Raw genomic sequence first — 230,686 nt, forward strand, 5'->3', positions numbered from 1 at the left:
GAATTGGAACGTGTGGAATACGTCCGTCGCACAAGCTGGCAAGACATCTTTGGCAGCGATGCGAGGCCAGCATGGTATCGAACGCGGGAGCCGGATGGATGACAGCGTCTCTGACAACACAAGTCGCTGTTCAGATCGCTTCGAGACAGAAACCGATCTCTTCGCCGCTGCGGCACTTCGAGGATGCAGCCGCAATCGTTGCTCGAACAACAGCCGCATCCGAATCAATCCCAAAATCCGCCGGAACCGAACCACCGTCAAATCGCCAATCCCAGGGTGACAACCCGTCGTCCCATCGGTAAACTTCTCCGCAGCGGATCCATCATCGTGATGAATCCCGCAAGCCAACAACCGAGCCACAATCACTCGCAAAGCGGCATAGTTCAACGCACGATCAATGCGCCAGTATCGGGCCGTCGCAGAGATGGCAATTCGTTATGTTGCGAAGAGCGCAATGAAACTCTGGACAATTCAAACCGTTCCAGCATGGCAGTCGTTGCAGGAACACGGGTACTTGCGCGGTCAACGCCGCCACGCTGATCGTGACTTTCTGCCCGCGTATGATTGGATAGCAACTCAAATGCGTCAGCGGATCGGGCAGCCACCATCTGCTCACATCTCCGTTCCAATTTGGGCATGGCATCAATACGACGGTATCCACAGAAAACGCCCCGATCTCAGATCTTCCGGGTACCTGCCAACCGGTACCCGTGGCTATCGCATCGGATTCACGATTCCTGATAGCTGCGTCCTCCTGTCCGACTTCGAACTGTGGCACTACGCACTAAACTACTGGTATCTCGCATCATCTGAATCGGACGCTGAGGCCTTCGGTCTTCTAAATCAAAACCTCAGATGCTCGTGGTCCAACCCGCCATCTGACCATCGCGTGAACTCCACAATCGAGCGAAGCTGGCACAGGATGTTTGATCTGCATTGGCATGACCCATACGTCACTGCCCCACGAGATGAAAAGTCAATTCAGGCAACATTGTGGCAGCTAGATCATTCTTGGATTAAAACTGTTGATGAGTTTGTGGCCCGGTAAACGCAATATAACAAGGGGACACAAAGGTGTCAGCGACGGCAACATGCTCCCTTGCTACGCTTCGGGTTACAATTGCTGCCAACTAACTTGGCGCTGGCCCTCGCCTCGTTACAAACTCATGCAAGATGCATTTCACAGGACGATTGCCATTATTCAGCTCGCCTGTGAAGTTCCACCCAGAGCTCTCGATCGACCGAATCGCTGTGTATTGTCACCGAGCCATCAAGCTGGAGGGTAGTAACGGATGCGCTGTGCATGCTGCGAGCGCTGGATGCGAAGTTGCCGGCTACAATCCCGCTCGCGCAAGGCATTCGGAGGCGTCCAAGTTCCTGGCTGGTTGGGTCAAGAAGGAGTTGCGTGCATGAAACGACGGCATCGGGGAATTCCTGGGCATTTGGACCATACCGATTTCCTGCAGTCATACTCGCGCCACACATTCCCAGAGCCCAGGTACCTCGCGGATCAATCGCGTTGATCCCTGAACGCACTTCATCGACAGCAATTACCTGTGAGAGTCCCCGAGTGCATTCCGAGAATCGAACCGACCGGTTCACACCGCCAATTCCACTTCCGATGAGAGTCGAACCACGATTTAAGAGATCGAGGTTGTCGATTGTAAAACCGTCTTCACATTTTGCTGTTCCATTCAGGCAGATTCTATTGGGGCCGACGTTCATCGCATAATTGCCGCGGGCATAGAAATGTCCCGGATTGCCACGCAGGGCGCCTCGATCATACATGCTTGTGGAAAATGGATCGGAGGGGCATAACAACGCTGAAAGTCTGGTGCTTCGCACAAATTCATTCTCACGCGAATCAATCGGGAAGTTGACTTCCATTTGCTGGATGAGTGTAGCCTGTTCGAGCATTGGCAGTATTGAAATCAACCAATTTGTATACAGTCGGTCCGGCTCATTTCCAGGCGACACCCCAATCGCCACGCGATCGATTGTCCCCAGTGGCATCACCCCGGCGCCGAGGACTTCACCTCGTCCGCTCCAGACAGACGCTGGTGGTAGCAGTCGATAGATGTCGTGGTAGTTATGTAGTGCGATTCCAATCTGTTTCAAGTTGTTGCGACATTGGGCAAGCCTTGCTGCTTCACGAGCTTGCTGAACGGCTGGTAGCAGCAAAGCAACCATGATGGCGATCAATGCGGCTACAGTTAATAACTCAATAAGTGTGAACCCCGCTCTTCGTAATCGCATCAATGAATTACGATGATGCATATTCATAGTTGCCTTTCGTCAACAATCGCAGATACCAGTGTATTCTGATACGTTTGGGATATACCTGGCTCCGGACCGAGTAAACACACGTTGTCTCCACTCGGATCAATAACACGACTTCCAAACCATACTGAACACACAATTTGCCATTTTTTGGTTTCGATTGCGCGGTATCGAATGGCCCGAATCTGACGATCGATGACCTCGGCGAAGTTGAACGTCTCACCATCACAGATTAAGTAGAAAACGACCTCTGGATCGGACGTGTGAAACGCATCCATTGAGGTTAAAAACGATTCATTACAGATTGATATCGACGCGATCACCGTCCGTCCAGCTTTTCGTATTGAATTTTGGCATCATCAATGATGATTAAGTTAGGGTGTTCCCAGCTCGCCCGAAGCTCATCGGCGACCTTCCACGATTCATCCAACGGCGGATTGCCTCCCTGAACGGGACCAACCTTTGCTTGCAGTGCTATTCATTTTGATCGTCGCTTACGAACGAACACAATGAGCCCGACGCCTATTACCAGCAACAGTACCCAGTACAACCGTGTTGTTCTTCGAAAAGCCGGCTCTGACAGCCCGTAATGTGACAACGTGAAAATGGCCGGGTCGGGGGGAATCGCGGACGGCGTGATATGCGTGACGCGATTCTGTATCACACCAGAATGGTCGACGTTCTTATAGGAAACAGCAAATGCACTCGCGGGGTCATTCGGGGATTGGTACTCAAAATCAGCCGTCCATTTTGTGCTAGTGCGAGACCCCGTAACTGCACTGCATTGGACAACCCTGGGGAATGGTTCTGCCTCAAAAAGAATCGACGCATCATAGAACGTTGATTTTCGATTGTCAGAGATATCCAGTTCGAACATAAGTTTATACCGCTTCGCCGCAGCGTCGGTACTGACGGTCGCTGAATGCAGCACCAAGCCTGGATGAGAGAGTACTTCGGTGATGGGAACTCGTTCAAACACTGCGGCAGCACGGGTGTACATAATCGCCGCGTATCGGTCGCGGTTGATCACGGCCTCCGTTTTTGAGTCGCCTATCCGGTCCGCCAGCATCTGGATAAGATATGGTTGATCACCGGACTGTCGCGAAAGGATGAAAGCGTATCGCTCATTGCAAGCCGTTACCCTTTCAACGCCCTCAGCATCAGTGCTGAAGTGGAGCAGACATTCTCCCAATTCAGCCGCCTGAATCTCAAATGTAACCGCTTGCCCAGGTGGCGTGCCCCAATCAATATATTGCTGAACCTGATCCTTCGGAACAGATTCTAAGGTTTCGCTAAGTGATCCTTTAACCGGCGGAGACGGCAGTTTGGACGCCCAAGCAAGGATCAGGGTGCGCACCATCTCCGGATCTGCCTCCTCGCAGACGCCACATGTGGGCAGAAACAGGAAGCATGAGGAAATCATTATCGTTGAGATTCGCAATGCAACAACTCCTAAAATGGGCGGTTGCGGCAGACTAGCCACCAACCGCAGGTACTTTCGTTATTTGCACCCGCAAGACAACTGAGTAAGCGCCCGGCGAACAGCATTCTAATGGTCTGAGCAGGTTTATCGTTCGAGTTCTTTACGTTCAGCGATGGTCCAGCGGTGTTGTAGGTGGGAGAAGAGCCAGGCGTGTGGCAGCAGGGACTCGAGAGGGGCTCCGAGCGGAAGCTGGATCAGGACACCGTTGAGCCATGTCCATGGTTCCACGCAGTTGGCTTTGCAACTGGCGCGGCACGACGGCCCGCCTGATGGCTGCCGACGAACATCCAGCTTTTGCGGCCGATCGCGACGGGCCGCATGGCTCGTTCGGACGCGTTGTTGGCAATCGATAAGTCGCCGTCGTCGAGGTAGCGAGAAATTCAAGCAAGCCCGCGCCGCCTGAATCGTAACGTCCCGAGCCCTCCGAGCCCTGACAGTACCGTCAACATGGACGGCTCGGGCACTGCGGCCGCTCCGAAGCGAAAGTTGTCGACTGCGTTGTAGTCCGGCATGTTGAAGGTGATCGACGTCAGCGAAGTCGTCGATGTCACGCCGATGAAGTCGATTGAATTAGTACCACGGATCGAGCTAGCCGGAAAACTGAAGAAAGTGGCGTTGACGGCAGCCATGAGAAAACTGCTGACCATTCTCAACACGCTCATTCGTACAGATCAGGTGTGGATTGATCAACGTGCCAATGAAGCCACCTGAACAAAAGAATCCATGATCAACTCGCCCAGGAATGTGAAGGCACCGAACCACTGACTAAGCCTCGCAAAATTGCGTCCCGGCAGAGCATTATTCCGTTTCGTCAGATACCAAATTGGCACGGAGAGCATTTCGTTCAACGTAACGGATCACGGTCAACGGGTGGTCATCATCTTGAACGGGAAACGTCTTGAAACGCCCCTGGTAAAGATGGCCGGTTCCTTCCGTGTGACGATGAGCGTGCCAACGCATCGTATGAGTGTGCGTCAGCCACTGAAGGAACTCGGACAATTCCGAGTCGGTCGTGGGACGAACCACGAAATGCCAGTGATCGGGCATGATCAGATAAGAAAAAATGGGAAGGGGAACGCGGGTGACCGCTTCTTCCAGGACACGCTCAAACGCTTCATAGTCTTCCGGCTTCTCAAACAGCGTCAAGCGAGCAACAGCACGATTCAAAACGTGAAAGCAAACACCGGACGGGCAGATTCGAGGTCGACGTGGCATTCAGACATCTTAACCACGACTCGATCCCCGTCAATATTGAGCTGCGTCCCCTTTTCTTGCTCACTATTGGCTGCGTCCCCTGTTCTCTTCCGTATTGTCTCGCTTCAATCTCTCTTTACATGAAGGACAAATACCATGCACGAACTCAATATACGGCACAAACGATCTCTCTCTGAGCGGCTGTCTGCAAATGCTGCATGTGTGTTGACCATTCCTTAGGTCACGTCGATTTTTGTCAATATAATCACCCAGTCGAAATCCAAAGTAAGCTGACAATGGGGATAAGCAAATAGCGAGCGCAAAACTGTTCGACATTGCTATATGAGAAAACGTCCAGATTCCACAAAAGGCAGGACCGTGAAAGCGCATTCCGCGTAAGAATTGTGATGGATCAAGTGCACAAACAGCAAGAATCAGGACCGGGGCGAAGGCCAACAATACCTCTGAGGTAGAAAACATCCTCGAAATACTCCGATTCTACAAGAGTGCCGAACAGGCTTTGAGTGTCCTTTTTCCACCGGGAGACTCTGAGACTGCGACATCCCCCATCCGCGCAATGAATCCTTGCATAACTGTTGTAAGTGCGATATCTGGGTTGCCGTATGGACTCGCAAGTATCAGATCAGACACACAATCCAGTGCTGTCGCAGTCCATGACGAAAACGACGACATACCACCGGAACATCCAATTGTGGCACTTGTCAAGATGTCGCAAACGCCGCAGTGTAGCAAACCGACAAACAACGCAGTCCACCGGGCCGTTGGGAGCATGTCCATCATTTCTGCAAACCCACAGGCGCATTGTATAAAATCCTTGTTGCCCTGCGGTACCTGGTGCTCCCAGTAATGGCAAAGTACGGAATCCGTTCCATCACATCCTGCCCGACAACCGAGCAACAGCGCGATTCAAAACGTGAAAGCAAACACCGGACGGGCAGATTCGAGGTCGACGTGGCAACTACACATATCAACCACGACTCGATCCCTGTCGAGAATGAGCTGCGTCCCCTTGTTTCTCCTAGCCCGACGCCGCAAACTAAAAAGTAACCCACCAGTGAAAGCCAAATGGTTCTGGTGGACGGTTACTTAGCTCCGGGAATCCAATCCCATATTTCTTTCCACACATCAATTGGTACCGTACTTCCACCACTCCAGTCACGGAATGGCTTTGCAGGAATTGGCTCGAGAACTTCGATGTTGAACTCAGAGACTCGAACCATCCAGGTAACAAATTCGCGGTGTAGGGAAGCAGGATCGGTATCAGCCTCACTGGTATACCCAGCGAATCGCCGCAAAACGATCAAGTTCCGCGCATGCCACCAATAGTCAGGAGATGCGATCCTATCAGCTGCGCATTGCTTGTAATGAGAATACGCCGATTTGCTCAACAGTTGCATAGAGGCCAGGAAATAAATATATCGATCCAGGCGATCCGGGTGCTCTATAAAGAGTCGAGATTGGCATTCAGCAACTAGCAATTGGCGACTTCGATAGTCATCATCTTGAGTATTGAGCAATCCACCACCGATCAATCCGGCATTTGCAGAACGCTGAGGTACTGCATAGCGTCCGAGTCCCAAGAGTATTCCCAAGTCTACGTTTTCGTTGCCGCGACCAAATTCGCTCATCAGCAAGAAGATCAGTTTGCGAGAGCTTGGATGTCTGAATAGTGGCGATATGGCATCCTGACAATCAACCACTGCAGCGATCCAGAGGTCTTGCGCTAGTTCCCCTGGCAAAAAATCGGGCAAAGTTGATAAGCTAATCTTATCGAACTGGTCCAGCACAGACCGCACAATTAACCAATCTGCATCAACACTTACTTCGTCTCCGCTGCAAATCCCCGAAAAGAACATAATGATCAGCATTGTCAAGTAGGCACGCAGAGTTGACATTTCAAATCCTCAAAAGATCAGGATCAGTTTCCAAGATGCTTTCCGCATTTCCATTTGCAGTGAACGACCAGAATGCTGAGTTCCCACAGCAACAGCTGTCGCCTTTACATTTATAATCACAGAATCCAACAACGCTCCAGTCCGTTACGACAGGTGACCAAACACCGGTCTCCGTGGCACAGACGAGAAACTCGCAAGTGGCACTTTGCTTCGCTTTTCGCCCCTGCTGGGCTTTTGTTTTAGCTTGGTAGTCGATAGTGACAACCAAACAGTTTCCGTTGCCTCTGAAAACAGCATTGTCAACGATGCTCTTCAGCAGACCCTTTTTTACACCAAGCCTTATGTTGCCTTTGGGGTCGGATCCTTGTCAAGAATGAGCTGCGTCCCCTTTTCTCGCCGCGCATCGACGCTGATGCTGGTCAGGAAGACGTCGTTGCCGATGGTTTCGAGGGTGTCGTGGACCCGGCAGGACCAGGACAACAGGCTGGCAGCCTGTGCTACGGGAGAGCTCATCTGGCCGGACATCACGCTGCGTCCCTGAGCGTCGGTGATTGAGAAGCTGACTTCGTTTTCGGCGTTGATGTTCACCACGGCAGACCCTGGTGTTCCGGCAGGAAAACTGATCCCCGCTCCACCCTGAGCCGTCGGTTCGGCCAGTTTGGTAATCGCGGTACTCAGTGAAACAGTGTACGTGCCTCCCAGCGGATTTGTCACGCTGATTCCTGCTGTGCTGTCCAAACCAACGCCATCGGTCAGGTCGACATCGTACACCGTCTGAGTGGTCAGGCCATCGGTCCCCGGCACGCTGTTAAACCCTGCAATCGGCGGATTACCGACATCCACCAACCCGAGCGGCTGCAATCAGACAGTGCTGGCAATGCTTCTGCCCAGAGCATCGTAGATGGTCGTCGTTTGCTGAAGTATTCGGGCGTCGGATGGTTTGCATCGGACTCCGTCTGGATCACGCCGGGATAGGCTTCCTTCACGTATCGGGGCACGTTAAAAGGTGTCAGCGACGGTCTTGAATTTTGTCAAGAATGACGTTGAAGAAAGATCTTTGAACGTGATTTTTCTTGCGTTGATTGTTGTTGGTCCGTGAGGGTGTGTTGGATTTTTTTAGGCATGGGTTCGGTGTTCGATGTAGGAGACAGAAGGCTTGTTTTTGGTCGGTGTTTCATTGAATCACAGCCCGACCGGCGGTAGGCAGTTGTTATCCTTCGAAGCGACGCGAAGCTAGCATGGTATGGAACGCGGGAGCCCGATGGATGACAGCGATTCTGACAACACAAGTTGATGTTCAGATCGCTTCGAAACGGAAGGTGATCTCTTCGCTGCATCCGGAGATGCCGTTTCATTCGTTGCTCGAGCCACCGTCAAATTGCCAGTCTCAGGGTGTCAACCCCTTGCCTCTCCAGTAAACTGCTCCGCAGCGGATTCTTCACCGTGATGAATCCCGCAAACAGAAACAACCTCGCCGCAAGTACTCACATCGCGGCAAGGTTCAACGCACGATCTATGGCAGCATCCTGCCATCGGATCGATCGCAATTCGATGTTTTGCCGACAGCAGCGTCATGGAGCTTCTTCAATACACGCGATCACGCTCGCCCGAGCTCGCTGAGTACATCGACGCCGTCGCGCACAGTCCGCTCTCCTTCGATGGCCCGCATCCGCTTCAGCACTCATCTGGCAACCACATCCACCTCTGGAAACTTGAATACCTCGCTGATACCTGCGACTGGATTGACGTCGATTATCGCGTGGAATGCGTGAACCACATCCTCGAACAATGGCGGCGGCGATTAAAAGGACTTCCGCCATACAACGACCGGGGGTACCGCATCTACGTTTACGAAGACCTTGCTCCAACGATTTCAGTCGTGGCGGAGACAGAGATCGGATTTCCGTACTCCAATGGTCATCCCGTTTTCGTGAAGAACATTCGAAACGTACTCGCGCTCTATGAAGATCGAAGCTGGAAAGATTACTTCGCCTCTGGTGACTGGCGAATATCAGAAAAGCGTCTTCTTGATGTCGTCACAAGAAACAAAGGATCAATCAGCAAACCAACCGCCGATAAACTTGGCGTTCCCGTTGGTAAGCTACGGTCCCTGATCATCAACATGGGGCTCAGCGTTGAGGTCAACTCGGTCCGCAAGAAGTTCCAGCGTCGCCCTGCTGATTTTTCAAATGAATTGGTGTGTTCTGATCGCTGGCACGTCTTCGAGCGTGTATTACCGTCTCGGTATCGATGAAGGCAGAAGTCCATGTGGTGCACCCGAGCATGCGAGTCGGGCGTTTCGAAATGGAGAGTCAACCGCGCGTGCCGGGTGACCACTGCCGTTAGCTTAGCAGCCTGATGAAGAACGGGACTGGCTGGAGCAGGGGACTTTAAAGCACGACGGTTTCCAGTCGTCCTGCGTGCCAGTTCCGGTTTTTCGACGGACAGTCAGCCTTTACAACTGTCCCTTCGAACTGCAATGGAATCGCGCGAAGACACTCGGATGAAGTCCACGGTACGACTGTTTCCCAACTGGTTCTTCGACGTCGCGTGGGACTACACCTACTTCGCCATGTGGCTCGATTCCAGAATTGTTTGGCTTGGCTGCTTTGACGATACCGGTTGAACACTGACAGCCGCAAAGGCGACGAACAAACCGTTGCACACGGGAGTTGTTGTCAGCTTGTTGGCCCGGTCTCCGAGCTGTAAACTGGATCCATGCCGCACCAGGACTCATCGAAGTCTGCGGATGACCATAAGCCGCCGATGGCGCGGGTTCCGGAATCAAAGGTAGCTCCCGCCATCCCGTTGTGCGGATCGTTATTGGGCAATTCGGACCAGCAATGAATCCGCTTGTCGGCATTGGCGACCAGGCATTCAAACCCCATATTCACCGCCTCGAACGCTACAGGGGGCAACCACCGTGTTTTCCGCATTCATCCGCTCTCGTTGGGGCGTCATTTCGTTCGCGATTTTCCTTGGGCTCTGGATTCCGGTCGCGCATCGCCGGACGGTTTACGAATGCGGTCTCTCACTCTGGATTCTGTTAGCACCAGGCTTTATCACCTACGTTGCGCTTGCGCGGCCAGTTCTTTCAGTTCTTGCCGCCCTTGTACTTGTCGTCGTCTTTTCAGTTCGCCTGTACACGTTAGACGTTCCCTGGTTTTACGCTGGGCCGCCGTTCGCTCCGGATACCGTATTCATCAACATGACGGTCGCTACGGCGTGCTTCTGCATCAGCGTGATCGCTTCTACTGTGTACTTACTCAGGCCGAGTCTCCTGCGTACATGGCAGCCGGAAATCAATTCAGCAACCAAATAACAATGCAATGCACACCGCGTTGGTGGCTGTGCTCGTTTCGCTTTACCATAACGCGTGCGCCAACCGGGTGATTGGCGTCGTCAATCCTTCGGATCAACCAGGAGACACTCCATGGGAGCATGGGCGGAAGACACGTTTGGGAACGATAGTTCCTGTGATTGGATCGGCACTTTCCTGGATGATCCAGGATTGCCAGTCGTGAAGTCCGCTATCGAGGCCGTGCTGCAGTCAGACGATTACCTCGACAGCGATGATGCATGCGATTGCCTGGCGGCATGCGAGGTGCTCGCTCGCTTGCAGGGGAAATGGGGCGTACGCAACGCATACAGTGAAGAACTCGACAAATGGATCGAGGCCAATCCGACTTCTGTTCCGGACGATCTGAAAGTATCTGCGGACTTGGCGATTGAACGCATCCTGGGCGAAGATTCAGAACTCCCGGAACTATGGGACGAAGGCGGACACAACGAGGACTGGCACCGGGCGATCGACGACCTTCGTTATCGAATCCGAGGCTGACAAGGCGGTCACTCGAGCGGCGGATCGGGGAGATTTTTGAAGCCAGAGGTTCCCAGCCGCTGCCAGGTTATGTGGGTCGTTTGGTGGCCATAAGTGAAAGGCAACTCCATGTGGACGCCACCTCCGGAATCAGCAGAGGCCAGTGCTCTATCCGCAATCGCCAGCTGTGCGTCAGGACCATCGCTGGACCCTTCGTTTCGCGTTACGATCAATTTTCATCCGGACCGCAAAGCCGGTGATTCATGGTTGTTACAGGTCTTGGCAAGAGACGGGGTGCTCCGTTCCCAGTTTGAAACACGGACCAGCAACGGAGGCTTGACCGCATTCGAGGGTGGTGCCGCTGGAATTGGGAGAGTCGGATATTTTCGGGGGCGTATGACATCGAGTTGCCATCCCGGCGGCCCAAATACGGTGCGCTCAACCACCGTCGACGATCTGTCGGCGGTTCGCCACGATTCGGCTCGTCCCATTTCCGACTGGCTTCTCACGTACTGAACCGGACCACGTTTTGCTACCCCGACAGTTTTTTTGAACCGATTCATTTTGGTAACGCATCACACATGGGGCTGATCGATGCATGTGAATCCGATCATTGCGACGAACTTGATCGTTACATCGAGCGCACGTGCACGGCCCGAGTGCGCCTGTCCCGGGACGTCGAAGCCCTTGTCCTCGACGAATGTTATCACGGAACGGCTGTTGCACTGGATGCAATGAAATTGCCCGTTCATGTTGAGTGGCACTCAGGTTTCCGTGTCTCCCTGGACACAATCCATCAATACCCGGATTATCGTGGCCCATCGATTCTGCGATTGGCTGATAGTCTTGCGGTAGACGGCTGGCTCACGCCAGAAATCATAGGTATGGCTGCAGCTTCCGGAAGCTACGCATACGACGATTTAAAGAAAGTCTGGCACTATGTAGCGAGATTCGCTGTGACGGATTAAAGACGGTGATAAGCCGCGATTTAAAACCAGGCTCGTGTTCTTCCAGGGGACGACGAACAATGCGTTGGATGGGCGGGTTGGCACTGTCAAACGCAGGTCGAAAGTGAATCCTGCATCCTCAGAGTTTGCTGCCGCCTCTGCCTGTGCTTGTGTTTCCCCTGAGGTTGATGCACTGGTGAGATGCATAAGCACGAGTCTCTGTCGCCAAACACTAGGCTCGCCTCAAACTCCCAGCATTGCTGGACACCCGCTGAAACGAAGAACTCTCGACCGTGAAGGCCATATACGATCAGATTGCTCCTCACCATGCACTACTTTATTCAGGTTTCGGGTTCCAATCCAATTTGAAATCGTCTTCATTTAGTTTCACTAGAATCATCATCTGGAGCCCAGACGACCCAGCCCAGTCACCATTCTTTTCGGTAACCAATTGCCCCTCAGTTCGATATTTGCCAGCCGGCAGCGTCATCGATTGACTCGAAGCAGGGATGTGCGTTTGTGGCCCCAACGCTGACCAACGGAAGCCTGCCAACCTCTTCGCCGGTGACTTCGTCAATTACGTGAGCCGCCAGCTGTTAGGGTGACGCGTGCTTGCTCTGCGGGAGAACCACCCTGGTAGTAACAGTAGAGGACAGCATTGGTTCCCTTCGGGATTTCGGAATATCCCATTTCCAACGCGTTTCTCGTGTTTGCGGAACGCGTGTCGAGACGAGTTCGCTCTTCCAGTGTACTAATTTGGGAATTATTGGGGGCAGAATTGCCTCAAGTGACACCGTCTTTCCATCTTTGAGCAACAACTCAAGCCGTACACCCTCAGCCCTATTGGTGCCTGCCTTTCGACCAATCGACAATGTGTGCTCGCCATTGAACTCTTTAGGAAAGTCACCTTTCAGCACCAAGCCTTTTGTTGTCTGCAGTGAGACGACTTTCGCTGGATAACTATTCGCATCACCATATCCAAATCTGAGCAAACTAGACTCTTGTTTGTCGAAGATCATCCAGGCACGGTGATTGCATAACTTCATACACTCCAACCACTTATCGGCAACTCCAACGCCAAGCTCATTCTGAAAGATGTAGGTATCGAGATACTTAACATTCAGCTTCTCGTACTGGCTGAAAACGTCCTGTCGACTTTTCCAGAAAACGTTCCCTTAGTGGAATAGCATCAACCATAACGGAGCCAGAACCCCCAAGTTCCTTGAGCCGATTCTCAATACCGATCTGGTTTTCATACAGAAGCGATAGGTCTTTCTGGGCGAAGATTCTTACGTCTTTCGAAGCGGAGTATGGCATCGCAATCGCATCGACTTTCCTGTGCCAATGAGGTGTTGTAGCCAGAACACAAGAGTAAGAAACACAAAAAACGTGACATCTAACTAATCTCCTTAGCATCAACTGAATTCCGGTTTCCAGCCTCCGGGTCGCAACTCGGAAACGCTCGGCAGCCGGTTATCTAACGTGGGTGATAAGAACGTCGAGTTCAGTTCCTCTGATTCAACTTCACGGTAGGCATGCTGCACTTCCAGATCTATACGAAATGTATTTCTTAGAGTCACTTTTCATGAGATTAACGGCAAGAGGGCATTCTACAGGTCCCGTCCGCTCGGTCTTCCTGCATCGTAAAGGGATGTTTTAGGGTGGAGGATGTCATCCGTTTTTGGCTGCCAGTGAAGATCTCCAATGGAGTGCCGCGAGGAAGCTATGTCGTAGTGCCTTGAACTCGCCTTCGGTTCTGGTGCACGGTCTCTGGCTCATGTCTGGATGCCAACGGGGACGGGGATGGCTCCTTGTCTCTGAGCTGCTCATTGAAGTGCACGGTCGGTGAGTTTCGGTGCTTCGGTTCCGTTGCGTGGTGTGATCGATGGAACGACTGAATTCTCCCAAAAATTGTGTCTCTTCGCCCTTGTTTCCTCCGGATTCTATATGTAACCTGATGGTTACCTATGAAGCCTGAATCAATGGATGCCGTGTTTGTGGCCCTGGGTCATCAGACTCGGCGAAAAATCCTGGACATCGTCAAGTCCTTGCCCGGTTGCAGTGTTGCGGATGTGGCAAAGTACTTCGAAGACATTACGCGCATTGCGGTGATGAAGCATCTGGATGTCCTGACGGCGGCTGACCTAATCGTGTCTCGCAAGGTCGGTCGCCGACGAGAATTGTTCTTTAACGCGGTGCCCATCCAGTTGATCTATGATCGCTGGACGACTGAATACAGCCGTTTTTGGGCATCTCAGGCTGTGGATCTGAAGTACCTGTTGGAGAGTCGGATCGAAGCGAGCGACAAATCCGACTAGACATTTATCTTCATCTGAAGTCGGTTTCCGGTTCGCCGGCGACTGTCCATTTCGAGGGGGCATTCATTCGAATCCCTCTCTCTCGTACTCGTCCTGTATGGGCGAGTGCTTTTCTAGTAGCGACCGTTCACACAATTATTTCATCCGGGTAACTTGTTTATGTCCGAAACAACACAGCATATCAGTCGTGTCGTGATCAAAGCCGGGATTCAGCAAGTCTGGGAAGCACTGACGAAGCAGGGCGAGGTGCTGCCGCACTTCTTTGGTTCCGTCATGCACACAACCGGATTGCAACCCGGTGCACAGCTTCGTATGCGAAGTCCTGATGGTGCATTTACCGGAGTAGTCGGTGAGATTCTGGAATGTGACCCGCCGTATCGTTTTTCCCATACGTTTCGGTTTACAAACTTTGATGAAGCTCCGTGTCGTGTTACCTACGAACTTAAAGAAGTCGAAGGTGGTACGGAGTTCACGTTGATTTCCGACCGGATTCCGGCGGGGACAAAGACCGAAAAGCAGATGATTCAGGGAGGCCCGTTCATCACGGATGTGCTCAAGTCGGTCGTGGAAACCGGTCGGCCGTCTTTTGGCAAACGATTGTTGCTTCGAGTGATCGGGATGATGAGCTTTATGACACCTGCAAAATGCCGCAGCGAAAACTGGCCACTGGATCGGGCAGTTTGATCTGACCTGAATTGTTTGCTCCACACGAAAGCAGGGATCCCATGAACATCGACTGTACGGCTGATTTTCCGGTCACGGATGCCGAATGCAAGAAAGTTACCGGAAGAACTCTGACGCAATGGTTCAGTGTGATCGACGAACGCGATGACCTGAAATCAAAGCGTCGTGATTGCATCAACTGGATCTATGAAGATGTCGGAATGACAAATGTCTGGTGGCCCACCACCATCTGGGTGGAATACGAGCGATTCAAAGGCATCGTTAACAAGAAGGACGGTCGTATCGAAGGGTTCAACATCTGTGCAACGAAGACAATTAATGCTCCGCCGGCTGATGTCTATGCGGCATGGACGACACCAGCACTTCTGAGAAAGTGGTTTGGCAGCAAGTCTAAAGCGACGGTGGAGAATGGTGGCGCGTTCAGCGACGGTGATGGCAACTCCGGCACGTTTCTGCGGGTTCGCGAAAAGAAGGATCTTCGCTTTACGTGGATTCAGCCAGGGGCAGAAGCCCCAACACAGGTCGATGTCGTATTCTCGGATAAGGGCAAAAACAAGACGGGACTGATGCTGAATCATCAGAGAATTCAAAACCGGAATGAAGCTGACGGATTACGCCGCGCGTGGGGAGAATGCTTTGATCGACTGAAATCGCTGCTTGAAGAGTAGGCCGAATCGGACAACACCCAACTCGGTATCACTGAACCCCGCAGTTCCGTCCGTTTTGCAGGCGGGTGTCGAAAACGCCGATCCCCCGTTGAAATTCGTACTTCATGCCGTTCCTGATGTTGTATGTCCGTTGAAGTCCAGATAGATCGTATGTCTGGCGGATGGATTGGAATGCAGCTGAAAGGTTTGATTCAGCGCGAACGGGGAAGTGCCATTTGTATTCGTCCCTCCGGCAATCGTCGTTGCCTTTTCAGCAGGGTCAACAGGTTCCGGAGCATTCCATTCGTTCCCGGCAGCGTCGAGACCAATGGTGAAGGGCGAATGATCTGCACTCAGCAGGCAACGAGGTTCAAGACATTCCAGAGCTTGCCGGCTTGCTTTCAATCGTGGTCTTGAGTTTCGCGGGACACCGTTCAGGTGAAGATGGAATAATGACACAACGGCACGCCGCCATCGGCTGGGCACCATGAATTCACCGCCTTCGACAAAAGGAATAGATGGGATGGGACGGCAACCGCCGAAGAAAGCCATTGCCTGTATGAAAGGGGTTTGCGAGATCTGCGAATTGTGGTCCTGAGAGGAGGCCGCATTGCCGAAAGGTTGTCAACCGAACGGATCAGAGCTGAAAGGCGCATGACATTAAAATACATGATTGCATTTCTTCCATCCCGAATTGCCTGAACAGATAAAACGGCGAAGAGAAACTGCCGGGGAAAAGAAAGTCAGATCAGACAAAGCAACACGATGTGGTCCGAAAACACCTTAGTAGGGCGGGGACAATACGTTTGAATATTCAGGTCAACAGTTCCTGAAGCACATCACCATCACTGACAATGGCCGGCCGTCCGTCATGCAGCTGGTATATGATCCGACTCGCGTCATAACCCAGTGCGGCGAAGACGGTGGCGTGAATATCGGCTGGTGTCACGGGTCGCAGTCTTGGAGCAGCTCCGGTCTTGTCGGATTCACCAATCACCTGACCGCCGCGAATACCACCACCAGCCAGCACCATCGAATAACATTGCGGCCAGTGATCTCGTCCAGCATCCTTGTTGATTCTGGGTGTCCGACCAAAATCGCCCATCCAGACAACCAGAGTTTCATCCAGCAGGCCGCGTTCTTTCAGATCATCCAGCAAGGCCACGTAAGCTCGTTCCATAGGAGGAACCAGCCGATTCTTCATCTGGTTAAAGTTGTCTTTGTGCGTGTCCCATGTAATGGACGGACCGTTGACCGTCGTAACAAAACGGCTGCCCGCTTCAATCAGTCGGCGGGCCAGCAGGTGAGACTGTCCCCAGCTGTGGCGACCATATCGATCACGAACAGAATCCGGTTCCTGTGACAGATCGAAAGCATCTGCCGCCTGGCCAGTCGCAATAAGATTCATTGCCTTTGCACGCTGAACATCCAGATCGCGAGTCATATCGCATTCCGCCAGTGCCACCGAATGAAGGTCAAGAGAATCAAGCAGCGAACTTCGACTGGCCATCCTCTCGGCACTGATCGAATCATTCCGCCTCAGGCTCTTCACCTGAAACCCCTTCGCATTGGGATCTGCATTCAACACAAACGGATCGAATCGGCTTCCCAGGCAACTGCCAAACTGTCCGGGAGTCAGATAGGCAAAGCTGTCACAGTGCGGCTGCGGAGTGATGACATACGGAGGAACGCTTCCTGAATAGCCGTCGCGCTGAGCCAGCCAGTTTACCAGTGTGCCAAAACAAGGAACGTCGGCCCGACTGGGGTTGATCAGAGTACTGTCAATTCGATAGGGCTTTCCGACAGTGGACCAGTACATGCCGGAATTGTGCCCGCCGTGTGAATGATGCAAAGTGCGAACCACGGCCAGACGATCCATCCGCTTTGCAACTTCGGGCAGCAGTTCCGAGATCTCGATGCCGCTGACATTTGTTGAAATTGGTGAGAATTCGCCACGGACTTCCGATGGTGCATTCGGCTTCATGTCCCACAAATCGGTGTGACTGGGAGCACCGCAGTTGAAGATCAGGATTACCGACTTCGCGCGTCTCCGCGACTGCGAAATGGGCGACAACGTTGACGCCACCGACGACACACTTCCCCAGAAACCCTGTAACGCCATCAGGGTACCGGCTGCCATGGCAGTGCGCCGACCGGGCCGCCACAAGTTGTCACTCTGCGTGTTTCGAGGAACTCGGTTCGCTTTCTGCATACATCACTTTCCGCGGCTGGCTGACGAAAGTCTCCGGAGGGTTCTGATTTGCCAATCTGATTCCCTGACAGTTTCACGACCCGGTGGGGCCGTATTCTGCCATCTTTTTCCCTTTGCTGCATCATCAAAGGTCATAGCACTGCGGTTCAGGGTTGCCTTTCACACACCTCGGGCCTGCCCGATGCAGGCTGCCCAGTCACGATTTACAGCGATGTTGATTACAGCGATGTTGAACCGGAATCCGTGACTCAGTGGGACAAACAAACATGCGTCGATTCCGGGGAGCTATGTTCAGATGCCCTGGAACGGCCAGCTGACAGCAGTCATTTTGTCGTGGATAGAAAACATCAACTCCTTGAAACGGCTGATACTCTGTCCCAGCTGTCTGTCAAGGAATCGTGACAGACGCGCTGGACGGCTGGAAACCGTCGTGATCTATGGTCTCCTGCTCGAGCCAGTCCCGTCTCTCAGCAGGCTGTTAACGTTACGCTAATCACCGACAACAACCAAACGGATCAATATTGCAGTCGGTCTTCCTTCTTTGTCCATGCATGCAGAGCGACAAGTGCTTCTTCACGCAGAGCTTGTTGCATGGGAAGTGTGCGCTCTTCTGCCGGCTTCCGAATCTCACTGTAGAAGTTCCGATCATCAAATCCGGCGGCCGCGGCGTCATCGCAGGTGGCCGCATAGTAGATCTGGTTTAAATGAGCCCAGTACGCGGCAGCCAGGCAAAGCGGACAGGGCTCACAACTACTGTAGAGCTCGCAGCCGTCCAGTGAATATGTTTTCAGATGCGAACATGCGTCCCGGATCGCTATGACCTCTGCGTGGGCCGTTGGATCGTTCGTGGAAGTAACACGATTCCATCCTCGACCGACGACGATCCCGTTTTGCACGATCACAGCACCAAAAGGGCCGCCTTCGTTGGATTCCATCTTTTCAGTCGACAACCGAATCGCTTCTCGAAGAAAGTGGCGGTTCATAAAAACAGTTCCTGCTGGAAGGGGGGAGCGTCCGGTGGGACTTCAGTGACGAACTCAATCCAAACGGGCGGCACTGAACGTGCGATCTGTGGATAAGAGCAAGTTCGCTACCATTAGCACGCCTGTGCTCAAACATCGCTGCGCGGCTGCCATTGTGTTGAATGTCCCTTTGATCAATTTCCTCATTCATCGAATTTGCATGAAGCTCCCGGCTCTTTGTCCGTTTGGAACTGGCGCAGGCGCTTCCGGAAGATGCGGATGAGTCGGCTTTGGAAGCGGTAGGGATTCCAAACGACAGCCACCGTACGCATGGGCTTTTGTCCGGAAAATGAACGGTAGACTCGACGGTTGCTTTGGTCGACGTCGCGGGCCATGGCGGGGATCATGGAGACGCCGTGAGAGAGTGAAACCAGTTCCTGAACCATTGTCAGTTGGCTGGTTTTCTCCACAGCAACGGGTTGAAAGGAACGCTGGCGGCAGAAGGACACGATGTTTTCCGACAGGCAGTGTGCTTCATCCAGCAGAACGAACGGATACGCTTTGACATCGCTGACTCGGATCCTGGCTTTTTCTGTGAGAGGATGTCCCGGCGGCAGAACAAGCAGCAGTTCTTCTTCGAACAGTTCCTCCACTTCCAGGTACCGCACCGGAACAGGCAGCGCCAGAACCGCCAGATCAATTTCACCCTGAGTACAGGCTTTCAGCAGATCGTCGGTCGTGCTTTCCTGAACGATCAGCGTCGCTTTCGGAAACTCTTTTGAAAACTGACGCAGAACCTGGGGCAGAAAGTAGGGAGCGATGGTGGGAATCGCGCCGACTCGAATGCGACCACTTGCGCCGTCATCTGTGATTTCCGCTTTCGTGTCTTCCAGAATGGTCAGCACCTGCTGTGCTCGGGCCTGCAGCAGAGTTCCGGCATCTGTCAGTGAAACGGACCGTGTCCTGCGTTCGAACACCGGCTGACCAAGTTCGGCCTCCAGCTTCTGAATCGAACGACTGAGCGCGGGCTGGGAAATCGTCAGATCCTCCGCCGCGCGTGAGAAGCTGCCTCGTTCCGCGATTTGCAGGAAGTATCTGAGCTGATCGAGTTCCACAGAATGGCTCCGTTATCAAGTCCATGCATTCAGTGCATCAATTGTAGTACAGGAATGCATTGGGTAAATCCGTCGATGCGCCCAATAATCTGTTAGCCGCCTGTTGAAAACCGGGACTGGCTCGAGCAGGAGACCTCAGAACACGATGGTTTTCAGTCCGCCTGCGTGACTGTCCCGGTTTTTCAACGGACAGTTAGCCGGTTGAGTCCGGAGGAGCCTCGGAAGAGCTAAAGCCTGCCTGATTAAAGGAGAAACCATGAAAAAGCCAGCGATTATTGCCTGTGGATCGTTCGTCAGTGCGGTATTGATCACTGTCGCGACCGTTTCGGCCGACGAATCGGAAACCCTCAAAGAAAGCCTCAAACCTATGAATCCAAGCCAATGTCCTGTGATGGGAAATGTTCAGCCCGCGATGGCTCGCCACACGGCTGCCGGAGCCATGTCGAACCGCGACTGGTGGCCCGAACAACTGAACCTTCGCATCCTGCATCAGAATTCAGCGAAGGGCAATCCGCTGGGCGATGGTTTCAACTACGCCGAAGAATTTCAGAAGCTGGATCTGGAAGCCGTCAAGAAAGATCTTCGGGAACTGATGACGACATCGCAGGACTGGTGGCCAGCTGACTACGGTCATTACGGCCCACTGTTCATTCGCATGGCCTGGCACAGTGCGGGGACGTATCGAGTGTCCGATGGACGTGGTGGTGCGGGTTACGGGACCCAGCGATTTGCACCTCTGAACAGTTGGCCGGATAACGCCAACCTGGATAAAGCTCGACGACTGCTGTGGCCCGTTAAGCAGAAATATGGTCAACGCATTTCCTGGGCGGACCTGATGATTCTGACCGGCAACGTCGCTCTGGAATCAATGGGCTTTCAGACGCTGGGCTTTGGCGGCGGGCGAGCAGACGTCTGGGAGCCTCAGGAAGACATCTACTGGGGGCCGGAAAGCGAATGGCTGGGAGACCATCGTTACAGCGATGGACACGATCTGCAGAATCCACTGGCTGCCGTACAGATGGGACTTATCTATGTGAATCCGGAAGGCCCCGGTGGCAAGCCGAGTGCTCTGGAGGCCGCGAAAGATATTCGAGAAACATTTGCTCGCATGGCGATGAATGACGAAGAAACTGTGGCACTGATCGCCGGTGGACACACGTTCGGAAAGTCACACGGCGCGGCCAGTGCGGAACATGTGGGGCCGGAACCGGAAGGGGCCGGAATCGAGCAGCAGGGGCTGGGCTGGAAGAACTCCTTCGGCAAAGGGAACGCGGAAGACACGATCACCAGCGGTCTGGAAGGAGCATGGTCCACCACGCCGACACAATGGTCAAACGGCTACTTCGATAATCTGTTCGGATATGACTGGGATCTGGTGAAGAGTCCGGCCGGAGCGTGGCAGTGGAAGCCGACCGATCCCGCCGCCGAAGGAACTGTCCCGGATGCTCACGACCCTAACAAGTCGCATGCACCGATGATGTTCACCACGGACATGGCCCTGCGGATGGACCCGGTCTACAACCGGATCTCAAAACGCTTTCATGAGAACCCGGACGAATTTGCGGCCGCCTTTGCGAATGCATGGTACAAACTGACACACCGCGACATGGGACCAGTCTCGCGACTGCTGGGTCCAGACGTTCCTGAACCAAAGATCTGGCAGGACCCGGTGCCAGAGGTGGATCACAAGCTGGTCCGTTTGGAACAGGTTGCCGAACTGAAGACGACTCTGTTGAATTCCGGCCTGTCAGCGTCGGAGCTGGTGAGGACAGCGTGGGCATCGGCTTCCACATTCCGGGGAACCGACAAACGCGGCGGCGCCAACGGTGCTCGCATTCGCCTTGCTCCACAGAAGGACTGGGAAGTCAACAACCCGGCCGAGCTGACAAAGGTGCTGAACGTGCTGGAAAACGTCCAGCAGTCGTTCAACAACGCTCAATCTGACGGAACGAAGGTTTCGCTGGCGGACCTGATCGTTCTGGGTGGTTGTGCTGCCGTTGAACAGGCCGCGAAAGAGGCGGGCGTTCCGACTGTTGTTCCGTTTACACCCGGTCGAACCGACGCGACTCAGGAAATGACGGACGTCGAATCGTTCTCGGTACTGGAACCGACATCGGACGGATTCCGGAACTTTCACGCGCGCGAAATTGATCGGCCTGCGGAAGAACTGCTGATCGATCGAGCTCACAAACTAAGTCTGACGGCTCCTGAAATGACCGTTCTGATCGGCGGTCTGCGTGTTCTCAACGCCAATTCCGGCCCCGGCCCGCTTGCTCAACTGGGCGTGTTTACTCAGCAACCGGGAACACTGTCGAATGATTTCTTTGTGAATCTGCTGGACATCGATACCGAATGGCAGAAGTCGGCCGTGTGCGACCACTTCTTCGAAGGTCGCGATCGCAGGACAGGCGAAGTCCGGTGGACGGCCAGCCGAGTCGACCTGATCTTCGGCTCGAATTCTCAACTGCGAGCCATCGCTGAAGTCTATGCCGCTGATGACGCACGAGAGAAATTCGTGCACGACTTCGTGGCCGCCTGGACAAAGGTCATGGAGCTGGACCGGTTTGAAGTGGCTGGTCACTGATGATGTACCAAGCCGGTGCTGAGAAGGTGTATGGTACTTGGCCTGTGAGCGGGGGCAGGTGGGAATCCTGTCTCCGCTATGGTTCCACGCGGTCAACACAACTGCCTGAACCCGGAATAAACAAGAGCAAGAGTCTGTCGAGTACAACCGGATTCGGTGAGATCCTCGTTTGCTAAGGCTCCAGCCGCGAATTGCGAATTCTTCGAGTCGGCATTTCCGGGTTCCTGTCAATCGGATGAATTCATTCCGCAGTGTGACAGTCCTGAATCTTTGCCCGGGGGCGTGATGACCGTAGATATGGGTTCTTCCACAGATCGACGGCCACCTGACAGCCTGTTCAAAACGAGACCGGCTCGAGCAGGAGACCTCAAAAGTGCAAGGTTTACAGCCGTCCACCGTGTCTGTTCCGATTCTTCAACGGACAGCTTGTCGAATCGGAAATCAGGACTGTGCGGATTCGTTGCCTGTTGGCAACCCTTCTTGTTGAGTTGTGGCAACGGCTCTGACCGATGCGAAGCCTGACCAACTGATTCCGGCAATAGCGCTAATACTGCTCTAAGTTTTTTGCCTGCATGGCTCTTTGCGGGAAGACTTGGTTACGTCCGAACGGGCGGTGGTCATCGCAGCTCGCATTTGGATGAGGGCAATGGTTTGTTGCCCTCGATCGCAGACATTGTTGGCTGCGGCATCGTCATCGAACAGATGAAAGGAAGAAGAGTTATGAAAACGGTGAAAGCATTGTTCCTGACGGGAGCAATCGTTGCCGTGCTGGGGCAGCCATGCGAAGCCGCATGGTCGTGGTCTGGCTTTTTCGGAGGCGGAACATCGAGCGGCTGGGGCTCGACAACCACTTACACGACGACCTCTACAACCAGTGGCACGACAAGTGGTGGATCGACCAGTGGTGGTGGAACACCAGCTGTTCCGGAACCAGGGACGATGGTGCTGATGGGCACGGCACTGGCTGCTGCCGGATTTCGGCGGTATCGATCGGCAAAAACAACCGCAGAAGCATAGTTTGGAGGATCCTGCCTGATCGGATGTTGCGAACCTCGGAATTGCGAGGTAAGCATCAATGAGAGAGCTGCGGCGTGAGCCGCAGCTTCTCTTGATCCGGCCGTGGCAGATGAAGGCCGGAGACGTCGGCGATTCCACGGATTCAAACGGTGGTTTACGACGGTTCACAGATCGTCAGGCACAGTGATTGTTCAAGGAGTGGATTTTGGCATGATAAAAACCAGAGAATCTGATTCTTGTCAGCCAGACCTCTTATCTTCCGGGCAGACTCCCTTTGGGCTCATAGGTATTCTTGCCGTGGTTTTCGCCTGGGCATGGTGGCCTGTTTTTCAGGTGCTTGGCGTGCGTTGGTCTCAGGACCCTCAGTATTCGCATGGCTACTTTGTCCCATTCATTGCCGCTTACATTCTGTGGATTCGGTTATCTAAGGTCTCCAGGACTTCATCGCATCCAGCATGGACCGGGTTATTGCTTGTGGCGTCCGGTGCAGTAGCCTATCTCCTGGGCGCGCATCTGTATTTTGAATGGCTCGAACATATTTCGATGCTCCCTATTCTGATGGGGATATCACTCCTGCTGGGAGGGCGATGGCTGTTCCGTGTTTGCCTCCCGGCGGTGGCGTACCTGGCCTTCATGATTCCAATGCCGTATTCCCTTGAGACGGCGATGGCAATGCCCCTCCAGTCGCTTGCAGGCAGATGCTCGGAGTTTCTGCTTCAGATCCTGGGAATTGCTGCCATTCGTAACGGAAACCTCATCCGCGTGGAAGAACACGTGCTGGGTGTTGCTGAAGCCTGCAGTGGAATGCGGATGCTGGTGGTGTTTTTTGCAGTTTCTGCTGCGATTGCTTTGGTTGTGGAACGCAATTGGATTGAGAAACTATTCGTCATTCTAAGCGCCGTACCGATCGCACTATTCTGCAACGTGGTGAGAATCACGGTGACTGGCGTCCTGTATTCGGTAGCAGGCCGCGAACTGGCCGAGAAGGTATTTCATGACGTTGCAGGCTGGTTAATGATGCCCGCGGCACTGGGGCTGGTTTGCGCAGAACTCAAGTACCTTTCGCTCGTATTCCCCGCACATTCAGGTCAATACGCATTCAGTCGCCCGGCGATTGTCCCTGCAAACCCCGCAACCTCTTCAGGAGGAGTTGCCTGATGAATTCCCGCGTACTCCTGCTGGCTGCAATCGTGACGGTGGCCGTTACAGGGCTGGCACATGGCTGGAGGACCGATCGCTGGTCGACGAATCCCGCCATCGCTGATGCTGTCGAGCGACTCACTGAGATTCCTCCGCAGGTTGGTCGATGGACATCCATTGACCAGAAACTCTCGGATGTGGAACTGAATGTCGGAGAAATTCGTGGTTATGTGAAGCGCGAATACAAGCATCTCGATACGGGGGCGACCGTTCATCTGCTGCTGGTGACCGGAGAATCCGGCCCTGTTGCGGTACACCCACCAACAGCCTGCTTCACCGCGCGGGGATATCACGCGACCAGTTCTCCTTCGATTTGGGCGCCTCTGCCGTCTGATTTTGATGACCGATTTCTGCAGGCTGACTTCAGAAATACTGCGGTCGACGACTCAACTTTCGTCCGGGTCTACTGGGCGTGGAGATCTGATAGCAATTGGCAGGTACCAGACAATCCTCGCCTGTTCTTTGCCGGTTCCCCGCATCTGCACAAACTGTATCTGTCAGAACAATGGGTCCGGACTGGTTTCTCCGACTCTGGCCCCGGTGCAGCGAAATTGCTCATGCAGGAACTGCTGCCACATATCAACACTGCTCTGGCTGGAAGTCATCCATAAGTAAATCGCCGCGTTGGATTGCAAATCCGATCAGGTGAACAGCCGTTTGAAAAACGGGACTGCCTCGAGCGGGAGACCTTAAGACACGATGGTTTCCAGTCCTCTTGCGTGCCTGTCCCTGTTTTTCAAGGGACAGTTAGGTGGACCTGGGAGTTGCGGGGACGGGACAAAAACTAATGTATGTTCAACCAATCACAATCCGTTGGCGCTGGGTGTTTGCCGGACTGGCTGGGGTCGTCGCATCTGCCGGAGTTCTGATGGCCGTCCATGGTTTCCAGGTTCATCGGATCAGGACACGACTGTTGAACGACGCGCGGGCATTCGCGGCTCAGGGCAGCGTTTCGGATGCAACTCAGTGCTACTCAACTCATCTTGCACTTGGATCCTGCGGAATAGAGCCTCTTCAGGAATACGCCAGCCTTATTCTGGCCGAATCATCTGATGCTGCCTCTCTGTCGACGGCTATGGGATTGCTGGAGGCAGCTTTGCAACAGGGCTGCAATGATCCGGAAACCCGAATGCAGTACGTCAGGACGGCCTTCCAGCTGGGCCACTTTCAATCGGCAATGGCCGAGCTTCGCAGAATGCAGGGGGACCTGTCAACCAGCGAACAGGTTACGATTCTGGGCACCTGTCATGCACAATTATCAGAGGTGGAACCGGCCCGCGAAGCGTTTCAAACAGCCCTGGAAATTGATGAACAAAATGTAAACGCGTGGCATGGACTTATTCAGATTGCAGAACAGGAAGAAGGCACAGAAGCTGCGCTGCAACTCGCTGAAAAGATGCGGCGAAATCGACCGGCAGAAGCCGAAGTCGCGAGAGCATGGTTGTTGCTGAATTCAAATCAAATTCGCGACGCCGGGCAGGCGTTTTACCGGGCGAGTCAGCTGGATCCCGGTGATCCGGATCGAATCAAAGATCTGGCCGAATTCATTTTTCGGACGAATCCTGTCCTGACTCCGGATGTACGGCACATGGCAGAATACTGCTACGCTCAACTTTCGAAGTTGTCGTTAGAAGATACCTACAGGAAGGCGGCCCTCCTCGGGGATCTGGCGCAGCGACTGGAGCAGCCTGACGCAGCAGCACGCTGGTACCGTCAGTGTCTGGAGTTGCGTTCAAATGATGAATTTGCAACTGGTCGTCTGGCAGAAGTACTGATTTCAATCGGGCAGAATGACGCTGCAACCGAGCTGGTTGACGCACTGCCGGATAACAGCAAACACAAGTTACTGAGGTCAATTCTCCACGCACGAATTCTGAAGGCACAGGGGCAAACAGACTCCGCAATTCTTCTTCTGCAGGATGCCGAGAAATACGCAGGGCACGAATTCGTGCGAAGGAAATGTCTGGTCGAGCTTACGGAACTGCTGCTGGAGACGAATCAGCCAGAGCTGGCCATGCAGACGGCCAGTCATTTGCTCATGAATTCCGGGGAAGCAGACGAGGCTCGCGTATGGTTGATTCGTGCTCAGGCGGCTGCCGGAATATTTGAAGATGCTGTTTCCGGTTTGCTGAAGATTCAGGATTCTGCCGGATTCTTGCCCTCACTTGTTACCGAGGTTTCGACGGCAGCAAGCCGACAGGGACGCGATGGTGATCTGGATGCGATCGTGGATTCTGTCAATGGCCAATCGTTTCAGTCATTACTTCGCTCATTGTTTGCGACAGCCCGGCTGGTTTCGAAGGGAAGGGTTACTGAAGGTCAGCAGGTTCTGGCTCGCGCTGTGGTTATGGAACCGGGGGAAATGGTCTATTGGGACTACCTCAGACAACTGAAACAAGATTCGTCGGACACACCATCATCCATTGACGAGCATCAGGAGAGGGGCGTCAGAACCAGCCTGAAGAATCGGGCTCCCGACCTCAATGTGGATTTCGATTTCGAATTGAATGCTGCTGAAAAAGTCTGGAGGGAGCATCCCGATGATGAATCCTCCGTACGCCGTGTCCTGACACTGCTGTCATGGAGCGATCAGGCTCGGCGGGATCTGGTCGATCCCGCTATTCAGATTGTGAATGATCACCCCGCGGATGCTTCTGCTTATCATTTGTTGAGCATTGCTCTCCGCCTGTCAGAAAGGTATGACGATGCGATCCTCTATGAAGCAGCGGCCTATTCACTGGATCAGAGGCCGGAATTCCTGATCCATGCGGCATGCACACGATGCAAAGCAGGCTGGCGCGAGGAAGCGACCGAATCGTTGAAGCTCTGTTTGAGAGCCGTAGACGATCCGGAGGATCTCAGCATCCACGATCGCCGGTTGCTTGAACAGCTGCAGAGCACCCTGTTGCCGACACTGGAGATCGCATCTGTTCATGCTGCGTCGTCTTCCGGCTTCGATCGCGTGAATGGGGAACCGATTTCGGGTGAGGTCCCGGGATCCGAGCACACGGTCCAAACCGTACCGTGAACGTCGATTGAGTTTCCCACATTCGGCACGATTCCGCTTCGTCCACGGCTTTACGGATGGGACTTTGCGCTGATCCTGGCCCTCTCTACAATCCCCGAACTCCCGGCGGGAATCCTTTGTCTCGGAACTGCGACGACCAGTCTCCATTGCCCGATACACAAAGGTTCTCATGACGCGTGGCGAATGTCGGGACGGGTCATGAATTACATCACTTGGGTCATAAAATCATTTCAGACAGGAAACAGGACAAGATGAGCCGCTCGATGGACAAGATCGTCGCGTTGTGCAAACGCCGGGGATTTATCTTCCAGAACTCCGAGATCTACGGCGGCCAGAATGGATTCTGGGATTATGGTCCACTGGGCACAGAGCTCAAAAGAAACGTTCGGGATGTCTGGTACCACGATATGGTCCAGGCTCATAACGAGCTGCTGCAGCCTGCTGGCGCACCAACAACTTATCAAATGGTCGGACTGGAATCGTCCATCATCATGCATCCGCAGGTTTGGAAGTGTTCCGGACACTACGACCTGTTTCATGACATGATGGTCGACTGCCACGCCTGTAAAGGCCGATTTCGACAGGACCATATGGTCAGCACGCCTTGCCCGCAAAAGCCAAGCAAGATGGTGGGCGAACACACGGGTTGTCAATTAACCGAACCAAGAGAGTTTAACCTGATGATGAAAACCATCATCGGAGCGCTCGGAACGGAGGACGATGCGGCGTTTCTGCGGCCAGAGACCGCTCAGGGCATTTTCGTCAATTTCAAAAACGTTGTGGACAGCAGCCGCGTAAAGATTCCGTTTGGAATCTGTCAGGTCGGCAAGAGCTTCCGTAATGAGATCACGCCTCCTGTGTCTTCACATTCCGATCGCGTGAGTTCGAACAGATGGAAATCGAGTTCTTCTGTCACCCGGACCAGTCCCGTGACTGGTACACCTACTGGCGCAGAACCGTCGCTATAACTGGTACCTGAACCTGGGAGTCAGCAGGGATCGAATCATTCTGCGAGACCATCATCCTGACGAACTCGCTCATTATTCTGTTGGCACCGCTGATATTGAGTATGCCTTCCCGTTCCTTGACGATGGCGAGTATGGCGAACTGGAAGGGATTGCTCACCGAGGCGACTTCGATTTGCGATCTCACCAGGAAGGCAAGCTGGTTAAGAATGCTGCGGGTGAACTGGAAGTTGAAAAACTGCCTGATGGTTCACCAAAGCATCGTGGCAGCGGCAAAGATCTGACATACTTTGATGATCAGATCCGCGAGCGTTTCCTGCCGCACGTGATCGAACCTTCAGCCGGGGCTGACCGAGCAACCCTTGCTTTTATCTGTGAGGCGTATCACGAAGATCAGCAGCCTGACGAGAAAGGCGTCATGCAGGAACGACTTGTCATGAAGTTTCATCCGCGTATCGCACCAGTCAAAGCAGCCGTCTTCCCATTGATCAAGAAGGAAGGCATGCCTGAAAAGGCCGCTGAAATCTTTGGAAACCTGAAAGCGGCCGGTCTGAACGTTCAGTACGACCAGCAGGGAGCGATCGGCCGCCGCTATCGACGGCAGGATGAAATCGGGACGCCATTCTGCATCACGGTCGATGGTGATACTGCGACTGACAAGTGTGTGACCGTCCGTGACCGGGACAGTCTGCAACAGGAACGAATCCCCGTCGACCGCGTGGTTGACGAGATTACAGCTCGCCTGAAGGCGTGACGCCTCTGCCGCTTTTGCGAGGCTTCGATCCCGCGCGAATCTTCCGCTGTGCCAGCATCTCTGCGTGGCACAGCGGGGGAAAGACGGCGAAGGAGACGACGGTGAAGGAGACGACGGTGAAGGAGACGACGGTGAAGGAGACGACGGTGAAGTTACCGCTGTTGGGCGGCCGTCAGACCCCGGTCGCCAGCGATGGCGAAGCCGATTGAACGGCTCGAACCATGTCTTCAGCAAAAGCTTTTACAGCAACCGCTGCGTCCTTTGCGTTGGCAGCCTCCGCCGCTTTGCGGACCACCGCCGATCCGACGATGACACCGTCGGCAACACCCTGCAGCGACGGAACCTGATCAGGACTTGCGATGCCGAATCCCACGGCGAGCGGCAAAGTCGTTTGTTTGCGTAATTGCTGCAGCTGTACAGACAGTTCGGCAGGCAGTTCATTGCGAACGCCGGTTGTTCCTGCCACTGAAATGCGGTACACAAAGCCGCGTGATGCAGCGAGAATCTCGGCCACGCGTTCCGGTGCCGTCGTTGGAGCGACCAGCTGCACTGTGTCCAGATCATAGCTGGCGGCCAGTTCGTCCATTTCGCGGGCTTCTTCGGCAGGAAGATCGGGGATAATCAGTCCACTGAATCCAGCTTCGGCGGCCCGCTTTGCAAACGCATTGACACCGTATCGAAAGATGATGGCGTAGGAAACCATGGCCAGAATTGGTGGCATGGACTGGTCACGCAGCGTGTCCATCATTTCGAAGATGCCATTGACGGTGACGCCATTCTCCAAGGCGCGAGTGTAAGAAGCCTGAATAACGGGACCATCTGCAATTGGGTCGCTGTACGGGAAACCAAGCTCAATCATGTCGACTTCGGCATCTCGGAGTGCAAGCAGCACTTCTCGGGTCGTCGTCAGATCGGGGTCTCCGGCAGTGGCAAAAGGCATGAATGTCATGCGGTTGGCGGACAATGCCGTGTGGAATGCATCATTGATTCGAGACATAACGTTAGGATCCGATTAGGTGCATTTGAAATCGCTCGATCACACTTCGTTCGCGTCGCCGGAGTACCGGTCTGCGAACGACAGGGGAAAAGAAACGAACAATGCCGGAATGGCGAGTGATTCCCGCCTGTATGAGTGGGTCGTTTTGAAGGCGTTGTACCAATTGGCGTGGAGCCATAAACATTCGGTTTCGAGCGTATTCGTGCGCAAAACGCTCGGGATTTGTAATCCTTGCCGACGTTCCGGCCAACTGTAAGGCTCAATTCCCCGTGAACTTCTTACGACAATCTGCTGAAGTTGCTGAATTTTTCAGCAGGAACCATTCGGTTCTGGTTTGCTGGTGTCCCGTAAATTGTGGCTACAGGCGTTCGCCAGGCTTGTCTGATCGTGTTTGCGACGGCAGAATGATTCTTGACGCTTTGGCGCTCAAACCGGTTGACTCAGCGATCATTGCTCTTTCCCGCCTTCGTGTTCTGGAGCGGAGAATCGTCAGGATTCGTCCGATTCACCAAACCTCCGAACTTCGGACAACGCCCTGTGGTAACAGGATCCCGCCATGTATTTTCGTTCCATGATGTCTCGTAAAATGCAGAGTGCTGCAAGTCTGCTGCTTTCAGGTCTGCTGATAATCGCTTCGACGACAGTTCCGATTGCAGCGGCAGACGAAAAGGTCCCGGACAACCAAACCCCGCCGTCCGCGACCGCAGCCGAATCTCAGGATGGGGACACCACAAAGGCCCCGGCACCCGCTGAGAATCCGGATCCTGCAGCAAAGGCGTCCGAGGATTCTCTGCCTGAAGGGCATTCCGTTCACGGCGAGGTCTTCAACGACGGGCCGCGGCAGGCTGCTTACCTGATGGACGGGATGGGAATTGTTCACTTTCCAGTGACAACCGCCAGCGATGAGGCTCGCAGGTTTCTGGAGCAGGGCGTCGCTCAACTTCACGGATTCTGGTACTTCGAATCCGAGCGTTCGTTTCGGCAGGCTGCCATGCTCGATCCGGATTGCGCGATCGCGTACTGGGGCATGGCGATGTCGAATCGTAAGAATGCAGACCGAGCGAAGGGATTCATCAAGGAGGCGATGGCGCGAAAAGATAAGGCAAGCCGACGTGAACGTCTCTATATCGAAGCGTTCGATCGCTTCATCAATGCCAAGTCCGGATCAGAAGACGAAAAACGAGACCGGTGCGAGCGATACATCAGCGATCTTGAGTCACTGTTGTTTGAGTTTCCGGATGACATCGAAGCAAAAGCATTCATGACGGAATTCTTCTGGTCATCACGAAGCGATGGTCTGAAGACTGTCTCTTATCTGACGATCGATGCCATGATTCAGGATGTTCTGGATGTTGAGCCACTGCACCCGGTTCACCACTATCGCATTCACCTGTGGGACGGCAAGAAGCCGGAGAAGGCGCTGGAATCAGCAGCCCGCGGGGGACTTGCGGCTCCCGGGATTGCCCATATGTGGCACATGCCGGGCCACATCTATTCTCGACTAAAGCGATACCACGATGCCGTCTATCAACAGGAAGCGTCCGCTCGAGTGGACCATGCCCACATGATGAAGGACCTGGTTCTTCCGGACCAGATTCACAACTTTGCTCACAACAACGAATGGTGTATTCGCAATCTGATCTACATCGGTCGCGTTCATGATGCCATTGCCCTGGCGCAAAACATGATGTCGATGCCTCGGCACCCAAAGTATAACCACATCGACAAATCAGGCAGCTACAAGTACGGTCGGCAACGATTGATTCAGGTCCTGAGAACCTACGCAATGCACGAGCAGATTCTGGCGTTAAAAGATACGCCATGGCTGGAGAATACCGGAAGCGAAACAGAAGACCTGGCAAGAGATCGTGCTGTCGGAGCAGCTTTCGCCGCGACTGGTCAAAAAGATCAGGCCCTTGCCATCGTGCAGGCATTAACGGCCCAGCACGAAAAGATAACTGCGGAAAAGAATTCCGCCGGCGACAAAGCAGAGAAGGAAGCAAAGGACGCCAAAAAGGATGAGAAGGCCGTCGCGAAAGCTCGCAAAGACGCCATGAACAAGTTCAGTGGCCGTCTGAATGAAGTTCAGCGGGCACTGGATGAAATTGATGGGCGACTTGCAGCCGGTGAAGGCCGTTTTGATGATGCCCTGCAACTGCTGAAAAAAGCGAACGGAACGTCTGTCGAAGAACAAGTTGCAGTGATGGTCTCCGCAGGTAAAGTTGATGATGCAATCAAGAAAATTGCGGACCGTGTTCGCACAAGTAAAGGTGAAGTTCTTCCGCTGGCGGCACAGGTCGAAACACTTTGGAACGCTGACAGGAAGGATGAAGCTCGAAAGGCGTTCGAGCAGTTGAGGGAGATTTCGGCAACAATTGATCTGGATATTCCATGCTTCTCGCGGCTTTCTCCCATCGCACAGCAACTGGGGTTTGAAGCTGACTGGCGTGTCGATCAAAAGTTCGCGGATGATATCGGAGCCAGACCAAACCTTGATTCCCTGGGGCCGTTCCGCTGGCAGCCTGTGACGGCTCCACAATGGTCGCTTCGGGATATGGAGGACAAGACTCGGTCATTGTCAGACTACCGAGAACGCCCTCTGATCGTCATCTTCTATCTTGGCTACGGATGCCTGCATTGTGCTGAGCAGCTTCAGAAGTTTGCTCCCGAATACCAAAAATTTCAGGAGGCAGGTTTCGATGTGGTTGCCATCAGCACGGACAAGCAGGAAGAGCTGAAGAATGCTCTTGAGAGTTACGAAAAGGGATTTCCGTTTCCTCTGCTTGCCGACCCTGAAATGGAAGTCTTTCGGAAATACCGTTGCTATGACGACTTTGAGAAGGCAGCTCTGCACGGCACCTTTGTCATTGACCGTCAGGGGCGAATTCGCTGGCAGGATATCAGCTACGAGCCGTTCATGGACCCGGAATTTGTACTGCGCGAAGCGCAGCGTTTATTGAACGGAGACCCCACGACATTGCCGGAATCCGGAGCGTGGCAGGCACAGATTTCGCGAAAGTGACGGAGCTTTCGATGCGACTTCAAAGCCACATTGCCGAATCGGACAGGCCAGCATGAGCCGCGAGTTTGATACAGCGTTGAGCCAGCCCATCGGCACGCCCGACGGCATTCGTGGATCGGGGAAATTCGGAACTGTCACGGCCTCCGACGGATACAAACTGAAATTTCGGCACTGGAAAGCGCAATCACCTCGAGGCATCGTCGTCGCGGTGCACGGTATTCAAAGTCATTCGGGCTGGTATGAATATTCGTCGTGGCACATGGCGAATGCCGGCTTTGATGTGTATCTCGCGGACCGCAGGGGATCCGGCGTCAATGGCCTTGATCGAGGCCACGCAGATCACGGATTGCGTCTGGTGAATGATGTTCGAACGCTGATCCGGCACGCGCGAGCAATTTCCGAAGGCAAGGTCTCAGAACCGCGGATGCCACTTTGTCTTGCAGGCATTAGCTGGGGGGGAAAGATTGCGGCTGCGACGGCCGCTCTGTTCCCGAATGAAATTGATCAACTGGCATTCCTGTACCCTGGGCTGGAGCCGCGTCTGCAACCTTCTTTCCTGCAGCGGATCCAGTTGCGGGCGGCAAGAGATTTCGACGTTCGCCGCAGACAGGTGCCGGTGCCATTATCCGATCCAACAATGTTTACAGCGAACCCATTCTGGCAGCGAGCGATCGCCGCGGACCCGCTTGCGCTGCATACCGTGACGAGTGGTTTCATTAACAGCGGATACCATCTGGATATGATCGTTCGTGAGCGGTGCAGGCACATCGCACATCCGCTCCTGCTGATGCTGGCGGGGCAGGATCAGATTATCGATAACGATCGCACTCAAAGGCGGATCATGACCTTCTCCTCAAACTGCATCCATATGCACCGATATCCCCAGGCGCGCCACACACTGGAGTTTGAAGAAAATCGTAATCTGTTCGTCGGACACATTATCGCATGGCTGCGTGAGCAGACACGTCGCGATTCTTCCGGAGTGACCGCTGATTCCGACCTGCACGAAGGACAGGAGAGTTCATCATCGACGGAACGCCCCTACTGAGAACGCACACAATAGTACCGTGTCGGCGTGGGACGTCTTTACAAGCGTTTGCCGGTCCTCGATCGGTCGCTGACGCATCGGGTTGTTTTTTAACGGGCTTCTAACGCTGCACACCCCGGAGATCGATCGCACCGGTGAGTGGCGGAACCGAACCAGCTCGAACAATGAGAAAGCTGATTGAGTTCATGGTTCGGATGCGATCTTCGCTCAGAATATAGCGGAGGTTAGCCGGCCCCAGCGTTTCGTAGTCGTCCAGACCGACAAGGATATCTCCATTGCGAAGTCCATGTCGTGCAGCCGGACCGCCCTGACGAACGTTACTGATCTTCATTCCGCCTTTGTAACGTCCCTGTACAGAACGCATGTCCTTGTCATCCAGCGCTTCGAGGCGGATCCCGAACATCTCCCACGCTCTTGCGACGACCGGATCCGGGGTGGGTTCGGCTGCGGTGGCTTCAGGTTCTGTCAGGACAGGCAGAGACGGACCTGTGGTTGAAACAGTCTTCGCCTCCAGGCCTGAACCGGACTTTGCAGAAACGTACGAGTTCCCAACCGACCGTCCCGCTCCAATCGTATAGGAAAGGGTGTATTCTTCACCCCCTCGCTGAACCAGGACATCAAGCGTTCGGCCGGCAGGTATGTCGAGAAGAGATCGTTCAAGGTCTGTGCCATCATTGATGGTGATCCCACGGACGGATTGCAGCACGTCACCGGCTCGGATTCCACACAAGTCTGCATCACTGCCCGGTGCCACGGAATCGACAACGAGTGTCAGTGCATCTGCCGATTTAACATCTCGTGTCGTCAGGCCGTGTGCGACACCGTTGAGCCTTTCAACACTCATCAGACGCGCGATGGTTTGTCGGGCATCATCAATTGGAATTGCGAAACCGATTCGCTGTGCCCCGGCGCGAATGGCAACGTTAATCCCGATGACTTCACCTTCCAGATTCAGCAGTGGTCCACCACTGTTCCCCGGATTAATACTTGCGTCTGTCTGGATAAGATTTTCGTAAGACTGCGTTTCATCAACTTCTACGTCACGATGAAGTGCGCTCACGATTCCTGATGTCACGGTGTGTTCGTATCCGTAGGCGTTTCCAACAGCAAAGACGGTTTCTGCCAGCATCAGGTCCGAAGATGTGCCCATGGGCATGACATCCAGGGGCTCGCGACTTTCGATACGGATGATGGCAAGATCCTGTCTGCGATCGAATGACACCGGTCTCGCATCAAATGAAGTGCCATCTTCCTGAGTGACGAGAATTCGATCGACATCCTGAATCACATGATAGTTTGTGACAATATAGCCCCGTTCATCCACAATGATTCCAGTCCCCATTCCGGTGACTTTGCGTGGCTTAGCGCTGAAGAATCTCGATTCCTTTTCGTCGGCGGTGAGCCTTTCTGTGTGGATATTGACCACAGAACGACGGCATTGCTGAACTGCCCTGACAAGTGGAGTTTGTCGATTGTCGGCGAATGCATCCCCTGAAACGCAGCAGGTTGCAGCGAACAGAGTGACCGCAGTCATCGAGGTTCGGAGCATTGTTTTGAACATTCAGAACCCACCAATTCTTCACAGAGTCCAGACCGGCTGCCCGCTGCGCCGACGCGCAAGGTTTTCGATATGACTCGTGGATCGACTGGAGTGGTTATGCGCTTGACTGCTGACGAATCGCGGGGGAAAACTTTACCTGTCTTTCCAGCATGTAAAGACAGGCAGAGTTTGAAGGTCAGGAATCGCCCGAGCTGAGGATTTACTCAGGAAGCCTCCGATTTCGCTCAGCATTGCCCCTGGGGTGAGCTTCGCGCGTACGCAATGGTGAAAACTCCGGGGACTTTTGCAATTTGGCTGTTCATGATTGCTCACATCGTGGCGTTTCAATTCGTAGTCGTGGAAAAATTGGCTTGGTGTCAGGGATCAAAATTGTGGTACATTGGGCGGATTCTGGAAATGCGCTCAAGCTTACAGTCTCGATAAGGAACTGACAGATGACCAGGGCAAGTTCAGACAGCACCGATCTCTCGGCCGCACGCGCTTTAATCAAAAAAAGAGATTTTGATGGAGCTGTGCAATTGCTGCAGAAACTGCTGGACGATTTCCCTGGAGATGCAGACGCGCTGGAATTGCTGGGAACAGTCTACTTCTACGGCAAGCAGTACGATCTCGCAGTGTTGACGTTTCGGGAGCTGAGTCAGGCCGATCCGTTTCGGGCCTCAGGCTGGATTAACCTTGGGGCAGTGCTGAATAAAATGGGGGAGCACAAGAAGGCGGTTGACGCGCTTCGCAAAGGGTTGCAGCGGGACCGCCAGAATCCCGAGGGCTACTATAACATGGCGATGGCTCAAAAGGCTCTGAAGCTGAATACAATGGCTGTGTCTGCATACAAGGAAGCCATCAAATTCAAGCCTGACATGGTCCACGCTCATCTGAATCTGGGGTTGCTGTATGCGGAGATGAACAACAATAAACTGGCCCAGCAATGTTATCAGGCTGTGCTGAGGATTGATCCGGACAATACGAAGGCCAGGACTCTGTTGGGGCAGACACAGGATCGACAGAAGAAAGCACGCGACGCGGTGTCGCCATTCGGACGACTGGTAGACGTGGATCAGCTGGATCACCAGCTGGAAGACACGGGGCCTCGTCACCTTTCCGCCCCTGCTCGCTGCGACGAACGCGATTTGATTCAGGCAATCACCAAACGAATTCGTCCGGATGCAAAAGGAATCGTGCCGCTCCTGGTTCAGGAGATTCCGGAGTTGCTGCACAGGCTCGAGATGATCACCAAGCAGGATGGCAACCGGTTTGCGGCACCGGAGACTCATCGGCAACTTATCGATTTGATCGCACGAGCAAAACAGATGCGTTCGGTCGTTGCCGAAGGGTTCGACGAGATCCGCAACCACCTGGAATCACAGCGTTAACAGAAACTGAATTCGATGCCGATCTGCAGCAGCCTGCTTGGACAGCATTCTTCAGGTTGAATTGCACCTCCGAATTGCTCCCAGGAATTCCCCCTGAACTGCCCGGGAGGTTACTTCCCGGCCGTTGGGAGTTGCTCCAGAGAATGAACAGCCAACCGCCCGACATACTCGCTTTTGCCCAACTCCCGGATCAGAGGGGCCGCGACACGAATGGCGTCGATTCCGGATTCGTCGATCTCCAGGATGGCTGCATACTGAACAAAGCTGCTTTCATTCTTGAGTTCATTTGCGAGCAAGGGCCAGGCTTCGGATCCCAGACCAGCTAAGCGAAGCCCGCGAGCCGCTGCGATTCGAACTGTTGGATCGGGATCGTGCATTCCGAATCTGAATACGGAAGCATGCTCCCCGGCATCAGTTTGGTGGGCGAGCGCCATCATCGACCACCAGCGTTCCACTGCATCTTCTGATTTCAATCCCGACTGAATCAAAGTGGCACCATCAACCGCAGTGGTCGATGCGACCTTCGCCAGATTCAAAAGGCGTTGAGTGCGGGAATCGCCGTCTTGTCCGTGCAGGATCTGCCATCGATTGCCGATCTGATCTTCTTCCTGGGCGAGCAGCGATTCGGGAAGCAGATGGGCGTCCCTCGATTCGAGTTGCCAGCGGTCACATTCTGACCGCAACCGCTGGAGTGACTCTCTATGTGCCGGTGAATCTGCCAGGTTATGAAGTTCCCACGGATCATTCTGTAGATCGTAAAGTTCTTCCGGAGCGCGGGGAGCCTGAAAGAACTGTGCGGATTCGGGCTTCAGAGTGCCATCTGCGAGCAAACGGCGCATTTCCTGTCGTACGACGCTTCGCTCGGAATACGTAATATTCTGCAACGCACACCGCCAGGGCATCAAATTGCGGACGTACCGAAATCGATTGTCACGAACAGAGCGGACCATATCCATTCGTTCGTCGACGCGATCTCGCGAGGCATGGACAAACTCACGATTCTCCGGCAGGTTGCGTCCAAGAAATGCCTGACCATGCATATGCTCGGGCGTGGCGATACCTGTCAGGTTCAATACCGTTGGTCCCAGGTCAATCAGATTAATCAGACGATCATCAACGCTGCCTGGCTGCCCCTGTTCGCCAACGCGCCATTTTTCAGGAATTCGTGCAATCATGGGAACGCGGGTGCCGGTGTCGTAAACCCATCGCTTTGCCCGGGGAAACCCGTTGCCATGATCCGACCAGAAAATAACAATCGTGTCGTCAGCGAGTCCGGCCTGATCAATTTCGTCGAGCAATTCACCGACTCGCTTATCCATCACCGTGATGATGTCCAGTAGCCTCGCGAAGGCATTCCTGACTTCGTCGGTATCCGGATACAATTCAGGAACCGTAATCTTCGACGGGTCGTGCTTTTCTGTTTCTGGCAGGTCACGGACAACTCCGGCCCAGCCTTCTGGCCAGATCTTGCTTTCGTGGGTCATCGTCAGGTTGAAGACCGCGAAGAACGGTTTTTCTTTGCTGGGGCGGTTCTTCCAGTGCGCGCGATTGGAAGATTCATCCCAGACCAGCTTCTGAGGCCAATTCAGGTTGTAGTCTGTCTTGCTGTTATTTGTGCAGTAATAACCAGCCTCTCGAAGATACTGCGGGAAGCATTTGACGTGATCCGGCAGGTTTGCTTTGGACCGCATGTGGTTGGCACCCAGACTAATGGGGTGCATTCCGGTGATAATGCCGGTCCGACTCGGGGCGCACACTCCGTGGCAGGTATATGCGTTGGTGTAACGTACGCCCTGCGTTGCCAGGCCATCAAGCCGGGGTGTCGTGGCATTCGGATCACCATAGCAACCAAGGTGTGCACTGATATCTTCGCAGCTGATCCAGACAATATTCGGGCGTTCTGCCGCATCTGCGCGCGTGTAGAAGAGAGTCAGGATGATGATGGCGATCGTTGAAAACAAGGTTTTCATTCCGTTCGTTCCTCTTGGGCAGGAGCATTTCTGAGGGCGGCAATACTGGCGGGCACCATAAAGTCGCGCGGCTTGAAACGCAAATAAGTGGGCGCGTGAAAGCCGCGCAATCGATACATCCGGTAGTCTGCTTCGAAACAGGTTTCCAAAAGGCCACAAACGTTGTCGTTGACCGAGCAACCAGGCGGTGGCTGAAATTATGCGCACTATGTTTTCATCACATACGGGGCGAAATCTGTATGGATGGCCAACCTTCAGAACCCGCACTCAGGCACCGCTGAGAATGTCACCCGCACTCCATTTTCAAGCCGCGTCAGGTCGACAGTATATGGCGCGGCGATCGACCGGATGCATCGGAATTGAGTTCGATGCGTCGGGCATAGCCTGTGCGCAGGCGGAGTTTGCCGACGGCCAGTGGAATGCACGTCTTGATCGGTACATGCAGCATCCAGCCGCATCAGACGCTTCTTCAGAATCGCAGCCGGTTACCGCCGCGATGTTGCCGGTCGCTTCAACGGATCTACTGATGCTGACGGCCGGTGCAAATACACCTTCCGTCAAGTGCGTACTGCCAATGGAGTTGTGTGATCTTCGAGTAATGTATCTGCCCGAGGCACCGCCGGAGGAAATGCGTCTGCTGGTGCAGAGAGAACTGGAATCGGGCGGAATGCGCGATCCGTTGTTCGACTTCTGGACCATTCCTGTCGAATACTCCACACATCACAATCTTGTTCCGGTCAATGCGATCATTGGTAATCCTTATGCCATCGGACAGGTGGTGAGCCTGTTTGGAGACGGTGGTTTCTCGCTTAATGCGATCGACACTATTCCAACGGCATCCGCGAGGGCAGTCAACATCTACCGGGAAGCAAAACGACGACTCGATCCTCCGGCCTGTCATGAAGACGAGTACTCCCTGCTGAACATCGTTGGAACCGGCAGCAACAGCGATGCGGCTGCAGCGATTGCTGTTCACGCTGGATGGTACGGCTGCACTTACACACTGGTCACACACGGGATTCCGATGCTGGCACGCGTTCCTGTCCGGAATGGGCTCCGTTCGCTGGTCCAGCCGCTAGCCAGTTTACTGGGAATGCCGCAGTCAGATGTGCTGCGAATGATGCGTGGCCTCAGCCGTAACCTGCCAGTGCGTGCTTCGGATCGGCTACTCAGAACCCTGGTGGAATCATGCCGCAACTGGGCAGTGAATATTGCAGAAGAGATTCTGAAGACCATTGCATATTCTTCGCGACCTGGATTCAGAATTGTCCCTTCAGAAATCATTGTGATCGGTCCAGGAAGCATCGTCCCCGGAATCGCGGAAATTCTGGAACTCGAAGTAAATATCGAGTCATTCGTGTGGAAGATTTGTTCTTCTCCTGACAGTGCGGAGGGAAGCAGCGACATCAACATGGTCCCCATGGTCTGGGGAGAATCGGCAGTCGCTCTGGCGTTGTCCGCTTCACAGGAGATCCAATGAATCACGCACTAAATCTTCTGCCGTTTGATGTACGACAAAAACACCTTCTGAGGGTCCTGACGACACGCTGGCTCCGGGTGGGCGTGGTTCTTCTGGTCACGTGTGCCGGGCTCATCACCTTGCGAGAGAATGATTACCGAAAACTTGCTCGCCGGAATGCCGCCAATGCGGCCTCTGCAATGGCCGTTCGAACGCTGGTGCAGAACGTTTCAGAGTCTGGTGCACGCGTCAACGCATTAACGAATGATCTGAATCACTATCATCATTCTCAGCCAACCCCCGACCCATTACGCTGGATTAGAGCTGTACATTTTGCGTCCAGCAAGACAGATGCGAGTTTGGTGGTCGTCTCTATGCGGATCACCCATTCAAGACAGTGTTTACCATCTGAAACCAGCCGGATCTGCACCGCTGCCGTGTCCGGAGAATCTTTCCTGCAGGCCCATACGCAGTCATGTCTTGATGATCCCGGATGGATCCGAAGTACGGTTGAACTCATCGGTCACGCAGACACCGACATCAGCACAACGCAATTTGTCAGTGCGTTACGAGACAGCGGTGTTTTTGATCTTGTGCAACTGCGATCGACTGCTCCTGTGACGGAAGACAGTGCTTTTCAGCGAGAATTTGTCGTCGAGTGCACTCGCCGGGAGCGATCATCATGATCTTCTTCGGCGGACAGGCAGATCATCGGTGTCACCGGCTCAATCAGTGGGGGAATACAATTTGCGCATTCGTTTGCGTCGTTTCAGGCCTTTTGATGTTTCTCGCGATCGAAGCCTACTATCGCGAGCGTCAGGCCGCGGTGTGCCTCATTGATCAGGATCAGCAAGTGCTGCTCGCTGAATTCAAGAATCTGCAGCAGCAAATGGAGGGCCTCTGCGAGGAAGAAATACGCCTGCAGAATTTGCTGGTCACGCTGCACGGCAGAATACCTGACGACGCAGATGAAGTTCGATTTCTTGAACAGGTGGTCTCCATCGCTGATGAGAATGATATTCAGATTCACGAGTTTCAGCGGGGGGATGTCCTGCCGGTTGGTGAGCTCTATCGCACTCAGATTCAGCTGACCGGTACATCGACATACGAAGGACTCTGTCGATTTCTGTTCAGGATGCGACAGATGGAGCGACTGTTTGACATCGACGAACTTCTGATTCAAGCTCAGGAACCAGGGCAGGATTATCAGACCATTTCCATGTCGCTGAGCATTGTCCATGCATCACCATCGCTCCTGACCAGCACGGTCGCGGGAGCAATGCGATGAAAGGCACAAGACTGACTTCGGGGCAGTTCCTGACGACCGTGTGTGCACTCACGTTTGGGCTGGGAGTGCTGCTTTATGCATTTCTCCCGGGAGCAGATGACTCAACTCCAGAATTTGAAAGGGCCGACACGGCGAAGCTGCGAACTTCGCTGTTGGCCGGTTCGGGTATCGCAACAAGCTTCGGGAGAAACCAATCCGGGGATTCCGTTTCAACGGAGTCCACGGGTCGGTTGACGCAGGCAGTTCTTCCTCTTGTTGTAGATGAAGCGGAGCTTGAGCGGATGCTAAGCCGTAATCCTTTTGTGCTTCCAGCTACCGTAGAGAAGGCGATGTCAGAGAATGCGATGTCAGGAAGAACCGCAGCAGACCAGACCGCATATGGGAAGATGCCGGTCCTATTCGACGGCCGCATCGTTTACGAAGGATCACAAATCGACGACGACTGGATTGCCGCAGTAGTCACACCTGAGAAAATGATATTGCAGCGAGTGGTCCAAATCGAAAATACAGCGGAGAATACGGAGACAAATTCGATTCGCTGAAACTGCGACAGGTGACTGGCAGTTACTGTTCTTCCAGCTCCTTTCGCAATTCCGAAAGACGCTTCCAGAGGCTGCTTCCTGTTTTCGCTCGACGCGCTACCGCGCTATCCCAATACGCCAGCAGTCTTGCCCGATCCTGGGCATCATCCTTCAGCACGACTCCCAGAAGATGCCCGGGCAAAAGGCTCAGTGGGTCCTTCTGACTCGGAAAAAAGCACGTCTGGCGACCAATCGAAGCTGCGATGGCGACGGCTTCCGCTGTGCTCATCACTGTTCCTGGTTTCTCCACCGTCCAGCCTTCCACGGTCCGGCCCTCTCGCAGATCCCGAAATGCAGTGACCATGGCCTCCAGTAAACCGTCATCTACCGGCTGCGTGATCTTTGATTCTGCAAGCAGAGCGGTACTTTGTCGTCGGACAAGATCCACTTCTCTCGCATGCTCGGCGATCGGCGAGATGACTTCAAAATTGAATCGGCGCTTCAAAGCTGCAGACATTTCTGAAACACCCTTGTCCCGAAGATTCGCCGTTGCGATCAGGTTGAAACCTGGCGCGGCAAATACGCTGCCTGAGTCACCATGTAGTTCAGGCACCATCAAACGACGTTCGGAGAGCAGCGATATCAAAGCATCCTGGACTTCCGGCAGGCATCGGGTGACTTCTTCCACGCGGACGAGCCTTCCCGATCGCATGCCGAGCATGATGGGTGATGGGACAAGTGCATCTTCGCCGGGGCCATTCGCCAGCAGTTTCGCATAGTTCCATGAGTATCGGAAATGGTCTTCGGTGCTGCCCGCAGTTCCCTGAATTGTCAGCGCGCTGGTACCGGAAATGGCTGCACTCAGCAATTCTGACAGCATTGATTTTGCGGTTCCGGGTTCACCAACAAGCAGCAAACCTCGTTCGCCGGCCAGCGTGACCACGCACCGCTCCACAATGGCTCTGTCGCCCACAAACTTTTCGGGAATCACCAGCTGCGATGGCAGGTCACCGTCCGAACCAGCGGGCAATTTCAGTTTTTCACCTCGACTACCGCAGATGAACAAGACGACGGCATGTGGTGAAAGATGCCAGCCTTCTGGTCGATCCGCGCCGTCCCATGCTCGCAAAAATGCGAGCTCCGTTTGGTAGCGTTCTTCGGGAGGCGGAGATTGTCTGCGACGAACTGGCGAGGCCGCGTTGACGCTTGCTTCCGCGCCGTTCGCGTCGCCGGCACGTTTGGACGATGTTGCTGTCTTGACTGCCTTCTTTGCCATTGCTGGTGCCGTTGTCAAAAACCTCGAAACAGGGAAATGGCGTGCATTCGGTGACTTTGAAGTCCGAGCCGATTTCAGCAAATCAGGAGTGATGAACTCCATCAAGCCTGCGTTACAGATCGACGACTTGCATCGTGGATTACGACTTGTCAGCGGCAAGCTCTGGTAGCTTTGCTGCCAGAGCGGAGAATGTGTCGTCGCCGAGCTTATCCCGCAGGAAGTTCATCAGCATCGAAATGAATTTTGAGGAGTTCTCGAGTCCGATGCCGCTCTTGCTCAGGATCGAAGCAATGGTAGCAAGACTGCCGACCTTGCCTCCCAGCAATGATCCGGCCACAGAAGTGATTGAACCTAACAAGCCGCCACCGGTCTCATCTGATGTGGCCTGGGCACTGGAGGCCAGCGACTGAGCACCTGGCAATTGCTGACTGATCTGATGAAACAACGCATCACCCACCTGTTCGCGGATGAAGTTCAATACCCCGCCTGTCGCTGATCTGCCTTCTGTCGCGTTAATGCCCAGTTGTTCGGTCACGAGCTTAATGAATTCGTCCATTCCAGTACTTCCTGTCAGGATCCACATGAGAAAGAAGTGAGATTGTTTCGCATTCGCCGGCCCGAAGCTGCTGGGACCACCAGCATTGCCGCAGCGTTTTCGCAGATCCGGTGTCGTATGTCCACCGCGTGGGTATTCTGCCGATTCTGCATACGCCCCTGACGATGGCAGCCATTTCGTGAATCGCCGCTGATGGTGCGCATCTTGCTGATGCGCAAAAAAAGGCTCGCCTGCGAAGAATCACAAGCGAGCCCTTTAAAATTCGGCCGAGTCAGCCTGATGGCAAACAGTCGCTCATCGCGTTTCGGCATCTGTCCGGGTTAGCCAACTTTCATGGCAGCGGCCAGAATCTGGGAAGTGCTTTCTCGCATGATACGCGGATCGACCAACTCTCCCTTCTGAAGAGTCGCGCGAACATCTTTTCCGGAGATGAACACTGGCTTTTCATCTTTGTGCTTTTCCATCAGATCAACTCGACCAATGGAATCATAGTAAGCAGCAAAGCCAACATTGATTGGGGAGATTTTCAGATCGCCATTGAGGTTGTTGAAGATTTCCTGAGCATCAAAGTCACCCCAGATCGCAGTTCCGTCTTTGAACGGTGCATCGGCATGTTTGCGGCCGATTACGATATGGGTATAGCCCATGTTCTGCCGGTAAATGCCATGCATAATGGCTTCCTTTGGACCACCGTAGAACATCTTGATGTCCAGCCCCAGCAGCAGGACCCGGTCGGGAACACTGTCTGAGCGGTCCTTCCACAGTTCTGCGTCACTGTCGCCTTCACCCAAACCACGTGTTGCGATCAGCTTTTCATAGGTTTCCATGCGGATTTCCGCGCTCACATCGTCGCCTTTGGTTTCACCGATCAGCGGATTCAGTACGGCGCCAGCGTTCTTTCCGGCTCTCAACAATTCTTCAAGGCCGTGAACCAGCGCGTATTCATGGGCACGGTGCAGGGGATTTCGCGTCTGGAACGCGACGACAGCATCCCAGCCCTGCTCGGCCAGTTTCGCTCGCACCTCACGTGGTGTGAGCACGTACTTTCCGAAGTGGGGATTTTTGGGCTGTGGCAGTGCTTTCAGACTCCCGCCGATCAGGTGAGTCATATCCTTGTCATTGACAAGAACCATATCGGCACCCGGGTGGTCTGTGCGATCAGTCAGGTAGACGCTCTTCAGATACTTCGGTTTGTCCCACTCGTAGACATCATTGATGTCGACGGTGGCGACAATTTCTCCGGCAGGATTTGTCAACGCTACTTTTTGTCCTGCAGACAGTTGGCTTGCCAGGTCTGCTGCGACAGGAAACGCAATGGGAATTGTCCATGCATATTTGGCACCGCCGGATGTGATAGTTGCCTCATCAAGTGCCTGGTTCCACTGCTGTGAATTCATCGGTCCAGTCAGGGGACTCAGCGTACCATCAGCGATTCGGTAAACACTGGACAGATCGGCAGCAGAAACCGGGACCTTTGTGAGCGATTCTGCTTCAGCCAGAAACGCGGCTCGTTCCTGCTCGCTAACGGTGCAGCAGACGGGCTCAGACAAACCACCATGAGGAACGATCAGATCAGCCATTTTCAATACAACTTTCGTGGACGAGGTTAAGAACACTGCAGGTGCAAGTGTGACGAACTGACTTCTGATCTGAGGCCGATGGACGACGCACCAGAGAAGAAAAACAGCTTGGGAACGCGCTGTCGTCGCAGAACCGGATTGGATTTGTGCCGGAATGTTGGCCGAAGCCGAACTTCTGCGAATGCGGCTACGGAAACAGAGAGTTGAGCTTAAGCGAATCCGGTGTTCGGACCGCTCTACCGGTTCCCCGTTTGGCTCATCGACTTCTCCCGAACGCCTGCACGGAGCGAGACGTTAGAGGAACCCGAATTCTGAGTCAAGAACTTCCGCACACACCGCGTTTTGCACGTTCGATTACTACTTTCGGGAAGGCGGTGCCGACTGTTCCTGTCGTGCTTCGGTGCGGCTGGAGGCCTGTGAAAACTGCCAGAAGGCCTCAGGAGACTCTCGCATCTTGTCTGCCATGGCGTCCGCATTCTTCCATCCGGCTGGCTGGTCTGTGTAATAGCGCGCGGACGGATCAATTCCTCGTGAATCGAAGAACCGCATCTGCTGTGAAAATGATTCCGTCTGTGCAACTCGAGGCAGAACGCAGAGCCACACCAGCAGTACAAAGCCCACAAGGACGACGAAAATCGAGCGACGCAGCCCCGGTGATCCGTGGCGGGCGGTAACCATTCCGCTGAATTCGAACTCAGGTTGCTGAAGGGGTCGCTGCATTGCCGGTGTTTGTTAACAGAGAATTTCGTCGACGACACGGCACGGTTCAACACCGGTCAGTCGAAAATCCAAACCCTGATGCCGATGGGTAAACACTTCGTGATTGATGCCGAGCAATTGAAGTGATGTCGCATGCAGGTCGCGAACATGGACGGGGTTGTCTACAACGTTGTAGCTGAAGTCATCTGTCGTGCCATATGTGATTCCGGAACGAACACCACCTCCGGCCATCCACATCGTAAAACAGCGAGGATGATGGTCACGACCACCTTCAGGGCTTTTCCAGTCACCTTGTCCGGCGACACCGCGTCCGAATTCCCCACCCCAAAGAACGAGTGTTTCGTCCAGAAGTCCTCGCTGTTTCAGATCGAGAACCAGGGCCGCACTGGCCTGATCGGTATCTCGACACCGTGCGGTGCACCATGAGGCGAGACGACTGTGGTGATCCCAGTCGGGATGAAAAAGCTGTATGAAACGGACACCCCGTTCGACCAGACGCCGTGCCAGGATGCAATTCGAAGCATAGCTGCCCGGGCGTCTTGAGTCCGAGCCATACAATTCGAACACAGATTCGGGTTCGTCGCTCAGATCGCTCAGTTCGGGAATGCTGGTTTGCATTCTCCAGGCCATTTCATATTGCTGGATGCGAGTGACCGTTTCCGGATCGCCAGTGTCCTGCTGGTGCAAATGGTTCATCTGAGCCAGTCCGTTCAGCATGTGGCGTCGCACTTCGCGGGGCATGCCTTCCGGGTCGCGGAGATACAGGACGGGATCCTGAGAGTTTCGAAGTTTGACTCCCTGATGGCCGGACGGAAGAAATCCACTGCCCCAATAGTGATCGTACAAAGGCTGATCACTCGGTCGTTTCATTCGTGAAATCAAGACGAGATAGTCTGGCAGATTTCTGTTCTCGCTTCCCAAGCCGTAACTGACCCAGGCGCCCATACTGGGCCTTCCCGGAATCTGGTGCCCCGTCAGAAACTTCGTCATTGCCGGAGCGTGATTAATCTGATCAGTGGTCATGGATTTGACAAAGCAAAGTTCGTCGGCCACGTTCTGAAGATGTGGCAGCCATTCACCAATCGTCGCACCGCTTTCTCCGCAACGGCGAAACCTCGTTCGCGATGGCATGATCAGCTGCTTCTGGTTCGCGGTCATTGTCGTTAACCGCTGACCCTGACGGACGCTGTCGGGCAGTTCCTGGCCTGCCCATTTCACTAAGTCCGGCTTGTGGTCGAAGAGTTCAATCTGCGAGGGGCCACCCGACTGAGTCAGAAAGATGATGCTCTTTGCCTTCGCAGGAAAATGCTGAACGCTCGGGAGGGAGGGCGATGGCGCCGTCTTAGTTGACACCGAGTCTTCGGCCAGCAACCGATGTACAGCCATCGCACCGGGGCTGATTCCCGCCCCGACACCAAGGAAATAACGACGAGACTTGTTCCACTCGAAGGATTGCTGCCAGAATTCAAAGGCTCGATCATGCAACATCGAAAGATCCCGGAACGAGAGATCCTCACCCACGTTGCAGCGAGTGAGGATCCAGATTCATCGTGTGCGTCTTCTGTGGCCGAAAATTGTCTGTTGAACTCCTTTCGGCGTCGCGGGCGACCGCCGATGATCAGACCGCCACCGAAGCAGAACGATTATTATCCTTTAGCACCGCCAATATTGATGTAAGCGTGAACGTGCGGCGCGCCGCGGAAATGCCAGACGAACGAAGGACCTTCCACTCGCCAAATGTCCCATTGCTTGTCGGCATTCAGGTCTCCCTGCTGGTAGAACGCCATATGCAGGCCTTCAATGCCACCGGAGGCATTCAGGATTTCCATGACTTCATTCACATCCTGCTTGCGATAAGGGGCGAGCAATACTTCCAGAGTCTGTTTGACCAGCTCACGCTGATCGGTGGAAAGTGCTGCTACGCTGATACCCGGGAAGGCGCCGTTCTGGCCCTGAATCTGGACCGCTGCTTCCTGAGGAGCCTTGGCGACCAGCGCCTTCTGAGTCTGTTCGGAACTTAATGCTTTGAAGACTTTATCTGTTTGTTCTGTCTGGTAGTAATAAAGATTCTTTTTCGGGTCTTCCTCACCATGCCCGTAAACAATGGGGCCTCCGAAGGCCGCGTGATCGACGCTGTTTCCATCAGCACGCAGGGTAAGATGGCGGCCGGTGAGTTCAAATTCGAACTTACCGTCACCAGGAGTTCCGAACACCGCGACACTAAAGTAGGCGAGCCCACCTGCGTCCTCATCCATCTGGGTTTCCAGCCGCTTGAAACCGTCTTCACTGGAAATGCCTTTCAGGATCTCGCGAACAATTCCACGTTGGGAGTCTGCAAAGAAATCGTCACCCAGTTCCGGCTTCGTAATGTGCCAATTGGCGTTAATTCGGTTGCGAAGGTCGTGGTTGAACGGCAGGCAGATGACTTGACGTTGCTTATCGGTCAACGACTTATAGAACTCGCCAACAGCTGTCTCCGCTGTCTGTTCTGCTTCCAGACCGGCGAACAGACCGGCTCGGAGAGGGGATAGTGATGCAGCACCGGCCGAGACCGCTGCAACGGAACGTAAGAAATTGCGGCGATCGACCTGATGCGGGACAGATTTCGACTTGCTGTTCGTTGTCATTACGATTCTCCTGGGTTTGTGGACGCGGCTGAAATGGAGGTAGAAGTGATCAGGCAGGCCTGTCCAGTATATCGACAATCATGGGGCCGCAAAGTGGACATGGGCTGAATCAAGCTGGCAATCGATTATTCTGGTTTGGACTCAATAAGAGGCTCTTTGAAGCTTGTATCCGCTTCTTTCAGATCAACTTCTTTGATCCATGCGTTGCGATAACGGACATCGTGGCCCTCACATTGCAGCTTCAGGCCTGCCGGAGTGTCCGTGATTCCTTCGCCGCTATTATTACCACCGTCGATCCCTGAAGCGGGCCCACCCCAGACCTTATGGATCTGTACGTTTTCATGAACCAGCTGGCCATTGAAGTACATGGATACCATGGCCTTTTGGATCCGCAGGCCATCTTTGAATCGTGCGGCCCGAAATAAGATATCGTAGGCGTTCCACTTTCCAGTGCCGTTGTAAGCATGATAGGGGCTTTCGCTCTGGTTGATGACCGCTGCCATCCCGTGAGATGTCTGATCCCCGTCAAGAATCTGAATTTCATACCGATTCTGTAGATAGACGCCACTATTGCCTCCGGGCTTCGCAACGAGAAACTCAATGTGGAGCCGGAAGTCTCTGTATTCCTTTTTCGTGACTATGTCTGCCGCTCCAAACCGGCCTCCTGCGGCCGCCGGATCGTCGGTCATTACGCAGGTGCCGCCGTCAACCGGATCTTCAACAATCTTCCACTTGATTGGCATCGACGATGAGAAACGCGGGCCTTCCCAATAGATCCACTTCTGGTCCAGCATTTCGCGAGACCCATCGATGATGACTTCGGCATCACCCGGTGGTTTGGCTCCTATGCCAACATCAGACAGAGCAGTGTTGCCTGTGGCAGTCAGGCAGATGAGAGTCAGAATGATGATGTAACCACGCGTTCGCATCGGGGGACTTTCCTGGGATTTAGGGTTTCTGCATTCAGCTGACTGGTTGGGCGGATCGGCGATAGTTGCCGGTCGGTGTCGCTCACGGTCGTACCCTGAGGGCCGTGTGCGGAAAGTCAGAGTAACGCTACCCGGCGACTTTAGCAAATCTTTGGTTGAATCCTCACGATCCACAATTCGCATAGTCGATTCTCTAAACGCAGGAGATTTGTCGTGAGTAACAATGATTCAACTTTGCCCCCCGATTCCGTCGCATGGCTCCAAATGGCAATGGGAGACAGTCGGTGTCCTCGCCATGCCATCCCCATGGGTGATTTTCTGATTGGAAGCGGGCCTGAATGTTGTCTGCGTCTGGGTGATGGCGTACTGCCCCCGTTGCATTCCGTCATTCGTATCACGCCGACCAGTGCAACATGGACGACCATGGTCCGTACTCCGGAGCTTGTCGTGAATGGCGAAGCGACTCGTCACGCTGACCTGCACGATGGTGACATGGTAGAAGTCGGACCGTTCCGAATGACGTTTCGGCTCTGTGAATCCCGTGCCGCTGCAGACCTGAATACGCTGACTCAGATGTGTCAGGTTGAAATTGCAGAAGCGGAGAACAGCGGCGATCTGCGAGCGGAATTGCTTCTTGATGCGATTCAGCGTGAGCTGTCCGTCATCGAGACTCTTGATCGATCCATGCGGACTGGTGTGAGTGAATTGCTGTCGGCTGCCATCAGAGCCGATAGCGAGGAGAACGGAGTGGAATCCACCGGCGTACGCGCAACGGACTCAATAATGGATCAGCTTCAGCTGCAAAACGACAAGCTGGACAATCTGGGGCAGATTCTTGAGCATGTCGTGAAACAGCAGCGAGTGATGACAGATATCATCCATCGGTTGACCGAACAGGTCGCCAGATTGTCTCAACAGAACGCTCGCTATCGCCGAGCCGGGTGACAATCGGGCTTCCGCCCAAATACTTTCCCTACAACTTGGGTCGAATTGCTGGTACGTATTGCTAAACATGTTTCCACAAGCTAGATTCTCAGTTGTCTGGGTTCACCGGTGGCGTGTAAGCGTCGAAAATGAGTTCAGATGGTGTGTGCATCAGTGTTCTCGGTGATAGTCACGTAGATTACGTCGTTCTCTTCAGCCTTGAGTTCTTCTGCAGCAAACGCCCTTTGATCATGGCTTCCGGCCGATTACATCGGACAGATGCCGTGAGAATTTGTGTTCTAACAGCTGCCGTTGGGGCAGCGATTTGGTGTTTGGGGAGCTGCAAGGCTCAGGGTTTAGTGATGAGTAAGAACATTTTTGTGGGCAGTCTTGCCTGGGCAACGACTTCTGAAGGCCTCGAGCAGGCATTCAGCCAGTTCGGTGTCGTGACATCTGCCAAGGTAATTACTGACCGAGATACTGGCCGCTCAAAGGGGTTCGGTTTCGTTGAGATGGAAACTGGTGGCGACGAAGCTATCCGTGCTCTCAACGGTTCTGACCTTGATGGTCGTCAGATTGTCGTCAATGAAGCTCGTCCTCGCGAAAGCGGCGGCGGTGGTGGTGGCGGCGGTCGAGGTGGCGGTCGAGGTGGATACGGCGGAGGTGGCGGACGCTACTAAACCTGAATAAGCCTTTGCTTTGAGATTCAACGTCCTGTCATCCCCGGGTGACAGGTCGATGGAATAAGAAGGGGTTGATGCTTCTGGCATCAACCCCTTTTCTTTTTGGTGCCTCAGACTTTGCTGCCCGGCGGAGACATTGTGCCAACCATCAGAAGCGAAATCCCGAACCCCGGGAACATCAGGCTTAACGGATAGTTTGTTGAGTATGGATCCGGGCGGAAGCTGAGGGACAATTTGATTGCCTGATGATGATTGAGGTCGCTTCATTGATCGCAATCGGGAGACAGATCTATTACGTTGAACACTGCGATGGCAATTGAGTTGAGGTACCTGCCGTTGGTTTGCGGAGTATCAATGCCCGTGCGCAGTTTTCCCGGAGCGAGATCATGGTGTGGCGAACAAGTTTGGTGATCCTTGGGTTGATGCTGGAAGTGGGAGTCTCGAATACAAAGTTGCAGGCCGCCGACGCGGAAACGCAGGCGGCAGAGATTCTTGAGAAAGCTCAGATCAGTGGGGGCTTCATCGTACATCTGGGCGCGGGTGATGGCCGTCTGACTGCGGCGCTGAAAGCAGGTCCGGCAATTCAGGTTCATGGCCTGGTGCGAACCGAGGGCGAACTTAGGCAAGCCCGCGATGTGATTTACGATTCGGGTAAATACGGCGACGTCTCTGTCGTGATGCTCGCCGGCAGCCAGCTCCCTTATGTCGATAACCTTGTGAACCTGCTGGTGGCGGAGTCGCTGGACGGCATCGCAATGGACGAGGTCTTAAGAGTACTGGTTCCCAATGGCACCGCTCTGATCAAAGGCAGTGATGGTGAGTGGCAAAAGACAGTCAAGCCGCGTCCGTCAACCATTGATGAATGGTCACATTATCTGCACGACGCCAGTGGAAACGCCGTTGCTCATGATGAAGAAGTGGCACCACCCCGCCATCTGCAATGGGTTGGTAGTCCTCGCTGGTCCCGTCATCATGACCGCATGGCCAGCATGAGCGCGCTTGTGAGTACCAACGGTCGAATGTTTTACATCATGGATGAAGGGAGTCGTGTGTCGATTCAGTTGCCTCCCAAATGGAAGCTCATTGCTCGCGATGCTTTTAATGGGACGGTGCTCTGGAAACGCGACATGGAGAATTGGCAGAGTCATCTATGGCCTTTGAAGAAGCGGCCCGACTCAGCTCTCGCGGCGACTCGTTTCCAACGCCGATACCGTCTTTGCAACCCTGAGCTTTGACGCACCCGTTACGGCTCTGGATGCCGCATCAGGCACGACCCTCAGGATTTTTGAGGGAACAGATGGTGCAGAAGAAATCATCAATATGGGAGAACTGTTGTTTGTCGTTGTCCGTAAAGGGAAAGCTGAATTGGCCGATTATGCTCCGGCAAACGGCCGTGTTGGTGATCAGGGGCAGGTTGCGAAGGAGTTCTTCTGGAATGAGGAACCTCGTGTGATTATGGCCTACGAAGCTGCCTCCGGAAAGCGGCTTTGGGCGAAGCAATCAGGGCTGTCGCCGTTGACGCTCGCCGCTGACAGCACCAATGTTTACTTTCACGATGGCGAAAGTGTTATTGCCCTGAATCAAAAGAGCGGCGAAATGGCGTGGAGTTCCGAGCCTGTCACGCGTCGCAAACAGTTTACATTTAATTTCGGGCCTCGACTGGTTATCCACAACGACGTCGTATTGTACGCCGGCGGAGACGGTCGAATGATCAGTGTTGACGCGGCAACTGGCAGGGAATTATGGACGGCACAGCATCCCAATTCCGGGTACCAGTCTCCGCAGGACCTGATGGTAGTGAACGGTTTAGTTTGGTGCGCGCCAACAACGTCCGGGAAGGACACCGGAGTTTATACGGGGCGCGATCCACGCACCGGCGAAGTCAAGAAAGAGTTCGCACCAGATGTCGACACGTACTGGTTTCATCATCGTTGCTACATTGCGAAGGCAACAGACAATTTCCTGATCCCTTCGCGAACTGGAGTGGAGTTTGTCGATTACGAACAGGAACACTGGGACATCAACCACTGGGTTCGGGGAGGCTGTTTATACGGAGTGATGCCATGCAATGGGCTCACTTACACGCCGCCGCACAATTGCGCCTGCTATCCCGAAGCGAAACTCTACGGTTTCAATGCCCTGGCACCGACAGCGCCGACTCGGCCAATCCCGGCAGAAATTCCCGAGGAAGGGCGTCTGGAACAAGGGCCCGCATTTTCCTCTTCGCTTGCGTCGAAGAAAGTCGGCCCGAATGACGATTGGCCAACATTCCGCCACGATGCTCATCGTAGTGGTACATCACTGCAGCCGATTGACCCAAAAATTGGAAACCCAATGGGACGTCAGTGGGAGGACGACTTACGTCACCGGTGATCGCAGACGGTCGCGTTTATGTCTCTCAGATTGATACGCACACTTTGTTTGCCCTGAATCAAACCGATGGTCAACGCGTCTGGAAATATACGGCGGGAGCTCGAGTCGATTCGCCACCAACAATTGAGCAGGGGCGGGTCGTCTTTGGATGCGCCGATGGCTGGATCTATTGCCTGAATCAGGACGACGGTCAGCTGGTGTGGCGGTATCGGGCGGCTCCCATGGATCGTCGGACCATGGCATACGAACAGTTGGAATCGCTCTGGCCGGTTCACGGAAGTGTCCTGATTAAAGAGAACATCATCTGGGCGGTTTCCGGTCGCAGTAATTTTCTCGATGGCGGGCTTCGGCTGCTTCGGCTCGACCTGGCCACCGGGCGAAAAATCTCCGAAACCATCATGGACGAAACGAATCCTGAAACCGGAAACAATCTGCAGGAGAAGCTGCAAATCCTGCAGATGCCGGTGGGACTGCCGGACATCCTCAGCAGTGACGAAAAGTTCGTCTACATGCGTTCACAGAAGTTCGACCTGGAAGGCAATCGAATCGAGATTGGTCCGGTCAGTGGAGATTTCGCGAAACAGGGTGGTGCCCAGCGCGGAGAAGGAGTGCATCTGTTTGCTCCGATGGGATTTTTGGATGATACGTGGTTCCATCGATCGTACTGGGTGATGGGCCGTAACTTTGCAGGCGGCCACGGAGGCTATTATCAGGCAGGAAAGTATGCTCCGTCCGGCCGGATCATGGTCAATGGAGATGGATACGTTTACGGATATGGCCGCAAACCCGAGTATCTGCGATGGACAACGACAATGGAGCATCAGTTGTTTGCCGCATCTCCAACTCCACCGGAGGTTCCCGACAATTTTGGCAAAGGGAACGGAGCTAATGCGGATGCGGGGCTTCATTTGCAGGATTCCCGATTGTACCGGCACTGGATCCTGCCAATAAAGAAATCACGATTGAAGCCTGGATGACCGCCACCTCCCCCAATGGTGTGATTGTGGCGCGCGGTGGTCCCGCCGAAGGATTCGCATTAACCCTTCAAACGGGAAGCCTCATTTTCTTGTACGGGCTGGGGGAGAATTGACCAGCATCAATGGTCCGAAGCGAATCGTGGGAGGCTGGCACCACATCGTCGGTGTGATGGACTCTGACGGAGCCATGCGATTATACGTGGATGGCCAACGCGTGGCCGATGGAAAGTCGCCGTCCGTTCTCACCAAAAACCCGGCTCAGGGCCTGGAAGTTGGAATTGATGCGGGATCGCCGGTGGGGACCTATGAATCGCCGAATCAATTCATTGGGATCATCGACGAAGTGCGGCTGTATTTCACCGCTGTTGGTGACGCAGCGGTTCTGGACCGATTCCGCAACAACGAAGAAATGTCTGGAGAACCCGCTTTAGTTGTGACCTTCGATGACGGCACCGCGCGAGATATGTCGACCTACCGCACCAACGGAACCCTGGAGAACGTCAAAGAGGCGGAGGGGAAGTTTGGCCGCGGGATTCAGCTGACAGGCACAGGAGCAGGCCGACGACGCGGGGCGAACAACAACGCTCAAAAGCCGGGCGACAGCCTTGTGAAACCCAAATGGACCGCCGACGTGCCAATTTATGTGCGTGCGATGGTTCTTGCGGGTTCGAACCTGTTCATCGTGGGCCCTCCTGACATTATCGACGAAGAGTCGACATTCCAGCAGCTGTCCGAACGAGATCCGGAAGTTCAAACGTTGCTGAAGCAGCAGGATGATGCTCTGGAAGGTGTGGCTGGTGGCAAGTTACTTGCCGTACGAACCGACACCGGAGAAGTCGAGCACGAACTGCAGCTGGACACACTACCAGCCTGGGATGGACTTTCTGGTGCTCAGGGACAGTTGTTCCTGACCACACTGGATGGTCGAGTGATGTGCTTCGGCAAGTCCGACTGAATTTGACTGAACAAGACGGACGAAGTCCACAGACAGTGAATTCCAGCTCGATGCGACCATTTCAGCATCGAGCTGTTCTTATGCGCCGCCCTGAGTCAGTACAGCCTGCATCCCTTCAAATCGGGGAGCCGTTTAATCCGGGGAAGAACCAGCCAACAGGACCATGGAGGCTGATCACAACCAAACACGGCAACCGTCAGAGGTCCGACGCTATTAGCTTAACTGTCCGTTGAAAGAACGGGACAGACACGCAGGACGACCGGAAACCGTCGTGTTTTCAGGTCTCCTGCTCGAGCCAGTCCCGTTATTCAACAGGCTGCCAGGCTAGAAGATTCCCAGCTGATCTTTGGCTTCGTCGGTCATACGATCAGGGCTCCAGGGCGGCGTCATCGTCAGAGTGATTGACGCTTCGTCCACATCATGAAGTCGTTCCAGGGCCATTTTTGCCTGCTGCACAATCTGCGGTCCCGCAGGACACGCTGGACTGGTGAGAGTCATTTCGACGCATACTCTTCGGTCGTTCTCTTCATCCTGCAAGACGGCGTAGACAAGTCCCAGGTCGACAATATTCACCATCAATTCCGGGTCAATCACCTGCTTTAATGCTTCAATAAAGTCGAAGTCCGATGATGGCTCTTTGACAGCGCCACCATCGTCGAAAACAACCTGCTGCACATCCGCTTCGTTTGAACTGACCTGCTGAACCGGCAGACTTTTGGCGGCGAAGTCTGAACCACTGTCTTCGACATCGGAAGACTCGACCTTTGCCGGCCTGCGAGTCTCAGCACTCGCCCAGACGAATCCATCACGGATCTCGACACCAAATGATCGGATGGCTTTTGTTGCCGGCATGCAAAGCGCTTTGCCGGTTTCCAAATCGAACGTGGCACCATGGCGAGGGCAAACGATTGACTGGCCTTTCAGCGGTCCGTCCGTAAGCGGCTGCCCGTCGTGAGTGCACACATCCTCCACAACGAAGAACTGGTCCTCAATGCGTACCAGAAGGGCCGGAATATCGTCAACGAAGACTGATTCTCGTTCGCCCGGCGCAATCTTGTCCGTCGCAATTAGTTTTTCCCACATCAGATTGCTCCGATCGCTTCGATGCCCAGTTTGCCCTGAACGGTCCGGCTGAGTGTTTCTCGAACGACTTCGACCGGAATGCGGTCGTAGACCTGCTGGAAGAAGCCTTCTACGATCATGTGCATGGCTTCTTTTTCGCTGATGCCTCGGCTTTGAGCATAGAAGACTTGCTCTTCGTCAACGCGGCCGGTGGTGGCTCCATGAGTGCACCGGACGTCGTCGGCTTCGATTTCCAGGCCGGGGATGCTGTCACAACGTGCATCACGGCTGAGCATCAACGCGTCGCTTCGCTGATAGCCGTCGGTTTGCTGAGCCGCTTCATCCACCTTAATCATGCCTCGCCAAATGACTCGGCTTTCGTCCCGGAGAACTTCCTTATAAAGCAGGTCGCTGTGAGTTCCCTGTGCTTTGTGATGCTGCTGAGTGTAGTAGCTGATCTTTTGACGATCGCTGGTGAACGTCACACCATTGACTTCTGCCGTCGCAGATCGACCGTTCAGATTGATGTCCTGATGGATATGGCTGAGCTTGCTGCCAAGCCCCACAACCGTCCACTGCAGGTTGCCCTGAGATGCAACGTTGCCGCCCTGATGAGCCAGATGCCAGGTGTTCTGATTCCAGTTCTGCAACTGAACGTATCGCAGATTTGCATGTCTACCGACGATCAGTTCCACGCAGCCCACGTGCAGGCCGCTGATGGTTTCGTCGGACGAGGTCGTCTCTTCCAGCAGAGTGGCTCGAGCTTCGTCCTCCAGAATGATGAGTGTATGACCAAAGTCGGCCACGCCATCCTGAGAATGAGCGATCAGACTGTGAAGCGGCAGTTCCACTTCGACACCTTTGGGGACGTACAAAAGCGTGCCACTGGTCCAGAACGCTGCATGCCATGCGCTGAAGCGGTCAGCGTCCGGTTTGACCGCCTGCTTCATAAAATAAGGTTCCAGCAGTTCGCGATGTTCGGTCAACAGCGTTTGCAGGTCGCCAAACAGCACGCCTTTAGCTGCGATGTCCTCGTTGACAGACGCATGTGTCATCTGGCCGTTGACATGACCGATACTGCCGCCGTATTCCGTTTCGTTCGCCAGCAGCGTCCCAATCTGAGACGCATCCGCTGCGTCAGCCGTTGGACGAAACTTCGCCGCATTAAAGATCCTCAGATCGACGCGTTTGAATTCTTCCGGATCCAGTTCTGCCGTCAGCAGTTCCTGATACTGCGCGAAGGCAGCCCGGCGAGCGTCTGTGATCCACGCCGCTTCATGGCGAGTGGTCAGGAATTCTTCGAAGGTGTCGGCGTTGTAGCCGGTTCGCGATGTTCTGGTATTCGATGTCATCGTTCTCTACTGATCAAACGGGATCTGATCTGATATTTGCCAACTCTGCGGAGCGTTGAGCACACGCAGGACAAAAACCGTGGAATTACGAAGATAAAACATTACTCGATAGCCGCTCCGGCGACGTCCATTGCCAGGCAGCGTCCTCGCAGTGCAAGGCCGATCTCATCTGACTCAGATGAGGGTCTGTAGCTCATCGGCGCCGCGCAGATACTGAAGCTGCACTGAGTCAATGACAACGTGAGCTGGTTCACTTCACGGCACTTTTACTGCAACATGCTGTCCATTTGCAGCAGCGATGGCACCAGCACTTTCACGACCCACTTCAATCATCGACGTTCTCCTCTGGGCGGAACGTGAGAGGCACGTGCCAGGAACTCACTGTCAAAGAACCAACACTGTCAAAGAACCAACACTGTCAAAGAACCAACACTGTCAAAGAACCAACACTGTCAAAGAACCAACACTGTCAACTAACCAACAATGCCAACTAACCAACACTGCCTTCCATCTGCAGTTCAATCAGTCGATTCATTTCGACTGCGTACTCCATGGGCAGCTCTTTAACCAGAGGTTCAATGAAGCCGGTGACAATCATCGCACTGGCTTCAGCTTCAGTCAGTCCACGGCTCATCAGGTAGAACAACTGCTCTTCAGCAATCTTGCTGACGCTGGCTTCATGCTCGATGGCGACGTCCTGTTCTTCGACTTCGATGTACGGATACGTGTCGCTTTTGCTGGCAGGGTCGAGGATCAGTGCGTCGCAAACCACATTACTCTTGCAGTGATGAGCTCCGTCTTCCACTTTGACAAGGCCTCGATAGCTGCTGCGGCCACCATCCTTGCTGATACTCTTGCTGATGATGCGGCTACTGGTGTGAGGAGCACAGTGAACCATCTTGGCTCCTGCGTCCTGATGCTGACCTTTGCCTGCGAACGCGATCGAGAGAGTTTCGCCACGAGCCCCGGGTTCCATCAGCCAAATGGCCGGATACTTCATCGTCAGCTTGCTGCCCAGGTTGCCGTCGACCCATTCCATGAGCGAATCGCCATAAGCCATAGCGCGCTTGGTGACCAGGTTGTAGACGTTCGCTGACCAGTTCTGGATAGTCGTATAGCGGAATCGGCCGCCACGTTTCACGATGATTTCCACCACCGCACTGTGCAGGCTATCGCTGCTGTAAGTCGGAGCCGTGCAGCCTTCGACGTAATGTGCTGAAGCCCCTTCATCCACAATGATCAGAGTCCGTTCGAACTGGCCCATGTTCTGGCTGTTGATTCGGAAATACGCCTGTAGCGGAAACTCAATATGAACGCCCGGCGGAACATAAATGAAGCTGCCACCCGACCACACAGCGCTGTTTAGAGCCGCGAATTTGTTGTCTTCCGGCGGAATGACTTTGGCGAAATGTTCGCGGAAGATCTCCGGATGATCTCGCAGAGCGGAATCCGTATCGGTGAACAGCACGCCCTGATTGGCAAGGTCCTCTTTCAGGCTGCCGTACACAACTTCGGATTCGTACTGAGCCTTCACGCCGGACAGATATTTCTTTTCGGCTTCCGGAATCCCCAGTCGGTCGTAGGTTTTGCGAATGTCTTCCGGAACATCGTCCCAGCTGCGTTCCTGACCTTTGGAGGCCTTCATGTAATAGTAGATGTCGTTAAAGTCGAGCTCCGACATGTCGCCGCCCCAATTGGGCATAGGTCGTGATTCGAAGATCTCCAGCGACTTCAACCGGAAGTCCCGCATCCATGCAGGCTCTTTTTTCATCTCGGAAATCTGTGCGACGATCTCACGATCCAGACCTTTGCGACTCTTGAATTCGTAGTTGTCGGTCGAATCGTGGAAGCCGAACTGGTAGTCGCCAATGGCCACTTCGCTTTTGGTGGGTGTATCAGTGCTCATGATGAGTTTTCTGTTTGAAGTTTTCAGAAACCAGCTATTTGTTTAATGCTCTTAGATTCGCGGCGAACCACGTTGCGAGCTGCTCTTTCGACATTTGTCCTGACGCCAGCTGGAGAATCGATTCTTCGCCCAACTGTTGGTCGACCTCAAGAAAGTATCCATTGATTCGCAGAAACGTGTCTGCTGCTACAAAGCCTGTTCGCTTGTTGCCATCCACGAATGGATGGTTCATCACGGTGGAAAAGCAGAAGGCGGCAGCCTTCGATTCCAGCGTTCGGTAGAGTTCGATTTTCTCGAACGATGCCTTTGGCTGAGCGACAGCAGATTCGAGCAGTCCTTTATCTCGAATGCCGGCACTGCCACCTGTTTCTCGGATCACACATTCATTCCCCGCACATTCTTTTCCATCACGCCGTTCCACCGGAAGAGGCTGTCACCGGACGTGGGGCAAATGTCGTTACACAGCCGCCGCTGCTTCAGCCCTCGCGTTGTCGGCATCGGCGTCCGGATGGCGTTCACGAATGGAAGCGTAACCGTTGTTGTGAAGTTCCTGAGCCAATGATGCATCGCCGGTTTCAACAATGCGACCACCCAGCATGACGTGGGTGAATTTGGGTGGATTGTATTCCAGGAGTCGTTCGTGGTGGGTGATGATCAACACGCCCATCTGAGGGCCGCTGAGCTTTGCGAGGCCTTCGCTGACCACTCGCACGGCATCGCTGTCCAGACCGCTGTCCGTTTCGTCCAGAATGGCGAACCTGGGCTGCAGCATCGCCATCTGCAGAATCTCCATCCGCTTCTTTTCGCCGCCGGAAAATCCGTCGTTCAGGTATCGTCGAGCGAACTCAACGTCCATCCCCAGTTCTTCCATCTTCGACTTGATTTCCTTGCGAAATTCCCGCATGCCAATCAGGCCTTCGCCTTCTTTGCGATCGGGATTGCGGATGTTACTGACCGCGTGACGGATGAAGTCGGCAACTTTTACTCCGGGAATGACGACCGGATACTGAAAGGCCAGGAACATGCCCAGACGAGCTCGTTCGTCAGCCGCGAATTCAGTGATGTTGACTCCGTCGACTTCAATGCTGCCGTCGGTGATCTCGTAGTTTGGATGTCCGGCCAGAGCGTAGGCCAGCGTGCTTTTGCCAGAGCCGTTGGGACCCATCAAAGCGTGAACTTCGCCCTGACGAATTTCCATATCCACGCCCTTAAGAATGGGCGTGCCCGCAACGGAAACATGAAGATTGCTGATGCGCAATGTGGATGTCATTGATATGCACTTCCTGTGGGCGCCACGGCAAGACCGCAGCACCTTTGACGAATCGAAATAGGAGTTCAGTCAGTTTTTAAGGGATCAGCAAGGCTGAACCCCGGTGTGACACGAAACTGAGGAGTGGCATTCCTCGCTGATTTCGCACCATCGTGTTCAGGAAACTCAGACGTTTAGTGCCGAGTAACCCGAGTGGTGTGGCACTGGCAATGTTTGCTCAGCGCGAGTGATCTTTCTTGCCTTGATCTTATCCTGAATCCGCATCAGGCCTTCGAGCAACGCTTCTGGACGAGGCGGGCATCCCGGAACATAAACATCAACCGGAACGACCAGGTCAACGCCCTTGACGACGTGATAACCGTGCTTGAAATAGGGGCCACCACCGACGGTGCAGGCTCCCATGGCAATCACATACTTGGGATCCGGCATCTGTTCGTAGAGACGACGCACCCGGCTGGCCATCTTGAATGTCACCGTACCGGCGACAATCATCAGATCGGCCTGTCTTGGCGTTGCCCGGAAGGCACCTGCCCCAAAACGGTCAATGTCATATTTGCTGGCACCCGCCGCCATCATTTCGATAGCGCAACATGCCAGGCCAAATGTCATCGGCCAGATACTTGACTGTTGACCCCAGTTCAGGGCTTGTTCAACAGTTGTCGTGATCACGTTCTCCTCGAACCGACCTTCAATCCATGTCATGTCGCTCGAACCTTTTCAAAACCCAATGAGAAATACATCGATTGCACTGACTGAACCCCATCCAGATGCCACCTGTGCGGGAAGTGCAGTCACGGAATCTACCAGCCTCAGTATTCGATGCAATCGACGATGTCTGTTTCCCTGAAATGACTTGAATTTCTGCGATTTATCCCGAGGCGGGTTCTTCACTTTTCACGTGAAACTCGCAGCAACTATGCCCGTCTCGACAACGATTTCCAAACTCGACAGGAGACCCAAGGACCTGCTCCAGAACCTGACGTTCGACCTGACAGATCGTCTCGTCAATCTCTGCAAGCATCGGAAACGGACAAAAGGTTTCCCGCAGGATATGAAGACCGCCAGATCGCTCGGCCTCGACACTGAATCCACTGGCCTTCAACTCCGACGCCAGACGCCGAACCCGGTCATCGACGTTAGATTCCTCTTTCCCACTCTGCTGATATCGCTTCGCAAACGCATCCTGAACCTGACTGATCAGCCGACTTCGCAGCTCGCTGTCTTCAACACCAATAATGGTTTTCCACAGGACGATCGCAAGTTCCCGATAGTTTTCACCGAGGGCATGCAATCCTTCCGGACTTAGGTGATAGCAGTGGCGTGGTCGCCCACGCGTCTGACTTTGCAAGTCCGAAAACAAAAGCCCGGCGGATTCAAGACGCGCCAGCCGTTGCCGAATTGCCGTCCGCGTCACTCCCAGCAGATCGCAAAGTTCCGGAATATCCGCACCGGAACACCGGTGGATAAATTCGAGAATTTCGCGGTCGCGAGGATCGATGGAGAACTGCATTGGATATTTCGCAACGAACAGATTCGGTTCCTGAATGCCAGCAGATATCGACTACTAACGTCAGGATGATACTCATTTCGATCAATTTGGCAATTTAATGTGCCAAAAATGACAGAGATGAGATCATGTCTCAGAGAGTTCCGAAGAGGGCCGATTCGAAGTCGCACTTGCGCGAATCAGGCCAGCGGCGCAGAGTGATCGCCTGAGCAGCACAGGGAAAGCGGACTGGCCCCCACCAAACGTGTCGGCCGGACGCCATCCATTCGCCGATGCACCCGAATCCGGATGCCGTTCCTGAATCCTTCCAAGTCAACGCCGCAATTTCTTAATCGCGTCTTTGACTGCGGACACCAGTCGTTCCACATCGTCCAGGGTATTGTACGCTGCGAGACTTGCACGCGTGGTCGCCGTGACTCCCAGATGATCGTGCAGAGGCATCGTGCAATGGTGGCCATGGCGTGTGAATACAGCATGCTGGTCCAGGATTGCCGCCAGATCTTCCGGGTGGACGCCCTCGATACGAAAGGAAATGATTCCTCCCCGTTCTCTGAGCGGAGGACCAAAAATAGTCAGGCCATCCACCTGCAGCAGTTTCTCCCATGCAGATGCCAGAAGCACTTGTTCATGTTTGTGGATTTGGTTGAGTCCAACGTCCTGAACCCAGCGGATGGCTTCTCCCAAAGCAATCGCCTGAACGATTGGCAATGTTCCGGGCTCAAATCTTGCCGGAGGCTCCGCCCATTCAGAACGATCGCGGAAGACACGACTGATCATGTGCCCGCCGAAAAGGACAGGATCTGTTTCTTCCAGAGCCTCACGGCTGCCATAGAGAACCCCGACCCCGGTTGGTCCGTACAACTTATGTCCACTGAACACCAGAAAATCGACTGGGGCCGACTGAACGTCGGTGGGCAGATGCGGAACGCTTTGTGCCGCGTCGACAACAATTCTTGCCCCGACCGCGTGTGCCTTTTCGGTCAGGACACCAATGGGGTTCACCGTACCCAGCATGTTTGACATACCGCAGACAGCAACAATTTTTGTGCGTGGCGTCAGGACGCTGTCGAGTTGTGTCAGGTCGAACTGTCCATCATCGGTGAGCGGGATGAATCGAAGGGTTGCACCTGTCTGAAGTGCCAGTTGTTGCCATGGAACGAAGTTCGCATGGTGTTCCATGAGAGAGATCAGAATCTCATCCCCGGCTTTGACATGTCGACGCCCCCATCCAAAGGCAATCATGTTCAGCGCAATCGTCGTGCCTGCAGTAAAGGCAACTTGCTGGCTGGACGGAGCATTCAGGAATGATGCAATTCGACTTCGTGAAGCCTCCAGTTCATCATCGATCCGCGCGCCGAATGCGTAACGACCACGATACGCATTCGCGAAGTATTGCTCCTCAACTTCACGTTCCTTCTCAATCACACAGACTGGCTTCTGCGCAGAAGCTCCGCTGTCCAGATAGGCAGACGTGAGGCCACCGGGGAGAGGGCGCATCAGGACAGGAAACTGGGATCGAATCTCTTCGACGTCGAATGGTGTGTGATTTTCAACCGGGGAACCTGGATCGCCGGCGCGGATGACAACCTCCGCCGATTTCCCCCTGGCCGCGGTTTCAGTTGAGGATGCCTTTTGTGTTCCACCGGCTCGACTTGCTGCAAACGACAACACTCTTTCAACCATTCCACGCAATCCGTTGCGTCGTTGTGGAGAGATATGCTGTTGGATATTCAGGCGTTTGAATACGTCCTGAATATCAAAATCCAGGATTTGTTGCGCTGTCTTGCCGGAATAGGCAGCCAGAAGAATGGTGATGAGTCCTCTTACGATCTGAGAATCGCTGTCCGCGCGAATGGTTAACGGTGCGTCAACTGCATCGCTATCGCTGGTCGCAACCATCCAAACCTGACTCTGGCATCCATGGACCCGATTCTCTTCGGTCTTTGCTTCGTCCGGAAACTCAGCCAGGTCGAAACCAATTTCCAGAAGATACTGCGACTGATCCATTGGATCGAGGTCAGCAAATTCCTCGAAGATTTCGTTCAGTGTGATGCTCACAGTATCTCCAGGACTGGCCCCGAAGGAGATCGAACCAGCTCTTTGACGACCTGCATGGCAACGTTCTGACAAACCTGAAGCAGGTCCTGGCGAGAAGGGTTTTCTTCTGTCAAAAGCTGCATCATTGCGCCACGGTCGCAGTATTCACGAATGCATCCGTTCATCGGGACTTCACCAAGGAACGGGACTTTCAGCTCATCAGCAACCTTCTTCGCCCCACCTCGGCCAAACACTTCGCCCGACATATTCTCAACGAACCCCAATACAGGGACATTGACTTTTTGATACATGTCCACAGCTTTGATGGCGTCCAGAAGAGCGACCTGCTGCGGCGTGCAGACGATCACCGCGCCGGCAAGACCAACCTGTTGAGACAATGTCAGCGAGACGTCTCCGGTGCCGGGAGGCAGATCGATAATCAGATAGTCCAGTTCTCCCCAGAGGGTATCTTTCAGGAACTGCGTCAACGCTTTGTGAAGCATTGGACCACGCCAGACCACGGACTGGCCCTGTTCGATGAAGAAACCCATCGACATCAGCTTGAGCCCATTCACGTCAATTGGCTCCATCCGAACCGCCTTGTTGCCGTGCTCGTCCATTAATTCCGTAGCGGCTGGGCGACCGGAAGCTCCAAGCATATGTGGAATACTCGGACCGTAGACATCGGCGTCCATCAGGCCCACGCGGCAGCCCATGGCATGAAGTCCGCAGGCCAGAGCCGCCGCAACAGTACTCTTGCCAACTCCACCCTTACCGCTGCCGACCGCAATAATGTTGTGGATCTTCAATCCGACGCGGCCGCCAGCATCTTTGCCACGAACCGAAGACGATACGGAAACTTCGAGTGACTGACCTTCGTCGAGCAGGGGTGTGACAGACTGGGAGACCAGCGTCTTCAGTTGCTCTGCCGCAGGATACGCAGGCGTCGGCAGGGTGATCGCTACTGAGACTTTCTCGGGTGTCGCAGCAACATCACCGATGAAACGCAACTCTGCCAGCGATCGCTCAAGCAGAGGATCGATGATTTGTGAGACGACGCTTCGAACCTGTTCACTTCTGGCCATGGAATGCGATGCTTTACTCTTGAAATGGGCCATTATCCAGTGTCGCAACCGGACAGACGTCAATGACTGTTCGATAAAAGACGGGCAGAACCTTCTGCTCCGACATCCTAGGCGGATGCCACGCGTTATCAACGATCGGCGCGATTCGTCTTCTGGAATTTCTAAGGACCGGGGGTCGCGCGATGCCAATCTGTCAGTTGTTGAAACTGATCGGCCACCTGAAACAGCAATGGATCTCGACGTGTGGCTGTCATCAACTGAAGGCCAACGGGCAGCCTTTGTGATGTCAGGCCACAGGGGATAGAAATCCCCGGAATTCCGGCAAGATTCGCGCTGATGGTGTAGATGTCGCTCAGATACATTGCCAGTGGATCGTCGTGATTCGTGCCCAGTTCGAAGGCTGCAGTCGGAGCCACTGGCGATGCAATGACATCGACTTCGGCGAAAGCCCGCATGAAGTCTTCACTGATGCGTCGGCGGACCTTCAGCGCTTTCAAATAGTAAGCGTCGTAATAACCCGCGGACAGAGCGAATGTCCCCAGCATGATTCGCCGTTTGACTTCGGCTCCAAAGGATTCCCCGCGACTCTGGCAATACAGGTCGATCATGTCGGCTGACTTTTCAGCCCGGTGTCCGTAATGAATTCCGTCATACCGAGCCAGATTACTTGATGCCTCACTGCACGCAATCAGGTAGTAGGCTGCAATCGAATACTTCGAATGGGGCAGGCTGACGTTGTGAACAGTCGCCCCTGACTGCTTTAGCGACTCGATGGCGGACTGCACACGATCTCGAACCTCGGCCGACAGTCCATCGCCAAAATGCTCATCGACCACACCGATTCTTAACCCCGTGAGAAGGCCTGATTTCCGGCGACAATCTTCGATATGCTGAACGGCCGTGTTTGCTGGAAACTCGGAATCATTCAGGGAGGTGGCATCCCGCGGATCGTGCCTGGCAATTACGTCGTACAGAATCGCGGCGCCGTAGGCATCTCTCGCGAGCGGGCCAATCTGATCCAGTGAACTGGCGTAGGCCACCAACCCATATCTTGACACCCTGCCGTAAGTCGGCTTCATGCCGACAACACCACAGAACCCGGCGGGCTGGCGAATCGATCCGCCCGTGTCCGAACCCAGAGCCAGTGGAACCATTCCCGCGGCAACGGCGACAGCAGAACCGCCGCTCGAACCACCAGCCGTATGATTTGTTTTCCACGGATTCCTGGCTGAACCGGCGTACGATGTCTCGGTGGTTGACCCCATCGCAAACTCGTCCATATTCAGCTTACCGACGATCACGCCGTCGGCCGCGAAAATCCGTTCGGTGACGTTCGCATCATAGGGCGGGACAAAGTTCTGCAGCATTCGGCTACCGCAGGTCGTTGGTCTGCCTTTCGTACAAATGTTGTCCTTCAGGGCAATGGGAAGCCCCTGCAACGACCCGACAGGCTGGCCCGCCATCCTTCGCTGATCGATTTCATCCGCTTGCTGCAGCGCTTCGGCTGCCTGTACAGAAAGAAATGCATTCAGAGTAGGATTCTGCCGCTCAATCTGTTCAAGACACTGCTCCGTCAACTGACGAGAGGTTAGCTGTCCCGACTGAAGAGCATCAATCAGCTGCAATGTGCTTCGAGAGTTATTGGTCATCGATATCTATTTCTTTTCTTCAAGGATGCGCGGAACCATGAAGAATTGACCGTCTGTCTGCGGCGAATTCGAAAGGGCGAGTTCACGGGGCAGCGAAGGTTTCTGAACGTCGTCGCGATAGACATTCTGTAACTCAACGGCATGAGGCATCGGGGCGACACCTTCGATATCAACTTCATCCAGCAATCGAACGTAATCCAGAACTGCCGTCAATTGTTTGCCGAATTCTTCAGCTTCCTGATCGGACAGTTTCAGCCTGGCAAGCGATGCCACTTTTTGTACTTCTGATCGATCCATGTCGAATCCACTCCAGCCAAACTACAGCCTTGTATTGCGTGACCATCAGCCTTTTAACGCGTTCAGAATCTTCTGGCAGGCGTCAGACTTATTGAGCGCGTAGAAGTGAATTCCGGGAACACCCTCCGCTCGAAGTTGTTCACACTGCTTCACGGCGTGTTCGACTCCAATCTCAAACTGAGCTGCGCTATCGTCTTTGACGGCTTCCAGACGCTGCGCGAGTGCATCGGGGAAAATCGTGCCACACATCGACGTAATGCGTTTGATCCTTGCAAAGTCTGTGATCGGCATGATTCCCGGGACGATTGGTAGAGTCATGCCCAACTGGCCGCAGGCGTCGCGAAACCGGTAAAAGCTGTCATTGACAAAGAACAGCTGCGTGAAAATTGCGTCGGCGCCGGCATCAACTTTGCGTTTCAGATTCAGCAGGTCTGTTTCCATTGATGGAGCTTCAATATGCTTTTCGGGGTATCCGGCGACTCCAATGCCGAATTCCGGATGAGCGGAACGAATCAGTTCGACCAGCTCATTCGCATTTGCCAGCCCGCCATCCGCTGGCTTGAAGTTCTTTTGACCTTCAGGAGGATCCCCTCGCAAAGCCATAATATTATGAACACCTGCTGACTTCGCTTCTTCCAGCCAGGAAAGCAGTTCCTCACGCGTGGAGCCGACGCACGTGAAGTGGGCCATCGCCGTGCTTTTCAGTTCGTTCTGTATATGCTGGCACCAGTAGACAGTTCGATCTCGCGTTGAACCACCTGCTCCATATGTGCAGGAAACGAATGCGGGGTGATAAGCCATTAAAGTCTGAAGATGTCGCTTAAGAGCGACGTCACCATCAGACGTCTTCGGAGGAAAGATCTCAATCGAGACCACAAACTCATCGTTCGCAAACATTTCGGAGAGTTGCATTCGAACCTTAACCTGCTGATATCAATTTCGGGGCACATTGCGTCGTCACCACGGGCGGCGCAGAACGTTGGGGTGGCTGATGCTTGTCGAGCACCGAGGCTACATTTCCTGCCCTGTCAGGCGGGCCACTTCGTTGACGTCTTTGTCACCACGGCCACTCAGACACACCACGATGATGTCGTCTTTGCTGCGGTTGGCGGCTGCTTTCATCGCGTAGGCAATCGCGTGCGATGTTTCGATTGCCGGAAGGATACCCTCGGATCGCGCCATCGTTGTGAAGGCAGCCAACGCTTCATCGTCCCGAATATCGACGTAATTCACTCGTCCCGTATCCTTCCAGTAACTGTGCTCCGGTCCGACACCGGGGTAGTCGAGTCCGGCAGAGATCGAATGAACGTCGGATGTCTGACCGTCGTCATTCTGCAGCACATAGCTGTAGCTGCCATGCAGAATGCCAGGTTTTCCGTGGCTGAGCGTACTGGCGTGATCACCCGGATTCGGGCCGCGGCCGCCAGCCTCAACCCCGGTTAGCGCGACACTGTCATCGTCAACAAATGGGTAAAACATCCCGGCGGAATTCGAACCACCACCCACGCACGCGATCACTTCGTCCGGCAATCGTCCTGTCTTCTGAAGGCACTGTTCGCGGGCTTCCCGACCAATGACAGCCTGAAAATCCCGCACCATCATCGGAAACGGGTGCGGTCCCACCACACTTCCAATGATGTAATGAGTGTCACGAACTGAAGCCATCCAGTCACGCATGGCTTCATTGATTGCGTCGCGTAAAGTTCGTGAACCGGTCGTCACCGGGCGAACCTCGGCCCCCATCGTCCTCATGTTAAAAACATTCAGCTTCTGACGACGGACATCCTCTTCCCCCATGTAAACAACGCAGGGAAGACCAAATCGGGCACACGCGGTCGCAGTCGCAACGCCGTGCTGTCCGGCGCCAGTTTCCGCAATGACTCGCGTTTTTCCCATGCGTTTGGTCAGCAGCACCTGCCCGATCGTGTTGTTGATCTTGTGTGCACCCGTCAGATTCAGGTCTTCGCGTTTAAAGTAAATCTTCGCACCGCCGCATTTTTCGGTGAGCCGTTCGGCGAAATACAGAGGATTGGGGCGGCCCACATAGTTCTGGAGAAGATCGTTCAGCTGATGCTGAAACTCCGGATCATTGCGAGCTGCCTCGTATGCCGCGGTCAATTCATCCAGCGCGTACATCAGCGTTTCGGGAACGAAACGACGACCAAATTCACCGAACCGACCACGAACATCCGGTACAGCGCTGAGAGGTGTCGATGAGGGCACGGAACTAACCGACATAGGAATGCATCCAGTTCAATTGATCTACCAAATAAAGCCGAACAACCAGTACGCCGCATTGAATCGAAGTCTGTAGCGACGCTATTCCGACAGGAGAATTGAAGCAGAATTCGCGACAAATCCGAGTGTTCCAGAATCTCTGTGCGGCAATTTCGCAACTTTCGATCATCGTTACCGCCAAAACCGAAGCAGTTTAAAGAGATAAATTCCAGCTTTTTAACGCAAACCAGCTAACGCAAACCAGGGGGCCTTTACTCCAGGACCTCCCCGCAAATCGTACCAGACGCATCCGTTCCCCAACGTTTGGACGTCCACTGGCTTCCGATTTCAATTTCGCAACGCTTCTCGGCTGGCTCCATCCAGGACCATTGGTTTCCACCTGATTGCCACACGGCTACTTCCCGGACGCCGTCCACCCAGTGGATATTGGATTGGTCACATCTGTCCCGGACAGACGTCATTTTCTGTTTTCATCAACGGTGATTAAACCTGCCGGCAGATTCTGCCGGAATTTCACTGCGTCATGGTCCCGATTGGTTCCCATCCCGCTTCCCAGTCAGCGAAACACTCGAAAGAGTCGCTGACAAATCGGGTTGTGCCGATATTGTGGAGGTATGGCAGGATACCGGGAACATGTCACAGTCAGTGGTCTTCTGGGGATTGCGTATTCCCTGGCCGCTGTTTTCCTTTTTGGCTACACGGCAGTGCAGGCGACGATTGCTGCTGCGCTGACGTGGATCGCCGGGATGTTGCCCGATTTGGACTCAGAAAGTGGCCGGCCGGTTAAGGAACTCACCGGTGTGACCGCTGCGCTGGCACCGCTGCTCCTTCTTCAGAATGTTCACGCTCTTGGTGTCAGCGACGATCGATGCATGCTGTTCGCCCTGTTGTCCTACGCGTTCGCAAAGTACGGAGGCGCCTTTCTGCTTGGCAAACTGACGGTGCATCGAGGGATGTTTCACAGCATACCGGCCCTGATTATCGCCGCGGAACTCACGTTTGTGGCTTATCACAGCGATGACGTACGTGTCCGACTTCTGATGGGGATTGGCGTCGGAATTGGCTTCTTGTCACACCTTGTGCTGGATGAAATGTATAGCGTCCAGTGGGATGGCTCACGGGTTCGCCTCAAGAAGTCAGCCGGAACTGCGATGAAATTCTTCGGCGACGAAGCGATTCCAAACGGTGTTGCCCTGGGGATGTTGCTGCTGCTTTCCTATGTTTCGCTTGTCCAGGCTGGAATCGTCAGGGAGCCCGGCACGGAGCCCGCTCCGGATGTCATCCAGGTGACCACGGAACTCGATGATGCCCCGCCATTCCGCATCGCAGGCGAACCAGAGGACACTCAGTTAAGATAGCAGACCGGGCGCAGTATGCCTCATCACTTGCGGATGAGCGGCATTCCAGTGAAGAAAGCATCGGATGAATGTCTTCCTGCGTCGCGACCACTAGTCGAACCATTCGTCCTCGGGATTAAACTCCGGCAGCACGATGATCAGCACCTTCATGCGACCAAGTGCGCGGTGCCTTACACCAGGCGGAATGACGATGCATTGCCCCTGGCGCACCGGAATGATCTCGCCATCCAGTTCCATTTGAGCGTCCGGGAGGCACTCCAGGAAGAAGTAAGTCTCCGTCAAAGTCTTATGATAGTGCAGCCTGGCGTTTTCGCTGATCTCTGTGACGTGGACGGTTCCGGGAAACTCAGGCACGCCATGGAATGCTCGCCGAGCGGTGCCGCATGGACACGGGACTCCCGAAATTGATGAGAAATCCGCAATGCGCCATCGGCGATTCTCGTCCATATTCTTCTCCATGTCCGGATTTCCCATCCTGCGATTCTGATTGCTCCTCCTGACCTTCTCGGCCTCGATCTTTCACGCGAGCGAAGCGACGCGCAAAGAATCTCGAAACGCCTGTCTCAGCGGATGCCAGGGAGATCAGAATGAGTCCGAAGACTTACCTGCGATATCAGGCATTGGGACAAGATCATTGGGCTGAAAACGCAGGTAGCCGGCGAGCGACCCATCCGGATTCAGCACGGGAAAAGCATTTCTATTTGCCTGCTGTGGATTCGCGACTGGCATCGCCTGCGGAGCGTTGACGACGGGCTGAGCACTGTATTGAGGCGTCAAAGACGAAACATGAGCGTATCCGTCTGAACCGATATTCGCCACAGGCAGGTTACTAACAATCGAAATGACAGCCAGAGCAAGGGAGCAAACGCACAAGGCGGCCACACGAGTATTGAATTGTTTTCGAACGACAAATTGCGGTTTTCGCTGTGGAAGACGATCAGAAATCCGACTCCACACAGAACCTGACCTTGAAGAAGAAGCAGCAGACCGGATTGAATCCGCCCCCTGAACTGTCACTGATCGATATTCAGTCGTTCCGGGATCAAAATCTCTCAAGACATGCAAGGCAGACATCGCCTGCAACATTCCCGAGTTGTACGCCCTGCATTCGCTGCATTTCTCCATGTGTCCAGCCAGCGCATGCTCTTCGTCGTGAGGAAGATCACCGCCAGCATCCAAATGAATCAAGTGTCGAGCATCAGCGCAAATCATGTCATTTTCCCTGACTACAAATTCGTCTCTGTGAAACCTCGTCATGCATCACTACGAAAGCTGTTCTTCCTCGATGCTCCGTTCGCGACGTTCCCAGGCTTCCTTGAACATCTTTCTGGCTTCAGCCAGTCGCCAGCGAACAGTGGCCTCACTCCGATCGGTGATCGCAGCAACTTCCGATGTGCAAAACCCTTCGAGATCACGAAGAACCAGGACCGTCCGATAGGTTTCCGGAAGTTGCTCCATGACGAGATGCACCTCCTGAGCCAGGTCCCGATCCGTTCGCGGATCGGCAGCAGCCGGATCCGGAGCGCCATCCTCGCCTACCTCCGAAAACATGGTCCACCGACCACGACGTTTCACTTTTCGAAGATGGTCGTACGTCAGATTCACGGCCAGGCGGAACAGCCACGGACCGAATCGACGAGACGGGTCAAATTGTTCCAGTCTTTCCCAGGCACGTAGAAACGACTCCTGCTGGAGATCGGCTGCAAGTTCCTGATCCGGGACAAAACGACGAATCACCTTCAAAACGCGACGTTCGTAACGATGAACCAGTGCTCCGAATGCTTCGTGATCACCACTCCTCGCCTGATTGACAAGACGTGCCTCACTCGCCGACGGCAGGTTTTCTGCGCCTTCAGGTTCAGCCATCTCATCCGGGGATGTTTCCCCACCCGGCTCGGACATCTTCAGCATCTCGGTGCCTTTCTGAGTTGGTTTACGCAGAAGGGCACATCAGTGTTGGAACGAACTTGTCAGTCAGTGGGCAAAATCTGTGGTCATTCGTCGGGTTTTCAGGACATCAGGGCCTGAATCTCGACGGCAGTGAACTTCTTTTCCATTCGAGCCCCCAGTTGCGATACAATTCTGGCGGCTGCGTGAGACGCCAGATGTCCGGACTGTTTCCAGGAAAACCCATTGGTAATCCCATAGAGCAGAGCGCCGGCGTACATATCTCCCGCACCTGTCGTGTCGATGGCCTTTGTGCTGACCCCTTCAATAGCGATCGCCTCACCGTCATGCATCAGGATCGACCCGTTAGCTCCGAGTGTCATTGCAACGTTTTCTGCGTGGCGATGCAGCTCCGCAGCACAGTCAATCGGATCCGTTTTACGCGTCAGGCTACGGGCCTCTTCCTCATTGCAGAAAAACAGGTCGACAGGGCCTTCAACCAGAGACCAGATCTCGTCGCGAACTAAATTACAGAGAAACGGATCGGATGCGGTGAAAGCCACTTTGCACCCATGCTTCTTCGCAAGGTTAATTGCCTTGTAAGCCGCCGCCTTCGTCGACTCTCCGGTTAGCAGGTAGCCCTCAACATAAACATACCTGGCCTGCCGAATCTGATCTTCATCGATATCCGATTCGGAAAGTGTGGCTGACACGCCCAGATTTGTCAGCATCGTGCGTTGCGCATCCTCTGAAATCAGAACCGCGCAGGTTCCTGTTTGACCACTCGCAGCCTGCGGAGCAGCGACCTGAACGCCAAGCTTTCGCATATCCTCCAGAAAAAACTCGCCCATGACGTCCGTACTGACTTTTCCGGCATACGCAGCCGTGCCTCCAAAATCAGCCACGCCGACAATCGTATTTGCTGCAGAACCACCTGCACAGCGATTCAGCGGTTTCCCCTGAAGCTGTTGAAGCACCCTGGCCTGTGAAGCGTCATCAACAAGCGTCATGATTCCCTTGTCGAAGCCCGTTGATAACAACCATGCGTCATCAACCTGCGCCTGCACATCCACCAGGGCGTTTCCAACACCAAATACGTCAATCGTCATCATCTGGTCCTGTCTCGGATCTCGTAAAAAATCAATGAGTTCCGAACGATACCAGATTCAAAACGGGCATGGACAGGGAAACCGCTGGTCCGTGTTCACTCAATCTCAAAACAGGTGTTGCCCCGGGGACTGAGGTGTGCTCGCGTCATTCAATCGTCAACTGAATGCCAACGGAAGCACTAATTTTCGCACCACCTTCTGATTGAGCGTGGAGAGAGAGGTTTGGTATTTCTCCCACGGCTGCGTTGTCCGGCGTTGTGATTGACAGCTCAAACGCTGTGTCCGTGCTGCTCAGGTTTGCAGAACTGGCGGAATACCCTTTTGGCAGACCCACAATCTGAAGCTGAGTTGCCGCCTGGAACTGGGGATGTCGAACGATCCTGCCACGAAGAGTAACGCTGGAATTCTTTGTTGCTTTCAAAACGGTCGTGTCGGGTTGCACAACAACGGCGTCATCCACAGCAAACCGTACAGGAGCCGTCCATGCCACATTTTCGCCGGAAGCCTGCAGCGGCTGGTCAACAAAGGACGCACTGATGACTGCGTTGATGAAGGCATCGGCGACCTCCGAAGGTACGCCGATCCGGAGCAAATGCACGTCCTGCGATGAGGGGCCAAACTGAAACTCGGAAACAGACACCCGTGGTATCGGGGCGGACTTCGGGTCTGCCGGATTACTCAGGCGAACTGATTCCGTTGTCTGCATTTCAAAACGAACAAAGGCAGGCATAGGGCCAAATGGCAGCAGTTTCACTGGCAAAACAGAAGGAATTCCCCTTAACAGGATCGGTGGTACACCATCCACAAGCAATGTGGCGGCTAACTCAGGAGAGGCTGTTGTTGGAAGCTCAAACACAGGTTGTGTCAGTTGACTTTGACCAGGCAATCCGGATGCTGGTCGAAGGATGGCAGATACCTGTGGACCGGGCCCCTCGGAATACCCTGTGATTGACAGTCCCTCAGAAAGGCCGTTCCCGTTCGGATCGTTGACCCGGCGCGTCAGCGTGACGAACAATGTCTGATTTGTTTCACTGGCTGGCAGGATCTCGGGCACAATCGAAACTCCATCCATGCCGCTTGGGGCCAGACGGATCGGGCCGGTGTATCTGAACGAAGGTGACTGCCGAACGACCTGAACCTGAACCGGGACCGAACCGTTCGCAGGCAGCCGAAGCGATTGAGCATCTGTGAGTAACTCAAATCCGGGACGATCCTTTCGGCAAACCATACACCTGTAAACAGCACCTGGGTTTCCGCGCTCGGTGAAGTCCGTGATACGAACGGTAAGCTGAGTGACATCCTTAGGCACAGTGTAGTCAAGCGAAGGATCGATCGTACCGGTCGCGCCATCAGAAAACGCGACGCGTTGTTCGCCCTGATAAATCGCAAGCGAGGGCCTGAGCGATGAGTTAATTTCTCTTGCGCGAACCTCGAAACGCAGAGCCTGCCCGCTCGTCACTGTCAACATGAACGTATCAACCTCGCCGGGGTTGGCGATTCGCCCATTCACAAAGAGCGGCTCAAAGGGAGCCTTTGTCATGGTCGCATCGATCGGTTTCTCGTCGAATGTTCCTTCTATGGGTTCAGATACTTCCTGACTTTCTGCCGTGATCAACGCTGGAAGTGGGGTCAGCGGGGAAGAGCCATCGACACGAAAACCGTTGCTCCCGGAGACAATACTGTACTCGCCGCCCACACCATTTTCGCCGACACTTCGTAAACCTGCCCCCTGTCCAACGGCAGGAGGATAAACACCGGATGTATCCTGAAGGTCACCAAGTATCAGCCGAAATACGCTGTTGCCGGGCGCACGGAACTGAAGATCATGCACCTCAACGAAGTAGATCCCGTCGTCGGGAAGTTCAGCAACGGCCCTCGTATCTCCGACCAGTTGTGGCTTCTGCCACTGGACGGCCAGCGGAGTTCCGTTGGCCGTCTTGATCTCAACGACCGGATCCAGCCGCGAACCAAGCCGCCTGGCTTCCACTTCCGCGACGATGCGCTGGCCAGCTTTTCCTGAAAGATAAACCTGCTTTTGTTCAGTGCCGGAGATCATTCCCGACACGGCAAGTGGCAGGGTTTCCGCAGGTTTTTCGGCAGAGAATGAGTCCACCGGGAATTCGGGGAGCCTGTCAATCGAAATCACAACAGGGGAGCTCACGCCATGCTCCGTCACAATTCTTGCGGAGTATCGACCAGGCAACGTTGTGTCAGGAATGTCGATATCAAATGTCTGTGAGTTGGCCTTACCACCTTCCACGCAAGTGACCTGCCAGTCGCGTTGAGCAAACTGCAACATGCCGTTCAATAAATTGCGGCCCTCCAGCGTCAGACGATTCTTCTGACCTATGGTCAGGCCGTATTGAGATGCTCGGGTGATTACTGGTGCCGGCACGACCGCCGCCGATCCTCCCGATTGCTCTTTCAGGATAGGACCAGCTTCCGCGCCGGCAGACTCCCGGAACAGACCGGCTGCCTGAGCATCGTCCAGCGCGACGGGAAAAACGCGGATTTGATCGCAAATGACTTTTGCGTATTCACCGCCAACAAAGCTTGCGCCAACAGTCAATGGTGTATCGCTTCGGCAGTTGGACAACTGAACATCCTGAAGCCACGCCGATGTTCCTTCAACGAATCCAGCGGTGACCCGCACGGGTGTTGCTGGCTTTCCATTGACGTACAAACGAATGACGACGTCGTCTTTTTCCGAGTCACTATCGGCTCCCGGGGCATCCTGTGTCGCGAATGTGGCGGAAAGGTGGACGCGTCGTCGAAATCCAAGGACATCCCTGAATGGGAACACGGCCACCTTGAATCCGGTTCCGTCATTCACGTACACCTGAAACGCGTCATTGCCTGGGTGAAAATTGATTCCGTAATTCGTCTTGTTCTTTCCGTCCGGCTGACGTTTGGCGATTAACCCATGCATTGTTTGATCTGAAAGTGGATGCAGACTGGCGAAAAAACCGCTGATCGTTGCCTGTTCTGCCAAATCCAGATCGACGCTGCTGGAAATCGTAGCGACCTGCTGAAGGGCGTCGTCGATCAAAACGGCCGAGCCCTGAAGTCCACCTGTAAATAAGCCGGGCAGGACGGTTATGCCCTGTGGAAATACAATCTGATCTTTCGACGTACCCGACACGGCAGAATCCTGACCGGCCGCTCCTTTTTCTGGTTTCGCGTCGTCCAGATTGACCTCAACGGTTGCCAATGCCGCGACGTCGTCCGCGAATGCGTCCGTTGAGCCGAGGGGTCCTGCAATTGCAATAATCGACAGAAAGAGGGCGATCAATCGGAGAAACGGCACCTGCATGGGCTCAGTTTCCAGTTGGATGTGGAGGGAGGCGGGGAAGGCACGACTGAGATTTCAGTATCCACCATCGTGGCAAACTTCTACTCGTTCGGCAAGCAGTCGGGCGAAAACAGGTGACAAGGACCGATCAGGAGTGATCATTTGCCTTTAACGGTCGTAGGGGCTGTAAATCTCCTTGACGGTGCCAAATTCACCCTTTTAGCATGACTGGCGGGTTTTGGAGAGATGCGGCGACTTAAACGGTGCAGTAGACTGTGGCGAAAGCGGCAGGTTCGCTTCAGCCAAGTTCTCAGGGTTATCATTTGCCCGAACCTGGTTCCGAAGTCAGCCCCAACTCTCCGCCGATCAGTTCCTTTAGGACTTTGCGCCCAATTCATGTTCTTAGATCGACCTGTCCCTGACCCAACAGGGCTGTCGGAGTGACTTTGATGATCAACCTACGCCGACTCGTTGCATTCCTGAACATCGTAGGCCTCGGATTTGTGCTCGCACTGGGAGCCAAACTGGGGAAGCGTTCCAATGAGATTGCGGTGCAGTTGACGGCCGCGAAGTCGGCGTCGGAAAAGGCTGCCGAAGCTGCGAACAAGGCGCAGGTGGAACTGGCAACCGCAGAATCAGAACTCTCTCGCGTGAAACTCGGCTGGGGCTACGAATGGGTGATCCCGCCAGGCGGTCAGGTGGGGCAGGTACAAAAATCCGGGATCAATCTGGCTGTGACCGGTGTTGGTACCAACAATGGGCTTCAGGAAAGACGTGTGACCGAGAACGGTCAGGAACGCCTCATCCCGCCAACCGTGCACGTCTTTGTCCCGGACGGGCAGCAGGGATCACGCTACATTGGGGAATTCCGGGGTACCGCTGGCGGTCTCGGGCCAACAAGTGCAACGCTGGAGCCAACCTGGCCTGTCACTCAGCAGGAAGTGGCCAGCTGGGATTTCAGTCAGGGAGTCCGGCTTCGTTCGCAGGTTCCTCCGGGCGAGCGACTGGCAATTGAGGGACTGACTCAGGAGATCCAGCGGACTCTCCTGCTGGCCCGGTCAACGAATTCCAACATCCAGAACCAGAAATCCCTGCTCGACGGTGCGAAAAGCGATCTGGCCGCTCGCAAGGGTGAATTGACGGGCGATCCATCAAAGCCTGCGATTGCCGATCGGCCCGAACTGACAGTCGGGTTGGTCCAGGCCCTCGAAGACCTTGAAGAAGAACGCAATGCAACGATGCTGGCGGTTGATGAACTGCGTCGCCAGATCTATTCTGCCGAAAATGAGCGTGAGCGGCGTGTACAGGAACTGGCTGGTGCCGCTACGCAACTTCCCAAGCCTGAGTCACAGGTTTCTCAGAGCAATCAGTAATTGTTGCTCGCAGAACACTGGATGTGTCGGTGACGGATCACGATCGACAATCCTCAAAGGCTGGTGAAAGCGACGAGACTGTGCGCGATGCACAGTGGGATGCCATCGCTGTTTGCATCGAGTCGTTCCAGCAGGCCTGGGATGAAGGTCAGATCCCGGATGTTCGAGACTATATCGAACTCGTGCCGAATGATTATCAGTACCCGGCTCTCATAGAACTTGTGAAGCTGGATCTGGAGAATCGCTGGGCGGCCGGATTGCGACGTCTGGTGGAAGATTACGCCGATGATTTTCCGGAACTGACGGAGATTCCCGACGAACTGATTTTTGAGGAATATCACGTCCGCCGCAGCCATGGCGACAAAGTGACAGCGGATGAAATCTGCGAACGATTTCCGTCCCAACGCAGCCGGTTACTGTCTGTTCTCGCAGTGACGCCGTCTCTCGCAAAGTCTCTTCAGGATCGCCTGGAAGGCGGGGCCTGGAAGACAGTTTACCCGGGGCAACAGATCGGTGATTTTGAACTGCTGCTGGAACTTGGAGCTGGCGCCTTTGCAAAGGTGTTCTACGCTCGACAAAGATCGATGCAGCGTCTGGTGGCTTTAAAAGTATCTGCCGATCGTGGTGCAGAAGGAATGACGCTCGCTCAGCTGGATCACGAACACATCGTTCGCGTCTACGATCAGCTCAGAATGCCTGAAAAGGAACTCCGACTGCTCTACATGCAGTTCGTGGCCGGCGGGACGCTGCAGAACATCATTCAGAACATGCGACACTATTCCCGGGCAGAATGGAACGGGCGTCTGTTTCTCAGCATCATTGACCAGGTCGTTATGGATCGGGGAGGAACGTCGCCGGAAGCGTCCGACTTGCGTCATCAAATCGAAGAAATGTCGTGGTCCCATCTCGTCTGCTGGATTGGTGCAAGGCTTGCAAGCGCTCTTGAGTACGCACATCGGCAACGAGTCCTTCATCGTGATCTCAAGCCTGCCAATATCCTTTTGACTGCAGAGGGCTCTCCCAGACTGGCTGACTTTAATATCAGTTTCGGAGCGGGTCTTGAGGGAGTTTCGGTCACCGATCACTTTGGTGGCAGTCTGGCTTATATGCCACCGGAACAGTTGCGAGCCGTTGACCCGGGCACAAACGTCGATGCGACAGCAGTCAATGCCAGGTCGGATATTTACAGTCTCGGCGTTGTCTTGTGGGAACTGCTTACCGGGGAACGCCCTTTCATCGACCCGCAGGCAAAAAGCGGCACGATTGAGCAGTTGAAGGAGATGATTGAAACGCGGCAACGCGGCCCTCGACTTTTTCGGGGCCAAATACCGGGGCTGGAAGAGACACGTGGCTTATCGAGTGTTTTGAAGTTATGCCTGTCATTTGAACCCGAACAACGACCGGGCGATGCCCTCGAAGTTGAACGCGAGTTGCAGCTGTGCATGGATCCGGAAGCACAGGAGCTGTTGAGTTTTTCAAGTCGTGGCGTCGGCAAACTTGCGTGCCGGTTTCCGGTGCTGGTCGTAATTCTCGCGACTGTCATTCCGAATGGCGTGGGTGCTTTCTTCAACTTTCACTACAACCGGGATGAAATTATCGATCAGATTCCCGAATCGCTGGATGCATTTATGCGTCTGCAAACGGTGATCAATGCGGTGACTTTTCCACTGGGGATTTTCCTGGGCGTCCGTTTGATTCGTTCCGTCGTCCGAATTGTTGGGGGCGACAGAAGAGAACAACCCGATACAGATGCCCTCGTAATCCGACGCAGGGATTGTCTGAATCTGGGGCGTGTGGTGACGGCCTTGTCCCTGACATTGTGGCTTGTGGCTGCTCCAGTCTACCCGATTTGTCTGCATATCATGCGAGGACAGGTGCCCGTCTCAATTTACGGTCACTTCCTGACTTCTTTAGCAGTCTGCGGACTCATCGCTTCTGCCTACCCCTTTCTGTTCGTCTCTGTTATCGCCGTACGCTTCTACTATCCATCACTGATGCGATGGGATTCGTTTCAGCGCGATGACGTACGCAACCTGCACTTGCTTGGGCAGGCGTCATGGATGGCTCTCGCGCTCGCAGCGCTGGTGCCAATGATTGGCACGGCGCTGATGACGCTGTTTTCAGAAGGCCATCATGCCTCCACCCTGGCACTAACGGTTGGAGGTGCGACGGGGTTTGGCCTGGCGGTACCGCTTTTTCGACGACTGCATCGCGACATCGATATTCTGGTTCGAACAATCAATGCCGTGCGATGAGCCTGGCATCGGCAATCCGGCAGGATCACCGACGGCCAGATGACGCTGGAAGCTGCGGATCAAATCAGGTCGCCGAGTTGCACAACGCTTTTCAGACAACCCACGGTGTCCCTGCCGTGTTTGATGACGTCAGTACAAATTCGTTCGAAATCCGCAGCAACTGCAATTTGTGGCGTATCTGCGAACTGCTGCAACATCTCTTTGCCGACAACGATATGTTCGCGTCCTTTGTTGTCTTTCACAACAATTGAAAGCACCGAACCGGTCTCGACTTCGTATTCCACGACGGAAGGCTTTTGTTTGTTCCATTCCACTCGATAGATCTTGGAACCTCGACGGAAGCGAGGAATTCTTTTGCCCTTGGCCATGAGGGGACTTTCCTTTGGCAGATTTCTGCGACGCGTCTTAGCTGAAACTGCGTCTGTACTTGAATGCGAGGACTGTAAAACAACAGCGACTCGGTGTGGGTCAAGGTGTGGTGCCGTGGGAAATCGACGCTTCGGGCAGGAGAAGAAGGCATGGTGTAGAGAAGCGACGTATCTGAGGTCAGGTGAGTGATCTTGCCAGCTTATGATCAGTGTTTCAAGTGGGTTCGTGGGGCTCATTCACCAATTTCACCTGGAATGGGAACACGAACATGGATGGCCGAATAGGCGCACCATACCCTGCACGTTTTGGTGTGACTCCCCTTGCGTCATAGGTGTTCCATTGGCCCAGGGAAGGGAAAGCCAGGGTCGGCGGCGTATTTAAATGGAAGTGGGTCAACTTTTTGAATGATTCGATGTATCGTCCCCGGATGTACCATTCGAACTGTCTACCAGGCATTCGGGTAGAAAAGCCTTCCCCCAAAGGATCGAAATTCAGTGCGTGAGAATCGTGACAAAATTCTGAATCGTCTCCGACGAAAGCGAGAAAAAGGACTGCCAATCATCGGCGGCGGTGCCGGAACGGGCATCAGTGCGAAGTGCGAAGAAGCTGGCGGTATTGATCTCATCGTTATCTACAACTCGGGCCGCTATCGAATGGCGGGACGAGGATCGCTGTCGGGACTCATGCCGTACGGAAACGCCAATCAGATTGTTCGCGAAATGGCGTATGAAGTACTTACGGCAGTTCGTCACACACCCGTCCTTGCGGGGGTCTGCGGGACGGATCCTTTCATGATTCGGGATCACTTTCTGAAAGAACTTAGTGAACTGGGCTTCGCTGGAATTCAGAATTTTCCGACGGTGGGGCTGATTGATGGCGTCTTCAGGGCCAATCTGGAAGAAACCGGCATGGGCTTCGGTCTGGAAATCGAATTGATTGCTGCTGCCAGCCAGTTGAACATGCTGACTACCCCTTACGCGTTTAACGAATCGGAGGCCGAAGAACTGACGCGTGCAGGCGCGGACATCATCGTTGCTCACATGGGATTAACGACCAGCGGCACAATTGGTGCTTCGACCGCCCTGACGCTGGAGGAATCCGCGGAACGCGTGGCCGTGATAGCCAGCGCAGCTCGCAAAGTAAGGCCAGACGTACTTGTCCTTTGCCATGGCGGGCCGATAGCCATGCCAAAGGACGCGCAATTCATCATGGATCGAGTAAAATCAGTTGACGGCTTTTACGGAGCGAGTTCCATGGAAAGACTACCAACGGAGATCGCAATGACACAGCAAGTCCGTGATTTCGTCAACCTGCGCCGAACTTAGTGCTCCGGATGTGAATTTGTGGATGTTCCGGGAATGTCGTAAGAACAGTCAACACCGAGGCCGATGCCGCGGTTTCAAAGCAGGGGGCAATCCCCCGAGGATGGTGCGCGGTGGAATTCCTCGCAAAAGTTCATATCTCCTGTTTCCTTCTCAGCTATCTGGTTTCCCTGATTGGTGAAATCTCGCAGCTGTTCCGTGGACGCACGCGATGGATGCGTGTCACCGTTCTTTCTTTTACCGTGGCTGGTCTAATTGCCCACACCTCCTATCTGGTTGCACGAAGCCGGACTGCCGGGCTGCCTCCGCTGATGACCAGCGGTCAGGACTGGCTTCTTGTGCTTGCGTGGCTGGGAGTCGCGCTCTATCTGGTTTTGCTGACAACACATGACACTCTGAGCCACGGACTGTTCATGCTGCCGGCTGTGCTGCTTCTGGTGATCGTGGCGGTGTTTGTCAGCGATACTGCAACGTCACAGGTGCACGAAGTTGCGATTCGACGCTGGGGAATGTTGCACGCAGCGTCTCTGGTTCTGGGAATGGCGGCCGTTCTCGGATCCACAGTGACGGCCATCATGTACCTCCTGAACCATCAAAAGCTCAGAAACCGAAGTCCGTGGTTGAGTCGTTTTCAGCTGCCAAGCCTGGAAAGCCTTTCGGCAATTAATCGGTGGATGGTCATCTTTTCGGCTCCGTGTCTGACGGCTGGTCTGCTGACAGGTTTCGTTTTGCTGGCCATGTCCAACCGCAACGACACAACAATCCGGATTCCCTGGACCGACCCGACAATTGTAACAACCGTGGTGATGTGGATCGCAATGGTGCTGATGCTGCTTCGTCTGCTGAACAGCGAACACCACAGCGGAAAATCAATCGCCCAGCTCTCACTGATCAGCGGAGGTTTTTTGCTTCTTACGATCCTTGGCCCAATGCTGCTCGCCGAAACAGGGGCAATGAAAACTTTCCATGGGCAGAATGCCGAAAGGGAAAGTAATGGCAGTGCTCAATCGCAGGGCAACATCGCCACGGAATCGTCTTTGCCCGGGAATGGGCTGCCGGAACGAAATGCAGGAGATCAGCAATGAATGTGCTGGTCGTGAGCTGCAATCACCACAATGCCGGGGTCAACATTCGAGAAAAGCTTGCATTTTCGAATGAATCGCAACTGATCCGGGCTTACGCCAACTGGAAGGGACGCTACCCGAATTCAGAACTCGTCGTTCTGTCGACATGTAATCGTGTTGAGATTTATGCGGCCGATGAGGACGATGATGAGGGCGTTTCTTTTGACGATATTACTCGCTTTATTTCGGAGTTCCATAACGTCCCCACCGATGAGTTTGTCCAGTCAGTGCTGGCACAGCACGGCACGAGCGCCGTTTCTCACCTCTTTGAAGTGACCTGCAGCATCGATAGCATGGTTCTCGGTGAGCCACAGATTGTGAATCAGGTCAAGGAAGCATACCGGGTCGCGCAGGAAAACGATGCCTGTGGTCCACTGACCAATGTGTTGTTTCAGCAGGCCCTGAATGTTTCCGGACGAGTTCGTACTGAGACACGTTTGGCAGAAGGCCGGGTTTCTATTGCCAGCGTCGCTGTTGGTGAATTCGGCCGCAACATTTTCAGCCGTTTCGACAACAAGACGGTGCTCGTCATCGGCGCGGGGGAAATGGCTGAGGAGACTTTGCAGTATCTCAAGAGCGAAGGTGTGCAGAAAATTGTTGTGATTAACCGAAGCCGGGACCGAGCAGATAAGCTGGCAGCGGCTTTCGGAGGCGATGTATATGATTTCGATGAACTTGACGAATGGCTTGCGAAAGCTGATGTGATCGTCAGCACAACGGGTGCAGCACAGACACTGATCACTCGCGAGAGATTTGCCGCGGTCAGAGCTAAATCTCGCCGACATCCCGTGTTCATCCTGGACCTTGCCGCGCCTCGCGACTTCGATCCCGGGATTGCAGAGCTTGACGACAACGTTTTCCTTTACGATATCGATGCGCTCGAAGAAACGTGTCAAAAGAACCGGTCATTGCGAGAGGCCGAAGTCCAGCGTGCCCGTGAAATCATCGCGGAGCAGACCGACCGTTTCATGCAGGAAATCTATCACCGAGCGACAGGCCCGGTCATCCACAGGCTCCGTGAACACTGGACCGATATCAGCCGGGGTGAGCTGGATCGCCTTTATCGAAAGCTGCCGGATCTGAATGCCGATCAGCGAGTCGCGATTGAGGCCACCATTCAACGCATTGTCAACAAGCTGCTTCATCCCCCGCTGGAAGCGCTCAAAGATGAAGCCCGCGCTGGTACCCCGGACGGACTGTTGCACGCCATTCGGCGACTATTTCAGATTCGTGACAAATGACTTCGTGAGAAATGACGCTGTCAACCGCGCGACCCGATGCGCGACGCCGATGCAGCCGCGCCAGGGCCGCCGAACCTGTCCCGGCGTTAATCCTGTCCCGGTGTCAGGCGTTCCGGACCGGAACCGACGGCCTTTTTGTAGCCATCTTTGGATTTAACGTATTTGGTGAATCCCAGTCGATCCAGGTTCTTATCGCTGAGGTCCGCCTCGATCTTCCCTGACGATGACTTGCAATTGATGCCGGCAGCCGTGATGACCCGGCGCACAGGACGTCCGTTCTCGGGATGAACGATCAGGGCGTCATCACGGATGCTCTGGAGGTACTCAAAGGTTTCTCCGGCTGTCCCGTCATCATTCAGATACTGGTAAACGTAGATCGGCATAGATAGACCATCAGAGTGTTTTGAGAGATCAATTGATGTGATTCCGGAGCAATGACTTCACCAGGCTCCGTCCTTAACTGCGGTCTGAACGGCACTGTGAGCAGTGTCCTTTCAGAAGGACTTCCTTGATGTCTCCAATCCGAGCGACAATGGAAATCTGCACTTCATCATGGGACAGGCACGTAATACTGCCGCAATCGGTACACAGGAGATGCGGGTGGACAGCAGCATCGCTGGCGATCCCGGAGCTTGTTTCGATCAATTCGTACCGCCAGACGTGATCCCCCAGTTCCATACGTCGGGCCAGGCCGGAATCGGACAGGTCATTCAGTGTTCGGAAAATGGTGGATTTATCAAATCCCCGTTCTTCCAATTCCTGACAGGCCTCCTGATGGCTTGCGGGAGAAAGAATTCCGGAAAGGTACTGCACCACCGCAACGCGACAGGGCGTCGCGCGCAGACCAGCCTTTCGCAACAGGTTGCGGGCCTGTGGGAGCGATGGAATTGAGGAAGAATTTGTCATCGCGTGAGATTGAATCAGTTAAGTGTGTGTTTTCACAGTGGCAGCATACCAGGCGGCCACGAGAACTCCAAAGGCTGAGCGATATTTCCGTTTTTGCAGCCTCCTTTACATTGCACGGGGCGACTTCTGTTCGAACTCCGGAACAGGCCCTTCTTGACTTCTGACGGCACACGAACCGTGTATACTGCCACAACTGCCGCATAACCTGGCTTGCTGTTTGCGGGGCCTGGGCCGACTGGCCCGGTTTGCCGGGCTCCTTTTTTCAATCGCCGATAAAAGACCGTAAGAATCATGCCTGTCTTTAAAAAGCTGCTTGTCTGTAATCGCTCCGAAATCGCGATCCGAATCTTTCGGAGTGCCACCGAACTTGGAATTCGCACGGTCGCCATCTACACGCACGAAGACCGATACGCGCTGCATCGCTTCAAAGCAGACGAAGCCTACAAGATTGGTAAGCCCGGTGAGCCAATTCGAGCGTATCTGGATATCGATTCCATCGTCAGTCTGGCAAAAGAAGTCGGGGCAGATGCCATTCACCCCGGCTACGGATTTCTTTCGGAACGCCCGGAACTGGCCAGGGCCTGCGAAGCTGCCGGAATCAAGTTTGTCGGTCCATCCATTGAATGTCTGGAGTCGCTTGGGGACAAGACAGCTGCCAGAGAGATCGCGGTGAAGGCAGGTGTTCCTGTGCTCGGCGGAACTGAGCAATCCATTGAGTCGCTTTCGGACGCCAGAAAACTAGCCCGGGAAATCGGATTTCCGGTGATGATTAAAGCGGCGAAAGGCGGTGGAGGGCGGGGGATGCGGGCCGTTAAGACCGCCGACGAATTCGATGCGGCTTTTGAGTCAGCCAGAAGTGAAGCCCTGACCGCCTTCGGCTGTGCCGACGTGTTTATCGAAAAATTCATTTCTCGCGCGAAGCATATTGAGGTGCAGCTGCTGGGGGATGAACATGGAAACCTGATTCATTTGTTCGAACGTGACTGTTCCGTACAAAGACGCCACCAGAAGGTTGTTGAGCTGGCTCCGGCACCGAATCTGTCGTCCAAATTGCAGCAGGAAATTCTCGACGCTGCCATCAAAATTGGCAAACAGGTGAACTACTCCTGCGCTGGAACGGTGGAGTTTCTGGTTGATGTCGATGCCGAAGCTTTCTACTTCATCGAGGTGAATCCTCGTATTCAGGTGGAACACACGGTTACGGAAGAGATCACCAATATTGATATCGTCAAAGCACAGATTCTGATCGCGCAGGGCAAGAAACTGTCTGAACCGGAGATCAGTCTTGGGAAGCAGGAGGACGTGAAGGTCAACGGGTTTGCTATCCAATGCCGTGTGACTACGGAAGACCCCGCAAACAACTTCATGCCGGATTATGGTCGCGTCACCCACTATCGGTCCGCCGGTGGCATGGGAGTTCGGCTGGATGCCGGCAGTGCGTTCTCTGGTGCTGTTGTGAACCCATTCTACGATTCGTTGCTCACGAAAGTGACAACGCGAGGCCGCAGGTTCAGCGATGCCATCCACCGAATGGAACGCACATTGCGCGAGTTCAGGGTTCGCGGAGTGAAAACAAATATTCCGTTCCTGACAAAGGTGATGTCACATCCCACGTTCGTGAAGAGCGAGTGCACAACAAGATTCATTGATGAAACTCCCGAATTATTTGAGTTTGATCATCGCCGAAATCGAGCAACGCGTCTGCTGAGCTATCTCGCTGAAACCATTGTCAACGGCAACAGTCTTGTCAAAGGTCGGCCAAAGCCATTGCGACGTAGTCCGGCGGTCGTGCCTGCTGTTCCGCTTGGTGTGTCACACCCTGATGGAACAAGACAGCAACTTCAGAAACTGGGTGCCAGAAAATTCGCCGACTGGGTCCGTGATCAAAAACGACTCTTGATTACAGACACAACGTTTCGAGACGCTCATCAGTCGCTGCTCGCCACACGGATGAGAACCTACGACCTCCTGGAAATCGCTGACTGCTACGCACACAACTGTTCGGACCTGTTCAGCCTCGAAATGTGGGGCGGAGCCACATTCGATACGACGATGCGGTTTCTTCGCGAATGTCCGTGGCAGCGTCTCGTTCAGATGCGGGAACGAATTCCCAACATCCTGTTTCAGATGCTGCTGAGGGCATCAAATGCGGTGGGCTATACAAATTATCCGGACAATATCGTTCGTGCTTTTGTGAAGGAAGCAGCCGATGCCGGGATCGATGTGTTCCGCGTCTTTGACGCGCTCAACTGGATTCCGAACATGAAAGTCGCGATGGACGCGGTCATCGATACCGGCGCAATTTGTGAAGCTTCGATTTGCTACACCGGAGACATCACGAACCCCGGACGAACAAAATATTCCTTGAAATACTACGTGGATCTGGCAAAACAACTCGAAAACATGGGCGCCCATATCCTGGCGATTAAGGATATGGCCGGACTATGCAAACCAGCGGCTGCAAGTCAGCTCATCAAGGCACTGCGTCAGGAAATCGGTATTCCAATTCATTTCCACACGCACGATACAGCCGGAATTCAGGCCGCGTCCATCCTCGAAGGCAGTCGTGTCGATCTTGATATCGCAGATGCAGCCATGGCGCCGATGTCCGGAGGGACATCTCAACCAAATCTGAATACGCTTGTGGAAATGCTGCGATACGGTGATCGGGATACGGGTCTGAATTCAGATTCGCTCGATTCGATTGCAGAATACTGGCGAGCGACGCGGGAATTCTACACACCGTTTGAAAGCGTCACACTGCCAGCGACGGCCGATTTGTATCACCACGAAATGCCAGGCGGGCAATATACAAATCTGTTCGAACAGGCGCGGGCTTTGGGACTCGCAGATCGATGGGCCGAAGTCTGCAGAATCTACGCAGGCGTCAACCAGTTGTTCGGCGATATTGTCAAGGTCACACCGACAAGCAAAGCCGTTGGTGACATGGCTTTGTTCATGGTGGCCAACGGTCTGACAAACGAGGATGTGCTCAATTCTGATCGGGATATCGCTTTCCCGGCCAGCGTTATCGATCTGATTGGCGGTGGTATGGGACAGCCACCCGGTGGGTTTCCTGCTGAGGTCAAGCACCGCGTATTGCTGGGTAAGGATGAATTCACAGGACGGCCAGGCGAAACACTTCCTCCGGCAGACTTTGGAACGGCTCGAGAGAAGGTCAGGGCCATTCTGAATCGTGATCCTCTGGACAGGGAAGTTGTCTCGTGGCTGTTGTATGAACGCGTTTTCGAAGATTTTGCCAAACAGCAGACAATGTACGGCGATCTCAGCATTCTACCAACTCCCCATTTCTTCACAGGATTAGAGCCGGGGGAAGAGATTGCTGTCGATATCGAATCCGGAAAGACGCTCATCATCAGGTTCCTGACCGTCAGTGAACCCCATGTGGACGGGACAAGAACAGTCTTCTTCGAACTGAATGGCCAGCCCCGTGAAATCACTGTGACAGATACGTCTGTCGAAACAACGGGCACTGCCGCGGCCAAAGCAGATGCCGCTAATCCGTGCCACGTCGGAGCAAACATGCCTGGCATGGTCGTTAATGTGAACGTCGGCGTTGGCGAAGTCATTCGCAAAGGGCAAAAGCTTCTGAGTCTGGAAGCAATGAAAATGGAAACAGCCATCAATGCGGATCTGGATGGCAAGGTGAAAGAAATCTTTGTTAAGCCCGGGACTCAGGTTCAAACAGGGGATCTCCTGGTTGTCCTCGAACCTTAGGTGAGTTGAATGTCCTGCAGTGGAGAGCCCAGCGTTTGCTTCAAATCCTCCAGCTTCGATCCCGGCGGCCGCGACAAAGATCGAATCGCCGTGCAATTTGCTCTCTGGAGATAACGAAGCAGCCTGTGTCTGCCCAGCAGGACTTCTCCCGGTGATGCTGTTCCAGAAGGTTGCCTTCAAGAGGGGTGGATTTGATGCGTTCAATGAGGCCGTCATTTTTCTTCGGGGTCCTGTTGTTACTCCTCGTGACTTCGATGGAGACGTTTGCACAGAAGTCTCCTTATGATGTCTTCCCATCGGCCGATCCGCCGTACTATCGAGTTCGTTACGATGGTTCGTCGAACCCCGGCGAACTCATCTATCCAGTCAACTACACGATCTGGATCCCCGAAGGCGTAAAGTTGCTTCGCGGCGTCATTGTTCATCAGCATGGCTGCGGAGAAGGATCGTGCAAGTCGGGACTCACCGGCGCCTACGACCTGCATTGGCAAGCGCTGGCGAAGAAACATAAATGCGCGTTGTTGTCTCCTTCATACGAGCAGCCCGACAAGGCGGACTGTCAGATGTGGTGCGATCCTCGAAATGGATCAGACCTCGCATTTCAGAGGTGCCTCGTTGATCTTGGAGAGAAGTCAGGACATCCTGAACTGGCTTTGGTGCCGTGGGCTCTTTGGGGACACAGCGGCGGCGGACACTGGGCTGGCGGAATGGTCTTGCTGCACCCGGAACGAGTGGCGGCGGCGTGGTTGCGATCAGGTGTTCCGCTTCTGCAACCGAATCCTGAGCGAACCACCATTAAAGCTCATCAACTTCCGGATGCGGCGTTGTCAGTGCCTATGATGTGCAATCCGGGGACTCAGGAAGGCGTCACCGTCAAAGATGGCCGGTTCGCAGGAGTCTGGCCAGCGAACGAAGAATTCTTCTACAAGGTTCGCAGCAAAGGCGGACTTATCAGCGTCGCAGTCGATCCGCGTACGGCGCATGAATGCGGAAATCAAAGATACATGGCCATTCTGTGGCTTGACAGTTGCCTGACGAGCCGTTTGCCAGAGGCCAGCGGAGAGACACTTCGTCCCATGCCCACAAATGACGTATGGCTCGCGCCGGCCGCCGGATTCGATGCGGTACCGATCGCGACGTATCAGGGCGATCCCATGAAGGCCGCGTGGTTGCCGAATGCAGCCGTCGCAAAACTGTGGATGCAGTACGTGAAGGACACCAATATTGATGACACCACACCGCCAACGGAACCAACCTCTGTCATGCTGTTAGGAAACACACTGACGTGGACAGCGGAAGCTGATCTCGAAAGTGGCGTCGCACACTTCCTCATCGAACGCGACGGACAGATCATCGCAAAAGTTCCCGAGGCAGCGAAGAATCCGTACGGTCGCCCCATCTTCCAAAACCTTCAATACAGCGACACGCCGACACAACCTCTGGTGCCCATGCAATTTACCGATAAGTCAGCGGCGGCCGGTCAACAACACGTCTACCGCGTGATTACGGTGAACACCGTTGGTCTCAAATCAAATCCGAGCCCGTACGCAATCGTCAACTAAGACTGAGTCCATCCAGGCGGCCAACGGTGATCAGGAAGACACTGCATTCCGTACATGTTCGCCATTAATCGTCGGGCCCGTGTCGGTGCGTTGCGAACCTGGCTGGTCCGCCTCTTCCTCACAACTTGGGTTCATGGGGCAACAAGGTTGAGCCCGATGCTGATTTGGAAGCCAGCCGCAACAGTGTTAGCTGTCCGTTGAGAATCCGGGACACGCAGGACGACTGAAAACCATCGTGTTTTAACGTCTCCTGGTCGAGCCAGTCCCGTTCTTCAACCGGCTGTTAAGTTAAGAGAGGACTTCCATTTGCAGGCGATCTGTGGACAAAAACCAGTGCCGCACGCCTGGGCCTCGAAAGCAATTCTTACCCGGAGGGAAGGCCAAAGAGGGAGACCAAAGACGGAAACCTGAGCGGACATTCCAGTTTATCCAACTGGTACTATTTCCCCTTTGGCGTTTCAGGGTTTGTCGAAGTCTTCCATCAATGCTGTGTTCGCAATCCATGCGACGAACCAGGGGTCAGTAGCATCCGGTTCTTTCATAGCAATGAAAAAGGGCCTATCGAAAATGAAGCGACGAACACGATCAGCCTTGTAGAAGTCATCCGGAACACCAAACTCGCCAATTACACCGGCCTCACCGGCACTCATATACTCCGCGCCGGTTTCATCAAGCCGCAGTCGCACATCGAGCGATGCAGGCTGGGTCACCTATCGCAAAGTCAGGCAAATCGTCGTCTTGATTCTGAAGACCATTCGGGGGCGGAGATTTGTCTATTCACTTTGCAAGCCACAACAAAACAGTCGGGAACATACAGCCTTGCTCGAGGCACTCCATTTAGAGATACTGACTGGCAGAAAAAAACGGCTGCGATGGCCCTTTAGTGGTTCTCCGAATATTCTTTCGAACTGATACGCTTCTTTAGACTTCTTAAGGTGAAGTACCTTGGCTGATTCATCGTCAATTCTCGCGGATAAACTGCACGAGTACCCTCAACAAGATGTGATCGATGGAGCGGGCGGAGGATCGGCATCGGTTCTCGATGACTGCCTGAATCAACACGGCGGCGTGTTGCAACTACTGCATCGTTATGCCGGGCGGACCTTTTGTACGCCGGGTAAACGGCTTCGGCTTGATGCACAGTCGTACTATCCGGACTACATGAACGGTACGGGGCTTGATGAAATCTGGATGTGCTGCACCGTTCCCATCGTTACGGGTGTCATCGATACGCGCACGAATAAGGCGCCTTTCCGCGAAGGGGAAGCGCACGTCCTTACGCCGAATGGCCAGACCATCTCGCTGCAGGATTTGATCGTTGCCAACCCGGAAGCAGTCATGGGCGAGAAAATCACAGCCTTTTCAAAATCGCTGTACGGCGATCCGACATGGCCAATCGTCTCAAAGAAGTTCGACAATCTGAATCCGATCCCGCATCACCTTCACTGGTCAAAGTGGGAAGTCTACGACATCAACTCTTTTGACAATCCCGGAGTCAGCCCGTCGCATTATCACACGACGGCGATGGGTCTGTACCCGTTCGTATCGAAGGACCAGTTTCTGGCCTGTATGAAGCGTTTCGGAAAGGGCGAGTACAACGGGGTTCGGCATCTGTCGCCGCACACAATGATGCATATTGATAACGGCTTCGTGATGCCCAATGGAGTGCTGCACTCGCCGACGAATCTTTGTACACACGAGCTGCACGTCACAATGGATGAGCACTTCCTGGCCGAGGATCTGACGCTTGATGGGCGTATCGGTGCGGCGGACGCGTTTTATGCCTGTCGGGAACAGGACTATCCGAAGGCCAGGCACGAAGACTGGGAGTACCTGGTTGAAAAATTCGACTTCGCAGCGAATCAGGATCCGGACTTTGTCCTGAAGAATTCACGACCCGCAATCAACGCGGAAGAATTCGCAGGCGAAGGAGTAGACGCGAAGTGGATCGTTTACGGCGACTTCCTCGGCGATCAGAAGTGCTCGATTCTCCGACTCACCGTGCAGCCTGGTGGCAAAACGAATTTCAAGCCGGAAAGTCCCGCGCTGTTTCACACGAACGGAGGAAGTGGTCGCGTTGGAAAGCTCGCAGTGCGATATCACCAGGACATGAAGCTCGGTGAACTCTATCCCGAAATTGGATTCATCACCCAGGCGGCTCTGAACAGCGGCGGCGTGGAAATCGAGAACACTGGTTCGGAACCGCTCGTGTTGACCTTCGACTTCCCACAGCACGCGCATTCCAAGACGCCCGGTACATAAATACTCAGCAGGAACTGAGTCACTCGTTCCTTCTCCCTCAGATCCGGGGGAGAAGGCTGCTGATGGACGGATAAGGGGGCGTCTAAGCGGGCTGGTTCTCAGCCAGCCACCCTCTCGCCACTGCTCTCTCCTTGAAAGCGGAGAGGGCGATTCTCGAGCTCGGATCATGAGGCTCTATGTGGAGCGGAATCCGCTGTGGGCGAACACGGTTCAGGAAGGTCAGGACTGGCAGTAGTCCAGCCTGAAACCGACGGCTCGAAGCAGCACGGAGCGGTTGTAGATCAAAGGGACTGGCTTTGAGCAATGAGCAGGGAGACACAGCATTCTGCAACAATTCGAAGTGCCGACACCAGATGCTTCTGCCGGCCTGCGGGCGCTCGCAGAATTCATTTCAGGTAATCGACCTCTCTTTCTGACGACTGCCTCTGCGACGCTTTAGTAGCGATTCCTTGGTTAGCTTTACGATTCGTGTTTGGTCGGACGGATTTGCTCGCTGCCCTCTTCGATTTCGATTGATTGATCCATCGAAACATCTCGAAAAGTCTGGGTAGTTCCGCTGGTTGGCCAGTCGATCACGATCTGTTTGATTTGATCCGCATGCCCCAATCCAATTTCGCAGCGTAATGGATTGGCCCCAAAACTGCCTCCACTTCCGACCCATGTATAGACGGTTCTGACAGTGTCACCATCACTGACAGTGACACTGACTTTGGCGCCGATGGCAGATCGGTTGGACGTCTTTCCGATCAGCCGCAGGGTTAGCCAGTGATTGCCGAACCCCGGATTTTCGTACACACAGTTGACTGCCTGGTCGCCAGGATACGCACCTCCCATTTCGCTGAAGACGTCCTGATCGCCGTCCTCATCGAAGTCCGCGAATGCGATGCCGTGGCCTTTTTGCAGATGCCCCATGCGTCCCGCCGTTGTCACATCGAAGAAGCGTTGGCCTTGCTGATTTCGATACATGACATTTGGCATTAACGCTTCGTACTGTGGAGTTCCTGTGCCAAGATACAAATCCGGATACCCATCATTGTCCAGATCTCCAAAATTCGCCCCCATTGGAGGCAGGTGACTGTTCAAATGCCGAGCGTCAGCAACCTCGTGGAATCCTCCATGGCCGTCCCCTTCATACAGGAAGTGAAACTGTTGCGGCGAAGGGACGCCGAAGTACTCGTAACCAAGGCAGTCCAGATCCAGTGAGTAACCGGAAGCGAAGATATCAAGGACACCGTCCTGGTTGTAATCCCAGAACCAGACGGGAAAACCGTCAATCGGATCTGTGATGTTCAATTCAGGTGCGACATCGACAAAACTGCCGTCTTTATTGTTTTTGTACAGACGATTCTCGCCCTGCAAATTTGAAACGTAGATATCCGGGTATCCGTCGTCGTTGTAATCTCCTGCAGTGACCCCCTTGGTAAATCGCAGATTCTCCACGCCTGACTGCGCAGCGACGTCACGAAAACTTTCTCCGTTGATGTTTTCGAACAGCTGACAGGGAAATTCCTCGTTCCCAACGAAAAGGTCAAGGTCTCCGTCGTTGTCAAAATCCAGCCACACGGCAGTTTGCGTTGGGAATGAATTTTCGGCAAGGCCGCAGTCGAAGGTCACATCGGTGAACTTCCCTGTGCCATCGTTGCGCAGCAGCGAATTGGGAATTGTGCCGACTTTGCCAAGCCACGCCCCCCTCAGCACAAGAACGTCAAGATCTCCATCGTTATCGTAATCCGCCTGCAGCAGATTCAGCCCGCCAAAAATTCCGGCAAAGTTCGCTCGAGCCGAGTCATCAATGAACTTTCCTTTATCGTTGCGAAAGTACTGCAGTTCATCGCCTTCTCCCCAGGACGATGTGATGACATCCAGATCTCCGTCGGCATCAAAATCATCAACGACGCAGCCCCCCGCGCAAGACAAGGTGTTCAGCCCCAGCCTTCCTGCGATGTTTGGAAATCGTGGGAACTCAGTTTCGGAATCAAAATGTTTCGTATCAATCCGGTATTGTTCGGGCACACCTTCCGGATACTGACCCAGTGTCATGTTCGCGATGTTCAGCAACCAGCGAGCTGTCAGATCTTCCGGTGCGACTGACAGCGTCTTCATCAGGAAGACAATGGCCTGTTCGGATCCTTCGCGGTTTGTATGAATCCCCGAATCCGAGATGGGAGCCAGACAGCTTTCGCCGTTATTGCAGTTGACACAGTTTTCATTTTCCCCGAGTCGCAGCCATGAAAGTCCCAGAAAGCGGTAAAGCCGACTGCGAATCTGCTGTGGTACAGCGGAGCCCCCGGCTTCACAAATCGGCAAAGCCTGACTCAGATGCTTCAAAGCTTTGCGAGTGTCTCCGAGCCACAATCGACGGTTAGCAACGCGAATGAGTCCCATAAACCTGGACTGGGGACTTGGCCGAGTCGTCGATAAGACAGCCTCTTCCGATTCGACGGATGGGGCACCAAAGAACAGATGCTCGTAAACCTTGCGAGTTCTGACGGATTTCAACATTGCCACCATTCGGCTGTGTCCGTCGACAGGCTCCGCAGATTCTTTGACTCCGACCGAACCTGGCTGCGAGACTCGCGAAATACCAGTTTCAGCGTCTGCAGGCTCGGGAACGGTCGGCGCTACAACTGAATGCATCATTCGCCAGATGCCGGTTATCAGAATTAACATGAAAATAACCGCGGAAACACTCCGGAAAGAGAAAACAGGAAATTCTCCTGTCGGACGTCGGTTCGAGGCTGATTCCGGGTTCTGGGGTAAATCTGACTCACTCATTCTACGACACAGACTTTCTTACTGGCAGCTGGTGGTCCCCAACTGCTTTCCATATGCAGTCAGGGACGCAACAGTTTGTGGTGTACTGGGTCGTCTCACGTTCAGGCGGAAACGACCACGGAGTTCCGTGCAAACTTCATCTGAAGGCAGAAGCACAAACCATCCAGACAAAGACTGGATTGCTGGACGCTCGCCACAGATTGATACGGCAGCATCCACGTCCGGGCCCGATCCGCTCAAGAAGGACCCTGTACACTCAATGGCGCTCAGCCCCCGAAGTGTCGGTGTTTTTCGATACAAATGAGAATTCGAGAGAACATTACAAACTGAGAAGTCGCATCGTGCATCCCAGGGAGCGAAACACACCGATCCGTAGAGAAAAGAATCAAAAGAAACAAAAAAAAGAATAAGGCAACCATAGGTGACAGGTCTGCAAGGAGTCAGAGAAGGAAGCCGTCGCAGGTCTGACCGGTGGTCCCGTTCCCGGACGCCCTTTCGACTCATGCGGCTTCGCATTGATAACAATAAGACGCACTGGGGTGTCGGGCCTGCCATTGGCGTTGTCGCTCCCGAGCGAAATCATCTGTTCCGACAGCACACGAGCCGGTCGATCAGCTTCCGACGGAGCTTTCTCTTCAAGCATGGTGAAGACGCTGTTGTCCCGAATGCGGCATACATAGCTGCTGCCTGTATTCACGATTCGGTTTAACAGTTCAAACTTCGCATACCCGCGATCCATCCTTTAGCGTTCACCCCAGATCGTTCAGACGCTCGCGACATTCCGCGATCCATTTTGCATCCTTCAGGCGATCTACAACCTGGGCATTCGTGACTTCCAGCGGCTGAGGGTCCTTGCCTCGCGGAGGAAACAACTTCCCCCAACGACGCAGAGTCTCTTCGTCCAGCCAGCGGTCGACGCATCATTCAGCCGCAGAACAACGTGCAACTGATTATCGAGCACCGCGTAAGCACAAACTTCGACAGCAAAAATCGAAGCCAATTCCTTCAGCCGGTTCTATATCCACATCCACTGCTTCCGATCTTGAGGCCCCCTCACCACGAAGAAACGCCTGCCGACCACAGCGAGAAATGCAGTGGTAATAAGGCGTTACCGTCGTATCCACCAGGTTTCCACGAGCCATCGTTTTCGAAGGCAAACTCAAGGCCCCGAGACACAGCCTTGCTCGACACTCTCCGTTTGGAGATACTCGGGCAGACAAGAGTGGCAGCAATCTTGGGCCTTTAATCGTCACTTAGGCCTCGCAGAAGGCCTAAGCAAAAGGAAAAGCAGAATTTCCGGATGTCCCCTTTAGCAACCGATTGGTGTTCTATCGCTGTCGTGATTTATGGCAGCTATGAATAGGTCCAAAGTTAAAATGGCTGAGACAGAATCATTCCGAGTTCGTGATCCGCAGCAGATATTGCACGAGAAAGTTGAGCAATGGCGAAGTAAGCTCCTTGATATTGGTAACCGCAACCCGCTGATCAAATGTTCCTTCAATGCGATCCGCGGCGTTTTAGAGATTCACCTTCCGGACGCCGAAACCGTCTGGAGAACATTGGCTGCAGAAGGCGAAGCCGGAGCGGTATCCATGCGCTTTCCGTGGCGGCGAGAACTGGTTCCACCGCCGCCTGACGAAGATGGCGATTTGGCACCAGGGACCGCTCGTTCGGCAGAGGGCAATTTGTTGTCCCAAACGCCAGAGTCTCTTGACGAAGCTGCCACATTTGTCGCCGATGTTGGCGATACAGCAACTTCCGACGACCGCCGGCGGATTAAGGAATGGCATCCATCGCTCGAAGAGTGCCGACGGTCTTCTCGTCTGCAAAACTTGGATTTGTTGGTCGATCTGACCGACCGCGGTCTCGATAGACGGCTGCGCACCATGGACGGCCATGCGCGACTGGCGATGTCAGAGCAGGGTGTTCATGCCTTATTCATGGTTTTCGGTTTTCTGAAGTGGTACGAATCGCCGGAAAGCAATGATGCTCGACACAGTCCGCTGATGTTAGTGCCTGTTTCCCTGTCGCGCGCTTCAACCATCGCACCTTGGGAACTGACAGAAGCTGAAGACGACGCAATAGACAATTTATGCCTGCGGCAGCGTCTGCGGCAGGATTATGGTCTGGAACTTCCCCCGCTGCCAGACATTAACGATCTTGAGGAGCCTGGAGCGAGAACAAGGTTCCTGACCGCCGTGCAGGCGGCGATTAGTAAATGCGACAGATGGGAAGTTGAAGATCGAGCCGCTCTGGGACTGTTCGCTTTCCCCAAGGTTGCCATGTGGAAGGATTTGGGTGATCACGCAAATGCTGTTGTTAATCATCCACTGTGCAAAGCCATAGCCGGCGAAGTCTCTGGCAATCCGATGATGGCGTTTGGTCCGGTCACCGAAATTCCTTCTGCAGCAGAGCTGGATGACAAGATTGCTCCTGGCGAAATCAAAGCCATTTTGGATTGCGATTCCAGCCAGATGGAAGCCATGGTGGCGGCTCGACGCGGAGTAAGTCTGGTGCTGGATGGCCCTCCGGGAACAGGAAAAAGCCAAACCATTGCCAACATGATTGCGGACGGTCTGGCGGTAGGCAAAACCATCTTGTTTGTCAGTGAAAAAGTCTCAGCGTTGCAGGTTGTAAAGCGGCGTTTAGACGAGAAGGGACTTGGTGACTTCTGTCTTGAATGTCACTCGAGCAAGGCCAATCGAAAATCGGTGTTGTTCGAACTTGAATCATGTCTAAATCTTGAAGCCGAAGTGTATAGCGATGCCCAACCGAGATTGAATGAAGCCCGCGACAACCGAAACCGACTCAACGAATATGTTCGCAGCATCCACCGGCCTCGTAGTCCGCTGGGGCTGTCTCCCTACGAATTGTTTGGCAATGTTGGCCGCCTGACTAGACTGGGAATGGCAACAAAATCTCGCTGCGAGTTACCTGACCCGGCGAAAGTGGATCGGACGACATTCGACGGATGGCTAAATCTGTTGACTCAGGCTGCGGATAACAAACTGGTTATCAGCAATTACGATCAGCATCCGTGGCGGGGCTGTCGTTTAGTGTCAAGATCGCTGGCCTTAAATGACGACCTGCAGCACCACCTGTTGGGCTTGTCTCAGGCGTTTAGATCAATCTCCGAGTGCGTGCAACCGTTAGTCGATGCAGGCTTGATCGAATGTCCGCCAGTAGTTTCTGAGATCAACCATCTGAGGAAAACTCTTCTGGACAGCCTGACGACGCCGCGTTTAGGCGCGGGGTGGATGAAATACCCGGACCGTGCCGCCACAATCGGGTTAGAATTGCAGGCTCTCGCGTCGGGGCAGCAAACGCTGAAACAAAATCTGGCGGACTATACCGAACAATTGGCGACAACCGTCGATGTTGACGGATTGCGCGACAAGCTGTTTGATGTCCATGGCTGGACAAGTCAACTCACCTCTGATTTGCCCACGGATGTTGAAGCACAACACAGTTTTCTGTCAGACCTGGCCGAAACTCTGCAACGATTGTCTCTTAGTGCCGAGGAAACTCAAACCCACCTGCCGCCGGTCATCAAGTTACTGCAGATTCCACTCAGGGAAGATTTGCCGGTCGCTGCGATCAGGCTGGTAGTTCAGATCGCAGAATGCATTGTCGAATCTGGAACAATGCAGCCAGCATGGCTCGATCGGAACAACTGGATTCAATTGAAACGGGCGGCCGAACGTTCACTTGTCGAATTGAATTCTCTGACTGCCCTTGAAGCTGAACTGCAGACGCGGGTTGCGTTGGGGCGATTGCCGGAACTGAATATCAGCAAAGACTCTCTTACATCCCTACACAATAGCTGGACCGTTATTGCGAACCTCATCCCGGATGATACAGACGATGCGTTGGGCAAGTTTCTAACTGTTATCGACAGCGCACTTAAGACCGCGCAGGATGCCGCGCTGGCAGCAGATGCCATCCGAATCGGACTGGGACTGTCGTCGGATGAGTCAATGACGATGCAGCAAAGCACGCAGTTGCTTAGCGCGCTTCCGGATGTGTTAAATGCGCAGTACATTCACCTGGCATGGAAAGAAGCGACGACACGAAGTCGATTGATGAAAAGCTGCCAGGCGGCAATCGACGACCTTTCAGACGCTCAGCAGATTGAAGAACGTCTTTCTGATCGGCTGTCTCACAGGGCTTTTAGTGAATCTGCCGGTGAACTTGCCGCTCAGGCTTCGCAGTTTTCTTCACCATGGAAACGTCTGTTCGGTGGTTTCGGCCAGTACAGAAAAGCGGTGGCCGATCTTTATCGCACAGCGGTGCCAGACAAGACAAGTCTGCTTCAGGACATGGAGCTGCTTTGCAAATATCATCGACGTTTGAACGATGTTCGGACGATGCTGCGACAGCACGAAAACACTCTGCCGCCGGCCAGAGACTTTCAAGACGCAGAAGCATGGCGACAGCTGATGCTGGGAATCAATGCGACCGAAAGTCTGGTCAATCGAATGGGGGACTGGGTCAAGGGAGATGCTGTTTGCACCAACCTTGACACGCGATTACTTCAGGCTGAGGGACGGAAGCTGGACATTTCTTTCAGACTTTTGTCGCAACATCTCTTGGGTCTCGGCAGCAACCGGCAATGGGACCAGACGCCGGTGGAAACTGTGATTGCAGATCTTGAAGCGCTGCGAACTGCGACCGTCGGATGTCGTCAGGCACTCGCGAAGGCGTCGGTTGTATTTCACGGCTTTCCGCCCGGAATCAAGGAGTTGCTGCAGATCGCAGACAAGGCCATTCGCCGAGAGACACTTTCGCAGGGATTGCACAAAACTTTTGAAGACCACTCGGATTGGATGCCGGCTGGCAGCACGGCAACTCAAGAATCCACATGGCGAAAGATTCTTGCGGGTGTTCGCGGAGCGGAACATCTCGCGAAGTTTTTTAGAAACTCCGATTCTCTGCGTCATGTACTTTGTACGGCCGGACAAATCGATGCGTTTGCACTTTCGGAAGCTGCGGCCACGCTGAAAAACTGCCTGCAAAAACTGATTGGCCACGTTTGCAAATGCGAACAACACCTCAACCTATGCAGGCCCAATGAAGCAGATTCCACCAGTGCACGCAAAATGGTGTCTGAATTGAAGCTAACCAGCAGTTCAGCTGCCAGAGCATTTGCAGCCAGGGCAGAGGGACTGCAGGAATTGCAGTCATATCTTAGAAGAAGAATCTCAATTGATGATGCTCGGCTTGAGGCCGATTTACAGTTGATTCGACAACTACAAGAGGTCAATAGGAAGCAAACTTCTCATCTGAGCATCCTGCGCGATTTTGGAATCGATGATGTGTCGATTGTCGATAAGGAATCGCTCAACTGGCTGCTGCAGGTATCACGGGAAGATCGCGTGACACCGCTTATCAAGGCTATGGCTTCGCAGGATGAAATTCGGCAGCAGGTGACCACGGCCGTTCAGCAAATCAATAGCGCTCTGGCCGGAGAATTCAAAGCTTCATGGAAGTTTCTGATGTCGTTATTTGAACTGGATACTGACGTATCGGTTGGGATTACCATCCGAAATGCTGAATTCAGTGAACTGGCACAGTGGTTTGATCTGCTTCGACAGCAGACTACAGGTATTGATGACTGGATGAAGTTCTCCCGATGGAAACGCGACATGCGTCAGGCAGGATTCGGTGCAATCGTTGACGAGTTATTAAGTGGTCGATTTGAACCGGACGAGGTCTGCGATGTGGTTGCTGTCCGGTTCTATCGAAAACTGTTCGATGTCTTGTGCGCCACGGACAAGACACTGGCTGAATTTGAAGTAGAAGTACATGAACGCATTCGAGAACGGTTTTGCTATTTGGACGTGTGGGAAGTAAAAGCAGCGGCGACGCGTATCCGGCAATTTCAATTAGGGCGAAGCGACAGGCCGCGCAACGGCTTTGCTGCCGCCGCCAGCAGCGAACTTGGAATTCTGCAGAAGGAGATTGCAAAAAAACGGAAGCATCTGCCGCTGCGGAAATTATTCGCATCCATCCCGGATGTTTTGCAGCGGTTGAAACCATGCATCATGATGAGTCCCTTGTCAGTCAGTACTTTTCTTGAGTCGGACAAGATCCGTTTTGATATGGTCATTTTTGACGAAGCGTCTCAGGTTTTTCCATGGGATGCGATCGGTGCAATTTACCGAGGATCGCAAATCGTGGTTGCTGGGGACGAAAAGCAACTGCCGCCAACGAACTTCTTCAGTAGAGTCGATGCCGAAACCGACGAAGAAGATGATATCGGTGATTTTGAAAGTATTCTCTCACTTTGCCGATCCATCAACATGCCCGCTAAGCGGCTGCGCTGGCACTATCGTTCGCGTCGTGAACCTCTGATCGCGTTTTCCAATCGGCACTTTTACGACGGTGACCTCGTAACATTTCCCAGTGTTAAAGACGCCGTGGGAGATGCCGTCCGATGGGAATATGTCCCAGATGGAAGATGGGTTGATCGTAAGAATCTGAAGGAGGCCGAACGCGTTGTTGATCTGGTTATTGACCACTTTCGAAATCACTCGGACAGATCACTGGGAGTGATAGCGTTTAACCAAACGCAGCAGCGCGCGATTGAGGACCTCATTTATGATCGGCGACGCAGTGATTCTCGGATCGACGCGTTGCTGAGCGGACGGTTGCCTGATCCGCTGTTTATCAAGAATCTGGAAACAGTACAGGGAGATGAACGTGACGTCATACTGTTGACGATGGGTTACGGCTTTAATGACGCCGGTCGTTTCCTCAAGAACTTTGGCCCTCTCACAAAGTCCGGCGGCGAGCGACGGTTGAATGTTGCCGTCACTCGGGCGCGGGAAGAAGTCGTCTTTGTAACCTCTGTGCGCGCCGCTGATATGGATATTTCAGCATCCAACAGCGTCGGTACTCATCTGTTGAAGAAGTATCTTGAATATGCTGAGCGTGGCCCCGTCGCTCTTGCTGATTCTGTCGACTCATCTGCATCAGAGGCGGAATCTCCATTTGAGGAGGAAGTTGCGGTCGCTTTAAGGCATCAGGGGTTGGATGTCGTGCCTCAGGTCGGGTGCGGCGGGTTCCGAATTGATTTGGCATTGAAGCATTCCGAACATCCAGGCAAGTTTTGCCTGGGAATTGAATGCGATGGCGCCAGCTATCACTCATCCAACACAGCGCGTGATCGTGACCGCATTCGACAAAGCGTTTTGGAATCGCTGGGATGGCGCATTGTTCGAATTTGGTCGACCGACTGGGTACGAGATCCGGATCGGCAGATTCAGAAGATCGTCGCGGCATATAAATCAGCGATTAGTTCTTCAGGTGACGAGGTCGCACAACTGCCTGAGCCAATCGATGAGGATGAAGGCCTGGAGCCTACATTCGTGCAGACTGAACAGCAGAAGGTTCCGTCATTTGCAGCAATCACTGATGTTCCCGATCAACAAATCTTTCTGACAGCTGCTGCCGTTCTGGGGCAGGCTGGATCAACGGAATTGGATGATCTGGTCAAACTGATCGCTCGTGAACTTGGATTTCGAAGAGTGGGGCCAAGAATTCGAGAACGGATCGAGAGTCATTTAGCTCAGGAACTGAACTCAGGGCGATTGGTACTTCATGGAGACAGAGTCTCTCTGAGCGAGCAGTACAAGGCGTCGAACGATGCCTGTGATGTAACCCAAGTTGGCTTGATGCCACTGTCCGCCGGGCAGATCGCTTCGGATGAAAGCGATTGCGTCCAGGACTGTAAGGCAATCGTGGACGCATTGCGAGCCGCGGGCGGAGTTGCCTCTCGTCCCAAGTTAAAACGGACATTGGATTGGGATGAAGACCGGCTAAAAGACCGGCTTCAGATATTGCAGGATGCGCGTGCCATTCGACAAGATCGTGTGGGTTTGCGCGTGATACTATCGGAGCATCCTAAGGCAGCAAAAGGCTAACAGCAAACCCTAGGCTGGCCCCCAGTCCTATTGGCTGCAAAGGGTGGAAGAATCGCCCGCGCTAGGCAATTCAGGCGAAGGCTATTTCGATAGAACTGCAGGCAGGCCATGGGGAAAAAACATGCCGACAAACGCTGTCACCTGCAATTCCGGAGTTACTACCAAATGTTGTGTTCAGGAGGAATCTTTCAGGCGACGACTTCGGTATGAGATGTAGGGGTTTTGGTGGTCGTTGAGTTGTGATCATTACGAGTCTGTTCGTTGACACCGTCGATGAAGCGGATACCTCTGATGAGTTCGGGGATGTGCTGGTGACCTCGCAGTTTTCGCCAGCCTTTCTCGGCACATTGAGCCAGCTTGAAGATCATGACCAATGAAGCTTTTGCACTCCCATTGTTCTTTGTCTTGCGATGACGAAGACGGATCGTTCCGAAGGTGCTTTCGATCGGATTCGTGGTTCGAATATGACACCAGTTCTCTGCCGGGAAGTCGTAGAATGTCAGCAGCACATCACGATCTTTTCGAAGACAATCGACCGCCGATGAGTGCTTGGCTTCGAACGTGTTGACGAACAAATCGAAGGCGATGTTGGCTTCGTCCTTTGTCGGTGCATCCCAGATCGAATGCAGCATTCTCTTTGCCTGAGGCTGTACGGACTTCGGAAGTTTGTCGAGTACGTTCGCCGTCTTGTGAACCGTGCAACGCTGAGTGCGAGTCGTCGGAAAAACCTGATCAAGAGCCTTCCAGAATCCAATCGCACCATCGCCAATCGCGAGCAGTGGATCATGTCGCAGGCCGCGTGCTTTCAGATTTAACAACAACTCCTTCCATGCAATATCGCTCTCACGCACGCCAGCAACCACGGCGAGCAATTCCTTTGTTCCATCGGCTGTTGCCCCCATCAGCACCAGCAAACACTGGCGATTTTCATCGGCGCTGCGACCATCGTTCTCATTGAATCGAATGTTGCTGTAGATGCCATCAGCCCAGATGTAGGCGTATCGTTTGTCCTTCAACGACCGCTTCGACCACTCGTCGTATTCTTCTTCCCAGACCGACTTCAATCGCGTAATCGTCGTTGCTGAAAATCCTTCGATGTCCTTGCCCAGCAATGCCTGGAGTGCCTCAGGAAAATCATTTGTGCTGATGCCCTTGAGGTACAGCCACGGAACAAGTTCCTCCATCGATTTCGTCTTTCGCAGATACTTCGGCAGGATCGATGACACGAAGACTTCGCGATCTGCAACCGGTCGTTTGTCACGCACTCGCGGCTGCCGAACGGAGACAGGTCCAAGGCCCGTGATGACGTCACGCTCAGGCAGCGACCCGTTGCGAACAACCAGCTTCCGACCTGCTTCGTCAACGAGCCCAGACTTCGCGAGCAGGTAATCGTCGACCTCGTTCTGGATGGCAGCCTGAAGCATCTTCTGAGCTCCATCACGAAGGATCATGCTGAGCACGTCACGAGGACTTTCAGCCGCTGTCTGCTGAGCAACAATCGGTGTCTCATTCTCAACTTCAACTGAGCTGCTGACTGTCTCTGAACCAGATTTCTGAGTAGCAGTTTCTTCCAAATGTCCTCGAAGCCTTCGATAACTTTGAATGCTTGGGCACACGCCTGCAAATCACAGCAATGCCAAAATGTCTCCGAACTGCACTTCAACGAGTAGATTTAGTACGACGAGTTGACACCCCAAACTCCCAGGAAACTGGATTCACAAGTCTTAATTGTTGCAACGCCGATGTGCGTTTACCTTGACGCGACCTTTCGTGCTCTCTCGTTCTTGTCACCACGAACGCGGCAGTGGTGGCGAAATCTGCCGGTCCATTGCCGGCCATGGACACTCAAATCTCTGCCGGTCTGCATCGAAGCGAAAAACGAATATCGTGTCACTCCTATGCAGCACGACTGCATAAAGAACGTGTCGACCTTGACGAATATCTGCGTCAATTTGGTTCCGGGTTAGCAAATTTGGACTGTTCAGGAGGAGACATTGAAGCTTTCGTGCTCTCTCCAGAACTATCGTCGATATACAAACTGTCCACCGGCCGTAGCGGGCATCTGCAATGGAAGGATCCCAAGGTGCATTACTCTCTTCGAATCAAGCACGCACTGATTTCGGCGTTGATCACGTTGCCGTGCAATATGATTTCGGCTGATGATTTTCCAACATCTTTGTTGAGGGCTCAGGCAGTTGGTTTTCACTCCGTCGAGTCTGGTGAACCACCGTGTACTGATCCAGTTTCGCCCGGGTGCACGAGTATCACAAATATCTTTGATACTTTCGAAAGTATCGACTCATTATCGGACAAAGCGACACAGCCAAATTTCGCAAATGATGATTGCGGTTGGGTGAGCGATCTTACCTTCTTCGGAGGCATTGATGGGTCCAAGCAACCACAGGACTATGGCGTCAATGCGAATCTGGGACTCCAGGGAAATGTGAATGCGAGCATTGCTCTCGACGAAGAATCAGGGCTTGGGCTACAGATCGGAACTGGGATCGTGGCATCGCAGAATGCCGTTCGTGTTTATGAGCTTTTGGGGGAGGCGACAAGTCGTACACAGTCTTACACGACGATCGGGCTGTTTCAGCGAACCGATTCCGGGTTTCTCTGGGCCGTCGCGCACGATTTCATGATCGAACAATCATATGACCGTTTCCTGTTGTCGCAGTGGCGTGGTCGTGTGGGCTTCGATTTTGATGACCGAAATCAGTTTGGCATCACGACACAACTGCGCGCCAGGACCGACTCAGGAACCTTCGGCGGAGGGCCAGTATCGCTTCGGACGATTAACCAGAGTTCGCTCTATTGGAGACATGTCTGGGATTCTTCCGCACAAACCACAATTTGGATAGGACTCGCCGACGGCCACGGCGAAAACAATGCCGTCACTGGACCTTCTGCTTCCAAGTCAACAGTGCCGCTATTTGGTGCCGATTTTCTGAGCCCGTTGAACGATCATTTGGCCTTGTATGGTGAAACGAACCTGGTCATGCCGGCTGACACAGGAACGGTCGATGCCTTTCTTGGGTTTCAGTGGTTCCCCCGCGGCGGTGCAAAGTTTGCTCGACGAACGCGACTTGCACCAGTGTTCTCGGTGGCTGCTCCGACAACGTTTTCAGTGGATTTGAGATAGTTCGTGGAAGTTGCGAAAACGATCGTTCTGAGCTCAGTGACGATAAGTTCGTGCAGAATCTGACTCAACTGATTCTGAAAGGCTGTGGCCTGCCAAACGCGAATCCCTGATGAAAATCGAATCCAATCGTATCACATGCCTGAATCGATTCTGCCGTTTCCAGGCCCTCAGCCAGTGTCTTGATTCCCAATGAATTCGCAGTTTCGTGCAGAGTACGCACGAGATTTTCATGCAGCGCTCCGGGCGTTCCCAGATCCTTCACAAGTGATCGATCGAACTTCAGATAGTCCGGAAGAATCTGCGCCAGCTCCAGCAGTCGCGACTGCCCAGCGCCGAAGTCGTCAAACGCGAGCTGAATTCCGAGGTCACGCAGCGCTGCCGCGAACTTACTGAGAGTCTTTGTCTCCTGCATAGCCTCCTCATGGATCTCCAGAACCAGCTGTCGGTTATTTGTGAGGTCTCTCAGATCCTTCATAGAACGAATCAGTTCCTCACCCAGAACTTCATTCGGTTCGGTGTTGAGAAATAGTGCTCCGGGAACGCCGGCCTCTTCTATGGCTCGCACAGCCTCTGAACGGCAATTCTGACTCAGTCGGGTGCTCAGTCCCAGACGCGTTGCGGCTCGAAACAGTTCCAACGGCGATTCCAGTCCGGAAACATCAGTGCGTACCAATGCTTCATAGCCAAATATTTCCCGATCGGGTCCAGTCACAATTGGCTGAAAATAGACCTTCATACGACCTTCGTTGAGTACTTCGTTCAGACGCGAAATCAACCAGCTTTGTTCCGGTTGCTGTGCAACGCATGTGAATTCGGCAGCCTGCGAAACCTCTCGCGCCAGCCGCATTTCGATATCAGCGAACTGAATCAAATCATTGACGCCAACGGGTGTCGGAACCGAAATTCGCCCGCCGTTAACAAAGGTCCCGTTCGTGCTGCTGAGATCCTGGACGATCACAGCGGCTGGATTGTGCAGAATTTTTGCATGTCTTTTGGAAACACTGCGAGAAGCAATCTGCAGATCACAGGCTGCATCCCGACCAATGCAGAAAGGAAATTGATGCATGGCAATCCGCGAAATCCCCGTCTGGTTTGGCAGGCAACCTTCCAGAAGCCAATGTGTTTCAATCAGAGGCGCTGTGTTCGCGGTCGGAGGAGGGTTCATTGTCGTCGTCATGCTTGTGCCTCCGATCCAGACTTCAGCGGTGTAGCATCAAATTGCAGTGTAGTATCGTTTTGAAGAGTATCGATTGAATGAAGTTCGGCGGTTGCTGGGCCTGCAGTTCTTACGCGATCATCGCCGGGTGAACTGTCGCAGATCTCAAAAATTCGGCCCACGCCGTTCGTTGAAACGGGCCTCAGGCTCTTCTGCGCTTCCGTCAACTGAGTGTTGCAGTCCTCGTCACTGGCGAGATCCTGTGACACAATCAGTAGATGTCGTTCGGATGTGTTGAGCATCGCGGATGCGACAGCGATTGATCTTCCGAAATAGTCGAGTTTACCGTTGAGGCTCGTCGACATCGTGACTCCGCGATGAATCGCTACCTGAATTCGCGTGCCAGCCTTCGAGTGCGATTCCATATTGTGTTGATTCAGCGTCAGTCCAGCCTGAATCGCTTGTCTTGCCGTCGGAAAGGATGCCAACAATCGGTCGTCTTGCTCTTTGATCAGCTTGCCCTCGTAAGATTCGATGGTTACCTGGAAGGCTTGAATTTCACGAGCCATTTCGTCGACAGTGGCGGAATCACCAAGGTCTGCGAACAGATCCAGCACGTTTGTTATGCGTAACGCCAGCAGCGTAGACGTTGCCACGCTGGATATTCGTTCGCGTGTGATCGTCTCCGACGGAAACAGTTGCTGAAACACAGGAAGCTTGAGGGCCTCAGTCGCTGTGACCACATCGGCGCGAGACGTCGTGCGTTCGAGCCTTACAAGCAGAGGGTGCTGGTATTCATTCACCAGTGTGATCAATTGACGTCCGGCATGGACGCAAGCCGGTCGTCTTTTTGATTGTCCTGGTGACAATGGAATCAGCAGTCGATTTGTGCCGGAAGTTGTTTCTGCGACGATGCCAATCGTATACGGCAGCTGAGTTCCGCGAAGAATATAGGATCCTCGATCAAGGTTGAGGTCCAGCTCAAATTTCTCTCCGACCTCGATTTGAATCTGTGCGATCACGTGCGGCGCATGCTCTGGACCACCGATGCAATACGTCTTCAGATCGGCCTGTCGAATTTCCGGATGAATACGGAAAATCATTTCTACCGAACTTGAAAAATCGACATCAAAGTTATGTTCACAGGCTTCGCAATTTGCGTGGCGATCGATTTCACAAAGAGTGTCTTTCACTGCAGCGGCAACGCGACACGTCGGACACAGGATATCCCAATGCAGCTCAAGGAGCCCAGCATGACATGCGGCCAGACAGATATTCGTTAGTTGGTCTGGGGCAACTCCCAATTGGCGGGCCATCGCGCGAGGTCGAATGCGGGCGAGATCCTGTGGCGAACCTTCGGCCAATACGTCCAGGAACTTGTCGAGGCTGCTTTGATCAGTGATGTCGCCAGAAAGTCGCTCTCGATATGATTCGAGCTTTTTCCGAACCGATGCTGCTGGCGGTGCGACGCTGACAAATGGATCTGTGATCGTTGAACCGGACAGTCGCCCGCAGACAACATTGTCGATTCGCCGATAGACGCGATCCAGGGGCTTTTGGCCCTTGATGTTGACTTCTATGTGAGCAATCAGCCGTCCCATCAGCCCCCGCGCGGCTATTCGAACATTGTGCCGCAGCAAGCTGCCACCACCGGCGCGAGGTGTCAACTCAACGGTACTAACAAACCATTGAAAAGGACCGTTTTCAAATTCACGCAGAATGCTGAATCGTCGTCCTTCAATCCATTCGAAGGGATGTTCTTCCCAGCTCAGACGAGTCCAGCCGAGTTTGAAGGATCCGATTCTATGCTTGTTGCCAGCTTCATCGCGACGTGTCATGTATTCCACCGGGGGAAGCCCAACCGCAGCGTTGACTCGTTCCGTATTGGAAATGTGCGGCCAAAGATCTTTGGGATCTCCGTCGAGTTGCCATTCCCAATTGGCTTCAAACACCTTCCCTGTTGTGACCGGGAGATGCGGATGAACTTCAGCCGAATGAACTTCGCCCTGCAGGAGAGAGTCCAGATCCTGCAGAAAATGTGCGGCATCAGCATACCGAGCTTCTGGGCTCTTCTGGAGAGTCTTCAACACGATCGCCGCGACGCCATCGCCGATTTCCGGCGCAATTTTCCGAGGGTCAGGGGCCGGATCGAAACAATGCATTGTGATCAGGCGGATTGGATCATCCGCAAGAAATGGCGGTCTTCCTGTAAGCAATTCAAACAGGGTCGCTCCAAGCGAATAGATATCTGCAGCGGGAGTAATCCCCCCTTTGTCGGTACATTGCTCAGGCGAAATATAGTACGGCGTTCCCAACATCATTCCGGTGCGGGTGAGTTCCATTGATGCGCCCTGATCAATGTGTCGCGCCAGACCGAAGTCTGTGAGCTTCGCCGTCAGAGGTTGGCTGTCGAGTACAGCATTCATGACCGCGTCGTCGCGCGATTCACCATCGGCACTGATTGCAGACAAAAGAATATTCGCGGGTTTAATATCACGATGCACGATACCGATACTGTGTGCGACCGCGAGGGCGTTCGCCACGTCTGCAATGATTTCCAATGCCACACGTTCTGGAATTGGCATGTGTCTCTGCAAAACCGCTTTTAGATCAGTTCCCTCCACCACCTCCATCACGATAAATCGTGTGTCTCCAAAAACACCAGAATCAAGCAGGTTTGCCACGTTCGGATGCTGTACTTCGGAAAGCATCCGCATTTCTTTTTGAAACCGCTGAACGGCCTGCTGATCCAGATTGAATTCCGCTGGCAGAACTTTGATCGCTACCTTGCGACAATCAAGTGTATCTTCGGCAAGGTACACGGCTCCCATTCCGCCCTGGCCGAGTTTCTTCAGTGGACGATAACGATCTCCGAGATTCGGAAGCGGAGCGATATTCCGTGCGGCAGGTGATTCGTTGTGATTTGCGTTCCTGGCATCCGTTGGCTGTATCTTAACCAACTCATCGCAGCTGGTAGCGTAAGTTGCATCAACGATATCCGGGACTGCAGGCAGCACATTCGTTTCATCGTTTTTGGCGAATGGAAGCATAATGTGGCGACTCGAATTCCGGGGTAAATCAATACGTCCTGAACGGAACAATGGTTTGATGGAAAACACTACCTCACGAAATGCACACCGGTAGCGCAGTCTTCCGAACGCCTTCCAGCCAGCTACTGAAATCAATAACGCAACGATCTTACGTGGTACTCGCAATGATTCGGTTGACTTGAAAGTCTTCGACGCACCTCTGGAAAAGCGGTTCATCCTGCGAATGAATTTCCGTTCGCTGGCATTGGAATGCCGCAGAACCAGGTATTTTCAATTCTTGCGCCTTGGTTCCTGGGTCCCGATTGCTTCGGAAAAATCGGCAAATGCGATATCTTTCCTTCAATCCATACGTTGATCAGGCGTTGTCACAAAAATTATTTCGCTAACGCCTGACGAAATATAAGACCTCAGATCGCTATCGATTGCGGGCATTCAAGTCGTCTGGCTATTTATCTGCGATAGCCTGCTGGCGGTTCAGGCCTACTAACTCGGAGTCGACACGGCCTTTGCGACCTCGCCATTTCGCACCATGACGTTGGCAAGTCCCGGTTTGACCAGATCGGTGTTGTTCAGAATATCGAGGCACAGGAACGGCGACGCTCCACTGAAAGATCTTCGATTGTACGGGCGAGCTTCGTTTGATGCTGAGACCAGTCATGCGGAGAATCGCCGATCGGGAGCCCGGACCCAATTCGCGATTAGAATCCGGAGACTCCCTGCTAGTTTGGCAATCTGGTCTCGCGATTAATGGCCAAAACGCGAGGAGCAGAAAAGGGTTCAGGACTCTTTGATTGGCCGTGCCCTTGGCCGAGTTGTGGTTTCGAGACCAGGGCGAACAGCACTGCTTCTTGTCCATTGATCATCACCAAACGGCAGGCCGTGTTTCACACTGATGCGAAGCGCGTTCAACTCTGCCTCTGTTTCGACATGGTTCACCCAGGAACGCCGGTTTCGCGGCAACGGCGGATCATCGGGAATCGCCAGCCATCGGCGTTCGTCTGCAGGCCTTCGGCGAGCATGAGCGGCACCCCATTGCCATTCTTCGGCGAGGTCAATCAATTTGGCTCGTACGGGATTGCGTTCGACGTATCTCATGACTGTCAGAAGATGTCGGTCTGACTGGATAGGAAACGACTTGAAACGACCCTGATAGAAATGGCCGGTCCCACCGGTCTGGTATTGAGCATGCCAACGCATCGTGTGCATGACAGTCAGTCGACGGAAGAACTCACTGACCTGATCAATGGTCTCGGGCCGGACCACAACGTGCCAGTGATTCGGCATTGCCACCATTGCATAAACTGGCAGTGGCACGATTTTTCAGGTTTCCTGCACGGCGCACATGGATGCGGCATAGTCTTCGGGCTTTTCAAAAATCGTCAGCCGAGCCACCGCTCGATTGAGAATGTGGAAGACTTCACCAGCTGGACAAATGCGTTTCGTGCGTGCCATGGAGAAAGTCTAGACGGATGCCAGACGCAATCCAAATAAAGAGACCTGACCCCTTTTCTTTTATTTGCGATACTATTGCCGGTAACTTCGGTTATTCAGTCGGGTGAGATGCACTAATGCAGTACAAGTATCGATCAGATCTCAAGAACAGCTGCCCACGATCGACTGCTGGTGTTGCGTTGAAATTACTGGAATCTGATGCAAACCGATTTTGCTCCAGAATGGTGAGTTCGGGAGATCTCTCCAGCACGAATACACCGCCATACCGAGACTGGACATAGAGGCGTTGATTGATCGAAACAGGGGATGCGTAAACCGGCCGGCCACCGCTGGAGATTCCCGACGTTCTCGCACGCTGAATCAGCTCTCCGGACTTTGCATCGGCACAAAAGTACACGCCATGATCATCGACCCATTGCAGGCGATTATTCAGCAACACGGGCGTTGCCACGTGAGATGTATTCTTACTCGTCCAGAGCATGTGAGAACTGGTGACATCGCCTTTGCCTCCTGCTCTTAACGACACGCTTCCTGAATTTCGGTACCCGCCAAATGCGTAAACTGTTGCGCCGTCAACAAGAACACTTGGTGACAGGTTGTCTGTCATTGGCGTTTCAGCGAACCATATAAGTTTTCCATTTCCGGGGTTTATTCCCCAGACTTCGCCGGGAACTGCCAGAATCAGGTCATCTCGTTCAGGACTCACATGCGCGATTGCCGGAGTGCTGTAGCACAACTCCAAAGCAGCCGCTGGTGACTTCCAGATAACTTCTCCCGAATCTTTGCTAAGGGCATAGAGTGATTGGCTTTCCTCCGCAGCATTTACGATCACTAAGTCCTTGTAAAGAATCAGGCTGGATGCTGATCCCCATTCTCGGTTGCCTGATCCTGTTCCGACTGATACATGCCATAGCTCTTTACCGCTGAGATCAAAAGCATATACCCCGGACTTGCCAAGAAATGCAAAGACCGCAGCCCCATCGGTGCCCGGGGTATTCGTTGCATAGCCGTGCTCGGGAAGCCCCATTCCCTGATAGCGATCTTCCTGTTGAACGGCTGACACGGTCCTGGTCCATACCATCGCTCCTGAATCACGATCGATGCAACATACGTGCCGCTGAAGTTGATTTGGACTACCGCCACGGTCCCCTGCCACGCCATATCCGGAATAGCACGTCACAAAGACGAATCCATCGGTTAACACAGGACTCGAAGAACCCGCTCCTGGAAGTGCAGTTTTCCACGCAAGGTTTCTTGTGTCACTCCATTTCACTGGAATTGTTGAATCTTCACTCAGCCCCAGCCCATTGGGGCCACGAAATCGCCCCCATGGGCTAACCTGTGCAGCAGACAGTTTATCTTCGCCAGTGAGTGGGCTATGGTCGCTCTCCGTGGGTGTGGTGCCTCCGATGTTATCACCCAATTGCAAGGCCGGACGATCCATGACATTGATTCGATGCCGGCCACGAAACGCCAACAGGCACACCGCGCAGACGATTCCCGTCGCGATGATGAAAACTATCCGTTTGCGATTCATTTCGAGCTACTTTCAGATGGAAGGTCTGAGTCCGTATTGCAGGTACTGGATTCGTTCTTAGTTCGCAGAGCTTCATTGCCATCCCATGGCAGCCCCTGAGATCCGAATGACTTTGCCTGCATCTGCATCTTAAACAAGCTACCTGAATGGAAGATGAAGACAGTACGCAATGAATGATTCTGCCACCTGTAGCAGCCCGTTGAAAACCGGGACTGGCTCAAGCAGAAGATCTTAAAACACCATGGTTTCCAGTCGTCCTGCGTGCCTGCCCCGGTTCTTCAACGGACAGTTAGCTCGCGGCGAGCCATCAATGAAACGGTTCTGTGACTTTGCCCTGTGGTGAAGAGTCGCTCGGTCGATAAAGCTAAACATCTGAAAATCGATGATGGGGACATGCTCAATACTGTTCGGCACAGCTCTTGCTCGACTTCTGATGGTCGGTGGAACATCGTTTTGATCCGCGCAGCATGGCACGGGGCAAACGACGCAGCGGGAGAGTCCATTGAATCAGATCAGCGGTTCTTGAGGCTCAGCGGGATTGTGCAGTTTGGACAGATGAGCCAGCAGTTCTTCCTCATCGGCCATGCCGCAGAAGTGCCAGCAGATCATCTCGTGGGTCCGCAACGTGGACTTCTTTCCGGTTCACAGGCTGATCATGCACGCGATGATCCCACGATAGGCCTGCAATTCGATGCCAGTCTGAGAATGTCCCGACTGATGGCGGCAACCGAGCAGGTGCTTGAAGAACCGAAACAGGATTTCAATCTGCCAGCGATAGTGGTACAGCAACGCAATGATGTCGGCAGGACCGTCCAGTCGATTTGTCGCATTGCGCAGGAAGCCGCGCAGTTTTGGCCCGTGGATCCCGTTCCCGGCTTTCCTTTCGACTTGTGTGACTGCGCTTCAATAACAACCAGACGCACTGGATGACTCGGTTTGCTTTGGGCATTGTCGCTGCCAGGGGACATGGGCTGATCCGCGAGCACGCGAGCCGTCCGGTACGCATCCATCAGCGGCTACTCTTCCATGACAGTGAAGACGCTGTTGTCTCGAATCCGACACACGTAACTGTTGCCGGCATCAACGATAGAGGTCACTCGCCGGAGTCCAGGCAGTGTCCGGAGCACGGCGACTTCGGATTTGTTCGAGGCGTTCCTTTTGCAGGCGATCAAACACTCCCGCTTCCCCACCGCTGATCGTCACAAGACTAAAGAATGTCTCTGCTGAGCAGGAAACCGGCAGTTTCAGTGCCGCCCCTTCTACAGAACCCCACCAAAACTCCGGTGAAGGCATTTGGGCCATGACGTCTGAGAAGGAACCTTCATCAATGCTCAAGTCCTGAGGGCTTGTCCATGGAACTGCAAGAGCAGCGGAGACAAGTACGACAGCCAGCGTTTCACCCTCGGCATCCGTCACGTCGGACAACCTGCGAAGTTGTCCCGCGAGCCCCAGAGAATCTCTTGAGTTGATTGCCTGGATGCGGGTGTGCGTTCCATCATCGTCATCTGCCAAACCGCGATACAAGGCAGGCATCTTGTCAATCAACTGAAAGTTGGTGGGGCTGTCCCATGATTCATTCAGGCGGAACTGCGCATACAAGTCCTGCTGATCTATGTAAGGCAGAAGATGCACTCGCCAGCTAAGTTGCGAATCCAGGTGTTTGTCGGCTTCCTGCTGCAGATAGCGTCGGATCCCCAGCATGAGGACATGAATCTGTTCCTGAGAATACTTGTGTTCCGCAATCAGCGTTTGTTCCACAACATCCTTGTTGGAAGCACCCTCGACCTGCCTGGTCAGCCGATCTCGCAGATCTCGAAACTGTGAGTCAATCTTACGGGACGCTGAAAACACTGGTGCAAATGGTGGTCGTTGAGGAGGAACCTCCCCCAGTTCACGACCAAGAAATGTGCGTGCAGGCCCATCCGAGTCACTATCTGTCTCAGGCACCCAGTTCAGCAGGGAATAACGCAGTCCGAAAAATCCGGCGCAGCACAATGTGACAATGACCAATCGGCGTCTTCTCATGGTCACTCAACATTTCCAGAATCACTGATTACGGATGCAAACATAGTGATATCGTCCATGGCGTCCTGAACTCTTCCTGCGAATAACTCATTTGCCCCCAGTTCCCGCAGGCTATCAAACGCACTCTTCAACACATATTTACCAGCACGTGCGGAGTGAGCAATACTCAAGACCGCAGCAGCAACAATTGTTTCGGATTCAGACTTAAAAAATCGAACGGCCACTTGTTGAGCAGCAGCCCAATCTGCACTGTGAAGACCGATTGATAGCAGCGCCGTGGATATTCTCTCCGAATCTCCACTCTCCAGTTCGGCCAGGGCATCAGCATCAGAAAGCGGGGTAATGTCGACGTATCTCTTCTGATTCACTTGATCTTCCCAATGGGCACCATGCTGGTTCGTTGTCCGTTGAAAAACCGGGACAGGCAAGCAGGACGGCTGGAAACCATTGTGTTTTCAGGTCTCCTGGTCAATCCAGTCCCGTTTTTTTAACAGGCTGTTGGGAGTGCCGATTGTACCGTGGCGTCTTAGTCTGAATGACGCAGGAATGAAAACGAACGCGGGCCGGGGCAGCCCTGACGTTTTCTCAAACACGACTTTGATTTGAACGCTGGCATTGTGCGGAACAATTGAAACAATGCGCACACTCGACTCTTTTGGATGCTGTCAGACGTGAGACTGTTGAAAGCCTTTCGTCCCGGGCGATCGACCGAGTAAGACTGCCTGTCGGACGTCGTTCCGACACACACTCTCATTCCAAACACACTCAATCCAACTAAAGGCCTGATGATGAGTTCATTTCCTGCCGTTGCACATCTGTTGTGTGCTTCAGGTCTGTTCTTTTTGTTTTTGGCGTATGGAGATTGTCCAACGGCGGTTGCTGATGATCAGACATCCGGCACCATCACCGAGGCGCCAATCAACGGGCATTTTGTCATTGGGCCGGATTACCAGTTGCATCGTGATCTCACGGACCTGGGAAATCCTAAGGGGCGGCAGTTTGAATTCTCGATGCCTCTGGCCGACAGCCGTATTTTCCCGGGGACCGATTCCACTCTGGATCCGAAGAAGGACGTTCGAACCGAACGGCGTGTGTTTGTCTACGTTCCGGCTGAGTACAAAGATGGCAGGAAAGCTCCGATCCTGATGACTCTGGACGGCCCAAGCCAGCTCAATCTCATTCGGCATGCACTCGACAATCTGACCGTATCCAAAGACCCCGGCCGACGGCTGCCCGCATTCATTGTCGTGTCCGTTCAGAACGGCGGCAATGACGGAAAAGGGAGCGAACGAGGTCTCGAATATGACACGATGTCCGATCGGTTCGCGAGGTTTCTCAACGATGAAGTCCTGCCAGCCGTCTTGAACAACGCAGAGATTCGAGCCGCCTATCCGGGACTGGCCTTCACGGATGATCCGTGGGGTAAGGGGGTCATGGGATGCAGTTCCGGCGGTGCCGCAGCGCTGACTGCGGGCTGGTTTCGTCCGGACTTGTTTCGTCGGCTGATTACCTATTCCGGAACATTTGTCGATCAGCAGGATGACGATGCTCCTGAAGAAGCCAGGTACCCACTTGGTGCATGGGAATATCATTCCGGCCTGAAGCTGATCGAGAATACTCCGCGAAAGCCGCTGAGAATCTTTACGCACGTTTCGGAACACGACAACCGCGCCAAAGATCCTGAAGAGACATACCATAACTGGGTCATGGCCAATGAACGTACGGCCGAAGCACTCCGGGCAAAAGGCTACGACTATCGTTATCTGTTCAGCCGCGCATCCCGCCACTGCGACCGCAACGTTTTCGAACACACACTCGCCGACACACTCGTCTGGATGTGGCAGGACTACACGCCCGAATAAAGCGAATGGGCTGCCGGCTGTAAACCATCCATCGTGTTTTCAGGTCTCCTGCTCGAGCCAGTCCCGTTTTTCAACAGGCTGATGCGATGCGACTCAGGGGGAATCTTCACCGCTGGTTGCGTGCGTCTGTGTGACGACATGGTACGGGGAGTGTGATGACTCAAGCATTCTGTCATTTACTTGCCGCATGAATTGCAGAATTCAGCGACGTAATTGTGGGGCGTGCTGTCATACGATTTGTATCGCCGATCTGCTGCCGGTAGACTCGGCGTAGGCTGGCCGCTGGAGGTGTGGTTTATCGATTCTTTGATCAGGCGTGATACTGTGCACAGACTTCAATACGTCGGCATCATTGCCGCTTTCCTGCTTCTGGTTGTGGCGTCCGACAATGCGTCTCCTGCGGACCGGCCGAATATCGTCGTGATCCTGGTGGATGATATGGGGTATGGTGACCCGGGTTGTTACAACGCCGAATCAAAGATTCCGACGCCCCACATAAATTCCCTGGCGGAATCAGGGATGCGGTTCACGGATGCTCACGCGCCAGGTCCGTTGTGCCATATGTCGCGGTATGGTTTGATGACGGGCAGATATCCCTTTCGCACGGATGTGACCGTCTGGCCCAAACAGCCACTCATCAAATCCGGCGATATGACAATCGCATCGCTGGCAGCATCTCAGGGCTATCACACGGCAATGGTCGGAAAATGGCATCTGGGCTTTGAAGAAAATGGATACGAAAAGCGGCTGCCCGGTGGGCCTGTGGACCGTGGCTTTGATTCGTTTTTTGGAATTCGGGCATCCACGGATATCCCTCCCTACTTTTACATACGTAACGATCGCGCTGTACAGCCACCAACAAATCAGATTCAGGCGAACAACAGCGACGGCTGGTCACCCATCCAGGGTGCATTCTGGAGAGCAGGTGGGATTGCTCCCGATTTATCGCTGGAAGAAGTGCTTCCACGATTTACCAGTGAAGCGATTCAGGTCATTCAGTCTCACCAGACTTCAGGCAGCGGTCAGCCGTTGATGCTTTACCTTGCCTATCCGGCACCTCATACACCCTGGCTGCCGTCCGAGAAGTTTCGCAACAAGAGTGGCGCAGGAATGTATGGTGACTTTCTGATGATGGTCGACGACGAGATTGGCCGTGTGCTTGGATCGATTGAAGCCGCTGGGCTCAGGGATAACACCCTTTTGGTTTTCACGTCTGACAATGGTCCCACATGGTATGACAAAGACGTTGCAAGGTTTGGGCATGACTCCAGCGGAGGACTTCGTGGTATGAAAGCGGACGCATGGGAAGCTGGTCATCGCGTTCCATTTATTGTCCGCTGGCCTGGTGTTGTTCAGGCGGGGACCAGTAGTTCTCGTTTGTTGTGCTTCACAGACCTGCTTGCGACTCTTGCTGACATCATGAAAGTCACACTGCCGCCTGACGCCGGACCGGATAGCTTCAGTTTTCTTCCCGACCTGAATGCGTTACCCGGCGATGCAGTCTCTCAGAACTCCCGACCTCAGCGGACACAGTTTGTCATGCAGGCGGGTAGCGTCGCTTCAATGATGACCATCCGTTCCGGCGACTGGAAACTCATCACCGGACTTGGCTCAGGCGGTTTCTCTCGTCCGAATCGAACCCAGCCTGTCCCCGGTGAAGCTACCGGCCAACTCTACAACCTTGCCGAAGATGTTGGAGAAACGAAGAATCTCTATATGGAGCGGCCCGACATTGTGGAACGGCTGAACCGCGAACTGGACATCGTCCGGAAGTCGGTTCGGTAAGTCTTGTTCGTTGTCAGGATGATGGACGCTCGTTGGAGCCCTTCGATATCCAACCGTCGCAATACGCCGTGAAATGCATCTCAGTTTTCTTTTAACCAGCGTTCAAAGAATCGCTGCCAGGAACGGTCCATCACGGGATCGGTTGCTCGGTGTCCACAAGTCAGCTGGATATATTCAAGCTTCTCCGGCACGTCCAGTAATTCGTATACTTCCCTGGCCGCGTTGATATAAGCGATGCTTTGTCTGTCGTCGGAGTGAGCGGCGGTGGGCTGATCTGTACTACATCCAATGACCATCACTGCGCGAGGGGCCGCGAGGGCGAGCAGCTCATGATGATTTCGTTCGAAGCCAGGTCGCGTGGGATCTGTGTCCAGCAAGCTCCAAACAGTGTTGCGTAGCGCCTCAACGGGGTAGTCAGAAGCCGGGATGGAATCGAATGGTCGTTTCGCATCCAGATACCAGGGATCCAGGTAATTGCTGTTTCCATACAATGCCAGGTGTGGATCGATTGAAACGACCGCCTTGATCTCCGGAGCGAATGCCGCCACATAGAGTGCGGTTTTTGCGCTCAGGGAGAAGCCCATAAAACCAATGCGGTTCGGATCAACAATTGGCACATCCGCAAGAAACTGAGCTTCTCTTTGGACATCGAAAACCATGCGAGAGATGGGTGCCCATCGACCAAAGCGCTCGTAAAGTTTCAGCTGAACATCGTTGCGGTAGCTGGTGGCGTCGCGATAGTTGCGAATGAATGACCAGCCGCAAAGTACGACGTACCCATGTTGTGCCAGCCATTCGCCCCACCATTTTTCAGGTTCTGTGTAGTCGGGGGACGTCGAAGTCCAGGCGATGACAGCCGGACATTTTTTCGTGCCCACGTTATCGGGCAGGAGCAACAGATACGATTGATCGAAGTCTGTTTCCATTGGTAAGGTGAGTTCAATTCGTACGTAACCATCCTTCTGAATTCTGCTGATTTCAGTGGAATTCCGGATATCGCCAAACCAGACCTGGTCGCTTTCAGAAGGCTGAAGCTTTCCCAGAATGTTTTCCCACTGTCGGTGGAGCTGCGGCCGCAACTGTTCTTTCCATTCGCGAACATCGGCCTTTGAGTCGGGTGTCTTCAGGCTTCGCAATGGAGAGACCAGTGAGTACAAATGCTGGTCCTTCATCAACGATACGCCACTCGCCGGTGGTGTGTGATAGCGTGGCTGTGCAGTGGAATCACGATCAAACTGGGCAGTCGCGATCCTGCAGTTCAGAACGGCGCCCAATGCGGCCAGGACTGCAGCCAAATGCAGGTAGTTCGGTTTGTTCATGCTGGCCTCTTTGTCTTTCGGATTCAAACGCCCGCCTCCGCATTCAACCCCGAGTATCGGACTCGAATACTGTGTCCTTGCCAGGTCGATCGTTGTCGCAAAGAGCTCCCATGCCATCGCGAGCTCAGTTCACAGTTGCCGTCGATGTGTCCCTGGATGTCGGTTGAAAAATCAGGACAGGGAAAAATCAGGACAGGCACGCAGGACGACTGGAAACCATCGTGTTTTACGGTCTCCTGCTGGAGCCAGTCCCGTTCTCCAACAGACTGTCAGGTCAGGAATTCTAACGTGAAACAGCGAATGTTCGCATCATTCGAATCCGGATTCTGAATGCCCCGGAAAACAAAAGCAGCTCAGTCGATGCGACTGAGCTGCTGTTACAGTAAGCTGATCAACCAACGATACAGAGAGACCGGCATTACCTTGATGGAGATGATCTGACAAACCGCTGAACGCATGCTTTTCCGGAACGACTAACGCAACTCTCGATCCAGATCAAACATATCGGAGTCTCCCAGGTTCTGCTCAGCCGCTGGTTCATCGATTTCAGGCACGGCAGCCGACTGATCCGTTGATGACGACTCAACAGCAGCATCAACTTCTGCGGCCTCTTCCATTGCCAGTGTTTCGACTTGTTCGTCGGCATTTGCGGTCGACAGTCCGGGCCGTTCTGATTCACTTTCCTCGTCCTTGCGGGGGCGAGCGGCCATGGCACCGACAAACTGGTTTTCGATCTTTGCTTTCTTCAGGAAGTATTCCACTGCTGTTCCAGTGAAGGCAAGCCCGGTGGCGACAAACAGCAGCGGCTCCCAGAATCCGATGGCCGCATATGCACCGATCTGACCGGCGGTCAGTAGTCCCAGCGTTGTTGCGAAGACCTTACGAGCCGACATGGCGCTGCGTTGTTTTTTGCGAGCGGCAGTTGAAAGAGCATTCTCGACAGACATCGCGGATACATTACGGAACGAATCCATGCTTTCACGAAGTTTGTCCCGATCGATCTTTGGCCGGGGAGCTGGTATTCGTTCCTCCAGCGAGTCATCTTCCTGGAGATTCATTTCAGGAGCTTCCGCCAGATCACTCGACATATACTGATCGATAAACGACTTCTGCTGAAACGGCCGAGGCTCTGTATCGTTTGAACTTTGCGGAGGACTGGACTGCGAGTTTCCGCCTGCAGATTTCTTCAGTTCGCTGGGCAAAGAGCTTCCAGCGTTGCTTCGACTGCGTGACAGCAGCTGTTCCATATAACTGGCAACGAAGTCGGGAGTTTCTGTCTCTGATAGTTCAGGCTCAACAGGATTCTCCAGAAGAATCTGATCCGCTTCACCAAAGCGAATGGCTACGCCAGCGACTCCCGTATCGGCAATGGGCTGAGAAGGGTCGATGTATTGCTGGTCATTCTTCTCTGTCGATTTTGATGCCTCTTTGTTTTTCGCCAGCCCGAACAGACTAGCAAGCTCAGTCCGCAACAGACCGACCGCATCCCCATCAGTTTCCTCATCTGTTGTATCGGGATCTGTGTCCTGGCAATCGGCAGCAGACTTTGCGAAGTCGTGCGGGTCACCGGTCAGCTGGACAGTATCCTGTTTCGACCGTTCAAAACGGTTTGTATTCTCCTGCATTGCCGTAATCGTCTTGACAATGGAATCGCTGTCTCCGTAATGCGTCAGATCGTCGACTGATTCGGGGAGCGTAACAGTTTCGGCTCTCGAGAATGTTGCTGCGTCTCCGTCGAACTCACTCAAATGGACTGTATGATGTTCTGCGTCAGATTCAGTTTCCGGAGCGACATCGCCGATCCTGCCATGTTCAGAGTCAGACTCAGATCGACCGCTGGCCGCATGGATTTCGTCAAAGTCGCTGGTTGCTGATTCGGTGGAAGAAGCGGGAGAGCCTTCAGCAGGCCTTGCCGACTGGAACTCCTGCATGGCGACCTGAATCTCCGCGCGGGCAATTTCCAGTTGCTGTCGAGCTTCAACCATCTGGCGGCGTTGCGTCTCCAGCTCTTCTTCACTCTGCGCCAGGAGTTGCTGACGGTCTTTCAGATCGGCTTCACGTTTGTCAAGAAGCTGTGCTCTTTGATCGAGTTCTCGACTCTCAATTCGAAGGGCTTCTTCCGAAATTGAAGACTCAGCAGATGTCATGGCCTCGGTCAGCAATTCCAGTTGATTGCGCAACTTTTGAATCGTTTCATCGCGCTGACGAAGTGCTTCATCGATATCTGCTGCTTCTTCTCCGGATCTTGCCGCGAGTGCTTCCAGCTCCTGCCGGCTGATCATCAACTCTTCGTCACGAGTGGCCAGTGTTTCCTCCATGTTGGCGACACGAGCATTGGCTTCGTGCAACGCGGATTCCAGGTCACTGCGAATGGCCTCAACCTGTTCCAGCAACCGGGATTCCTGATCCATTGAAGTCTGGTCGTTTGAATTCAGTTCGTTTGCATCATGCATCTCGACCTGTTCGGCCTGCAGCATCGCCAGCGAATCCTGCAACTCCGAAATTGCTGATTCCAGTTCTGTGATTCTCTGGCGATCCGCCGCAAGCTGCTCGTTGGCCGCATCCAGTTCGTTGCGAGTCTGCGCCAGTTGTTGCTGAGCGGCAGCTTCGTCGGATCGAGCCGACTCTTCGGCATGTTTCAGTGCCTCCAGGGCCTCAGCTGAATCTTCCACAGAACTGAACTCTGCGTGCAGGTTCTCAAACTGAGCCTGCATTTGCTTCAGCGCTTCCAGAAGCGCGTCACGTTCGGCGGCAAGATGCTGCATTTCCTGCGCGTAGGAAGATTCTGTCGCTTCGCGGTTCAGCAAATCAGCTTTCAGTTCTTCAATCTGCGATTGCAGTTGTCGACTGGCTGCCTCAGATTCACTGAACTCTGCTCGAAGCGATTCCTGCTTCTCCAGTTGTTCCTGCAGCAGAAGGAGTTGTTCATCCAGCTGCCTGTTTTCGTCTTCAAGCCGATCAGCCATCTGTTGCAGTGCGATCGTTTGCTGATCAGCAACGGAGTTTAGTTCTGACGACTGGGCATGCTGCTCAGCCGCTTTCTCTGATTCAAGTCGCAGTGATTCGGCTTGTTGCTCAATCTCTGAAGCGCGGGTCTCAAGTGCGACCGTTCTTTCAGCCAGCTCATCCTGCACTTGTTCCAGTTCTGCGGCACGGGCAGCCAGATCTTTCTGCTGCTCGTCAAGTCTGGCTGTTTGTTCGTCCAGATTTCGGCGACGACGGTCCATCTGGTCGCGTTCTCGCATCAGCGATTCACGTTCCGAGGCAATGGCGGCCAGTTCCTGAACGCTTCCGCTGACCGCTGCAGCTTTGGCGGAACGCTCCTGTTCTGCTGCGATCGCGACTGTGAGCCGTGACTGAGCGTCTTCTGCAGCTGCCGTTGCATCGGCCAGCTGTTCCCGCAGTGTTTCCAGTTCCAAGCGGAGTTCACTCGCTCGAGCCTCGCCAACGTTTGCGAGATGGCTGAATTCGGCAATTTCACTCCGTTGTTGGTCCAGCAATTGCTTTGCTTCGAGGAGTTCGGCCTTGAGTTCCTCGCGGATTGCGTCCTGTTCTGCGTTGGCATGCTGCTGAGCATCGGTTTGCTTCTGTTCAAACTCCCGTTCCCGCCGCGCAAGATCTGCTGCAAGTCCTTCATATTCGGTGCGCAGTTCTTCCAGCGATGTGAGTTCGGACTGCAGGGCCTCACGGATACTTGCTTGCTCCGACTCTCGTTCCTGCAGTTCATCCTGCTGAGCCCGCACAGACTGCTCGTTGCTTAAGAGCTGCTGTTCGCGCGCATCCAGTTCCTGCAGCTTTGCATCCAGTTGCTGCTCTTTTGATTCGAGCTCGGCCTCATAAGCAGTCAGCGTCGATTCATGCTGAATCAGTTTCTGCGCACTTTGCTCCAGCTGAATGGCCTGCTCATTGCTGAATCTTTCTCGCTCTTCGCAAGCAGCCTGCGCGTCGTCGACTTGCTCGATCCGTTCACGCAACGATGCTTCCTGACGCAGAACAACAGATTCACGTTCCTGCAATGCATGTTCGGCCTTCAGGATCTGCTGATGTGATTCGGCGAGTGCTTCCTGAGACTGCTGAATCTCGGCCAACCGTTGATTGAATCTTTCCTCAGCCTTCGTCACCGCCAGTTCATGTTTTTCAAGAACTTCCAGCCGCTTTTGCATGCGAGTTTCGAGGGAACCGAACAGCTCTGCTCGGTCGTTCAGCGAACTCTGGAAATCTCGAAGTGTCAGCAGGACATTTTCGATTTCCTGATTTGCCACGCCGGATTCTTCTGCTTTCGGCAGCAGCGCTGGATTCCGCATATCACCAGAAAGTGCAACGATCTGCTTTTCCAGCGAATCAAGGCTGGCGCGGATTTCCCGTCGAGCACGCCTTTCTTCCTCCGAATCGGCGACAAGCGCAGAGGCCTTCGCAAGTACCTCAACCTGAGAAGGGTCCAGCGCGGGCCGGAACGCGTTGTCTTGAGTCGGATTTACCGAAGACAACGCAGGGGCAGGCAGGTCGACCGAGTTATCTGAGTTCCGATGCCGCGGGTTGACGACGTTGAAGGACAAGTCCTCAGAAAACTCTGAACGAGGCTCAGCACCGACTGACTCGACGCGAAAGACTGCCGGGCCAATGGCGAGCGTATCTCCTTCAAAGGTCTGAGCGATCGACTGGACCGGTAGATCATTGAGCCAGATGGGGCCTTCGAGCTTCTCGATTGAAAGGACGCCGCTGCGATAATGAAGGCTGCAGTGGTTCGGCTTGACGCCCTCAAGATGGATGACCAGATCGCAGTCTGCACTGGCCCCACACGCAAACGCTCCTTCACCGCGAATCAGCAGGGGTTCTCCTGCTGAAGTCCAGAGCGGTGCCAGCATGGGCAGCGAAGTTCTGCCTGCGGCTCTCAGTCGTTTACTCGTCGTGACTGACATGCGTGTCTCCGAATCCTGAATCAGCTCACATGAGCCAGCTCATCCAAACAGGGGCAATTTCATTTGCACAGTGCCCCCGGAACTAAGCGAGACGCGTTCAGGAAGCGGATACAGCGGCAGAATGAATTCGAACGGTTGTACAAATGATGATGAGATTCAACACGTGTCGATATTCTGCAACCTGGATGATTACATAGCCTATAAATGACAGTCAGGCGCTATGGGCAATGGCGAGTATCCCTGCCAATTAGCGGCAATGTCCTCTATTTTGCGGTCCATGACGAATGACCGGATGTTAACGGCAGATCAACGCCCCCGAATTTCATTCATGGAGTTCATGGCTTCTTCAATGAAAAGTGCTTCACGACTGACTTTGCAGTGCGACAATTGGACGTCGCGACGAATATTCAGTCTGTGCCAGATTGATGCTTCGAGTCACCAGTGCCTCGCCATTTCATTGAACACCAGTCATTTCATTGAACACCAGCCATTCCATTGAACACCAGCCATTCCATTGATCTGCGTGCCGTGTAGTCTGCCATGCCACAAATGCGTTCCTTCTCCCGGTTAGCACTGCCGATCGTTACTGGACGGTCAGCCCATTTTGGCTGCGCGTTTTGCATGTTGCTGTTGGTTTCCTGGTCGCTTCTCTCCCCCGACCCTTACGCCGTTGTTCGCAGGACATCATTCAGCTGGATTCGAACGCTGGATGATGCGGTCAAACATGCGGCCGCTTTTGCGGCTCTGGCTGGCGTCACTGCGAGTTTTTGTTTTCGCCTTCTGAATTCGCTCCCCACGTGTGTCATCATAGGACTGACGACCTACGCGGCGGCGACCGAAATCCTGCAGGGTTTCGTACCGGGGAGGTCCTGCGACCCACTGGATGCGATTGCGAACAGCGTGGGAATCGTCGTGGGGTTACTTCTGGCGACCTCTGCACACTCATTTTTCGCATGCAAAACCGCGGAAACAGCCTCCATTTCGGGCTAATTTGCCGCTCAGCAACACCGGATTTTCGGGGCAGCGGGCATCTCCAGGGCGTTTGAACGTGCCGGTTTCGCCTCGCGAACATTGAAGGTCAGCTGCGGTTAATTGCTTTTTCCCTTGTCCCGGACTTCGTATCTGTTGGATAATCGCCGCACTGCCGTCATTCCGCTGGAAGGATTTTACCGATTGTCGGGGCCTCTTCGGGGAGACCGATGCGGTTGCTGTCTGTCCGGAAAGCGGCTGAAGATTCCGAGTAATCCGAAAAGCTGGCTGCTCAACGAATCAGTTGGGTGGTTTTAGTGGTGGAACTCGGGTCTTCTGCAAGATTCGCTGGAATTGAGGTCGAAGACAGGGTGAGATACCCCGGATTCCGAGATTCCAGACCCAATGGGCACTCGCCGTGTTTCTGGGCAGAGATTGTTTGTGGACTTTGGCACTGTTTGAATAAGGTTTTGCATCATGCTGCTGACCGAGTTGTTGGAAAATCTGCTGGGGCGAACTGAGTCACGACGACGACGGGACAGAAAGCAGTTCCACGTCGCGCAGATCGCAGAGGCAGTCGAAGAACGATGCTTGCTCAGCGGGACTTATGGCGGATATGAGTACCACGAATTCCCTCCTGCCGCGGCTGGAAGTGGAAACACGGGGGCTTCGCAGGGGGCAATGAATCCTCTGACTTCTATTCCGCAGCTTTCCAGCCTGCCCGGGGCGCCTGTCACGATTTACCTCGATTTCGATGGGCATACGGAGACTCAGGACTGGCCTGGCGCGCGATCCGATGGTCAAACGGGCGCGATCATCACGCCCGTCTTCGACATCGACAATGACTTCACGACTTTCAGCGACGAGGAATTGCGTCTGATCGAAGAGGTCTGGTATCGAGTTGCGGAGGATTATGCCCCGTTCAACGTGAATGTGACAACAATTGACCCTGGCTCATACAACGATTTCAGTGCCGTATTGGTCTCGATCGGTGGAAATGGCTCCTGGATTGGCAGCCCGGGCGGCATCGCATTTGTCAATTCGTTCAACAACAGTGCCGTGAACACGTGTTACGTCTTCAGTGACAACACCGCCTTTGGTTCTCCCATCCACGCGAAGGGTATGGCTCTGGCTGCGTCGCACGAAGTCGGACACATGCTCGGTCTCCTGCACCATAGTGTCTACGACGCCAACGGTAATCAGACGGCTCAGTACGACTCAGGTCGACCCGATCTCGGGCCAATCATGGGCGCGCCCTATAATTCAGAACGTGAGACCTGGTCCTCAGCACCGGACTCCAATGGTCCGACCAGTATTCAGGATGACCTCGTGTACATGACACGAGCCCAGAATCTGACGTTTGCCTTCCGTCAGGACGATCATGGCAACTCCATTTCGAATGCCACTCCGCTGGATTCCACCGTGCCTGATGTTTCCGGGTCCGGCATTATCGAACGGAATGATGACGTCGATTTCTTCTCCTTCGAAACGGACACTGGAACCGTCTCGTTTGACGCGACTGGTCTTGATCTGGCCGCAATTTACTCGGGCCTGAATGTTAATGCCGGGACAAATCTGGACCTGGTGCTAAGCCTGTACGATTCAAACGGCACTCTGATCGCCACGGACAACCCGACAAATTCCCTGTCCGCTTCTTTGTCCGCGAGTGTTTCCGCAGGAACCTACTACATCGCGGTATCCGGAACGGGGCAATACGGGGCTCTCGGCTCTTACACACTGTCTGGTACTGTCATTCCGTTACCGACAATTCCGACAATGCTGAGCCCGACCGGAACATTGTCGATACTGAACCCAACGTTCCAGTGGAGCCAGGGGTCTGGTGCGACCAGTTATGAACTGGAGGTGGCAAATCTGACACTCAATCGCAGCCGCTACTATGTGCGGACCGTTTCTGGTACGACGCACGTCGCGCAGTTCGCATTCGTTGAAGGCGACTACACGGCACGGGTGCGAACAATAGCGGCAGACGGCACGCTTGGTACATGGAGTAACACAATTGCGTTTACTCTGGATGTACCTGCTCCGTCCAAGCCCATTATTTCCCGACCATTGGGCGAGATTGCCACATCGTTCCCAACGTTTGTCTGGAACTCTCAGGCCGCGGCCTTCAACTATACTCTGGAAGTTCGAAATGCTGACACAGACGAGCGTGTCATCTTCCGAACGAACCATGAACCCAACACCTACCTGCACTTCAACCCACTGCCAGACGGCAATTATGTGGCGACGGTCCAGGCTTTTAATATCCTGGGTGAACCGAGCGCTGTCAGTGATCCTGTCGCGTTTTCCATCGACTCCCCGCCACCAGTCGCCCCGACCATTACTGGGCCAACAGCGACAACAACCGACACCAGTCCAAGGATCGAATGGACCGAAGTGCAGGACGCGTGGAGATACGATCTTTGGGTCAACTACCGCAACGGTGGAGTTGCCCAGTATATTCGTGAAACGAAGATCGAAGGTGACAACTTTTATCAGACGCTGGACTTGCCTCAGGGTACGTATATCGCGTGGGTGCGGGCTATCAATGGCAATGGCGAAGTTGGTCCATGGAGCACCGCGTACTTCTTCACAGTCGATATCCTGCCACCAGGCCGTGTTACTCTGACTGGTCCTGCAGCCGTGGCGCCGGCAACAGTTCTCCAGAATCAATTTCCGACTTTCACCTGGGACGCAGTGGAAAGGGCCACGACTTACGATCTGTGGGTGAACAACGAGACGACGCGTCAAACTCAGATCATTCGGGAGCAGTCGCTGACGAGCACTTCATTCACAAGCCTGACCAAGCTGCCGGAAGGTCGCTATAACGCCTGGGTACGTGCGAAGAACTCAGCCAATGAAGTCGGTCCATGGAGCACGGCCTGGAAGTTCGAGATTGATCTTCCTCGTCCGACGACACCTGTCTTCACCGGCCCGACTGTGAACCCTGCCGGATCGGTCACCAGTTCGACCCCGACTTTCACATGGACCGCGGATGTTCAGGGTGACTTTTACCAGCTTTGGGTCAACGATGTGACAACTGGTAAACGCGTGCTGCTCGTGAACGACATCGTGGGTGAATCCTATCAGGTGCCAGTCGATCAGCGGTTCCTGGAGCATACGTATGATGTCTGGGTGCGAGCTTACAACTCAGTCGGCGAATACAGCGCCTGGAGTGCGGTCAACCGTATTCGAATTGATATTCCGAACCCGACGACGCCAATCATCATCGGGCCAAGTGACACCGTTCGTACCTCTACCCCCGTATTGCAGTGGGTTCATTCCAGTGAATCGGTAAGGTACGAAGTGATCATTCGGGACCTTGAGCGGCAGGAAAATATCGTTCTTCAGGTCCGATCTTTCCAGGTGAGCCCTGCGGGAGATGTTGCTTCATTCACGCTGCCAAATGCCAACGCTCTGGGTCGTGGAACCTACCGGTTCTGGGTGCGGGCCTTCAACTCACTGAGTGACACCAGTGCCTGGAGTGCATCGAAGACATTTGCCGTTGTTGCTTATGAGGCTGTAGACGCTGAAGACACCTCAGAGCTCGTCATGTTGACTAGCAAAGCGGTAGAAGTCTCCTCGAACGAGAATCGAATTCCGGCTAGTGATTCGGCTGAGACGAACAGCGTGCCGGAAAATGAGGTTGTCTTCTCACCCCGAATCGTTGAAGACACAACCGTCGAGCTTGCGATTGTCGAAGAATCGGTGATGGCGGAATTCGCTGACCCGACAGACAGCGACGTAGGGCAAATCGCCCTGGGTTCGGATGTGTCGTCGACTCCGCAAACTGACTCAGAACAACAAGCGACCGGTCATGCGGGGATTACGGCAGCAATGCTTGCCCTGCTACCTTTCCGCGAGCGTAAACGTCGCAAGGAATAGTGCATCTTTGCTTGAATCCTGAACGCCTGAAGCCCGGGAAGACACTTCTCGGGCTTCGTGCTTTGCGTGACGGTGTTAAGGCGTTGATTGGAGGAAAATCACCCGCGTCCGTCGGTTCCCGGGGGTTGTCGGATCCCGCGGATCGTGGACGGGGCTGGGTGACGTCGTCAGAGCCGTCTCAAACCATCTTCTTTCATGGGGTTCGGAATTCGTTCGTCGATTTCGTCAATTCGCCGAAGCGTTTCAGAATCCAGAATCAGCCCGTCAGCCTGCAGACTCTCATTCAACTGTTGAATAGTCGTCGCGCCAATAATCGTTGATGCGACGAAGTCATGCTGTTTGCTCCACGCCACGGCCAGCGCGGTCAGCGTGACATTCAACTCGTCAGCAATGACGCTCAGTTCAGCGACGGTCTGTCTTGTCCGATCGTTCAGAAATCGCTCCGCCATTTTTTGCTGACGTTCTCCGGCGTTTCTGTATTCAGTAAACCGAGCACCGGGCGGATACTGCTGGCTGTACTTACCTGTCAAGACACCGCCACCCAGCGGCGAAAACGGTAGAAGGCTGATCTTTTCCTGTCGGCAAACCTGAGCCAGTTCACTTTCACACCGTCGATTGATCAGGCTGAAATTGTTCTGAATCGTGTCGTATCGGCAGAGTCCGTTGTTCTCTGCCGCTGACAGGCTTTTCATGACTCCCCAACACGTTTCATTGCTGCATCCTGCGACTCGGACCTTTCCCTGTTTGATCAGTTCTGTCAGCACTTCCAGCAGGTCTTCATACCTGGCACCATGATCAGGCCAGTGGGTCTGATAGAGATCGATGTAGTCGGTTTGCAGTCGTCGAAGGCTGTCCTCAACGGCCTTCATAATCTGCACCCTGTCAAGCGCTGTCTTTCCATGGCGAACGGGTGGAACAAACCAACCGTGAGCAGGTCCGGTCACTTTCGTCGCCAGGATGATGGTTTCGCGGGGTTTTGTTTTCATCCATCGTCCGACGATCTCCTCGGTCAGTCCAAACTTTTCAGCGCTGGGAGGGACGGGGTACAGTTCGGCGGCATCAAAAAAGTCGATGCCCGCTTCATACGCCCTGTCCATGATTTCGAACGACAGTTTTTCATCGCACTGCGTTCCGAATGTCATCGTACCCATGCAGATATCTGTCACGGTAACCGAACTGGTTCCTAGCCTTCGTCGCTCCATAGTTGTCCGGGTCTTCCTCTGGATTAGGTGAAAGTGTTAACTGCAAATAATACGGGGGAAATCTTATGCCCAGTCTCGTTCCGGGCGTGACTTCAGACGATTTGCCTCATCGTCGTTGAGAAAGTCGTGCGTTATCGGATCAATGGTTAAGCTGCGTCCGAGCATCCATGCAAGAGCCGCTGCATGACAGGTGATATGCGAATTTCGCATGACTTCAGCATTTGCCACAGTGGGCTTTCGTGACTTGATCGAATCGAAAAAGTTCCTTGCATGAGCAGAGACGTCCAGCCCGCGCACTTTGGACGCGGCTTCGGCAAGTTCTTTTTCGATCTCTGAACTCGAAACATCAGTACCGCCGTTGTCGCCCGTCTCGATGGATCCATCATCTCCAACAAATCGAACCGGACAGGTACCAAGCTTTGTATTCCACCGGGGCCCGCGATCCCCGAACGGATCCTCAAGAAAGTCAAAGACCAGTTGAACCCCATTGGCGTAGGTGCAGGTGATATTTTTCTCGGTTGGTTCGTAGGTGAGCGGCATCGAACCGTCGGATTGGTTGGCCCACTGGCAGAGATCAGCCGTATGAGCGCCCCAGTCCAGCAGTCGTGCCCCGGAATCGAAGTCGTAGTACCCCCGCCAACGACCGGCCACATACTTGCTGTTGTATGGACGCCATGGAGCGGGCCCAAGCCACATGTTCCAGTCGCAAACCTCCGCAGAAGGAGTAGGTTCGGCAGGCAGCCATGCGTTCTCAAGAACCGGGACATAGACAGACGCGTAGAGTGTCCGAAGTTTGCCCAGCTTGCCCTCATGCGCTATGCGAACGGCCTGCTGAAAATTGGGCACACTTCGCCGTTGGGTGCCAGCCTGAAAGATTCGGCCGGTCTCTTTCATCGTGTCGGCGAGTTTCTCGCAGAGTTCAATCGTGATTCCACACGGTTTTTCGCTGTAAACATCCTTGCCTGCCTGTGCAGCAAGTATGGATGCCGCAGCATGCCACCGGTCACCCGTGGCGACCAGAACAGCATCGATGTCGCTTCGATCCAGTAGTGCTCTGAAGTCACCGTACAGCTTGCATCGGTCATTGCCGTAATGTTTATCCACCAGTGTTTTTCCGGCCTCCCGACGGCTTAGCTGCACGTCGGCAATGGCAACACATTCGACATCTTTCTGGGGCAGCATGGCCTGAAGATCATAGGTGCACCGTGGCCCGATGCCGATGACACCCAGACGGATGCGGTCGCTGGGTGCCGCCTGATTTGCATTTCCGAACACGCCGGAGGGAATAATTGCTGGTGCGGCGGCGACAACGGACGACGCCAGAAATGTTCGCCGGGACAGATTAGATTCGGCCGTCATCAATGGTCTCCCTGATTTGACCTGTCTGATGTGCTGTGGAATTCGTTTCACTGCAAACCCTTCTACATTGCTCAGATTGGCGATGCAAGCCGTCACGTGATGACACAGAATCAAACGGCAGGCATTCACCCGTAGCGGACCGGTTGTCATTCGCTACAATGGGGCATGTCGTTCGCCGTCCGGGTTTTCGCCGTGAATGCGAATCACGATTATCGCTGGACTGTTCAGGGACTCGACATTCTCATGGCCACCGTCACGATTCATTGCCCGAAATGCTCTGCTTCGCTCAAGCTGGCAGATCGTTCGATGCTTGGCAGGAAAGGGAAGTGTCCCAAGTGCAGCCATCGATTTGTTTTGGAGGAACCTGAAGAAGTTGAACTCACGCTGGCAGAACCTCCTGCTCCGGCACGACCTGCGTCCAAAGCAATCAACCCGCCTGTCCTCAAAGGCACGTCGGCAAAATGGGTACCGGACGGTCCGAAAGCTGATCCTGGCGACCCGCCTGTAATCCCGTCAAACAGTTTCCCGACGCCGGCGGCAGACAGTCGCAGGACAAGGCAGCGGTCAACGCCTGAGATCCCCGATCCAACGGAGATAAACCCCGGCGTTTCTGACACAGGGACTGCCGCGTCCAATCGATCTTCAGCCATTGATCCTCAGGAGTTGCCGGCATTGGATGTGTCGGGCGATCCGGCAATCCCGGGTTTCACGCGCCTTGGTCCGGAAAAGTCAGTTGCCGTGGGACGGAGGAGGAAACCAAAACGGCGCAATCCATCAATGTTGATGATTACCGGGATTTGTACCGCCGTGATTGCGGGCACCGGAATCGCTGTTTATCTGCTGAAGGACCCGGTGAATTCGCCTGCCGCCAAAACCCCACCGATCGTCAACCAGGAATGGCAGGATCAGAAGAAAATTGACGCCGAGGCGAATGAGGTGGCGACGGCATTGAGTCCGACGAGTGGTGAACCCATACCTCTGCGTTACTTACCATTCAGTCCCAAGGTTCTGTTACATATTCGCCCAGCCGAACTCTGGTCGAGAGACAATCAGATGCGTGAGTTCCGGGCGACCCTTGGAAATCTGGGGGCCTGGCTGCAAAAACAAATCGTTGACATCACAACATTCGAACCGGCCGAAATTGAAGAATTGACAATCGCGGTTGTTCTCGGTGCCAGAACTTCGGCGCCGGAGATTTACACAGTCTTTCGACTCACTGAAGAGCAGACACCGGATGTCTATCGACGGTTCAACGGACGCATGCGAAAGGATCTGGACGAAGAAGTCTATGAAGCCGACGTCTACAGCTACATGATGATCGATCGTCGCACATTTTCAGCGGCCCCCGTGGCCGTCTCTGACGCATTGGCCGCAGCGAAGAAGTATCCGGCAATGGCTCCTGTAGAGCTTGATGCTTTGCTGAGAGCCTCTGACCGAACGCGTCACATGACTCTGATGTTTGATGTGAGCAGCATCGATGTTCACCGTGAGTACATCTTTATTGAGCAACTGCAGCGACTTGCTGACCAGTTCGTTGTCTGGCTGGGCAAGGATGTCAGCAGTCTTTCCTTCAGCCTGCACCTTCAGCCGAATACGTACATCGAAACGCTGATGCATCAGTCGAATGAAAGTTCACCTTCACGCGTTCAGAAGTCCATGAAGGCGCAGTTGTCCCGTCTTCCGGATGACGTGATGTCCGGTGTTCGAATCATGACGCCGCAGACAGAAGGCACAAGGCAGATCATTGGTCGTTACCCCGCGATGTTGCGGGCACTCGAAATGGCGACAACCGTAGATGCGGACGGGCAGTTTGCAAGACTTGTCACCTTACTACCCGATCGAGCCGCGCCGAATCTCGCCGCGGCCACTTTGCTGACATGGAATCAATCGTTATTGACGGATATGTCTCTGACGGCAACGACCCCGAAGACGAACGAACCCAAACTGCCTGACAAAGTCGCGGACAGACTACAGATGCCGGTTCTGGTTGACTTCCGCAACTTCCCCCTGCAGGAGGCCGTCGCCTATATTGGTGAAGAAATCAAGACGGAATTCATCATCGACGGGGATGCGCTTAAAGGAGCAGGGTTCACGCAGAATATGTCGCAGACGTTCAATCTGGGAACGGTACCGGCATTGAAAGCAATTGATTCCATCCTGCAGAAGTATGCCGCAGAACGAGATCCAATGGTGATTCATGTGGACGAAGCCAATAAGAAGATCACACTGCTTACCCGTTCGAAAGCACAAGCTTCGGGTATGGCAGAGTTTCCAACAAACTAGTCCGCGCCGAACTGCGACCAAAGAAACACTGCGACCAAAGAAACACTGCGACAGCGATTATGTTCCATCCGTTGAAAAATCAGACTGTTGATTAGCTGAGTACTCAGCCATTTGATCAAACGTTTAAATCTCTCCTGAAAGTCAATCTATGAAGAATCTATCCGTCGTATTGTGTGTCGCTGGCATGATCGCAATTATGTGCATTGGCATGTTGAAGACCGAGGTAGCCAGCGCAGGTTATACCGCACGCCCCACGGTGGCAGACGGTCCGGAGCCTGTTGAAGACAGCATGCATGAATTCATGGAATACGTTTTTCAGCCAACCTACAAACGCCTGAAAGTAACCATGGCCAACGCTCCCGCGGACAATGCCGGGTGGAAAGCAATGAAGTCAGATGCGCTCATTCTGGCGGAGAGCTGCAATTTGCTCTATGGCCGATGTGTGAATGACAAAACGGACGACTGGGATGCCCATACCACAGCATCCAGATCTGCGGCTGCATCACTTTACAAGGCGGCAAAGGCCAAAGATTTTGAAAAAGCATCCGAGTGCTACAGGACCATGCTTAACAAATGCAACGCCTGCCACAAGCAATACGAAAATGGCAAGCATATTCTCCAGCCGTAACAACTGTCGTCTGCGAAATTGGTTCGCATACCCTGGCATCGCTCATGCCAGGGTATTTTCTTTATTGGTGATTCACGCAACGTTGGTTATCAGCTGAGCTCAACTCAGCCATTCTTCATTTCCCTTCCGGAAGCAGCTCAGGAAACGCTAATGACCGTGCCACAACGGCTGGCGGACTTCGGACAAGCCATTCGTTTCACTGCGAAGTGGCTGCTGCTGACCGGCCCGGTTGGAATCCTGGTCGGTTCTGCGTGCGCTTTGTTTCTGTGGATGCTGGATGCTGCAACAAACATTCGGCATGGCAATATGTGGCTGATCTGGCTGCTTCCGGTGGCCGGGGCTGCAATTGGGTGGGTCTATCACCGTTTCGGCACCACGGTTGCGTCGGGTAATAACCTGGTGATCGATGAAATTCATGAGCCAGGCGGTGGAATTCCAGTACGGATGGCCCCGATGATCCTCATTGGCACTATCGTTACCCACTTGTTTGGTGGATCCGCCGGTCGCGAAGGTACCGCAGTGCAAATTGGAGGTAGTATCGCCAGTGGAATTGGCTCGATGGTTCCCTGGATATCGCGGAAAGATCTCCGTGTGCTGCTGATGACCGGCGTCGCCGCCGGATTTGGCGGGGTCTTTGGGACGCCCGTCGCGGGAGCAGTCTTCGCTTTAGAGGTACTTCTGATTGGCCGATTGGATCATGCGGCCATGTTACCCTGTCTGATGGCAAGTCTGATCGCGGATCAAACGTGCCTTGCCTGGGGAATCGGACACACGGCGTATCACATCGCAGCATTGATGCCCAATGAACTGCATCAGCATCTTGCGGTTATCGATGTTCGGATCCTGACAGTGACTCTCATTGCCGGCGCAGGCTTTGGCATGATCAGTTGCCTGTTCAGCGAACTCGCTCATCATATTCAGCAGCTGTTCAGGACGCATATTCGTATTCCCGCACTGCGTCCCCTGATCGGAGGATGCCTTGTCCTGATCCTGACCTTATCGCTGGGGACGACGGATTATCTTGGTCTTGGTGTCCAGTCATCCGACAGCAATGCTGTCACCATCGTCTCCTGTTTTCGCGAAGGAGGGGCGACTCACTGGAGCTGGCTTTGGAAACTATTGCTGACTGCAATCACCGTCAGCTCTGGTTTTAAAGGAGGCGAAGTAACTCCATTGTTTTTCATCGGAGCGGCGGCTGGGAATTCAGTTGCAACGATGACAGGAACGCCGGTTGATTTGATGGCTGGTCTGGGCTTCGTAGCCGTATTCGCCGGCGCAACAAATACACCTTTGGCCTGCACCGTCATGGGGATTGAGCTCTTTGGTGGCCAATACACCCTGTACCTGTGCATCGCCTGCTTCGTTGCCTACTTGTGCAGCGGGCATTCCGGAATTTATGCATCACAGCGATTGCGAAATGCCAAAACAGAATCCGATGCGTCGTCAGAATCACGCAAACTGAAATAAAGGCACGCTGGGAAAAGTGACAATGTCGAAACCCGTTCTTCTGGCTATCGAATCATCCTGCGACGAAACGGCGGCTGCCGTCGTGCGACAGGACCGTGTCATACTGTCAAATGTTGTTGCGTCACAATTTGATTTGCACGAAGACTTTGGCGGCGTGGTTCCTGAGATTGCATCCCGCGCACATGTCAGGAACATTCTTCCGGTCATTCAGAAGGCATTGAAAGAAGCTGATTGCAGACTGGAAGACCTGAGCGCCATTGCCGTCACGTCAGAACCGGGTTTAGTCGGGTCTTTGCTGGTTGGTCTGACAGCCGCAAAAACACTTGCGATGTGCCTACAAGTTCCTTTGCTGACAGTGAATCACATCGACGCCCATATCTATGCCTGCGGGATTGGTCAGAGTCAATCGATTTATCCCTGCGTGGGATTCGTTGTCAGTGGTGGTCACACGAATCTGTATGCCTGTGAATCCGCCACTCAGTGCACATCCATCGGTGGCACGACGGACGATGCCGCCGGAGAGGCGTTTGACAAGGTGGCTCGCATTCTCGGGCTCAGTTACCCCGGTGGTCCTTCGATTGCGGCGGCTGCTTTGCAGGGGACCCCTGAGCGTTTCAGGATGCCGCGGCCTCTGATGCACAGCGGGCGGCTGGACTTCAGCTTCAGTGGCCTGAAAACGGCCGTCCTTTATGCGGCGCGGGGTGTTCCCGGTCCGGATCAACTGACTGCGACGCCCGCTGAACGGGTGAACGATCTCGCGGCGTCATTTCAGGAAGCAGTGGTTGATGTATTGCTGTACAAGGCAAAGGCCGCGTTGAAACAGACGGGATACAAAACGCTCTGTGTTGGTGGCGGGGTGGCATCCAATCAAAGACTGCGGGAGCGTCTGCAGCAAGCTGCTCAGCGTGAAAAGTTCCAGCTGTTTATCGCTCCCCCGGAACTCTGTACTGACAATGCAGCCATGGCAGCCATCGCCTGGGAAAGGTTCGAAAACAATCAACTGGCTGAACTCGATGCCGATGTACTGCCGGGGCTTGTTCGCCATGCATTCCCCAAATAACCGGGCAATGCAAACGCAACCCAATCTGTTCATAGGCCATCGGATGTGCCTCGACGACACGGGGGCATTAGAATGGAAAACGGTCATCGATTTCACTTGCGGCAAGTTCGACAAGAAACGATGACAGGCGTTCGACGATAGTTTCTACCAGTTGAATTCCCTTCTCCCTGGTTGCCTCGTGCGGATTTCCGCTGCCGGTGTTTGTTGTGAGCAAATGCCACGGGCGAGTGATCGATACCCAGCCATTGTTGACAGCGCTGAATCGCGTGGATGCAACATCGCCGTTATCGGCAAACAGGGTACCGTCGGAGTTCTTATTCACGAGGTGATCAAAGTATGCCAGCCCGAAGGCCGTTTCCATTTCGCCTGCATGGTCGCCAGCGTCTTCGAAGATCTGTTTCTGAATATCAGCAGAGATGGACCGGAACCAGTCACACAGGAATAACTGAACGGAAGTCTTGCCCATCAGTTCGCGCAGCAATGGCTTGAATTCATTTCCACCATGGCTGTTGAGGATCAATAGCTTTTTGATTCCATGGCCGTCGAGCGAATCAACCAGGTCCCGGATGATCATCCCAAGTGTGGATGGATTCACATTCATCGAGAGGCGACACCTGGCCTGATTGGTTTCCGTACCGTATGGAATGCAGGGGAGCATGACGACCTTTGCGCCACGTTTCCATGCGGCTTCGCAGGACAACCCAGCAATTGTTTCTGCCTCAAACGTATCGGTTCCGTAAGGCAAATGCAGGTTGTGAGGTTCTGTCGCTCCCATCGGTAACACTGCCACGTCGTAGGAACACTCCCTGACGTGAGCGTAATTGGTTTCAGCAAGAATCCATGGTCTCATCAACAGTTTCCCTTTTCGAAGCGATCAATTGCGTCTCCGGCACGGCCTGGCCACAGGGAGACGACATCCGCGTCCATTCTTCCTCTCGCCAGCCTCGGGAGTAAAAAAGGGACAGCCCTTTCACGATTCTGACAGAATCCGATGGTCATGCCGAGTTCAATGGTCAGGGTTTTACAGGCGACAGATACTTTCACGCCCCGGACCTGCGATTCGCAACTGCGGACGACCCGTTGTTTGCATTTCCGACAGCGCAGGCTCCCGACGGTCGAAGTAATTTCCATGCGGGCGGTTCTTCACCGGCGGTCACCGCAGAATACAACAGGAACCCTGAGAGCTGCGATTGCCCTGGAATTTTCGGCGGATTTCACTACAAGTGACACGTTGTTTTGAATGTCGCTGCCATTTGGATGTCCCTGTATCTTGATTTCACCAGCTGCGTCTGCGTCGGGGCGGCGCCTATTTCGGGAGGACGCTTGATGGTAGGAAAGCGATTCGGAGGCAATGATTGATGCAGCGAGTCATGAAGATTACAGGGAATTCCCAGGTCTGCATTGATGAAGATGGAACTCAGGCATCCATACCGACAGACGATGAGTTTCTCTGGGTCGACATTCAGAAACCTGATGAGGCGTGGCTGCAATCATTGGCGGAAGAATTTCAATTTCACGCACTGACGATTGAAGACTGTCTTCATTTTGATCAGCGTCCGAAGCTTGAGTCATATGATGGGTATCTGTTTCTCGTGATCCAGGGCTTTCGGGTCGACTGGGAACAGCTCGAGAACTCCGACGCAGTCGAACTGCACCTGTTTATTGCTCCCAACTACCTGGTGACAGTTCACGATGAGCCGATCGCTGCCATCGATTCGGTTTGGCGAAGAATTGCATCCGATGGGCGTTTATCAGAATCACGCGGCGACTACATGGCCTATCTGATTGCCGATGTCCTGATTGATTCGTATTTTCCCATACTGGATGAAATTGAACTACGGCTGGATCACGTTGAGGATCGAATTCTGACAACAGGCGAAGATGTTTCGCTGGAGGAGATTCTTGACTTCAAACGCCTGCTTGTTTCGTTGAGACGAATCCTGTCCCCCCAGCGAGACGTCTTGTCGAATCTTGCCAGACGCGGAGATTCTCTGGTGTCGGATCGTGTGACGCTTTACTTCAGAGATGTCTACGACCATACCCTGCGAATTCACGAATCCATCGAGGCCGCTCGCGAACTCCTCGCGAACGTTCGTGACGGCCACTTGTGGAGCCTGTCGCAACGTACCAACGAGATCATGAAGCGTCTGACCGTGCTTAGCGCGGTCTTCATGCCGTTGACATTCATCACTGGATTCTTTGGCCAGAACTTCCAGCATCTGCCATTTGGGAATGACTCTTTGATGTATGCGATGATCACCAGCTGCTTTGTGGTCCCGGGTTGCATGCTCCTGTATTTCATCCGAGGCAGATGGCTCTGACAATCCAGGCAAGGACGATTCCTGTCAGCCTACCTGAAGACCGGTCACGGGCTGACGGGTTGGTGAATGTGCAATTGGAGCGTACAGGAGGTTGATAGAGGCAGAACCGAACAGCCGCTGCGCCAACTGTCCGATGAAGAATCAGGACAGGCACGCTGGACGGCTGTCAAGCGTCGTATTTTCAGGTCTCGCGCTCGAACCAGTACGGCCGTGACGTTCCTCGTGTTACCAGCCAGTTGAAAAACAGGCCGGCGCGTTTCAAAGATTCCGGAAACGCTCGAGTTTTGCCACTGAGTCGCGCGAATTGGCACCATGCGGGAGGCATTTCACGGGGCATTTGAGTTCTGGGAGTCGTAAATTGGTAAGAATTCACAATTCCGCGACGTCACGAGCCGTGGTGTGAACCCGGTTGAACTTCTGCCTCTCGATTCTAATATGCGGTCATGAGCGAACGCATTCTAACAGCCTTGCCGGTCTACAACGAACAATCGCATGTGGCAGAAGTCATATCCGAGGTGTTGTTGCACGTGGAAGAAGTTCTGGTCGTAGACGATGGATCGACGGATTCCACCAGCGAGATTCTGGCCCGACAGTTTCCACAGGTGCATATGATTCGCCACGAACGGAACCTTGGATACGGTGCCGCTCTGAAATCCGCATTCGATTTTTCTCTCCGCTGCGGCTTTGATGTTCTGGTCACAATGGATTGTGACGGGCAGCATCAGCCTCAGTTCCTGCGGGAAATTGCGGCCCAGTTGTGCGAAGGGAATATTGCCTTCGATATGGTTTCGGGCAGCCGATACCTCAAGTCTTTCGGTGAAAATACTTTACCGCCGGAGGATCGCCGTGCCATCAATCGACGAATTACGAATTGTCTGAATGAGCAGCTGGGGTTCAACCTGACGGATGCGTTTTGCGGATTCAAAGCTTACCGGGTGTCCAGTCTCGCGGATCTTGATATCACCGACAACGGTTACGCGATGCCATTGCAGCTTTGGGTGCAGGCGTCCGATTTGAGATGGCGAGTGACAGAATTCCCTGTACCGCTGGTTTATCTGGATGAAGCACGATCGTTCGGTGGATCGCTTGACGATGCAACCATTCGGATGAACCATTACCGTTCCGTGCTGAATGCCGAACTCGAACGCCGCGGAATGCATCAGCGATTCACCAGCGATTGCGGATCATCCGGTGCGAAGTAGCTATCGGTTATTTCCAAAAGTGCTCTGGACGCTCGAACCTGTGGAGTTCATTCTGTCATGCGTTCTGCGGCTGGTCTGAGAAAGATGATGGCGTCGTACACGCAACGAGCTGAAGACAACTCTAAGGTCTGAATACTTGTCCTTCCCCGAATTGAACAATCTCCGCGATTCGAACGACCGAGATCCCGGCGAACCATCACAGCCAAACCATGCGGATCTGCTTCCGGTGCTTGCAACTTCCAATCAAGTTGCCGTCTCCGATACGCGCATCCCGATTCTTCAGTTGACAGACGACGAACTCAGCGACTGGCTCAAACAGCAGGGGCAGCCCGCTTTCCGGCAGAAGCAGATCCGAAAATGGCTGATCCGACGGCGAGTCCAAAGTTTTGACGAGATGACGGATTTGCCTGCTAAGTTGCGGGATCGATTGTCCGAGTGTTTCCGGTTTTCTTCGTTCGAAATCACCGGGCATCAGGTAGCTTCTGATGAAACTGAGAAGCTTTTGATGAGATTGAGCGACGGAGAACTTGTGGAATGTGTGTTGATGCGGGATCCGGGCCGCCGAACCGTATGCATAAGCACGCAGGTCGGTTGTGCGATGGGGTGCGTCTTTTGTGCAAGCGGTCTGCTGGGCGTAAAACGTAATCTGAATGCTGCGGAGATCTTCGAGCAGGTTCTTGCTTTGCACCGTCTGATGAAGGACGACGAACAGATTACGAATGTCGTGGTCATGGGCATCGGAGAACCGCTGGCAAATTACGAATCACTGATGGCAGCTCTGGATGTGCTCACGGCCGAGGATGCGTTCGGCCTTGGAGCTCGACGCATCACAGTTTCAACCGTCGGTTTGCCGGAGAAAATTCGTGAGTTTGCGCGATCCGGTAAACAATTCAACCTGGCAGTTTCACTGCACGCACCCAATGACATGCTGCGGACAGAAATCGTCCCTGTGAACAGGAATATTGGTATCAGGGATATCATTGACGCTGCCGATTACTACTTCTTTCATACCGGGCGGCGCATCTCATACGAATACGTGATGCTTGCGGGCGTGAATGATCAGCCGCACCATGCGAAAGAACTAGCGAATCTGCTGCGTGGTCGAAACGCACATGTGAATCTGATTCCTATGAATGGAGTCACCGAACTGGTGATGACCGCTCCTCGTGAACCAGATGCTCAGCGTTTTTGCGAACTGCTCGAACAGGATGGCATTGTGGCCACTATCCGAAAGAGGAAGGGCGCTGACATTGATGCTGCGTGTGGGCAGCTCCGTCTGAATCGGATGGCGCGGGAATAGTCGTCGAGGCCAGCGGTCATTCCGCCTGTGGATTTCCCGGTTCAGCGGAACCTGCTCCGGGCGATCACGAATTCCCCCAGTGGTGGGCAGAGTTGAAAGGGCAATTGAGATGAATCGGGTGATGGTTATCAATGTTGTCGGGCTTACGCAGGACATGATTGGTACGAACACTCCTAACATTCGTGCACTGGCGGATGGTGGATTTGGCACCCCGATGCAAACCGTGCTTCCTGCGGTGACATGTTCCGCGCAGGCAACGATGCTGACCGGGGAAATGCCGTCGTCCCACGGGATTGTCGGGAACGGCTGGTATTTTCGAGAACTATCGGAAGTGATGTTCTGGAAGCAATCAAACCATTTGATTCATGGTGAGAAGGTCTATCAAACGGCCAGGCAGCGTGATCCCGCTCACACAACCGCCAAAATGTTTTGGTGGTACAACATGTACGCCGATGTCAACTGGTCCGTGACTCCCCGGCCGTCCTATCCCGCTGATGGCCGCAAGGTCCCCGATATTTACAGTGAACCATCGAACCTTCGGGAGGATCTTCAGGGCAGCCTCGGTCGATTTCCGCTTTTCAACTTCTGGGGCCCCACAGCAGATATCAGAAGCAGTTCGTGGATTGCAGATGCAAGCCTTCGTGTCTGGAATCAATATCAGCCTTCACTGATGCTCGTCTATCTTCCGCACCTGGACTACAACCTGCAGAGAATTGGCCCCGAAGATCCTCGCATTCATACGGACATCCGATTGGTGGATGCAGAAGCAGGCAAACTGATTCAGGCTGCCAGACAGTCCGGGGCGGAAGTCGTTGTACTCAGTGAATACGGAATCACACAGACGAAACACGCGATTCACATCAACCGAATTCTGCGTGATCGCGGATACCTGCGGGTGCGGCAGGAACCACTGGGATGGGAGACACTGGATTGTGGTGCGTCACGGGCATTCGCTGTCGCGGATCATCAGGTTGCTCATGTTTATGTCCAGCGTTCTGCTGACCTGGAAGATGTCCGGCGCCTACTTCTGTCAACTCCGGGGGTCGAAGCTGTCCTGCGACGAGAGGAACAAAGAGAATTCGGTCTGGATCACGCACGAAGCGGTGACCTGGTGGCCATTAGTCATCGCGATGCGTGGTTTACTTACTATTTCTGGCTGGATGATACGATGGCTCCGGACTATGCCCGCACCGTCGACATCCACAGGAAACCCGGTTACGACCCGGCGGAATTGCTGTTGGATCCAAATCTGAAGATTCCGGGACTTCGCATTGCCTGTCGACTTGCGAAGAAAATGATGGGGTTTCGCTATTACATGGACGTGATTGGTCTGGACGCCGATGTGATTCGGGGCAGTCACGGTCGACTGCCGGATTCCGATCGTATGGAATCTGACGCTCCGGTGTTCATTTGCTCCAGAAAGTCCATGGAGCGGGATGGCTTGCACGTCCGCGATGTCAGAAATCTGCTTCTGCAGCTGCAATTCGAGTCATAATGGTGGAGGAACGCGAGGATTACTGCAAAAATTCGCCGCCGACATCATTTCTGAAATGGCATAAAGGACGAACCCGGTATGGCTGATCGCAAGCAGTCACAGAAGAAAGCCAAAGGGGCTGAACCAGAAGAACAGGAAGAGGATCTCGAACAAGTCCTCTTTCAGGGGCCGATGTTTGGGAGGGAAGCGAATCTGAAGGCCAACGCAAGGCTGGTTCAGATGGCTTTAGTGCCGGTGAAAAACATGATCAGCGACGCGCTGGCCCGGCGGTCACACACGGTCGTCATGGAACCCGCCAATAATCGCGTCGGTATTCGTTTTGTCATTGATGGCGTCGCCTATCCTGCGGCAGCAGTGCCAGGGTCAAAAGGAATGGCGATGCTGCAAATGATGAAACTATTAGCAGGATTGGACATCAATCAGCGTCGAGAGCCGCAGGAGGGTGGCGTAAAGGCAGAGTTCGAAGGCACTCCGTACCAGTTGCTTGTGGATTCAACGCCCGTCAGGACCGGTGGGGAACGCGTCCGAATCAAGATCGAGAACACAAAGAAATCGCTCGTTAAGCCGGCCGACGTTGGGATGCCGGAAACGCTGAAGGAAAAGATTCGACACTTTACGTCCGACCGAAGCGGAGTCGTGCTGGTGTGCGGCCCCGCAGACACGGGCGTAACAACGTTGTCCATTTGTACCCTGCATGCGATCGATCCTTATCTGTATTCAGTCTACAATCTGGCCGATGTCCGCGGCAAAGAACTCACTAACGTGACAGACTTTACTCCGGAAGAAGGTCATGACCTGGAAATGAGCCTTGAACGTCTGGAGCGTCGAGAGGCTGATGTTCTTTTCATGGATCCGCTGACGCCTGACGTTGCACAGACGATTTTTGACTTTTCCGACCGTCTCTCGTTTGTCGCCGAAATCAAATCGAATTCCCCCATTGAAGCCATTCAAAAGCTGCTTCAATGGGTGGGGCCGGACTCTGTCATCAAAGGTTTGCGGGGAATTCTCACGCAAAAATTGATTCGCCAGTTGTGCGAAGACTGCAAACAGGCGTTTCGTCCAAACCCGCAATTGCTGAAACGTCTGGGGCTACCACCAGAGACGAGCGTGTTGTATCGAGCGCCGGCACCGCCTGCTCCCGACGATCCCAATGCGCAAACAGTGGAAGAATTGTGCGACGCCTGTGATGGATCACCTTATCATGGACGCGTGGCTGCATTCGAACTACTGGAGATCACCGATACAATGAAGGAAGTGATCGCAGAAGGTGCTGACCCGGCCGCAATCCGAAAACAAATGGTGGAAGACGGGCAGTTGACACTGCAGAAAGATGCCCTTCGTCTTGTTGTCGAAGGAAAGACTTCTCTGGAAGAAGTGCAGCGGTCGTTCCAGCCACCCGGCGGGCGCCGGCCACCCAAGCGTCGTCCGCGCCCACAACGATAGTATTTGAACCAACCGCATCTGACTGAAAATGATCGAACCGGCAGTGAGGGACGAAGCTGCGTCTTCGAATACGAAAGAGTTTGGCAAATGAAATTTGTGTCACTGTTGAAACCTGTGTCACTTTGCTGTCTGTCTTTTCTTGCATACGGCGTGACGGCCGGGATGTCACGAGCAGAGGATATCCCTGGAATTGTGAACGCAAAACCCGCGGATGGGTTGTCGGTGCAGACGGAAAAAGGATGGATGGTTCCTTACGATGTGACGATTCCCAACACGGACGTCACGTTTCGCATGATTCCCGTTCCACCCGGAGAATTCCTGATGGGCAGTCCTTCCAGTGAAGAAGGACGTGAAGACATCGAAGGTCCCCAACGCAGGGTTGCCGTACAGCCATTCTGGATGGCAGAAACAGAAGTCACGTGGGAACAATACAAGTTGTTTATGAATCTCTATCGATCGTTTAAAGAGTTTCAGTCGAAGCGACAGCGTCTGGTGACAGACGAGAACATGATTGATGCCATTACCGCCCCGACGCCACTTTACGAGCCGGACTTTACGTTCGAGTTTGGTGATGCCCCCCAACAAGCTGCTGTGTCTATGACGCAGTATTCTGCAAAGCAATTCACCAAGTGGATTTCCGGCATCACTGGACAGCAATACCGATTGCCGACTGAAGCAGAATGGGAGTACGCCTGTCGCGCGGGGACAACCACGCGATGGTCGTTCGGTGATGACCCGGCCACGCTGGGTGAGTATGCATGGTACGAAGAAAACAGTGGCGAGGGTGGCACGAAACTCGTGCGTCAGAAGAAGCCAAATCCCTGGGGTCTGTATGACATGCATGGCAACGCTGCAGAATGGGTCCTGGATTCCTATGAAGAATACAAGACGAAGGATGGCGTTGTCGACGCTGCAACGGACTGGCAACGCACTGATCAGCCATACCCTCGCACAGTTCGTGGCGGATCGTGGGAGTTTCCGGCAGAACAGTGTCGCAGTGCATCCCGCCTCGGATCTGACGATGAAGCGTGGAAGGAATACGATCCAAATCTGCCGCTTAGCCCATGGTGGTTCACTACCGATCCCGCGCGAGGCGTTGGATTTCGGCTGACGCGACCATTGAAATCCGTCGACCGTAATACCATGGAGCAATTCTGGATGATCGATAGCGAGGACACAGAATTTGATGTGGGAGATCGAATTCGCGAAGGACGTGGTGTACTCGGTCTGGTCGACAAAGATCTTCCCGCGGCGATCAAGTCTCTGGATGAATAGAATCATCCAGTCGGATAAACTTGATGCCAGTGCTCCGATGCCTGTTGCTCCAATGCACAGATTCGGTAGCGTCATTCGGGGCTTTTCATTTCAGGTCAACCATGGATGAACACCATTCGTATTCTGCAATTGACAGACTTGCATGTCTTTGATGAACCCGAGAAGTGCCTGAAAGGCATTCCGACGCGGGAATCGTTGCTGAATGTTGTGAAGCACATTCGCGAAACACAGGCCGACTTCGATCATGTGGTGATCACTGGAGATCACACGCACGACGAGAAACCGGAAAGCTATCAGGCTGTCCGGTCAATTCTGGGAGACTGGGGCTCCAAACTCTGGCAAGTGCCCGGAAATCACGACGACCGTGATGTACTGCGCTCAGTCTTTGAAGATCGCGTTGCCGGGGCGATACCGGGGCGCATCACCTTTCAGTTTGAGGCCGGCAACTGGCTGTGTCTGGGGCTGGATACACATGTTCCCGGGCAGGTCCATGGGCAAATCGATCAGGAACAGATCGACTGGATTGAATCGGCCGTAGCATCGCATCAGAGCAATTTGTCTGAAGAGGAATCCGCCAGTGCCTTCTGCGTCGGACTTTTCTTACATCATCCGCCCGTGATGCTGGGCAGCCCCTGGATGGATGCCATTGGACTGCATGGCATGGACCGCCTGCAATCGATGATCATCAGGAATCCCGCGATAAAGTTTTGTTGTTGTGGCCACGTTCATCATGAATCTTCAAATCAAATAGGACAGTGCCAGGTTCTGACGACTCCGTCTACCGGAATTCAGTTCGCCCCTGAGGGTGAAGTGCCGAACTTTGTCGCTGGCGCTCCGGGCTTTCGAATTATCGAACTCCATGATGCCTCATTTACAACCCGCGTGGAACGACTGCCGCAGGTGAGATACATACCGGTAGACAACTAGATTTCTGGTGTACGCCGATGAGCAGTTTCGCAGGAGCCAACGAGAATCACCGGTTGATCCGGCGGCTTGGTGAAATCATCCGTCGCGGACGGGTGCTGTCCGCTCCGGCGCAGCTTGCGGGATACGACGCCGATGGGCTTGGATACAAGACGTTTCGACCTGACGCAGTGGTTATCCCGGCCGATGCAGACGAACTCTCTGAACTTATGTCGCACGCGACAGCACTCGATGTCCCTGTAACGATTCGGGGGGCAGGGACTTCGTTGTCGGGAGGACCTGTGGCGGCTCAGGGCGGGGTTGTTGTTCACACGTCTTCGCTGAAACAGATCCGCCATATTGAACCGAAAGGGTTTTGGTGCGAGGTCGAGTGTAGTGTTACCCTGAATCAGCTTGATGCCGCCGTTCAGCCTTTTGGCCTGTTCTACCCGCCCGATCCTTCCAGCGGAGCGGTCTGCACAATCGGCGGTAACGTTGCGATGAACGCCGGTGGAGCGCATTGTTTCCGGTATGGCGTGACAAGCAATTATGTGCTGGGGGTGGAAGCAATCATGCTGGATGGCACAGTGCACCAGTTTGGCGGGCCCGCCGGGGGACGCGGGAAATGGTGTCACGACTGGAAGCGTCTGATGATTGGCTCCGAAGGCACGCTTGCAGCATTCACTCGGTTCTGGCTGAGGCTGCTGCCTCGCCCGGAAAAATGCTGGACATATCGGGCCACGTTTCGCGACCTGAATGCCGTTGAGAAAGTCATTCATCGTCTCGCCCACCATGCTTCTTTTCCTGTGGCCATCGAAATGATGGACCCGCGTTGCGTTGCGATGGTCGAAAACAGTCCGATGGCAGTCGGGCTTCCGCGAGACGCCTTTCTGATCGTAGCGGAAATTGACGGCCCGACGGACCTTGTTGATTCTCGTGCTGAGGAGGTCAGAGAACTCTTTGTGACATGCGGCGCTATGGCGGTCGAGTACAGCGATGATGAAGTTGCGCGGCAGGGGCTTTGGAAGGCCCGAAAAGTGGCGGGAGGACTCATGGGACAAATGAGCCCCGACTTTCTGGTGCAGGATGCGGTGATTCCCAAAGCGGCACTGGCATCAGCACTGAAACTGGTGTACGACGAAGCTGATGCGGCTGGGTTGCCTGTTGTGAATGTTTTCCACGCGGGTGATGGAAATCTGCATCCGAATTTTCTTTTTGATTCGAGACGCCCTGGTGAACTGGAAAAAGTCGAAGCCATCAGTAAACGCTTGATGCATTTCGTTGTTCAGGCGGGGGGGACATTGTCCGGCGAACACGGCATCGGGAACGACAAGTCGGCCTACATGCCGCTGGTATTCCATGGCGATTCGCTGCGTCTTCAACTTGCTGTTCCCCGTGTGTTCAATGCGGCTCACCAACTGAATCCCGGGAAGGTATTTCAGACGCGGCAGTTTCAGGGGGTATCGACTTTGAATTCAGTGCAGGCGACGCCAGAGGCAGCCAGAGCGAAACTCGAGCAGTCAGAGGAACGACTATTCACGACATACTTCGACGAAACGGATGGAATCATCTGTGTGTCGGCGTCCGTGACCGGCAGTGAACTCAGTGAACTATGCAAACCTGCCGGATTTCGTTTTCCTCTACTGCTTTCCGATGACTGCTCGTTGTTCGATCAGTTTCGGGCAAGTGGATATGCTCCCGCGTCTTCTCGATTTGGCGCGATCTGTGACAACATCACGGGCGTCAACTGGAAATTGCCGAGCGGTCGACGTGTGCGAATCGGGGAACGCGTTGTTAAGTCAACCACCGGATTCGACCTGCTCAGGTTTCTGCTTCATGCTGACAAAGTATTCGGTGAACCCACTGGTTTTGTCCTTCGCCTTCGACCAGTGTCCGATACGAATTGCAGGTTTGATCTCACGGGTGATACTTCGAACGTGAATTCTGCAGCAGAATACCTGATCAACACTTGCTGGATACACTGGTTAGACGCAGTCAGTATCATTGTTGAAGACCCGGAATCCGGGACTTTGTCCATTCGCATCGATTTGAACTGTCCATCGGTTGAATGGGATGTTTACGCAACATTTCTTCAGGGATTTGCTCAGCAATTTCATTTGAATTACGAGTTTGCGATGGGGTACTGTCGTCGCAGGTCTGCTTTGCCGGACATCGTTCTTAAGACAACACCCGATCAGGTAATGAACCTGGCCCTGCAGATCGGGGAATCCGAGTGTGAGTGTCTCTGTGAGGCAATCGTGACCCATGGGGTACTGCATGTTTATTTCAATGAAGGCAGCGATCCTGACAAATCGGCTGCCGACAGGATTCTATCGATTCGAAACCGAGTCACGGATCTGGCGGTTCGTTTTGAAAGGCAGTTAACGGACGTCGGAGGTGATTGGCAATCCCGTCATATCGAGCGTCACGTCGTCAATGAGCATGAACTGGACTGGCACAGAATTCTGTTCGAGGAATTTGCGTCCGAATGAACGAGGAACCTGTCGCTTCAACCGCAGCCAGTCATCTGGAAGAACTTACCAGTTGTGTCCATTGCGGCTTCTGTCTGGAAGTATGTCCAACGTATCAATTGACTGGTGACGAGAACAATTCACCGCGAGGTCGACTGAGGCTGTGGCGCGAAGAAGCTGACGGCAGGCTTGGCCTGGATCCATGGACCGTTCAGTACACCAATGAATGTGTCGGGTGCCTCGCATGCGAGACGTCCTGCCCAGCGAATGTTCCCTACGGCGACATTCTGGAAGTCGTTCGTCATCAGCATGTTGAAACGAATCGCAACCGATTATCTCCGTCACTCAGGATGGCGGCCTTCGTTGCACAGCATCAGTGGTTGATGAATCTGACGAGTCTGCCGATTCGCTTCCTGCGCCGCTGGTCGCCCATTGGAATTCCTTTGGGCTTGCCTTCGCCATTCTGGATGGCTGCGCGTTCTGCTCTCGCGCTTTCGGGGGCTCCTGCGACCCTGATGTCCACTCATGCGTATGCCGACAGATTAATGAAACGTCATCGTCCAACAGGTCCGCGAGTGGCGCTGTTCACTGGCTGCCTGATGGAATCGGTTTTTCGAGAGATCAACTTCGCAACGGTCCGGGTTCTTATCGAAAACAACATTCAGGTGATTGTGCCGTCCAGTCAAACCTGCTGCGGTGCAATGCACGAACACCTGGGCCTGAGTCATCCGGAGAGCCTTCGCGATTTGAACAGCCGTTTCTTTTCCGGTACGCACGTTGATGCCGTCCTGACGAATTCATCCGGTTGCGGTCTCGCATTGTCAAAGACCCCGGGAATTCCACCCGTCGTGGATGTGCTGGAATACCTTGGAAGACATTCGATCCGAATGCGTCTCAACCGACCGCCTGAGTCTCGTGTGTTCCTTGATCTTCCGTGCCATCTGGTGCATGGTCAAAGGCTGGACCTCATACCAGAATCCGTCATGGACGCAACCGGCTACCAATGGAACCTCGCGCCGATGTCACGCGAATGTTGCGGATCAGGCGGCACCTATCACCTGCAGAAGCCCGAGAACTCTGAGCAGATCCTGAGCAGGAAATCGGAGTTTCTGAATCAGGCTCCCGGGGATCCGCTGATTCTCGCCACAAGCAATCACGTTTGTATGATGCAGTGGCAGTCGGCCGCATTGAAAAACATGGTGCGGCGACCATTTCTGGTGCAGCATGTCATTCAGTTACTTGATCCGGGACCAGCATTTGGTGAGTGACGAGACGGACGGTTTTGTCGTTCGATCACGGCCGGCATCCATTCGCTTCCTGCAGCGGCAGACAGGTTCAAATCCTTAAGGAAACGCTGCTCCGAAAACAGTTGAATGCGAGGGTTCCGCGGGATTTGGAAAGCAGGTACGTGAACCCTGGCCCGATGATCCACGACCTGCCGGTGAACGAAACAAGGGCAGGGAAAGCCGACCGTCCATCCATTTGATTCATCTTCAGCAGAATAAGCATAGGTGAAAACAAATTGTGCGGCGTCGCTCTTTGGTGACAATCCGCAAAAGGATGGCAACCCCGCCAACCTGCAAGGGTCTGTTGAAAAACGAAGTCAGGCTCGGCCGGGCCGAGTGTTCACCGTACGCAACGGTTGTGGTTTCGGGGGCTGAAAAAACGAGACTGTGGCGTTGCCGCATCACGCGGGTCGATGATTGTCGCACCGCGATTCCGCACTGAATGGGTGAAATTCAGGTGTTTGTTTGAACGCTTCCTGATCACCTGACACTGAAGCAGCCACCGTTTCGATAGAGATCGTTTGCCCGTTTCCTGACGCGATGCCATAGAATCAACCCATGCCCGAAACAAGGCAAGCCATAAATGAGTCTCCCATGGCCGCATTACCTTTGGAGAAACTTTCTGCATGTCGGCTAACGTGCAGAAAGCGGTTTCGTTCCCTTTCGATCCGATTGTTGAGGTCCGTAACTGGTTGTTTACTGTTCTATCTGTTTGTCTGCCTGATTGGACTGATTCCGTGCAACAACGATTTCAAATCAGCGGAACAAGGCGTTGAAATCTTCGTCACGTCGAATGCTGTTCACGCAGAAGTCGTGTTGCCTCTGAAGAATGAGGTTATCGATTGGCAAACCCATTTTCCGGCCGGGCACTTCACGCGTTCAGGCTTTTCTGCAACGCATGTCGGATTCGGCTGGGGAGATCGTGGATTCTTTCTGCAAACTCCGGAATGGGTTGACCTGAAACTGACCACGGCTTGCAACGCTTTGTTTCTTCCGTCGTCTGCTTGCCTGCACGTGACGATGCAATCCAGACCCGATCGCGGTTCCAGCATCAGGTCTGTGCGAATCAGTGAGCTCCAGTACCGTGATCTGGTGGATGCGATTCGAGAAGTCATTCCGGCGAATCCCGCTCCGATCAAGAATGCAACCTATACCGGGTACGACGCATTCTACGAAGCCGCCGGAACGTATCACTTGTTCAATACGTGCAATTGCTGGGTCGGGAAGATGCTGAAGACTGCGGGAGTTCGTGTTGGGCACCTAATGTCTTGACCGTGGGGCTCTTGACAAGCTCTGTCGGTTTTCTTTTTGGATGGGAGTAGAAACCATTCCTGGAAAAACGGTGGGACAGGTTTCAAACGGTCGTCTTGCCGAGAAAATCGCGGCTGGTCCCCAAATCACATCCGTCAAACGGTGGGACAGGTTTCAACGGCTGTCTTGCCGAGAAAATCGCGGCTGGTCCTCAAATCACATCCGTGCATCTGGTATTTTGCTTCCTACTGAACCGAGTTCCGGGAACACCCGGATTGCTTCTGCGGGTAGGCCGAGGCAGACGACGTTTCGATTGATTTCTTCCATTCGAGTGATTGCAATGACCCAAGAACTGCGTGCCCTGATCAGTGTGAGCGACAAAACAGGACTCGAAACGTTTGTCAGAGGTCTCACCGAACTGGGGTACGAAATTCTGTCCACCGGTGGTACCCGGAAAGCTCTGGAAGAGGCTGGAATTCCTGTCGTTGATGTGTCGGCGTACACGGGTTTTCCGGAAATCATGGACGGTCGCGTGAAGACGTTGCATCCCAAAGTGCATGGTGCCATCCTGGGCCGACCAACTCTGGCCGGCGATGCAGCAGCCATACGAGAACACGGAATCGTTCCCTTCCAACTGGTCGTTGTCAATCTATATCCGTTTCAACAGACCATTGCCCGTCCTGATGTTACGATCCCGGAAGCCATCGAACAGATTGATATCGGTGGTCCTTCGATGGTCCGATCGGCGGCAAAGAACCATGCCCATGTGGCAATCGTCACACAGGCAAGCCAGTATGATGAAGTTCTCGAACGCCTGAAGTCGAACAATCTGGACGAGACCTATCGCAGAAAACTTGCGGCCGCGGCGTTTGAAATGACCGCGACGTATGATCGAGCGATCTCGGACTACATGGCGAAAATCACGGCCGAACCGACCGTTGATTCGGAGGAATACCCCGAACGGCTCAATCTTTCGTTCGTTCGTCGACAAACACTTCGGTATGGCGAAAATCCTCATCAAAAGGCCGCGTTCTACGTCGAAGAGAACCCGCCGACATCGTCACTCGCCTTCGCAAAGCAGTTGAACGGGAAAGAGTTGTCGTACAACAATTTGATGGATCTGGATTCGGCCAGGGCAATCGTCTCTGATCTTTCAGGTCCCGCAGCATGTGTGATCAAGCACAACAACCCTTGCGGATGTGCCGAAGATGAAATGCTGGCCGATGCCTTTGTGAAAGCATATGAGGGAGATCCCGTCAGCGCATTTGGTTCAATCATCGGATTGAACAGGACGGTGGACGCAGCCACGGCTGAAATCATGTGCGAACCTGGTCGCTTCATTGAAGCCGTGATTGCTCCCGGCTACACCTCAGAGGCCCTGCAGATTCTGACGACCAAACCAAAATGGAAATCGAATGTTCGCCTGATGGAGGCGACATTTGATCTGTCGGGACGCGGCGCGGCGGAGTTCCGGAGAGTGTCCGGTGGACTGCTGGTTCAGGATCGGGACGATCTGCCACAAAGGGAAGATGGCTGGAGAGTGGTAACCGATCGCCAGCCGACCGAACAGGAACTGGCATCACTTCGCTTCGCATGGAAGGTGTGCCGTCACGTTAAATCCAACGCGATTGTTTTTGCCAATGGACGCGAGATTGTGGGCGTCGGGGCTGGCCAGATGAGCCGACTCGATTCTTCCTTTATTGCAGCCTTCAAGGCGGGGGAACGAAGTCGGGGAGGTGTGGTTGCCTCAGACGCTTTCTTTCCATTCCGGGATGGAATCGACGAAGCTGCGAAGGCCGGAATCAAAGCGGTGATTCAGCCGGGTGGCTCGCGTAACGACGATCAGGTGATCGCAGCCTGCAATGAACATGGCATGGCCATGATCTTCACCGGGATGCGACATTTTCGACACTAGCAGCCTTTTGAAAAACCGCATTGGCTCAGGCAGGAGACCTGAAAACACGACGGTTTCCGGTCGCTCTGCGTGCCTGTCCTGGTATTTCTGTCCCGGTTTTTCAACGGACAGCGAGGACGGTACCAGAGGATATCAGGATATGTCTGATGGGAGCAATTGAGACGGCGAAGGGTTATGCTGCTGCCGGAAGAGAATCTTTTCCTTCAGCCAGCTGACTAAAAATCAGCCGTGCGGCGCGTCCCGTTGCCCCAGTCTGAGCTGCAGAGTCAGCTAGTTTTTGCAATTCAGAAATCCGGCGTTTCAGTGTCTGTTCATCACTCAGCCATTCCACAAGATGGCTTGCCATTGACTGGATATCGCCGGATGGATCACCGCTGGAAATATACTCGGGCATCACCTCTTTGCCGGCAATCAAATTTGTCAGCGTGATAAATCGGCAGTTCATCAGAAATCTGGCTGCAAAGCACCCGATTCGAGGGGCGCGGTAGAGAACAACACCGGGCTTATGGCGTGCGAGCAATTCAAGACTGATGGACCCGCTGACCATGAGGCAGCAATCAGCCGACTGAATCACTTCGGAGGTGCTGCCAGCAACGAATTCGACGTTCAGGTTGAGACCGGATTCGGCCAGCAGACCTGCACACTGATGCATGTGGACTTCTTTGTAGTTGCCGACAATCCAGCGAATCCCTGACACGCGTTGTGCGACTGCATGCATCGTTCTCAGCATGACTGGCCAGTTTTTCTGCACTTCGTGGTCTCGTGAACCTGGCAAAACAGCAACAACGCGGTCATGCGATGAAGGGGGCCTGAGAGCCATCATTGCCGCGGAATTCAGAGAGTGGGCTGCCACTTCATCGAAGAAGGGATGCCCGACCCAGGTCGCTGGAATCCCTCGCTGTTTGTACCATTCGAACTCAAAGGGGAGAGAACAGATCACATGGTCAACCCATTTCCTGACCCTGCGAATTCGCCATGGCGCCCAGGCCCAGAGCTGCGGTGGAAGGTAGTAAAACACGGGAATACCACGTGATTTTGCGGCTCTGGCAATCCACCAGTTGAACCCGGGGAAATCGACCAGCACCACCGCATCGGGAGGGTTGGTGTCAAAGTGGGCTTCTGCCTGCTTGACGAGTTTCCGAAACTGAGCCAGCAATGGTACGACCCGCAGGAAGCCCATGACTGCGAGCTCCGTCAGTTCAAACAACAAACGGCAACCCTGTTCCCGCATCGCGGGGCCGCCAAGCCCTTCAAATTCAGCGCCGGGACAAAGCCGCCGCAATTCACTGATCAGGATCGCGGTGTGTTGATCTCCACTGGGCTCACCAGCGGAAAAAAAGATTCGCATAGATGGATCCATACATCGATTGAAGCCAGATTGGACACAGGAAACGTACCAGACCGGATGTGATTTGGCTGCAGCGCTTCCGAATGGCTACAATGCACGACCATCAGTCGGCCCACATCGAAGCTGTCTTGTCTGGCCGGAAGAATAACACGAATGGTTGAGTGTGAGAATACAGATGAGGCGAGGCGGTTGAAGTGATCTCTTATCGCGCTTTGAAGAAGCTGATTGGCGAAACCAGCCTGGAACGCAAGTGCCGTTTTCTATTCGGTCTTGCTCTGCTTGTGCTGATCACCACAAGTTTCTACGTCTATGCGCGACGCACGCGGGCTCTGGTGGAAAGTCAGCAAATTCTTGCGGCCCGCAGCCTCGTGTTTCGGCTGGTCCAGCTCCGGCATTATCAGCTTTTCATCCGCAATCAGGGCGGAAATGCGGGACAAAGCACTGATGGCGGCACGGTCATTTCGACAACAGAGCAGGATAATGCCAATGCTGCGGTTGTTGAGAACGCGGTCGTACCCGGGGAAGGTGAGCAACCAGCGGCTGACACTGAACCGGCAGCTTTGGCGCAGCTTCAGCAGTTCGACGCGGCCCTGAATCAGATCCCGGAATCGTCGGCAGGGCCGATCTGGCGTCTGATTAATATGTCAACCGAGTTCCCGGACACAGTCGTGGGAGACGAGGCCCTGTTTCGCTTTCGTAATTCACAGCCGCAGGAAGACGAGTATTTCGCAATACGCAGGAACGAAACCTCAGGAAGTCGGGAACTTCTCTATTACTACGCCATCCGGCCGGAGGCGTCCTGTCTTCAGTGTCACGCAGCTGAAGTTGAGAACCTCGCGAAACTGGAGCTGGAGGCCCGAAAAAACTCTGCATCGGGCGATGATCCGACTCTTGAACAGACCGAGACGGCTGACCGAGTTCCACTGATGGCTATGGCGAGAATCATCGCGCCACTGGATTCCATGGAAGCGCAGCTAAGTCGTAACAGGGCTGTTCTTCTGGCAGCCGGTATTGTGACTTCATTTCTCGCGATGATGGCGGCGTATGCAATCGTCCGCTACATCATCGTCAAACCTGTGCTTCACCTGAAAGATGTCAGCGATGAGATCGCTCGGGGCAATCTTAATCAGCGAGCCGAGATCAATACGGGTGATGAATTCGAAGAGCTTGGACATGCCTTCAACCGTATGCTGCGTCATATGATGACGGTCAATGACGAATTGCGAGGGCTGAATCTGAATCTGGATGGCAAAGTTGACCAACTGGCTCGGGCAAATATGGAGTTGTTCAACAACAACAAACTGAAAGATGACTTCCTCGCAACGATGAGCCATGAACTTCGTACCCCACTGAACAGCATTCTGGGATTCAGTGACATCCTTCAGGGTGCGCAGAACCTGGACGAACGACAAAAGCGTTATGTGAAGAACATTCAGACGTCCGGTCAGAGTCTGATGGTTCAGATCAACGACTTGCTCGACCTGGCGAAGATCGAAAGTGGCAAGATGGAGCTCCACCTCGATCGCCTTGCCATCGCCGACATTATTGACCAACAGGTTCAGCAATGCTCTCCGCTCGCTGATCGAAAAAATATCGACCTTAGAATTGATGCCCCGCCAACTCCTCCTCCCCTGCTTCATCAGGATCGAGGCAAGATCAGTCAAATCCTGAACAACCTGCTGTCCAACGCGATTAAATTCACGCCTGAAGGCGGGCGAGTGCGAGTCGTCTACCGGCAAATCGCCGAGGGAATGATCGAATTCAGCGTGGAAGACACGGGCATCGGAATTCCTCTCGACGAACAGGAACACATCTTTGAAAAATTTCGCCAGGGGTCCACGGCCCCCGGAGGACGCGACCACGTCAAGCGGGAATTCGAAGGTACCGGGCTTGGCTTGTCGATTGTACGTGAACTTTCACGGTTGCTCGGGGGGGACGTGTCACTGCAAAGTGAATTCGGTAAAGGAAGCCTCTTCGCTGTGCATCTGCCGATTTCTGCACCAATGAAAGGCAGGGATACGGCAGTTCCACTTGAGTCACGCACATCATCCGGGCTGGGGCGAATCACTTCGGTTGACCTGATGAACACGAATGCCGCCGCACCACTACAGACCACGGACACCCAGCTAACGGATGGTCGCCCAGCTTCAGAATAGTTGATCGGCTGCCCTGTCGGATCAGGGCGTCTCCAGATCAAGGCGTCTATTGCCGTAACAGTGGAGAGGAATCTCGACTCTTACCTTCACCGCGAAGTTCATGTGGGCCGTCTGCCATCGCTTCCACCCAATGTGGCTTCCCATTCACTGCTTGCATTTCATCTACAGACGATAGCTTCCCTTGGTGGAACCATGATTATTGGATGAAGTGAAACCTGATTGATGAAAGCGTCAGTAGGTTTTTCCGTCCCATGACCGCCACCAGGACTGGAACAGCTCAAGCTGCGATTTCGCAAATTCCCGCTGACTCGAAGTGAGCACGTCCGACGGATTCAGCGACAGCTCGAAATCGGCATCTCCTGTCAACACCGCCAGGTACTTGTAGTACAAAACGAGATCTGGTCCTTCGTCGAAGGTCGACAGTACTTTTAAAGCGTCGTCGAGTTCTTTTGCGAAGCGTCTGGCCGTGGGGTCGCCGGCCGCCGCCCGCTGGCAAAGGTTTACCAGTTTCAGTACCTCGTGTGGGAGGCAGTTGCCGATGCCGGTGATTGTTCCAACAGCCCCGCAATTGACAAATCCGTGGAAGACCTGCGTATCCACACCTGCCATCAGCAGGACACGATCGTCTTCATGGGTGATGAATTCGGCCGCGTAGCTCAGGGACTGAGCCCCGCCGAATTCCTTGAAACCAACAAGATTCGGAAACTCGCTGCGTAACTGGAAGAACAGATCGGCTCTTGTTTCGAATCCGTAATAGGGGCTGTTGTAGATGACCGCCGGAAGATCCGGAGCGGCGGCCAGCACACCACGAAAGTGTTCGCGCTGTGCGGCAGTCGATGTGCCGCGCGACATCACGCGTGGGATGATCATGAGTCCCCTGGCTCCGACTTTCTGTGCGTGAGCTGCGTGAGCTGCCGCCAGAGCAGGATTCTGTGCGCCGGTACCAACAACGACGGGGATTCCAGCCTCCGTAAGGCGGCGAACGCCTTCCTGACGTTGTTCATCTGTCAGAATTGGCCATTCACCCATCGAACCACAGTAAACGACCCCATTCATGCCGGCGTTAATCAGTTCGCCAGCCCTGCGAACCAGCGCATCGAAATTGGGGAGTCGATCCGGACCGCAGGGAGTCATGATGGCTGGAATGCAGCCGCGAAAAATGGAGTTATCCATGGAGAAACGATTCCACTACGTATACGCAAGAAGTGTGAGCAACCGAAGTACGCTTCCGGATGCGAATCCATTTTGGCAAGGTATTCGAAAATACAAGTAGAAGCCCGCGCCAGTCGGGGGCTGTGCCGCTGATAAAATTCAGAGACTTTAACGCCAGTAGGTCAATTTGAGGATCACGGCAGTGACAACGCCAACGCCTCCGGCGATTGCGTAATTGACCATCCCGAAATGGTCAATCATCAGCATCTGAATACCGACGGTTCCAAGAATTGACCAGCAGATGCCAATCAGGCTGTACTGCATGCGCTGACGCGATTCCTCTTCCGAAATCGGTTCCGGCTTTGAACGTTCTTTCTTTTTGGCCGCCGGCTTTTTTTCTTTTGTGCTTTTGGCTCCGCCACCATCTGGAACGCCGGTCGACGGTTCAACCGCCTCGTCTCTCATCCCTGGCGCGTAATACTTCGCAATGGCCTGATTAATATTCCTTGGCACCGCGATCACGGCTCGCATTGGTATGCCGAAACGCATTCGAAGTTCGTCTTCGAGCGCTAGTCCGGGTTCATCGGCACATGCCACCATTAACCGTCCACGGTCCTCGAACAATGGAAGGCATGAATATTTTTTAACGGTACGGCGAGGCACCTTATCCAGTACATCATCTTCCGGCAGCATGTCTTCCAGATCGATAAATGAAAGTCGCAATTCGGCCGCGAGTCCACGAGCTGCTTCGTCCGGCGGAGCAAGTTTCATCTGCACAACCGCATCCCGATGGCTGATGCCCCGGGCATCTGCAAAATGCTCAATCTCCGACACCTGTGCTCGCTTGATGATGCCCTTGTTGACGAGGTACTGCAGCGTGGTTCTGGGTTCTTCCTCGTCCGATTCAACAGGCTCTCGCCCAAGACTTTCGTCGTACTCGATCTTGCCGTCCGGGTCCGTCAGGCAAAGCATCGCTCGAGCCAGTTCGTTCAGCAGTTCCTGTGAACGTACCAGATACTGGCCAGTGGCGTACTTTCGGATGTGTGCGTTCAGCTTCCGGTAATTGTTGCGAATCTTCTCAACATCATCTTCAAACATGACCAAACGCAACAAGGTGTAATAGTCCGGCGGGCGGTCACCTTCCGGAATGCCGAGCCATTCTTTGTACACGTCAATTTCAGACACAGGTTTCTCCGACGCCACGAATTGTAATTCGTATCTCTTTTGCGATCCGTACCTTTACGGTGACTTGACCTTTACGGTGACTTGAATGCTCACCATTCGACCGGCATGTTGCGGATGGACTGAATGATTCGTCGTAACAGGGTTCCACATGCCGGAGTTCGACTCAGTCATTCCGAATTCTGAAGAGCCCGTCATCATAGACGAATCATCACAGTGCCCGAGTTATATCCCAACTCCGCATCCGATTGAAGCAAAGCGTCGGGCACAAAACCCTGAGGAAGGCACTCCGGCCACGTGATGGCGGCCTATTCTGCGGCGGTCATGAGCCCAAAGTGTTGCATCTGGATCCGCATTCTGGCAAAAGCCTCGAGGAGTCGGCCCGGCGACTGCAGTTTGAAAGATACGAACGAAATGCAGTCCGCTGTTACATGCATGGCGGCAGTCTTATCTGGTGAAATGACGCGAAACCACGTCGTTTGCCGGTCGTAGTCGATCGAGAAGTCGTTCTCAGGCTGCTCTTCGAGAAGATCGATCGATTCTGCCACATCAATCGGTTTTGGTGCAGGAGTTTCAATTCGATCGAAACTGCTTCCAAACAACGTCGTTAATGCGGGAGAGAGAATCTGATCCGCGGAGCTGATTTCCGATAGAATTCGCCTCCAGCGAACTTCAGAGGGATCGTCCGGGCTCTGCAAAGCAACGACCTGAAAATCGAAGGCCGGGGTCTGAATTCTTCCGATGCCCGCTTCCGGGTCAAAAACCGTCATCTGGTTCCGTTTGAGGCCAAGATGCTTTCTGAACTCTGCGAATCGAGAATCCAGTTCGTCACTGATATCCAATGCTGCGATGCGTCCAACAAATGAATTCGCATGATCGTTAATTTCCGACGGGACCTGATGGCTCTTTCGAAATCCCTTCAGGTCCCGAATTCGACCGGATTGCTCGCGCACGATCGCCAATTGCTTCAGAATCTCAGGCGGCAGCGGATTCAGAGTTCCTTCCGAGGTCATCAGGCTGGGTCTCAGGTTTGATTTCTTTCACGCATCAGACTACGTTCACGCCGTGTCGTCGCCTTTTGCAATTCTTTTGCAAAAGGATGAAAAGGCTTGAACGTTCCCGTCGGGTCAGACGTAGTTTCCGTTGATTGCGTCCCGGGACAAGTGCCCCGAAGCACCCGAGGGATAATTGTTGAACTTTCCCGTTCATTGATGAAGAGGAGATTGCAGTGCGAGGTATGATTGCAACTGTTTCAATTTTGAGTGGCTTTGCACTGGTCGCATCGAGTGGAGTGTCAACAAGTCGACTTCGCGCGGAGGATGTTCCGCTGGCTGTTGGAGTCGAGCGTGCATTCCCGAACGTTGTGTTTGATCGTCCGATCGTAGTGACGCACGCGAATGACGGAAGCAACCGTGTTTTCGTTGCGGAACAGGAGGGCATCATCAAAGTGATGCCGAATGATCAGGACGTTGAAGAAGCAGAGGTCTTCCTCGATATTGACGAACGCTGTGTCTATGCAGACAACCGGAACGAAGAAGGTCTACTCGGTTTTGCGTTTCACCCGCGGTTCAAAGAAAACGGCCAGTTCTTTGTCTACTACACCACCGCTAGTGCCGAGCACACGTCGGTCGTTTCGCGTTTTACTGTCTCAAAAGACAATCCTCAGGTTGCAGATCCGGCTTCCGAAGAGGAGATCCTGCGGATCCCGCAGCCATTCTGGAACCACAACGGTGGCACCATTTGCTTCGGTCCTGACGGCTTCCTTTACGTAGCGCTGGGAGACGGTGGCAGCGGCAACGACCCGGAAGGAAACGGGCAGAATCTGACGACCCTTCTGGGATCCATTCTGCGGCTGGATATCGATCACAAAAGCAATGGCAGGAACTACTCGATTCCGCAGGACAACCCTTTCGTCGGAAAGACAATCCCAAATCGACAGGGCAAACAGATTCCTGTCCGTGAAGAGATCTATGCGTATGGCCTCCGCAATGTCTGGAGGATGTCGTTTGACCGAGCCAACGGAACCTTATGGGCAGCCGATGTCGGTCAGAATCTTTGGGAAGAAATCAATGTGATCTCCAAAGGCGGAAATTACGGCTGGAACGTTCGGGAAGCGAAACACTGGTTTCGTCCGGATGGAAATGATCTTGGACGAACTGATCTAATCGACCCTGTTTGGGAATATCATCATGATATCGGAAAGTCGATTACCGGAGGGACGGTGTACAGAGGCAGCCGGGTGCCGGAATTGCAAGGGAAGTACGTTTACGCCGACTATGTGACAGGCCTGCTCTGGGCTCTTGAGTACGCCCCCGCGACGGGCAAAACAATCAATTATTCTTTGACCGGCGAAAAGCAACCTGTCATGTCATTTGGTGATGATGAAGGTGGCGATGTCTACTTCACGACCACTTTCGGCATGCTCTACCGCTTCGCGCCGACGGGAAATTGAAGTCCGATCTTCGCGCGATCAGTTGCCCGTGGCAACCGAACCGCAACAATGACTGATACGAAGTCTGGAAACCTGCGGGCCTGAATCTTCCCGGAAATGATGGGCGTACTTTGCCAACGCTCTTCATTTTGCGGGAAGATGATCGCCGGGACGACGGGCTTTCTTCCGCCGGATTCAGCCGAACGGATTTCGTGTTCCGGAAATCTGTCCGCCTGCAACGCTGCCGCAATCTGTGATGCGACCTGCAGAGGCCTTCCTGTCCTCATGCATTCCGCCGTTTCCTTTGAAAGTTTCCCATGTCACTTCTGCTGAAAGATATTCAAAAAACGTATCGACAGCCCGACGGAACCCCCATTCCGGTGCTGGGCATCGATCAGTTCAGCCTTCAGCAAGGCGAACAGGTGGCCCTTGTCGGATCAAGTGGAGGAGGGAAAACGACGCTGTTGAATGTGATTTCCGGCATTCTGTTGCCGGATTCCGGCGAGGTGCGTATTGACGGAACAAACATTGCGAAAATGTCTGAGGTTGTTCGCGATCGATTTCGAGCCCAGAAGATTGGAATCGTTTTTCAAACATTCAACCTGCTGCCGGCGTTCACCGCGCTCGAGAACGTCTTGCTGGGAATGTCTTTCTCCGGACGCAAGGTTGATCGAACCTTCGCACTGCATCTGCTCGATCGCGTCGGCTTGAGTCACCGATTGAATCAATCACCGAAACGATTGTCTGTGGGGGAGCAACAGCGCGTGGCTGTTGCACGAGCACTTGCCAACCGGCCCTGCCTGATGCTGGCAGATGAACCAACCGCCAACGTCGACCCTGCGAATCAGGAATTAATCCTGAAGATGATTTGTGATACCTGTCGGGAGAACAACATTACTTTGCTGATGGTGACCCATTCAACCGAAGTCGCCGGTACTTTCGGCCGTGTTGAGCGACTGAGCGATTTCAATCATCCTGGGACCACAACTCGGGGGGCAGTGGCATGAATATGTTTTCAATTGCCTGGAAGAGCGTCCGTCAACGTCGTGTTGCAACAAGCCTGACCGCGCTGAGTATTGCGCTGGGTGTCATGTTGATGGTGATTGTTCTCATCATCTCCGGGGCGATTCAGTCCGCATTCAATCAGCGTTCCACCGGCTATGACCTGATCGTTGGACCGAAAGGAAGCGACTTACAGCTGGTGCTGAGTTCTGTTTACCGAATTCAGCCACCCATTGAGAACCTTCCCTACATGTATCTCGAACAGCTGCGCAATGATCGACGTGTAGAATCGGCTGTCCCGCTCGCATTCGGCGATGTCACCGAAGAGGGCAGCTATCCGATCGTCGGTACGACGTCCGAGTATTTCGAGAACGAATACGCCCCCGGAAAGTCCTTTCGGATTCGCGGCAAGCGAATGAATGGCTTATTCGATTCGATTATTGGCGCGGAAGTGGCTCGGATGAACAGTTGGGATATTGGATCACAATTCACAATCAAACATGGAGGCGCAGAAAGTGATCATGTGCACGACGAGAAGTTCACTGTTGTGGCAGTGATTGCCCCGACGGGGACCGCAGATGACAAGTCCGTCTTTCTGAACCTGGAGGGGTTCTATGCAATTGCAGGCCACTCGAAACCAGTCGGGGAAGTTCGCAAGCGGTTGCAGGACTTCTACGCGGCAGAACCTGAAATGCTGAAGAAGTCGATGGCTCAGCTGGATTCGTTTCAGGCCCATCTGGATGCCGACGCCGAAGGGGGACATGATCACGATCATCACCATCATCATGAGACCCCGGATGCAATGAAGGAAGTAACATCCATCCTTGTACGCACGCAGTCCGGCAATTCGGCTTTTCCAGCGATGTCGCTGATAAGTGATCTGAAGACGGGTTATCAGGCCATGGCCGTCAATCCCGTCATTCCCATTCAGCGATTAATGAAGGATGTGCTGGGGAATATACAGAAGGCGCTCATCCTGCTGACGGCTGTCATCGTCGTCGTCTCCGGTGTCAGCATCTGTGTCAGTATCTACAACTCGATGTCCGATCGCCGCAAGGAAATAGGAGTCATGCGTGCGCTGGGAGCGAGCCGGACGACGCTTTCCTGCATCATCATCGCAGAATCCACTTTGCTTTGTGTCGGAGGCGGTTTAATTGGCTGGTTACTGGGACACGGAATTGCCGCACTGGCGTCCCCTGCGGTTTCGCAGCGGACTGGTCTTTTGCTCAACCGATGGGCAATCAATCCATGGGAAATTGTGCTGTTCCCGGCCCTGCTTCTTCTCGCCATTCTGGTTGGCTTTCTTCCAGCCATCAGCGCCTACAAAACTGATGTCGCTGAGGCCCTGAGCTCGTAGAAATTCAATTCGCAGAAACAAAGATGAATCAATCGTCCGGAAATACGGTGAGTGGTCGTTGGCTTGTGGTGGCCATGTTCACGTTGGGATTTACCGCGACAGGACTCTTGTTCCTGTACTGGAACCTGCATCTGCTGCCGTACATGCCTTTGCAGGAGGCGATTGTTGCTGAATTTGAAGATTCTGCCCCTCGTGTTGAGGGCGGCAAACGCAAACTCCACAACGAAGACAGCCCTATGCTTCTGCGTATCGTGATGCGTGTTCCGTACGACCCAACTGTCGAGGATACTCCAACCCGGATAAAACTGGATGCAACGGTCGATCGCCTGAAAGAACTCGCCCGCGAGAAAATCCCTGTCGATGCGTTTCGGGAATTTCAGTTAATGGAAGTTCACCTCTACCATCCGATCCGTGAAAAGGAAATCCGCGAGCTGACAATCGAGTCACAACTCACGGCCTCGGCCGATGTTGACCAGCAGCTTCTTCCGGTGAAAGACCAGGAGACGCCGCCGGGCAAGTGAAGAATTCTCGGCGGAGATGCGGGAGCTTCAGAAGACCTGGACAATCCCACAGATCCTGCAGCCAGAGTTTCCGTGGATGACCGTTCGGAAATGCACTGTGCAAAGAAGCTGTCGACGGACCCAGAGCTACATGATTCCACGGGATTTAATAGCCAGATATTCATTGATGAGACGCTCTGTCAAAAGATCGGGTGGTGTGTCGATCAGCAGAACGCCTTCTTCGCGTAACGATGCCGCTTCGTGGGATTGCCCCGTCAGTATCTGTGCCGCGGCGGCTGTCTGGTAGGCCTCCAGGTCGGTTTCAGGAACGCGGTCCGCCATTGCCCTCAACCCGACATCCTGCAGCAGAACACACATGGGTAAGTACGGCAATGAACGCACGCGCAGGCTTTCTCCGATGACACGTAACTGAAGTTCGTCCGTCACGAAGGTGATCATGATGACAAGGGCTCGTTTGCGCTGCACCATTGTCAGATATTCGACGGCGAGGCTATAGTCGGATGCATGGACAGATGCCTGAATATCGTATGTGGACCGAAGAATGCTTTGAATCCCCGGCTTTCCACGCACCGGTCGCACAAATCGTTCAATTCGGTTCGAGAAGGCGAGCAGCGCGACATTGTCGCCTTGTCCCAGTGCGATGTAGCTCAGCATGATGGCGGAATTCAGCGCGCGGTCGAGGTACGAAATCCCATCGGCTTCGTTGCGCATGAAGCGTCCACAGTCAACCATGATGACGATGTTCTGGTTTCGTTCGACGTTGAATTCACGGCAAATCAGGGTTCGCTGTCGTGCGGTGGCTTTCCAGTCGATGTGACGCACTTCATCACCGTAGCGAAATTCTCTCAGCCTTTCGAATTCACGCCCCTGCCCCGGCATGCGAACATTTCGTACGCCAATTTCAGCCAAACGGTTCTGCTGTGCCATCAGTTCGTATCGATAGACTGCTCGAATATCCGGATAGACCTGGATTGGCTTGGGTATGGGCCGTTCCTGATGTCTGTGCCAGAGGCGAAGTCGTGTGAGAAAACGCAGATGAACCGAAGCCAGCTGTGACGCACCGCGTTGATGCGGCAGAATCGAATAAGAGATCCTGTCGTGTGTCCACGGGGCCAGAGTTACGGATTGGGGCATTCGTTCCGTTTTGCACAGAGGTCCGGCGTCATCATGGACGGCTATCGTCAGGGTCTGATTTGACTTATTGTGGAGAACAAGCGACGCCGGATTGCTGGTACCCAGGCTCAGAACATCGGAAATGGCTCGTTCAATTTCGATGTCGCGGGGTGATGGACTGATCAGAAGATCGACACATGCAACGATGGCCAGAATCATATTGGCGACCAATGCGATGTCCGCAAGATTCTGATTCACACCAGCCAACATCAAAGGTACGCACAGAACGGCCGAGATTGCGATGAAAGCTCGAGACGGAATCATGACCGAGGAGCCTCAACGCTTTCGAGGATCCCGGCAATGGTTTCGTCTGGAGTGCTGCCTTCGATTTCTGCTTCCGGACGCAGTCGCAAGCGGTGCCGTAACACCCACGGAACCAGTTCTTTGATATCGTCGGGAGTAACGAAGTCGCGCCCGCGGCATGCCGCCAGAGTTCGAGACGCGACAACAAGATTCACGCCCGCTCGAGGGCTGGGCCCGACAGTGACTGAGCCCCAGGTGCGAGCAGCATTCAGGATGTCGACAATGTATTGAAGCAACCGGGGCTCAATGATGACGCTTTTGACGGTTTCCTGGATCTCCAGGACGTGCTGAGCTGTCATTATGGGCTTGAGGTTGAAATCTTCGAGGTGTCTGGGATCCCGCCCTGCCGCGTAATGTTCAAGAATTCCCACTTCGTCGGCCGTCGGTGGGTAGTCAACAAGAAGCTTAAACATGAAGCGGTCAACCTGAGCTTCCGGCAAAGGATAAGTGCCTTCATGCTCGATTGGATTCTGCGTAGCGATCACGAGAAACGGCCGGTCCAGGATGTGCGTGTGACCATCGACGGTGACCTGCCGCTCCTGCATGACTTCCAGCAGAGCAGCCTGTGTTTTGGGCGGCGAACGATTGATCTCGTCGCTGAGCAGGATGTTTGTAAATACGGGCCCCTGATTGAAGTGGAACGCCTGTTCTTTCATATCGTAAATGCTGTGCCCAGTCAGATCCGACGGCATCATGTCGGGCGTGAACTGAACACGTCGGAAGTGACACGAGACCGTTTTCGACAGGATGTTGACCAAAAGCGTCTTGCCGAGGCCGGGTGGCCCCTCGATCAATACGCTGCCTTCTGCGAAAAGCGCGACCAGAACACCCTCAATCAATTCCACCTGTCCGACAAGCACAGTACCAATCTGCTCGAGTGCCTGATCGAATGACTGTTTTACCTGATGAAGTTCCATTTATTTCTTTCGTGTTTTTTCCTGGTAAGAAAGCTTGTTGTGAAGCGTCGCCAGCCATCGCAGTGAGGTTGCTGCCACCGCTGGGCTGACCTGGCCCGAAGATGCTATCTGTTCGGCCCTTCTGATCTGGTCGCGGACCTGTTCAACTGGCAGCCCCGACCGCTGAGCGATTGCGTCGTAATCTTCCAGTCGAACCATTCCACCAAATCGGCGTCGAAGCTGGCTGCGAATATACTCCAGGTAACCCCGGACGACTCCGCCACCATCATTGAGTTGTGAATACAGTGTTCCGGTTGATTCGGCTGCGTCGGTCAGTGAACGGCGGCGGTGATCCGAAACGGCAGTTGCCGGGCCAAATCGGTGAAAACCGAACCAGAGCGACAAAAGACACAGGACCACCAGCTGCAGGGTTCCTATTCGCATTGCCGGACTGAACAGGACTCCTGTTTGCTGGTAGGCATTGCTCGCGTTCAGATACTCATTCACGATAACAACGCACGGTTCAGAACGTTCAGCAACTTGTTTCTTGTAAAGGTACTCCACCAGACGCACGGCAAGGTTAGCTGATTCCGGAAACAGCATACTGCGGTTTGAAAAAATATCCGGGCTGGATGTCACCAGCACTCCGCCGCGACCAACGTTCCAGAATGCCACCTCAACGGCGTCGTCTGATGTGACGAGCGGCTCCGCATGGTATTCGGTAGGCAATCGCAGGGTTGAACGCGATCGCCACGTGACCGATCCCTGTGTGATAACCGAACTCGCGCTTGTTTCCTTTGTGACAACCTGATTTCCCAATTCTTCTGCGGTCAGGTCTTTATCGCCGCCGATCGGCCCCAGGCCAGTTTCGGATCGATCTGATCTGTCAACAATCTGCTTCATGGGGTTGCTTAAGTCCGAGGCCGGCTCTGAACCTGCTTTTGTATCAATTGCTGCGGATGTGGGCGGGATTGAGGCGGCATTGTCTTCCGCGTTGTTCACGTCGGTCTGTTTGACATCGCCTTCAGGCATTTCAGCAGGAAGTGCAGTTGGATTCGCTGTGGAATCCTCCAATGGAACATTCCCCTGGCTTTGCTCTTTCGAACTACCAGAGCTGGTGGTTGGTGCAGCGGCTGTCGTTACGACGGGGGAAAACCATGTACTCGAGTTAATCTCAATCCCAAGGGATGGGATTTCGCACGCATTGTTTTCCATGGCTGGTGCAAAGAGCAGATAGCCACCATTCCTGACATACGCGAGAAGTTCCCGCTCTTCGACTTCTGTCGGGTATCGTTCAGGCGACACCAGCAGCAGTACAGAATGATTATTGGCGGGAATCAGTGAGTCTACGTCACGCTCGACATAGGGAAAGAGTGCTGAAAGGGTCTTGTACAGCCCCAGCTTGCCGTTGATTGAGTTACTGTAAGAATCCGCCGAAGATCCTTTCTCGCCAGGCAGCCACCAGAATTGAAGGATGACCAGGAAAGCGATTGAGAGACCCCAGAAGATGTCAGACCGCTTCAGCTTGCTCTTCTTCACGGAAAGCTCCTTTGAATGCGTTCAGACATTTTTCGAAAGATTCCCGTGTCGCCTCACGGCGTCCGAAGTAAATCTTTTCAAACTCCAGTGCAGTGATCGCAAAGGCGTCTCGTTTCCCGCGACGACGCCAAACGGATCGAACGTAGTCGCGATTCGTGAGCCCTTTGCGGTACCGAATCAACCCCGACCGTTCGATCCAGCTCATTGATCCCAGAAGCAACTCGCGAATCGCTGCGCGAAAGTTGCCCTCGGCAGCAAACTGCACTGCGCGTCCTTCGTAGGTCGCCGCCGCGAGCTCACCGGGCGGCTTACTTAAGTTTGCCAGATCTTCCTCTCCGTCAATGATCAATCCTCCGGTCTCTGTCTTGCGTTTGTCCATCGATTTCACGACCATCGCGACAATCACTGCCAGTATGAAAAGAATGGCTGCAATCGCCAGCAGCGTAAATGCCTGCGACAGCAGTCCGGCTCCTGCGCCAAGAGCTCCGTTGACGGGCACGCCCGGGTTGTTGTTGCGAGTAGAACTTCTGAAGCCAATCGAACGAATGATCCAGGTGAAGAAATCACCGATGGCATCAAACACCGAACGAATACCATCCAGAACCCACTGTTGCACATCATTCAGAAATCCAATGTCATTCTCAACCAGTTCAGGCGGATCCATCCGTTCCAGGATGCGGCTTCGAACTGATCGAAATTCATTTTCCTGCATGACACTCTGTGCTGCATCCTGAATCTGTGCATCACTGAAGACCGAGTCCTGCACCAATGATGAGCTCAGGGCTGGTGACGAAGCCATCGCAATCGGCCTTGATCGCAGTGAGGATTCGATCGTCGGTTGCCCGTGTACCGAACCACCAGACAGCGAGATCAGGACCAGCAGCGCTGTGCGGGCGACCCAACAACGGAGGCCTGAAAGCAAAGGGAGTTCAATCTTCCATGACCCATTGCGATGATGATTCGTTTCGGGCACTGCAGCGAGCGTGGGCATCATGTGAGTTCCTCCAACCGTCGCGATTCGACGCGGAACTGAAGTTCGATGTCCCAGCATTCGTTTCGAATTCGTTGGTCCAGATAGCAAAAGAACCAGGCCAGCCTCACCAGCGGCAATGGAATCCAGATGGCAATGTGCATCACCGTCAGAAACAGGGGACTATCCAGAGCGATTGCCATCATTCGATCGCTGAAGTCGACACGCGGATTTGGCAGTCTTCCCACAAAAACAGGCATATTGATCAGGGCATTTGAAAGAACGTCTATTGTGATGAACACGCCAAGACTGATCAGTATCCAGACAAATGCCAGCCCGATGACGTGCGAGAGATTCCGGGAAAAACCGCCGCCCTTGCTGAGCCATGACAGTCGCGATGTGACCTGTGTCAGCGGGGTATGTTCCAGAAGCAGAACTTCCGGCATATGTCCCTTCTGTGCTGTCACAATCGCTGCGGGGAAGGCAAAACACATGAACGTGGCAAGTTGAAGGAATCGGTAAAACAGAGATAGAAGTAGGTACCCTACGATTCGTTTCCGGAAGGATCGCATGGCCTGCCGGATAGAAATGGGCACTCCAAAGACCTGCGGTCCCATTGCCGAAACCAATGCGCCACTGAAGAGGCTGGAGAAGAACAAAAATACAAACAGCGAAGGAAACAGCATGTTGGGAGAAACGGCAGTCATCCCCCAGACCAGCGCACAGGATGGAATGGCGAACAGACTTGTCAGCCGGAACAACGGCGCAGCAAATTCCCGAGTAAAAACGAATGCCAGATCCAGACATCCACCGAGAGTTCTCCGCTCAACAGAAACAATGCAGTCTTCGACTTTCATACTGTTTCCTCGTCGAACGCAATTGGTGCAGCTCCACGTCCGGTCAATCCCAGGTAGGCGATCACGCCGCCCCAGGCGAATGTCCCCGCGATATACTTGATGAGAGGGTCGATCGGCATTGGTGAAAAGAATCCTTCAATCATTGCGGCGATCAGCAACATCACACCGGCGCCGAGTGTAATTTCCAGCGCGTGTTTTCCCCTGTGTCGGATGGAATCCCGCCGGGTTCTTTGTCCGGGCCAGACAATGCTTGTGCCGAGTACGATGCCAGCGGCACCTGATACAACTATGGCGGTTAACTCAAACGCTCCATGGGTAATGACAAAACTGGAAAAGTTCAGCCAGGCGTCTCCGCCGTGATGCCAGAGGTAGCCGGTAACCATACCGGTTGCGATTGCGTTCGAAAGCAGCACCCAGGCAGTGCCAATTCCGAAGAACATGCCAAGTGCGAACGCCTGAAAAGCGATCCCGATATTGTTACGGATGTAGAATCCGGCCATCATGGATCGCTGTCCCGCATACACCTCGTCAAACTTTGTGTACTTGTCCGTTCCGAAGTCCTCTATCGCTTCGTCTGTGGCTGCCTTTCCCGCGATCAGTTCGGCCAGGTCCGGACGTTGGTAGCCAATCCACGTGCAAACAACAAAAGGAACGACAAACAGTGCAATTGCTACGAAGAATGCTGTGTGATAATGCCTCAACAGTTGCGGAAATCGGACTCCCAGAAACCGCGTCACGACCTTGAAGCTCACTGGCTGAGTGCGGTACAGGCAATTGTGCCCCTGGGCAACAAGGTCATTGAGATAACGTTCGAGTCGCATGCCCCATTCACGAGACTGCACGAGGGACAGGTCATAGCAGATGGATCGGTATAGCCGAGCCAGATCGCTGACATCACCGCTGCTCCACTTCGATGCGCGAGTCGACTTCAGGTGCAGCAAAAGCTCTTCGAACTTTCGCCAGTCGTTTCGTCGCTGTCGGATAAATCGTTCGCGAGTCATTTGGGCAGCCCGGTGGAGTCCGTGTTGGCGTCGCCTCCGGAGCGGAGCACCATTTCTTCTTCCAGCCAATCATCAAGATTGTTCCGCCGGTCCTCCGCTGATACTGGCGCGGAACGCCGCATACGGCTGGGCCTGACCTCAGCCGTCTGCCTCAAACCCTGGGCCAGAAGACTGGAACGCTGTTCCTTGTCTTCGGTATCTGAAAACGTCTTCAGGATTCGTCGAAGGAAGAACGTATGCCGATTGGGGACGCGTTCAAAGAAGGTATGCGGATTCGATGGGTCGGGGGCACCTTCATCCCAGCCAAGTCGGCTGCGCAGAGCCAGACTGAGCGGCCTTGCAATCTCCTCGCGTCGGGCGTCTGAAATCATCCGATCGCCTTCAAACAGCCGCTCAATCACCGCCAGTGTACGTTCTGGAACGCTGTACTTTCCCGAGCATTCTGGGCGGGGGATGGGCTCCAGACCATGTGTCAGCCCGGCGGCACGGGTAATCCGTTCCCGGTTCTCGTCAATCACCATGGTGTCGAAAACGACATCCCCCAGTCGCTGCAGTCGCCGCGTACACAGCATGCAGAACAATGCCGCGGTGTAAAGAACGAAAGGCTGAGCATCGGCGGCGAGCAGGAACCCGCGACCAATCGCGCTGGTGGGTGTGACCGGGGTGCCATTGGTGTGCACAACACGCAGTTTCTGGCTTCGCTTCCCCGGCGTTTGGCCGTTCCAGATAATCTCGAAGAAGCTGCGGTAGAACCAGTCCAGCAGAAAAGCGACCGTCAGGTACATTCCTATTGCGATCCCAGCCGAGCCAATTCCGAATCGCATAAAGAACCCAAGACATATCATCATAAGAATTGCGACGAGGACTTTAATCAGCATGTCGACCAGAAACGCTACCGCGCGTTTGCCTGGGCCGGCAATCGTGAATTCGAAGTCCACACCTTCCGGAGTTTCCACAACGACACGAGTGTCAACTCTCTGTTTGCTCAGGTCGGTCATAAGGGATTCAATAGTGGTGCTTCCAGGGGCGGCAGACAACGGCTCAAAATGATAAATCAGTAGAAAGAATGCAAACAGCGTGGAACATCACATTGTTAAGCAGACGCGGACAGTCGAATACAGACTCCATCAGGAGCAAGTTGATGACTTGAGACGAATCTGCAGACGGCTGTTTGTGAACGATGAGCATTCTTTGGCGACGCAGATTGCGTGAACGCAGCGCTGGTTCAAACCTCTTCATTCAGTCGAATGATGCTGAAGGCGGCCGAATTGTTATCGGCAAGGATGGCAATTCGACCTACAGGCGTATCAAACGGGGGAACGACGACAGCCCCCCCGCTTCTCTGCACGGCAGCAGTGACGCTGTCCACGGCATCAACGCGGAAGTAAACCGACCAGTGCGACGGCGTCTCTTTCCATTCAGACGACATCTGCATGATGCCTCCCATTTGTTCTCCCGTGGAACACCTGATGGTGAAGTATTCGACATCGATGTCGCCCTGGAATGGCTCGAATGTCCATCCAAACAATTCACCGTAAAACTGACGGGCTGCCGCGGCATCTCTTGAAATCAGCTCATTCCAGCAGACGCTGTTGAGTTCGTTTCGCAACGAAGCGCCGCCGTGAGAACCTTTCTGCCAGACTCCAATGATGCTGCCACCGGGTGATGACAGAAATCCCACCCGTCCATGTTCGCCGGCATTCATCGCAGGGCAGGTAATCTTTCCTCCCAGGTTCTCTGCCAGACTCAAAGTTTCATCGACATCATTCACACACACGTAGGAATTCCAGACGCTCGGCATTCCGGACTTCGCCAGTTCCGGAGCCATCTGAATCAACCCAGCCACTGGCTGGCCGTCTGATTCAAACTGGATATGCGGCAATGTGTCATCACAGTCATGGTTCAGGTCATGTTGCTGCCACTCGAAAATACGCTTGTAGAACTCGATCGAGGATGGCAGATGTTCGGCAACGAGTTCGACCCACGAAAACTGTCCGTGGGCAAACGTTTCAATCAGCGGCATGCGATTTCTCCTCGGCAACCCAGCGGGAGCCTTTGTTCATCCGGAAGTCAACTGTCAGGCAGTGCCGTGCAGCATCTTACACCAGGCGAAGCTTAATCCGGACAGGGCTGCCGGCAAAACTAGTGGGCTGTGTCTTTTTTTGGTGTGTTACATACCTGATTGGCGGAACTCACGGGAGGTTCTGTCCGGGAATCGTTGTGAATGACAGGTTCAGGCTTACGATCCCGGCCGAATCGACCGTGTTCGAGAAAGCATTTCGTCGCAGCAATGACTTCAGCATCGTTCATCAGGAAGCTGTGTAATCGGGGAACTCTGAGGTAATCAGCCGCCCCTTCGAGCCTGGCGCTGGCTACCGCTACGGTACCATCATCATCACCTTTTATCAGTGGATTGAACCCGCGATCATCTCCTTTGCCTCCGGCGATGACGCCGAATTCAAAGGGAGGTACCGGCAGGATGTTGCTGACGCCATGTTCGCCGGTTGTCAATTGTTGGCCGGCTGGCCCATAGACAAGGCTGTAGAATGCATTGCTCCGGAGGATGTCTGCCATCTCCGCGCCTTTGTTCGGAGTGCCCAGCATCACAAGTCGACGAATTCGAGGATCGTGTTTGTGGCGGGTCAGCCACATTCTGACGACGAGCCCGCCCATGCTGTGCACGACAAAATCAATGGACTCACTCCCTTTCAGAGAAGCGATTACGGATTGCAGGTAGTCAGATGACTGTTCCAGCAAAACCCTGGTACTGGGGTATTCGAACGGCACCACCAGGTAGCCAGCGCTGGAAAGTGCAGAATGCATCGTGCTGAATGATTTTGATGACCGGCCGATTCCATGAAGGATGATGACCGCTTTATTGCGATGTTCGGGAAGTTGATCGCGCTTCGCAATGGCCCGCAGCATCGATTGGCACTGCTCCAGCGTTCCGGAAGCGAAGCGCGCTGCCGTCGGGCTAAGCAATCGATAATGTCGTGAAAGGACATTCTGCTGGATTTTCCATCCCTGAAAGAACTCGACGTCTCCCCAAAACTGCATCCCGCCAAGCGTTGGAACACCGAACGCCGGAATTCGCGGTTGTTGCTCCTCAGTCGATTCGGCAGATTCCTCGATGGATTCATTTCCCGTTGGAACGCTGGAACCGACAAAGGTTCTCGAATAAAGCGACTCATCTGCCATGACTGCTGCGTCTACATTGAGTGTGATCAAAATGACAGTAATTGTTCGCCGCATTCGGAAAATGCCCTGGATGGCAGGTTCTGGTAGAAAATCGCTCAACGGGAGAACCTCCGAGGAAGCATTCGCAAGCTGATCCCGCAAATTCCGTAAAATCAGGCAATCCTCCCGAGAATCGGCACGAATAAAGGCTTTGCTTCCGTGCGTAGCCCTGCTGAACGCTGTGTTCAGTCATGAGGACCATCAGTGATTCGCCTGTCGGCTTCTTGACAATGTGCTGGCAGGGTAGTATCACATTGGTACTGTGAGTGGTCAACTCCGGAGGATTTGGCCCTTCCACACAGCCCAGCCTCAGTTTCCTCCAAAATCCCTGCACACAATACTTGTGTGTTGCCTGCCTCGGAGATCAGCAAATGCTTCGCCCATCCTCTCGCAGAGATTTCCTTCACGTTGGTTTCTGTGGTGGTATCGGACTGACCCTCGCTCAGTACCTGAAAATGCAGTCTGCTCAGGCTGACATCAAAAATTATGAAAGCAAAGAGGGAACTGCGAAGTCGGTGATCTTCATATTCCTTCCCGGCGGGATGGCTCACCAGGAGAGTTTTGACCCGAAACGGTACGCCCCGATTGAGTACCGCGGACCGATGAATTCGATCGAAACCAACGTTCCCGGCGTGTTCCTCAATGAGCGATGGGCACAAACCTCTCGCGTGATGGACAAATTGACTGTGTGTCGCTCGATGACGCACGGCGAGGCGGCTCACGAGCGTGGAACGCACAATATGTTCACGGGCTATCGTCCGAGCCCGGCGCTGTCTTATCCGAGCATGGGCAGTGTGGTAAGCCACGAGTTTGGGCCTCGAAATAATTTGCCCCAGTACATTTGCATTCCAAACCAGCCCAACGAATTCGCCGGAACGGGCTACCTGAGCTCTTCATTTGCTCCGTTCAGTCTTGGTGCCGATCCGGCTTCCGGTAATTTCACGGTCCGTGATCTGCAGCTGCCTGGTGGTGTCACCGACGAAAGGTTTACTCGCCGCCGTAAAGCGCTCGACGCCGTCAATGATTACTTTTTGACAAAGGAAAAGGCAGATTCGCTGGACGCTGTTGATACTTTCTATCAGCGGGCCTACGGAATGCTCAGCTCACAAACAGCTCGGGAAGCATTCGATCTGAGCAAAGAACCAGACGCCCTTCGTGATGAGTACGGACGCAATCAGGCTGGGGCGCGGATGCTGATGGCCCGTCGCCTTGTGGAAGCAGGTGCCCGTTTTGTCACCATGACGTACGGCGGCTGGGATATGCACGACAACATCGCGAACGGAATCAATAATCAGGTACCGCCTCTGGACCAGGCATTCGCTCGGCTGATTCGTGACCTTGACGAACGTGGACGTCTGAAGGATACGCTGGTTTGTGTCGCCAGCGAATTTGGGCGAACACCAAAGATTAACGGCACAGCGGGTCGAGACCACTGGCCGAAGGTGTTCAGCGTTGTGCTCGCCGGCGGCGGGATGAAGGGCGGCTTTGTCTACGGATCTTCCGATTCGACAGGAAGTGAGCCCGACGAGAAGCCTTTAAGTGTCGCCGACTGGGCTACGACCATCTACCACGCCCTGGGAATTGTCGCTGATAAAGAACTGATGGCTCCTGGCGATCGACCAATTGAAATTGTCGACGGTGGCAAGGTTCGCCGAGAGTTGCTTGTCTGAAAAAATTCGATCGAACACCAGCGCTGCATTTGTCATAGCGCTGGTGTTTCTTCGTGTTCGGCTCGCCCGTTTCCGAACCGTTTCCGAACCGTGTCACGTTCTTCGAACACGCCCTCCTCCGAATCAATACACTGCTGCTGCAGAAATATCCCACCGAACTTACTAAGCATCTGGCCGAAATGATCTGGCCGGATTCCTTCTTCTTTTCCCTCGGCGCTTCTCGCCCGGGTTGGCTCCTTCTCACTTCGGTGTAAAGGTCCTGCGATGAAAAAACTCCTGTTTGTTCTGGCAGTCTCCCTTCTTGCCTGTAATTCGGACTTATTGGCTTCGGATCCGACGCTCTCCGTGATCACACCACGTGGTGCTCAGCGAGGTACGGAGCAGGTTTTCCGATTCTCCGGCGCCAGGCTGGAAGATGCGGAAGAGATCTTCTTTTACGAGCCCGGGTTTGAAGTCGTCGAAATCAAGCCTGTCAACGCAAACACCATCGATGTGAAGATCAGGATCGCGGAGGATTGCGAACTCGGCGAACATACGGCTCAGGTGAGGACAAAAAGTGGAGTTTCGGATTATCGAACATTCTTCATCGGTGCGTTGCCAAACGTTGATGAAAAAGAACCCAATACAGAGTTTTCGGCTCCACAGATCATCGAGATGAATGTTACGGTCAACGGCGTTGTTCAGAATGAGGACGTCGATTACTTCGAGATCGAGGCCAGGAAAGGGCAGCGGCTTTCCGTGGAAGTGGAAGGAATGCGTTTCGGGCAAACTTTGTTCGATCCCTACATCGCAATCCTGGATCAGCGTCGATTTGAATTGACTGCCGTCGATGATAGTCCCCTGGTTCGTCAGGATGCTGTGACATCCATCGTCGTACCGGAAGATGGCAGGTACATCATTGAGGTGCGTGAAAGTGGATATGGTGGCAATGGCAACTGCCGATACCGACTACATGTTGGGACGTTTGCACGTCCTCTTGCGGTATTTCCACCCGGAGGCAAGGCTGGAGAAGAGGTTGAGTTGTCATTCATCGGCGACGCTCTTGGACCATTTTCAAAGAAAGTGACTCTGCCGGCAGATGGAACGACGGAGACATTGATCTTTCCGGAAGACGAAAGTGGTATCTCTCCCTCCGGCCACATCGTTCGAATTTCTCCAGTGCCAAACGCATTGGAAGCTGAACCCAATAACTCATTTGAACAGGCCACGGTTTGCGAGTTTCCTTGTTCGTTTAATGGTGTCCTTCAGGAACCAGGTGACGTCGATGTATATCGATTCACGGCGAAGAAGGGGCAGGTTTTCGACGTGGAGTGTTTTGGGCGACGGATTCGTTCGGCAATCGACCCGGTGATGAACATTTACCTGGGGAATGGAAAGGGAGTGGCCGGGAATGATGACTCTCGCGGACCGGACAGCTACATCAAGTTCACCGCGCCTGAAGACGGTGAATATTTGCTTCGAATTGCGGACCATCTTGGTCGCGGCGGTCCGGAGTATACTTATCGTGTTGAGTTTCAGGATGTAAAGCCGTCATTGACGCTGGGGATACCACGCGTCGCTCGGTATTCGCAGTCTCGACAGCAGATTTATGTACCTCGGGGCGGTCGTTTCGCAACGCTCATTTCTGCCGATCGGCAGAACTTTGGTGGTGACCTCGTGATGGAAGACATCCAGTTGCCATCAGGAATCAAGATGATTTCGCAGCCGATGCCCGGAAATCAGAACACAATGCCAGTGGTGTTTGAAGCGGCCGCGGATGCCCCGATCGGGGGTGCTTTGGTCGACTTCCGAATGAAGGCATCCGATCCAAATCTGAATGTGAGCGGAAGATTCATCAATCGTGCGGATTTTGTAATCGCAAACCCAGGCCAGTCTCTCTACGTCTGGAAGGACGTCGAGCGTCTGCCGGTTGCAGTCGTGGAAGAATTGCCGTTCTCGATTGAAATTGTACAGCCGCAGGTGCCTATCGTGCGGAATGGATCGGTCGAACTGAAGATCGTTGCCACGAAGAAAGAGGGTTGGGATGAGGACATCAGTGTTCAGTTCCCGTATCGCCCTCCCGGAGTTGGAGCCAACAGTGCAATCAAGATTCCCAAAGGACAAAACGAGGGACTGTACCTGTTGAACGCAAATGGCAATGCCGCTCTGGGCGCCTGGCCGGTCTACGCAATTGCATCCGCGAACGTGAATGGTGCGGCCTGGACAGCATCTCAAATGGCTACGCTGGAGATTGCTGAACCTTATATAGGCATTGCTTTGAAAAGATCCTCAGTTGAAGTCGGTCAGGAGACGGAGATTCTGGGAGACGTCGATGTTCTGAAGGAACTGAAATCACCAGCCGTTGCGACCCTGATGGGCCTTCCGCACAAGGTCACTGCCGAGCCGCTCCAGATTACCCCGGAAACGAAGGAACTGGTCTTCAAAATCAAGACGGAAGCTGATAGCCCTCCAGGGACTCACAAGAACATTTTCTGTCAGGTCGTTGTGACGGAAAACAATGAACCGATCACCCATGCTCGGGTTGGCAGCACGGAAATTCGAATTGATAAACCCATTCCGAAACCAGCCGCAGAACCAATGCCGCAGGCGGCGGTTGCGAAGGCGGAACCTGCCAAGCCGGCACCACCCGCCGAAAAGCGACTGAGCCGACTGGAGAAACTGCGACTCGAAGCGCAGAAGATCAAAGAAGGTACTCCCTAGTCGAACGCGGCGTTTCGTCGCTGCGTCCGAACAGGCCCTTTGTTTCTGTAGATTGAACAATTCATTTGAACGATAGCGTCTTCATTGAGACGGAAGTAAATCATGAGATCCCTAATACTGTCTGTCGCATCGTTATGTGTTCTGTCGGAGGCTGTGTTCGGACAAGATCAGCCAGCTTCGATCAGTGTTGCTCCCGCCGATGTGAACTTGTCAGCCATGCGTGACAAGCAGATGATCCTCGTGCAGGCAGTCATGCCGAATGGGTTGACATTTGATATTACAGACAAAGCCGTAATCAAAGTTGATACAGACTCTGTCGTAAAGCTGGAAGGAACGACGTTTCTACCGGCAGGCAACGGCGCCGCGAAGGCGACTGTGTCCTATGGCGGTCATTCGGTGGAGATACCGATTTCCGTGCAGAACTGTGAAATCGATCCTCCGATCAGTTTTCGACTGGACGTGATGCCAGTGTTCATGAAGACAAGCTGTAACAATGGAAGCTGCCACGGGGCTGCTCGCGGTAAGGATGGGTTTCGGCTGTCGCTGTTTGGTTTCGATCCGGAAGGTGACCATTTTCGGCTGACTCGGGAAATTCCCGGGCGGCGGATCAACCTGGCTCTGCCTGCAGAAAGCCTGCTTGTGGAAAAAGCGGATGGTGCTGTACCGCACACCGGCGGCAAACGATTCGAGGTCGACAGCGAGTACTACAACACACTCGTGCGATGGCTGGAAGTCGGTGCGCCAAATGACCCCGGTCCGGTTCCGGATATTGTGTCCGTCGAACTGTACCCGAAAGAAGCCGTCATGGATGGTGAAGGGGAGACTCAGAAACTGACGGTACGCGCGAAGTACGCTGACGGTACAGATCGAGATGTCACATCGCTTGCCTACTTCAGTTCGAGCAACGAAACCTCAGCCGAGATCACCCAGGATGGTGTCGTGACCGCCCATGCCCGCGGTGAAGCTTTCATTATGGCTCGGTTTGGGACGCATACTGTTGGATCTCACTTTATCGTGTTACCAAAGGGACTGAGCTACGAAGATCCGAAGACGCCGGAATTCAACTACATCGACACCCTCGTTCATAATAAGCTTCGCAAGTTGCGGATTGTGCCCTCCGAAGTTTGCAGCGATGAACAGTTCCTGCGACGCGTATTCGTGGATGTGATCGGGACTCTGCCGACGTCTGAAGACTTCGAAAAGTTCGCTGCCGACACTGATCCGGAGAAGCGTGCGAAGGTTGTCGACCAGCTTCTGGATCGTAAAGAGTTCGTGGACATCTGGGTGATGAAATGGGCCGAACTCCTTCAGGTGCGAACGATTGATAACCGAGTCGCCACCAAGCCCATGCTCGCGTATTTCAACTGGCTCAAGGAAAAAATCGCAGCGAATACTCCTTCCAATGTGATGGTGCAGGAAATCCTCTCTTCCCGCGGAGGATCGTTTGCAAGTCCGGCTACGAACTACTACCAGACTGAGACTGAGACGCTGAAAGTTGCAGAGAACGTTGCTCAGGTTTTTATGGGCATGCGAATTCAATGCGCACAATGTCACAATCATCCGTTCGATCGATGGACGATGGACGACTACTACGGCTTTGCAGCATTCTTTTCGCAAATAGGTCGTAAGCGAGGTGAGGATCCACGGGAAACCATCATCTTCAATTCTGGCGGTGGCGAAGTTCGCCATCTGGTTGACAATCGCGTCATGACGCCAAAGTTTCTGGGTGGTGCAACTCCCGATCTGAAGGGGCGTGATCGCCGCGAAGTCCTGGCTGAGTGGCTGGCGAGCCCGGAAAATCCATACTTCGCGAAGAATCTTGCAAACATTGTCTGGGCTCACTTCTTCGGACGTGGAATCATCAATGAAGTGGATGACGTCCGTGTGAGCAATCCACCAAGCAATGCAGAGTTACTGGATGAACTCGGTCGTAAGTTCACAGAATACAACTACGACTTCCGTTCACTCGTCAGAGATATTTGCCTTTCAAGAACATATCAATTGTCCACAACTGCCAATGAAACGAATGCGATGGACAATCGCAATTTTGCGAAGGCAGAACTGAGACGATTCCGAGCCGAGGTGCTGCTGGACAGTATCAACCTGGTCACATCGACACAGGAGAAATTTCCGGGATTGCCGGTCGGTGCGAGGGCGGTCCATATTGCGGACGGTAATACCTCAACCTACTTTCTGACCACGTTCGGTCGAGCGAAACGTGAGACGGTGTGTTCGTGCGAAGTCAAAATGGAACCCAATCTTTCGCAGGCACTGCACCTGATCAACGGCGAAACATCCAACAATAAGATCAAGCAGGGCGGTCTGGTTCCCGCGATGCTGAAAGAAGGCCGTACACCCGCTGAAATCATCACTGAACTGTATGTCCGGTGTTTCACCCGGAAACCGACAGAGGCGGAATTGTCCGCTCTGACAGGGATGCTTCAGGACGGACAGAATCCGCAGGAAGTTCTTGAAGACATCTTTTGGTCTCTTCTGAACTCTCGGGAATTCCTGTTTAACCACTAGGACCAGAGCATCCGGCATCATTTGTATGGTCCGATCCTGTGGTTCAACCACAGGCGGGCCATCGCCGACTCCAAAACCGAGGCATGGAAGTCTGCGGGGAATAGCAAAAGAGTGCCGAAGACGTAGTTGGTAACGGTTTTTGATTTTCAGTCTAAACGGCAGCATCCGGTGGGGTGATGTCGAATCCAAAGGTGTTTGCAATGACAAACGCAAAAGCAATCTCGATTTTTGCCGCCGCATTATTGCTGCAGGGGACGGCGATTGTCTCGGGGCAGGAAAAGGTCAACTACGAAGACCACGTGCGTCCGATCTTTCGAGACAAGTGTTTCAGTTGTCACAACACGAACAAGAAGTCAGCTGACCTTGACCTGACCACCTATACGTCCCTGATGACAGGTGGGGCGTCGGGAGCTGTGATCGAGCCTGGATCGTCGGACGGAAGTTATCTCTATGCGCTGATGTCCCATGTCAGCGAGCCTTACATGCCTCCGAATGCTGACCGGCTTCCGGATGCAACGCTGGATGTGGTCCGAAAATGGATCGAAGGTGGAGCGCCCGAGACATCTTCCAGCAAGGTCATGATCAAGAAACAAACAGTAAATCTAACTGTCGAGGTGTCTGCTGGAGTCCGTCCTGAAGGACCGGCACCGATGCCCGATGTGCTCAACCTTGAACCCGTTGTTCATACCGGCTCCACAACTGCCGTATCAGCAATTGCGACCAGCCCATGGGCGAAACTTGTCGCGGTAGCAGGTCAGAAACAGGTGATTCTTTATCACAGCGAGACCATGCAACCGTTGGGTGTTCTGCCATTCCCTGAAGGGCAGGCTCGTGTGCTGAAATTCAGCCGCAACGGAGCATTGCTGCTCGCTGGTGGCGGGCATGGTGCAGCCCGTGGTCTGGCTGTCGTCTGGGACGTTCGAACTGGCGAACGCATGATGGAGGTTGGGGACGAGCTGGATGAGGTTCTGGCTGCAGACATCAGCGCTGATCAAACCCTGATTGCTCTCGGTGGTCCGCAGAAGATCGTTCGGGTCTACAATACCGGGACAAAAGAACTGGTCTACGAGATTGCCAAACACACCGACTGGATTTACTCCCTTGAGTTCAGCCCCGACAACGTACTGCTGGCAACATCGGATCGCAACGGTGGATTGCATGTCTGGGAGTCTTACACCGGGCGTGAGTATCTGACACTCGCAGGACATACGGCTGCCGTCACGTCTGTATCCTGGCGTGGCGACGGAAATGTGCTGGCATCAGGCAGTGAAGATGGCACCATTCGCCTCTGGGAGATGGAAAACGGTGGCCAGATCAAGAACTGGGGCGCGCATGGCGGCGGAGTTTTCTCGATTGAGTATACCCGAGATGGGCGTCTTGTTTCCTCGGGCAGAGATAAGGTCACTAAGCTTTGGGATGGAAACGGCGGCGCGCTTCGATCATTTGAGGCGTTCGCGGACCTGGCACTGCAGGCGACGCATTGCGACGAAACTGATCGTGTCGTGGCCGGAGACTGGACGGGCGAGATTCGAGTCTGGAACGCTGCAGACGGAACTCGCCTTGGTCAGCTAAGCACAAATCCTCCGATGCTTGAACAAAGGGTTGCCGAAGCAGAAAGCCTCTTAGCACCTGCAGACGCTGCGATGAAGGCCGCCGCAGATGGTCAGGCTCTGGCGGCATCTACACTAAAAATGCAGCAGGAGAAGGTCGCTGCTGCACAGAAGACCCAGTCAGAAATCGAAAAACTTGTTGTTGATACGACTGCGGCTGTTCAGGAGCTTGAAAAGCAAGTCACTGCTGCGACCGCCGCTCAGACAACGCAGCAGGCTTTGGTCAGCTCACTGAAGAAGGCGATCCCTGAGTTGAATGCGGCTGCGGTCAAAGCGGTGGAAGCATCTTCGACAATTCAGTCGGATGAGGAACTGAAGAAGATTGCTGGTCAGCTGCAGGCTCAGGTTGTGGCAAGAAATGCAAAGCTCTCCGAAACAGAAACGGCACTGGTTGCCACTACCGAAACGCTGGCAAAACTCAATGAATCGCTGGCAAAGACAAAGCAGTCATTGACCGATTATTCCACAAAAGCAACGGCGGCAAAAGCAGCAACGGAAAAGGAAGTTGCCGCAGTCGAACCATTGAACCAGGCACTGGCTTCAGCAGATGCAAATCTTGTTGCCGCCCAGTCAGAGGTCAATCGGGTCAATACGTTGATTGCTCGCTGGAAGAATTATGTTGCACTGCGGGATGAACTGGCAGCGTTAGAACTCGCGCGAAAGGAGAGAGACTCCAGGCAGCTGGCCGCCCTCGAAATCAAGGCCGTCATGGAAGAGAAGACAACCGAAGTCTCCTCAAACCAGTCTGCAGCAGAGAAAGCTCGCATGATGATGACTGCGGCGGAACAGACAATGAAGCAGAAGTTGGCGGAGATGGCAGAAGTCCAGAAACTTCTGGATGTCCAGCAGAAACAATTGGCCCAGCGAGAGATGGCACAACCCATGGTCGTCTCTGCCCTGAACCAGGCCAAGGCAGCGCTTGCGGTATTGGCTGAAGACGCAGAGATCAAGGCCTCTGCCGCAACACTGGAGAACATCGTCCAGCGTCAGGAAAAAGAGATTGTTGCTGATCGTGAACAGGTCGTCGCTATGACCCAGGCAGCAGCAAAGCTAAACGCAGAATCTGATGCTGCAGCGAAGGCAATGAGCGATGCTCAAATGCAAATGGTTGCTGCTCAGAAAATGGTGCAGCAACTGGAAGCAGAATCAGAGCCAATCAAGGTTCAGGTGCAGCAGGCAGAAGCTGAGCTTCAGGCTGTTGAGCTGACAGTTCAGAAAGCTGAAGAGGTTGTTGAAGCACGTCGAGAGCAGATTCGCCCTCAACTGCAACTGACGTCTCGATAGACGCAACATCTTCGGGAAAAATGCACCGACCGACACTCTCCACCATGGTAGGGTGTCGGTCGCTGTTGTTTTAGCCGATAAAGTTTACCGGGACTGTGCAACCGGGCTGCGGCAGATTCTGCTGGTTTATTCTGGCGGCACTTTCCACTATCTGTTTTCACGGGGCATTCGTTACTCTGCCACTTTGACGAACGAGAATTCTGCGACTTTGCACGGAAGCAAGACTATGTCGCCCAATCTACAGTCCACAGGGATCCGCACTTCTGAAAAGGGGGCTGAGTCTCAACATGGCACCCGAACGCTTCGCAATAGGCGTGAACAAAGTCTCTTTGGAGTCGTAATTCCGGGGGCTTTCCTGACGGTGATTTTCTATGCCGTCGCCCCTGTCATGCCGGGTGCCCGTGAGTTCGTGACGCGATATTTCTGCAGTCACCCCTTGGAGTATGTGAGTACATTTTTATTCTGTATTGGATGCAGCATCCTCTGGTCCGGTTTTCGTCGTTCGCAGAAGGAAAGACGTGGGCTGGAATTCGTCGAGGAGCAGCAGGCACGTATTCGCGAATGCAAATCTGCGGAGGAGTGGCTTCATCCCATTGAGCCGGTGATTCGAACTACTTTCGCAGCTGCGAGAGTTGGTGACGCAATTCAGTATTGCAATCGCAACGCAGGGGCGAGTCTCGAAGAGCATTTACGGTATCTGGCAGAACTGGCTTCTGAACGTCTGCATCAGAGCTACGCTATGATGCGAACCATCACATGGGCAATACCGATCCTTGGCTTCCTCGGAACCGTCATAGGGATCACCATCGCAATCGCCAACGTAACGCCAGAGCAATTGGAGTCTTCTCTGCCGGAGGTCACGGCAGGCCTTGCGGTTGCATTCGACACAACCGCTCAGGCGCTCGGGATGTCGATAGTGTTGGTTTTCAGCACGTTCGTCGTTGAACGTCGGGAACAGGCGCTGCTAAGCGAAGTGGAACAATTTGGTATCGATACATTGTTTGCCTCGCTGGTGCCATCACCCGAACAGAGTTCGGAGGCCGGCAGTGATGAGGTGCTGCACCAGACGCGACTCTTGCTCAGGAAGCAGGAGGCTGCGTGGACGACACATCTTGAAGAACTCCAGTCGAAATGGAGCCAGACGCTCCTGGAAGGAACGGCCCGGATTTCCGAGTCGCTTGGTCGCGAGACAGACCTTGTCCTGGAATCGCACCGCCATGCGATGAGTGAGGCAGGCGATTCGTACAGTGCAGTGCTGCATCGCTCGACAAAAGCGTTCGCCGACCAGATGCAGGGTTCACTGGCACAGTTCAGTGATCGGATCGAGTCGTGGCAGTCAGCACTGCAGCAGACATCGTTATCGGCATGTGGGCAGGCCGAAGAACTGCACAGTCTGGGACGAACGCTGCTGCAGCTTACGGAATCGGAACAGCGACTCGCCGCATTGCAGCAACAGCTCAATCAGAATCTGCAGGCCATGCAGATCGTCGAAACGCTGGAGCAAACCGTCAGTAGCCTCAACGCTGCCATTCATGTGCTCACTGCAAAGTCAAACATACGCTCGGCAGCGTAGACGGTGCCCCACTAAGCAGGAAGCTGTGGTGTCACAGAGAGATATCCCGCAAACGAGTTCGCAGGACGTAAAAGGTTGAAGAACGCGTGATGGCAAGGAGGCAGCATCAAAACTCAGTTTCGCTGTTTCCGTTTCTTGCCGTGCTTGTGTGCGCGATGGGGGCCCTGATTCTGTTGCTTCTGGTCACGACTCGTCAGATCCGGGAACAGCGGCTTGCCCAAGGCACACCGTCTGAAACCGTCCCACTGAAGTTACCGCTCGTTACTGGGGAAGAACTGTCTTCCGACGTTGATAGTTCGGCCCGTGATCTGGAATTGCTGCAGGATCAGTTGCGGTCTGTGACGATTGAACTTGCTGATGAGACCGAAAAGGCCAGGCAACTGCGCTCAGAGATTTCTCAGGTGAATCAGGAGCTTGAGATATCGAGGAGTCAAAGGCAATCTCTTTCGACCGAAGCTTCGAGTCTGAAAGCTTCACTCGAACTGGGCAGCAGCCAGGACGTCAGCCGGGAAGTCGCTGAGGTTGAACAAAGTATCGCGATTCTGGAGCAACAACGTTCGGAATTGGCGGAGAAACTAAGTGAAGCAGAGCAGAGAATTCTGCTGCGCAGGCAGGAGCTTGTGACATTGAATGAGGAGGTGACCGGCACCTATCAGGAAATGCATGAAAGACGCTCCGCAGTGCTCAGCCTGCGTCGTCAGGCAGCAAGCACTTCATCAGCTCGTCCAAAGCCGGGTGAAACGGTTGTTGAGTTTACTAATGCCAGGGGGACATCACTGAATCCCATTCTCGTCAATTTGTCCGAACGGGGTATGGAGTTTCTTCCCACAGAGATTCGATTGACTGAAGACGATTTGAGGGGGACATCGCTGCGAAATAACCCTTTTCTTGAAGGTGTCTACGCACTGTCGGAGTTTCGGGGTAAACGAGCGGGCCAGGGCGTTCCTTACGTTTTGTTGCTGGTAAGACCGGGTGGCGCTAGTCCATTCTATACGGCCCAGCGAATCCTCACGGATTCGGGGATTCATTTCGGCTATGAATTACTTACGGACGAACATCAGATTCATGCCGGGGAGACTGATGCTGAAGAAGCAGCCTTCGTCCGAGATGCCGTTCTGAAATCGCTGGCCGAACAGAGAGCTTTATTAGCGCGGATGCAAAGTGCCGGAATTGGAAATGGATTAGATGGCGGAGGCGGCGACATTAGAAGTGGTCGTCGCAGCCAGTTAACTGTGACTCCGGATGGTCGTGTCGTCACGATGCCTGACTCGCCGGAAATAGACGGACGTTACTTTGCAGGAGGTACGGCTCCTTCCCGACCGCTCCTCAGTCAGGCGGCCCGAAATTCACGATCGGCTCCACTTGATATGAGGGATCGTGTGCCTGATGACGAACCAGCGGTTGATAAATGGTCTTCCGGACGAGAAGAGCTCGCGCAGTCACCGCCGGAAACTGTCCCGGCGATGTCAATGATTGAAAGCAGGGAATCGGACTCGCGTTTTGCTGACGCTGAGTTGGTCTTTCAGGACAATCTTCTGGACCAACGACCGACTGAACGAGAACAATCGTCGCTTCAAATGTTTCCGGCGGGTCCATCTGCATCGGCGAACTCTTCTGACGTGGAGTTTGATGTGTCTGCACCCTTAGTGCAGCCCAGGGTCAATCTTGAGCACATTGATCCTGAATTGTTACAGAGCCTCCCGCCAGGCAGTCGTAGCCCAACCACATACTCCACTCCTGTTGGCGTAACTGTTTTTCTGGACGAGAATCATCTGACCGTTGGGCAGCGTCCTGCCGTTGTGTATCAGCAGGACTCCATGGATGTCGCATTCGCTCATCTTCTGAAAAGCATTTCGGAAGATGTTGAAGGTGTTCGACAATCTGCGGAGGAACCCCTGCTGCCGATCGTGAAGTTTATTGTGAGTCCGGGGGCAGAACGCTCACGCTATTGGCTGGCAAAACAACTTCGGCAACTGGGGATCCCTTCGGCATCGGTGACTCATATTGAACCTTGTGTAACTCGGCTGGATGACTTCACCTCAACTCTGCTCGCATCGCTCGCTGAAAATCGTCCGGATTCGCCGTTGTCATCTGCCGCTCGAGTGCGACTTTGGCCCACCGACTCAGATCCATTCGAAGGTGCAGAATCACCAATCGGAGGTGATGAAAAATGAGTCGGCGTAAATCAAGTGAAGAGCACGAAGTCGGTTCGGATTCCTTTCTGGATGTGATCGCCAATATCGTTGGAATTCTGATCATCTTGATCGTGATCGTAGGCATGAAGGTGGCTCGCCAGGAAGCGATGCCTGTATCGGATGCAGACGTCGCCGAATCCTCTGAGCTTCAATCTGAGGTCTCTCCCGCGGTTGTGCCTGATAGCCAGTTAACAGCGACGGAATCGGAAACCAGGGATGAGGTGGCGAAGATAAAGCAGGCCCTTAAAGATGCTGAGTTGAGGCTATCGAACGAACGGAAAGCCAAACAGATACTTGTCGCCGAACTGGAACACCAAAGGGCTGAAGTTTCCGCCGAGGCCGCTGCAATCGCGTCGCTGAATGGTGATCTTGATTTGCTGCGTCTTCGAGCTGCGTCTCACCTGCAACAAGGTGAAGACGCAGCAGATCGTCTCGCTTCGCTGACTCAGGAGGTGACAAAACGTCAGTCAGATGTGGATCGGCTGAAAAAGCAGGTATCCGACGCTGAGGAACAGGTGGCGACGGTCTGTGTGTCTATCACAAAGGCTGAGGAACAGGTTGACACATTCACAAAGGCCATTGAGGCGATCAACGCGGAGATGCTGGAACTTGAAGAAGTGATCTCTCCCGCGGAAAACGCAGCAGTGCCACCAACGGATCGTCTGCAACATCGCCTTTCTCCGGTTGGAAAGGTTGCCGACTCGTCAGAAATCCATTTCCGCGTCATCAATAATCAGATCAGTTTTTTGCCCGTCGATGAACTACTGGATCGACTGAAGAGCCAGTTGAATTCGCGAATGGGCGTCATCGCCCGAATGCCACAGTATGGCGGAACAGTCGGCCCGGTCCATGGCTATGTCATGAATTACACAGTCGAGCGCCATACGGGCAGTTTGCCTCAGGGGAACGGATGGGTCGGTGGAACGATGCTGGCAGTATCAGGTTGGACAATCGAAGCGGACGATCAGCGAGTTCCGTCCGAATCGACAGAAACAGCCCTGCGTCCGGGAAGTCAGTTTCGACGAATGATTGAATCCCAGCCCATTGATTCTGCCATTACGCTTTGGGTGTACCCGGATTCATTCCAGAGCTTTGCTGCCCTTCGTGAAGTGGCTCACGGACTTCAGTTGCGAGTAGCGGCCCGTCCACTTCCGGCAGGCACACCCATTTCAGGTTCGTCCAAAGGGTCACGATCGATCGTGCAATAGAACGAACCCGATCGGCTGATACGCAGTGATCACCTCCGTATACCTGCTGCTTCAATTTGTGGAACGCGATGCGGAAACTGAAAAATCCGGATCTGGTAGTTTAACCATCCGTACCTTGTGATTGTTGCTGTCACCGATGTACAGAATATTGTCATCTGAAACAAAAACACCATGCGGACGGTCCATTCTGCAGGAGTGTGCTGGCCCAGCCTTTGGCCCGTCGCCTTTCTTGCCGTCGCCCACCACGACCTCAATAACGCCTGTTGATTTTCTGACGACTCTGATCGTATGACTTTCGGTATCGGCGAAGTAGATATCGCCTGCTTTGCTGAGGCAGATACCTTTTGGTCCTGAGAGCGTCGCCTGAAGTGCATCTCCGCCGTTGCCTGTGAAGCCACTTTTCCCGGTGCCAGCCAGGTGGTGAATGGATTGCGAATGGAGATCGATTCTGTAGATGGCATTACCTTCCCGAAGGGCGAGATAAAGTGAGTGTTGCCCGTCAAAGTCCAGCGCTCTGGGACCATTCAGCGGTGTTCCGGAAACGGGCGATCCATCGGGAGTCGGCTTTCGTTCGCCGGTCCCGGCGAAGGTACTGATGAGGCCGGAGCCCAAATCTACTTTCCGAATTCGATGGTTACCAATGTCGCAGATGTACAGATTCCCGCTGGTATCCAGGGCAATGGAATGCGGTCGGTTGAGCATTGCTGCATTTGCCGCCCCGCCATCTCCGACAAATCCCGGTTGACCGTTGCCGGCAATCGTGGAAATCACGCCATTCGAATGATCGACCCTTCGCACGATGTGGTTCTGCATCTCCACAAAGTACATGTTCCCGTCCAGATCAAAACGTACTTCGTAGGGTTCATTCAATTCTGCTGAGGTCGCGGGACCTCCATCGCCGCTATAACCTTTTCTTCCGCATCCAGCCACGACGTTACTCAGGCCTGTACTCAGGTCAATTCGGCGAATGACATGCGAGCCAACCTCGCAAACGTACAAGGCGTTATCGGGGCCGGTGACCAGCCCAAAGGGTTGTGGCATGGGAATGTCCGAGGCTCTGCCATTCATGCCACCGAACCCGTCGACGCCATTGCCGCCGATCGTCACTACTGAAATAGCCGAAGTTTCATCGGCAACTCCGGTCGCGGGAAATGATGGAAGTAACAGGACTGAAAGAAGACAGCGGAGTCGCATTGCTGACTTAAGATTCCGGGAAGCTGACACGATCTGTAAGCCTTTCGTGAAACGCTGGATTGAATTCAGTGGGTTTCGTGGCATGCCGAGTAGAACGGAACGCTATTCGGTAAATCAAATACCAGGCAGTGAAATGCCATTGGCCGCGAATCATCTTCCTGAAGTCCCCGGTCTGGCAAGTGTGTGAATGGATCTTTCAGCCCCGGTTTGCGACTCGGGAGGCGAATCACCCCGTTCCCGATTGCATCGCTTATCCGTGAAAACCCTCCCGGGAGTTCCTGTATGCGACGGAATGACCGGACGAAAGCAGTGTGCTCGGTTTCCCGCAGCAATTGTTTTTTTCTTGCGTAGTTCGGTGTTTTCGTGCATCGCGCACTACTGTTCTCTTGCTCATCGTTTGATTCCTCTGGTTGAAACACCATTCCAATTGCCCCTGGCATTGCTGCCATTGACTGCGGTGCCACGTCGCCATTCAGGACTGACTCAAATCTTTCAATGAACAATACGGTCTTAAGAATTCTTATTGTCACCGATTGTCCAGCGACGACCGAAGGGGTTCGCAGGCAATTGGAAGACCTGAACCAGCGAAATGAATCTGTAGGGCAAGACGGATCGAGAGGATTCGACGGGCACCACGGAAATCCTGGACCGATGCGCTACCAGTTTGATACAGCCGCATGTCTGTCAGATGCGGAGCACTTGCTGGTCGAAGCGGTAAAGGAAGACTTCTGTTTCAGGATCTTGATCCTTGACGAACACTCACACCTGATCGAGGAGTTTCATCAGAAGCTCAATCAGATCTGGCAGGTCGACAAAGGACTGGAGGTCCTCGTGCTGACTGACGGTACAGAAACAGAGGCCGGGCCTCTGCTGTATCCGGATCAGTTCCTCCTGCTTCGGATGCCGGCAAATGGTATGGAGATTCGACAAGCTCTCATGGCGCTGACTTCAAAGACGGCGCTGCGGGATGCACACGCCAAACAGCTAGCCGATCTACAGGACCTGGTCGACCATTGCTCCGCCGCAACAACAGCTTCTGAAGAAGCGAACAGAGCCAAGAGTGAATTTCTGGCCAACATGAGTCATGAAATTCGTACACCGCTCAACGGTGTTCTGGGGATGCTGGAGTTACTGGCGGCGACGCCACTGGATTTTCAGCAGACTCGTTACATCAAAGGAGCCCAGACTTCAGCAGACTGTCTCCTGAATCTTATTAACGACATCCTCGATTTTTCCAGAATCGAGCAAAACCGAATGGACCTGGAGTACATTGACTTCAACATCCAGCGTTTGATGGAAGATGTCGTTGAAGTATTGTTGCCGTCTGCGATCAAGAAGGGGCTGGAGATCCGATGCGAGACCGATTCTAAAGTTCCGGCAGTTGTGTGCGGTGATCGGAATCGTATGCGTCAAATCCTTTTGAATCTCGCCAGCAATGCTGTCAAGTTTACGGCGACAGGTCACGTCATTCTTCGTTGCCTGTCTGACGATAACTATGCAAAAACCAACCTGCTTTGCTTCGAAGTGGAAGACACGGGCATCGGGATTCCGGAAGGCCAGCGTCATCGCCTGTTCAAGCCGTTTTCACAGGTGAATCCAGGTACAACGCGCCGCTTTGGAGGTTCGGGGATCGGGCTTGCGTTAAGCCGGCGGCTTGCCGAGCTCATGGGCGGGACGATGAGCGTGACCAGTAAGTTTGGTCAGGGCTCCACATTCTGGTTTACCGCAGAACTGCGTCCATCCGCAAGTCACGAGAGTGCCTTTTCAGAAAGGCCTCTCCTGCAGGACAGTCTGGCATTGGTGGTTGCCCCTGAACTTATCAGGAAGGAGTCACTTCAGAAGAGTCTGGATGCCTGGGGAGTCAAGACAATCGCCGCATCCTCTCCGGCTGAAGCAATGACGACTCTGGATGAATTCGGGTTGAACGCCGATTCGTCGATAGATTTTGCGATCGTGGACGGCCAGTTCCATCTGGAGTCGGCTGAAGTGCTTGCGTCACTCGCGGGAAAGCTCAGGGAGATATCTGTCCCGGTTGTTCTGATTGATTCAGTAGATGCAGGGTTGTCCAGCGTTCAGCAACCATTCAGCGGTGTGCACGCCGTCGTCGCTCGCCCTGTACTCATGTCCCGGTTGTTTGATGCCATCATGTCGGCGATCAACCCAAAGCCAGTCACCAGCGTGATACGAACTGGGAAATCGACGACGGAGTCAAAGAGCCTCGCCGACCACAGAAAAATTCGTGTCCTCGTTGCTGAAGACTACGAGATCAATCAGGTTGTGATTCGTGAAGTCCTGATGAGAGGCGGCTTTGAGTGCTTGTTGGTGGCAGACGGAAGTGAAGCGGTCCGTGAAGCCTCGTCCAGGCATTTCGACATCGTCCTGATGGACTGCCAAATGCCCGTTTTGGATGGTCTAAGTGCCACAGAAGAAATCCGGCGGCGGGAAGAGAAGCTGGGAGGCATGGCTAGAAATGGTGAACGACTACCAATCATTGCTGTGACAGCAAATGCCGTCGAAGGAGATCGGGAAGATTGTATCGCTGCCGGCATCGATGACTACATCACCAAGCCAATTCAATTTCAATCACTTGTGAAGATGATCCATAACTGGGTTGGCGTGACGACGGCAGTTGAATCGAGTCGATCGCCGGATGATCAGCGTAAGGCGGAACCATACGATAGCAGGCAACCTCGGACACCGCAGAGCGAATTTGATATCAGGGAGATACTGAGCCAGTGTTTTGGCGATCGGGATCTTGCCGTTGAACTCCTGCAGATGTTTGAAGGGCGAGCTGCGGAAGGTCTGAAAGACCTTGCCGATGCCGTCAATTCCGGTGACGTTGGGGCGCTTCATCGAGTGTCACATAACCTGAAGGGGATTGCCGGAAATTTATGCGCACTCCGTTTACAGAATGATGCGGAAGCTGTGGAACGAATGGCACGAACAGCGACGACTATTGAGTCTGAACTGCTGGAACAGGTGACGGAAATGTCGAATACATTGCGTCGCTGTCTTGGAAACATTCCGGACGTCTCGAAGGTCATTCGATCAGAGGCGGTTAATTTCAGTATTTGAACAGAGTGCCTGCCGTAGTGTTGATCGGGTTCAGTGGAAGCGGCTTCAAAGAAGGAATAAAGACTGGCGATGATTTCTCTTTCCAGCTCAACAACTTATGACAACAGCCTGCCCGATCTGGATTTGGGGATCGGTGGCCAATGGAATCGTTTTTCTGCGAGTCCGCAGGTAATAAACCTGCAGAGTCAGATTGTCAGACCCATTGAGCCAAACAGTGAAAGCCTTAAGAAGAACTCTCATCTGCTGATTATCGACGATGAACCAATCAACCTGAGGTTAATTGAGAAATGTCTGCAGCAGGCAGGTTATACCCAAATCTCAACCCACTCGAATCCTTCGACTGCATTCGCAACGATCGCAAAAATACGCCCCGATCTGGTGCTTTGTGATGTGATCATGAGTGTTTCGGGGCTGGATATTCTGAAACAAGTCGCAGCGGATGAAGAATTGCGACATATCCCCATGGTGATGGTGACAGCATCGGATGACGAACTCGTACGCTCACATGCCCTGGAACTGGGCGCTGCTGAACTGCTGACAAAGCCATTGAGGTCGACTTCCCTTCTGCCGCGAGTACGTAATGCACTGCTGCTGAAATCACGCACCGACCAGATTCACGGTTACAGCCGACTTCTCGAACAACAGATTCAACAGCGAACTGCTGAGCTGATGATGTCTCGCCTCGAGCTGATTCACTGTCTGGCACGGCTTGCTGAGTTTCGGGACAATGAAACCGGCCACCATGTGATTCGAGTCGGACGTTATGCCGGTCTCCTCGCCAGAAGGCTGAACGTCGCACCGGAACTCGCTGAGCTGATTGAACAAGCTGCCCCGCTTCATGACATTGGCAAAATAGGCATCCCGGACGAAATACTTCTCAAGCCGGGAAAGCTGACGCCGGAAGAATTCGAACTCATGCAGAAGCATGTAGGACTTGGAAAGCGAGTGTTTCAGCCTCTTCCCTATGAGGACGCGCAGTCGTTGCGGAACCACACAGTGCTGGGGGAGTTGATGGTCAGCATCGGTTCTTCTCCACTCCTTCAGATGGCGGCGGAAATCGCATTAACTCATCACGAACGATGGGACGGAACTGGGTATCCCATCGGACTAAAAGGTGAGGATATTCCAATCAGTGGCAGAATTGTGGCAGTTGCCGACGTCTTTGATGCGCTTAGCAGCAAGCGCCCATACAAGCCGGCATTGCCACTGGATCGATGTTTTGAAATCCTTCTCGAATGCCGCGGAACGCACCTGGATCCAGCAGTGGTCGACGCCTTTCTTACCGCAAGAGATGAGATTCTGCAGATCAGAATCAAACTGGCGGATATCGACTGACGATTCCGAGATCTCATTTCAGCATGGACCGAAGCGTCGCCTTCTGCCTCGGCTCGGGAAGTAATTCTGAGTGTGCGCAGCGAGAATCCTCAGGCATTGTTATGCTGCCCGTAGCTCCCATGGTTGCTTTGCAACTCTCGTAACTACACTCTCGACTGCCAATCAATCAGGAGGGCACCTTCATGCCCGAATTGATGAATCGTCCCCGACTCTGCATCAGGAAGATCGTTGTCCTGCTGGTGACTGCGATTGTTTCGACCAGTTGCCTGTCAGTCGCTCAGGAAGTCAGCGCCCGCCAGCAACGACGAAGACCTTTCGCGGCGCTGCAGACCAGTGATCAACTTCGCCACAGAACCTGGGAGGTAGATAAGGTCCAGAGAGAAGCTCTGGTGTACATACCAGAGCACGCCACGGAGAAGCCCGTGCCCGTTGTGTTCGTATTTCACGGACATGGCGGAAACATGCGGAATTCCACTCGCCAGTTTCCGTACTATTCCGAATGGCCGGACGCGATTTCGATCTATCCACAGGGGTTAAAAACGCCCGGGCAATTGACAGATCCGGAGGGAAAAAAATCAGGCTGGCAAAAGACCTCGGGCGATCAGAATGACCGGGATCTTCACTTTTTCGACACGATGCTGAAGAGCCTTCGGGAAGAATACAAAGTTGACAACGATCGGATCTATTCGACGGGGCATTCTAATGGAGGTGGTTTCACATATCTGCTGTGGTCAGAACGTGGAGACGAATTTGCCGCCATGGCGCCTTCAGGGGCTGCCGCCAATCGATTGAAGAAGGAACTCAAGCCGAAGCCCGTGTTCCACGTTGCAGGAGACAATGATCCTCTGGTGAAGTTCGAATGGCAACGTCTGATGATTGCTCGCGTTGTCAGGCTGAATGGTTGTGGGAATGGTCAGAAATCAGGGGAACACATGACGATTTACCCATCTGAATCAGGAACCCCTGTTGTTACCTGGATATCTCACCAGGGGCATAAATTTCCACAGGAATCCGTCCGCGACGCAGTCGCATTTCTGAAGCAGCAATCCCGCGATGGTAAGTCAGCCAGCTCGGGTTCAAAATCAAACGGGGCTCCGGAATCTCAGGAAACTGAGGCCGGCGGGATGGATCGTTAGACGAAATCCCACTCAAGGAGGGTCTCGGCCAGCAGTTCCACCTTTCTGCGCAATGGGTTTTGGCATGAACCTGTATCGGTTGACACAATTACTTTCGGCTTCGGTCCTGCTGGCGACAGGGTTGCACCTTTCGACGTCCGAAACGACATTTATCAGCGCCGCGGTCGGTGCGGATTTGAATGATGCACTAGCCTCATCGGAAACTTTTGACCGGGCCAGGTTGGTAATCCTGGCACCAAATGGCCCGGTGTTGGCTGAACTACAAATCAGTGTCTCCGGGTTGCCTTATCGGCAGTGGGTCGGTCGCTTTCTCGCCCAGCAACTGGATCTGGATAATTCCGGAAGCTTAGATCACTCGGAACTCGACCTCCTGACTCCGCAGTTGCTTCAGATGCTGAACGCTGCCAATGCGGATCAGGTCATGTCGCTTGCTCGTGCGGATAATGAAACGTCAGTGGGTACTGCTGAACAGGCTTTGTTGACAGAGCAGTTTTCCACGTGGATGCGTGAAAGACTTCCCAAGTCTTTTTTTATCAGCGTCCTCCCCCAAAACTCTGATGATGCTGTTCGATTGACATCGCTGCTTGATTCCGATCAGGACGGCACTGTGTCAAACCGGGAGCTTGTTGCGGCGGAAGAGACTTTGCGATTTCGGGATCTGGACGATGACCAGACATTCAGTATCTCCGAACTCATGCCGTATCGGGACCCGAGAACTCAGGGTGTCAGCCTGACTCCTGAAGCTGCGAATCTGCCATTCGTCGAGGTCACCGATCAGTCTTCTGCGAATCGGGCAGCTCAGAAAATTCTTTCTCGTTACGGACATCAATCACTCGTCGAAACAGCGGTATTGCGCGCGAATGAGGAACTGACGGTTCCCGTCAATAATCAATGGAATCAGGAGCAGTTGATCGACTGGCTTCTAAGCCATCAGCCTCATCTGCAGATCGAATTCAGATTATCCGACAAGGCCAATCGAAGCCGAGTTGCGGTTTCGATTTCGTCACAGGCGACATCCTTCTGTCAGCAGGCCGATCAGCAGCCCGGAAGCTGCCGTTTAACGGTTGATGACATGCCCGTGAGTCTGATTGCACGTGGAGGAGGATCGAATAATCGGGCTTACCTTCGCGGCTTTCTTGGTCAAAACTTCCTGATGAACGATGGCGACAGAAATCAGTATCTGGATGAGTCTGAATTTGCCGCCATGTCCGGTGTGCTGGCCCAGGCCGGTGCGAATGGTGACTTTCATGCCGTCGATCGGGACCAGAATGGCATGATTACCCGCGAAGAGGTTTTTAGCTTTGCGAATCGGGAGAGTATCTCGTCCGCCAGTCGAATTGAGGTAACCGTCAAACAGGACGGGAAATCAATTTTTGGCCTGTTGGATACCAACGGCGATCGCAGGATCTCAAAGCGAGAACTGCTTCAGGCCCCAAATGCATTATCGGAAATGGATAGAACAGGTGATGGTCGTTATGCGGATGAAGAACTGGGCGTGGAGTATTCGCTGACCATCGGTCTGGGACGGGCGGAGGTTCGTCGTAATAGTGTGCTGGCTATGAATTCGATGCAGACGATGAGTTCCCGTTCTCTCGACGCAATTCTCCCCGGTGTAAGCGGTCTCACTGGACCGGAATGGTTTCGAAGAATGGATCGGAATCAGGATGGTGACGTTTCGCGTCGGGAGTTCCTCGGAACCGTTTCGATGTTTGCAGAGATTGACCAGAATGCCGACGAACTAATCGACGAATCTGAAGCTTCAGCGTTGTCGGCGAATGAATGATGCAATTTCCTAATCAATGTTCTGCTGATCTTTCCGTTCTTTTTCAGCCTTGATCGACCGAATCAGATTGAAGATACCACCGGGGAGGTTCTTCTCCGACTCTTTCCTGTCCGGTTGAGAAACGCCCTGAATCAGTTCGAACACCGCCTGGGAAACAGGTTTCGGTTTTGTTTCCTGCTGTTCGGGCGCCAGGTTGCGGGCAATCTCATCAAAGAAAGTCATGCCGTCAGGCAACTGGATCTGTGGGTTGGCAACTGTTCCCTTCACGCTCACAAGGATTGGCTGCTTCGCTAACTGGGTCAGCATGGCAAGTGCTGCAGGTGTCGGCAAAGAATCCCGGGGACGCAGATTGGGTGAGGGTAGATGAATGGCTAACCTCAGATCGAGGCTTTCGTCCAGTGCGATTTTTCCGCTGGTTTCCGCCGTGAGTCCGGTGGCCAGTTCCGGAAGGAGAAACGACATCGCGTCGTGGTGGATACCATCGGGCGATACTGAAAAGGTGACATTTGATTCCTGAACAATTTGCAACCGATCCGGGAGTTGTTTTCCCGTGAGCTGCCCGGTGAGGATCGCAAGCTGTCGAACCCAGTTAGGTTTGAGTCGCGCTTCAAGCGAATGGAACTGAGCTCGACCTGACATCGCAAATGGGGGGCTGGGGATGTCTCCGTCTCCCAGGACAAGATTCACTTCGTCGATCCAGACAGATGCCGAACCGCCAAGTTCAGTTGATTGCGACAGTACCGGAGCGATCAGAGCAAGATTCTGTTCGGCATGCTTGTCAGAGACGGGTTCGTGATCGAATAACTGAAAGGCATCAATTGTCATGATTCGACGGCTGTCACTGTCGTTTGAAACGCGTCCATTGACGGTCAGAGCATCGAGATCGATGATCGGAAGTCTGCGCCATGGCGCGATCAGCCGGAATGCGCCACGGTCAATTGTGAATTCACAAAGGGATTGCGAAGTACTGGAGTTCTGCGGAATCGGCCAGGATCCGTCTTCATTGAGACGAACCTCGGTGGCTGGTTGCCTCAGCGTGATTTTCCCCAGATCATTCGGATTCAGAAGCAGCCAGAACAATCCATTTGAAATGTGAAGGCTCTTTATCTGCGACGTAATCTGCCCATGACTGTCGGACAGTCGAACGTCCTGAAACTCAAGGGGTTCGATCCATCCTCCACTGGCATCTTCGCAGGTGGCAGTCAATCCCATACTGCTGAAACTATTCGACAGAAGATCATTCCGCAGTTTGGTCTGCATCAACAGTGGCGGGACGCTCAGGACGGCGACCAGACTCAATGAACCGACCATCGCAACCCCGACCACAGCTCGCCTCCAGCGTTTCTGGCTGTTCGATCGTTTCTGGCTGTTCGATTGTGGGCGTGTTTGTGATTCGTTGGTTTCCATGACTGTTTTCTCGCCCCGTCCGTGTTGATGATGAGGCACGCTGTCGTCCTCCCGAAATCAGTTGCTCAGAACCGAAGTGTATATGCAATCACCCCGACTCGGTGTATTGTAGCCATTGTTCCGAAGTCAATCTCGCCCTATTTCTCGGCTTTTTCACCGAGCGACAGGTCTGCGGGAGCATCCTCGAGCGATTCACCCTGGTTGATTGGAATACTGATGACCAGGCCCGCAAATTTGGCAGTGGCTGAGGGCTGAATCGAGAATCCACCGTGACATCCAATGCATCCACCCGTCAGCGGAATACTACCTGCTCGACGGTAGAAGCCATCTTCGATCACTTCAATACCGTCTTCGCCCCGGGATATTGCTCGTGCCGCGGCCTTTTCGAACTGAGTTTCCGGTTCATGATTGATGCTCATCGCTTTCAGACTGGCTGCAATCCACCGAGCCTGTGACTGGTTTTGCTTCTGAATGTCTTCAAAGACGTCCTCCATTGCTCGGGCCGGCACGACGGCTCGTTCGCCGTGAAAGTAGCGGTGATGCATTGCATCAAGAGTTGCGCGATAGATTTCGTGCATCAGTTCCGCTCGTTCTCTTGCCGCCTGTAAAGTGTATCTCTGAACCGGCTTTTCGTTCGACGTGATGGTATCAGTAGGATGCTTCTCCGCGTCCGCCGTCTCTTGTTCTGCAGAAGTTGAGACTGGCACTGATGGTACAGTCGTACTGAGCGGTTGTTCGCCGGCTATCAGGCCGGAGACGCTGCTGATCGCCAGGAACCACACCAGACCCGCGGAACCGTAAGTTGTTTGTGACATCTCGATGAATCCTCCGCTATGTGAAACGCTGGGAAGCTGATTTTAGCGATCAATACCCGGCATCACGCATATGAAAGATCGCGCGGTGCGGGTGGGTTCGTCCTGTTCCGGTTGATCGGTCGAAGGGGTTTCCGCTTTGCAACTCTGTTTTAACCGTGTTGTGGTGAACTTGATTCCGTAGTTGATGATGGTAAGACTTCCTTTCGTATCAAAGCTTACCCACCTGCGAGACTCAAAAGATGCTGTGCCTGTTCACATTCTCACGACTGGTTCACCTGCCCCGGACGTCCGCCATTCGGTTTCTGGCAGCGCTGATCTTCATGCTGATAAGCCTGTCTTCTGGAGACTGTGTCTGTGTGGTGGGAGAAGAAATCCACCGCTGGGAGTTTCGTGATGGAGTTGGCGGATGGATTCCGAACAACCAGACAGAATTATCGGCACCGGAGGGTTTGCTGAAAGTCTTGTCGAAGGGGAGTGATCCCTTCATGACAGCGGTTCTCAAAGGGCAACCCGGACAGCATCAAATCACTATTCGATCTCAGTTTGAAGGCCAAGCTGATGTGCAGGTGTTCTGGACAACGGAAAAAGAACCAGGAACCAGCGAGAAGAATAGTGTGCGGTCAGAGTTTACCGGGACCAAAGCAGACATGAAGAATTTGAAGCTTTGGTTCACGACGGATTCCCCGGTGACCTCTCTGCGAATTGATCCGATGAGTCGTTCCGGGCAGATGGTGATCGAATCAATCATCCTCACCGATGAGGGTCCACCGACACCGACCGCTACACCGGTTTCAGACATCAAAGTTGCCGATGGGTTTCAGGTCGAGCTGTTGTATTCTGTACCCGGAGGTGAAATGGGCTCGTGGGTCAACATGGCCAGCGACCCGAAAGGTCGCCTGATTGTCAGTGACCAGTACGGAAAGTTGTATCGAGTGACTCCGCCACCTGTCGGAAAAAATGATCGCCCTGTCATCGAATCCATCAATGTCGACATCGGGATGGCGCAGGGATTGGTTTGGGCATTTGACAGCTTGTACGTGATGGTGAATGGAACAGATGCCGACAGACAGGGGCTTTACAGGATCACTGACGCCGATGGTGACGATCAGCTGGACACACTGGACTTTCTTCGCAGGATAGATGGAGGTGGCGAGCATGGCCCACATGCAGTCATTGCCGGTCCAGACGGCAAATCACTTTATGTTTGTGCGGGAAACCACACGCTGCCGACAGAATTCGCCACGTCTCGTGTCCCCCGCAACTGGGGAGAAGATCAATTATTGCCTCGCATGTGGGACGCGGGCGGCCATGCCGTTGGTAAATTGGCGCCGGGTGGATGGATCGCCAAAGTAAGCCCGGATGGTCAGGAATGGGAACTCGTTGCAAGCGGTTTTCGTAATGAATTCGACATCGCGTTCAACACGGACGGTGAATTGTTCACCTACGATGCAGACATGGAATGGGATGTTGGTTTACCGTGGTACCGTCCGACGCGTGTTAACCACGTCACCAGCGGAGCTGAGTTCGGATGGAGATCCGGCACTGGAAAATGGCCCGTCTGGTATCCGGACAGTCTTGGATCTGTGATCGACATCGGGCCAGGTTCACCGACAGGAACCGCATTTGGCACGGGTGCGCAATTTCCCGCAAAATACCAGAAATCACTCTTCATTTCCGACTGGAGTTACGGGGTTATCTACGCAATCCACATGACTCCAACGGGTTCCACCTACACGGCCGAAGCGGAACGGTTCATTTCTGCCGCGCCATTGCCCGTAACAGACATTGTTATCAACCCAACCGATCACGCAATGTACTTCACCATTGGGGGGCGTCGCACACAGTCTGGTCTCTACCGTGTCACCTATACCGGGGCCGATGTTGCGAGCCCGAATACGCAAACGACTACGGTGGAAACATCCCCCGAGTTAAGGACTATCCGGAAACAACTGGAAACACTTCATGTTGGCGCCAGCTCCGATTCAATTGCTGAGGCATTCAAATGGATCGGACACCAGGACCGCCACATCCGCTTTGCTGCCCGTATTGCCATTGAACAGCAGCCTGTAACATCGTGGGCTGACAAAGCGTTGAGCGAATCGACCAACAACGATGCAAAGATTACGTCATTGCTTGCACTTGCCCGGTGTGGAGATGCTGATCTGGAAGTGCCTCTCCTGGAATCGTTGTCGCAGTTGAAGGTCGAATCACTTTCCGCTGACCAGCGACTTGCTGCACTGCGAGTGTTGTCGCTCGCTTTTATTCGGATGGGTCGACCAGACAAGGATGTCGCGACCGACGTTGCGGCTGCTATTGGCCCGATGTATCCATCTGCTGACACACGACTTAACCGCGAACTTTGCGCGATGCTTGTTTACCTCAACGACAAGGATGTTGCAGAGAAGACTCTGAACCTGATGGAATCAGCCACGACGCAGGAAGAGCAAATTCACTATGCAATGTGCCTTCGTGCTCTGCCGTCTGAGCAGTGGACGTTGCAACAAAGAACGCGATACTTCGATTGGTTTGTCACGTCAGCATCACTTCGTGGCGGAAACTCTTTCTCCGGGTTCCTGAAGAACTTTCGAGAAGACGCCATCAAAACGCTCAGCGAGAAAGAACGCATTGCGTTGAAAGAGGTTCTCGACAAGCGACCTGAGTCCACCGAACCGACCGTGGAAGCATCATCGCGTCCTTTTGTTCGGGCCTGGACAGTGGAGGACTTACTTGCTGATGTGGAAGCCGGTCTGAAAGGCAGGAATTTCGAGAACGGTCGCGCAATGTTCACTGCGACCGCCTGTTACAAATGTCATCGCTTCGATGGACGTGGTGGCATCGTTGGCCCGGATTTGACAGCTGTTGGACGACGTTACAATGCTCGCACTATGCTTGAATCTCTTATTGACCCAGGCAAGGTCATCTCCGACCAATACGAAGCGATGACATTTGTTCTCGAAAGTGGTCGGCAGGTTATTGGTCGCGTCGTCAACCTGAACGGCGACAAACTGATGGTCAGTGAAAATATGCTGGATCCCGGGAACCTGACCGTCATCGGACGCAATGAAATAGAAGAGAGCTTTGTTTCAAAGACTTCGATGATGCCGACGGGGCTTTTGAACAATCTATCCAGGGATGAAATCCTTGATCTTGTTGCCTATCTTCAGTCTGGGGGTAATCCGCAGGCTGAGATGTTTGCCAGTGGAACGAAAACGACTTCACCAAAGAAAGCCATATCCATGTTGACTGAGTCTGGGCATACGGTAGACGAACTGGCTACCGTAAAGGCCCGCGTTGAATCAAACGAAGCCGTACTGCTTGATATTCGGGAACAGGATGAATGGGACGCCGGTCATCTTAAGGCTGCGGAGCTGGTGCCGCTGAGCCAACTTGCAACCGGAACGATTCCCGAAGATTTGAGGAAACTGATTCCTGCAGACAGACCTGTCTACATCCACTGCCGGTCTGGTGGACGCGTTCTGAAGTGTGCCTCGATTTTGAAGAACAGCGGGTACGACATTCGCCCGCTAAAAGCTGGATATTCCGCACTTGTCGAGTTCGGGTTCGAGAAAGCGAACTAGGACGGCAGACGCAGGAAGTCGTGTGCCCGTTTTCAGCCCCGGATCACCTCACCTGTCCGTTGAAAAAACGGGACGGCACACAGGACGACTGGAAACCATCGTGTGTTAATGTCTCCTGCTCTAGCCAGTCCCGGTTTTCAACAGGCTGTTAGCGTGGAATCTTTGCAGGCTGTCGTATCCCGTAACGGACGTGAAGTAATTGGCAAAGTGTGACTGAAGTGTTTAGTCGCCACGCACCACTCGGCGGTTCCTGAGTAAGTTCAACAGAGCGACAGATCAATTGAAGCCTGCTGTCATCGATCGCATTCGAGCCGTGTGGCCGTTTTTGATCTGGCTACTGTTGTTCTATTTGCTCTGGACCACTCTTGTGACTGCCCTGAGGGCATGGTCAGTGGTGGCTGGTCACTGGCCGATCTCCTTAACCATGTTGTTTGGCTCCTATGTTGCCGGGGCTACCCCGATGGGAGGCGGCACGGTTGCCTTTCCCGTCCTTGTCCTTGTCTTCGATCATCCCGGTTCGCTCGGCTGCCATTTCGCACTGGCAATTCAGTCTGTGGGGATGGTCTCAGCGAGTATCTACATTCTCAGTACGCGGAAACCCGTTATCTGGCCAGCGCTGAAGCCAACAATGTTTGGATCACTGGTTGGTACTCCCATAGGAACGTACTTCGTCGCCCCAATAATTCCAGACCTTTGGGTAAAGCTGACGTTCGCCGTGGTCTGGGCAGCGTTTGGAATTATGCACCTGATCAAGTTGCGAGAACTTGTGCGGATGCACCGAACAAACGCCATCCCCCCGACATCTTTCAGGACGGTCTTTTTCCTCGTTGGTGTTGCGGGTGGCCTTCTGGCGTCGATTACCGGAGTCGGAATCGACATGATGGTCTATGCCATACTCGTTCTCTACTTCCGAGAAGATCTTAAGACGGCTATTCCAACGTCGGTGATCGTCATGGCATTCACATCGCTTGTCGGCATCGCGACGAACATTGCATTTCACCAACTATACCCGGATCGATTCTCTATTGACCCACTGTTTTTTGAGAATTGGCTGGCTGCGGCGCCCGTAGTTGCCGTTGGAGCACCGTTGGGTGCGTTTGTCGTCAGCCTGATCCCGCGGACGCCAACGCTTGTTTTTGTTTCGATGTTGTGCCTGATTCAGTTCGGTTCGACCATTATCCACGAAAGAGTCACTGGTACTTTGCTGGCATTAACGTTGACAGCACTTGCAGCCATGAACCTGGTGTTTCATCTGCTGTACGTCTCCGGAACACGTATGATGCAGGAAGAACGATAGCAGCCTGTTCGAAATCCGGACTGGCTAGAGCAGAGACCTTAACACACGTCGGTTTCCAGTCGACCTGCGTGCCTGTCGCGGTTTTTCAACGGACAGATAGCCGTGCCGATCTACTACGCCGGACTTAAATCCACAGTGACGGAACTGTGGATGCGCAGAATGATGTCGAGTGTTCCAAATTCTTACTGCAGCTTTTCCACCGTCTCGACGAATGACTTCATTTGTATCGCCAATGCATCCAGCTTAGCCGCGTCGATCAGATTTCCCTGCCCGTCAAAGGCCTGGTGAGCGGCAGACAGCATGAACTGGTCCGGCATCACATGCATCCCGATTGCCTGTAGAATCGATCGAAGGTGCGACAAGCCTCGAATGCCCCCAAGCCCGCTTGGCGTCGCGCTCATGATTGCGGCGACTTTGCCGAGAAACGCCACTTTGGGAGGTTCGTTTCCTTCACGTCGAGATACCCAGTCCAGAGCATTCTTCAGCACAGCACTCAGAGAGCTGTTGTATTCGGGCGATGCGATCAAGATGCCATGATGATTCTGGAACAACTGTTTCAGGCGGCTGGCGTGTTCCGGCATTCCACTGTTCGATTCCAAATCCTCATCAAACAGAGGTAGTGGAAAGTCCCGCAAGTCGATGACCGTGACTTCTGCGCCCGCGGACTCCATTGCATTTGCTGCCAGTTGAGCCAGCTTCTTGTTAAATGAATCGTTCCGAGTACTACCGGCAAAACAAAGAATGCGAGCGACAGGCATTGTGGCGACCTTTTGCGTCCTGAAAGCAGGAGAAATATTTTCTATGGGGCTGAACTCCGCAGGTCTTTCAACCTGACACGGAGTTCGGGAAACTCAGAGCGGGAAACGATGTCAGATCCATTCGACTGAGCTTTGGTGAAAAATATCTGGCTGACGCGTTCCTCCGGATTGTCCTTACAAAGATTTCGTCGTGGCTGACTTTTTCTGTTTCGGATTGGTTAGCGATGGCGACAGTCCCTGATGATTCGAGTATTCTTCGGGCCCTGCATGTTTTCGTCATTCGACAGACTGTGCGACACCTGGATTATGCCGGACCCGCCGCCACTTAAACGTCGCCACCGGGCGAAACCCAACGTCGATCAAACGCTCCGTGACGACATTGACGGTGGCTTGAACCCGTTGTCATCGCCGGAGCAGGCGAATGATACGGTCCCGTACGCAGAACTGCACTGCCGGACCAATTACTCTTTTCTTGAAGGTGCATCCCACGCAGATGAACTGACGGCTCGCGCAGTGGAACTGGGACTAAACTCCATTGCGGTGACTGACCGAAATACACTCGCCGGTGTCGTCAGGGCTCATGTCGCAGCCAAAGAATGCGGGATCAAGTTGCTCGTGGGCGCAGAGATTGTTCCGGACAACGGCCCCTGTCTGGTGCTGCTGGCGATGAATCGTCAGGGATACGGTCATCTCGCACAGCTCATCACTGCCGGCCGCCGCAGAGCCCCAAAGGGCGAATGTCGAATTCGAATGGCCGATGTTCAACAGTACTCAGAAGGAATTCTGTGCTGCGTTCCGCTCAGTATAGAAAGTCGTTTGCGTTATGAACGACGGTACCAGCCCGGCAGCGATATTGACCTGCCCGATGCCAGTCTTCAGGCGGTCAAGTCGATTTTTGCGGATCGTTGCTATGCAATGGCTGAACTGCACATGGGCCCAAACGACTCCAGTCGGCTTGATCGATGGATTGAGCAGTGCCAACGACTGAATGTGCCTTTAGTCGCTTCTAATGATGTCCATTATCATATTCCTCGCAGACGCGCACTGCATGATGTTGTGACCAGCATTCGCCTGAACACTCCGCTGCAGAATCTTGGGCATGAGGTGTTCCCTAACGGAGAACGCTGTCTGAAGACACCGCGCGAAATGCTGCGACTGATGCAAGGACGGCACGAACTACTGCGTAGGACAGTCGAAGTTGCGGATCGCTGCCAGTTTTCACTGGACGAATTGCGATATGAATATCCTGAGGAACTTGTTCCCACCGGAACGACGCCCATTCAGCACCTGACCAATCTGACTTGGCGCGGCGCAAGACTGCGCTATCCAGACGGCGTTCCCGGTAAAGTCCGTGATCTGATCATTCACGAACTCACGCTGATTCAGGAGCTTCAGTACGAAGCCTATTTCCTGACGGTGTACGATCTGGTCAGGTTCGCCCGTGAACGCGGAATCTTATGTCAGGGGCGAGGTTCAGCCGCCAATTCGGTTGTGTGCTTCTGTATTGGCGTCACTTCGGTGGATCCGTCACGTATTGATGTTCTGTTCGAAAGATTCATCAGCAGGGAACGGAATGAAGCGCCGGATATCGATGTCGATTTCGAACACGAACGTCGTGAGGAGGTACTTCAGTATCTGTTTGAACGGTACGGACGAGATCGCGCCGGCATGACCGCTGCGGTGATAACATATCGCCCTCGTTCCGCAATTCGAGACGTTGGTAAAGCGTTGAGTCTGTCGAATGATCGTATCGATAAGCTCGCCAGTCAGATGGAGCACGTCGATCGAGCCGAAAACATGCCCGATCGCATGCGGGAAGGCGGAATCGATCCTGAGTCGCAGCTTGGCCGCCGAATGCTGGAGCTTGTGACATCACTTCTGAGCTTTCCTCGCCATCTGTCTCAGCATTCCGGTGGTATGGTGATGTCGCGTGGCCCGCTTGACGAACTGGTCCCGATCGAGAATGCCGCCATGCCCGGGCGTACAGTCATCCAGTGGGATAAGGACGATCTGGATGCATTGGGGCTGTTGAAGGTTGATGTACTTAGCCTGGGAATGCTGAGCTGCATTCGCCGTGCATTTGATATGGTCAAACTCTATCACGGAAGGCAGTTAACCCTGGCCGATGTGCCATCGGAAGACCCTGCTGTTTACGACATGATCTGTGAGGCGGATACCATTGGTGTCTTTCAGATCGAAAGCCGTGCGCAGATGAGCATGCTTCCACGACTGCGGCCCCGCTGTTTTTACGACCTGGTGATTGAAGTTGCCATCGTACGCCCCGGTCCGATCCAGGGGGACATGGTGCATCCTTACCTGCGCCGGCGAGCGGGTGAAGAGCCCGTGGAATATCCGAATGCTGAAGTTCGGTCCGTTCTGCACAAGACACTCGGCGTCCCTATTTTTCAGGAACAGGCCATGCGACTGGCCATTGTCGCCGCCGGATTCACTCCCGGTGAAGCCGATCAGCTGCGAAAGGCTATGGGGGCATGGCGAAAGACCGGCGTGATCCAGAAGTTCCACGACAAGTTGATCGCGGGAATGGCCGCCAAAGGATACGACGAAGACTTTGCTGAACGTGTTTTCAAACAGATCAGCGGATTTGGGGAGTATGGATTCCCGGAATCACATGCGGCAAGTTTCGCCCTGCTGGTCTATGTCTCTGCCTGGCTGAAGCGCTACCATCCCGCCGTCTTTTGTGCGTCCCTTATCAATAGTCAGCCCATGGGATTCTACGCGCCGGCGCAATTGATTCGGGATGCTCGCGATCATGGAGTTCGGGTCTTACCGATCGATGTAAATCACAGTCACTGGGATTGCACCATGGAACTCTGCGAAGGATCGGTTGAGCAGCGAGAGTCTTCCCGCAGAACAAACCATCTGGATGAGCGTTTCGCTTTACGACTGGGTTTCCGCTTGCTGCACGGATTGCCTGAAGACCAGGCGCAGGCCATCGAAATGGAGCGTCAGCAGCGGGGAATCTTCAGATCCTTCGACGAATTTGCCCGAAGATCTCGACTGAGTCGGCACACGCTGCAGTTACTGTCCCGTGCTGATGCGCTGGCGTCACTGAAGATCAATCGACGCGATGCGTTCTGGAAAGCGTTGCCAGCGCAGGAACAGTTGCCGCTGTTTCGGAAATCCGATCAGCCTGTTGCGGACGAACCGGTGCCCGAGTTGCCTGAAATGACGGCTCAGGAAGAAGTCGTTGCTGACTATACCTCCGCCGGTCTTTCTCTGCGGAAACACCCGGTCGCCTTCCTGAGAGAACAGCTGACAACCCTGCGTGCAGTGACCGCCGAACAGCTGTCTGTCCTGCAACCTGATCGAAGAGTCAAGGTGGCCGGCCTGGTGTTGATGCGTCAACGCCCCTCAACAGCTGCTGGCATCACTTTCGTGACCCTGGAAGATGAAACAGGTGTTGCAAATCTGGTGGTCTACCCGAGTGTCTGGCAACATTTTCGGCAGACCGCTCGATTCGCCAGCGTCATGATGGCAAGTGGCCGGCTGCAGCGAGAAGGCGATGTAATCCACGTTGTTTGCGATCGACTGGAAGACGTCTCCGAAATGCTAAACAGACTTGAGTCAAAATCGCGGGACTTCCGATAGCCTAACCGAGAAGCATCCCTGCGTAACCCACCACCCGAGATTGGTCGCCCGTCACTTCAGCACTTGTGGCATATCCGGTCCGATGGGCTGTTTCGAGCAGACCTGCTGTCCGAAGAGCCTCCATTACAATGACCGCCGGAAGAACTCCGCACATACTAATCCGGTGATCACGAACCGTCTGATAAAGCACCACGGGATCAAGTGACTCCATCGCCGTCAGGGCTATCTCATCTAGTTCTCGATTGCGCTGATCTGATGCAAAATGATTCATGTCGCTCGAGATGATTAACAATGGAGGGGGCGAGGACTGCTGCAGTAGCTGACCGAGTTGCCGTCCAGCAGTTAGGCATGCTTCCAGTGAGAGACGCCCAACAGTGATACCCACCACTTTGCATTTGGGGGCGATATGCTGGATCAATGGCAACTCCAGTTCGATACTGTGTTCGCGTGCATGCGCTGCGGCGTCGGGCCGTAAACCATCAACACGCGACAAGAGCAGACTGGATGTTTGAGTGTCTGAATCCATCGTTCCTGTTGGCAGATTCCATGTCTCCCAGGGCGCCAGTGCAAAATCGCAACCCTCCGGCGTATGGCGAGGTCCGATGATGATGGCGGTATCCGGAATGTCCAATAACTTGAATGCGCCTGCTGCAATGTGTCCGGAGTACCGCAATCCCGCATGCGGAACCATAACTGCAGGCCAGTTGCGGCGACCGTTTGTGGTACAGGGGGGCGTGGGCGCTCGATGAAAGCAGTCCGAAACCAGATCCCGCAGCTCTGCCGCTGCTGCTGGATAAAATGTTCCGGCAACTGCAGGTTTGCGAACGCCTGAAAATCTGCCTGCGGTGGAGAATGAAAGTTTTTGCATCGCCGGACACGTGGCCTGGCAGGTAAACGTGTGGAGACTTGCATCCGGAGGTAAAGCGTCGGCAGCTTGTGTAAATACACTCGTCCACAGATCCTGACCTGTCATTGCGCTGTCAAACAACCAGGCATTGACACCGGGTGCGGAAACCGCAAGTCCCATTTCACCTGGCCGGAAATTTGCAAATGAAGGTTTCGCCACACTCCCCGCGGGCAACGGAGAATGGAAAACAGCGAGGTCCGTCTGTAACTGGTTCAGCGTCGCGGATTCTCGTCCGTGTTTTCTGCACCAGTCAGCCGCACTCTGGCAGATTTGCATCAGCGTTGACTGAAATGGAATCTCACCCTTTAGATACAAACGCGAAAACAGTATGGATTCCGACGTTCCTTTGAAGGTCAGTTGCATGGCAAGACCGCTGACTGGACCATCGTCGCACCCTGCCGGGAGCATGCAGGCTGGAACAGCCCCCCGGATGAGTGCGAGAACATTCGATCGCGAGAACTGATTCAGTCGTTGAATCTGATCTCGGGTTACGGTGAAACGGGAAGGTGTCTGATTCACGCGAACAGACTGAATCAGTGTGTGATCGAAGCTGCCCTCAATCATGCGGCCTTCAAATCGTTCGAGGGCTGCTTTGGGATCCTTCCATGCATTGGCCGGCATGCCGGCTTTTCGGCAGACCTGCACTAAGAATGTGATTGCGTCCCAACCCTGTTCAACAGGCACACTGGGCAGTAGAAGTCCGGCCTGGGAACCAAGCTGAATTCTGAGCCCATGTCTTCCGACTTCGACTCCAGCCAACCGGTCTTCAACACTTTCAGGCATCGTTTCGAAATTGAACAGCAGGGTGACATCCAGTGTCAGCCCCGAAAGCTCAGGGAATGAAACCGGCCGAAACCGGGGGTCCGACGTCGCAGTTCGCGTTGCTGACTCGCGGAGTGCCGTCAATAGCGGCATAGGCTGACCCAGCCTGCCGATGCATCCACGTAGTTGTCCCGCCTTCTTTAGTGTCACAAAGACGCCCATCACTGTGGTATTCGCAGCGTTTGCCAGCGTCTCGTCTGTCAGCAATGCAGGTGTGCCCTGAACTGCGGCCAAAACCAATTCGCATGCGGAGCGATGGATCACGTCTTCCTGCAGTTTGGAGATCCGCGGCTTTTCCTTCACACTGTTTGCCATCTGAGACTCTTTGAGATTCTGAAGCTGACTAATTCGAATTGGCTGACGTTTTCGACCCCATACTCCGGGCTTTGCCTCGAAGACACCGGGAATACGGTATCCACAATTGGAGCACTGATTCTCTTTCAGTGCCCATGCTCCAAGTTCGTACCAGTCTCGTTCGATTAACAGATGTTTGCACTGGGGGCACCACGTGCTTTGGTTTTGCTTATCGTTGACGTTTCCAACGTAGACAAATTTGATACCTGTTGAGAGGGCGATCTGTTTTGCTTTCAGTAATGTTTCATGCGGAGTCCTTTCACGATCGTTCATGCGAAAATCGGGGTGAAAGGCTGAAAAGTGAACTGGCACCTCATCGCCCACACAACTGAGAATCCAGTCGCACATTCGCTGCAGGTCGTCTGCAGAATCATTGGCTTTCGGGATTATCAGGTTTGTGATTTCGAACCAGACATCGCTTTCATTTTTCAGCCAGGCAAGCGTTTCCAGGACCGGCTTCAAATGTGAGTAGGTGATGTGATGGTAGAACTCCTCTGTGATTGCCTTGAGATCGACGTTGGCTGCATTCATAGGATGAAAAAACTCAGCCCTCGCATCCGGATGAATATACCCGGCAGTGACAGCGACGGCCTGAATGCCAGCAGCCCGGCATGCGTTGGCGGTGTCGATCGCATACTCGGCCCAGACAATGGGATCGTTGTAGGTGAATGCGACACTGCGGCAACCTGTCTGAAGAGCTGCCTGAACAATCTGCTCGGGCATTGCGACTTCGCTGAGTCTTTCGACTTCCCGAGATTTGGAGATATCCCAATTCTGGCAGAACTGACAGCCCAGATTGCATCCCGCCGTGCCGAATGACAGGACTGGCGTTCCCGGCAGGAAATGATTCAACGGTTTTTTTTCGATGGGATCGATGCAGAACCCCGTGCTCCGTCCGTAGGTTGTCAGCTGCATTTGACCGTCAATATTCTGACGTACAAAACAAAAACCTCGATCGTCCGGTTTCAGGCTGCATTCACGCGGACAGAGATCGCAGATGATGCGTTCGGAGTCAGGCAGGGAATGCCACCACTTTGCCTGCGTTGGTGTGTGAGCTTGCGGATGTCGCTCGAATCGATGATTGCTCACAGGCGTCCTCCTGATTGGCCATGGCAGCAGGAAATGGCGACATGGTGTCGGCAGAGATTCCACAAGATGTTCAAGAATACAGGCTCATGGGCGTGTAATACCGACGCCAGAGTTTTGTCTGTCATCTTAAATGGACAGTATTCGTTTTGAGCACGCCGTATTCGTTATCAGGAAATGTACCTATGATAGTTCGACGCCGGCAATACGATGCACTGCAATCCACTCGTCTTCTGTCACCGGAGTAATCGAAAGTCGGGACCCTTTCGACATGACTTTCATGCCGGACGTATCGGGATCGTCGGCCAGTTGCTGGCGACTCACCGGGGATTCAAAGACTTTCACCAGTCGAATGTCGACCATAAACCAGATTGGATTCTCTCTGGTCGATTTGGGATCGTAATACTTGTGCTCGGGATCCTGCGCAAAATGATCTGCATAGCCAGCTTTGACGACTTCTGCTGTCCCTGCGATCACCATTGGGTCAACTCTGCTGTGATAGAACAAAACGCCATCACCTTTTTGCACGTCGTCACGCAGCATATTACGGACCTGATAGTTACGGACACCTTCCCACGACGTTCGTTTCCCTTTTGCGTTGTTAAGGTCCTGAATTGAAAATACGTCGGGTTCAGATTTAAACAGCCAATAGCGTCGCATGTTGTCCCTCAGGCCAGTTCTAATCTGGCGGTTTCATTCCCGTTAAACCTCTTGCAAACAACGAGTTGCTTCATGAGTACCATGGAATGCCTCTTGAAAATGGCGGATCTCAACAACATCCTCAGGGTTGCACCATTGTTTGATGAGTATCGGCAATGGTACGGAATGTCGGCCGATTTGTCCGGCGCCCGGAGCTTTCTGATGCAGAGAACTCAGGCATCGGAATCTGTGGTTCTTTTTGCCGAAACAGATGATGTGGTCGTTGGCTTTGTGCAACTCTACCCATTGTTCTCTTCGATAAGCCTGGAATCCATCTGGGTACTAAACGACCTTTTTGTTGCGGTGGATTTCAGAGGGAAGGGAATCGGGACAATGCTGTTGAACGCTGCAACAGAATTCGCGAGAGAGACGGGGGCGATAAGGATGGAGCTTGAGACAGCATCAACCAATCAGACGGCGCAGCGATTCTATGAAGCTCACGGATGGCAGAAGGAAACCGAAATGCTGGCATACCGGCTGACGCTTCAGGAGTCCGAAGAACGGACCCGTTGATGACCGGTTGGCATCGTGAGACGCGGAGTGGGATTCGTCACCGCGATGGCTGAGCGGCCAGTACTCTCCGGTACCGGCCACAACCGAGGCTGTGAAGCAAACTGGCTGCAACAGGCATCCGTTTGCGAATGATCGCATCGCAATCAACAAGACCAACAGTTCCTGACCGGAAACCGCCCGGCACACGGATCGTCCGTGTTACCGGGCATATGGTGCTTTGTGAAGTCTTAGTGACCGCTGGCTACGTACGCATCAAACACACGCACCTGCTTCCACGTTTCTTTGTTCTGCGCTATGAATTGTAGGTGCGATTCAGATACCTGATAGGCGTCGTGAGATTCTTTCGTGTCAAAAACAACATGCAGTGCGACGTTAAAATTCTGGTCATTCACCGGGCGATCAAATTCGGGGGCCAGTGTTCCTGCGGCGTAGAAGACGATGCCGGCATGTGGTTTCAGGAACTTGTGACAGTCTTCGACCAGCTTCCTGCAGGCATCTTCAGAAGCGTCATTCAAAGTGAAATACACCATGTGTGAAAGCATGAATCGTTGGTCCATGTTGAAGGAAAAGGTGGTATCAGTTCTGGATTTTATACGCGGTGTAACTCGCCGAAACTTTCGGCTTTGTTCGCACTTCGCACCTGGTCTGTGCGGGTTTTGCTGTCGCCAGGTTCAGAGTTCTACTCCGACGCACGGCTAGAACTGCTGACGGCCGCGAAGTGCGTCAGCCAGCATTTCTCGATTTGCAAATTCGAGGACACTGCCCGATGCGATCCCCCTGGCAAGCCGGGTAATTCGAACGTTGTCGTTCTGGAGGATGTTGGTAATGAAAAGTGCCGTTCCATCGCCCTCCAGAGTCGGGTTCGTAGCCATTACGAGCTCCGTGACTCCCTGCTTGCGGACGCGTTGCACAAGCTGGTGAATGGTGAGGTCTTCGGGAGAAACGCCCTCAAGTGGAGCAATGCGGCCGCCAAGAACATGGTAAAGGCCGTTGAATGCGCCAGAGGATTCCAGCGCCACGACATCTTTCGGCTGTTCGACAACGCAGACCACATGTCGATCTCGCCGCGGGTCAGAACAGATGCGGCAGGTTTCTGTTTCCGTCAGGTTGAAGCAGGTTGAGCAGCGTTTCACATGCTGTTTCACATCGCGAATGGCATCCGCGAGACCATTCGCCTCCTCCAGAGTTGCGGAAAGAATGTGATTGGCAAGCCGTTCTGCAGATTTCCGGCCGATCCCGGGGAGTTTTCCAAATTCCTCGATGAGTCGCGCGACACTGGGGCCATAGGGATGGTCCTGGTTTTCAAATCGTCCGGCCATCTATTGTTCACCCATCCCGAATTTAGCGAGCGCATCCTGCAGACCGGGAACATCCATGCTGCTGGTAATGGAGGCCATCTGTTCTGCGGAAGCTGCTTTCGCCTTCTGCAATGCCTGATTGATTGCTGCTGTCGTCAGATCTTCAAGCATCTCTCGGTCCGGCGGTTCAAGCAGCGAAGGATCGATGGCTATGTTCAAAATTCGCATATCGCCCGAGGCCGTGGCTTTGACCATCCCCCCCCCAGCGCTGCCTTCGACCTTTAAAGCGGCAATGGCTTCTTTCACGCCAGCCATTCGCTCCTGCATTTCGCGGGCCTGCTGAAGCATCCCTGTCAGATTTCCTAATCCTTTGAACATCGTGTGGTTTCTCCGTCGAAAATTCCCTGGGTAAGCGGAGCGATGATAGGCCGTTGGTACAGTTTTGCAACCAGGCAACTCGGTTTGCCCAGCCCATTGATCGGTTCCTGTCGCCGATGTCTGATAGTCTGATGTGATACGAGGCGTGCGTCTCGGTTAGGATTCTTCCGGGGTATGCGTTCGGGTGTTTGGAGCTGGCATGACTCGAACCACCGTTGCTCCAAATGTATCCATCACATGCCGGACAAAATTGTCTTTTCCCGGATCGACATCATTCAGCAAGTTTACGGAAGGTTTGGGAGAAGAAGGTTTCGGCGCAGACGGCCGTTTCTGAGGATCTGATCTGCTTCCCTGTTGTTCTTCTTTCTCTGAAGCCTTCGTGGCAGAATTCTCTGTTTTCTTCGCCTCATTGGTGGGTTTGAACGCTTCCGGCGCCGGTGGTGACAACTTTGTTTCTGCAGAGACTGGTGGCGTATCCAGCGAAATCACACGCAGCTCTACCTTTCGCCCAGTGACCTGGGCCACCAGTTCTTCAATTCGCGATTTATTCTCGGAGGATTCGAGTGAAGCCTTTGCGGCTTCGTAAGCTTTGTCGAGTCTGACTTCCAGTACGGTCGCTCCGGTCGCTGTCTCAGGACCAATCGCAAGCCCGGAGGCCTGACGCAAACCCGCAGCGACAACAATTCCAAGTCGGCTGGTCAAAAGCTTCTGCAATTGCGTCAGGCTGGCAGATTCCAGTGGTAGTTCCACGGTTGAAAGCTGAATGTCCTGCCGTGATTCCTCGGACAACCTCTCCTTTGCGTCTAACGAGTCTGACTCTTTCGCGGATGGCCCACCCGGGGGCAGGGCATCCGTCTCTGAGGGCGATTCCGCATACGGTTGGGATGGTTGAACGTGGACGGATGGCGAGTTGACCGTATTTTGGTGATCAACTTCCACTAATTCATCGTTTTTTTTTTCCGCAGTCTTTCCTTCCACGGTCACGCTGGAGGAACTTGCGACCGCATCAGAAAGGTCCGGAATGGCGGGGAGTTTTCCGGAAAGCAGATCACTGATGGCCGAAAGGTTCTCGAGGAGGCTCACATGAATCAATGACATCTCAAGGATCGTACGCGCGAACGTACTGCGAAACATTTGGTTACGCGCATCTGCGAGAACCTGAAACGCCGCCATAATGGAGTGCATGCCAAGTCGCTGCGCCTGCCCCATCAGTTGATCGCGGAATCGGCTGGAGACGGAAGATAGCGGTACTTGACTTCCACCAGCCTGCAGGACCATCAGGTCGCGTACATACGCGATACACTGATCCATCAATTCACTGGCCTGAACGCCGCCACGTAATGAATCGTCGAGCAGTGAAAGGACTTCCCCCGGGCGATGTTCCACGGTTGCGGCGAAGAGCTCGACCAGTCTTTCGTCCCCCGCTGTCCCGAGCATACGGTGAACGTCCTCTGCAGAGACCGTACCGTCGCTAAAGGCCAGCAATTGATCGAACAAAGACTGACTGTCTCGCATGGATCCGCGCGCTCGGCGGGCGACAAGCTCCAGGGCATCCTCCGTGACCTCGAAACCTTCGGCCTTTGCAATCTCATTCAGCCTTTGAGCGATAGACGTTTCACCAATCGCTGAGAAGTCAAATCGCTGACAGCGAGAGAGGATGGTGTCCGGAACTTTGTTCGGCTCGGTTGTACAAAACACGAATTTCACATTGGGCGGCGGCTCTTCGAGTGTTTTCAGCAGAGCGTTGAACGCTTCGCGCGTCAGCATGTGAACTTCGTCGATAATATAAACCTTGAACTGAGTTCGCATGGAACGAACGCCAACATTGGCTCGCAGTGATCGAATATCATCAATCCCGCGGTTCGACGCGCCGTCAATTTCGAGGACATCGACGTCATTGCCGGCAGAAATGCCCTCGCAGATTTCGCAGTGATTACAGGGAACGCCGTCCTTTACGGAGGGGCAGTTCAAAGCCTTGGCAAGAATGCGGGCCGTTGACGTCTTACCGACCCCTCGAGCTCCCGTGAAGAGATAGGCATGCGCGACACGCCCGGCGCGAATTGCGTTTCTTAACGCACGAGAAACGTGTTCCTGCCCGATAACATCGTCGAACGCCTGAGGGCGAAACCGGCGGGCCAGAACGGTGTAATGAGCACCTGCAACGGAAGATGTAGGAATGTCTGAATGATCAGCCATGAATCGTGTTACCGCCTGGTGAACCAGGATTCGTGCTTTGTACTTGGGACAGGGGCGATGATTTTCAACGAGCTGACAATCATCAGGAGAGGCATTGTGACTGATTTTGCTCCGCTTCTCCACTGATTCGGAGATGTCGCGTAATTCGTTGCCGCGGAGTTGATCTGACGTCCCCAGGTTCTGCACAGGCTGTTCGAATTCAGTGGCAAACAGATTTGGGCCTTTGATCAGCCCAGCCGTCGCTATCCTGCTCTGGCCAAATCCGGCTCAGTCAGTGTTCGGTTGAGCCGAACTGCCGTTTTCCTCGTTGCCTGGTCGGCGTCGACGTGGGCGGCGGTTCCGACGGCGACGTTTCGCATCGCCACCTTCGCGTGGTGAATCGTTGCTCGATTCCTGTTGGACGACTGCGTCCGGCGCAACAGCATCTCCTGGTCCTGTATCCGTTGGACGCCGAGTTTTTCCACGTCGCGGGCGGGATCGCCTTGGCTTCCCGGGCTTCGTAGTTTCGTTCTCGCTCGCTTCGCCCGATTCTTTGCTTTCCGGAGGTGAGTCCGCCAAGGGGCGGTGGGCCGCCGTTGGTGGATCGATATTTCGTTCGTTGCGAGGGCGACGACGACGACGTGGCCGGGGGGCCCCAGTATCACCGACTGGTGATGTTCCGTCGTCTTTTTTCTGGGAAGACTTCCTCAGGCCGGAGGTGGCAGACGTCGTTCCTGAAACTGCAGCCCTCAACTCACCGGCATCCCTTTGATTCTCGGGCTGTTTCGATTCAGAGTCGATCCCGCCAGCCCCGTTGGGCTCCAGAATGTCCGCCCCGAAATCGTCCGCATCATCATTCGGTGCAGTGGTGTCATCACCGAGATCGGCAGGTAACAGTCCTGACGGATAGTTCCTTCGCGCAGGCTTAACGGTGTTTTCAATTCGTTCCGCAATCGCCGCCAGGACGGCGGCCGTGGCTTCTTCGAGTCCGTCGGGTCCGTCGTCTTCAACATCCAGTGACGGGTCGTCGTCTGCAAAGGCAGAAAGGTCAAATTCCTGAAGCGGCATCGGAATCTGCAGGCGCATAAAGTATGGTGGTTCCCTGCAGGAACACAGGCGTGAAGTGACGGCCCCGGATGTCGGTACCGATTTGCCACAGCCGGGACAAATCCAGATGCGCTGGGCACGCATGTCGTACTGAAACGATGGACCTTTAATGACTTTTCTCCAGCAGGAAACTGAGTTCTGATTCCGGAAGTATCGCATCCAACCTGAATTTGACAACGCATCGTCACCCATTGAGTCCCGAAATGGCGTCGCATTAACCATCATGCAGGAACCCGGGAAATTTCGCGTCCGGAGTTTCGCCAGAGTGACTCGGTTCAACAATTGTGGCTCCATTGTTAGTCTGGAGGGCCAGCGTTCATAACTCCTTCATTCATTTTCGATACTCCACAGAAACCGGCGAGTACGAAAGTGTCCCCGCCAAATACACCTCCCATTGTCATTCAGGAGTGGCTCTATGTCCTCAGGTTCACTGCCAACGTTTTCCGCGGATTCTCATGGCCAGCGGCCCCTTTCTCCTAACATGATTCCGATGCTGGCGTCGTTGATTGTTGTCACAGTCGTCTTCACCAGTTGCTCCCGTTCAAGTGCGCAGATCGCGAAGTCGGGACCGACGATGGTTGCAAGACTGACCCCCGAGAACTGGAATGATCTGGTTCCGAGGGGCAAAGAAGTAGATGCGATCTACGGCGATATCGTTCTTCGGAATGAATTGATCACTGCTGTGATTGCAAACCCTGCCAGCACCCGGAACGCAAACATGACCGTGAAATCCGTCGGAGGTTGCCTGATCGATCTCGCAGTGAATGATGCCGCATCAGATCAGCTGAGTGCATTCTATCCCGGACGCAGAGTATTCCGATTCGAGGATGGTGTCAGTGTGGGTTCGCATGGTAAGTCTGTGACGTTGGGGGGAGTCACGGCAACGGCATCGACATCGGAACTTACAATTCAGTCCAGGGGTGGCGGAAGCCAACCTGATTGCGTTGTGAAGTATTCGATTGAAGGCGGTAAGCCGTATGTAAAGATTTCATCGACGTGGACCAATACCTCGGACAAGGAAATCAAACTCACGCTCGAGGATGACCTTCGCGCCGATGGGGGCAAAGAAGACATGCCCAAGGTCCCCAACGGCACACACGAACTTTTCTGGTTTCAGGATATTCACTGGCAGCAGGCCTATGGCGTATCAGCCCCCGGATACACGATTCGCTGCAACAGTAACGCGAGAGAATCTGTATTGTCGTACGAGGCAGTTGATGGTCGCGATATGATCCTTAAGCCAGGTGCATCGTTTGAGTTTGTTCGCCACGTTTATGTAGCGAAAGATCTTCCGTTGGTACTTGCGATGCACGAAGAAGAGTCGGGCCGTGGTGCGAACCATCGAAACGTGACCCTTGTTGTGCAGGATCATCAGGCGAAGCCCGTTACAGGTGCCAGAGTTGAGTTGAAGGTGAATGGACATAGCCGTGGCATCGCGGTGTCCGACCAGGAGGGGAAGATCCAGACTGCGTTGCCGACAGGAGACGGTTTGGCTGAGGTTTCGCTGGCTGGCCTGAACTTCGCGTCTTCGAAGTTCAGGATCGAAGACACAACTTCGAATATTCCAATTAAGCTTGATGAATACACGCCCGGCACAGCAATGATCACGGTGACCGATGCGGAAGGACGTTCCATCCCGGCAAAAGTGGAATTCGACGGAAGCGGAGACACACAAACCCCCAACTGGGGGCCGGAGACTGCCGAGCATTTCGTTCGAAACCTGGCGTACACTCCAGACGGGAAAGTTCAGGCAACTCTGGCGTCCGGTACCTATGACCTCATCATCAGCCATGGACCGGAATACGATGCCGAGTTCACGAAGCTGCAGGTCGATGCGGGCAAGACGTCAGAAGTTCAGGTAAAGCTGTCGCGAGTCGTCAACACGACTGGATGGGTAAGTGCCGATTTTCACAGCCACAGCTCACCATCGGGTGACAACACAGGAAGTCAACTGGGACGTGTTTTAAATCTGGCCGCGGAACACGTGGAATTCGCTCCCTGCACGGAACACAATCGCATCAGTACCTACGTCGATCACATTCAGAGTCAGAATCTTGGTGCATTTCTGTCGACAGTGTCGGGGATGGAACTGACAGGCTCTCCACTGCCACTCAACCATCAGAATGCATTCCCTTTGATTTACAAGCCACGAACGCAGGATGGTGGTGCGCCGACACCAGACGGGAGTCCGGAGACTCAGGTCGAGAGGCTGGCGGCGTGGGATAACAACAGCGAAAAGCTTATTCAGCAGAATCATCCCGACATCGGCTGGTTGTTCTACGACAAGGACGGAAATCAGGAACCGGACACAGGGTACTCTCGTTCATTCGAACACATCAACGTCATGGAGATTCACCCCATCGATCCGATTCTTGATCTCGGTCCGCTGGATAGTCGCAACGGAAAGCCGTTTGGCAATTCCCGAATGTTTAACTGGCTTCAGCTTCTGAATCAGGGGTTTCGTATTTACGGAGTCGTCAACACCGATTCTCATTACAACTTTCATGGTTCAGGTGGCCTGCGACTGTGGCTCAAGTCTTCAACGGACGACCCCGCTGAAATCGACTCGGATGAAATGAAATCCGTTTCCCGCGCTGGAAACATCATCATGTCAAATGGCCCGTTCATCGAGTTCACGCTGGCGGATTCGGCCAAACCAGACGATGTCCGAATCGCAGGTCAGGACCTTGCAGCCTCTTCAGGGAAACTGAACGCAAGAATCAAAGTGCAGACACCAAACTGGTTCGACATCGATACGGTCTTTGTGCTCGTCAACGGACGAAAAAGAGACGACTTGACTTTTACTCGAGACACGCACCCCGACATGTTCACGACCAGCACCGTGAAGTTTGATCAGACCCTCAGCTTCCCGGTGGAATCTGACGCTCATGTCATCGTGGTGACTGGCCATCGCACAGAACTGCTCGGCGACGTTCAGGGCCCAGCATGGGGCGCCCAGCACCCGGCTGCACTGTCGAATCCTGTCTTTGTCGATGTCGACGGTGACGGCTTCAAGGCCAGTAAAGATACCCTCGATCATCCGTTGCCTGTAAAGTTCGTCGCCAAGTAGTCAGCCAGTAAATCGGCCTGATTAGGGGTTCACGGGGCGTTCCCAAAGCCCCGTTCGACTTCACATGTGTACTTTGAAGTCCGGGTTGAAGTGGGTGCGCCGTGCCGTTGTGGAATCTCCTGCACCAACCCTGACCGAAGCAACGGTCAGCAGTCGATCGCTTCGTTCCAAAATCATCGGGGAAACGACCAAATGAAATGTCCGACACTTCTTGCAAGCGTTGTTGCCACGCTCCTGCTGATCAGGACTTCCCCGTTAGAGGCATATCAGCAGACGATTTCCTTGCCGTCATCTCCGGGTTGGTTCTCGCAAATCGTCCCGGACGTCTGGAGGTCTGTGCCAAAAGGAGAATTGGCGCCGGTAGACGGATACTCGTGGTTTCGGGCGATGGTGTACGTGCCTGTGGAATGGAAGGAAGGCACCGTCACATTGTTCGTCGAATCGCTGGACGACGCACGAGCGGCCTACATCAACGGTACTCCTGTAGGAGCAACAGGTACGTTCCCGCCTCAGTTTCGAAGTGGTCTTGGTGAACGGGGGCGTTACTCGATCAGAACCGATCAGTTAAACCCGGGTGCATTGAACACTCTTGCGATTCGTGTCTATCAAAACGACCCCCGTCCAAACTTCAGCGTCGCACCACCAGTGCTGATGAACGAAACTCGAAAAGAAGCAATTCGATTGGAGGGCGCTTGGCAGTACAGGCCCGGTGATGACGATTCCTGGGGGAAGGCCACCCCTGAAATGTTCAACGTTCTGGAATCCGACCTACCATCAGAAACGGACGCCGCTGCAAGGGGCGTCTACCTCCGAATCGATCATGTCAACGACCTCGAACGCTACGTGATGCGACGAAATGGGGACACAGATCCTCTGTCGCCTGCCGAGGCTGAAAAGAGGTTCGTAACTCCGGATGATCTTGAGTTTCAGCTTGTGCTCAGTGATCCGGTGATTGCGCAACCGTTGTTCCTGACCTGGGACGAGCGGAACAGGCTTTGGGTCATGGAGTATCGGCAATACCCGGACGTGGCCGGGGTGCGTATGCTCAGTCGCGATACGTTTCTGCGGTCAGTTTACGACAGCGTACCCGCTGCGCCGCCAAACCATGTTCGTGGTGCCGATCGCATCAGCATTCATGAAGACACCGATGGAGATGGCGTCTACGACCAGCATTCTGTGTTTGTCGATGGATTAAACATTGCTTCGTCTTTTGCCATAGGACGGGGGGGCGTTTTCGTTACCAATCCACCATATCTTCTTTTCTATCCAGATGCTGACCACGATGGCATTCCTGACGGAGATCCTCGTGTGCTTCTTGAAGGATTTGGACTGGAAGACTCTCACTCCGTCATCAACAGCATGCGTTTTGGTCCCGACGGTTGGCTGTATGGCGCGCAGGGAAGTACCGTTTCTGCTGCGGTGAAAAAACCAGGCAGCACCGATCCACCAATTCGAACACTGGGCCAGCAGATCTGGCGATACCATCCGGAAAAGGAGGTCTTTGAGGTTTTCGCAGAGGGTGGTGGCAACACGTTTGGGTGCGAGATCGATTCGAAAGGGCGAGTGTTTTCCGGTCACAATGGCGGTGATACTCGTGGATTCCACTATGTGCAGGGAGGTTATTACAGGAAAGGTTTCGGCAAACACGGTCCGCTGTCGAACCCGTTTGCGTTTGGGTATTTTGAGAATATTAAACACCACAGCGTCGCCCGATTTACCCACAACTTTGTGATCTACGAAGACGACGTTCTGCCGGAGCGATACCATCGCCGGTTGTTCGGTATTGAACCGCTGCAGGGGCAGGTGGTGATGAGCGACGTTCGACAGTACCAGTCGTCGTTTGAAACTGAGGATATCGAACGTGTGGTCAGAACTGACGACCCCTGGTTCCGACCTGTCGACATCAAGGTGGGTCCTGATGGATGCATCTATGTTGCCGACATGTATGAACAGAGGATCGACCATAGTAGCCACTACGCTGGTCGTGTTGATCGAACCACAGGGCGGGTCTACCGTCTGAAGCCACAACATCTCCGTCATGGCCTTCCGGCGACAGCATTCAAAGACGCAACCGCTGCGCAGCTGATCACCGGTTTGGAAAATCCCATTCGTGAGCGACGGCAAACTGCGCTGCGATTGATCGGAGACAGAGCTGATGAAACGTTGCTTCCATCGTTCCGGAAACTGCTGGTAACGGGCGACGGACAAACACAACTGGAAGCCCTGTGGGCGATCTATCAATCCCACGGATTTACTGACGAAGTGGCGATCACGCTCCTGAAACACGAAAACCAGTTTGTGCGTGCCTGGACTGTTCGTCTCCTGTGCGATGATCGAGAGGTTTCGGACCCTGTTGCAGAAAGTCTGATTTCCCTGAGCCGTACGGAACCCTACATTGAGGTTCGAAAACAGCTCGCCAGTTCCGCAAGGCGGCTTCCTCCCGAACATGCGTTGCCGATTCTGGGCGCATTGATTCGTTTTGATCAGGACGCTGCCGATATTCACCAGCCGCTCCTGCTTTGGTGGGCACTGGAAGCTCAGATTGGGCCTGCGTCAGTCGATCAAATTCTTCATGAAATTCTCGCAGACTCAACATCCTGGCAGTTACCGCTGGTGAAGAACGTTCTGCTCGCTCGACTGATGAAACGTTACGCTGTTTCAGGAACTCGCGAAGATTTGCTGCAGGCAGCCACACTATTAAAAGGGGCACCGGACGATGAGTGTGTGGATATTCTGTTAAAAGGATTTGAGGAGGCGTTCCAGGGGAGGTCCCTGGCGACCATTCCCGCCCCACTTGCCAAAGCAATTGCAGCGACGGGGCGCGGGTCCCTGGCCCTTAAGCTGCGACAGGGGCAAACGGAAGCGATCACAGAAGCGTTAAAGAGGATTTCCGACACGAACACAAACAGTTCTGACCGCAGTCAACTGATCGAGATACTGGGGCAAACGGCTCCTGCCGAGTCATTGCGGCCACTGCTGCAGGTGGTCGCGGCTGAAAAAGATGACCGTGTTCTTTCTGCAGCGATTACGGCCTTGCAGTCATTTCATGATCCAGAGGTGGCTGTGTCGGTCGTGCGGCGATTCAATGAATTGTCACAGGATGCTCGACTTGCGGCCGAATCTTTGCTGGCAGCGAGGCCGGAATTTGCCACCGTCGCGCTCAACGCCGTAGATGAAGGACGATTGCCTGCCGACACGTTGTCCGCACAGACACTCAGAAAAATGCTGATGCACAATGATCCCCGAATTCAGCAACTCGTCGAGAAACACTGGGGGAAAGTGTCAGGTGCATCCTCGAATGAGATGCAGGCCGAAGTGAGCCGTATTCGACAGGTGCTGGACACAGGCTCCGGCAACCCCAAATCGGGAAAGAGACTGTTCATGCAGAATTGCGGACGCTGCCATCTTCTCTTTGAAGAAGGAGGCCGAATCGGCCCGGATCTGACACCATTCGCTCGCGATAACACAGAACGCATGCTGATCAACATTGTTAATCCGAGTCTTGAAATTCGTGAAGGCTTCGAGAATCACCTGGTCATTACCAACGATGGACGTATTCTGAATGGATTCCTTGCAGACAAGGACAGTCAGGTCGTAATCCTGAGGGGAGTTGATGGACAGAACGTCGTCATCCCTCAGAATGAGATTGACGAAATGACGGTCGTGCCTCAATCTGTCATGCCGGAAGGCAGTCTCAAATTACTGGACAACCAGCAGCTACGTGACTTGTTCGCCTATCTGCGAAGTTCGCAACCTGTGAACTATTAAGAGATGGCGTTCTGCACAAGCGCAGGACGTCCGCATTCCCTCGCAGACACGGCGGCATTCTTTGTAAACGCCGCAAGCTAACCTAACATCCTGTCGAAAAACGGGACTGGCTCAAGCAGGAGACCTTAAAACACGATTGTTTCCAGTCGTCCAGCGTGCCTGTCCCGGCTTTTCAACGGACAGCTAACAGCCCTGTCGAAACATGGGACTGGCTCGAACCGGAGGCCTCAAAACACCACAATTTACCGCCACCCAGCGTGCCTGTCGCGATTTCAAAGGACAGCTAAGCTAAGCATCCTCAGCAGACCGTGAGTCTAAGGATCGTTCGAGTAAAGGTCCGAACCAGGATGAATAACGACCACCGCGGAGACTGCCGGGAACGACGAGCGATGCGTTTGCGTTTTGCAGAGTCGCGTCATTCCAAAGTCCACCATCAATCACTGCGTCATCCAGGAAAACGCGTTTCAGTCGTTGAACCCTGAGAAAGCCTGTGGCCTCCCATAGAACGTCTCCTGTGTCCATTGCGGAAACAAGGACGGTTCGAACCTCGGACGGTGCTTTATCTTGCTCTGGACTCGAAAAACCCACCAGCCAAAGATCGACATTCTCGTAACAGGCTCCGCTCGTCTCAATGGATGCTTTCGCGCTGACAGTAACACCCTGGTAGCAAAAGCACAGTCGTTCTGTGGGCTTCATATGCAGCAACACAGATCGCAAGACTCCATACGTCAGTTCTTCATTCAGATCCCGGTTCGATCGGCTTTGCAGCAAACGCCTGTACTGCTCGCTGAAAATGGAATCCGTTTCCCGGGGAGTCCGCCGGAAATAGCCAGCTGTTTCGCGCGCCAGCCTTTCAACTTCGGTGTGTTCACAGAGCGTTAAACCAGCGGTCTTAGCCAGTTGCTGCAGGAACATCTCGGTGATCTCCGAAGCCGGATCAATGTCCGGTGGCTCAAACGTCGAACGAGGCAGCCAGTCTTTGTCGGTGCAGGCGATTCTCTTTCGTGTTTCATCATCAACCCTTCCGATCAGTGGGCTTGTCGCGAGAAAATTCCGACATTGCTCAGAATCCCATCCGCAACAGGCCGTAATAAAACCGCTCAGCGAATAAATCGCTTTGGACGCTTCCTCCTGAGAAACATTCAAACGCTTGTCTGCGTTCTGATGGCCTGTTGGTTTCAGTTTGATGTCGAATCGAGACTCAAAGTCACTCCTCCAGTCCTGCGCGAGTTCACGCGTTGCTCCGTGGATGTGTCTTTCAAAGAACGTTTCCAACTGGGTCGCAAGGTTCTCTCGTTGATCACGGGACAGCAGCGTGGGATCGGGAAGTCGCATCCCGGTTGATCGGTGATTCGCCAGACACCGGTAGAGATAAATGCGATCATACTCGTTTCGAAGGGGTAGCGCAGTGATGGCTCGAAGTCCCTCGCTCAGACTATCGCGTGAGACTGGAAATCTGGAGACCAGTTCCACAAGTTCTGTGCCGGCAATCCACGCATAATCACGCTGTCGAAACCCGGGGCCGTAAACAGATGCAACTTCAACTCCGACAACTGTCACAAGATCATGCAGGACAGCGATCGCCTGTTTTTCCACCATATTCTCTACGAACTTTGACGCACCTCGTTTGCCCACTTCTGTCGCCAGCCACCATGCGCCCAAAGTGACCGGATTGGTGGCACTCGCAAGGCGACCTGCGTACAGGCCTCTGGTCAGGTAGGTCAGCCATGGCGCGGCTTTCTTATACGTACCGTAGCCGGAGGCTGCCTTTTGAAAGTAGCTGTACAATGATTTGAAGTTGGATCG

General features: G+C 53.8%; 164 protein-coding genes and 1 pseudogene (1 of these 165 cut by a window edge). 84 read left to right on the plus strand and 81 right to left on the minus strand.

Annotated elements, in window-relative coordinates; all coding sequences use genetic code 11:
* Window positions 1-1,197: 1,197 nt before the first annotated feature.
* Both R3C20_06425 and R3C20_06430 read right to left on the minus strand, forming a co-directional pair.
* The gene (locus tag R3C20_06425) at window positions 1,198-2,256 is read right to left on the minus strand and encodes a DUF1559 domain-containing protein (GenBank protein ID MEZ6040121.1); all 1,059 of its coding nucleotides are present in this window, start codon (window positions 2,254-2,256) and stop codon (window positions 1,198-1,200) included.
* Window positions 2,257-2,758: 502 nt separating this feature from the next.
* Window positions 2,759-3,703: a hypothetical protein gene (locus tag R3C20_06430; protein MEZ6040122.1), complete on the minus strand. Its 945-nt coding sequence runs from the start codon at window positions 3,701-3,703 to the stop codon at window positions 2,759-2,761.
* A gap of 278 nt (window positions 3,704-3,981) precedes the next feature.
* Between R3C20_06430 and R3C20_06435 the strand changes: the two genes are divergently transcribed.
* Together R3C20_06435 and R3C20_06440 are read left to right on the plus strand one after the other, a co-directional pair.
* A complete protein-coding gene (locus tag R3C20_06435; protein MEZ6040123.1) occupies window positions 3,982-4,116 on the plus strand; it encodes a hypothetical protein in 135 nt (44 codons plus the stop codon).
* A gap of 157 nt (window positions 4,117-4,273) precedes the next feature.
* Window positions 4,274-4,474, plus strand: a complete 201-nt coding sequence (locus R3C20_06440) for a hypothetical protein (GenBank protein MEZ6040124.1) — start codon at window positions 4,274-4,276, stop codon at window positions 4,472-4,474.
* Between the two features lie 87 nt (window positions 4,475-4,561).
* Here the strand turns inward: R3C20_06440 and R3C20_06445 are convergent, their stop codons facing one another.
* The 3 genes from R3C20_06445 to R3C20_06455 all read right to left on the minus strand — a co-directional run bounded on the left by R3C20_06445 (window position 4,562) and on the right by R3C20_06455 (window position 7,734).
* On the minus strand, window positions 4,562-4,978 hold the full coding sequence (locus tag R3C20_06445; protein ID MEZ6040125.1) for a transposase: 417 nt from the start codon (window positions 4,976-4,978) through the stop codon (window positions 4,562-4,564).
* A 1,082-nt stretch (window positions 4,979-6,060) separates the two neighbouring features.
* Window positions 6,061-6,873 carry a hypothetical protein gene (locus R3C20_06450; protein ID MEZ6040126.1) on the minus strand — a complete coding sequence of 271 codons (813 nt, stop codon included), beginning with the start codon at window positions 6,871-6,873 and terminating at the stop codon, window positions 6,061-6,063.
* Between the two features lie 339 nt (window positions 6,874-7,212).
* Window positions 7,213-7,734: a hypothetical protein gene (locus R3C20_06455; GenBank protein ID MEZ6040127.1), complete on the minus strand. Its 522-nt coding sequence runs from the start codon at window positions 7,732-7,734 to the stop codon at window positions 7,213-7,215.
* Window positions 7,735-8,446: 712 nt separating this feature from the next.
* On the opposite strand from R3C20_06455, the gene R3C20_06460 reads away from it, so the two are divergent.
* Both R3C20_06460 and R3C20_06465 read left to right on the plus strand, forming a co-directional pair.
* Window positions 8,447-9,127, plus strand: a complete 681-nt coding sequence (locus R3C20_06460; GenBank protein MEZ6040128.1) for a hypothetical protein — start codon at window positions 8,447-8,449, stop codon at window positions 9,125-9,127.
* A 249-nt stretch (window positions 9,128-9,376) separates the two neighbouring features.
* Entirely contained in the window at window positions 9,377-9,499 is a 123-nt protein-coding gene (locus R3C20_06465) for a hypothetical protein (GenBank protein ID MEZ6040129.1), read from the plus strand.
* A gap of 52 nt (window positions 9,500-9,551) precedes the next feature.
* Here the strand turns inward: R3C20_06465 and R3C20_06470 are convergent, their stop codons facing one another.
* Entirely contained in the window at window positions 9,552-9,809 is a 258-nt protein-coding gene (locus tag R3C20_06470) for a hypothetical protein (GenBank protein ID MEZ6040130.1), read from the minus strand.
* On the opposite strand from R3C20_06470, the gene R3C20_06475 reads away from it, so the two are divergent.
* The 6 genes and pseudogenes from R3C20_06475 (at window position 9,797) to R3C20_06500 (ending at window position 15,310) form a co-directional block, all read left to right on the plus strand.
* On the plus strand, window positions 9,797-10,195 hold the full coding sequence (locus R3C20_06475) for a hypothetical protein (GenBank protein ID MEZ6040131.1): 399 nt from the start codon (window positions 9,797-9,799) through the stop codon (window positions 10,193-10,195). The two genes, R3C20_06470 and R3C20_06475, sit on opposite strands and share 13 nt — an antisense overlap.
* Before the next feature lie 111 nt (window positions 10,196-10,306).
* On the plus strand, window positions 10,307-10,714 hold the full coding sequence (locus R3C20_06480; GenBank protein MEZ6040132.1) for a DUF4259 domain-containing protein: 408 nt from the start codon (window positions 10,307-10,309) through the stop codon (window positions 10,712-10,714).
* A 108-nt stretch (window positions 10,715-10,822) separates the two neighbouring features.
* Window positions 10,823-11,661 (plus strand): annotated as a pseudogene (locus R3C20_06485) (DUF3626 domain-containing protein).
* 1,946 nt (window positions 11,662-13,607) lie between these two features.
* Window positions 13,608-13,958 carry a helix-turn-helix transcriptional regulator gene (locus R3C20_06490; protein ID MEZ6040133.1) on the plus strand — a complete coding sequence of 117 codons (351 nt, stop codon included), beginning with the start codon at window positions 13,608-13,610 and terminating at the stop codon, window positions 13,956-13,958.
* 159 nt (window positions 13,959-14,117) lie between these two features.
* Complete coding sequence (locus R3C20_06495; protein ID MEZ6040134.1) at window positions 14,118-14,642, plus strand: SRPBCC domain-containing protein; 525 nt, start codon at window positions 14,118-14,120, stop codon at window positions 14,640-14,642.
* Window positions 14,643-14,683: 41 nt separating this feature from the next.
* On the plus strand, window positions 14,684-15,310 hold the full coding sequence (locus R3C20_06500; protein ID MEZ6040135.1) for an SRPBCC domain-containing protein: 627 nt from the start codon (window positions 14,684-14,686) through the stop codon (window positions 15,308-15,310).
* 102 nt (window positions 15,311-15,412) lie between these two features.
* Here the strand turns inward: R3C20_06500 and R3C20_06505 are convergent, their stop codons facing one another.
* From R3C20_06505 to R3C20_06520, 4 genes are all read right to left on the minus strand, one after another.
* Window positions 15,413-15,778 carry a hypothetical protein gene (locus R3C20_06505; GenBank protein ID MEZ6040136.1) on the minus strand — a complete coding sequence of 122 codons (366 nt, stop codon included), beginning with the start codon at window positions 15,776-15,778 and terminating at the stop codon, window positions 15,413-15,415.
* Between the two features lie 325 nt (window positions 15,779-16,103).
* Window positions 16,104-17,501, minus strand: a complete 1,398-nt coding sequence (locus R3C20_06510) for a DUF1501 domain-containing protein (protein MEZ6040137.1) — start codon at window positions 17,499-17,501, stop codon at window positions 16,104-16,106.
* 515 nt (window positions 17,502-18,016) lie between these two features.
* Window positions 18,017-18,484, minus strand: coding sequence for a nucleoside deaminase (locus tag R3C20_06515; GenBank protein ID MEZ6040138.1), 468 nt, complete (start codon window positions 18,482-18,484; stop codon window positions 18,017-18,019).
* A 182-nt stretch (window positions 18,485-18,666) separates the two neighbouring features.
* Entirely contained in the window at window positions 18,667-19,578 is a 912-nt protein-coding gene (locus R3C20_06520) for a LysR family transcriptional regulator (GenBank protein ID MEZ6040139.1), read from the minus strand.
* Between the two features lie 256 nt (window positions 19,579-19,834).
* Here R3C20_06520 and katG point away from each other — a divergent pair, with 256 nt between their 5' ends.
* The 7 genes from katG (at window position 19,835) to R3C20_06555 (ending at window position 29,126) form a co-directional block, all read left to right on the plus strand.
* The gene (katG, locus tag R3C20_06525) at window positions 19,835-22,162 is read left to right on the plus strand and encodes a catalase/peroxidase HPI (GenBank protein ID MEZ6040140.1); all 2,328 of its coding nucleotides are present in this window, start codon (window positions 19,835-19,837) and stop codon (window positions 22,160-22,162) included.
* A gap of 720 nt (window positions 22,163-22,882) precedes the next feature.
* On the plus strand, window positions 22,883-23,179 hold the full coding sequence (locus R3C20_06530) for a PEP-CTERM sorting domain-containing protein (GenBank protein MEZ6040141.1): 297 nt from the start codon (window positions 22,883-22,885) through the stop codon (window positions 23,177-23,179).
* 210 nt (window positions 23,180-23,389) lie between these two features.
* Window positions 23,390-24,337: an exosortase/archaeosortase family protein gene (locus R3C20_06535; protein MEZ6040142.1), complete on the plus strand. Its 948-nt coding sequence runs from the start codon at window positions 23,390-23,392 to the stop codon at window positions 24,335-24,337.
* Window positions 24,337-24,990 carry an exosortase-associated EpsI family protein gene (locus R3C20_06540; protein ID MEZ6040143.1) on the plus strand — a complete coding sequence of 218 codons (654 nt, stop codon included), beginning with the start codon at window positions 24,337-24,339 and terminating at the stop codon, window positions 24,988-24,990. Before R3C20_06535 ends, R3C20_06540 begins: the two co-directional genes overlap by 1 nt.
* Before the next feature lie 176 nt (window positions 24,991-25,166).
* Window positions 25,167-27,407: a hypothetical protein gene (locus tag R3C20_06545; protein MEZ6040144.1), complete on the plus strand. Its 2,241-nt coding sequence runs from the start codon at window positions 25,167-25,169 to the stop codon at window positions 27,405-27,407.
* Between the two features lie 251 nt (window positions 27,408-27,658).
* Window positions 27,659-28,375, plus strand: coding sequence for a hypothetical protein (locus R3C20_06550; protein MEZ6040145.1), 717 nt, complete (start codon window positions 27,659-27,661; stop codon window positions 28,373-28,375).
* Window positions 28,376-28,547: 172 nt separating this feature from the next.
* Window positions 28,548-29,126, plus strand: coding sequence for a His/Gly/Thr/Pro-type tRNA ligase C-terminal domain-containing protein (locus tag R3C20_06555; GenBank protein ID MEZ6040146.1), 579 nt, complete (start codon window positions 28,548-28,550; stop codon window positions 29,124-29,126).
* Window positions 29,127-29,298: 172 nt separating this feature from the next.
* Here R3C20_06555 and trpA read toward each other — a convergent pair whose 3' ends face one another.
* Entirely contained in the window at window positions 29,299-30,123 is an 825-nt protein-coding gene (gene trpA / locus R3C20_06560) for a tryptophan synthase subunit alpha (protein ID MEZ6040147.1), read from the minus strand.
* Between the two features lie 556 nt (window positions 30,124-30,679).
* Between trpA and R3C20_06565 the strand changes: the two genes are divergently transcribed.
* Window positions 30,680-33,145, plus strand: a complete 2,466-nt coding sequence (locus tag R3C20_06565) for a redoxin domain-containing protein (GenBank protein MEZ6040148.1) — start codon at window positions 30,680-30,682, stop codon at window positions 33,143-33,145.
* 52 nt (window positions 33,146-33,197) lie between these two features.
* On the plus strand, window positions 33,198-34,193 hold the full coding sequence (locus R3C20_06570; protein MEZ6040149.1) for an alpha/beta fold hydrolase: 996 nt from the start codon (window positions 33,198-33,200) through the stop codon (window positions 34,191-34,193).
* Between the two features lie 100 nt (window positions 34,194-34,293).
* Here R3C20_06570 and R3C20_06575 read toward each other — a convergent pair whose 3' ends face one another.
* Window positions 34,294-35,742, minus strand: a complete 1,449-nt coding sequence (locus R3C20_06575) for a trypsin-like peptidase domain-containing protein (GenBank protein ID MEZ6040150.1) — start codon at window positions 35,740-35,742, stop codon at window positions 34,294-34,296.
* A 446-nt stretch (window positions 35,743-36,188) separates the two neighbouring features.
* Here R3C20_06575 and R3C20_06580 point away from each other — a divergent pair, with 446 nt between their 5' ends.
* Window positions 36,189-37,124 (plus strand): tetratricopeptide repeat protein, encoded by a 936-nt coding sequence (locus tag R3C20_06580; protein MEZ6040151.1) that lies wholly within the window; start codon window positions 36,189-36,191, stop codon window positions 37,122-37,124.
* A 110-nt stretch (window positions 37,125-37,234) separates the two neighbouring features.
* Here R3C20_06580 and R3C20_06585 read toward each other — a convergent pair whose 3' ends face one another.
* Complete coding sequence (locus R3C20_06585; protein ID MEZ6040152.1) at window positions 37,235-39,094, minus strand: sulfatase-like hydrolase/transferase; 1,860 nt, start codon at window positions 39,092-39,094, stop codon at window positions 37,235-37,237.
* A gap of 283 nt (window positions 39,095-39,377) precedes the next feature.
* Between R3C20_06585 and R3C20_06590 the strand changes: the two genes are divergently transcribed.
* The 4 genes from R3C20_06590 to R3C20_06605 all read left to right on the plus strand — a co-directional run bounded on the left by R3C20_06590 (window position 39,378) and on the right by R3C20_06605 (window position 42,383).
* Window positions 39,378-40,574, plus strand: a complete 1,197-nt coding sequence (locus R3C20_06590) for a hypothetical protein (GenBank protein ID MEZ6040153.1) — start codon at window positions 39,378-39,380, stop codon at window positions 40,572-40,574.
* The gene (locus R3C20_06595) at window positions 40,571-41,239 is read left to right on the plus strand and encodes a hypothetical protein (protein ID MEZ6040154.1); all 669 of its coding nucleotides are present in this window, start codon (window positions 40,571-40,573) and stop codon (window positions 41,237-41,239) included. The genes R3C20_06590 and R3C20_06595 overlap by 4 nt, the downstream gene beginning before the upstream one ends.
* Before the next feature lie 95 nt (window positions 41,240-41,334).
* Window positions 41,335-41,841 carry a type 4a pilus biogenesis protein PilO gene (gene pilO, locus R3C20_06600; GenBank protein ID MEZ6040155.1) on the plus strand — a complete coding sequence of 169 codons (507 nt, stop codon included), beginning with the start codon at window positions 41,335-41,337 and terminating at the stop codon, window positions 41,839-41,841.
* Entirely contained in the window at window positions 41,838-42,383 is a 546-nt protein-coding gene (locus tag R3C20_06605; GenBank protein MEZ6040156.1) for a hypothetical protein, read from the plus strand. The genes pilO and R3C20_06605 overlap by 4 nt, the downstream gene beginning before the upstream one ends.
* Window positions 42,384-42,405: 22 nt before the next feature.
* On the opposite strand, the gene R3C20_06610 is transcribed toward R3C20_06605, so the two are convergent.
* The 7 genes from R3C20_06610 to R3C20_06640 form a co-directional block, all read right to left on the minus strand.
* Window positions 42,406-43,638: an AAA family ATPase gene (locus R3C20_06610; protein ID MEZ6040157.1), complete on the minus strand. Its 1,233-nt coding sequence runs from the start codon at window positions 43,636-43,638 to the stop codon at window positions 42,406-42,408.
* A gap of 139 nt (window positions 43,639-43,777) precedes the next feature.
* Window positions 43,778-44,194: a DUF2780 domain-containing protein gene (locus R3C20_06615; GenBank protein MEZ6040158.1), complete on the minus strand. Its 417-nt coding sequence runs from the start codon at window positions 44,192-44,194 to the stop codon at window positions 43,778-43,780.
* A gap of 320 nt (window positions 44,195-44,514) precedes the next feature.
* The gene (locus R3C20_06620) at window positions 44,515-45,774 is read right to left on the minus strand and encodes a sulfate adenylyltransferase (protein MEZ6040159.1); all 1,260 of its coding nucleotides are present in this window, start codon (window positions 45,772-45,774) and stop codon (window positions 44,515-44,517) included.
* A 357-nt stretch (window positions 45,775-46,131) separates the two neighbouring features.
* Window positions 46,132-46,494 carry a hypothetical protein gene (locus tag R3C20_06625; GenBank protein ID MEZ6040160.1) on the minus strand — a complete coding sequence of 121 codons (363 nt, stop codon included), beginning with the start codon at window positions 46,492-46,494 and terminating at the stop codon, window positions 46,132-46,134.
* A gap of 12 nt (window positions 46,495-46,506) precedes the next feature.
* Window positions 46,507-47,982, minus strand: coding sequence for a DUF1501 domain-containing protein (locus R3C20_06630; protein ID MEZ6040161.1), 1,476 nt, complete (start codon window positions 47,980-47,982; stop codon window positions 46,507-46,509).
* A 158-nt stretch (window positions 47,983-48,140) separates the two neighbouring features.
* Window positions 48,141-49,121, minus strand: a complete 981-nt coding sequence (locus R3C20_06635; protein ID MEZ6040162.1) for a DUF3500 domain-containing protein — start codon at window positions 49,119-49,121, stop codon at window positions 48,141-48,143.
* Window positions 49,122-49,246: 125 nt separating this feature from the next.
* Window positions 49,247-50,050 carry a DUF1080 domain-containing protein gene (locus R3C20_06640; protein MEZ6040163.1) on the minus strand — a complete coding sequence of 268 codons (804 nt, stop codon included), beginning with the start codon at window positions 50,048-50,050 and terminating at the stop codon, window positions 49,247-49,249.
* A gap of 213 nt (window positions 50,051-50,263) precedes the next feature.
* On the opposite strand from R3C20_06640, the gene R3C20_06645 reads away from it, so the two are divergent.
* From R3C20_06645 to R3C20_06670, 6 genes are all read left to right on the plus strand, one after another.
* On the plus strand, window positions 50,264-50,995 hold the full coding sequence (locus R3C20_06645) for an FHA domain-containing protein (GenBank protein ID MEZ6040164.1): 732 nt from the start codon (window positions 50,264-50,266) through the stop codon (window positions 50,993-50,995).
* 341 nt (window positions 50,996-51,336) lie between these two features.
* Entirely contained in the window at window positions 51,337-51,654 is a 318-nt protein-coding gene (locus tag R3C20_06650; protein ID MEZ6040165.1) for an RNA-binding protein, read from the plus strand.
* A gap of 389 nt (window positions 51,655-52,043) precedes the next feature.
* Window positions 52,044-52,892 (plus strand): class I SAM-dependent methyltransferase, encoded by an 849-nt coding sequence (locus tag R3C20_06655; GenBank protein MEZ6040166.1) that lies wholly within the window; start codon window positions 52,044-52,046, stop codon window positions 52,890-52,892.
* Between the two features lie 16 nt (window positions 52,893-52,908).
* Window positions 52,909-54,030 carry a PQQ-binding-like beta-propeller repeat protein gene (locus R3C20_06660; protein ID MEZ6040167.1) on the plus strand — a complete coding sequence of 374 codons (1,122 nt, stop codon included), beginning with the start codon at window positions 52,909-52,911 and terminating at the stop codon, window positions 54,028-54,030.
* Entirely contained in the window at window positions 54,027-55,007 is a 981-nt protein-coding gene (locus R3C20_06665; GenBank protein ID MEZ6040168.1) for a PQQ-binding-like beta-propeller repeat protein, read from the plus strand. The genes R3C20_06660 and R3C20_06665 overlap by 4 nt, the downstream gene beginning before the upstream one ends.
* Before the next feature lie 58 nt (window positions 55,008-55,065).
* Complete coding sequence (locus R3C20_06670; GenBank protein MEZ6040169.1) at window positions 55,066-55,962, plus strand: LamG-like jellyroll fold domain-containing protein; 897 nt, start codon at window positions 55,066-55,068, stop codon at window positions 55,960-55,962.
* A 324-nt stretch (window positions 55,963-56,286) separates the two neighbouring features.
* Here the strand turns inward: R3C20_06670 and R3C20_06675 are convergent, their stop codons facing one another.
* The 13 genes from R3C20_06675 to trpB all read right to left on the minus strand — a co-directional run bounded on the left by R3C20_06675 (window position 56,287) and on the right by trpB (window position 70,365).
* Window positions 56,287-57,045 carry an iron-sulfur cluster assembly protein gene (locus R3C20_06675; protein ID MEZ6040170.1) on the minus strand — a complete coding sequence of 253 codons (759 nt, stop codon included), beginning with the start codon at window positions 57,043-57,045 and terminating at the stop codon, window positions 56,287-56,289.
* Window positions 57,045-58,376: a Fe-S cluster assembly protein SufD gene (sufD, locus tag R3C20_06680; protein ID MEZ6040171.1), complete on the minus strand. Its 1,332-nt coding sequence runs from the start codon at window positions 58,374-58,376 to the stop codon at window positions 57,045-57,047. Before sufD ends, R3C20_06675 begins: the two co-directional genes overlap by 1 nt.
* Before the next feature lie 490 nt (window positions 58,377-58,866).
* Entirely contained in the window at window positions 58,867-60,282 is a 1,416-nt protein-coding gene (gene sufB, locus R3C20_06685; protein ID MEZ6040172.1) for a Fe-S cluster assembly protein SufB, read from the minus strand.
* A gap of 34 nt (window positions 60,283-60,316) precedes the next feature.
* Complete coding sequence (locus R3C20_06690; GenBank protein ID MEZ6040173.1) at window positions 60,317-60,661, minus strand: type II toxin-antitoxin system death-on-curing family toxin; 345 nt, start codon at window positions 60,659-60,661, stop codon at window positions 60,317-60,319.
* Window positions 60,662-60,739: 78 nt separating this feature from the next.
* A complete protein-coding gene (sufC, locus tag R3C20_06695; protein MEZ6040174.1) occupies window positions 60,740-61,552 on the minus strand; it encodes a Fe-S cluster assembly ATPase SufC in 813 nt (270 codons plus the stop codon).
* Window positions 61,553-61,717: 165 nt separating this feature from the next.
* Window positions 61,718-62,254 (minus strand): NADH-quinone oxidoreductase subunit B family protein, encoded by a 537-nt coding sequence (locus R3C20_06700; protein MEZ6040175.1) that lies wholly within the window; start codon window positions 62,252-62,254, stop codon window positions 61,718-61,720.
* A gap of 166 nt (window positions 62,255-62,420) precedes the next feature.
* A complete protein-coding gene (locus tag R3C20_06705; protein ID MEZ6040176.1) occupies window positions 62,421-63,062 on the minus strand; it encodes a winged helix-turn-helix transcriptional regulator in 642 nt (213 codons plus the stop codon).
* A 309-nt stretch (window positions 63,063-63,371) separates the two neighbouring features.
* The gene (locus tag R3C20_06710) at window positions 63,372-65,117 is read right to left on the minus strand and encodes a SufS family cysteine desulfurase (protein ID MEZ6040177.1); all 1,746 of its coding nucleotides are present in this window, start codon (window positions 65,115-65,117) and stop codon (window positions 63,372-63,374) included.
* Window positions 65,114-66,181, minus strand: a complete 1,068-nt coding sequence (locus R3C20_06715) for an Mrp/NBP35 family ATP-binding protein (GenBank protein MEZ6040178.1) — start codon at window positions 66,179-66,181, stop codon at window positions 65,114-65,116. Before R3C20_06715 ends, R3C20_06710 begins: the two co-directional genes overlap by 4 nt.
* A 161-nt stretch (window positions 66,182-66,342) precedes the next feature.
* A complete protein-coding gene (gene gatA / locus R3C20_06720) occupies window positions 66,343-67,830 on the minus strand; it encodes an Asp-tRNA(Asn)/Glu-tRNA(Gln) amidotransferase subunit GatA (protein ID MEZ6040179.1) in 1,488 nt (495 codons plus the stop codon).
* A 6-nt stretch (window positions 67,831-67,836) separates the two neighbouring features.
* A complete protein-coding gene (gene gatC, locus R3C20_06725; protein MEZ6040180.1) occupies window positions 67,837-68,127 on the minus strand; it encodes an Asp-tRNA(Asn)/Glu-tRNA(Gln) amidotransferase subunit GatC in 291 nt (96 codons plus the stop codon).
* A gap of 45 nt (window positions 68,128-68,172) precedes the next feature.
* A complete protein-coding gene (metF, locus tag R3C20_06730; protein MEZ6040181.1) occupies window positions 68,173-69,039 on the minus strand; it encodes a methylenetetrahydrofolate reductase [NAD(P)H] in 867 nt (288 codons plus the stop codon).
* 99 nt (window positions 69,040-69,138) lie between these two features.
* The gene (gene trpB, locus R3C20_06735) at window positions 69,139-70,365 is read right to left on the minus strand and encodes a tryptophan synthase subunit beta (GenBank protein MEZ6040182.1); all 1,227 of its coding nucleotides are present in this window, start codon (window positions 70,363-70,365) and stop codon (window positions 69,139-69,141) included.
* Window positions 70,366-70,979: 614 nt separating this feature from the next.
* On the opposite strand from trpB, the gene R3C20_06740 reads away from it, so the two are divergent.
* A complete protein-coding gene (locus R3C20_06740) occupies window positions 70,980-71,723 on the plus strand; it encodes a metal-dependent hydrolase (protein MEZ6040183.1) in 744 nt (247 codons plus the stop codon).
* A gap of 90 nt (window positions 71,724-71,813) precedes the next feature.
* Here R3C20_06740 and R3C20_06745 read toward each other — a convergent pair whose 3' ends face one another.
* From R3C20_06745 to R3C20_06765, 5 genes are all read right to left on the minus strand, one after another.
* Window positions 71,814-72,182 (minus strand): cupin domain-containing protein, encoded by a 369-nt coding sequence (locus tag R3C20_06745; protein ID MEZ6040184.1) that lies wholly within the window; start codon window positions 72,180-72,182, stop codon window positions 71,814-71,816.
* A gap of 123 nt (window positions 72,183-72,305) precedes the next feature.
* Entirely contained in the window at window positions 72,306-72,935 is a 630-nt protein-coding gene (locus tag R3C20_06750; GenBank protein MEZ6040185.1) for a hypothetical protein, read from the minus strand.
* A gap of 51 nt (window positions 72,936-72,986) precedes the next feature.
* The gene (locus R3C20_06755) at window positions 72,987-73,634 is read right to left on the minus strand and encodes a sigma-70 family RNA polymerase sigma factor (GenBank protein ID MEZ6040186.1); all 648 of its coding nucleotides are present in this window, start codon (window positions 73,632-73,634) and stop codon (window positions 72,987-72,989) included.
* A 98-nt stretch (window positions 73,635-73,732) separates the two neighbouring features.
* On the minus strand, window positions 73,733-74,722 hold the full coding sequence (locus tag R3C20_06760; GenBank protein MEZ6040187.1) for an adenosine kinase: 990 nt from the start codon (window positions 74,720-74,722) through the stop codon (window positions 73,733-73,735).
* Window positions 74,723-74,864: 142 nt separating this feature from the next.
* A complete protein-coding gene (locus R3C20_06765) occupies window positions 74,865-78,032 on the minus strand; it encodes a hypothetical protein (protein MEZ6040188.1) in 3,168 nt (1,055 codons plus the stop codon).
* A 428-nt stretch (window positions 78,033-78,460) separates the two neighbouring features.
* Between R3C20_06765 and R3C20_06770 the strand changes: the two genes are divergently transcribed.
* Complete coding sequence (locus tag R3C20_06770; protein ID MEZ6040189.1) at window positions 78,461-79,384, plus strand: hypothetical protein; 924 nt, start codon at window positions 78,461-78,463, stop codon at window positions 79,382-79,384.
* A gap of 29 nt (window positions 79,385-79,413) precedes the next feature.
* On the plus strand, window positions 79,414-81,639 hold the full coding sequence (locus R3C20_06775; GenBank protein ID MEZ6040190.1) for a serine/threonine-protein kinase: 2,226 nt from the start codon (window positions 79,414-79,416) through the stop codon (window positions 81,637-81,639).
* 59 nt (window positions 81,640-81,698) lie between these two features.
* Here the strand turns inward: R3C20_06775 and R3C20_06780 are convergent, their stop codons facing one another.
* Complete coding sequence (locus R3C20_06780; GenBank protein ID MEZ6040191.1) at window positions 81,699-82,007, minus strand: hypothetical protein; 309 nt, start codon at window positions 82,005-82,007, stop codon at window positions 81,699-81,701.
* Window positions 82,008-82,502: 495 nt separating this feature from the next.
* Between R3C20_06780 and R3C20_06785 the strand changes: the two genes are divergently transcribed.
* The 3 genes from R3C20_06785 (at window position 82,503) to hemA (ending at window position 85,695) form a co-directional block, all read left to right on the plus strand.
* Entirely contained in the window at window positions 82,503-83,333 is an 831-nt protein-coding gene (locus R3C20_06785) for a phosphoenolpyruvate hydrolase family protein (GenBank protein MEZ6040192.1), read from the plus strand.
* A gap of 110 nt (window positions 83,334-83,443) precedes the next feature.
* Entirely contained in the window at window positions 83,444-84,415 is a 972-nt protein-coding gene (gene ccsA, locus R3C20_06790) for a cytochrome c biogenesis protein CcsA (GenBank protein ID MEZ6040193.1), read from the plus strand.
* Complete coding sequence (gene hemA, locus R3C20_06795; GenBank protein ID MEZ6040194.1) at window positions 84,412-85,695, plus strand: glutamyl-tRNA reductase; 1,284 nt, start codon at window positions 84,412-84,414, stop codon at window positions 85,693-85,695. Before ccsA ends, hemA begins: the two co-directional genes overlap by 4 nt.
* Window positions 85,696-85,781: 86 nt before the next feature.
* Here the strand turns inward: hemA and R3C20_06800 are convergent, their stop codons facing one another.
* Window positions 85,782-86,078 (minus strand): FmdB family transcriptional regulator, encoded by a 297-nt coding sequence (locus R3C20_06800; protein ID MEZ6040195.1) that lies wholly within the window; start codon window positions 86,076-86,078, stop codon window positions 85,782-85,784.
* 73 nt (window positions 86,079-86,151) lie between these two features.
* Window positions 86,152-86,601 carry a transcriptional repressor gene (locus R3C20_06805; GenBank protein ID MEZ6040196.1) on the minus strand — a complete coding sequence of 150 codons (450 nt, stop codon included), beginning with the start codon at window positions 86,599-86,601 and terminating at the stop codon, window positions 86,152-86,154.
* A 291-nt stretch (window positions 86,602-86,892) separates the two neighbouring features.
* Between R3C20_06805 and R3C20_06810 the strand changes: the two genes are divergently transcribed.
* Window positions 86,893-90,339: a pyruvate carboxylase gene (locus R3C20_06810; protein ID MEZ6040197.1), complete on the plus strand. Its 3,447-nt coding sequence runs from the start codon at window positions 86,893-86,895 to the stop codon at window positions 90,337-90,339.
* A 194-nt stretch (window positions 90,340-90,533) separates the two neighbouring features.
* Window positions 90,534-91,901 (plus strand): hypothetical protein, encoded by a 1,368-nt coding sequence (locus R3C20_06815; protein MEZ6040198.1) that lies wholly within the window; start codon window positions 90,534-90,536, stop codon window positions 91,899-91,901.
* A gap of 458 nt (window positions 91,902-92,359) precedes the next feature.
* On the opposite strand, the gene R3C20_06820 is transcribed toward R3C20_06815, so the two are convergent.
* Window positions 92,360-92,611, minus strand: a complete 252-nt coding sequence (locus R3C20_06820; GenBank protein ID MEZ6040199.1) for a hypothetical protein — start codon at window positions 92,609-92,611, stop codon at window positions 92,360-92,362.
* 235 nt (window positions 92,612-92,846) lie between these two features.
* Between R3C20_06820 and R3C20_06825 the strand changes: the two genes are divergently transcribed.
* Window positions 92,847-94,163: a hypothetical protein gene (locus tag R3C20_06825; GenBank protein ID MEZ6040200.1), complete on the plus strand. Its 1,317-nt coding sequence runs from the start codon at window positions 92,847-92,849 to the stop codon at window positions 94,161-94,163.
* Between the two features lie 459 nt (window positions 94,164-94,622).
* On the opposite strand, the gene R3C20_06830 is transcribed toward R3C20_06825, so the two are convergent.
* Complete coding sequence (locus R3C20_06830; GenBank protein MEZ6040201.1) at window positions 94,623-96,833, minus strand: CRTAC1 family protein; 2,211 nt, start codon at window positions 96,831-96,833, stop codon at window positions 94,623-94,625.
* Between the two features lie 607 nt (window positions 96,834-97,440).
* Here R3C20_06830 and R3C20_06835 point away from each other — a divergent pair.
* Window positions 97,441-97,647: a hypothetical protein gene (locus R3C20_06835; protein ID MEZ6040202.1), complete on the plus strand. Its 207-nt coding sequence runs from the start codon at window positions 97,441-97,443 to the stop codon at window positions 97,645-97,647.
* A 667-nt stretch (window positions 97,648-98,314) separates the two neighbouring features.
* The gene (locus R3C20_06840; GenBank protein MEZ6040203.1) at window positions 98,315-104,863 is read left to right on the plus strand and encodes a DUF4011 domain-containing protein; all 6,549 of its coding nucleotides are present in this window, start codon (window positions 98,315-98,317) and stop codon (window positions 104,861-104,863) included.
* A 188-nt stretch (window positions 104,864-105,051) separates the two neighbouring features.
* Here the strand turns inward: R3C20_06840 and R3C20_06845 are convergent, their stop codons facing one another.
* On the minus strand, window positions 105,052-106,362 hold the full coding sequence (locus R3C20_06845) for an IS256 family transposase (GenBank protein MEZ6040204.1): 1,311 nt from the start codon (window positions 106,360-106,362) through the stop codon (window positions 105,052-105,054).
* 854 nt (window positions 106,363-107,216) lie between these two features.
* Here R3C20_06845 and R3C20_06850 point away from each other — a divergent pair.
* Entirely contained in the window at window positions 107,217-108,005 is a 789-nt protein-coding gene (locus tag R3C20_06850; protein ID MEZ6040205.1) for a DUF6666 family protein, read from the plus strand.
* Window positions 108,006-108,069: 64 nt separating this feature from the next.
* Here the strand turns inward: R3C20_06850 and R3C20_06855 are convergent, their stop codons facing one another.
* The 5 genes from R3C20_06855 to R3C20_06875 form a co-directional block, all read right to left on the minus strand.
* A complete protein-coding gene (locus R3C20_06855; GenBank protein ID MEZ6040206.1) occupies window positions 108,070-109,182 on the minus strand; it encodes an EAL domain-containing protein in 1,113 nt (370 codons plus the stop codon).
* Window positions 109,179-112,427, minus strand: a complete 3,249-nt coding sequence (locus R3C20_06860) for a protein kinase (GenBank protein MEZ6040207.1) — start codon at window positions 112,425-112,427, stop codon at window positions 109,179-109,181. The genes R3C20_06855 and R3C20_06860 overlap by 4 nt, the downstream gene beginning before the upstream one ends.
* A gap of 561 nt (window positions 112,428-112,988) precedes the next feature.
* Window positions 112,989-113,525, minus strand: coding sequence for a transposase (locus R3C20_06865; protein MEZ6040208.1), 537 nt, complete (start codon window positions 113,523-113,525; stop codon window positions 112,989-112,991).
* Window positions 113,526-113,531: 6 nt separating this feature from the next.
* Window positions 113,532-113,663: a hypothetical protein gene (locus R3C20_06870; GenBank protein MEZ6040209.1), complete on the minus strand. Its 132-nt coding sequence runs from the start codon at window positions 113,661-113,663 to the stop codon at window positions 113,532-113,534.
* Between the two features lie 91 nt (window positions 113,664-113,754).
* A complete protein-coding gene (locus R3C20_06875; protein ID MEZ6040210.1) occupies window positions 113,755-115,200 on the minus strand; it encodes a PQQ-binding-like beta-propeller repeat protein in 1,446 nt (481 codons plus the stop codon).
* A gap of 555 nt (window positions 115,201-115,755) precedes the next feature.
* Between R3C20_06875 and R3C20_06880 the strand changes: the two genes are divergently transcribed.
* Window positions 115,756-116,130, plus strand: coding sequence for a hypothetical protein (locus R3C20_06880; protein ID MEZ6040211.1), 375 nt, complete (start codon window positions 115,756-115,758; stop codon window positions 116,128-116,130).
* 150 nt (window positions 116,131-116,280) lie between these two features.
* On the opposite strand, the gene R3C20_06885 is transcribed toward R3C20_06880, so the two are convergent.
* Window positions 116,281-117,225 carry a DUF1559 domain-containing protein gene (locus R3C20_06885; protein MEZ6040212.1) on the minus strand — a complete coding sequence of 315 codons (945 nt, stop codon included), beginning with the start codon at window positions 117,223-117,225 and terminating at the stop codon, window positions 116,281-116,283.
* Window positions 117,226-117,227: 2 nt separating this feature from the next.
* A complete protein-coding gene (locus tag R3C20_06890; protein ID MEZ6040213.1) occupies window positions 117,228-117,593 on the minus strand; it encodes a hypothetical protein in 366 nt (121 codons plus the stop codon).
* 420 nt (window positions 117,594-118,013) lie between these two features.
* Between R3C20_06890 and R3C20_06895 the strand changes: the two genes are divergently transcribed.
* Together R3C20_06895 and R3C20_06900 are read left to right on the plus strand one after the other, a co-directional pair.
* A complete protein-coding gene (locus R3C20_06895; protein MEZ6040214.1) occupies window positions 118,014-119,087 on the plus strand; it encodes an alpha/beta hydrolase-fold protein in 1,074 nt (357 codons plus the stop codon).
* Window positions 119,088-119,411: 324 nt separating this feature from the next.
* Window positions 119,412-120,872 carry an arylsulfatase gene (locus tag R3C20_06900; protein ID MEZ6040215.1) on the plus strand — a complete coding sequence of 487 codons (1,461 nt, stop codon included), beginning with the start codon at window positions 119,412-119,414 and terminating at the stop codon, window positions 120,870-120,872.
* 80 nt (window positions 120,873-120,952) lie between these two features.
* Here R3C20_06900 and R3C20_06905 read toward each other — a convergent pair whose 3' ends face one another.
* Together R3C20_06905 and R3C20_06910 are read right to left on the minus strand one after the other, a co-directional pair.
* Window positions 120,953-122,308 carry a dienelactone hydrolase family protein gene (locus R3C20_06905; GenBank protein ID MEZ6040216.1) on the minus strand — a complete coding sequence of 452 codons (1,356 nt, stop codon included), beginning with the start codon at window positions 122,306-122,308 and terminating at the stop codon, window positions 120,953-120,955.
* Between the two features lie 356 nt (window positions 122,309-122,664).
* Window positions 122,665-127,110, minus strand: coding sequence for a hypothetical protein (locus R3C20_06910; GenBank protein MEZ6040217.1), 4,446 nt, complete (start codon window positions 127,108-127,110; stop codon window positions 122,665-122,667).
* Between the two features lie 621 nt (window positions 127,111-127,731).
* On the opposite strand from R3C20_06910, the gene R3C20_06915 reads away from it, so the two are divergent.
* Both R3C20_06915 and R3C20_06920 read left to right on the plus strand, forming a co-directional pair.
* Window positions 127,732-128,100, plus strand: a complete 369-nt coding sequence (locus R3C20_06915) for a VanZ family protein (GenBank protein MEZ6040218.1) — start codon at window positions 127,732-127,734, stop codon at window positions 128,098-128,100.
* 456 nt (window positions 128,101-128,556) lie between these two features.
* Entirely contained in the window at window positions 128,557-131,964 is a 3,408-nt protein-coding gene (locus tag R3C20_06920; protein ID MEZ6040219.1) for a pre-peptidase C-terminal domain-containing protein, read from the plus strand.
* A 167-nt stretch (window positions 131,965-132,131) separates the two neighbouring features.
* Here the strand turns inward: R3C20_06920 and R3C20_06925 are convergent, their stop codons facing one another.
* Window positions 132,132-133,166, minus strand: a complete 1,035-nt coding sequence (locus R3C20_06925) for an aldo/keto reductase (GenBank protein ID MEZ6040220.1) — start codon at window positions 133,164-133,166, stop codon at window positions 132,132-132,134.
* 63 nt (window positions 133,167-133,229) lie between these two features.
* On the minus strand, window positions 133,230-134,525 hold the full coding sequence (locus tag R3C20_06930) for a Gfo/Idh/MocA family oxidoreductase (protein MEZ6040221.1): 1,296 nt from the start codon (window positions 134,523-134,525) through the stop codon (window positions 133,230-133,232).
* Between the two features lie 192 nt (window positions 134,526-134,717).
* Here R3C20_06930 and R3C20_06935 point away from each other — a divergent pair, with 192 nt between their 5' ends.
* From R3C20_06935 to tsaD, 4 genes are all read left to right on the plus strand, one after another.
* The gene (locus R3C20_06935) at window positions 134,718-136,808 is read left to right on the plus strand and encodes a hypothetical protein (protein MEZ6040222.1); all 2,091 of its coding nucleotides are present in this window, start codon (window positions 134,718-134,720) and stop codon (window positions 136,806-136,808) included.
* A gap of 148 nt (window positions 136,809-136,956) precedes the next feature.
* Window positions 136,957-137,436: a hypothetical protein gene (locus R3C20_06940; GenBank protein MEZ6040223.1), complete on the plus strand. Its 480-nt coding sequence runs from the start codon at window positions 136,957-136,959 to the stop codon at window positions 137,434-137,436.
* A 150-nt stretch (window positions 137,437-137,586) separates the two neighbouring features.
* The gene (locus tag R3C20_06945; GenBank protein MEZ6040224.1) at window positions 137,587-138,903 is read left to right on the plus strand and encodes a voltage-gated chloride channel family protein; all 1,317 of its coding nucleotides are present in this window, start codon (window positions 137,587-137,589) and stop codon (window positions 138,901-138,903) included.
* A 22-nt stretch (window positions 138,904-138,925) separates the two neighbouring features.
* Window positions 138,926-139,963 carry a tRNA (adenosine(37)-N6)-threonylcarbamoyltransferase complex transferase subunit TsaD gene (gene tsaD / locus R3C20_06950; protein MEZ6040225.1) on the plus strand — a complete coding sequence of 346 codons (1,038 nt, stop codon included), beginning with the start codon at window positions 138,926-138,928 and terminating at the stop codon, window positions 139,961-139,963.
* A 67-nt stretch (window positions 139,964-140,030) separates the two neighbouring features.
* Here the strand turns inward: tsaD and R3C20_06955 are convergent, their stop codons facing one another.
* Window positions 140,031-140,813, minus strand: a complete 783-nt coding sequence (locus R3C20_06955; protein MEZ6040226.1) for a creatininase family protein — start codon at window positions 140,811-140,813, stop codon at window positions 140,031-140,033.
* Window positions 140,814-141,321: 508 nt separating this feature from the next.
* On the opposite strand from R3C20_06955, the gene corA reads away from it, so the two are divergent.
* From corA to purH, 11 genes are all read left to right on the plus strand, one after another.
* Window positions 141,322-142,284 carry a magnesium/cobalt transporter CorA gene (gene corA / locus R3C20_06960; GenBank protein MEZ6040227.1) on the plus strand — a complete coding sequence of 321 codons (963 nt, stop codon included), beginning with the start codon at window positions 141,322-141,324 and terminating at the stop codon, window positions 142,282-142,284.
* A 443-nt stretch (window positions 142,285-142,727) separates the two neighbouring features.
* Complete coding sequence (locus tag R3C20_06965) at window positions 142,728-143,486, plus strand: glycosyltransferase family 2 protein (protein MEZ6040228.1); 759 nt, start codon at window positions 142,728-142,730, stop codon at window positions 143,484-143,486.
* Between the two features lie 136 nt (window positions 143,487-143,622).
* Window positions 143,623-144,786, plus strand: a complete 1,164-nt coding sequence (gene rlmN, locus R3C20_06970; GenBank protein MEZ6040229.1) for a 23S rRNA (adenine(2503)-C(2))-methyltransferase RlmN — start codon at window positions 143,623-143,625, stop codon at window positions 144,784-144,786.
* Between the two features lie 109 nt (window positions 144,787-144,895).
* Window positions 144,896-146,281, plus strand: a complete 1,386-nt coding sequence (locus R3C20_06975; protein ID MEZ6040230.1) for an alkaline phosphatase family protein — start codon at window positions 144,896-144,898, stop codon at window positions 146,279-146,281.
* Between the two features lie 78 nt (window positions 146,282-146,359).
* Window positions 146,360-147,724: an ATPase, T2SS/T4P/T4SS family gene (locus R3C20_06980; GenBank protein MEZ6040231.1), complete on the plus strand. Its 1,365-nt coding sequence runs from the start codon at window positions 146,360-146,362 to the stop codon at window positions 147,722-147,724.
* A gap of 87 nt (window positions 147,725-147,811) precedes the next feature.
* Window positions 147,812-148,999: a formylglycine-generating enzyme family protein gene (locus R3C20_06985; GenBank protein ID MEZ6040232.1), complete on the plus strand. Its 1,188-nt coding sequence runs from the start codon at window positions 147,812-147,814 to the stop codon at window positions 148,997-148,999.
* A gap of 105 nt (window positions 149,000-149,104) precedes the next feature.
* On the plus strand, window positions 149,105-149,926 hold the full coding sequence (locus tag R3C20_06990; GenBank protein MEZ6040233.1) for a phosphodiesterase: 822 nt from the start codon (window positions 149,105-149,107) through the stop codon (window positions 149,924-149,926).
* A 17-nt stretch (window positions 149,927-149,943) separates the two neighbouring features.
* Entirely contained in the window at window positions 149,944-152,394 is a 2,451-nt protein-coding gene (locus R3C20_06995) for an FAD-binding protein (protein ID MEZ6040234.1), read from the plus strand.
* Window positions 152,391-153,641 carry a (Fe-S)-binding protein gene (locus tag R3C20_07000; protein ID MEZ6040235.1) on the plus strand — a complete coding sequence of 417 codons (1,251 nt, stop codon included), beginning with the start codon at window positions 152,391-152,393 and terminating at the stop codon, window positions 153,639-153,641. Before R3C20_06995 ends, R3C20_07000 begins: the two co-directional genes overlap by 4 nt.
* 612 nt (window positions 153,642-154,253) lie before the next feature.
* Window positions 154,254-154,931, plus strand: a complete 678-nt coding sequence (locus R3C20_07005) for a TIGR02117 family protein (protein ID MEZ6040236.1) — start codon at window positions 154,254-154,256, stop codon at window positions 154,929-154,931.
* Window positions 154,932-155,250: 319 nt separating this feature from the next.
* On the plus strand, window positions 155,251-156,825 hold the full coding sequence (gene purH / locus R3C20_07010) for a bifunctional phosphoribosylaminoimidazolecarboxamide formyltransferase/IMP cyclohydrolase (GenBank protein MEZ6040237.1): 1,575 nt from the start codon (window positions 155,251-155,253) through the stop codon (window positions 156,823-156,825).
* Window positions 156,826-156,997: 172 nt separating this feature from the next.
* Here the strand turns inward: purH and lpxB are convergent, their stop codons facing one another.
* A complete protein-coding gene (gene lpxB / locus R3C20_07015; GenBank protein ID MEZ6040238.1) occupies window positions 156,998-158,173 on the minus strand; it encodes a lipid-A-disaccharide synthase in 1,176 nt (391 codons plus the stop codon).
* A 194-nt stretch (window positions 158,174-158,367) separates the two neighbouring features.
* Between lpxB and R3C20_07020 the strand changes: the two genes are divergently transcribed.
* On the plus strand, window positions 158,368-160,329 hold the full coding sequence (locus R3C20_07020; protein ID MEZ6040239.1) for an ATP-binding protein: 1,962 nt from the start codon (window positions 158,368-158,370) through the stop codon (window positions 160,327-160,329).
* A gap of 231 nt (window positions 160,330-160,560) precedes the next feature.
* Here the strand turns inward: R3C20_07020 and R3C20_07025 are convergent, their stop codons facing one another.
* From R3C20_07025 to R3C20_07035, 3 genes are all read right to left on the minus strand, one after another.
* On the minus strand, window positions 160,561-161,502 hold the full coding sequence (locus tag R3C20_07025) for a dihydrodipicolinate synthase family protein (GenBank protein MEZ6040240.1): 942 nt from the start codon (window positions 161,500-161,502) through the stop codon (window positions 160,561-160,563).
* Window positions 161,503-161,649: 147 nt separating this feature from the next.
* The gene (locus tag R3C20_07030) at window positions 161,650-162,666 is read right to left on the minus strand and encodes a hypothetical protein (protein ID MEZ6040241.1); all 1,017 of its coding nucleotides are present in this window, start codon (window positions 162,664-162,666) and stop codon (window positions 161,650-161,652) included.
* 305 nt (window positions 162,667-162,971) lie between these two features.
* Entirely contained in the window at window positions 162,972-163,676 is a 705-nt protein-coding gene (locus R3C20_07035; protein ID MEZ6040242.1) for a hypothetical protein, read from the minus strand.
* Between the two features lie 224 nt (window positions 163,677-163,900).
* Between R3C20_07035 and R3C20_07040 the strand changes: the two genes are divergently transcribed.
* The 4 genes from R3C20_07040 to R3C20_07055 all read left to right on the plus strand — a co-directional run bounded on the left by R3C20_07040 (window position 163,901) and on the right by R3C20_07055 (window position 167,974).
* A complete protein-coding gene (locus tag R3C20_07040; GenBank protein ID MEZ6040243.1) occupies window positions 163,901-165,115 on the plus strand; it encodes a PQQ-dependent sugar dehydrogenase in 1,215 nt (404 codons plus the stop codon).
* A 296-nt stretch (window positions 165,116-165,411) separates the two neighbouring features.
* Window positions 165,412-166,101 (plus strand): ABC transporter ATP-binding protein, encoded by a 690-nt coding sequence (locus tag R3C20_07045; GenBank protein ID MEZ6040244.1) that lies wholly within the window; start codon window positions 165,412-165,414, stop codon window positions 166,099-166,101.
* A complete protein-coding gene (locus tag R3C20_07050; protein MEZ6040245.1) occupies window positions 166,098-167,453 on the plus strand; it encodes an ABC transporter permease in 1,356 nt (451 codons plus the stop codon). Before R3C20_07045 ends, R3C20_07050 begins: the two co-directional genes overlap by 4 nt.
* A 23-nt stretch (window positions 167,454-167,476) precedes the next feature.
* Window positions 167,477-167,974, plus strand: coding sequence for a hypothetical protein (locus R3C20_07055; protein MEZ6040246.1), 498 nt, complete (start codon window positions 167,477-167,479; stop codon window positions 167,972-167,974).
* Between the two features lie 126 nt (window positions 167,975-168,100).
* Here the strand turns inward: R3C20_07055 and R3C20_07060 are convergent, their stop codons facing one another.
* From R3C20_07060 to R3C20_07100, 9 genes are all read right to left on the minus strand, one after another.
* Window positions 168,101-169,411 carry a DUF58 domain-containing protein gene (locus R3C20_07060; GenBank protein ID MEZ6040247.1) on the minus strand — a complete coding sequence of 437 codons (1,311 nt, stop codon included), beginning with the start codon at window positions 169,409-169,411 and terminating at the stop codon, window positions 168,101-168,103.
* Window positions 169,408-170,367, minus strand: coding sequence for a MoxR family ATPase (locus R3C20_07065; GenBank protein ID MEZ6040248.1), 960 nt, complete (start codon window positions 170,365-170,367; stop codon window positions 169,408-169,410). The genes R3C20_07060 and R3C20_07065 overlap by 4 nt, the downstream gene beginning before the upstream one ends.
* Window positions 170,368-171,885 (minus strand): DUF4350 domain-containing protein, encoded by a 1,518-nt coding sequence (locus R3C20_07070; protein MEZ6040249.1) that lies wholly within the window; start codon window positions 171,883-171,885, stop codon window positions 170,368-170,370. It lies immediately after the preceding gene.
* The gene (locus tag R3C20_07075) at window positions 171,857-172,876 is read right to left on the minus strand and encodes a DUF4129 domain-containing protein (GenBank protein ID MEZ6040250.1); all 1,020 of its coding nucleotides are present in this window, start codon (window positions 172,874-172,876) and stop codon (window positions 171,857-171,859) included. The genes R3C20_07070 and R3C20_07075 overlap by 29 nt, the downstream gene beginning before the upstream one ends.
* Window positions 172,876-173,712 carry a hypothetical protein gene (locus R3C20_07080; protein ID MEZ6040251.1) on the minus strand — a complete coding sequence of 279 codons (837 nt, stop codon included), beginning with the start codon at window positions 173,710-173,712 and terminating at the stop codon, window positions 172,876-172,878. The genes R3C20_07075 and R3C20_07080 overlap by 1 nt, the downstream gene beginning before the upstream one ends.
* Window positions 173,709-174,713, minus strand: a complete 1,005-nt coding sequence (locus R3C20_07085) for a stage II sporulation protein M (GenBank protein ID MEZ6040252.1) — start codon at window positions 174,711-174,713, stop codon at window positions 173,709-173,711. The genes R3C20_07080 and R3C20_07085 overlap by 4 nt, the downstream gene beginning before the upstream one ends.
* Window positions 174,710-175,711, minus strand: coding sequence for an RDD family protein (locus R3C20_07090; GenBank protein MEZ6040253.1), 1,002 nt, complete (start codon window positions 175,709-175,711; stop codon window positions 174,710-174,712). Before R3C20_07090 ends, R3C20_07085 begins: the two co-directional genes overlap by 4 nt.
* A 227-nt stretch (window positions 175,712-175,938) precedes the next feature.
* Entirely contained in the window at window positions 175,939-176,736 is a 798-nt protein-coding gene (locus R3C20_07095; GenBank protein MEZ6040254.1) for a VOC family protein, read from the minus strand.
* Between the two features lie 119 nt (window positions 176,737-176,855).
* Window positions 176,856-177,965 carry a hypothetical protein gene (locus tag R3C20_07100; GenBank protein MEZ6040255.1) on the minus strand — a complete coding sequence of 370 codons (1,110 nt, stop codon included), beginning with the start codon at window positions 177,963-177,965 and terminating at the stop codon, window positions 176,856-176,858.
* 356 nt (window positions 177,966-178,321) lie between these two features.
* Here R3C20_07100 and R3C20_07105 point away from each other — a divergent pair, with 356 nt between their 5' ends.
* The 7 genes from R3C20_07105 to R3C20_07135 all read left to right on the plus strand — a co-directional run bounded on the left by R3C20_07105 (window position 178,322) and on the right by R3C20_07135 (window position 192,716).
* Window positions 178,322-179,620: a DUF1501 domain-containing protein gene (locus tag R3C20_07105; GenBank protein MEZ6040256.1), complete on the plus strand. Its 1,299-nt coding sequence runs from the start codon at window positions 178,322-178,324 to the stop codon at window positions 179,618-179,620.
* A 264-nt stretch (window positions 179,621-179,884) separates the two neighbouring features.
* Window positions 179,885-182,320: a PPC domain-containing protein gene (locus R3C20_07110; GenBank protein ID MEZ6040257.1), complete on the plus strand. Its 2,436-nt coding sequence runs from the start codon at window positions 179,885-179,887 to the stop codon at window positions 182,318-182,320.
* A gap of 102 nt (window positions 182,321-182,422) precedes the next feature.
* Entirely contained in the window at window positions 182,423-184,846 is a 2,424-nt protein-coding gene (locus R3C20_07115) for a DUF1553 domain-containing protein (protein MEZ6040258.1), read from the plus strand.
* A 200-nt stretch (window positions 184,847-185,046) separates the two neighbouring features.
* The gene (locus R3C20_07120) at window positions 185,047-187,740 is read left to right on the plus strand and encodes a c-type cytochrome domain-containing protein (GenBank protein ID MEZ6040259.1); all 2,694 of its coding nucleotides are present in this window, start codon (window positions 185,047-185,049) and stop codon (window positions 187,738-187,740) included.
* Between the two features lie 226 nt (window positions 187,741-187,966).
* Window positions 187,967-189,313: a MotA/TolQ/ExbB proton channel family protein gene (locus R3C20_07125; protein MEZ6040260.1), complete on the plus strand. Its 1,347-nt coding sequence runs from the start codon at window positions 187,967-187,969 to the stop codon at window positions 189,311-189,313.
* An 89-nt stretch (window positions 189,314-189,402) separates the two neighbouring features.
* Window positions 189,403-191,487 (plus strand): hypothetical protein, encoded by a 2,085-nt coding sequence (locus tag R3C20_07130; protein MEZ6040261.1) that lies wholly within the window; start codon window positions 189,403-189,405, stop codon window positions 191,485-191,487.
* Window positions 191,484-192,716 (plus strand): hypothetical protein, encoded by a 1,233-nt coding sequence (locus tag R3C20_07135; protein ID MEZ6040262.1) that lies wholly within the window; start codon window positions 191,484-191,486, stop codon window positions 192,714-192,716. Before R3C20_07130 ends, R3C20_07135 begins: the two co-directional genes overlap by 4 nt.
* Window positions 192,717-192,767: 51 nt before the next feature.
* Here the strand turns inward: R3C20_07135 and R3C20_07140 are convergent, their stop codons facing one another.
* A complete protein-coding gene (locus tag R3C20_07140) occupies window positions 192,768-193,910 on the minus strand; it encodes a hypothetical protein (GenBank protein MEZ6040263.1) in 1,143 nt (380 codons plus the stop codon).
* A 651-nt stretch (window positions 193,911-194,561) separates the two neighbouring features.
* Between R3C20_07140 and R3C20_07145 the strand changes: the two genes are divergently transcribed.
* From R3C20_07145 to R3C20_07160, 4 genes are all read left to right on the plus strand, one after another.
* A complete protein-coding gene (locus tag R3C20_07145) occupies window positions 194,562-196,985 on the plus strand; it encodes an ATP-binding protein (GenBank protein MEZ6040264.1) in 2,424 nt (807 codons plus the stop codon).
* Between the two features lie 69 nt (window positions 196,986-197,054).
* The gene (locus R3C20_07150; protein MEZ6040265.1) at window positions 197,055-198,320 is read left to right on the plus strand and encodes a response regulator; all 1,266 of its coding nucleotides are present in this window, start codon (window positions 197,055-197,057) and stop codon (window positions 198,318-198,320) included.
* Window positions 198,321-198,502: 182 nt separating this feature from the next.
* A complete protein-coding gene (locus R3C20_07155) occupies window positions 198,503-199,456 on the plus strand; it encodes a hypothetical protein (GenBank protein MEZ6040266.1) in 954 nt (317 codons plus the stop codon).
* A 64-nt stretch (window positions 199,457-199,520) separates the two neighbouring features.
* The gene (locus R3C20_07160) at window positions 199,521-201,239 is read left to right on the plus strand and encodes an EF-hand domain-containing protein (protein ID MEZ6040267.1); all 1,719 of its coding nucleotides are present in this window, start codon (window positions 199,521-199,523) and stop codon (window positions 201,237-201,239) included.
* Between the two features lie 9 nt (window positions 201,240-201,248).
* On the opposite strand, the gene R3C20_07165 is transcribed toward R3C20_07160, so the two are convergent.
* Together R3C20_07165 and R3C20_07170 are read right to left on the minus strand one after the other, a co-directional pair.
* On the minus strand, window positions 201,249-202,685 hold the full coding sequence (locus R3C20_07165) for a hypothetical protein (GenBank protein ID MEZ6040268.1): 1,437 nt from the start codon (window positions 202,683-202,685) through the stop codon (window positions 201,249-201,251).
* A 98-nt stretch (window positions 202,686-202,783) separates the two neighbouring features.
* Complete coding sequence (locus R3C20_07170) at window positions 202,784-203,461, minus strand: DUF3365 domain-containing protein (protein MEZ6040269.1); 678 nt, start codon at window positions 203,459-203,461, stop codon at window positions 202,784-202,786.
* Window positions 203,462-203,700: 239 nt separating this feature from the next.
* Between R3C20_07170 and R3C20_07175 the strand changes: the two genes are divergently transcribed.
* Together R3C20_07175 and R3C20_07180 are read left to right on the plus strand one after the other, a co-directional pair.
* Window positions 203,701-207,039 carry a rhodanese-like domain-containing protein gene (locus tag R3C20_07175; protein ID MEZ6040270.1) on the plus strand — a complete coding sequence of 1,113 codons (3,339 nt, stop codon included), beginning with the start codon at window positions 203,701-203,703 and terminating at the stop codon, window positions 207,037-207,039.
* Between the two features lie 280 nt (window positions 207,040-207,319).
* A complete protein-coding gene (locus R3C20_07180) occupies window positions 207,320-208,336 on the plus strand; it encodes a sulfite exporter TauE/SafE family protein (GenBank protein ID MEZ6040271.1) in 1,017 nt (338 codons plus the stop codon).
* A gap of 182 nt (window positions 208,337-208,518) precedes the next feature.
* On the opposite strand, the gene R3C20_07185 is transcribed toward R3C20_07180, so the two are convergent.
* Window positions 208,519-209,094, minus strand: a complete 576-nt coding sequence (locus R3C20_07185; GenBank protein MEZ6040272.1) for an NAD(P)H-dependent oxidoreductase — start codon at window positions 209,092-209,094, stop codon at window positions 208,519-208,521.
* A gap of 240 nt (window positions 209,095-209,334) precedes the next feature.
* Here R3C20_07185 and R3C20_07190 point away from each other — a divergent pair, with 240 nt between their 5' ends.
* Entirely contained in the window at window positions 209,335-212,703 is a 3,369-nt protein-coding gene (locus R3C20_07190; GenBank protein ID MEZ6040273.1) for an error-prone DNA polymerase, read from the plus strand.
* 1 nt (window position 212,704) lies between these two features.
* On the opposite strand, the gene amrS is transcribed toward R3C20_07190, so the two are convergent.
* Both amrS and R3C20_07200 read right to left on the minus strand, forming a co-directional pair.
* Window positions 212,705-215,875, minus strand: a complete 3,171-nt coding sequence (amrS, locus tag R3C20_07195; protein ID MEZ6040274.1) for an AmmeMemoRadiSam system radical SAM enzyme — start codon at window positions 215,873-215,875, stop codon at window positions 212,705-212,707.
* A 180-nt stretch (window positions 215,876-216,055) separates the two neighbouring features.
* Entirely contained in the window at window positions 216,056-216,532 is a 477-nt protein-coding gene (locus R3C20_07200) for an EVE domain-containing protein (GenBank protein MEZ6040275.1), read from the minus strand.
* 72 nt (window positions 216,533-216,604) lie between these two features.
* Between R3C20_07200 and R3C20_07205 the strand changes: the two genes are divergently transcribed.
* Window positions 216,605-217,084, plus strand: coding sequence for a GNAT family N-acetyltransferase (locus R3C20_07205; protein MEZ6040276.1), 480 nt, complete (start codon window positions 216,605-216,607; stop codon window positions 217,082-217,084).
* Window positions 217,085-217,311: 227 nt separating this feature from the next.
* On the opposite strand, the gene R3C20_07210 is transcribed toward R3C20_07205, so the two are convergent.
* From R3C20_07210 to R3C20_07230, 5 genes are all read right to left on the minus strand, one after another.
* Window positions 217,312-217,626 (minus strand): Dabb family protein, encoded by a 315-nt coding sequence (locus R3C20_07210; GenBank protein MEZ6040277.1) that lies wholly within the window; start codon window positions 217,624-217,626, stop codon window positions 217,312-217,314.
* A gap of 153 nt (window positions 217,627-217,779) precedes the next feature.
* Complete coding sequence (gene recR / locus R3C20_07215) at window positions 217,780-218,403, minus strand: recombination mediator RecR (protein ID MEZ6040278.1); 624 nt, start codon at window positions 218,401-218,403, stop codon at window positions 217,780-217,782.
* Complete coding sequence (locus R3C20_07220; protein ID MEZ6040279.1) at window positions 218,404-218,760, minus strand: YbaB/EbfC family nucleoid-associated protein; 357 nt, start codon at window positions 218,758-218,760, stop codon at window positions 218,404-218,406. It abuts the gene before it with no gap.
* Window positions 218,761-218,916: 156 nt separating this feature from the next.
* Window positions 218,917-220,956, minus strand: coding sequence for a DNA polymerase III subunit gamma/tau (gene dnaX / locus R3C20_07225; protein MEZ6040280.1), 2,040 nt, complete (start codon window positions 220,954-220,956; stop codon window positions 218,917-218,919).
* A gap of 267 nt (window positions 220,957-221,223) precedes the next feature.
* Window positions 221,224-222,321 (minus strand): hypothetical protein, encoded by a 1,098-nt coding sequence (locus R3C20_07230; protein ID MEZ6040281.1) that lies wholly within the window; start codon window positions 222,319-222,321, stop codon window positions 221,224-221,226.
* A gap of 136 nt (window positions 222,322-222,457) precedes the next feature.
* On the opposite strand from R3C20_07230, the gene R3C20_07235 reads away from it, so the two are divergent.
* Both R3C20_07235 and R3C20_07240 read left to right on the plus strand, forming a co-directional pair.
* On the plus strand, window positions 222,458-225,112 hold the full coding sequence (locus R3C20_07235; GenBank protein MEZ6040282.1) for a CehA/McbA family metallohydrolase: 2,655 nt from the start codon (window positions 222,458-222,460) through the stop codon (window positions 225,110-225,112).
* 192 nt (window positions 225,113-225,304) lie between these two features.
* Window positions 225,305-228,880, plus strand: coding sequence for a c-type cytochrome (locus tag R3C20_07240; protein MEZ6040283.1), 3,576 nt, complete (start codon window positions 225,305-225,307; stop codon window positions 228,878-228,880).
* A 288-nt stretch (window positions 228,881-229,168) separates the two neighbouring features.
* On the opposite strand, the gene R3C20_07245 is transcribed toward R3C20_07240, so the two are convergent.
* Window positions 229,169-230,686, minus strand: partial view of a hypothetical protein gene (locus R3C20_07245; GenBank protein MEZ6040284.1) — the 3' portion only. The gene runs 693 nt beyond the window's last position; only the last 1,518 of its 2,211 coding nucleotides appear in the window; its start codon lies beyond the right edge, outside the window; its stop codon occupies window positions 229,169-229,171.

Source organism: Planctomycetaceae bacterium, from assembly GCA_041398825.1.
Classification (GTDB): Bacteria; Planctomycetota; Planctomycetia; order Planctomycetales; family Planctomycetaceae; genus F1-80-MAGs062.

What these genes read in the sequence shown, in the direction of transcription:
- R3C20_07100 (MEZ6040255.1), bottom strand. Translation starts at nt 177,965, where the DNA reads ATGCGGCGAACAATTACTGTCATTTTGATCACACTCAATGTAGACGCA.
- R3C20_07065 (MEZ6040248.1), bottom strand. Translation starts at nt 170,367, where the DNA reads ATGGAACTTCATCAGGTAAAACAGTCATTCGATCAGGCACTCGAGCAG.
- R3C20_07170 (MEZ6040269.1), bottom strand. Translation starts at nt 203,461, where the DNA reads ATGTCACAAACAACTTACGGTTCCGCGGGTCTGGTGTGGTTCCTGGCG.
- R3C20_06630 (MEZ6040161.1), bottom strand. Translation starts at nt 47,982, where the DNA reads ATGTTGCATGATCGAGCCTTTGAATTCTGGCAGCAATCCTTCGAGTGG.
- R3C20_06910 (MEZ6040217.1), bottom strand. Translation starts at nt 127,110, where the DNA reads ATGTCAGTCACGACGAGTAAACGACTGAGAGCCGCAGGCAGAACTTCG.
- R3C20_07185 (MEZ6040272.1), bottom strand. Translation starts at nt 209,094, where the DNA reads ATGCCTGTCGCTCGCATTCTTTGTTTTGCCGGTAGTACTCGGAACGAT.
- R3C20_07240 (MEZ6040283.1), top strand. Translation starts at nt 225,305, where the DNA reads ATGAAATGTCCGACACTTCTTGCAAGCGTTGTTGCCACGCTCCTGCTG.
- R3C20_06840 (MEZ6040203.1), top strand. Translation starts at nt 98,315, where the DNA reads ATGGCTGAGACAGAATCATTCCGAGTTCGTGATCCGCAGCAGATATTG.
- R3C20_06615 (MEZ6040158.1), bottom strand. Translation starts at nt 44,194, where the DNA reads ATGGACGAATTCATTAAGCTCGTGACCGAACAACTGGGCATTAACGCG.
- R3C20_07145 (MEZ6040264.1), top strand. Translation starts at nt 194,562, where the DNA reads ATGCGCTACCAGTTTGATACAGCCGCATGTCTGTCAGATGCGGAGCAC.
- R3C20_07125 (MEZ6040260.1), top strand. Translation starts at nt 187,967, where the DNA reads ATGTCGCCCAATCTACAGTCCACAGGGATCCGCACTTCTGAAAAGGGG.
- R3C20_07110 (MEZ6040257.1), top strand. Translation starts at nt 179,885, where the DNA reads ATGAAAAAACTCCTGTTTGTTCTGGCAGTCTCCCTTCTTGCCTGTAAT.
- recR (MEZ6040278.1), bottom strand. Translation starts at nt 218,403, where the DNA reads ATGGCCGGACGATTTGAAAACCAGGACCATCCCTATGGCCCCAGTGTC.
- R3C20_07085 (MEZ6040252.1), bottom strand. Translation starts at nt 174,713, where the DNA reads ATGACTCGCGAACGATTTATCCGACAGCGACGAAACGACTGGCGAAAG.
- R3C20_06700 (MEZ6040175.1), bottom strand. Translation starts at nt 62,254, where the DNA reads ATGACATGGATTGAAGGTCGGTTCGAGGAGAACGTGATCACGACAACT.
- R3C20_06610 (MEZ6040157.1), bottom strand. Translation starts at nt 43,638, where the DNA reads ATGGCAAAGAAGGCAGTCAAGACAGCAACATCGTCCAAACGTGCCGGC.
- R3C20_06985 (MEZ6040232.1), top strand. Translation starts at nt 147,812, where the DNA reads ATGAAATTTGTGTCACTGTTGAAACCTGTGTCACTTTGCTGTCTGTCT.
- R3C20_06740 (MEZ6040183.1), top strand. Translation starts at nt 70,980, where the DNA reads ATGGCAGGATACCGGGAACATGTCACAGTCAGTGGTCTTCTGGGGATT.
- R3C20_06880 (MEZ6040211.1), top strand. Translation starts at nt 115,756, where the DNA reads ATGAGCCAGCAGTTCTTCCTCATCGGCCATGCCGCAGAAGTGCCAGCA.
- trpB (MEZ6040182.1), bottom strand. Translation starts at nt 70,365, where the DNA reads ATGTCGGTTAGTTCCGTGCCCTCATCGACACCTCTCAGCGCTGTACCG.
- R3C20_06490 (MEZ6040133.1), top strand. Translation starts at nt 13,608, where the DNA reads ATGAAGCCTGAATCAATGGATGCCGTGTTTGTGGCCCTGGGTCATCAG.
- R3C20_07135 (MEZ6040262.1), top strand. Translation starts at nt 191,484, where the DNA reads ATGAGTCGGCGTAAATCAAGTGAAGAGCACGAAGTCGGTTCGGATTCC.
- R3C20_06930 (MEZ6040221.1), bottom strand. Translation starts at nt 134,525, where the DNA reads ATGACGGCCGAATCTAATCTGTCCCGGCGAACATTTCTGGCGTCGTCC.
- R3C20_07200 (MEZ6040275.1), bottom strand. Translation starts at nt 216,532, where the DNA reads ATGCGACGCTATTGGCTGTTTAAATCTGAACCCGACGTATTTTCAATT.
- R3C20_06800 (MEZ6040195.1), bottom strand. Translation starts at nt 86,078, where the DNA reads ATGCCGATCTACGTTTACCAGTATCTGAATGATGACGGGACAGCCGGA.
- R3C20_06715 (MEZ6040178.1), bottom strand. Translation starts at nt 66,181, where the DNA reads ATGGCCAGAAGTGAACAGGTTCGAAGCGTCGTCTCACAAATCATCGAT.
- R3C20_06575 (MEZ6040150.1), bottom strand. Translation starts at nt 35,742, where the DNA reads ATGCTCCGAACCTCGATGACTGCGGTCACTCTGTTCGCTGCAACCTGC.
- sufB (MEZ6040172.1), bottom strand. Translation starts at nt 60,282, where the DNA reads ATGAGCACTGATACACCCACCAAAAGCGAAGTGGCCATTGGCGACTAC.
- R3C20_06750 (MEZ6040185.1), bottom strand. Translation starts at nt 72,935, where the DNA reads ATGATTTGCGCTGATGCTCGACACTTGATTCATTTGGATGCTGGCGGT.
- R3C20_06495 (MEZ6040134.1), top strand. Translation starts at nt 14,118, where the DNA reads ATGTCCGAAACAACACAGCATATCAGTCGTGTCGTGATCAAAGCCGGG.
- R3C20_06530 (MEZ6040141.1), top strand. Translation starts at nt 22,883, where the DNA reads ATGAAAACGGTGAAAGCATTGTTCCTGACGGGAGCAATCGTTGCCGTG.
- R3C20_06625 (MEZ6040160.1), bottom strand. Translation starts at nt 46,494, where the DNA reads ATGCAGCGACCCCTTCAGCAACCTGAGTTCGAATTCAGCGGAATGGTT.
- R3C20_06430 (MEZ6040122.1), bottom strand. Translation starts at nt 3,703, where the DNA reads ATGATTTCCTCATGCTTCCTGTTTCTGCCCACATGTGGCGTCTGCGAG.
- R3C20_06565 (MEZ6040148.1), top strand. Translation starts at nt 30,680, where the DNA reads ATGTATTTTCGTTCCATGATGTCTCGTAAAATGCAGAGTGCTGCAAGT.
- R3C20_06510 (MEZ6040137.1), bottom strand. Translation starts at nt 17,501, where the DNA reads ATGCAGAAAGCGAACCGAGTTCCTCGAAACACGCAGAGTGACAACTTG.
- R3C20_06760 (MEZ6040187.1), bottom strand. Translation starts at nt 74,722, where the DNA reads ATGATGACGATTGACGTATTTGGTGTTGGAAACGCCCTGGTGGATGTG.
- R3C20_07140 (MEZ6040263.1), bottom strand. Translation starts at nt 193,910, where the DNA reads ATGCGACTCCGCTGTCTTCTTTCAGTCCTGTTACTTCCATCATTTCCC.
- R3C20_06585 (MEZ6040152.1), bottom strand. Translation starts at nt 39,094, where the DNA reads ATGAAAACCTTGTTTTCAACGATCGCCATCATCATCCTGACTCTCTTC.
- R3C20_06705 (MEZ6040176.1), bottom strand. Translation starts at nt 63,062, where the DNA reads ATGCAGTTCTCCATCGATCCTCGCGACCGCGAAATTCTCGAATTTATC.
- R3C20_06545 (MEZ6040144.1), top strand. Translation starts at nt 25,167, where the DNA reads ATGTATGTTCAACCAATCACAATCCGTTGGCGCTGGGTGTTTGCCGGA.
- R3C20_07025 (MEZ6040240.1), bottom strand. Translation starts at nt 161,502, where the DNA reads ATGGATAACTCCATTTTTCGCGGCTGCATTCCAGCCATCATGACTCCC.
- metF (MEZ6040181.1), bottom strand. Translation starts at nt 69,039, where the DNA reads ATGCAACTCTCCGAAATGTTTGCGAACGATGAGTTTGTGGTCTCGATT.
- R3C20_07105 (MEZ6040256.1), top strand. Translation starts at nt 178,322, where the DNA reads ATGCTTCGCCCATCCTCTCGCAGAGATTTCCTTCACGTTGGTTTCTGT.
- R3C20_07035 (MEZ6040242.1), bottom strand. Translation starts at nt 163,676, where the DNA reads ATGACCTCGGAAGGAACTCTGAATCCGCTGCCGCCTGAGATTCTGAAG.
- R3C20_06500 (MEZ6040135.1), top strand. Translation starts at nt 14,684, where the DNA reads ATGAACATCGACTGTACGGCTGATTTTCCGGTCACGGATGCCGAATGC.
- R3C20_07045 (MEZ6040244.1), top strand. Translation starts at nt 165,412, where the DNA reads ATGTCACTTCTGCTGAAAGATATTCAAAAAACGTATCGACAGCCCGAC.
- R3C20_06810 (MEZ6040197.1), top strand. Translation starts at nt 86,893, where the DNA reads ATGCCTGTCTTTAAAAAGCTGCTTGTCTGTAATCGCTCCGAAATCGCG.
- R3C20_06860 (MEZ6040207.1), bottom strand. Translation starts at nt 112,427, where the DNA reads ATGAACCGCTTTTCCAGAGGTGCGTCGAAGACTTTCAAGTCAACCGAA.
- R3C20_06830 (MEZ6040201.1), bottom strand. Translation starts at nt 96,833, where the DNA reads ATGTTAATTCTGATAACCGGCATCTGGCGAATGATGCATTCAGTTGTA.
- R3C20_06995 (MEZ6040234.1), top strand. Translation starts at nt 149,944, where the DNA reads ATGAGCAGTTTCGCAGGAGCCAACGAGAATCACCGGTTGATCCGGCGG.
- purH (MEZ6040237.1), top strand. Translation starts at nt 155,251, where the DNA reads ATGACCCAAGAACTGCGTGCCCTGATCAGTGTGAGCGACAAAACAGGA.
- R3C20_06505 (MEZ6040136.1), bottom strand. Translation starts at nt 15,778, where the DNA reads ATGGTGCCCAGCCGATGGCGGCGTGCCGTTGTGTCATTATTCCATCTT.
- gatA (MEZ6040179.1), bottom strand. Translation starts at nt 67,830, where the DNA reads ATGACCAATAACTCTCGAAGCACATTGCAGCTGATTGATGCTCTTCAG.
- R3C20_06550 (MEZ6040145.1), top strand. Translation starts at nt 27,659, where the DNA reads ATGAGCCGCTCGATGGACAAGATCGTCGCGTTGTGCAAACGCCGGGGA.
- R3C20_06945 (MEZ6040224.1), top strand. Translation starts at nt 137,587, where the DNA reads ATGACCGTGCCACAACGGCTGGCGGACTTCGGACAAGCCATTCGTTTC.
- R3C20_07095 (MEZ6040254.1), bottom strand. Translation starts at nt 176,736, where the DNA reads ATGCCGCTGATTGAAACGTTTGCCCACGGACAGTTTTCGTGGGTCGAA.
- R3C20_06635 (MEZ6040162.1), bottom strand. Translation starts at nt 49,121, where the DNA reads ATGACAACGAACAGCAAGTCGAAATCTGTCCCGCATCAGGTCGATCGC.
- R3C20_06620 (MEZ6040159.1), bottom strand. Translation starts at nt 45,774, where the DNA reads ATGGCTGATCTGATCGTTCCTCATGGTGGTTTGTCTGAGCCCGTCTGC.
- R3C20_06875 (MEZ6040210.1), bottom strand. Translation starts at nt 115,200, where the DNA reads ATGAATCGCAAACGGATAGTTTTCATCATCGCGACGGGAATCGTCTGC.
- R3C20_06655 (MEZ6040166.1), top strand. Translation starts at nt 52,044, where the DNA reads ATGGTGTGGCGAACAAGTTTGGTGATCCTTGGGTTGATGCTGGAAGTG.
- R3C20_07175 (MEZ6040270.1), top strand. Translation starts at nt 203,701, where the DNA reads ATGCTGTGCCTGTTCACATTCTCACGACTGGTTCACCTGCCCCGGACG.
- R3C20_07235 (MEZ6040282.1), top strand. Translation starts at nt 222,458, where the DNA reads ATGTCCTCAGGTTCACTGCCAACGTTTTCCGCGGATTCTCATGGCCAG.
- R3C20_07040 (MEZ6040243.1), top strand. Translation starts at nt 163,901, where the DNA reads ATGATTGCAACTGTTTCAATTTTGAGTGGCTTTGCACTGGTCGCATCG.
- R3C20_06570 (MEZ6040149.1), top strand. Translation starts at nt 33,198, where the DNA reads ATGAGCCGCGAGTTTGATACAGCGTTGAGCCAGCCCATCGGCACGCCC.
- R3C20_07050 (MEZ6040245.1), top strand. Translation starts at nt 166,098, where the DNA reads ATGAATATGTTTTCAATTGCCTGGAAGAGCGTCCGTCAACGTCGTGTT.
- pilO (MEZ6040155.1), top strand. Translation starts at nt 41,335, where the DNA reads ATGTTTCTCGCGATCGAAGCCTACTATCGCGAGCGTCAGGCCGCGGTG.
- R3C20_06815 (MEZ6040198.1), top strand. Translation starts at nt 90,534, where the DNA reads ATGCGTTCAATGAGGCCGTCATTTTTCTTCGGGGTCCTGTTGTTACTC.
- R3C20_07190 (MEZ6040273.1), top strand. Translation starts at nt 209,335, where the DNA reads ATGATTCGAGTATTCTTCGGGCCCTGCATGTTTTCGTCATTCGACAGA.
- tsaD (MEZ6040225.1), top strand. Translation starts at nt 138,926, where the DNA reads ATGTCGAAACCCGTTCTTCTGGCTATCGAATCATCCTGCGACGAAACG.
- R3C20_06425 (MEZ6040121.1), bottom strand. Translation starts at nt 2,256, where the DNA reads ATGCGATTACGAAGAGCGGGGTTCACACTTATTGAGTTATTAACTGTA.
- R3C20_06905 (MEZ6040216.1), bottom strand. Translation starts at nt 122,308, where the DNA reads ATGGCATGGGAGCTCTTTGCGACAACGATCGACCTGGCAAGGACACAG.
- R3C20_06855 (MEZ6040206.1), bottom strand. Translation starts at nt 109,182, where the DNA reads ATGACGACGACAATGAACCCTCCTCCGACCGCGAACACAGCGCCTCTG.
- R3C20_06650 (MEZ6040165.1), top strand. Translation starts at nt 51,337, where the DNA reads ATGAGTAAGAACATTTTTGTGGGCAGTCTTGCCTGGGCAACGACTTCT.
- R3C20_06445 (MEZ6040125.1), bottom strand. Translation starts at nt 4,978, where the DNA reads ATGCCACGTCGACCTCGAATCTGCCCGTCCGGTGTTTGCTTTCACGTT.
- R3C20_06780 (MEZ6040191.1), bottom strand. Translation starts at nt 82,007, where the DNA reads ATGGCCAAGGGCAAAAGAATTCCTCGCTTCCGTCGAGGTTCCAAGATC.
- R3C20_06835 (MEZ6040202.1), top strand. Translation starts at nt 97,441, where the DNA reads ATGCGGCTTCGCATTGATAACAATAAGACGCACTGGGGTGTCGGGCCT.
- R3C20_06470 (MEZ6040130.1), bottom strand. Translation starts at nt 9,809, where the DNA reads ATGCGGAAAACACGGTGGTTGCCCCCTGTAGCGTTCGAGGCGGTGAAT.
- katG (MEZ6040140.1), top strand. Translation starts at nt 19,835, where the DNA reads ATGAAAAAGCCAGCGATTATTGCCTGTGGATCGTTCGTCAGTGCGGTA.
- R3C20_06925 (MEZ6040220.1), bottom strand. Translation starts at nt 133,166, where the DNA reads ATGGAGCGACGAAGGCTAGGAACCAGTTCGGTTACCGTGACAGATATC.
- R3C20_07075 (MEZ6040250.1), bottom strand. Translation starts at nt 172,876, where the DNA reads ATGCCCACGCTCGCTGCAGTGCCCGAAACGAATCATCATCGCAATGGG.
- R3C20_06885 (MEZ6040212.1), bottom strand. Translation starts at nt 117,225, where the DNA reads ATGAGAAGACGCCGATTGGTCATTGTCACATTGTGCTGCGCCGGATTT.
- R3C20_07005 (MEZ6040236.1), top strand. Translation starts at nt 154,254, where the DNA reads ATGGCCGCATTACCTTTGGAGAAACTTTCTGCATGTCGGCTAACGTGC.
- R3C20_06480 (MEZ6040132.1), top strand. Translation starts at nt 10,307, where the DNA reads ATGGGAGCATGGGCGGAAGACACGTTTGGGAACGATAGTTCCTGTGAT.
- R3C20_06745 (MEZ6040184.1), bottom strand. Translation starts at nt 72,182, where the DNA reads ATGGAGAAGAATATGGACGAGAATCGCCGATGGCGCATTGCGGATTTC.
- R3C20_06535 (MEZ6040142.1), top strand. Translation starts at nt 23,390, where the DNA reads ATGATAAAAACCAGAGAATCTGATTCTTGTCAGCCAGACCTCTTATCT.
- R3C20_07120 (MEZ6040259.1), top strand. Translation starts at nt 185,047, where the DNA reads ATGACAAACGCAAAAGCAATCTCGATTTTTGCCGCCGCATTATTGCTG.
- R3C20_06450 (MEZ6040126.1), bottom strand. Translation starts at nt 6,873, where the DNA reads ATGTCAACTCTGCGTGCCTACTTGACAATGCTGATCATTATGTTCTTT.
- R3C20_06915 (MEZ6040218.1), top strand. Translation starts at nt 127,732, where the DNA reads ATGTTGCTGTTGGTTTCCTGGTCGCTTCTCTCCCCCGACCCTTACGCC.
- R3C20_06770 (MEZ6040189.1), top strand. Translation starts at nt 78,461, where the DNA reads ATGATCAACCTACGCCGACTCGTTGCATTCCTGAACATCGTAGGCCTC.
- R3C20_06940 (MEZ6040223.1), top strand. Translation starts at nt 136,957, where the DNA reads ATGAAGAATCTATCCGTCGTATTGTGTGTCGCTGGCATGATCGCAATT.
- corA (MEZ6040227.1), top strand. Translation starts at nt 141,322, where the DNA reads ATGCAGCGAGTCATGAAGATTACAGGGAATTCCCAGGTCTGCATTGAT.
- R3C20_06765 (MEZ6040188.1), bottom strand. Translation starts at nt 78,032, where the DNA reads ATGCAGGTGCCGTTTCTCCGATTGATCGCCCTCTTTCTGTCGATTATT.
- R3C20_06435 (MEZ6040123.1), top strand. Translation starts at nt 3,982, where the DNA reads ATGGTTCCACGCAGTTGGCTTTGCAACTGGCGCGGCACGACGGCCCGC.
- R3C20_07060 (MEZ6040247.1), bottom strand. Translation starts at nt 169,411, where the DNA reads ATGATTCCGTCTCGAGCTTTCATCGCAATCTCGGCCGTTCTGTGCGTA.
- R3C20_06805 (MEZ6040196.1), bottom strand. Translation starts at nt 86,601, where the DNA reads ATGACAAATTCTTCCTCAATTCCATCGCTCCCACAGGCCCGCAACCTG.
- R3C20_06920 (MEZ6040219.1), top strand. Translation starts at nt 128,557, where the DNA reads ATGCTGCTGACCGAGTTGTTGGAAAATCTGCTGGGGCGAACTGAGTCA.
- R3C20_06460 (MEZ6040128.1), top strand. Translation starts at nt 8,447, where the DNA reads ATGGAGCTTCTTCAATACACGCGATCACGCTCGCCCGAGCTCGCTGAG.
- R3C20_06640 (MEZ6040163.1), bottom strand. Translation starts at nt 50,050, where the DNA reads ATGCGAACGCGTGGTTACATCATCATTCTGACTCTCATCTGCCTGACT.
- R3C20_07130 (MEZ6040261.1), top strand. Translation starts at nt 189,403, where the DNA reads ATGGCAAGGAGGCAGCATCAAAACTCAGTTTCGCTGTTTCCGTTTCTT.
- dnaX (MEZ6040280.1), bottom strand. Translation starts at nt 220,956, where the DNA reads ATGGCTGATCATTCAGACATTCCTACATCTTCCGTTGCAGGTGCTCAT.
- R3C20_06595 (MEZ6040154.1), top strand. Translation starts at nt 40,571, where the DNA reads ATGAATCACGCACTAAATCTTCTGCCGTTTGATGTACGACAAAAACAC.
- R3C20_07210 (MEZ6040277.1), bottom strand. Translation starts at nt 217,626, where the DNA reads ATGCTTTCACACATGGTGTATTTCACTTTGAATGACGCTTCTGAAGAT.
- R3C20_06965 (MEZ6040228.1), top strand. Translation starts at nt 142,728, where the DNA reads ATGAGCGAACGCATTCTAACAGCCTTGCCGGTCTACAACGAACAATCG.
- sufC (MEZ6040174.1), bottom strand. Translation starts at nt 61,552, where the DNA reads ATGACATCCACATTGCGCATCAGCAATCTTCATGTTTCCGTTGCGGGC.
- trpA (MEZ6040147.1), bottom strand. Translation starts at nt 30,123, where the DNA reads ATGTCTCGAATCAATGATGCATTCCACACGGCATTGTCCGCCAACCGC.
- R3C20_07160 (MEZ6040267.1), top strand. Translation starts at nt 199,521, where the DNA reads ATGAACCTGTATCGGTTGACACAATTACTTTCGGCTTCGGTCCTGCTG.
- R3C20_07220 (MEZ6040279.1), bottom strand. Translation starts at nt 218,760, where the DNA reads ATGTTCAAAGGATTAGGAAATCTGACAGGGATGCTTCAGCAGGCCCGC.
- R3C20_07080 (MEZ6040251.1), bottom strand. Translation starts at nt 173,712, where the DNA reads ATGAAAGTCGAAGACTGCATTGTTTCTGTTGAGCGGAGAACTCTCGGT.
- R3C20_07000 (MEZ6040235.1), top strand. Translation starts at nt 152,391, where the DNA reads ATGAACGAGGAACCTGTCGCTTCAACCGCAGCCAGTCATCTGGAAGAA.
- R3C20_07090 (MEZ6040253.1), bottom strand. Translation starts at nt 175,711, where the DNA reads ATGACCGACCTGAGCAAACAGAGAGTTGACACTCGTGTCGTTGTGGAA.
- lpxB (MEZ6040238.1), bottom strand. Translation starts at nt 158,173, where the DNA reads ATGCGAATCTTTTTTTCCGCTGGTGAGCCCAGTGGAGATCAACACACC.
- R3C20_06975 (MEZ6040230.1), top strand. Translation starts at nt 144,896, where the DNA reads ATGAATCGGGTGATGGTTATCAATGTTGTCGGGCTTACGCAGGACATG.
- R3C20_06540 (MEZ6040143.1), top strand. Translation starts at nt 24,337, where the DNA reads ATGAATTCCCGCGTACTCCTGCTGGCTGCAATCGTGACGGTGGCCGTT.
- R3C20_07150 (MEZ6040265.1), top strand. Translation starts at nt 197,055, where the DNA reads ATGATTTCTCTTTCCAGCTCAACAACTTATGACAACAGCCTGCCCGAT.
- R3C20_06990 (MEZ6040233.1), top strand. Translation starts at nt 149,105, where the DNA reads ATGAACACCATTCGTATTCTGCAATTGACAGACTTGCATGTCTTTGAT.
- R3C20_06755 (MEZ6040186.1), bottom strand. Translation starts at nt 73,634, where the DNA reads ATGCTGAAGATGTCCGAGCCGGGTGGGGAAACATCCCCGGATGAGATG.
- R3C20_06440 (MEZ6040124.1), top strand. Translation starts at nt 4,274, where the DNA reads ATGTTGAAGGTGATCGACGTCAGCGAAGTCGTCGATGTCACGCCGATG.
- R3C20_07155 (MEZ6040266.1), top strand. Translation starts at nt 198,503, where the DNA reads ATGCCCGAATTGATGAATCGTCCCCGACTCTGCATCAGGAAGATCGTT.
- hemA (MEZ6040194.1), top strand. Translation starts at nt 84,412, where the DNA reads ATGAATGTGCTGGTCGTGAGCTGCAATCACCACAATGCCGGGGTCAAC.
- R3C20_07055 (MEZ6040246.1), top strand. Translation starts at nt 167,477, where the DNA reads ATGAATCAATCGTCCGGAAATACGGTGAGTGGTCGTTGGCTTGTGGTG.
- R3C20_06675 (MEZ6040170.1), bottom strand. Translation starts at nt 57,045, where the DNA reads ATGTGGGAAAAACTAATTGCGACGGACAAGATTGCGCCGGGCGAACGA.
- sufD (MEZ6040171.1), bottom strand. Translation starts at nt 58,376, where the DNA reads ATGACATCGAATACCAGAACATCGCGAACCGGCTACAACGCCGACACC.
- R3C20_06515 (MEZ6040138.1), bottom strand. Translation starts at nt 18,484, where the DNA reads ATGAACCGCCACTTTCTTCGAGAAGCGATTCGGTTGTCGACTGAAAAG.
- gatC (MEZ6040180.1), bottom strand. Translation starts at nt 68,127, where the DNA reads ATGGATCGATCAGAAGTACAAAAAGTGGCATCGCTTGCCAGGCTGAAA.
- R3C20_06580 (MEZ6040151.1), top strand. Translation starts at nt 36,189, where the DNA reads ATGACCAGGGCAAGTTCAGACAGCACCGATCTCTCGGCCGCACGCGCT.
- R3C20_06605 (MEZ6040156.1), top strand. Translation starts at nt 41,838, where the DNA reads ATGAAAGGCACAAGACTGACTTCGGGGCAGTTCCTGACGACCGTGTGT.
- R3C20_07205 (MEZ6040276.1), top strand. Translation starts at nt 216,605, where the DNA reads ATGAGTACCATGGAATGCCTCTTGAAAATGGCGGATCTCAACAACATC.
- R3C20_07115 (MEZ6040258.1), top strand. Translation starts at nt 182,423, where the DNA reads ATGAGATCCCTAATACTGTCTGTCGCATCGTTATGTGTTCTGTCGGAG.
- R3C20_06955 (MEZ6040226.1), bottom strand. Translation starts at nt 140,813, where the DNA reads ATGAGACCATGGATTCTTGCTGAAACCAATTACGCTCACGTCAGGGAG.
- R3C20_06590 (MEZ6040153.1), top strand. Translation starts at nt 39,378, where the DNA reads ATGTCACCCGCACTCCATTTTCAAGCCGCGTCAGGTCGACAGTATATG.
- R3C20_06895 (MEZ6040214.1), top strand. Translation starts at nt 118,014, where the DNA reads ATGAGTTCATTTCCTGCCGTTGCACATCTGTTGTGTGCTTCAGGTCTG.
- R3C20_06980 (MEZ6040231.1), top strand. Translation starts at nt 146,360, where the DNA reads ATGGCTGATCGCAAGCAGTCACAGAAGAAAGCCAAAGGGGCTGAACCA.
- R3C20_06870 (MEZ6040209.1), bottom strand. Translation starts at nt 113,663, where the DNA reads ATGGCACGCACGAAACGCATTTGTCCAGCTGGTGAAGTCTTCCACATT.
- R3C20_06465 (MEZ6040129.1), top strand. Translation starts at nt 9,377, where the DNA reads ATGAAGTCCACGGTACGACTGTTTCCCAACTGGTTCTTCGACGTCGCG.